Source organism: Agaricicola taiwanensis (genome assembly GCF_014635245.1).
GTDB classification, from domain to species: Bacteria; Pseudomonadota; Alphaproteobacteria; order Rhizobiales; family Methylopilaceae; genus Agaricicola; species Agaricicola taiwanensis.
The window spans coordinates 1,027,125-1,248,194 of record NZ_BMCP01000002.1 but is presented as its reverse complement, the minus strand read 5'-3'; the positions used below and the strand labels follow the sequence as shown (position 1 = coordinate 1,248,194).

240 protein-coding genes, 5 tRNA genes, 1 pseudogene and 1 riboswitch (1 of these 247 cut by a window edge) are annotated in these 221,070 nt (G+C 62.7%); of the genes and pseudogenes, 145 read left to right on the top strand and 101 right to left on the bottom strand.

Translation table 11 applies throughout. The features are described from left to right. Positions 1-191: 191 nt before the first annotated feature. Together IEV58_RS13460 and IEV58_RS13455 are read right to left on the bottom strand one after the other, a co-directional pair. The gene (locus tag IEV58_RS13460; RefSeq protein WP_188410222.1) at positions 192-1,445 is read right to left on the bottom strand and encodes an RNA polymerase sigma factor; all 1,254 of its coding nucleotides are present in this window, start codon (positions 1,443-1,445) and stop codon (positions 192-194) included. A gap of 73 nt (positions 1,446-1,518) precedes the next feature. Beyond that, positions 1,519-1,902: a YciI family protein gene (locus IEV58_RS13455; protein WP_188410221.1), complete on the bottom strand. Its 384-nt coding sequence runs from the start codon at positions 1,900-1,902 to the stop codon at positions 1,519-1,521. 224 nt (positions 1,903-2,126) lie between these two features. Here IEV58_RS13455 and IEV58_RS13450 point away from each other — a divergent pair, with 224 nt between their 5' ends. Then, a complete protein-coding gene (locus tag IEV58_RS13450) occupies positions 2,127-2,312 on the top strand; it encodes a hypothetical protein (RefSeq protein ID WP_188410220.1) in 186 nt (61 codons plus the stop codon). A 15-nt stretch (positions 2,313-2,327) separates the two neighbouring features. Continuing rightward, positions 2,328-2,464, top strand: a pseudogene (locus tag IEV58_RS18445) (IS5/IS1182 family transposase); the annotation flags it as partial. A gap of 43 nt (positions 2,465-2,507) precedes the next feature. Here the strand turns inward: IEV58_RS18445 and IEV58_RS13445 are convergent. Further along, entirely contained in the window at positions 2,508-3,083 is a 576-nt protein-coding gene (locus IEV58_RS13445; protein ID WP_188410219.1) for a YdeI/OmpD-associated family protein, read from the bottom strand. Between the two features lie 150 nt (positions 3,084-3,233). Further along, a complete protein-coding gene (locus IEV58_RS13440) occupies positions 3,234-5,012 on the bottom strand; it encodes a DEAD/DEAH box helicase (protein ID WP_188410218.1) in 1,779 nt (592 codons plus the stop codon). Between the two features lie 286 nt (positions 5,013-5,298). On the opposite strand from IEV58_RS13440, the gene IEV58_RS13435 reads away from it, so the two are divergent. The 3 genes from IEV58_RS13435 (at position 5,299) to IEV58_RS13425 (ending at position 10,538) form a co-directional block, all read left to right on the top strand. After that, the gene (locus IEV58_RS13435; RefSeq protein ID WP_188410217.1) at positions 5,299-6,219 is read left to right on the top strand and encodes a MurR/RpiR family transcriptional regulator; all 921 of its coding nucleotides are present in this window, start codon (positions 5,299-5,301) and stop codon (positions 6,217-6,219) included. 119 nt (positions 6,220-6,338) lie between these two features. Next, positions 6,339-7,451 carry an efflux RND transporter periplasmic adaptor subunit gene (locus IEV58_RS13430; RefSeq protein ID WP_188410216.1) on the top strand — a complete coding sequence of 371 codons (1,113 nt, stop codon included), beginning with the start codon at positions 6,339-6,341 and terminating at the stop codon, positions 7,449-7,451. A 12-nt stretch (positions 7,452-7,463) separates the two neighbouring features. Further along, positions 7,464-10,538 (top strand): efflux RND transporter permease subunit, encoded by a 3,075-nt coding sequence (locus IEV58_RS13425; protein ID WP_188410215.1) that lies wholly within the window; start codon positions 7,464-7,466, stop codon positions 10,536-10,538. 14 nt (positions 10,539-10,552) lie between these two features. Here the strand turns inward: IEV58_RS13425 and IEV58_RS13420 are convergent, their stop codons facing one another. Next, complete coding sequence (locus IEV58_RS13420; protein ID WP_229729411.1) at positions 10,553-11,317, bottom strand: fused DSP-PTPase phosphatase/NAD kinase-like protein; 765 nt, start codon at positions 11,315-11,317, stop codon at positions 10,553-10,555. Positions 11,318-11,440: 123 nt separating this feature from the next. Here IEV58_RS13420 and IEV58_RS13415 point away from each other — a divergent pair, with 123 nt between their 5' ends. Both IEV58_RS13415 and IEV58_RS13410 read left to right on the top strand, forming a co-directional pair. Beyond that, positions 11,441-13,249 carry an ABC transporter ATP-binding protein gene (locus tag IEV58_RS13415; RefSeq protein ID WP_188410214.1) on the top strand — a complete coding sequence of 603 codons (1,809 nt, stop codon included), beginning with the start codon at positions 11,441-11,443 and terminating at the stop codon, positions 13,247-13,249. A gap of 264 nt (positions 13,250-13,513) precedes the next feature. Further along, a complete protein-coding gene (locus tag IEV58_RS13410; protein WP_188410213.1) occupies positions 13,514-14,776 on the top strand; it encodes a porin in 1,263 nt (420 codons plus the stop codon). A 141-nt stretch (positions 14,777-14,917) separates the two neighbouring features. Here the strand turns inward: IEV58_RS13410 and IEV58_RS13405 are convergent, their stop codons facing one another. Both IEV58_RS13405 and IEV58_RS13400 read right to left on the bottom strand, forming a co-directional pair. After that, complete coding sequence (locus IEV58_RS13405) at positions 14,918-15,826, bottom strand: alpha/beta fold hydrolase (RefSeq protein ID WP_188410212.1); 909 nt, start codon at positions 15,824-15,826, stop codon at positions 14,918-14,920. A 39-nt stretch (positions 15,827-15,865) separates the two neighbouring features. Then, positions 15,866-17,866: a lytic transglycosylase domain-containing protein gene (locus IEV58_RS13400; RefSeq protein ID WP_188410211.1), complete on the bottom strand. Its 2,001-nt coding sequence runs from the start codon at positions 17,864-17,866 to the stop codon at positions 15,866-15,868. Between IEV58_RS13400 and IEV58_RS13395 the strand changes: the two genes are divergently transcribed. The 3 genes from IEV58_RS13395 to smpB all read left to right on the top strand — a co-directional run bounded on the left by IEV58_RS13395 (position 17,865) and on the right by smpB (position 19,549). Beyond that, the gene (locus IEV58_RS13395; RefSeq protein WP_188410210.1) at positions 17,865-18,011 is read left to right on the top strand and encodes a hypothetical protein; all 147 of its coding nucleotides are present in this window, start codon (positions 17,865-17,867) and stop codon (positions 18,009-18,011) included. The genes IEV58_RS13400 and IEV58_RS13395 overlap by 2 nt on opposite strands. 157 nt (positions 18,012-18,168) lie before the next feature. Continuing rightward, positions 18,169-19,062, top strand: a complete 894-nt coding sequence (gene dapA, locus IEV58_RS13390; protein ID WP_188410209.1) for a 4-hydroxy-tetrahydrodipicolinate synthase — start codon at positions 18,169-18,171, stop codon at positions 19,060-19,062. Positions 19,063-19,075: 13 nt separating this feature from the next. Further along, on the top strand, positions 19,076-19,549 hold the full coding sequence (gene smpB, locus IEV58_RS13385; protein WP_188410208.1) for an SsrA-binding protein SmpB: 474 nt from the start codon (positions 19,076-19,078) through the stop codon (positions 19,547-19,549). 203 nt (positions 19,550-19,752) lie between these two features. On the opposite strand, the gene IEV58_RS13380 is transcribed toward smpB, so the two are convergent. Then, positions 19,753-19,890 (bottom strand): hypothetical protein, encoded by a 138-nt coding sequence (locus tag IEV58_RS13380; protein WP_188410207.1) that lies wholly within the window; start codon positions 19,888-19,890, stop codon positions 19,753-19,755. A 139-nt stretch (positions 19,891-20,029) separates the two neighbouring features. On the opposite strand from IEV58_RS13380, the gene yghX reads away from it, so the two are divergent. From yghX to IEV58_RS13360, 4 genes are all read left to right on the top strand, one after another. Next, positions 20,030-20,917 carry a YghX family hydrolase gene (yghX, locus tag IEV58_RS13375; protein WP_188410206.1) on the top strand — a complete coding sequence of 296 codons (888 nt, stop codon included), beginning with the start codon at positions 20,030-20,032 and terminating at the stop codon, positions 20,915-20,917. A 261-nt stretch (positions 20,918-21,178) separates the two neighbouring features. Further along, positions 21,179-22,273: a hypothetical protein gene (locus IEV58_RS13370; RefSeq protein WP_188410205.1), complete on the top strand. Its 1,095-nt coding sequence runs from the start codon at positions 21,179-21,181 to the stop codon at positions 22,271-22,273. Next, a complete protein-coding gene (locus IEV58_RS13365) occupies positions 22,270-22,740 on the top strand; it encodes a type II toxin-antitoxin system VapC family toxin (protein ID WP_188410204.1) in 471 nt (156 codons plus the stop codon). The genes IEV58_RS13370 and IEV58_RS13365 overlap by 4 nt, the downstream gene beginning before the upstream one ends. A gap of 65 nt (positions 22,741-22,805) precedes the next feature. Next, the gene (locus IEV58_RS13360) at positions 22,806-23,612 is read left to right on the top strand and encodes a BglII/BstYI family type II restriction endonuclease (RefSeq protein ID WP_188410203.1); all 807 of its coding nucleotides are present in this window, start codon (positions 22,806-22,808) and stop codon (positions 23,610-23,612) included. Here the strand turns inward: IEV58_RS13360 and IEV58_RS13355 are convergent, their stop codons facing one another. After that, complete coding sequence (locus tag IEV58_RS13355; protein ID WP_188410202.1) at positions 23,613-24,272, bottom strand: MT-A70 family methyltransferase; 660 nt, start codon at positions 24,270-24,272, stop codon at positions 23,613-23,615. A 404-nt stretch (positions 24,273-24,676) separates the two neighbouring features. Here IEV58_RS13355 and gpmI point away from each other — a divergent pair, with 404 nt between their 5' ends. Next, entirely contained in the window at positions 24,677-26,200 is a 1,524-nt protein-coding gene (gene gpmI, locus IEV58_RS13350) for a 2,3-bisphosphoglycerate-independent phosphoglycerate mutase (protein WP_188410201.1), read from the top strand. Positions 26,201-26,203: 3 nt separating this feature from the next. On the opposite strand, the gene IEV58_RS13345 is transcribed toward gpmI, so the two are convergent. Then, positions 26,204-26,956, bottom strand: a complete 753-nt coding sequence (locus tag IEV58_RS13345) for a transporter substrate-binding domain-containing protein (protein ID WP_188410200.1) — start codon at positions 26,954-26,956, stop codon at positions 26,204-26,206. A gap of 236 nt (positions 26,957-27,192) precedes the next feature. On the opposite strand from IEV58_RS13345, the gene IEV58_RS13340 reads away from it, so the two are divergent. Beyond that, positions 27,193-28,284 (top strand): glycosyltransferase family 4 protein, encoded by a 1,092-nt coding sequence (locus IEV58_RS13340; protein ID WP_188410199.1) that lies wholly within the window; start codon positions 27,193-27,195, stop codon positions 28,282-28,284. Between the two features lie 18 nt (positions 28,285-28,302). Beyond that, on the top strand, positions 28,303-30,510 hold the full coding sequence (locus IEV58_RS13335; protein ID WP_188410198.1) for an amylo-alpha-1,6-glucosidase: 2,208 nt from the start codon (positions 28,303-28,305) through the stop codon (positions 30,508-30,510). Between the two features lie 26 nt (positions 30,511-30,536). On the opposite strand, the gene aroC is transcribed toward IEV58_RS13335, so the two are convergent. The 3 genes from aroC to sfsA form a co-directional block, all read right to left on the bottom strand. Continuing rightward, positions 30,537-31,619 (bottom strand): chorismate synthase, encoded by a 1,083-nt coding sequence (gene aroC, locus IEV58_RS13330; RefSeq protein WP_188410197.1) that lies wholly within the window; start codon positions 31,617-31,619, stop codon positions 30,537-30,539. Between the two features lie 58 nt (positions 31,620-31,677). Beyond that, the gene (locus IEV58_RS13325; protein WP_188410196.1) at positions 31,678-31,914 is read right to left on the bottom strand and encodes a hypothetical protein; all 237 of its coding nucleotides are present in this window, start codon (positions 31,912-31,914) and stop codon (positions 31,678-31,680) included. A gap of 76 nt (positions 31,915-31,990) precedes the next feature. Further along, positions 31,991-32,701 carry a DNA/RNA nuclease SfsA gene (gene sfsA / locus IEV58_RS13320; RefSeq protein WP_188410195.1) on the bottom strand — a complete coding sequence of 237 codons (711 nt, stop codon included), beginning with the start codon at positions 32,699-32,701 and terminating at the stop codon, positions 31,991-31,993. Between the two features lie 103 nt (positions 32,702-32,804). Here sfsA and IEV58_RS13315 point away from each other — a divergent pair, with 103 nt between their 5' ends. Next, positions 32,805-33,542, top strand: a complete 738-nt coding sequence (locus IEV58_RS13315; RefSeq protein ID WP_188410194.1) for a competence/damage-inducible protein A — start codon at positions 32,805-32,807, stop codon at positions 33,540-33,542. A gap of 42 nt (positions 33,543-33,584) precedes the next feature. Here IEV58_RS13315 and IEV58_RS13310 read toward each other — a convergent pair whose 3' ends face one another. The 3 genes from IEV58_RS13310 to IEV58_RS13300 form a co-directional block, all read right to left on the bottom strand. Next, positions 33,585-33,797 (bottom strand): DUF3126 family protein, encoded by a 213-nt coding sequence (locus IEV58_RS13310; protein WP_188410193.1) that lies wholly within the window; start codon positions 33,795-33,797, stop codon positions 33,585-33,587. A gap of 61 nt (positions 33,798-33,858) precedes the next feature. Then, entirely contained in the window at positions 33,859-34,701 is an 843-nt protein-coding gene (gene cysE / locus IEV58_RS13305; RefSeq protein ID WP_188410192.1) for a serine O-acetyltransferase, read from the bottom strand. A 76-nt stretch (positions 34,702-34,777) separates the two neighbouring features. Continuing rightward, positions 34,778-34,862: transfer RNA gene (locus IEV58_RS13300), tRNA-Leu, on the bottom strand. 253 nt (positions 34,863-35,115) lie between these two features. Between IEV58_RS13300 and IEV58_RS13295 the strand changes: the two genes are divergently transcribed. Both IEV58_RS13295 and wrbA read left to right on the top strand, forming a co-directional pair. Then, positions 35,116-35,274, top strand: coding sequence for a hypothetical protein (locus IEV58_RS13295; RefSeq protein WP_188410324.1), 159 nt, complete (start codon positions 35,116-35,118; stop codon positions 35,272-35,274). A gap of 405 nt (positions 35,275-35,679) precedes the next feature. After that, positions 35,680-36,282 carry an NAD(P)H:quinone oxidoreductase gene (wrbA, locus tag IEV58_RS13290; protein ID WP_188410191.1) on the top strand — a complete coding sequence of 201 codons (603 nt, stop codon included), beginning with the start codon at positions 35,680-35,682 and terminating at the stop codon, positions 36,280-36,282. On the opposite strand, the gene IEV58_RS13285 is transcribed toward wrbA, so the two are convergent. The 3 genes from IEV58_RS13285 to IEV58_RS13275 all read right to left on the bottom strand — a co-directional run bounded on the left by IEV58_RS13285 (position 36,269) and on the right by IEV58_RS13275 (position 38,610). Continuing rightward, positions 36,269-37,438, bottom strand: coding sequence for an FAD-dependent monooxygenase (locus IEV58_RS13285; RefSeq protein ID WP_188410190.1), 1,170 nt, complete (start codon positions 37,436-37,438; stop codon positions 36,269-36,271). The genes wrbA and IEV58_RS13285 overlap by 14 nt on opposite strands. Positions 37,439-37,445: 7 nt before the next feature. Further along, positions 37,446-37,700 carry a zinc-finger domain-containing protein gene (locus IEV58_RS13280; protein WP_188410189.1) on the bottom strand — a complete coding sequence of 85 codons (255 nt, stop codon included), beginning with the start codon at positions 37,698-37,700 and terminating at the stop codon, positions 37,446-37,448. Between the two features lie 94 nt (positions 37,701-37,794). After that, positions 37,795-38,610: an AraC family transcriptional regulator gene (locus IEV58_RS13275; protein WP_188410188.1), complete on the bottom strand. Its 816-nt coding sequence runs from the start codon at positions 38,608-38,610 to the stop codon at positions 37,795-37,797. 101 nt (positions 38,611-38,711) lie between these two features. Here IEV58_RS13275 and IEV58_RS13270 point away from each other — a divergent pair, with 101 nt between their 5' ends. The 4 genes from IEV58_RS13270 (at position 38,712) to IEV58_RS13250 (ending at position 42,779) form a co-directional block, all read left to right on the top strand. Beyond that, positions 38,712-39,920, top strand: a complete 1,209-nt coding sequence (locus IEV58_RS13270) for an MFS transporter (protein ID WP_308791255.1) — start codon at positions 38,712-38,714, stop codon at positions 39,918-39,920. Positions 39,921-39,992: 72 nt separating this feature from the next. Beyond that, positions 39,993-40,631, top strand: coding sequence for a glutathione S-transferase family protein (locus IEV58_RS13265; protein ID WP_188410186.1), 639 nt, complete (start codon positions 39,993-39,995; stop codon positions 40,629-40,631). 850 nt (positions 40,632-41,481) lie between these two features. Beyond that, positions 41,482-42,234 carry an alpha/beta fold hydrolase gene (locus IEV58_RS13255; protein ID WP_188410184.1) on the top strand — a complete coding sequence of 251 codons (753 nt, stop codon included), beginning with the start codon at positions 41,482-41,484 and terminating at the stop codon, positions 42,232-42,234. 14 nt (positions 42,235-42,248) lie between these two features. Next, positions 42,249-42,779, top strand: a complete 531-nt coding sequence (locus tag IEV58_RS13250; protein WP_188410183.1) for a gamma carbonic anhydrase family protein — start codon at positions 42,249-42,251, stop codon at positions 42,777-42,779. A 97-nt stretch (positions 42,780-42,876) separates the two neighbouring features. Here IEV58_RS13250 and IEV58_RS13245 read toward each other — a convergent pair whose 3' ends face one another. From IEV58_RS13245 to IEV58_RS13235, 3 genes are all read right to left on the bottom strand, one after another. Next, positions 42,877-43,503, bottom strand: a complete 627-nt coding sequence (locus IEV58_RS13245) for a transglutaminase-like cysteine peptidase (protein ID WP_188410182.1) — start codon at positions 43,501-43,503, stop codon at positions 42,877-42,879. Positions 43,504-43,837: 334 nt separating this feature from the next. Next, a complete protein-coding gene (locus tag IEV58_RS13240) occupies positions 43,838-44,440 on the bottom strand; it encodes a PilZ domain-containing protein (RefSeq protein ID WP_188410181.1) in 603 nt (200 codons plus the stop codon). Positions 44,441-44,551: 111 nt separating this feature from the next. Further along, the gene (locus IEV58_RS13235) at positions 44,552-45,145 is read right to left on the bottom strand and encodes a PAS domain-containing protein (protein ID WP_188410180.1); all 594 of its coding nucleotides are present in this window, start codon (positions 45,143-45,145) and stop codon (positions 44,552-44,554) included. A 355-nt stretch (positions 45,146-45,500) separates the two neighbouring features. Here IEV58_RS13235 and IEV58_RS13230 point away from each other — a divergent pair, with 355 nt between their 5' ends. Then, positions 45,501-46,223, top strand: a complete 723-nt coding sequence (locus IEV58_RS13230) for a rhomboid family intramembrane serine protease (RefSeq protein WP_188410179.1) — start codon at positions 45,501-45,503, stop codon at positions 46,221-46,223. A gap of 69 nt (positions 46,224-46,292) precedes the next feature. Then, positions 46,293-46,724, top strand: a complete 432-nt coding sequence (locus tag IEV58_RS13225) for a CBS domain-containing protein (RefSeq protein ID WP_188410178.1) — start codon at positions 46,293-46,295, stop codon at positions 46,722-46,724. 11 nt (positions 46,725-46,735) lie between these two features. Here the strand turns inward: IEV58_RS13225 and IEV58_RS13220 are convergent, their stop codons facing one another. The 3 genes from IEV58_RS13220 to folE form a co-directional block, all read right to left on the bottom strand. Then, on the bottom strand, positions 46,736-47,746 hold the full coding sequence (locus tag IEV58_RS13220; protein ID WP_188410177.1) for a patatin-like phospholipase family protein: 1,011 nt from the start codon (positions 47,744-47,746) through the stop codon (positions 46,736-46,738). A gap of 135 nt (positions 47,747-47,881) precedes the next feature. Beyond that, positions 47,882-48,337, bottom strand: a complete 456-nt coding sequence (gene hisI, locus IEV58_RS13215; protein WP_188410176.1) for a phosphoribosyl-AMP cyclohydrolase — start codon at positions 48,335-48,337, stop codon at positions 47,882-47,884. A gap of 13 nt (positions 48,338-48,350) precedes the next feature. Then, on the bottom strand, positions 48,351-48,980 hold the full coding sequence (gene folE / locus IEV58_RS13210; RefSeq protein ID WP_188410175.1) for a GTP cyclohydrolase I FolE: 630 nt from the start codon (positions 48,978-48,980) through the stop codon (positions 48,351-48,353). Positions 48,981-49,100: 120 nt separating this feature from the next. Between folE and IEV58_RS13205 the strand changes: the two genes are divergently transcribed. Next, on the top strand, positions 49,101-49,559 hold the full coding sequence (locus IEV58_RS13205; RefSeq protein WP_188410174.1) for an iron-sulfur cluster assembly scaffold protein: 459 nt from the start codon (positions 49,101-49,103) through the stop codon (positions 49,557-49,559). An 11-nt stretch (positions 49,560-49,570) separates the two neighbouring features. Here IEV58_RS13205 and IEV58_RS13200 read toward each other — a convergent pair whose 3' ends face one another. Next, positions 49,571-50,584, bottom strand: a complete 1,014-nt coding sequence (locus tag IEV58_RS13200) for a tetratricopeptide repeat protein (protein WP_188410173.1) — start codon at positions 50,582-50,584, stop codon at positions 49,571-49,573. A gap of 4 nt (positions 50,585-50,588) precedes the next feature. After that, a complete protein-coding gene (locus IEV58_RS13195; RefSeq protein WP_188410172.1) occupies positions 50,589-51,875 on the bottom strand; it encodes a TAXI family TRAP transporter solute-binding subunit in 1,287 nt (428 codons plus the stop codon). Between the two features lie 283 nt (positions 51,876-52,158). Here IEV58_RS13195 and yidD point away from each other — a divergent pair, with 283 nt between their 5' ends. Further along, positions 52,159-52,461 (top strand): membrane protein insertion efficiency factor YidD, encoded by a 303-nt coding sequence (gene yidD, locus IEV58_RS13190; RefSeq protein ID WP_188410171.1) that lies wholly within the window; start codon positions 52,159-52,161, stop codon positions 52,459-52,461. Between the two features lie 76 nt (positions 52,462-52,537). Further along, positions 52,538-54,487, top strand: coding sequence for a threonine--tRNA ligase (thrS, locus tag IEV58_RS13185; RefSeq protein WP_188410170.1), 1,950 nt, complete (start codon positions 52,538-52,540; stop codon positions 54,485-54,487). 63 nt (positions 54,488-54,550) lie between these two features. Here thrS and sseA read toward each other — a convergent pair whose 3' ends face one another. Continuing rightward, positions 54,551-55,390: a 3-mercaptopyruvate sulfurtransferase gene (gene sseA, locus IEV58_RS13180; protein ID WP_188410169.1), complete on the bottom strand. Its 840-nt coding sequence runs from the start codon at positions 55,388-55,390 to the stop codon at positions 54,551-54,553. Between the two features lie 59 nt (positions 55,391-55,449). After that, on the bottom strand, positions 55,450-56,382 hold the full coding sequence (locus tag IEV58_RS13175; protein WP_188410168.1) for an RgsD C-terminal domain-containing protein: 933 nt from the start codon (positions 56,380-56,382) through the stop codon (positions 55,450-55,452). Between the two features lie 108 nt (positions 56,383-56,490). Here IEV58_RS13175 and IEV58_RS13170 point away from each other — a divergent pair, with 108 nt between their 5' ends. Further along, positions 56,491-57,054 (top strand): nitroreductase family protein, encoded by a 564-nt coding sequence (locus IEV58_RS13170; protein ID WP_188410167.1) that lies wholly within the window; start codon positions 56,491-56,493, stop codon positions 57,052-57,054. A 4-nt stretch (positions 57,055-57,058) separates the two neighbouring features. Further along, positions 57,059-57,655 carry a flavin reductase family protein gene (locus IEV58_RS13165; protein WP_188410166.1) on the top strand — a complete coding sequence of 199 codons (597 nt, stop codon included), beginning with the start codon at positions 57,059-57,061 and terminating at the stop codon, positions 57,653-57,655. Between the two features lie 27 nt (positions 57,656-57,682). On the opposite strand, the gene IEV58_RS13160 is transcribed toward IEV58_RS13165, so the two are convergent. Together IEV58_RS13160 and IEV58_RS13155 are read right to left on the bottom strand one after the other, a co-directional pair. Then, on the bottom strand, positions 57,683-58,114 hold the full coding sequence (locus IEV58_RS13160) for a DUF6841 family protein (protein ID WP_188410165.1): 432 nt from the start codon (positions 58,112-58,114) through the stop codon (positions 57,683-57,685). A 34-nt stretch (positions 58,115-58,148) separates the two neighbouring features. Beyond that, entirely contained in the window at positions 58,149-58,925 is a 777-nt protein-coding gene (locus tag IEV58_RS13155) for an NAD kinase (RefSeq protein ID WP_188410164.1), read from the bottom strand. Positions 58,926-58,996: 71 nt separating this feature from the next. Between IEV58_RS13155 and cutA the strand changes: the two genes are divergently transcribed. Then, positions 58,997-59,320, top strand: a complete 324-nt coding sequence (gene cutA / locus IEV58_RS13150) for a divalent-cation tolerance protein CutA (protein WP_188410163.1) — start codon at positions 58,997-58,999, stop codon at positions 59,318-59,320. Positions 59,321-59,354: 34 nt separating this feature from the next. Here cutA and IEV58_RS13145 read toward each other — a convergent pair whose 3' ends face one another. Further along, on the bottom strand, positions 59,355-61,328 hold the full coding sequence (locus IEV58_RS13145) for a TonB-dependent receptor plug domain-containing protein (RefSeq protein ID WP_188410162.1): 1,974 nt from the start codon (positions 61,326-61,328) through the stop codon (positions 59,355-59,357). Positions 61,329-61,496: 168 nt separating this feature from the next. After that, positions 61,497-61,710: riboswitch (cobalamin riboswitch) on the bottom strand. Between the two features lie 139 nt (positions 61,711-61,849). On the opposite strand from IEV58_RS13145, the gene IEV58_RS13140 reads away from it, so the two are divergent. The 4 genes from IEV58_RS13140 to IEV58_RS13125 all read left to right on the top strand — a co-directional run bounded on the left by IEV58_RS13140 (position 61,850) and on the right by IEV58_RS13125 (position 63,793). Next, positions 61,850-62,176 carry a YnfA family protein gene (locus tag IEV58_RS13140; protein ID WP_188410161.1) on the top strand — a complete coding sequence of 109 codons (327 nt, stop codon included), beginning with the start codon at positions 61,850-61,852 and terminating at the stop codon, positions 62,174-62,176. Between the two features lie 80 nt (positions 62,177-62,256). After that, positions 62,257-62,595: a hypothetical protein gene (locus IEV58_RS13135; protein ID WP_188410160.1), complete on the top strand. Its 339-nt coding sequence runs from the start codon at positions 62,257-62,259 to the stop codon at positions 62,593-62,595. 98 nt (positions 62,596-62,693) lie between these two features. Next, complete coding sequence (locus IEV58_RS13130) at positions 62,694-63,251, top strand: response regulator (protein WP_188410159.1); 558 nt, start codon at positions 62,694-62,696, stop codon at positions 63,249-63,251. Further along, entirely contained in the window at positions 63,248-63,793 is a 546-nt protein-coding gene (locus IEV58_RS13125; RefSeq protein ID WP_188410158.1) for a hypothetical protein, read from the top strand. Before IEV58_RS13130 ends, IEV58_RS13125 begins: the two co-directional genes overlap by 4 nt. Here IEV58_RS13125 and IEV58_RS13120 read toward each other — a convergent pair. Both IEV58_RS13120 and IEV58_RS13115 read right to left on the bottom strand, forming a co-directional pair. Beyond that, the gene (locus IEV58_RS13120) at positions 63,784-65,205 is read right to left on the bottom strand and encodes a DEAD/DEAH box helicase (protein WP_188410157.1); all 1,422 of its coding nucleotides are present in this window, start codon (positions 65,203-65,205) and stop codon (positions 63,784-63,786) included. The two genes, IEV58_RS13125 and IEV58_RS13120, sit on opposite strands and share 10 nt — an antisense overlap. Positions 65,206-65,430: 225 nt before the next feature. Continuing rightward, entirely contained in the window at positions 65,431-66,504 is a 1,074-nt protein-coding gene (locus IEV58_RS13115; protein ID WP_188410156.1) for a PLP-dependent cysteine synthase family protein, read from the bottom strand. Positions 66,505-66,634: 130 nt separating this feature from the next. Here IEV58_RS13115 and IEV58_RS13110 point away from each other — a divergent pair, with 130 nt between their 5' ends. Continuing rightward, complete coding sequence (locus tag IEV58_RS13110) at positions 66,635-67,606, top strand: MBL fold metallo-hydrolase (RefSeq protein WP_188410155.1); 972 nt, start codon at positions 66,635-66,637, stop codon at positions 67,604-67,606. 3 nt (positions 67,607-67,609) lie between these two features. On the opposite strand, the gene IEV58_RS13105 is transcribed toward IEV58_RS13110, so the two are convergent. Both IEV58_RS13105 and IEV58_RS13100 read right to left on the bottom strand, forming a co-directional pair. Beyond that, entirely contained in the window at positions 67,610-68,491 is an 882-nt protein-coding gene (locus IEV58_RS13105; RefSeq protein ID WP_188410154.1) for an HpcH/HpaI aldolase/citrate lyase family protein, read from the bottom strand. Next, positions 68,491-68,976 carry a MaoC family dehydratase gene (locus tag IEV58_RS13100; protein ID WP_188410153.1) on the bottom strand — a complete coding sequence of 162 codons (486 nt, stop codon included), beginning with the start codon at positions 68,974-68,976 and terminating at the stop codon, positions 68,491-68,493. The genes IEV58_RS13105 and IEV58_RS13100 overlap by 1 nt, the downstream gene beginning before the upstream one ends. 109 nt (positions 68,977-69,085) lie before the next feature. On the opposite strand from IEV58_RS13100, the gene IEV58_RS13095 reads away from it, so the two are divergent. Continuing rightward, positions 69,086-70,048 carry a lytic transglycosylase domain-containing protein gene (locus IEV58_RS13095; RefSeq protein ID WP_188410152.1) on the top strand — a complete coding sequence of 321 codons (963 nt, stop codon included), beginning with the start codon at positions 69,086-69,088 and terminating at the stop codon, positions 70,046-70,048. 4 nt (positions 70,049-70,052) lie between these two features. Beyond that, the gene (locus tag IEV58_RS13090; RefSeq protein ID WP_229729410.1) at positions 70,053-71,213 is read left to right on the top strand and encodes a DUF2336 domain-containing protein; all 1,161 of its coding nucleotides are present in this window, start codon (positions 70,053-70,055) and stop codon (positions 71,211-71,213) included. A gap of 26 nt (positions 71,214-71,239) precedes the next feature. On the opposite strand, the gene IEV58_RS13085 is transcribed toward IEV58_RS13090, so the two are convergent. Both IEV58_RS13085 and IEV58_RS13080 read right to left on the bottom strand, forming a co-directional pair. Then, positions 71,240-71,647, bottom strand: a complete 408-nt coding sequence (locus IEV58_RS13085) for a hypothetical protein (RefSeq protein WP_188410150.1) — start codon at positions 71,645-71,647, stop codon at positions 71,240-71,242. Positions 71,648-71,660: 13 nt separating this feature from the next. Next, entirely contained in the window at positions 71,661-72,482 is an 822-nt protein-coding gene (locus tag IEV58_RS13080; RefSeq protein ID WP_188410149.1) for a TIGR02587 family membrane protein, read from the bottom strand. Between the two features lie 195 nt (positions 72,483-72,677). On the opposite strand from IEV58_RS13080, the gene IEV58_RS13075 reads away from it, so the two are divergent. Next, positions 72,678-73,370: a hypothetical protein gene (locus IEV58_RS13075; protein WP_188410148.1), complete on the top strand. Its 693-nt coding sequence runs from the start codon at positions 72,678-72,680 to the stop codon at positions 73,368-73,370. Positions 73,371-73,443: 73 nt separating this feature from the next. Here IEV58_RS13075 and IEV58_RS13070 read toward each other — a convergent pair. Continuing rightward, a tRNA-Thr gene (locus IEV58_RS13070) sits at positions 73,444-73,518 on the bottom strand. Positions 73,519-73,694: 176 nt separating this feature from the next. On the opposite strand from IEV58_RS13070, the gene IEV58_RS13065 reads away from it, so the two are divergent. After that, complete coding sequence (locus IEV58_RS13065) at positions 73,695-73,964, top strand: hypothetical protein (RefSeq protein ID WP_188410147.1); 270 nt, start codon at positions 73,695-73,697, stop codon at positions 73,962-73,964. Positions 73,965-74,033: 69 nt separating this feature from the next. On the opposite strand, the gene IEV58_RS13060 is transcribed toward IEV58_RS13065, so the two are convergent. After that, positions 74,034-74,816: a TrmH family RNA methyltransferase gene (locus IEV58_RS13060; RefSeq protein WP_188410146.1), complete on the bottom strand. Its 783-nt coding sequence runs from the start codon at positions 74,814-74,816 to the stop codon at positions 74,034-74,036. 177 nt (positions 74,817-74,993) lie between these two features. Between IEV58_RS13060 and IEV58_RS13055 the strand changes: the two genes are divergently transcribed. The 30 genes from IEV58_RS13055 (at position 74,994) to rplQ (ending at position 90,626) form a co-directional block, all read left to right on the top strand. Continuing rightward, positions 74,994-75,078 (top strand) — tRNA-Tyr (locus IEV58_RS13055). Between the two features lie 19 nt (positions 75,079-75,097). Then, a tRNA-Gly gene (locus IEV58_RS13050) sits at positions 75,098-75,171 on the top strand. 127 nt (positions 75,172-75,298) lie between these two features. After that, positions 75,299-76,489: an elongation factor Tu gene (gene tuf / locus IEV58_RS13045; protein WP_188410145.1), complete on the top strand. Its 1,191-nt coding sequence runs from the start codon at positions 75,299-75,301 to the stop codon at positions 76,487-76,489. 71 nt (positions 76,490-76,560) lie between these two features. Next, on the top strand, positions 76,561-76,869 hold the full coding sequence (rpsJ, locus tag IEV58_RS13040) for a 30S ribosomal protein S10 (RefSeq protein WP_188410144.1): 309 nt from the start codon (positions 76,561-76,563) through the stop codon (positions 76,867-76,869). 20 nt (positions 76,870-76,889) lie between these two features. Beyond that, positions 76,890-77,651, top strand: coding sequence for a 50S ribosomal protein L3 (gene rplC, locus IEV58_RS13035; protein ID WP_188410143.1), 762 nt, complete (start codon positions 76,890-76,892; stop codon positions 77,649-77,651). Beyond that, entirely contained in the window at positions 77,651-78,271 is a 621-nt protein-coding gene (rplD, locus tag IEV58_RS13030; protein ID WP_188410142.1) for a 50S ribosomal protein L4, read from the top strand. The genes rplC and rplD overlap by 1 nt, the downstream gene beginning before the upstream one ends. Then, positions 78,268-78,564: a 50S ribosomal protein L23 gene (locus IEV58_RS13025; RefSeq protein WP_188410141.1), complete on the top strand. Its 297-nt coding sequence runs from the start codon at positions 78,268-78,270 to the stop codon at positions 78,562-78,564. Before rplD ends, IEV58_RS13025 begins: the two co-directional genes overlap by 4 nt. Before the next feature lie 20 nt (positions 78,565-78,584). Then, entirely contained in the window at positions 78,585-79,421 is an 837-nt protein-coding gene (gene rplB, locus IEV58_RS13020; RefSeq protein ID WP_188410140.1) for a 50S ribosomal protein L2, read from the top strand. A 14-nt stretch (positions 79,422-79,435) separates the two neighbouring features. Then, positions 79,436-79,714: a 30S ribosomal protein S19 gene (gene rpsS / locus IEV58_RS13015; RefSeq protein WP_188410139.1), complete on the top strand. Its 279-nt coding sequence runs from the start codon at positions 79,436-79,438 to the stop codon at positions 79,712-79,714. Between the two features lie 3 nt (positions 79,715-79,717). Beyond that, positions 79,718-80,098, top strand: coding sequence for a 50S ribosomal protein L22 (rplV, locus tag IEV58_RS13010; RefSeq protein ID WP_188410138.1), 381 nt, complete (start codon positions 79,718-79,720; stop codon positions 80,096-80,098). Beyond that, positions 80,098-80,817, top strand: a complete 720-nt coding sequence (gene rpsC, locus IEV58_RS13005; protein WP_188410137.1) for a 30S ribosomal protein S3 — start codon at positions 80,098-80,100, stop codon at positions 80,815-80,817. The genes rplV and rpsC overlap by 1 nt, the downstream gene beginning before the upstream one ends. A gap of 25 nt (positions 80,818-80,842) precedes the next feature. Continuing rightward, positions 80,843-81,256: a 50S ribosomal protein L16 gene (gene rplP, locus IEV58_RS13000; protein ID WP_188410136.1), complete on the top strand. Its 414-nt coding sequence runs from the start codon at positions 80,843-80,845 to the stop codon at positions 81,254-81,256. A gap of 10 nt (positions 81,257-81,266) precedes the next feature. Beyond that, the gene (gene rpmC / locus IEV58_RS12995; RefSeq protein WP_188410135.1) at positions 81,267-81,476 is read left to right on the top strand and encodes a 50S ribosomal protein L29; all 210 of its coding nucleotides are present in this window, start codon (positions 81,267-81,269) and stop codon (positions 81,474-81,476) included. Between the two features lie 11 nt (positions 81,477-81,487). Then, positions 81,488-81,727 (top strand): 30S ribosomal protein S17, encoded by a 240-nt coding sequence (gene rpsQ, locus IEV58_RS12990; protein ID WP_188410134.1) that lies wholly within the window; start codon positions 81,488-81,490, stop codon positions 81,725-81,727. 72 nt (positions 81,728-81,799) lie between these two features. Further along, complete coding sequence (gene rplN, locus IEV58_RS12985; protein WP_188410133.1) at positions 81,800-82,168, top strand: 50S ribosomal protein L14; 369 nt, start codon at positions 81,800-81,802, stop codon at positions 82,166-82,168. Further along, complete coding sequence (gene rplX / locus IEV58_RS12980; RefSeq protein WP_188410132.1) at positions 82,168-82,485, top strand: 50S ribosomal protein L24; 318 nt, start codon at positions 82,168-82,170, stop codon at positions 82,483-82,485. The genes rplN and rplX overlap by 1 nt, the downstream gene beginning before the upstream one ends. Beyond that, positions 82,478-83,038, top strand: a complete 561-nt coding sequence (rplE, locus tag IEV58_RS12975) for a 50S ribosomal protein L5 (protein WP_188410131.1) — start codon at positions 82,478-82,480, stop codon at positions 83,036-83,038. The genes rplX and rplE overlap by 8 nt, the downstream gene beginning before the upstream one ends. Before the next feature lie 11 nt (positions 83,039-83,049). Next, on the top strand, positions 83,050-83,355 hold the full coding sequence (gene rpsN, locus IEV58_RS12970) for a 30S ribosomal protein S14 (RefSeq protein ID WP_188410130.1): 306 nt from the start codon (positions 83,050-83,052) through the stop codon (positions 83,353-83,355). Between the two features lie 13 nt (positions 83,356-83,368). Beyond that, positions 83,369-83,767, top strand: a complete 399-nt coding sequence (gene rpsH / locus IEV58_RS12965; RefSeq protein WP_188410129.1) for a 30S ribosomal protein S8 — start codon at positions 83,369-83,371, stop codon at positions 83,765-83,767. Between the two features lie 33 nt (positions 83,768-83,800). Beyond that, a complete protein-coding gene (rplF, locus tag IEV58_RS12960; RefSeq protein ID WP_188410128.1) occupies positions 83,801-84,334 on the top strand; it encodes a 50S ribosomal protein L6 in 534 nt (177 codons plus the stop codon). A gap of 12 nt (positions 84,335-84,346) precedes the next feature. Beyond that, positions 84,347-84,709: a 50S ribosomal protein L18 gene (rplR, locus tag IEV58_RS12955; RefSeq protein ID WP_188410127.1), complete on the top strand. Its 363-nt coding sequence runs from the start codon at positions 84,347-84,349 to the stop codon at positions 84,707-84,709. A gap of 51 nt (positions 84,710-84,760) precedes the next feature. Next, complete coding sequence (gene rpsE / locus IEV58_RS12950) at positions 84,761-85,327, top strand: 30S ribosomal protein S5 (RefSeq protein ID WP_188410126.1); 567 nt, start codon at positions 84,761-84,763, stop codon at positions 85,325-85,327. 17 nt (positions 85,328-85,344) lie between these two features. Beyond that, the gene (gene rpmD / locus IEV58_RS12945) at positions 85,345-85,554 is read left to right on the top strand and encodes a 50S ribosomal protein L30 (RefSeq protein ID WP_188410125.1); all 210 of its coding nucleotides are present in this window, start codon (positions 85,345-85,347) and stop codon (positions 85,552-85,554) included. 18 nt (positions 85,555-85,572) lie between these two features. After that, the gene (gene rplO, locus IEV58_RS12940; RefSeq protein WP_188410124.1) at positions 85,573-86,058 is read left to right on the top strand and encodes a 50S ribosomal protein L15; all 486 of its coding nucleotides are present in this window, start codon (positions 85,573-85,575) and stop codon (positions 86,056-86,058) included. A gap of 42 nt (positions 86,059-86,100) precedes the next feature. Continuing rightward, positions 86,101-87,435, top strand: coding sequence for a preprotein translocase subunit SecY (gene secY / locus IEV58_RS12935; RefSeq protein ID WP_188410123.1), 1,335 nt, complete (start codon positions 86,101-86,103; stop codon positions 87,433-87,435). Continuing rightward, entirely contained in the window at positions 87,432-88,022 is a 591-nt protein-coding gene (locus tag IEV58_RS12930) for an adenylate kinase (protein ID WP_188410122.1), read from the top strand. The genes secY and IEV58_RS12930 overlap by 4 nt, the downstream gene beginning before the upstream one ends. A gap of 191 nt (positions 88,023-88,213) precedes the next feature. Continuing rightward, the gene (gene rpsM, locus IEV58_RS12925) at positions 88,214-88,582 is read left to right on the top strand and encodes a 30S ribosomal protein S13 (protein WP_188410121.1); all 369 of its coding nucleotides are present in this window, start codon (positions 88,214-88,216) and stop codon (positions 88,580-88,582) included. Between the two features lie 82 nt (positions 88,583-88,664). Continuing rightward, a complete protein-coding gene (rpsK, locus tag IEV58_RS12920; protein WP_188410120.1) occupies positions 88,665-89,054 on the top strand; it encodes a 30S ribosomal protein S11 in 390 nt (129 codons plus the stop codon). An 84-nt stretch (positions 89,055-89,138) separates the two neighbouring features. After that, a complete protein-coding gene (locus tag IEV58_RS12915; RefSeq protein ID WP_188410119.1) occupies positions 89,139-90,155 on the top strand; it encodes a DNA-directed RNA polymerase subunit alpha in 1,017 nt (338 codons plus the stop codon). Between the two features lie 42 nt (positions 90,156-90,197). Beyond that, complete coding sequence (gene rplQ / locus IEV58_RS12910; RefSeq protein WP_188410118.1) at positions 90,198-90,626, top strand: 50S ribosomal protein L17; 429 nt, start codon at positions 90,198-90,200, stop codon at positions 90,624-90,626. Positions 90,627-90,721: 95 nt separating this feature from the next. Here rplQ and IEV58_RS12905 read toward each other — a convergent pair whose 3' ends face one another. Next, on the bottom strand, positions 90,722-91,873 hold the full coding sequence (locus tag IEV58_RS12905) for a M48 family metallopeptidase (RefSeq protein WP_229729409.1): 1,152 nt from the start codon (positions 91,871-91,873) through the stop codon (positions 90,722-90,724). Then, a complete protein-coding gene (locus IEV58_RS12900) occupies positions 91,836-92,393 on the bottom strand; it encodes a LemA family protein (protein ID WP_229729408.1) in 558 nt (185 codons plus the stop codon). Before IEV58_RS12900 ends, IEV58_RS12905 begins: the two co-directional genes overlap by 38 nt. 108 nt (positions 92,394-92,501) lie before the next feature. On the opposite strand from IEV58_RS12900, the gene IEV58_RS12895 reads away from it, so the two are divergent. Together IEV58_RS12895 and IEV58_RS12890 are read left to right on the top strand one after the other, a co-directional pair. Further along, positions 92,502-93,914, top strand: a complete 1,413-nt coding sequence (locus IEV58_RS12895) for a DegQ family serine endoprotease (RefSeq protein WP_188410115.1) — start codon at positions 92,502-92,504, stop codon at positions 93,912-93,914. Further along, the gene (locus IEV58_RS12890) at positions 93,911-95,221 is read left to right on the top strand and encodes a replication-associated recombination protein A (RefSeq protein WP_188410114.1); all 1,311 of its coding nucleotides are present in this window, start codon (positions 93,911-93,913) and stop codon (positions 95,219-95,221) included. The genes IEV58_RS12895 and IEV58_RS12890 overlap by 4 nt, the downstream gene beginning before the upstream one ends. A gap of 143 nt (positions 95,222-95,364) precedes the next feature. Here the strand turns inward: IEV58_RS12890 and acnA are convergent, their stop codons facing one another. Next, positions 95,365-98,040, bottom strand: coding sequence for an aconitate hydratase AcnA (gene acnA, locus IEV58_RS12885; RefSeq protein ID WP_188410113.1), 2,676 nt, complete (start codon positions 98,038-98,040; stop codon positions 95,365-95,367). Positions 98,041-98,221: 181 nt separating this feature from the next. On the opposite strand from acnA, the gene crcB reads away from it, so the two are divergent. Beyond that, entirely contained in the window at positions 98,222-98,602 is a 381-nt protein-coding gene (gene crcB / locus IEV58_RS12880; RefSeq protein WP_188410112.1) for a fluoride efflux transporter CrcB, read from the top strand. A gap of 9 nt (positions 98,603-98,611) precedes the next feature. Continuing rightward, a complete protein-coding gene (locus IEV58_RS12875; RefSeq protein WP_188410111.1) occupies positions 98,612-99,607 on the top strand; it encodes an RluA family pseudouridine synthase in 996 nt (331 codons plus the stop codon). On the opposite strand, the gene IEV58_RS12870 is transcribed toward IEV58_RS12875, so the two are convergent. Next, on the bottom strand, positions 99,574-100,515 hold the full coding sequence (locus tag IEV58_RS12870; RefSeq protein WP_188410110.1) for a hydrogen peroxide-inducible genes activator: 942 nt from the start codon (positions 100,513-100,515) through the stop codon (positions 99,574-99,576). The two genes, IEV58_RS12875 and IEV58_RS12870, sit on opposite strands and share 34 nt — an antisense overlap. A gap of 104 nt (positions 100,516-100,619) precedes the next feature. On the opposite strand from IEV58_RS12870, the gene IEV58_RS12865 reads away from it, so the two are divergent. The 3 genes from IEV58_RS12865 to IEV58_RS12855 all read left to right on the top strand — a co-directional run bounded on the left by IEV58_RS12865 (position 100,620) and on the right by IEV58_RS12855 (position 103,732). Next, positions 100,620-102,128: a catalase gene (locus IEV58_RS12865; RefSeq protein ID WP_188410109.1), complete on the top strand. Its 1,509-nt coding sequence runs from the start codon at positions 100,620-100,622 to the stop codon at positions 102,126-102,128. 134 nt (positions 102,129-102,262) lie between these two features. Then, entirely contained in the window at positions 102,263-102,967 is a 705-nt protein-coding gene (locus IEV58_RS12860; protein ID WP_188410108.1) for an HAD-IA family hydrolase, read from the top strand. Positions 102,968-102,976: 9 nt separating this feature from the next. Continuing rightward, on the top strand, positions 102,977-103,732 hold the full coding sequence (locus IEV58_RS12855; RefSeq protein ID WP_188410107.1) for an ATP12 family chaperone protein: 756 nt from the start codon (positions 102,977-102,979) through the stop codon (positions 103,730-103,732). Between the two features lie 17 nt (positions 103,733-103,749). Here the strand turns inward: IEV58_RS12855 and panC are convergent, their stop codons facing one another. Next, positions 103,750-104,598 (bottom strand): pantoate--beta-alanine ligase, encoded by an 849-nt coding sequence (panC, locus tag IEV58_RS12850; protein ID WP_188410106.1) that lies wholly within the window; start codon positions 104,596-104,598, stop codon positions 103,750-103,752. Between the two features lie 132 nt (positions 104,599-104,730). On the opposite strand from panC, the gene IEV58_RS12845 reads away from it, so the two are divergent. Continuing rightward, on the top strand, positions 104,731-105,432 hold the full coding sequence (locus IEV58_RS12845) for a VWA domain-containing protein (RefSeq protein WP_188410105.1): 702 nt from the start codon (positions 104,731-104,733) through the stop codon (positions 105,430-105,432). Between the two features lie 3 nt (positions 105,433-105,435). Further along, positions 105,436-106,137 carry a DnaJ domain-containing protein gene (locus IEV58_RS12840; RefSeq protein WP_188410104.1) on the top strand — a complete coding sequence of 234 codons (702 nt, stop codon included), beginning with the start codon at positions 105,436-105,438 and terminating at the stop codon, positions 106,135-106,137. A gap of 8 nt (positions 106,138-106,145) precedes the next feature. Here IEV58_RS12840 and IEV58_RS12835 read toward each other — a convergent pair whose 3' ends face one another. After that, a complete protein-coding gene (locus IEV58_RS12835; RefSeq protein ID WP_229729406.1) occupies positions 106,146-107,741 on the bottom strand; it encodes a D-alanyl-D-alanine carboxypeptidase in 1,596 nt (531 codons plus the stop codon). 386 nt (positions 107,742-108,127) lie between these two features. Between IEV58_RS12835 and IEV58_RS12830 the strand changes: the two genes are divergently transcribed. The 5 genes from IEV58_RS12830 to IEV58_RS12810 all read left to right on the top strand — a co-directional run bounded on the left by IEV58_RS12830 (position 108,128) and on the right by IEV58_RS12810 (position 112,596). Beyond that, complete coding sequence (locus tag IEV58_RS12830) at positions 108,128-108,469, top strand: phasin family protein (protein ID WP_188410102.1); 342 nt, start codon at positions 108,128-108,130, stop codon at positions 108,467-108,469. Between the two features lie 199 nt (positions 108,470-108,668). Further along, complete coding sequence (gene clpS / locus IEV58_RS12825) at positions 108,669-109,046, top strand: ATP-dependent Clp protease adapter ClpS (RefSeq protein WP_188410322.1); 378 nt, start codon at positions 108,669-108,671, stop codon at positions 109,044-109,046. A 9-nt stretch (positions 109,047-109,055) separates the two neighbouring features. Continuing rightward, on the top strand, positions 109,056-111,482 hold the full coding sequence (gene clpA, locus IEV58_RS12820) for an ATP-dependent Clp protease ATP-binding subunit ClpA (protein WP_188410101.1): 2,427 nt from the start codon (positions 109,056-109,058) through the stop codon (positions 111,480-111,482). A gap of 17 nt (positions 111,483-111,499) precedes the next feature. Continuing rightward, a complete protein-coding gene (locus IEV58_RS12815; RefSeq protein WP_188410100.1) occupies positions 111,500-112,243 on the top strand; it encodes an AzlC family ABC transporter permease in 744 nt (247 codons plus the stop codon). After that, positions 112,240-112,596, top strand: a complete 357-nt coding sequence (locus tag IEV58_RS12810) for an AzlD domain-containing protein (protein WP_188410099.1) — start codon at positions 112,240-112,242, stop codon at positions 112,594-112,596. The genes IEV58_RS12815 and IEV58_RS12810 overlap by 4 nt, the downstream gene beginning before the upstream one ends. 3 nt (positions 112,597-112,599) lie before the next feature. On the opposite strand, the gene IEV58_RS12805 is transcribed toward IEV58_RS12810, so the two are convergent. Genes IEV58_RS12805 through IEV58_RS12790 form a run of 4 tightly spaced genes read right to left on the bottom strand, consistent with a single transcriptional unit; the run spans position 112,600 to position 115,551 of the window. Then, the gene (locus tag IEV58_RS12805; RefSeq protein ID WP_188410098.1) at positions 112,600-113,019 is read right to left on the bottom strand and encodes an HIT family protein; all 420 of its coding nucleotides are present in this window, start codon (positions 113,017-113,019) and stop codon (positions 112,600-112,602) included. 49 nt (positions 113,020-113,068) lie between these two features. Beyond that, complete coding sequence (locus IEV58_RS12800) at positions 113,069-114,313, bottom strand: GNAT family N-acetyltransferase (protein WP_188410097.1); 1,245 nt, start codon at positions 114,311-114,313, stop codon at positions 113,069-113,071. Positions 114,314-114,325: 12 nt separating this feature from the next. Next, positions 114,326-115,084, bottom strand: coding sequence for a glycerophosphodiester phosphodiesterase family protein (locus IEV58_RS12795; RefSeq protein ID WP_188410096.1), 759 nt, complete (start codon positions 115,082-115,084; stop codon positions 114,326-114,328). Continuing rightward, positions 115,081-115,551, bottom strand: a complete 471-nt coding sequence (locus tag IEV58_RS12790) for a RidA family protein (protein WP_188410095.1) — start codon at positions 115,549-115,551, stop codon at positions 115,081-115,083. Before IEV58_RS12790 ends, IEV58_RS12795 begins: the two co-directional genes overlap by 4 nt. A 133-nt stretch (positions 115,552-115,684) precedes the next feature. On the opposite strand from IEV58_RS12790, the gene IEV58_RS12785 reads away from it, so the two are divergent. Next, positions 115,685-116,500, top strand: coding sequence for an EipB family protein (locus IEV58_RS12785; protein WP_188410094.1), 816 nt, complete (start codon positions 115,685-115,687; stop codon positions 116,498-116,500). Here IEV58_RS12785 and IEV58_RS12780 read toward each other — a convergent pair. Both IEV58_RS12780 and IEV58_RS12775 read right to left on the bottom strand, forming a co-directional pair. Then, the gene (locus tag IEV58_RS12780; protein WP_188410093.1) at positions 116,431-117,783 is read right to left on the bottom strand and encodes a DNA polymerase IV; all 1,353 of its coding nucleotides are present in this window, start codon (positions 117,781-117,783) and stop codon (positions 116,431-116,433) included. The two genes, IEV58_RS12785 and IEV58_RS12780, sit on opposite strands and share 70 nt — an antisense overlap. Then, positions 117,783-118,052, bottom strand: coding sequence for a DUF3572 domain-containing protein (locus IEV58_RS12775; RefSeq protein WP_188410092.1), 270 nt, complete (start codon positions 118,050-118,052; stop codon positions 117,783-117,785). Before IEV58_RS12775 ends, IEV58_RS12780 begins: the two co-directional genes overlap by 1 nt. Before the next feature lie 117 nt (positions 118,053-118,169). On the opposite strand from IEV58_RS12775, the gene IEV58_RS12770 reads away from it, so the two are divergent. Together IEV58_RS12770 and IEV58_RS12765 are read left to right on the top strand one after the other, a co-directional pair. Next, a complete protein-coding gene (locus IEV58_RS12770) occupies positions 118,170-118,541 on the top strand; it encodes a response regulator (RefSeq protein ID WP_188410091.1) in 372 nt (123 codons plus the stop codon). Positions 118,542-118,550: 9 nt separating this feature from the next. After that, positions 118,551-119,924 (top strand): PleD family two-component system response regulator, encoded by a 1,374-nt coding sequence (locus tag IEV58_RS12765; RefSeq protein WP_188410090.1) that lies wholly within the window; start codon positions 118,551-118,553, stop codon positions 119,922-119,924. Between the two features lie 412 nt (positions 119,925-120,336). On the opposite strand, the gene rpmG is transcribed toward IEV58_RS12765, so the two are convergent. The 6 genes from rpmG to topA form a co-directional block, all read right to left on the bottom strand. Then, entirely contained in the window at positions 120,337-120,504 is a 168-nt protein-coding gene (gene rpmG / locus IEV58_RS12760; RefSeq protein ID WP_188410089.1) for a 50S ribosomal protein L33, read from the bottom strand. Positions 120,505-120,585: 81 nt separating this feature from the next. Then, entirely contained in the window at positions 120,586-121,752 is a 1,167-nt protein-coding gene (locus IEV58_RS12755) for an MFS transporter (protein ID WP_188410088.1), read from the bottom strand. 99 nt (positions 121,753-121,851) lie between these two features. Then, the gene (locus IEV58_RS12750; protein ID WP_188410087.1) at positions 121,852-122,586 is read right to left on the bottom strand and encodes an NUDIX hydrolase; all 735 of its coding nucleotides are present in this window, start codon (positions 122,584-122,586) and stop codon (positions 121,852-121,854) included. Further along, entirely contained in the window at positions 122,583-123,014 is a 432-nt protein-coding gene (locus tag IEV58_RS12745; RefSeq protein WP_188410086.1) for a DUF983 domain-containing protein, read from the bottom strand. Before IEV58_RS12745 ends, IEV58_RS12750 begins: the two co-directional genes overlap by 4 nt. 22 nt (positions 123,015-123,036) lie before the next feature. Then, positions 123,037-125,334, bottom strand: coding sequence for a ribonuclease R (rnr, locus tag IEV58_RS12740; RefSeq protein ID WP_188410085.1), 2,298 nt, complete (start codon positions 125,332-125,334; stop codon positions 123,037-123,039). Positions 125,335-125,350: 16 nt separating this feature from the next. Continuing rightward, complete coding sequence (gene topA, locus IEV58_RS12735; RefSeq protein WP_188410084.1) at positions 125,351-127,969, bottom strand: type I DNA topoisomerase; 2,619 nt, start codon at positions 127,967-127,969, stop codon at positions 125,351-125,353. A gap of 202 nt (positions 127,970-128,171) precedes the next feature. Here topA and IEV58_RS12730 point away from each other — a divergent pair, with 202 nt between their 5' ends. After that, a complete protein-coding gene (locus IEV58_RS12730) occupies positions 128,172-128,378 on the top strand; it encodes a hypothetical protein (RefSeq protein ID WP_188410083.1) in 207 nt (68 codons plus the stop codon). 6 nt (positions 128,379-128,384) lie between these two features. Here IEV58_RS12730 and dprA read toward each other — a convergent pair whose 3' ends face one another. From dprA to IEV58_RS12710, 4 genes are read right to left on the bottom strand one after another with little or no spacing between them, the layout of a single operon-like run. Next, positions 128,385-129,515, bottom strand: a complete 1,131-nt coding sequence (gene dprA, locus IEV58_RS12725) for a DNA-processing protein DprA (RefSeq protein WP_188410082.1) — start codon at positions 129,513-129,515, stop codon at positions 128,385-128,387. 1 nt (position 129,516) lies between these two features. Next, positions 129,517-130,152, bottom strand: coding sequence for a glycerol-3-phosphate 1-O-acyltransferase PlsY (plsY, locus tag IEV58_RS12720; RefSeq protein WP_188410081.1), 636 nt, complete (start codon positions 130,150-130,152; stop codon positions 129,517-129,519). Between the two features lie 10 nt (positions 130,153-130,162). Next, entirely contained in the window at positions 130,163-131,461 is a 1,299-nt protein-coding gene (locus IEV58_RS12715; RefSeq protein ID WP_188410080.1) for a dihydroorotase, read from the bottom strand. 4 nt (positions 131,462-131,465) lie between these two features. Beyond that, the gene (locus IEV58_RS12710; protein ID WP_188410079.1) at positions 131,466-132,413 is read right to left on the bottom strand and encodes an aspartate carbamoyltransferase catalytic subunit; all 948 of its coding nucleotides are present in this window, start codon (positions 132,411-132,413) and stop codon (positions 131,466-131,468) included. A gap of 111 nt (positions 132,414-132,524) precedes the next feature. On the opposite strand from IEV58_RS12710, the gene IEV58_RS12705 reads away from it, so the two are divergent. After that, complete coding sequence (locus IEV58_RS12705; RefSeq protein WP_188410078.1) at positions 132,525-132,920, top strand: hypothetical protein; 396 nt, start codon at positions 132,525-132,527, stop codon at positions 132,918-132,920. Positions 132,921-132,970: 50 nt separating this feature from the next. Here the strand turns inward: IEV58_RS12705 and IEV58_RS12700 are convergent, their stop codons facing one another. Both IEV58_RS12700 and ruvX read right to left on the bottom strand, forming a co-directional pair. Next, a complete protein-coding gene (locus IEV58_RS12700; protein ID WP_188410077.1) occupies positions 132,971-133,897 on the bottom strand; it encodes an AEC family transporter in 927 nt (308 codons plus the stop codon). An 81-nt stretch (positions 133,898-133,978) separates the two neighbouring features. Continuing rightward, positions 133,979-134,458, bottom strand: coding sequence for a Holliday junction resolvase RuvX (ruvX, locus tag IEV58_RS12695; RefSeq protein WP_188410076.1), 480 nt, complete (start codon positions 134,456-134,458; stop codon positions 133,979-133,981). A 120-nt stretch (positions 134,459-134,578) separates the two neighbouring features. On the opposite strand from ruvX, the gene IEV58_RS12690 reads away from it, so the two are divergent. The 11 genes from IEV58_RS12690 (at position 134,579) to IEV58_RS12640 (ending at position 145,649) form a co-directional block, all read left to right on the top strand. Further along, entirely contained in the window at positions 134,579-135,280 is a 702-nt protein-coding gene (locus IEV58_RS12690) for a metal-dependent hydrolase (RefSeq protein WP_188410075.1), read from the top strand. A 117-nt stretch (positions 135,281-135,397) separates the two neighbouring features. Continuing rightward, positions 135,398-135,685: an Asp-tRNA(Asn)/Glu-tRNA(Gln) amidotransferase subunit GatC gene (gatC, locus tag IEV58_RS12685; RefSeq protein ID WP_188410074.1), complete on the top strand. Its 288-nt coding sequence runs from the start codon at positions 135,398-135,400 to the stop codon at positions 135,683-135,685. A gap of 94 nt (positions 135,686-135,779) precedes the next feature. Next, complete coding sequence (gatA, locus tag IEV58_RS12680) at positions 135,780-137,276, top strand: Asp-tRNA(Asn)/Glu-tRNA(Gln) amidotransferase subunit GatA (protein WP_188410073.1); 1,497 nt, start codon at positions 135,780-135,782, stop codon at positions 137,274-137,276. After that, entirely contained in the window at positions 137,273-137,575 is a 303-nt protein-coding gene (locus IEV58_RS12675) for a chorismate mutase (protein ID WP_188410072.1), read from the top strand. The genes gatA and IEV58_RS12675 overlap by 4 nt, the downstream gene beginning before the upstream one ends. Positions 137,576-137,600: 25 nt before the next feature. After that, complete coding sequence (gatB, locus tag IEV58_RS12670) at positions 137,601-139,082, top strand: Asp-tRNA(Asn)/Glu-tRNA(Gln) amidotransferase subunit GatB (RefSeq protein ID WP_188410071.1); 1,482 nt, start codon at positions 137,601-137,603, stop codon at positions 139,080-139,082. Positions 139,083-139,093: 11 nt separating this feature from the next. Beyond that, complete coding sequence (locus IEV58_RS12665) at positions 139,094-141,145, top strand: M3 family metallopeptidase (protein WP_188410070.1); 2,052 nt, start codon at positions 139,094-139,096, stop codon at positions 141,143-141,145. Positions 141,146-141,227: 82 nt separating this feature from the next. Continuing rightward, complete coding sequence (locus IEV58_RS12660; protein WP_188410069.1) at positions 141,228-141,791, top strand: NnrU family protein; 564 nt, start codon at positions 141,228-141,230, stop codon at positions 141,789-141,791. Between the two features lie 21 nt (positions 141,792-141,812). Continuing rightward, entirely contained in the window at positions 141,813-142,646 is an 834-nt protein-coding gene (panB, locus tag IEV58_RS12655) for a 3-methyl-2-oxobutanoate hydroxymethyltransferase (protein ID WP_188410068.1), read from the top strand. Between the two features lie 149 nt (positions 142,647-142,795). After that, a complete protein-coding gene (locus tag IEV58_RS12650) occupies positions 142,796-143,458 on the top strand; it encodes a tetratricopeptide repeat protein (protein WP_188410067.1) in 663 nt (220 codons plus the stop codon). A gap of 2 nt (positions 143,459-143,460) precedes the next feature. Then, on the top strand, positions 143,461-144,825 hold the full coding sequence (gene der / locus IEV58_RS12645; RefSeq protein ID WP_188410066.1) for a ribosome biogenesis GTPase Der: 1,365 nt from the start codon (positions 143,461-143,463) through the stop codon (positions 144,823-144,825). A gap of 23 nt (positions 144,826-144,848) precedes the next feature. Continuing rightward, on the top strand, positions 144,849-145,649 hold the full coding sequence (locus tag IEV58_RS12640) for a TSUP family transporter (protein WP_188410065.1): 801 nt from the start codon (positions 144,849-144,851) through the stop codon (positions 145,647-145,649). Between the two features lie 51 nt (positions 145,650-145,700). Here the strand turns inward: IEV58_RS12640 and IEV58_RS12635 are convergent, their stop codons facing one another. From IEV58_RS12635 to rpsF, 12 genes are all read right to left on the bottom strand, one after another. After that, positions 145,701-145,868, bottom strand: a complete 168-nt coding sequence (locus IEV58_RS12635) for a CsbD family protein (protein ID WP_229729404.1) — start codon at positions 145,866-145,868, stop codon at positions 145,701-145,703. Between the two features lie 100 nt (positions 145,869-145,968). Continuing rightward, a complete protein-coding gene (locus tag IEV58_RS12630; protein WP_188410063.1) occupies positions 145,969-146,715 on the bottom strand; it encodes an SDR family NAD(P)-dependent oxidoreductase in 747 nt (248 codons plus the stop codon). 14 nt (positions 146,716-146,729) lie between these two features. Continuing rightward, positions 146,730-148,217 carry an amidophosphoribosyltransferase gene (purF, locus tag IEV58_RS12625; protein ID WP_188410062.1) on the bottom strand — a complete coding sequence of 496 codons (1,488 nt, stop codon included), beginning with the start codon at positions 148,215-148,217 and terminating at the stop codon, positions 146,730-146,732. Between the two features lie 27 nt (positions 148,218-148,244). After that, positions 148,245-148,907 carry a CvpA family protein gene (locus tag IEV58_RS12620; protein WP_268235581.1) on the bottom strand — a complete coding sequence of 221 codons (663 nt, stop codon included), beginning with the start codon at positions 148,905-148,907 and terminating at the stop codon, positions 148,245-148,247. Positions 148,908-148,969: 62 nt separating this feature from the next. Then, positions 148,970-150,358 (bottom strand): DNA repair protein RadA, encoded by a 1,389-nt coding sequence (radA, locus tag IEV58_RS12615; RefSeq protein WP_188410060.1) that lies wholly within the window; start codon positions 150,356-150,358, stop codon positions 148,970-148,972. 66 nt (positions 150,359-150,424) lie between these two features. Further along, on the bottom strand, positions 150,425-151,549 hold the full coding sequence (gene alr / locus IEV58_RS12610; protein ID WP_229729403.1) for an alanine racemase: 1,125 nt from the start codon (positions 151,547-151,549) through the stop codon (positions 150,425-150,427). A gap of 59 nt (positions 151,550-151,608) precedes the next feature. Then, positions 151,609-153,099, bottom strand: a complete 1,491-nt coding sequence (locus IEV58_RS12605; protein WP_188410059.1) for a replicative DNA helicase — start codon at positions 153,097-153,099, stop codon at positions 151,609-151,611. A 186-nt stretch (positions 153,100-153,285) separates the two neighbouring features. Continuing rightward, complete coding sequence (locus IEV58_RS12600; protein WP_188410058.1) at positions 153,286-154,539, bottom strand: cyclopropane fatty acid synthase; 1,254 nt, start codon at positions 154,537-154,539, stop codon at positions 153,286-153,288. A 123-nt stretch (positions 154,540-154,662) separates the two neighbouring features. Continuing rightward, entirely contained in the window at positions 154,663-155,223 is a 561-nt protein-coding gene (rplI, locus tag IEV58_RS12595; protein WP_188410057.1) for a 50S ribosomal protein L9, read from the bottom strand. Between the two features lie 18 nt (positions 155,224-155,241). Beyond that, complete coding sequence (locus tag IEV58_RS12590; RefSeq protein WP_188410056.1) at positions 155,242-156,195, bottom strand: DUF2232 domain-containing protein; 954 nt, start codon at positions 156,193-156,195, stop codon at positions 155,242-155,244. A gap of 133 nt (positions 156,196-156,328) precedes the next feature. Further along, complete coding sequence (rpsR, locus tag IEV58_RS12585; protein ID WP_188410055.1) at positions 156,329-156,568, bottom strand: 30S ribosomal protein S18; 240 nt, start codon at positions 156,566-156,568, stop codon at positions 156,329-156,331. Positions 156,569-156,570: 2 nt separating this feature from the next. Further along, positions 156,571-157,017: a 30S ribosomal protein S6 gene (rpsF, locus tag IEV58_RS12580; protein WP_188410054.1), complete on the bottom strand. Its 447-nt coding sequence runs from the start codon at positions 157,015-157,017 to the stop codon at positions 156,571-156,573. Between the two features lie 375 nt (positions 157,018-157,392). On the opposite strand from rpsF, the gene fabD reads away from it, so the two are divergent. The 7 genes from fabD (at position 157,393) to gmk (ending at position 163,950) form a co-directional block, all read left to right on the top strand. Beyond that, positions 157,393-158,328 (top strand): ACP S-malonyltransferase, encoded by a 936-nt coding sequence (fabD, locus tag IEV58_RS12575; RefSeq protein ID WP_188410053.1) that lies wholly within the window; start codon positions 157,393-157,395, stop codon positions 158,326-158,328. 15 nt (positions 158,329-158,343) lie between these two features. Continuing rightward, the gene (fabG, locus tag IEV58_RS12570) at positions 158,344-159,084 is read left to right on the top strand and encodes a 3-oxoacyl-[acyl-carrier-protein] reductase (protein WP_188410052.1); all 741 of its coding nucleotides are present in this window, start codon (positions 158,344-158,346) and stop codon (positions 159,082-159,084) included. A 224-nt stretch (positions 159,085-159,308) separates the two neighbouring features. Beyond that, entirely contained in the window at positions 159,309-159,545 is a 237-nt protein-coding gene (locus IEV58_RS12565) for an acyl carrier protein (protein ID WP_188410051.1), read from the top strand. Between the two features lie 150 nt (positions 159,546-159,695). Next, positions 159,696-160,955, top strand: a complete 1,260-nt coding sequence (gene fabF, locus IEV58_RS12560; protein WP_188410050.1) for a beta-ketoacyl-ACP synthase II — start codon at positions 159,696-159,698, stop codon at positions 160,953-160,955. A 260-nt stretch (positions 160,956-161,215) separates the two neighbouring features. Further along, positions 161,216-162,319 carry an endolytic transglycosylase MltG gene (gene mltG, locus IEV58_RS12555; protein WP_188410049.1) on the top strand — a complete coding sequence of 368 codons (1,104 nt, stop codon included), beginning with the start codon at positions 161,216-161,218 and terminating at the stop codon, positions 162,317-162,319. Positions 162,320-162,409: 90 nt separating this feature from the next. Continuing rightward, positions 162,410-163,297 carry a YicC/YloC family endoribonuclease gene (locus tag IEV58_RS12550; protein ID WP_188410048.1) on the top strand — a complete coding sequence of 296 codons (888 nt, stop codon included), beginning with the start codon at positions 162,410-162,412 and terminating at the stop codon, positions 163,295-163,297. Positions 163,298-163,311: 14 nt separating this feature from the next. After that, a complete protein-coding gene (gmk, locus tag IEV58_RS12545) occupies positions 163,312-163,950 on the top strand; it encodes a guanylate kinase (protein ID WP_229729429.1) in 639 nt (212 codons plus the stop codon). 177 nt (positions 163,951-164,127) lie between these two features. Here the strand turns inward: gmk and rsmA are convergent, their stop codons facing one another. The 6 genes from rsmA to lptF are packed head-to-tail and all read right to left on the bottom strand — an operon-like array spanning position 164,128 to position 171,640. After that, positions 164,128-164,973 carry a 16S rRNA (adenine(1518)-N(6)/adenine(1519)-N(6))-dimethyltransferase RsmA gene (gene rsmA / locus IEV58_RS12540; protein ID WP_188410046.1) on the bottom strand — a complete coding sequence of 282 codons (846 nt, stop codon included), beginning with the start codon at positions 164,971-164,973 and terminating at the stop codon, positions 164,128-164,130. Beyond that, positions 164,970-165,974 (bottom strand): 4-hydroxythreonine-4-phosphate dehydrogenase PdxA, encoded by a 1,005-nt coding sequence (gene pdxA, locus IEV58_RS12535; protein ID WP_188410045.1) that lies wholly within the window; start codon positions 165,972-165,974, stop codon positions 164,970-164,972. Before pdxA ends, rsmA begins: the two co-directional genes overlap by 4 nt. A 6-nt stretch (positions 165,975-165,980) precedes the next feature. Beyond that, positions 165,981-166,907: a peptidylprolyl isomerase gene (locus IEV58_RS12530; RefSeq protein WP_188410044.1), complete on the bottom strand. Its 927-nt coding sequence runs from the start codon at positions 166,905-166,907 to the stop codon at positions 165,981-165,983. A 55-nt stretch (positions 166,908-166,962) separates the two neighbouring features. Continuing rightward, positions 166,963-169,413 (bottom strand): LPS-assembly protein LptD, encoded by a 2,451-nt coding sequence (locus IEV58_RS12525; RefSeq protein WP_188410043.1) that lies wholly within the window; start codon positions 169,411-169,413, stop codon positions 166,963-166,965. Then, positions 169,410-170,504, bottom strand: a complete 1,095-nt coding sequence (lptG, locus tag IEV58_RS12520; protein ID WP_229729402.1) for an LPS export ABC transporter permease LptG — start codon at positions 170,502-170,504, stop codon at positions 169,410-169,412. Before lptG ends, IEV58_RS12525 begins: the two co-directional genes overlap by 4 nt. Beyond that, positions 170,501-171,640: an LPS export ABC transporter permease LptF gene (gene lptF, locus IEV58_RS12515; RefSeq protein ID WP_229729401.1), complete on the bottom strand. Its 1,140-nt coding sequence runs from the start codon at positions 171,638-171,640 to the stop codon at positions 170,501-170,503. The genes lptG and lptF overlap by 4 nt, the downstream gene beginning before the upstream one ends. Positions 171,641-171,756: 116 nt before the next feature. On the opposite strand from lptF, the gene IEV58_RS12510 reads away from it, so the two are divergent. Then, positions 171,757-173,244: a leucyl aminopeptidase gene (locus IEV58_RS12510; protein ID WP_188410041.1), complete on the top strand. Its 1,488-nt coding sequence runs from the start codon at positions 171,757-171,759 to the stop codon at positions 173,242-173,244. A gap of 18 nt (positions 173,245-173,262) precedes the next feature. After that, entirely contained in the window at positions 173,263-173,712 is a 450-nt protein-coding gene (locus tag IEV58_RS12505) for a DNA polymerase III subunit chi (RefSeq protein WP_188410040.1), read from the top strand. Positions 173,713-173,718: 6 nt separating this feature from the next. Here IEV58_RS12505 and IEV58_RS12500 read toward each other — a convergent pair whose 3' ends face one another. The 3 genes from IEV58_RS12500 to IEV58_RS12490 form a co-directional block, all read right to left on the bottom strand. Next, positions 173,719-175,572: an ABC-F family ATP-binding cassette domain-containing protein gene (locus tag IEV58_RS12500; protein WP_188410039.1), complete on the bottom strand. Its 1,854-nt coding sequence runs from the start codon at positions 175,570-175,572 to the stop codon at positions 173,719-173,721. A 68-nt stretch (positions 175,573-175,640) separates the two neighbouring features. Next, positions 175,641-176,279 carry a uracil-DNA glycosylase gene (locus IEV58_RS12495; protein WP_229729400.1) on the bottom strand — a complete coding sequence of 213 codons (639 nt, stop codon included), beginning with the start codon at positions 176,277-176,279 and terminating at the stop codon, positions 175,641-175,643. Between the two features lie 14 nt (positions 176,280-176,293). Then, complete coding sequence (locus IEV58_RS12490) at positions 176,294-176,893, bottom strand: LabA-like NYN domain-containing protein (protein WP_188410038.1); 600 nt, start codon at positions 176,891-176,893, stop codon at positions 176,294-176,296. Positions 176,894-177,058: 165 nt separating this feature from the next. Here IEV58_RS12490 and rpoZ point away from each other — a divergent pair, with 165 nt between their 5' ends. The 10 genes from rpoZ to IEV58_RS12440 all read left to right on the top strand — a co-directional run bounded on the left by rpoZ (position 177,059) and on the right by IEV58_RS12440 (position 185,200). Next, positions 177,059-177,445, top strand: coding sequence for a DNA-directed RNA polymerase subunit omega (rpoZ, locus tag IEV58_RS12485; RefSeq protein WP_188410037.1), 387 nt, complete (start codon positions 177,059-177,061; stop codon positions 177,443-177,445). 127 nt (positions 177,446-177,572) lie between these two features. Then, positions 177,573-179,774 (top strand): RelA/SpoT family protein, encoded by a 2,202-nt coding sequence (locus IEV58_RS12480; protein ID WP_188410036.1) that lies wholly within the window; start codon positions 177,573-177,575, stop codon positions 179,772-179,774. Positions 179,775-179,851: 77 nt separating this feature from the next. Further along, positions 179,852-180,445: an orotate phosphoribosyltransferase gene (pyrE, locus tag IEV58_RS12475; protein ID WP_188410035.1), complete on the top strand. Its 594-nt coding sequence runs from the start codon at positions 179,852-179,854 to the stop codon at positions 180,443-180,445. Positions 180,446-180,486: 41 nt separating this feature from the next. Then, entirely contained in the window at positions 180,487-181,041 is a 555-nt protein-coding gene (locus tag IEV58_RS12470; RefSeq protein ID WP_188410034.1) for a DUF2062 domain-containing protein, read from the top strand. After that, a complete protein-coding gene (locus IEV58_RS12465; RefSeq protein WP_188410033.1) occupies positions 181,038-181,799 on the top strand; it encodes a pyridoxine 5'-phosphate synthase in 762 nt (253 codons plus the stop codon). The genes IEV58_RS12470 and IEV58_RS12465 overlap by 4 nt, the downstream gene beginning before the upstream one ends. Further along, the gene (gene acpS / locus IEV58_RS12460) at positions 181,796-182,194 is read left to right on the top strand and encodes a holo-ACP synthase (RefSeq protein ID WP_188410032.1); all 399 of its coding nucleotides are present in this window, start codon (positions 181,796-181,798) and stop codon (positions 182,192-182,194) included. Before IEV58_RS12465 ends, acpS begins: the two co-directional genes overlap by 4 nt. Before the next feature lie 75 nt (positions 182,195-182,269). Further along, positions 182,270-183,025 (top strand): signal peptidase I, encoded by a 756-nt coding sequence (lepB, locus tag IEV58_RS12455; RefSeq protein WP_188410031.1) that lies wholly within the window; start codon positions 182,270-182,272, stop codon positions 183,023-183,025. Next, on the top strand, positions 183,022-183,732 hold the full coding sequence (gene rnc / locus IEV58_RS12450; RefSeq protein WP_188410030.1) for a ribonuclease III: 711 nt from the start codon (positions 183,022-183,024) through the stop codon (positions 183,730-183,732). Before lepB ends, rnc begins: the two co-directional genes overlap by 4 nt. Then, positions 183,725-184,627, top strand: coding sequence for a GTPase Era (gene era, locus IEV58_RS12445; protein WP_188410029.1), 903 nt, complete (start codon positions 183,725-183,727; stop codon positions 184,625-184,627). The genes rnc and era overlap by 8 nt, the downstream gene beginning before the upstream one ends. Before the next feature lie 123 nt (positions 184,628-184,750). Next, the gene (locus IEV58_RS12440; RefSeq protein ID WP_229729399.1) at positions 184,751-185,200 is read left to right on the top strand and encodes a DoxX family protein; all 450 of its coding nucleotides are present in this window, start codon (positions 184,751-184,753) and stop codon (positions 185,198-185,200) included. A gap of 3 nt (positions 185,201-185,203) precedes the next feature. On the opposite strand, the gene IEV58_RS12435 is transcribed toward IEV58_RS12440, so the two are convergent. Both IEV58_RS12435 and IEV58_RS12430 read right to left on the bottom strand, forming a co-directional pair. Next, the gene (locus tag IEV58_RS12435) at positions 185,204-185,797 is read right to left on the bottom strand and encodes a Dph6-related ATP pyrophosphatase (protein WP_188410028.1); all 594 of its coding nucleotides are present in this window, start codon (positions 185,795-185,797) and stop codon (positions 185,204-185,206) included. After that, the gene (locus tag IEV58_RS12430; protein ID WP_188410027.1) at positions 185,797-186,879 is read right to left on the bottom strand and encodes an FAD-dependent oxidoreductase; all 1,083 of its coding nucleotides are present in this window, start codon (positions 186,877-186,879) and stop codon (positions 185,797-185,799) included. The genes IEV58_RS12435 and IEV58_RS12430 overlap by 1 nt, the downstream gene beginning before the upstream one ends. A 114-nt stretch (positions 186,880-186,993) precedes the next feature. Here IEV58_RS12430 and IEV58_RS12425 point away from each other — a divergent pair, with 114 nt between their 5' ends. Together IEV58_RS12425 and IEV58_RS12420 are read left to right on the top strand one after the other, a co-directional pair. Next, positions 186,994-187,284, top strand: coding sequence for a hypothetical protein (locus tag IEV58_RS12425; protein WP_188410026.1), 291 nt, complete (start codon positions 186,994-186,996; stop codon positions 187,282-187,284). 17 nt (positions 187,285-187,301) lie between these two features. Further along, positions 187,302-187,586, top strand: coding sequence for an acylphosphatase (locus tag IEV58_RS12420; RefSeq protein ID WP_188410025.1), 285 nt, complete (start codon positions 187,302-187,304; stop codon positions 187,584-187,586). Here the strand turns inward: IEV58_RS12420 and lipB are convergent. Further along, positions 187,570-188,301: a lipoyl(octanoyl) transferase LipB gene (gene lipB, locus IEV58_RS12415; protein WP_188410024.1), complete on the bottom strand. Its 732-nt coding sequence runs from the start codon at positions 188,299-188,301 to the stop codon at positions 187,570-187,572. The two genes, IEV58_RS12420 and lipB, sit on opposite strands and share 17 nt — an antisense overlap. A gap of 59 nt (positions 188,302-188,360) precedes the next feature. Here lipB and IEV58_RS12410 point away from each other — a divergent pair, with 59 nt between their 5' ends. From IEV58_RS12410 to IEV58_RS12385, 6 genes are all read left to right on the top strand, one after another. Continuing rightward, positions 188,361-188,591: a FliM/FliN family flagellar motor switch protein gene (locus tag IEV58_RS12410; protein WP_188410023.1), complete on the top strand. Its 231-nt coding sequence runs from the start codon at positions 188,361-188,363 to the stop codon at positions 188,589-188,591. Between the two features lie 79 nt (positions 188,592-188,670). Continuing rightward, positions 188,671-188,755, top strand: a tRNA-Leu gene (locus IEV58_RS12405). A gap of 161 nt (positions 188,756-188,916) precedes the next feature. After that, a complete protein-coding gene (gene mgtE / locus IEV58_RS12400; protein WP_188410022.1) occupies positions 188,917-190,335 on the top strand; it encodes a magnesium transporter in 1,419 nt (472 codons plus the stop codon). A 59-nt stretch (positions 190,336-190,394) separates the two neighbouring features. After that, entirely contained in the window at positions 190,395-191,567 is a 1,173-nt protein-coding gene (locus tag IEV58_RS12395) for an isovaleryl-CoA dehydrogenase (RefSeq protein WP_188410021.1), read from the top strand. A gap of 21 nt (positions 191,568-191,588) precedes the next feature. After that, positions 191,589-192,389, top strand: a complete 801-nt coding sequence (locus tag IEV58_RS12390) for a YdcF family protein (protein ID WP_188410020.1) — start codon at positions 191,589-191,591, stop codon at positions 192,387-192,389. Positions 192,390-192,468: 79 nt separating this feature from the next. Then, positions 192,469-194,388, top strand: coding sequence for a potassium transporter Kup (locus IEV58_RS12385; RefSeq protein WP_188410019.1), 1,920 nt, complete (start codon positions 192,469-192,471; stop codon positions 194,386-194,388). Positions 194,389-194,392: 4 nt separating this feature from the next. On the opposite strand, the gene IEV58_RS12380 is transcribed toward IEV58_RS12385, so the two are convergent. Beyond that, the gene (locus IEV58_RS12380; RefSeq protein ID WP_188410018.1) at positions 194,393-194,665 is read right to left on the bottom strand and encodes a DUF3253 domain-containing protein; all 273 of its coding nucleotides are present in this window, start codon (positions 194,663-194,665) and stop codon (positions 194,393-194,395) included. Between the two features lie 58 nt (positions 194,666-194,723). Between IEV58_RS12380 and IEV58_RS12375 the strand changes: the two genes are divergently transcribed. Next, a complete protein-coding gene (locus tag IEV58_RS12375; RefSeq protein ID WP_188410017.1) occupies positions 194,724-195,914 on the top strand; it encodes an acetyl-CoA C-acyltransferase in 1,191 nt (396 codons plus the stop codon). Here IEV58_RS12375 and IEV58_RS12370 read toward each other — a convergent pair whose 3' ends face one another. Beyond that, complete coding sequence (locus IEV58_RS12370; protein ID WP_188410016.1) at positions 195,915-196,595, bottom strand: DUF599 domain-containing protein; 681 nt, start codon at positions 196,593-196,595, stop codon at positions 195,915-195,917. A 148-nt stretch (positions 196,596-196,743) separates the two neighbouring features. Here IEV58_RS12370 and IEV58_RS18335 point away from each other — a divergent pair, with 148 nt between their 5' ends. Next, positions 196,744-196,869, top strand: a complete 126-nt coding sequence (locus tag IEV58_RS18335; RefSeq protein WP_268235580.1) for a hypothetical protein — start codon at positions 196,744-196,746, stop codon at positions 196,867-196,869. Positions 196,870-196,891: 22 nt separating this feature from the next. Here IEV58_RS18335 and IEV58_RS12365 read toward each other — a convergent pair whose 3' ends face one another. Continuing rightward, positions 196,892-197,326: a DUF1489 family protein gene (locus IEV58_RS12365; RefSeq protein ID WP_188410015.1), complete on the bottom strand. Its 435-nt coding sequence runs from the start codon at positions 197,324-197,326 to the stop codon at positions 196,892-196,894. 60 nt (positions 197,327-197,386) lie between these two features. Between IEV58_RS12365 and IEV58_RS12360 the strand changes: the two genes are divergently transcribed. Both IEV58_RS12360 and IEV58_RS12355 read left to right on the top strand, forming a co-directional pair. Next, positions 197,387-198,610, top strand: coding sequence for a benzoate/H(+) symporter BenE family transporter (locus IEV58_RS12360; RefSeq protein WP_229729398.1), 1,224 nt, complete (start codon positions 197,387-197,389; stop codon positions 198,608-198,610). 62 nt (positions 198,611-198,672) lie between these two features. Continuing rightward, a complete protein-coding gene (locus IEV58_RS12355) occupies positions 198,673-199,035 on the top strand; it encodes a hypothetical protein (RefSeq protein ID WP_188410013.1) in 363 nt (120 codons plus the stop codon). A 6-nt stretch (positions 199,036-199,041) separates the two neighbouring features. On the opposite strand, the gene IEV58_RS12350 is transcribed toward IEV58_RS12355, so the two are convergent. From IEV58_RS12350 to IEV58_RS12335, 4 genes are all read right to left on the bottom strand, one after another. Next, positions 199,042-200,961 carry an acetyl/propionyl/methylcrotonyl-CoA carboxylase subunit alpha gene (locus IEV58_RS12350; protein ID WP_188410012.1) on the bottom strand — a complete coding sequence of 640 codons (1,920 nt, stop codon included), beginning with the start codon at positions 200,959-200,961 and terminating at the stop codon, positions 199,042-199,044. A 44-nt stretch (positions 200,962-201,005) separates the two neighbouring features. Beyond that, positions 201,006-201,437, bottom strand: a complete 432-nt coding sequence (locus IEV58_RS12345; protein ID WP_188410011.1) for a hypothetical protein — start codon at positions 201,435-201,437, stop codon at positions 201,006-201,008. Between the two features lie 90 nt (positions 201,438-201,527). Then, positions 201,528-203,072: a carboxyl transferase domain-containing protein gene (locus tag IEV58_RS12340; RefSeq protein WP_308791256.1), complete on the bottom strand. Its 1,545-nt coding sequence runs from the start codon at positions 203,070-203,072 to the stop codon at positions 201,528-201,530. A gap of 153 nt (positions 203,073-203,225) precedes the next feature. Then, positions 203,226-203,879: a glutathione S-transferase family protein gene (locus tag IEV58_RS12335; RefSeq protein ID WP_188410009.1), complete on the bottom strand. Its 654-nt coding sequence runs from the start codon at positions 203,877-203,879 to the stop codon at positions 203,226-203,228. Between the two features lie 145 nt (positions 203,880-204,024). On the opposite strand from IEV58_RS12335, the gene recO reads away from it, so the two are divergent. Then, entirely contained in the window at positions 204,025-204,762 is a 738-nt protein-coding gene (recO, locus tag IEV58_RS12330) for a DNA repair protein RecO (RefSeq protein ID WP_188410008.1), read from the top strand. A gap of 59 nt (positions 204,763-204,821) precedes the next feature. Beyond that, positions 204,822-207,068 (top strand): DNA topoisomerase IV subunit A, encoded by a 2,247-nt coding sequence (gene parC, locus IEV58_RS12325; protein ID WP_188410007.1) that lies wholly within the window; start codon positions 204,822-204,824, stop codon positions 207,066-207,068. 59 nt (positions 207,069-207,127) lie between these two features. Here the strand turns inward: parC and IEV58_RS12320 are convergent, their stop codons facing one another. From IEV58_RS12320 to hemB, 6 genes are all read right to left on the bottom strand, one after another. Further along, on the bottom strand, positions 207,128-207,712 hold the full coding sequence (locus IEV58_RS12320; protein WP_188410006.1) for a biotin transporter BioY: 585 nt from the start codon (positions 207,710-207,712) through the stop codon (positions 207,128-207,130). Positions 207,713-207,799: 87 nt separating this feature from the next. Continuing rightward, on the bottom strand, positions 207,800-208,546 hold the full coding sequence (locus IEV58_RS12315) for an arginyltransferase (protein WP_188410005.1): 747 nt from the start codon (positions 208,544-208,546) through the stop codon (positions 207,800-207,802). Between the two features lie 65 nt (positions 208,547-208,611). After that, positions 208,612-209,067: an RDD family protein gene (locus IEV58_RS12310; protein WP_229729397.1), complete on the bottom strand. Its 456-nt coding sequence runs from the start codon at positions 209,065-209,067 to the stop codon at positions 208,612-208,614. 62 nt (positions 209,068-209,129) lie between these two features. Next, complete coding sequence (locus IEV58_RS12305) at positions 209,130-210,362, bottom strand: threonine ammonia-lyase (RefSeq protein ID WP_188410003.1); 1,233 nt, start codon at positions 210,360-210,362, stop codon at positions 209,130-209,132. 25 nt (positions 210,363-210,387) lie between these two features. Further along, positions 210,388-211,734, bottom strand: coding sequence for a branched-chain amino acid ABC transporter permease (locus IEV58_RS12300; protein WP_229729396.1), 1,347 nt, complete (start codon positions 211,732-211,734; stop codon positions 210,388-210,390). A gap of 52 nt (positions 211,735-211,786) precedes the next feature. Continuing rightward, on the bottom strand, positions 211,787-212,845 hold the full coding sequence (gene hemB, locus IEV58_RS12295; protein WP_188410001.1) for a porphobilinogen synthase: 1,059 nt from the start codon (positions 212,843-212,845) through the stop codon (positions 211,787-211,789). A gap of 142 nt (positions 212,846-212,987) precedes the next feature. Between hemB and IEV58_RS12290 the strand changes: the two genes are divergently transcribed. The 11 genes from IEV58_RS12290 to thiL all read left to right on the top strand — a co-directional run. Further along, positions 212,988-213,431: a DUF6163 family protein gene (locus IEV58_RS12290; RefSeq protein WP_188410000.1), complete on the top strand. Its 444-nt coding sequence runs from the start codon at positions 212,988-212,990 to the stop codon at positions 213,429-213,431. Between the two features lie 221 nt (positions 213,432-213,652). Then, positions 213,653-214,144 (top strand): transcriptional regulator LdtR, encoded by a 492-nt coding sequence (gene ldtR, locus IEV58_RS12285; protein WP_371873624.1) that lies wholly within the window; start codon positions 213,653-213,655, stop codon positions 214,142-214,144. A 268-nt stretch (positions 214,145-214,412) separates the two neighbouring features. Beyond that, complete coding sequence (locus IEV58_RS12280; RefSeq protein WP_188409998.1) at positions 214,413-215,693, top strand: L,D-transpeptidase family protein; 1,281 nt, start codon at positions 214,413-214,415, stop codon at positions 215,691-215,693. Positions 215,694-215,702: 9 nt separating this feature from the next. Next, the gene (locus IEV58_RS12275; protein WP_188409997.1) at positions 215,703-215,900 is read left to right on the top strand and encodes a DUF6898 family protein; all 198 of its coding nucleotides are present in this window, start codon (positions 215,703-215,705) and stop codon (positions 215,898-215,900) included. Positions 215,901-216,004: 104 nt separating this feature from the next. Beyond that, complete coding sequence (gene glyA / locus IEV58_RS12270; protein WP_188409996.1) at positions 216,005-217,306, top strand: serine hydroxymethyltransferase; 1,302 nt, start codon at positions 216,005-216,007, stop codon at positions 217,304-217,306. Between the two features lie 25 nt (positions 217,307-217,331). Then, positions 217,332-217,814 (top strand): transcriptional regulator NrdR, encoded by a 483-nt coding sequence (gene nrdR, locus IEV58_RS12265; RefSeq protein ID WP_188409995.1) that lies wholly within the window; start codon positions 217,332-217,334, stop codon positions 217,812-217,814. After that, positions 217,811-218,959: a bifunctional diaminohydroxyphosphoribosylaminopyrimidine deaminase/5-amino-6-(5-phosphoribosylamino)uracil reductase RibD gene (ribD, locus tag IEV58_RS12260; protein ID WP_229729395.1), complete on the top strand. Its 1,149-nt coding sequence runs from the start codon at positions 217,811-217,813 to the stop codon at positions 218,957-218,959. The genes nrdR and ribD overlap by 4 nt, the downstream gene beginning before the upstream one ends. A 20-nt stretch (positions 218,960-218,979) precedes the next feature. Then, on the top strand, positions 218,980-219,597 hold the full coding sequence (locus tag IEV58_RS12255) for a riboflavin synthase (RefSeq protein WP_188409994.1): 618 nt from the start codon (positions 218,980-218,982) through the stop codon (positions 219,595-219,597). Positions 219,598-219,720: 123 nt separating this feature from the next. Beyond that, positions 219,721-220,218, top strand: coding sequence for a 6,7-dimethyl-8-ribityllumazine synthase (ribH, locus tag IEV58_RS12250; RefSeq protein ID WP_188409993.1), 498 nt, complete (start codon positions 219,721-219,723; stop codon positions 220,216-220,218). A 1-nt stretch (position 220,219) separates the two neighbouring features. After that, positions 220,220-220,687 carry a transcription antitermination factor NusB gene (gene nusB / locus IEV58_RS12245; protein ID WP_188409992.1) on the top strand — a complete coding sequence of 156 codons (468 nt, stop codon included), beginning with the start codon at positions 220,220-220,222 and terminating at the stop codon, positions 220,685-220,687. Beyond that, positions 220,687-221,070, top strand: partial view of a thiamine-phosphate kinase gene (thiL, locus tag IEV58_RS12240; protein WP_188409991.1) — the beginning only. It continues 621 nt past the right edge of the window; 384 of the gene's 1,005 nt are visible here — the first part of the coding sequence; it begins with the start codon at positions 220,687-220,689; the stop codon falls past the right edge of the window. The genes nusB and thiL overlap by 1 nt, the downstream gene beginning before the upstream one ends.

Genomic DNA, 221,070 nt, shown 5'->3' with positions numbered 1-221,070 from the left:
CTCTACCTTCCCCTCATTTTGGAGGGACATAGAGGGCTATAGAATACACATAGTTCTCATCGCTATCCCGCATGGCCCGCCACTTTCTACCGATCACATCATCCAAAGGCATATTTTGGAGTGCCGAGAGTTGGCCCGGACGCAGCCTTCTGTCCCGCCGACGACATTTCAGGACACGAAGAAACATACCGTTAGCCACAAGCCTCCGCGCGGGCGAGGAGAAAGTCCCTCTCCCTCGCATTGCGGGTGAGCCTGGCCGCGGCTTCGAATTCGGCGCGGGCCTCGGTCAACCGGCCGGCCCGAAACAGGAAGTCGCCCCGTGCTGCCGGCAAGGGCGCGTAGCTGCGCAAGGCGTCAGCGTCGGCAATCTGGTTCACCAGCCGCAGGCCCACCTCGGGCCCGAAAGCCATGCTGTGGGCAACCGCTCGATTAAGATCGACCACCGGGGAGGGCATCACGCCTCGTAGCCGGTCGTAGAGCGCCGCGATGCCGGGCCAATCGGTATCGGCAGCACTGCGCGCACGCGCATGGCAGGCCGCAAGCTCTGCTTGCAGCACATAGGACCCGTTGCTCCCGAGAGCCTCGGCGCGGGCCAGTGCGTCAAGGCCTCGGCGGATCAGCAGTTGGTCCCAGCGGGCGCGGTTCTGTTCGGTCAGCGGCACGAAGGCGCCGTCTGATCCGATGCGTGCCGACAAACGCGACGCCTGTATTTCCATCAAGGCCAGCAGACCGAAGACTTCGGCATCCTCAGGCATCAGCCCCGCAAGGACGCGGCCCAGACGCTGCGCCTCCAGGCACAGGCTCGGCCGGACAAGATCGTCGCCCGCCGTGGCCGCATAGCCTTCGTTGAAGATGAGGTAGATCACCTCCAGCACCGAGGCGAGCCGCGCCTGACGTTCAGCGCCGCGCGGTACCTCAAAGCGAAGTCCCGCTTTTCCGATCGTCTTCTTCGCACGCACGATGCGTTGCGCGATCGTCGTCTCGCTCGACAGGAAAGCGCGGGCGATTTCATCGGTCGTCAGGCCGCCGATGACGCGGAGCGTGAGCGCCGCACGGGCATCAGCCGAAAGGACCGGGTGACAGGCGGCAAAGATGAGGCCCAGCAGTTCGTCACCGAGGTCGTCGTCCATGGCCGCTTCGATCAGTTCGGCTGTGTGGCCGACCTCGTCCACATCCCGGGCGATCTCCTCATGCTTGCGCTCGCGCATCCTGTCACGGCGGATCGCATCGATGGCGCGGCGTTTGGCAGCTGTCATCAGCCAAGCGCCGGGATTGGCGGGAACGCCGGTCCGGGGCCATTCGGACAGGGCAATGACCAGAGCGTCCTGCGCCAGCTCCTCCGCACGGTCGACATCGCGCACGACGCGGGCGAGGCCCGCGATGAGCCTCGCGCGTTCAATGCGGAACACTGCTTCGATGGCTAGATGCGTTTCGCCTGCAGTCATGCCGTTTTGTCGACCAAAGCCCTCGATGACGCAAGCGGGCTATGGCCGACAGGGTTTGCACTTTCCGATGGCTTCAGACGCCGAGATCTGCCTCCAGATCCGCCATCTCGTAGAGCGGCCGGATTTCGATCTCGCTCGGCCCCGGCATGGGGTTGGGGCAGCGCTTCACCCAGGCCACAGCCTCGTCCATGTCCTTGGCCTCCCAGAGCCAGAAGCCGGCGACCAGCTCGCGGGTCTCGGCGAAAGGTCCGTCGATCACGGTGCGGCCGGGGCCATCGAAAGCGACGCGCTTGCCTTGCGACGACGGCTTGAGGCCATCGCCGGCAAGCATGATGCCGGCCTTGACCAGCTCTTCGTTATACTTCCCCATGTCCTCCAGCATCTGCCGAAATTCGGCGGTGGGCTTGATCCCCTCTTCGCTGTCTTTGGTCGCCTTTACGAACACCATTACACGCATAGTCCGTCTCCTTGGTTGAGCCGGCCCGATCGGCCTGACATTGAAGCGACGAGCGGAGTTTTTCGTTTTCGACATCATCCCGCAATTTTTTTGCAGTTGAGGTGCAGAACGCCGCCACGGTCATCTCGTGCGTGATGGATGCACGTCGGCGCGCGGCTGGACCTCACGTCCAATAGCTTCCTTGGACAGGACAGCGGCCCCCGCGCCGGTAAGGGGATCCTTCCATGCTGCCTGTTCTCAACGAGAGCTTTGCTCCGACGCCGGAGGAGATAGAGGAGGCCGAGGCTGTGGTGGCCGCCTTCGATGAGGCGCTCGCCCGAGGCGATGGTGCCTTCAGTCGCCGCGGCAAGATGGTGGATCTTCCTATTGTCGAACGGGCCCGACACCTTCTTGCCTCAGCACGCCACTGACTTCGGGAGGAGCAGCCAAAGAACCAGCCAGGCGCTAGGGGTCGAGGACCGCCGGGTAATCTCCGGCATCTTGCATGTGAAGGTCAGGTCGCTGGTGCGACTGCCCGGGCGAGTATGGGCCGTCCACGGCGGCGGTTTACAACCGGTTCAATCTTCGCCGCTGTCGTCGCCTTCTGAATTTGAACACCTGACGGATCAGTGGAATCGCTCGCCACGATCGAGCTGCGCAAGGATCTGAGCCATTCTCTTCGCGCGCGTCTCGGGCCGCTTCGCCGTTTGGAGGCGATAATAGATCGGGTAGAGGTTCTTGCGATCGAGCGTCTCGAAGAACGCCTTGGCATTCGGCATCGTCTCCAGCGCGTCAAGGAAGTCGTGAGGTATCACCATCGCTGCCGATCCCGCATAGGCACTTTCCCAGCGCCCGTCTGCCTTTGCCGCATCGACATGCGCCAGCCCAGCAGACGACATCCGTCCTTCCGCGATTAGTCTTGTTGCATGCTCTCGGTTCTTCGCTGACCAGTTTGACTTCGGCTTCCTCGGCGTGAGGCGCTGGAGGAAAGAGGTCGCGTCAAACGGCTGCTTCTGGCCGTCGATCCAGCCGAACCGGATTGCCTCTACAACACATTCAGTCCAAGTCACGGACGACCGACCAGAGCCGGCCTTGAAAATCTGAACCCAAAGCTCGCTGCTGCTGTGGTGATGCTCGGCCAGCCAGTCACCCAGCTCTCGCGCGTCCTGAAATGCCATTGATGTGCGTAATTTCTCAGCCATGCTCAAGAGTAGCTGCTGAGCTTACTCTTTGTAAGAAGCGAGGCTGCCGCCAGCCTCGAAATCTCACGTACATTGAGTCGAAGCCTATAGGCTGCCTCCAGTGACGTAATAGCCGTAGATCATCCCGTTCTTTTTGTCGCCTGTTCGGTATCAGCCCACCTTCTTGGGCTTCTTCTTCTTTTTCTTCTTCGTGTCCGTGGCCTTGGAGGAGATTTCCGGAGCCTTTGCTCGCTCAGGCGAGGGCCTCGGCTTGAATGGCTTCGCCTTGCGTGGCTCGACGTTGATCTCAGCCTGTTCCACCCGGCGATTTTTGCCTTCGATGTAGAGATCGATCCGGATGTTGTCGCCATCAGGCTTGCGCGCGGCGCTCGCGAAGGCTTCGGCAACGCGTGTCGCTACCTGGAACCGGGTGTCATGGTCGAAGATGCGGATTGAGCCGACATCCTCGCGTCCGATCTTGCCTCGGCGGCAGATCATGGGCAGCAGCCATTTCGGATCGGCATTGTTCTTGCGGCCGATGTTAAGCCGGAACCACACGGCATCGCCAAAATCTTCCCGTGACCGACGCGGTTTGCGGTCGGTTTCGGGACCTTCGCGGCGCTCGGCACGCGGTTCGCGCGCATCGCGTGTCTTGCGTGTCGGCGCCTCGCCGGGGTCTGAAACCTCTTCCGGGGCCGGCAGGCGTGAGCGATGCAGCCTCACAAGCGCCGCGGCGATTTCGGCGGGCGAACGCTGCGTCAGCAACGCCTCCACCATACCGGCATCTTCTTCGCCGACTTCTGTGCCAAGGATCGGGTCCGCCAGCAGACGTTGCTGGTCGAGTTGACGGATCTCCTCCGCGGTGGGAGGGGCGCCCCATGTCGGTCTGGCATTAGCGATGGCCAGGATCTGCTCGGCGCGGCGGCGGCGCGCCGGCGGTACGAGCAGGACGCTGATGCCTTTGCGGCCGGCGCGGCCGGTGCGTCCGCTGCGATGTTGCAGCACCTCGGCATTCTGCGGCAGATCGGCGTGGATGACGAGACCAAGGCTCGTAAGATCGATGCCGCGCGCGGCCACATCCGTCGCCACGCAGACGCGCGCATGGCCATCGCGCAGGGCCTGAAGCGCATGGCTGCGCTCCGCCTGGCTCAACTCACCTGAGAGGGCAACGGCTGAGAATCCGCGCTCGAGCAGAATGGCATGGAGGTGCCGTACCGCGTCTCTCGTGTGGCAGAACACGATGGCGCTGGCCGCCTCATGATAACGCAGGAGATTGACGACAACATGCTCCGCTTCCCGCGGGTAAACGCGGATCGCGCGGTACTCGATATCGGCATGCCCACGCTCGCCGCCTGACGCCTCGATGCGCAAGGCATCGCGCTGGTAGGTCTGAGCCATGGCGGTGATGGCCTTGGGAATCGTGGCTGAGAACAGAAGCGTGCGACGGCTCTCAGGTGCCGTTTGCAGGATGAACTCGAGATCCTCACGGAAGCCGAGATCGAGCATTTCGTCCGCCTCATCAAGCACCACCGCTTTCAGTGCCGATACATCGAGGCTGCCGCGTTGGATGTGATCACGCAGACGGCCAGGCGTCCCGACGACGATGTGGGCACCCTCGTTCAGGAGGCGGCGCTCCCGCTTGGGGTCCATCCCACCTACGCAGGAGACGACGCGTGCTCCCGTCTGGGCATAAAGCCATTCCAATTCGCGCTGCACCTGCAACGCAAGCTCGCGGGTGGGCGCAATGACGAGAGCAAGCGGCCGGTCCGCCGCCTGAAGCCTTTCGGCACTGCCAAGCAGGTTGGGCGCGATCGCAAGGCCGAAAGCGACGGTTTTGCCCGAGCCGGTGCGTGCGGAAACGAGAAGGTCCCGATCCGCACCGGCCTCCTCGATGACCGCACGTTGGACTGGTGTGGGCTCTGTGTAGTTGCGCTCCGCAAGCGCGCGCATGAGCGAGGGATGCGTCGGAGGAAATGCCACGTTCGGAAGGCCTTGTGATGGAAGGGCAAGCCGATGATAGGGCTAATGCCGCAGGCGGACGAGATTCCGCGTCCGATATGAGCCTGCTTGTTAGTCCACTTTTGGCTTTCACGCCACCTGTCGAAGGTCGGATGCCTATGTGTCGCAGGCCGGCGCCTCACTGCTTTATGAACACATCACAACAGGTTTATGTAACAACTGTTGCAAATTCACTGTCATGCGATGTAGATGGCGCCGGCCATGCTTGGGGGACCTTATGGGCGAAGTTTATACCAATCTCGTCAACCGGATCCGCGCACGGTTCAATGAGTTGACGCCTCAGCAGAAAATCGCGGCGACCTATGTCTTGAAGCGGCCGGATGACGTGGCGATCCTGTCCATGCGGGGCCTTGCTGCGCGTGCGACGGTTCAGCCGGTTACCTTCGTTCGGCTTGCGCGGGCACTGGATTTTCGTGGCTGGGAAGAGTTCAAGGCGCCTTTCGTGGACCGCATGCGCGGCGCCCCGGATCTTTATTCCAAACGTGCCGAACGGTTGCTTGGCCTTGATCCGGCGACCCGCCTCATGGACGAGATGCACTCCGCGCATCTGGCAGCGGTGGACGCGACGCGTTCGGTCAACACGGCGCAGAATTTTTTGGCGGCCGCCGAGGCGCTTAATTCGGCTCGCAATGTTTTCATCGCCGGTTTTCGTTCCTGCTTCGGGCCTGCGTTCGCGCTCGCCTATGAATACCGGCTGTTCCGGCCAGAGGTTGTGCTGCTGTCCTCCATGGGTGGCATCCTGGAAGCGGAACTGCGGGCGGTCGGCCCGGAAGACGTGGTCGTCATCATCGGCTTCCGTCCTTATTCCCGCGAAGCCATGATTGTTGCCGAGCATGCCACCCGTCGCGGTGCCACGCTGATCGCCATCGCCGACAGTCCCGTGGCGCCTTTTGCACTCGGCGCCAATATTGCACTGCACTTCGAAACTGAGGGTCCGTCGTTCTTCCCGTCGCTGGTGGGGGCTTGGGCTCTGATCGAGCAACTGCTCAGCGTCATGGTGGCGCGCGGTGGCGACGCTGTTGTCGAGCGTCTGAAGTCTTCCGAGGCTCAGCTTCATGCCCTCGGCGTCTTTTTTGGTGATGAGGCGGCCGAGGTCGCGGAAGGCCTTCAGGCCGCCGGCGATGATACCGCGACCTGATCCCATAATTTTTATGGAAAGCTGCGACGGAAATTCGTGAGAGCACCGTATAATCGTCAGACGCTTCCCGATGGAATTCTGCTATGATCGGCAAGCGCGGCGCCTCAGGAGTCTTCCGCATGCGAAAATCCATCGTCGCGCTTGGCGCGCTGGCGGCCTCGGCAGGTTTGGCTTATGTCGGAACGACCACCGACACCGGCCGCGATATTCTCGCGCGCTTCAGTGCGAACGAGGCCTCCGCCCAGGCACCCGCGGCGAATGAGCGAGGCCCTGCAGCGCCGCCTCCCGTCGAAACCGCGCAGGCGCGCGTACAACAGTCCCGGCTTGAGATCCGATCGGTTGGCACATTGGCTTCCGACGAGTCTGTAACGCTTGCTGCCGAAGTGGCGGGCCGGGTCGCTGAGATCCGCTTTGCTGAAGGTACCGGCGTTCAGGAGGGGGATGTGCTTGTGAAGCTCGACGATTCCCTCATCAGAGCCGAATTGGCCGATGCCCAGGCGCGGCGCAAATTGGCGGAGGCGAACTACGCACGGGCAAATTCCCTTTCCCAGTCCGGCATCGGCACGGCTCGCGCGCGGGATGAAGCGGTGGCCAATCTCGCCATCGCCCGCGCCGCAGAAGAGCTCGCCCAGGTCAGGCTCGATAAGTGCTACATTCGCGCTCCCTTCAGCGGCGTCATGGGATTGCGTCAAGTCTCTTCGGGTGCCTATGTCCAGGCGGGCGCCGCGATCGCCAATCTCGAAAAGATCGACACTCTGAAGCTTGATTTCCGACTGCCGGAAAACAATCTCGCCGACGTCAAAACCGGCCAGAACGTCGATGTCATCGTTGATGCGCTTCCGGGCAAGACCTTCAGTGCCCAGATTTACGCCATCGATCCGCAGGTGGATGTGAACGGCCGCTCGCTTCGTATCCGCGCCCGGATGCCGAACCAGGAGGGGCTGCTACGGCCTGGTCTTTTCGCGCGCATCAACGTGATCGGTGCTGATCGCGGTGAGGTGGTGGTTATTCCGGAAGCGGCCGTTGTGCCCCGGGGTAGCGAAGTCTTCGTGTTCAAGATCGTTGACAACAAGGCCGTCGAAGTCGGTGTTGAGCTCGGCGAGCGCCGCTCCGGCGAGGTCGAGATCACGAGAGGACTCGCGCCAGGTGATATGGTCATCGTCAGCGGGCACAATCGTGCGCGTGACGGCAGGCCTGTGGATATAATCGCGCAGCAGCAGCGCACCAGCTGAGACGAGGCGCCCGTGAAAATTTCGGAGATCTGCGTCCAGCGTCCGGTCTTCGCGACCGTCATGAGCGTAATGATGCTCCTGGTCGGCGTGGTGTCCTACGACCGCCTGACGGTGCGCGAATATCCGAGCATCGACGAGCCGGTGGTCTCCGTCACCACGACCTATCCCGGCGCGTCTGCGCAGATCATCGAGTCTCAGGTGACGCAGGTCCTGGAGGGATCACTTGCCGGCATCGAGGGCATCGATGTTCTGGAATCCACCAGCCGGTCTGAATCAAGCCGCATCAGCATCCGTTTTCGGCTCGATATCGATCCCGACGTTGCCGCCAGCGACGTGCGCGACCGTGTATCGCGTGTGAGACGACAATTGCCGGACGAGATCGAGGAACCCAGGATCGCCAAGGTTGAGGCCGACGCTCAGCCCGTCCTCTTTATCGGCTTCACCAGCGACCGCCTCAGCCAGCTTGAGACCACCGACTACGTGAACCGCAACATCGTGGACAGGCTGAAGAACCTGAACGGCGTGGCTGATGTCACAATCTTCGGCGAGCGGCGTTTTGCCATGCGCATCTGGATCGATCGCGAAAGGCTGGCGGCCTATAGTCTGACTGTTCAGGATGTGGAGAGTGCGGTCCGGGCCCAGAACGTCGAAATCCCGTCCGGCCGCATCGAAAGCTCTGACCGCGAGTTCACCGTTCTATCCCGCACCGGCCTTACCGAGGCCGATCAGTTTGCCGCGATAGTGGTGAAGCTTGCCGACGGCTATCAGGTCAAACTGGGCGACGTCGCCAGGGTGGAAGTCGGCGCGCGCGATGACCGCAAGAGCAGCCGGTTCAACGGGCAAACCTCCGTCAGCGTCGGTATCGTCAAGCAGGCCACGGCCAATCCGCTCGATGTATCTCAGGCGGTGCAGACGGTCCTGCCGGAAATCGCGCAAAGTCTGCCGGAAGGGATGACCGCCGAGATCGGTTACGACAGCGCGGTGTTTATCGACCGGTCGATCGCAGCCGTCTTCACCACCATCGGCGAGGCCATTGTTCTCGTGGTGCTGGTGATCTTCTTCTTCCTGCGCAGCTTCCGCGCCTCGATCATCCCGATCGTGACGATCCCGGTCTCGCTGATCACCACCTTCGCGCTCATGTTTGCGCTCGGGTTCACCATCAACACGCTGACGCTGCTTGCCATGGTGCTGGCGATCGGTCTTGTGGTCGACGATGCCATTGTGATGCTTGAAAACATCTATCGGCATGTGGAGGAGGGCATGAAGCCCTTCAAGGCGGCGATCACTGGTGCGCGTGAGATCGGTTTTGCCATCATCGCCATGACCATGACGCTCGCCGCCGTCTATGCGCCGATCGCCTTCGCACAGGGTCGTACGGGTCGCCTCTTCCTGGAGTTCGCGCTGACGCTTGCCGGTGCCGTACTGGTCTCGGGATTTGTAGCTCTGACACTGACCCCCATGATGTGCTCCAAGCTCCTGAAACATCAGAGCAGTCACGGACGCATCTTCAATGCGCTGGAGCGGGGTTTTGAAGCCACCACCAATGGTTATCGCCGTGTGCTTCAGGGGGCGCTCAACGCCAAGATCCTCGTTCTCGGTTTTGGTTTTCTTGTTGCCCTGGGAAGTGTTTTCTTCTTCACGCAGCTGCCGCAGGAGCTGGCCCCCACCGAGGATCGCGGCACTATTCGTCTGTTTGGCACCGGTCCTGAAGGAGCCACCATCGGATACACGAGCCGTTACGGCAGGGAGGTGGAGAAAGTTCTCGCCGAAACCGACGATGTTCGCTCCTATCTCGTCATCAATGGCCACCCTCAGGTTCAAAATCTTTTCGGTTTCGTCAGCCTGAACGACTGGAACGACAGGGAAAGGTCGCAGCAGAGCATCGTGGCCGAGGTGCAGCAGAAGCTTGGTCGCATCCCCGGCGTCATGGTCTTCGGCAGCAATCCTCCCTCCCTCGGCGGCGGCGGTGGCCTTGGATCAAAGCCCGTCCAATATGTCGTTCAGACGTCCGGCACCTATGAAGAGCTTCAGGAGGTCTCCAACGCGCTGCTGGAAAAGGTCCAGGCAAATCCCATGTTCCAGAATGCTGAAAGCGATCTGGTGCTGAACAAGCCTGAGATATCCGTCTCCATCGACCGCGCGAAGGTCGCAGACCTCGGTCTCGACGTGTCGGTGGTGGGGCGCACGCTGGAAACGCTCCTCGGCGGTCGTCAGGTCACGCGCTTCGAGCGGGAGGGCGAGCAATATGACGTGGTCATTCAAATGGCTGCTGAAGATCGAGCATCGCCCCAGACATTGTCGACCATCTTCCTGCGCGCACCGTCAGGTGAAATGGTGCAACTGTCCAACATCGTGACGCTGCGCGAGACGGTGGCGCCGCGTGACCTGCGCCGTTTCAACCAGCTTCGCGCGGCCACTATCAGCGCCAATCTGGTGCCGGGAGCTTCTACCGGAGAAGCACTGCGCGTGGTCAACGATCTGGCCCAGGAGACGCTGCCGGATACGATGCAGACGGACTATGCGGGGCAGAGCCGCGAATTCATCACCTCCAACCAGAGCATCGTGCTGGTCTTCGTGCTGGCGATCCTGTTCATCTATCTCGTGCTCGCGGCCCAGTTCGAGAGCTTCACCGATCCCTTCATCATCCTGCTGTCGGTGCCGCTTTCCATGACTGGCGCCCTGGCAGCCTTGTGGCTGACCGGGGGATCGCTCAACGTCTATTCGCAGATTGGCCTTGTCACTCTCGTCGGCCTGATTACCAAGCATGGCATTCTGATTGTGGAATTCGCCAATCAGCAGCAGGAAGAGGGCAAATCGCGGCTGGAAGCCGTGATCGACGCCGCGGTGTTGCGGTTGCGTCCGATCCTGATGACAACGGGCGCCATGGTGTTCGGTGCCCTGCCGTTGGCTTTGGCAACGGGTGCGGGGGCTGAGAGCCGCCAGCAGATCGGCTGGGTGATCGTGGGCGGCATGACGCTCGGCACTATTCTCACGCTCTTCGTGGTTCCCACCGTCTACTCGCTGCTGGGACGCCGTCATGTTGATCGCGGCCACGCGCACGATGCCGTGGCTGTGCCGACTGAGTGACTATCCCGCGAGGATCACTCCCGGTCGAGGATGCGGTCGTTGAAGATGTTCGCCAGCCGGCTGGAATGAAATGACCGCGTCACTTCGGCCGGATCATAATGGTCTTGGACCCAGGTCTTGAAGTCGACATTGGTTCTTGCGGCATCGGCCGCATAGGCCATGAGCGTTGCATCGAGGATGCCCGTTTTCGCTTGTCGAATGTGCCCGTAGCGCAGGCTCAGCTGAGCGAAGGCCTCAGCGAACGAACTGTTCTCCCGGAGCAGAAGGTAGAGCGCGCTGGCGATCCCCGCGCGGTCCGCGCCGGATTTGCAATGCATGAGCGCGGGATACTCAATCTCGCTAAGAAGCTGATCGAAGGCGAGGATCTGTTCGGGCGCTGGAGCAGCCCGCGATGTGATGCCGAAGTTGATCAGCTTGATCCCGTTTTCCTCACAGGCCTTCTTTTCCATCAGGTAAGACGCGCAGTTACGCTCTCCGCGCAGATTGATCACCGTCTTCACGCCGCGGCGTGCGGCGGCGCGGATGTGAAGCGGGGATGGCTGGGCCGCCCGCTCCATATTCGGGCTGACCCTGTGCAGATTAAGGTAGATGTAGCGAAAAAGCGCATGGTCGATGAAGAGATGCTCGGCCGCGCCAAGAATGCGGGTCAGTGGGCTGTGCATCGATCCGCGGCGGCGCTGGAAGCCCTGGACAGGTCTACGTAGAGCAAACCGGAGTCTTCTCCACGCCGTCAGCTCGGGCTGAGCCTTGGTCAGATTGGGATTCTCGATCAAGGACATCTGCCTGTTTCCTGTCGTGCGGCGAGAACCTACCCGCCCGTGCGCCCACTCTCAACATATAAGATGACAGTTCTTTCCTCGCGGAGCCGAAAGGGATAGCGTCCGGCCGCGCAGAGCCCAAAAATGACAAATCAGATACACGACCCCTACGTTCTTCAGATCAGATCCACCCGCGAGGCGGCCAAGCAGCCTTCGGGCGAGCGTAACCGTTTGTTCGCCCGATTCGTGCGGGAATTTTTCCGCCCGCACATCGCGACGCTTCTTGTCGCTGTGGGAGCAATGATCGTCTATGCTGGCACCATCTCGGTGCTTCCGTGGTTATTTGAGCAGCTCGTCAACGAGGTCTTCGTGCGGCGAGCCATTGATCAGCTTAACGAGATCGTTGCCTTCGTAGCCATCATTTTTGCTCTGCGTGGAGGCTCCGCCTTCACACAGCAATATCTGCTGGCGCTGGTTTCAAACCGAGTCACGGCTGCTGTGCAGAAGCGATTCGTTGCGCATGTGCTGAAGCTGGATCTGGTCTTCTTCCAGAAGAACAGCATCGGGCAGATCGTCGCCCGCGGCACCGAAGACGTGAATGTCCTCAATCAGTCAGCGACCAATCTTATTGTGACGCTAGGGCGGGATTTCGTTACCATCCTTGGGCTCATTGGCTATGTGATCTGGACCAACCCGTACTGGGCAGGCCTTGCGATGCTCGGCGCGCCCCTCATCGCCGTTCCGACGGTGCTCGCAACGCGCCGTGTCCGCCGCTTGTCGCATCGCGGGCAGGAGCTGAATGGAGACCTCATCGGCTCTTTCGAGGAAGCATTCCACTCTATTCGCTCCATCAAGGCTGAAGGCAATGAGCCTGTCGAGCAGGAGCGTCTGTCGACAACCGTGACAACGCGTCGGCAGGTGGCGATCCGAATCGCGCGCACCCAGGCAACGCTGTCTCCGATCATGGATGTGGTGACAGCCATTGCCCTCATCTCCGTTCTTATGGTCGGCGGCCGATCGGTCATGACAGGCGAGACGGAGCCAGGACAGCTCATGGCCTTCGTCGGCGCCCTGATGCTGCTGGCGGATCCCTTGCGACGCCTTTTGCAGATCAACGCGGTGCTTCAACTCTGTATGGCCGCCGTCGAACGCATCTATGAAGTGACAGACCTGCAGCCCCGGATCATCGATGCGCCCGGCGCCGCCCCACTGGCCGATCCTGCGGGCGCCATTGCCTTTCGTGACGTGCATTTCGCCTATGATGCCGACAAGCCGATCTTGAAAGGCCTCAGCGCGGATATTCTCCCGGGCCGGATGACCGCCATCGTCGGGGAATCGGGGTCCGGCAAAACCACGCTGTTCAACCTGATCGCGCGGTTGAACGATCCTGATCAGGGCAGCGTGGAAATCGGCGGCCAGGATCTCGACCGTGTGTCGATCGCCAATTTGCGCGCGTCCATCGCTCTCGTGGCCCAGGACAGCCTTCTGTTTGATGCCACCGTCCGTGAAAACGTCGCTTACGGGCTGCTGGACGTCGATGATGCGGATATTCTTGATGTGCTGCGGGCAGCGGATGCCCTGGAGTTCGTCCAGCGCCTGCCGGGCGGAACTGATTTCCGCGTCGGCCCTCGCGGCACTCGCCTTTCGGGCGGACAGAGGCAGCGCATCGCCATCGCGCGGGCTCTGCTGCGCGATTCTCCCATCCTCCTTCTCGATGAAGCGACGTCCGCGCTCGACGCGGCAACAGAAGCAAGAGTGCTGGAAAGCCTGGCAAAAGAACGTGCCGGCAAGACCACGCTCATGATCGCGCACAGGCTTGCGGCCGTGCTCAAGGCGGATCGAATCATCGCCGTGGAGAACGGTCAGGTTGTGGAACAAGGCAACCATGCCGAGCTCATGTCGCGGGATGGCGCCTACGCCCGCGCTTTTCGTCTTCACGCGATTGAGAGCTGATCGTTCCAAGAATTTCTTGGCGTTAACCGCTCCTTAGAAATGTTGCAAGCGAGACACAGTGTGGCGGAAAGGTGCTCGGGATAGGGCAAAACCGCCTTCTGTTTGTTGCTTGGTGAAAGCGAATGCGTATGGTTTCGATAACGGCGCAGGGGGGAACCCCGGTCGTGCCGTTCGGGGACCCAGTGGGAATTCGGACGGTCATTCGGGGGATTGGCGCTGTAGGGTGCAGCTTCCCGAGGGTCTCGAAACTTTTGGAGGACTACAATGAAGATGGTGAAGAGCCTTCTTCTCGGTTCGGTGGCAGGCATCGCCGCCATCACCGGGGCTCAGGCCGCTGATCTGCCGCTGGCAGAGCCGGTCGAATACGTTCGCATCTGCGACACCTGGGGCAATGGTTATTTCTACATTCCCGGCACCCAGACCTGCCTGCAGATCTCGGGTCTCGTTCGCTTCGACCTGCGCTACGAAGAGCCGTTCGATCGTGCAAACGACGCGCTCACCTTCCGTGGCCGCGCTCAGCTGCAATTCGACGCCCGCACCCAGACCGAGCTCGGCACGCTGCGCTCCTATCTCCGTATGCGCGGGAATTACATCAACAACGCCAACACTGCGACGGACGGCGACGACTTCTACGTCCACCAGGCCTTCGTTCAGTTCGCCGGCTTCACCGCTGGTAAGACCCAGTCGTTCTTCGACGCGGTCTACGACGGCTCCTTCACCGGCGCCTATAACTCCGAAGTGACGTCGACCGCTCTGCTCGGCTACACCGCAACCTTCGGCTCGGGCTGGTCGGCCAGCCTCTCGATCGAAGATCGTTCGAACCGCGAAGTGGCCGGCGGTGGTGCTGTTGCTCTGCTTGGTGCTCCGATCGCCTATGCTGGCACCATGATGCCTGACGTCGTCGCGAACGTGCGCGTCGCTCAGGGCTGGGGCTCGTTCCAGCTGTCCGGTGCGATCCATCAGAACCGTGACAACACTGAAGTCGGTGGCCTCTGGGTTGGTGCTGACGACGAGTACGGCTTCGCAGTTCAGGCGGCCGGTGCTGTGAACCTGCCGATGGGTGGCCAGGGAACCCGCCTTTGGGCGTCGGCCGCTTACGCTGACGGCGCGATCGGTTACCTCGGCACTGTGGCCAGTCCTTGGGTGGGCTCTGGCACCACCGGCGGCATCGCTCGTGCCGATTCCTTCGTCATCGCTGATGGCGCTGGCGGTTTCGGTCTTGAGACCAGCTCTGGTTGGGCCATCACCGGTGGTGGTACCTGGGTGTTCAACCCGGTGTTCCGCTCCAACCTGACCCTCGGCTATGCTGACGTCGAATCCGATGTGGTCAGCTTGGTTGGTGGCGCTCCGGTGGGTGACTTCTCGCAGTTCATCGCTGCGGCAAACGTCATCTACACGCCGGTGCAGAACCTCGATCTCGGCCTCGAAGTGTTCTATCGCAACATCGTTGACGATAACTTCGACACCCCGGTCATCACCAATGACGACTCTTGGGGCGTCATGGGTCGCGTCGAGCGCAAGTTCTGATCGACCAAACCTTCGGGTTACGAACCCCGGCGCTCTGCGCCGGGGTTTTTTATTGCCTCAAGCTTTCTGCACGGTAGATTGCCCTGCAACGCTCGACACGGTGGCCGGGCAAAGACCAGGCGGTCGTCTTCAGGAACCGGATCAGGTGATATTCCGGACGAAATCCGCAATTCGCCCGATCGACGCCTCGTCGCGCAGGAAAGGCGCATGTCCTTCGCCGAGAGCGTGGTGAATCTCGATGCGGGGATGGCGGTGCTGCATCTCCGTGAGCGTGTCCTCCGATAGGATATCGGAGTGCTCACCACGGACGATGAGCAGGGGCATAGCCCCCAATCCGTCGAAAAACTGCCACAGCGGGGGAAGTGGGCGCTCCAGATCGAGCGTCTCCACGGTCTTCAGCAGCGCCGGATCATAGCAAAGTTCCAGGCCGTCTTTGCCCTCGCGCCAGGTCAGCCGGGCAAGCTCGGTCCAATCCTGTGGCGGGATTGCCGGAAACTGGCCATCGGTCAGCCGCCGCAGGATGTCGGCGGCTTCCGGCCATGATCGGGGTTGCGGCAGCTTGCCCACATAGCCCCGGATGCGCAGCAGCCCCTGCGTCTCGATGACCGGGCCGATGTCGTTGAGAACGACGCCGGCAATGAGGGCGGGGCGGGCTGCGGACATGGCCATGGAGATGAGCCCGCCGCGCGAGGTCCCGACGAGGACGGCGCGCGTGATGCCCAGCGCATCCAGGATCGACAGCACGTCCGCAAGCTCGACCCGCACATCGTAGCGGCGCCAATCCGGGTCATGCTCGGAAAGCCCGCGGCCGCGATAATCCAGCGCCAGCACGCGGCGCGGTTCCTCGCCGGACGAGAGTGCGCGAGCGAGAACATCGAAATCGGCAGCGGTGCGGGCAAGCCCCGGCAGACACACCACCGGCAGCCGGTCGCTCACCGCGGTGAGGCCATAATCGCGCAGGTGCAGCTTCAGCCCATCGGGCGCGCGCAGGAAAAGCGAGCGCACGCCGGCATCGGCGGCGGACGAGGGGGCAACGGCAGCGTCGGTCATGACGCGGAGACTATCCCGCCCGCACCGGCCGTCAAAGCATCAGCGCGCGCCGCGAAGGTCGGCTTCGATCGACTGGCTGGCCTTCGTGCCAAGCCGGGCGCGATAGACCCGCACGTTCTCCATCACACGCTGCACATAGTTGCGCGTCTCGGTGAAGGGGATACGCTCCACCCAATCGATCGGGTCGATGCGCGGGTCGCGCGGGTCACCGTATTTCTCGACCCATTGGCGCACGCGGCCGGGGCCGGCGTTATAGGCGACGAAGGTGAGAATGTAGGAGCCGTCGTAATTGTCGGTGAGCTCGCCCAGATGGGTCGCCCCCAGGGTCGCGTTATAGGATGGGTCTGTCAGCTTGCCCGGTGCATAGGTGATGCCGAACTTCTTTGCGGTCAGCTTGGCGGTGGAGGGCAGCATCTGCATGAGGCCGATCGCGCCCGCGCCGGATTTCGCAGAGGGATGAAACAGGCTTTCCTGCCGTGCGATGGCATAGACGAGCGGCAGTTCCACGCCGGGTCCGGCCGGTCGGATCTTCGGGATGCCGAGCGTGGGGAAGGCGACATCGTCAAGCGGATGGCCGGACTGGGTCGCTTCCTTGCCGATGAAGGTCATGGCGCGCGCGTCGCCGTGCTTTTCGGCAAGCTCCGCCAGAAGCGTATATTCCGCCGTGGTGTGGGCGCTGTCGACGAGATCGCCGAAAAGGCCGAGCGCCTCGTCACGGCCGCCGGCGGCGTAAAGAATAGAGACGGCACGGATGCCGGTGCGGCGCTCGAACGCGGCCCGTTCAGCCCGGCTCAATTTCGGCGCGCGCCGCAGGGTGACATCGCTGCGGCCGAGCTTGGCGAGCGCGGTCTGGCCGTAATAGGTCGTCGCGAATTGTGCCGCACTTTCATAATAGCTGCGGGCGCCGCCGACATTGCCGGAGGCTTCCGCCGCGCGGCCGAGCCAATAACGGGCGCGCGACAGCGTGATGGGCGTTGAGCCGATCTGCTCCAGCTTGGCGAAATGCTTGTGCGCGGTCTGCGGGTCGTTGAGGAAACGAAGCGCGATCCAGCCCGCGTGGAATTCCGCATCGGCCGCATCGGCGGGCGAGGTGGAGGCATGGGAGGCGGCGACGCGGTAGGCGGTCTTGGCCTCGCCCACATCCAGAAGCTCACGGGCGAGCACGCGGCGCTCGTTCCACCATTCGCGGCCATCGATGACCGTGGCGGGGTTGCTGGGCGCGGCGAGAACCGCCTTGGCGGCATCGGTGTAGCGCTCCTCGCGGCGGCGGTATTCGGCCAGCGCGTGAAGATAGCCGGGGTCCTTGCGATAGGCCGAGGGCACGGCATCCAGCTTGGCGGCGGCATCCTTGGCGCGGGCGTTCACCGCCGCGCGGGCCTGGGCCAGCGCGCGATAGCCGGCGGGCGCGCGTGCCGCCACCTTCAGGGCCTCGGCGTTGCGGCCGCGGTAGAGCAGGCGCTCGGCGCGATACTGATAATCCTCGGCCGCCAGCATGCGGCCGAATTCCTTCAGCATGCCGTCCTGCACGCTGTCGGGCAGGTCCTCCTCGCGCCACACGGCGCGCGCATGGGCCGCCGCGCCCTTCACATCGCCCCGCGCCACCAGCGCACGGGCCACGGCAAGCCGCCCCATGCCGGAGGTCGGCGGACGCTTGGCGAAGAAACCCAGCACCGTGTTGGGGTGGATGTTCTCCAGGTAAAGCGCCTCTTCCGCGCGGCGGCGGACGTTGCGGCGGCTTTCCCAGTCGGGATAACGCTCCAGGAAATCGGCGAGGCGGGCAAAGCCCATCTGCCGCGAGGCATAGCGGGTCGTCAGCCATTCGCCCAGCGCGCGGGCGGCGGGATCACGCAAGGAGGCCGAGACGCTGTTGGCGCCGGCGAGATCGCCCTTCTTCAGGCTGGAGAGCAGCTGCCGGATCTGCGGCGCGGAATTGGAAACGGGCAGGGCAGGGCCCGCCGCCGGCTGCGTCAGCGGGATGCTGGCGGTGGCGGCGATGGCGGTCTCCGCCGCATTGGTCACGCGGGAGGCGGCCACCGGCATGGGCACATCCGCCGCGGCGGCAGCCGCCATGGTGCCGGGGCGCGGCTCCGGCAACGGAACCTTCGCCATAACCGAGGAAGACCAGATCAAGGCGAGGGCAGTCGCCGCAGTTCGGCTCAACACGTCCGTCAGCTCCCGAGAGTGAAAGGAAACTTTGCCCGTACTTGGTTGATGAAACGTAACCCGTTAGAAAATCTAATAAAGAGCGAAGGCGGCGAAACGAGGGCTTCCCCGCGAAGCGCCCTGCCGCTATCAGTATGCGCTCAACTGAGCGTTACGTGCAAAGCTGAAGGATTTCCGCCATGTCCCACCGTCCGCCCTTCAAGGGTTCGATCACCGCGCTGGTGACGCCGTTCAAGGATGGAGCGGTGGACGAGAAATCCCTTCGCGATTTCGTGACCTGGCAGATCGAGGAAGGCTCCAACGGCCTCGTTCCCGTCGGCACCACGGGTGAAAGCCCGACGCTGAGCCATGATGAGCACAAGCGCGTGGTGGAGCTGACGGTGAAGGAAGCGGCAGGCCGCGTGCCCGTCATCGCCGGTGCCGGCTCCAACTCCACTGCCGAGGCCATCGATTTTGCCCGCCACGCGGAAAAGGCCGGTGCGGATGCGGTTCTCGTCGTCACACCCTATTACAACAAGCCGACCCAGGAAGGGCTTTACCAGCACTTCAAGGCGGTCAACGACGCCATCGGCATTCCCATCATCATCTACAACATCCCGCCGCGCAGCGTCATCGACATGTCGGTGGAAACCATGGCGCGCCTCTATGAGCTCCCGAACATCGCGGGCGTGAAGGACGCGACCATGAACCTGCTGCGCCCCAGCCTGCAGCGCCAGGCCATGGGGCCGGAGTTCAACCAGCTCTCGGGTGAGGACGGCACGGCGCTGGCCTTCATGGCCCATGGCGGCGACGGCTGCATCTCGGTGGTGTCGAATGTCGCGCCGCGTCTCTGCGCCGAGTTCCAGGCGGCCTGCCTTGCCGGCGATTACAAGGCGGCGCTGACGCTGCAGGATCGGCTGCTGCCGCTCCACACCAGCCTCTTCCTTGAAACCAATCCGGCGCCGGCGAAGTTTGCCCTCTCGCTGCTCGGCAAGATGAGCCCGGAGACGCGCCTGCCGCTGGTGCCGGTCTCAAAGCCAACGCAGGACGCGGTGCGCGCGGCCATGGTGCATGCCGGGCTGCTGAACGGATAGGACAAGAAGGACAATGGCCAAGCGCGACGATCCGTCGGTCAAGACGGTCGCCGAAAACCGGCGCGCCCGCTTTGAATATGAGATCAAGGACACCTTCGAGGCCGGCATCATGCTGTCGGGCACGGAGGTGAAGTCATTGCGCTCGGGCAAGGCGACCATCGGAGAGGCCTATGCTCAGGAAAAAGGCGGCGAGCTCTGGCTCATCAACGCCTATATCCCGGAATATCTCGCCGGCAACCGCTTCAACCATGAGACCAAGCGCCCGCGGAAGCTGCTGATGCACCGGCGCGAGATCAACAAGCTCGCCGCCGCCGTGCAGCGCGAGGGCATGACCATCGTGCCGCTCTTGCTCTATTTCAATGAAAAGGGCAGGGCGAAGCTGAAGCTCGCCGTGGCCAAGGGCCGCCAGACCCACGACAAGCGCGAGGCGCTGAAACAGCGCAGCTGGAACCGCGACAAGGCAAGGCTCCTGCGCGACCGCGGGTGACGCCGGAACGCGTGGCCCATCCTTCGACCCTTCGAGACGATCGCTGCGCGATCCCTCAGGGTGAGGTCGCCTTCAGCGACCCTCAGGATGAGGTTCGTGTGCTTGGCACCGGCATAAGCGGCCAGCCAAAACCGCCGCCCTCATCCTGAGGGCCGCCGCAGGCGGCGTCTCGAAGGATAAGCCACACCCTCCGCGCACCTGACTTAAGCTGGCGGGTTCATCACGTACCAGAGATTGTACCCGACGAAGATCACCACAGCCACGACGAGGATGAGGACGGCCGCGCCGCCGAGGCCCTTCAGTTTTCTCCGCGTCGGAGGATTGTCAGGGGGCGGTGGCATGCTCACTCCAAAGCTGTGCTGTGCCTCAACGTCCCGGCCTCGGAGAATGTTTCGTCGTGATGGTGGAAACGGAGGGATTCGAACCCGGCTGATCCGCTATGCTAACCTCCCCCAAAACCGCACCGGAGGAAGCGCAGGCATGACCCGTCTCACGGCAAAACATTTCCCGCAGGAGCTTCTGGAGCTCTACGACTATTACGCCCACGGCCGCATCACCAAGCGCGAGTTTCTGGACCGTGCCGGCAAGTTCGCCGTCGGCGGCCTGACGGCTGCCGCCATCCTCGCCTCCCTCAGCCCCGATTACGCGCTGGCGCAGCAAGTGCCGGCGACCGATCCCGACATCGTGGCCGAGCGCATCACCTACCCGGCACCCAACGGCCATGGCGAGGTGAGGGGCTATCTGGTGCGCCCGGCGAAGACCGAGGGCAAGCGGCCCGGCGTCGTGGTGGTGCATGAGAACCGCGGCCTCAACCCCTACATCGAGGATGTCGCCCGCCGGCTGGCGAAGGCCGGCTTCATCGCCCTGGCGCCCGACGGCCTCACCTCCGTCGGTGGCTATCCGGGAGATGACGAGAAGGGCCGCGAGCTGCAGGCCAAGGTCGATCCCGAAAAGCTGATGAACGACTTCTTCGCGGCCATCGAATTCCTGATGGAGCATGAGGCGACGACGGGCAAGGTGGGCATCACCGGCTTCTGCTACGGCGGCGGCGTCGCCAATGCGGCCGCCGTGGCCTATCCGGAACTCGGCGCCGCCGTGCCCTTCTATGGCCGCCAGCCTAAACCGGAAGACGTCGCCCGCATCAAGGCGCCGCTCCTCATCCATTACGCCGAGCTCGACACCCGCATCAACGAAGGCTGGCCCGCTTACGAGAAGGCGCTGAAGGAGGCCGGCAAGACCTATGAGGCGCACATCTATCTCGGCGTGAACCACGGCTTCCACAACGACACGACCCCGAGGTACGACGAGGCCGCGGCGAAGCTTGCTTGGGAGCGGACGGTGGACTGGTTCCAGCGGTGGTTGGGGTGAGGGGATGCAGCAGTAGAGCTGGATCCCAGCGGGCTGCCAAACAAGGGCTAGAGTGGAGGCGTGATCTTAGTTTCATCGTCCAACCCTTTGTTTCCATTAAGATCTCTAGTGCATACCACCGCCAATAGGCCCCTCCGGCGCCAGCCAAGATATGCGTTCCTATCGCTATAACCCATGGCTTCCGACCATTTAGTCCGTTGGACAGTTGCATGTTTCAAGCATCGCGATAGAATAATCAAAAAGATTTATTTATGAGCGGCGATGGCGAACGAAACTGACATATGGCGACCAGGGAGTTTTACTAAGAACTTCAGTTGGGGAAAGCCGTCGGCCGGATTGTCCGAGCTTCATGAAATTATTCGCCTTGGTTTTACCAATGAGATGAAAGATGTCCCACGCGAGGAGTTTCGCGGTCGAGTTCGCTCATCCGGACGACCAGATTATATCCCGATCAACTTTTTTCTTTTTAACAAGACAGTAGATGGTGTTAACTTACTGTGCGCAGATGAATTAGTCTTTCAGGCTTTAAACTATTCCCACTCACCAAGGTTTGATAAACTTGCTCTATTTGCATTCATTTTAAGCCTCGCAGGGCGGTGGACCGGAGCTCGTGCGGAGCAAAGACGTCCTGCTCTCTGGGCAAATGCCTATGTGAAGGAGCATATTGCCGGCATACTAAACTGGCAAACCAAGCTGGTCAGTGCCGACGATATCGAAAACTTCGTTAAAGGCGATCCACGCTATCGGGCAGAAACAACGCGGAAATTGGCGACCAACCTTAACTACTTGTTTATTGGCGGGCGCCTCAGCGAGATGGACAGTGCGCGGATCGAAAGATGGTGGGTCGATTGCCTCTTCCTTGCGCTGGATAGGATCGTTGAAGATCGTCTACTTGACAGAAAAGCGACGTCGCCGTCGGATTATGGGCGACACCTCGAGCGATACGGCTTCATGGAACTCACCGGTAAAGCCACGTTAGAAAAAAAGCTCGCGATCAAGCATCTTGTCAATCTTTACGACGCTTGCGGGGGACGAAGCAGGTTTTCGGAAAAAGCGACGAAAGAGCGAACCGGGATGTTACTTCCCGACATTCAATTCTTCGTAGCTAACGATCCGCGTCCTCGCGGTGCCGTTCATATGACAAACCCTCGAATCCTGAAGAGTATTCCACCCGCATGCGCCATGCTGGCAAAGTACGCTGGTTTCGATGATCTTTCTCCCGATGATCTGGAGGAGTTTGATCTTGAAGAGTTTGTCAAACGGAAGACGCAAGCAGCGCTCAACAGGTTAAAGAAAGAAAATATTGAGCCAAGCATGACTGCGGAGCAGCTTATGAAACTGATGAGGGGAGAATGACGACTTTCTTGGATTCCAGCATTCTGATTTCTCTGATCAAAGCGGCCGAGTCTAATCACCAGTGGGCTGTCGATCAGTTCAACATCCGCAAGCAGCAGGGACCAGTCATTATATCTGATGTGGTCTATTCGGAAATTAGTGTGACTTTCAGAGATGTTGCCGAGGTTAATCACGCTCTGGGTGTGTTGGGCGTAGAAAGATATCCTGGGAGCGATGAGGCTCTAGTAGGTGCGGGACGCGCTTATCTGAAATACAAAGGCGTCAACAGGGGTCCAAAAAATAGTCTTCTGCCTGACTTTTTTATTGGGGCAGAGGCCTCGCAGGAGAAGGCGCCCTTGATGACGAATAATCAAAAAGATTTTCTAAAGTATTTTCCTGACCTTGAGTTGATTGTTCCGCCAACGACCGCAACTAACTTTTCAAAGTCGTTCATTCCGCTTGGACCGGCGGAAGGACCGAAGGAATAGTCGAGTCATGCCTTTGTCCCGAGCCGTGGTACAGTTGAGTTACGAATCAACCTGCGAATGAGTTTATGTTTGACGCCCTGATTGCCCGCGGCTTTCAAGTCGAAATCCACTCACATGCTCGTGCTATTCTGAGTGTCGATTTTCCTGATGCTGTTGCCGAACTTGAAGATGCTATAGGGTGTCTGTCCATCCCGATCGAGGAAATAGTGGGCTCAGGTGGGGGGGAGTCTCAGGGGACCCAACGTCTCCGACGAGCACTTGCCGAGCTTGGCTGGACCAAGATGAATTTCATTGTCGAGAAGCGCATCAACGGCGTAGCCAGAGAGGCCATCTCGCATGAGATTGACCACGTAAAGGCATTTGAAGCCGGCGTTGTCGCCTGTGAGATCGAATGGAACAATAAAGATCCCTTCTTCGACCGCGATTTAGAAAATTTCAAACGCCTTCATGCCGATGGCGCAATTTCAGTCGGTGTCATAGTCACCCGCGGCAGTTCGATGCAGGATGAGTTGAAGGCGATGGTGCAGCGGTTTGCTGCCGAACGCCGTCTGAACTCTCACGCTGCAGTCACGGCCTTCGGAATGAGCCGTACCGCTCGGCAGAACAGGGAAGTTGAGCGCCGCATTCGCGCAGGGCAGTCCTACGAGGAAGCTTGGGCTGGTCAGTTTGTCTCCGACAAGTACGGTATGGCAACAACCCACTGGTCTAAACTCGAGGATCGAGTTCATCGTGGCGTAGGAAACCCGTGTCCGTTGGTTTTGGTGGGCCTGCCATCGAGCATAGTGACTTTCGATGAAGGCTTGCAACTGATTGACATAGAGGACGAAGCCGACGCGTTAATAGAAGAGGGTATTGCGTCGGCTGAAGAGTAATCACTCGGCCGCGACACGATGGGTGGCGGAGTTGTAACTGTAGGTTTTCCAAGAGGGTTCATAGGTATCGTCTGCCTGATTACCCCAGGTTTCCCACTTTGATCGAACGCCGCGGCCAAACATTTCAAGATAAGGGCCCGGCGAGCATGACTCGATCAATGAATACTGCTCGTCTGGCTTACGAGAGTGTTCGCGCTTGCGCGATGAGAGATAGTTGACCTGCGAACGGCCTGCGTCCAGCGTTCGAGCATTCTTGCCTCGAACGCCAAACAAGATCAGTTCGGTGACATTTCGGAAATAGAAGCCGACGCCACGACCGTCGGACCCGCCATCTTTACGAACCTTGTGCCACACGATATTGGATTTGTAATGAAAGCCCCATGCCTTCATGACTTGTAGGCCCTCGGGTAGCAACGCATTGGGAACCCACAGATACAGATGCGCAGTTGATGCGCATGCGTCTGCTACAGGCAACTCCATTATCTCAGGAAGAGCCATCGTGCCGTAGCGCGACAGACGTTTATGTTCCGGTGCAACTTTGCCGGTTCGGTTTACAAATTGCCATGGCGGGTCAGCCAAAATCGTTGCGAACTTACGATCGCCGACGAACTTCAGGAAATCTTGGGACGGTGACGGAGCATCGTCGGGGCGGGCAAGCATGGAATCTCCTTCAGTCCCACATACTGAGGCTTTTCTTACCTTAGGTGTTCAGTCTCGCAAGATCGAGTATTATCGTTTCCCGACCGTTAATATCACCTTGTAGCATGGCCAGTTTCCCTGTGAGCAGCCGCCGTCGGCGATTCGTGCCGTCGACCACTCAGTTGGCGATGTTCATGTTTTGTTCTATTTTTTTTCTTATGTCAATCGAAGTTTTCGATGAATCGCAGGTATCGCTTCGCCCGTTCGTCTATCGGCATCATCTGGAAGCTCCTCAGTCGTAAAGTCTTGAATGGCTGGGCGCGCTGAAGCCCCAACGGGATGTCCTTTATGGACGTGGCCCTTCCCATTGCCCACAACCACCCCCAAATGCTAAGCGCCTCCTAACCCCACCCCGGAGCCCTGCCATGCCCGCCAAGATCCCCACCATGCTCATGATCCTCGATGGCTGGGGCTGGCGTGAGGAGGCGGCTGATAATGCGGTGCTGCAGGCGAAAACGCCGAACTTCGATCGCTTCTGGGCGAACTGCCCGCACGCCTTCCTGCGCACCTTCGGCGGGGATGTGGGCCTGCCGCAGGGGCAGATGGGCAATTCCGAGGTGGGGCACCTCAACCTCGGGGCCGGGCGGGTGGTGATGCAGGATCTGCCGCGCATCAATGAGGCCATGGCGGGTGAGGGGCTGGCCCAGGCGCTGGAGGCGACCGGGCTGCCGGCGGCGCTGAAGAAGACCGGCGGCACCTGCCATATCCTCGGGCTTATCTCGCCGGGCGGCGTCCATGCGCATCAGGACCATGCGGCGGCGCTGGCACAGATCCTGGCGCGCGCCGGCATCCCCGCCGTGGTGCATGTCTTCACCGATGGGCGCGACACGCCGCCCAGCGCCGGCGCGGATTATGTGAAGGCGCTGGAGGCGGCGCTGCCGAAGGATGTGCCCATCGCCAGTGTCACCGGGCGCTATTACGCCATGGACCGCGACAACCGCTGGGAGCGCGTGTCGCAGGCCTTCAATGCCATGGTGCATGGGCAGGGGCAGCATTTTGCCAGCGCCGATGAGGCGATCCGGGCCGGCTATGCCGCAGGCAAGACCGATGAGTTCCTGCCCGCTTCCGTGATCGGCCACTATGCCGGCATGAAGGATGGCGATGCGCTGCTGAGCTTCAACTTCCGCGCCGACCGCATCCGCCAGCTGCTGGACGCCATGCTGGACCCGGACTTCCAGGGCTTTGACCGGGGCCGGGTGCCGCGCTTTGCCCTTGCCGCAGGCATGACCTCCTATTCCTCCGAGCTTGACCAGCGCATGAAGGTGCTTTTTCCGCCGCAGACGCTGGCGAACGGGCTGGGAGAGACCGTGGCGAAAGCCGGCAAGACCCAGGTGCGCATGGCGGAGACCGAGAAATATCCGCATGTCACCTATTTCTTCAACGGCGGCGAGGAGACGCCTTACCCCGGCGAAGACCGCATCATGGTGCCGAGCCCGAAGGTCGCGACCTATGACCTGCAGCCCTCCATGTCCGCGCCCGAGCTGACCGGCAAGGCGGTGGAGGCCATTACTTCAGGCAAATATGACCTCGTGGTGCTGAACTTCGCCAACCCCGACATGGTGGGCCACACCGGCATTCTGGCCGCTGCGGTGGAGGCGGTGGAGACGGTCGATGCCGGCCTCGGCCGCATTGCGGAGGCCATCGAGAAGCAGGGCGGCTCGCTGCTGGTGACGGCCGACCACGGCAACTGCGAGATGATGCGCGACCCGGAGACGGGCCAGCCGCACACGGCGCACACCACCAATCCGGTGCCGGTCTTCCTCATCAGCTCGCGCAAGGGTGAGCTTCACGACGGCAAGCTGGCCGATGTGGCGCCGACGCTGCTCGACCTCATGGGCCTTGACCAGCCGGCCGAGATGACCGGCAAGTCGCTGCTGAAGTACGGTTAGCGCTCAGGCGTAGTGGCCGGCCGGCGCCACCGTGGCGCTGGGCATGCCGTGCTTTGCAAAGATGCGCTGCACGGTGCCGTCGGCCTTCAGTTCTTCCATGATGACGCTGAAGACCTCGAGCGCCTTATCATGCCCGTGCGGCACCACCACGGCGGTGCCGGCGGCATGGTAGTGGCCCTCGAGCATGCGTGAGCCCGGGAACTGCGGCAGCAGGCTCTCGATGCTCTCCTTGCCGATGGCCAGCGCATCGATCTCGCCGGCGGTGAACTTCTGCACGGCCTCGTCGAGGTTGGCGGCGCCCTGCACCGTGGTGTTCGTGGCGGCCTTGCGGGCGCTGCGGATGGTGGCCGTGTTCTCCACGCCCCAGGCGCGGATGCCTTCGCGGTTCACGTCATCAACATGCTGCAGCGTCGAGCCTGCCGGCACCATATAGGTCGAGATGCCGAGGAAGTGGTTGGGGCCGAAATCGGCGGCCTGTTTGCGCTCGGCATCGACGGGTGTGAAGGACACGTCCCAGATGCCGTCGTTCGCCGTTTCGATGATCTTGCCGGAGCTGCCGAGCTCCACGAGTTCCAGCGGCAGGCCGGTGCGCTCCGCCAGGATCTCGGCGAGGTCGACCGTGGGGCCGACGGGCTTGCCCGTTTCCGCCGAACGCGCGGTCCAGACGGCGGAGATCGCCGTTCCCACGGCAATGGCAACGCGAAGCTTGCCTGTGGGCGCAATGGCCTTGCGGGTATCGTCGTCGATGGTCTGCATGAAAAAGTCCTCCCCGCAGCACTGTTGATTGTTTGCAAGGAGCGGACTGTGCGCTGAAGGCGCGATTCAGTTCAAGAGGCGAATGAGCTCGCCGTCGCGCGTCGGCAGCGTCGTCATCTTGAATCCCCGATCGCCGCTCCCAAATCTTCCTTCGCCCGGGCTTCCCGGCCTCAGGGCTCTTCTGTGATCTCTGTGATCCTCTCATTTGCCGATGCTTCGCTCAGGAGTTTTTGCCGATGAAGATTGCTCAAATCGCGCCACTCGCCGAAAGCTGCCCGCCACGCCTTTATGGGGGCACAGAACGTATCGTCTCCTATCTGACCGAGGAACTTGTCGCCCGAGGGCATGACGTCACCCTCTTTGCCAGCGGAGACTCCATTACCGCCGCGCGGCTTGCGCCCTGCACCACGACGGCGCTCAGGCTGGACCCCCGCGTGCGCGACCCCATCCCTTACCATGTCGTGATGCTGGATGAGGTGCGGCGCCGGGCGGATGAATTCGACGTGCTGCATTTCCACACCGACCTTCTGCATTTCCCGCTGATGCGCGACATCGCGGATCGAACGGTGACGACCCTGCACGGGCGGCTGGACCTGCCGGACCTTCAGCCCTTCTACCGCGCTTTCCCTGATATGCCGCTGGTATCCATCTCCCGGGACCAGCGCCGCCCCATGCCGCCGGTGAACTGGGCCGGCACCGTCCATCATGGCCTGCCGCGCGACATGCTGCCCTTCACGGCGAAACCCAAGGGGGACTATCTCGCCTTCCTCGGCCGCATCTCGCCGGAAAAGCGGCCCGACCGCGCCATCGAGATCGCCGCGGCCGCGGGCCTCCCGCTGCGCATCGCCGCCAAGGTTGATGAAGCCGACCGCGCCTATTGGGACAACGTCATCGAGCCCATGCTGCGCGCCCACGACAATGTGGAATTTGTCGGCGAGATCAACGAGAGCGAAAAGGCGGTCTTCCTCGGCAATGCCAAGGCGCTGCTCTTCCCGATCGATTGGCCTGAGCCGTTCGGCCTCGTCATGATCGAGGCCATGTCCTGCGGCACGCCGGTCATCGCCTTCAACTGCGGCTCGGTGCCCGAGGTGATCGAGGATGGGCGTTCGGGCTTCATCGTGGATGATCTCCGCGGTGCGGTGGAGGCGGTGAAGCGGCTGGACGACCTGGACCGCGCCCAGGTGCGCGAGACCTTTGAGCGCCGCTTCACGGTTGAGCGCATGGCGCAGGATTATCTTGCCATCTATCGCGGGCTTCCCGGGGTGCGTCCGCAGCGGGCGCAGCTACGGCTGGCGGACATTGACTTCGAGGTGCAGGCTGTGGCGTGAGGAAGGAAACGAGACACGATGAACCAGGTGTTTCCCGAGTTGGAGACGAGGGCAGGCGGCGCCACGGCGCCCCTCGCCCAGTTCTTCATCCCCGCCACCGCGTCGCTGCAGGAGCGGCGGCCGCGCACCTTGAAGCATGGCGACACCTTCGCGCTGTTCGACCATAACGGTGATGCGCTTTCCGGGCCTGGAAGTCCGGAAGGCCTCTTCCACAACGACACGCGCTATCTCTCGCACCTTTATCTGACCATCGGCGGGCAGCGGCCGATCCTCCTGTCCTCAACGCTGCGCGACGACAATGCGGCGTTGACGTGCGACCTCACCAATCCGGATTTCTACACCGACGACGGCAGCGTCGGGTTGGAGCACGACCTGCTGCACATCCGGCGTTCGCGCTTCCTGTGGAAGGGGGCCTGTTATGAGCGGCTCTCCTTCCGGAATTTCGACGTGCGGCCGCAGCGGATCAGGGCGGAAATCACCTTTCTCGCCGATTTCGCCGACCTGTTCGAGGTGCGCGGCACGCGGCGCGAGCGGCGCGGCATACACCATTCACCCAAGGTGGAGAGGGACCGGGTGGTGCTGGCCTATACCGGCCTCGACGGCCGCCGCCGCGAAACGCATCTGCGGTTCGAGCCGTCGCCGGCGGATCTGTCGGCCGAGCGGGCACTGTTCGAACTGGAGATCGCGCCGCACGAGACGCGCGCCATCTTCCTGCGCATCGGCTGTGATGATGCTGGCGACGGAACCGCGTCGCTGCGCAGGAGCGTCCTCGGCGCCATGCTGGAGGCGCGGCGGGCGCTGCGCCGCTCCTCGTCCCGCGCGGCCGCGGTGGCAACCTCCAACGAGATCTTCAACGAGACCGTCCGGCGCAGCGTCTCCGATCTCTACATGCTGATGACGGATACGCCGGAGGGATTGTATCCCTATGCCGGCATTCCCTGGTTCAGCACGGTCTTCGGGCGCGACGCGCTGATCACCGCCATGGAGATGCTGTGGATGGATCCGCAGGTGGCGCGCGGCGTGCTGCGGCATCTTGCGGCCGAACAGGCCACGGATTTCGACGCTGCCGCCGATGCCGAGCCGGGCAAGATCCTGCATGAGGTGCGCAAGGGCGAAATGGCGGAACTGGGCGAGGTGCCCTTCCGCCGCTATTACGGGTCGATCGATTCCACGCCGCTCTTTCTCATGCTGGCGGGCGCCTATCTGGAGCGCACCGGCGATCGGGAGACGCTGCGCGCGCTCTGGCCCAACATCGAGGCCGCGCTGGGCTGGATCGATCACCACGGCGACCGCGATGGCGATGGCTTCGTGGAATATGGCCGCCACACCGACGAGGGCCTCGCCAACCAGGGCTGGAAGGACAGCAATGATTCCATCAGCCACGCCGACGGAACCCTGGCTCGGGGCCCCATCGCACTGGTGGAGGTGCAGGCCTATGTCTATGGCGCCTGGCGGGCCGCCGCCGCTATCGCCCGTGCCTTGGACAAGACCGACCGCGCGCTGGAACTCGATGCCCGCGCCGAAGCTTTGCGCCAGAGGTTCGACGCCTTCTTCTTCGACGAGGACCTCGGCACCTATGTCATCGCACTTGATGGCGACAAGAAGCCTTGCCGCATTCGCTCGTCCAATGCGGGACACGCGCTGTTCTCGGGAATTGCTTTTCCGGAGCGGGCGGAACGGGTCGTGCGCACTCTGATGAGCCCCTCAGCCTTTACGGGATGGGGCATCCGCACGCTGGCAAGATCGGCCACGCGCTACAATCCCATGAGCTATCACAACGGGTCCGTCTGGCCCCATGACAACGCCATGATCGCGGCCGGCTTTGCCCGTTATGGCTTCGCGGCCGACGCGGCACGGGTGTTCGAAGGCCTGTTCGCCGCCTCCACCTATATCGACCTGCGCCGGCTGCCGGAGCTGTTCTGCGGCTTCCCGCGGCAGCGCGGCCACGGCCCGACCTTCTATCCGGTCGCCTGTGCGCCGCAAGCCTGGGCGGCAGCGGCTCCGCTGTCGCTGATCCAGTCGTCGCTGGGCCTTGGCTTCGACCCATACGCGCACCGCGTCACCTTCACGCGGCCGGCGCTGCCGCAGTTCCTCGACGAGGTGCTGCTCCGCCAGTTGCAGGTGGGTGAGGGATCTCTGGACATCGCGCTTCGGCGGGACAGCGCCGGAGTGGCCGTCCATGTGATGCAGGCGCGGGAAGGAGCCACCGTCGAGGTGATCAGCTGAGGGGGGAAAGGGCGTTCCCCCTTGTCTCACCCCACCTGGCCGCGGTGGCGCAGGTAATGATCGGCCACCACGCAGGCCATCATGGCCTCGCCGATGGGCACGGCGCGGATGCCGACGCAGGGGTCGTGGCGGCCCTTGGTGCGGACATCCACTTCATTGCCGTCGCGGTCGATGGAGCGGCGCTGGGTGAGGATGGACGAGGTGGGTTTTACCGCGAAGCGCGCCACCACTTCCTGGCCGGTGGAGATGCCGCCGAGGATGCCGCCGGCGTGGTTGGAGAGGAACAGCGGCTTGCCGTCGTTGCCCATGCGGATCTCGTCGGCGTTCTCCTCGCCGGTGAGGGTCGCGGCACCCATGCCTTCGCCGATCTCCACCCCCTTCACCGCGTTGATGCTCATGAAGGCCGCGGCAATGTCGGCATCGAGCTTGCCGTAGACAGGCGCGCCGAGGCCGGCGGGCACGCCTTCGGCCACCACCTCGATGACGGCGCCGATGGAGGAGCCGGATTTGCGGATGCCGTCGAGATAGCCTTCCATTTCCTTCGCCGCCTCAGGGTCGGGGCAGAAGAAGGGATTGTTGTCGACCTCGTTCCAGTTCCAGCGGCTGCGGTCCACCTTGATGGAGCCCATCTGCACCAACGCCGCGCGCACCGAGAAGCCAGGCACGACCAGCCGGGCGAGGGCGCCGGCCGCGACCCGCATGGCGGTCTCGCGCGCGGAGGAGCGCCCGCCGCCGCGATGGTCGCGGATGCCGTATTTGGTCTGATAGGTGATATCAGCGTGGCCGGGCCGATAGAGCTTCTCGATCTCCGAATAGTCCTTGGAGCGCTGGTCGGTGTTCTCGATCAGAAGGCCGATGGGCGTGCCCGTGGTGATGAGATCCTCGCCATCGGCCATGACGCCTGACAGGACCTTGACCTGATCAGGCTCCTGCCGCTGCGTGGTGAAGCGCGACTGGCCGGGGCGGCGGCGATCAAGCTCGCGCTGGATGTCCGTCAAGCGGAAGCGCAGGTTGGGCGGGCAGCCGTCCACCACACCACCGAGGGCCGGGCCATGGCTTTCGCCGAAGGTGGTGACGCGGAAGAGATGGCCGAAAGTGTTGTGGGACATGGACGTGAAAACCCGCGCGCGTGATGTGCGGCGGTTTTAGGCAAGGCGCGGGGCGGGGTCAAACGCCATCGGCCTCTTCTTCGCTCTCCCCCCTTTCGGCGTGCTCCTGCCGCTCCTTCTCGTCGTCGAGCGCGTGCTCGAAGGCGCGGGCCTCGGCTCGGCTCTTGCTGATGTCGCGCTGGTTCTCCGCGTTGCTGTCCAGCCCTTCGCCACCGTGGCGGCTTTCGTCAGCGGGGGAAATCTCCTGCAGAGGCCGGCTCACGCGCTCGATGCGGAGATCATCTGGTGGGGACATCGCCGTGGGTTTCCTCTGTGTTGTTTTCCTACAGGACTAACAGGCAGGCGGATACGGCGGTTCCTTCACGGGCACGTCACCCGCGCATGAGGATCGGCACCGGAGCGGCCAGGGTGATGCCGTGAAGGGAAACCTCGCAGGTCCATGCGTAGGCTTCGACGCCGGCACTGCGGGCGAAGGCGAAGGCCTCAGCATAGACGGGGTCGACATCGCCGGCGATGGCGAAACCCTCGGCCGGTCCCTGGATGACGTAGAGCATGACGCCGCGCGCGCCAGAGGCCACCTCACGGGCAAGATCGGCCAAGTGCTTGGTACCGCGGCTGGTGACGGCATCGGGAAATTCCGCCAGCGGTCCCTCGCGCCAGAGGGTGACGTTCTTCACCTCCACGAAAGCGGGCGGCGTCGGCCCGTCGCTTATGAAGATGTCGACGCGGCTGTTCAGTCCATACGGCACCTCGCGCCGCAGCGCGGCGTATCCGGCAAGCTCCGGGACCCGGCCCGCGACTATGGCTTCGGCTGCAATGCTGTTGGCATGGGCCGTGTTGACGCCGACGAGCGCAGGGCCATCGGGAAGGGGCGCTTCCACCAGCTCCCATGAGAAGCCGAGCTTGGTGTGCGGCTTTTCCAACAGCCAGATGCGGCTGCCGGGTGTCTTGAGACCGGTCATGGCTCCGGAATTGGCCACATGGGCAGTGACCAGGCGGCCATCGTCCAAGGCCACATCGGCGAGGAACCGCTTGTAGCGCTGGATCAGGCGGCCGGGCAGGAGAGGGGCGGTGAACTGCATGGCGGCCATAGGCCCGATGTGACGGTGCGGGGCAAGGGGGCATGACGACTCTTGTTCCCCACGCACTCCCAGCGTTACATCAGGCGATCAGAAGGGGCCTTCCATGACCGAAACGCCTGAGACCATTACCGCCGCGGTGCTTGCCATCGGCGACGAGATCCTGTCCGGCCGCACCAGGGACACCAACACCGGCTATATCGCGACCTTCCTGACCAATCTCGGCATCGACCTGAAGGAAGCGCGCACCGTGGCCGACGACGAGGAGGCCATCGTGGAGGCGGTGAACGCGCTGAGGTCGCGCTACACCTATGTCTTCACCACCGGCGGCATCGGCCCCACCCATGACGACATCACGGCGGATGCCATGGCGCGCGCCTTCGGCGTCGGCATCGATCACGATCCCAGGGCGGTCGCCATGCTGAAGGAGCGCTTCCCGGACACGGAACTGACCGAAGGGCGTATGCGCATGGCGCGCATCCCTGATGGTGCCGATCTCATCGCCAACAAACTGTCGAAGGCGCCGGGCTTCCGGTTGGGCAATGTGCATGTCATGGCCGGCGTGCCGTCGATCATGCAGGCCATGATGGATGAGATCGCCCCGACGCTGAGAACGGGCGTCGTCATGCTGTCGGAAAGCATCCGCGCCGATGCCAAGGAGGGCGATATCGCCGTGCCGTTGCGGGATGTGCAGAAGGCTTTTCCCGAGGTTGCCATCGGCAGCTATCCCTTCAGCGACGAGAAGGGCTTCAACACCAATGTGGTGGTGCGCTCGCGCGATGAGGCCCGGCTCGCCGAAGCGGCCGAAGCCGTGCGGGTCATGCTGGCGGAACTGAAGAGATAAGAGCGCCATGCCCGCGCCAGACGCGGGCATGGCGAGAAAGCATCAGCCGGCGAGGTCTTCGGCCAGGATCGCCATCTGGAAGTTGAACGAACGATCGCCGTCCTCGTCATCCAGGAAGAGCACGCCGATGAACTCCTCGCCGATATAGACCTCGGCGGAATCCTTCTTGCGCGGCCGTGCCACCACCCGCATCGACGGGTTTGAAAACAGGCGGCGCAGATAGTTTTCCAGTCGCTGAAGCTCGGCCTTGTCCACCGGCAATCTCCTCTTAATGTCGATGGGCCCCTGTTCGCACGCTCCGCGAGGAGGGGCAAGTTCAGATCACCGGGTCGTAATAAAGCGGCCCTTCGCCCAGCACCTGGTCCATGGTTTGCGCCGGTTGTTCACAGGGCGCATCGCCCACGATGCGCGCGGGCACGCCGGCGGCGGTGACTTTCGGCGGCAGGCTTTTCAACACCACCGAGCCGGCCGCGATCAGCGAGCAATGGCCGATTTCGATGTTGCCGAGGATCTTGGCGCCGGCGCCGATGAGCACGCCGCGCCGGATCTTGGGGTGGCGATCGCCGCGCTCCTTGCCGGTGCCGCCGAGCGTCACGCCCTGCAGGATCGAGACGTCATCCTCCACCACCGCCGTGCCGCCGATGACAAGGCCCGTGGAATGATCGAGGAACACGCCGCGGCCGATGCGTGCAGCGGGGTGGATGTCGACCTGGAACACGGCCGACGAGCGGCTTTGCAGGTAAAGCGCGAAATCCTTGCGGCCCTGTCCCCAGAGGTAATGTGCCAGACGATGGGTCTGCAGCGCGTGGAAGCCCTTGAAGTAAAGCACCGGCTCCAAATAGCGCATGCAGGCCGGGTCGCGCTCGGCCACCGCGGTGATGTCGCGGCGGATCGAAAGGCCGAAGCCATCACCGTCGCCGATGAGATCCTCAAAAGCGCGCATCAGCACCGCATAGCCCATCTCGGGATGGTCCAACCGCGCGGAGATGCGGTGGGCGACGGCCTCTTCAAGCGTGTCGTGATGGAGGATGGTGGAGGTAACGAAGGAGGAGAGCTCAGGCTCACGTCCCGCCAGTTCCTCCGATTCGAGCCGCACCTGCGACCACACGGGGTCCACAAGCTGCACCGTCGGGTGCGGGTTCAGCGCTGATTTCTGCATTGATCGTCTCCGATCGGATGGCTGTTTCCCTGAGATAATAGCATAGCGGGCAGTCCGCCAGAACCGACGAGGGAAATGGTGCCCCCTGCCGGACTTGAACCGGCATGCCTTGCGGCCCGGCATTTTAAGTGCCGTGCGTATACCAATTTCGCCAAGGGGGCATTCCGAAGACGCATAGCATACGAGATCGGGGAGGCAAGAGTTCAACTCCGGCTCTCCGCATGGTCTATAAGTTACCAGGAAATTTACATCTTGAGGATCGAAAGGTCAGTTCTTAAGCACCGGTCAGGCGCTATGCATTTTTAGCATGGGAGCATCGCAATATCGTCCGTTGTGCAGCGCGAAGGAAGAGAGCATCTATCTCTCAACACTGGCACACGAAATCTTTCGCCAGCAACCTGTTGGAGACTGAAAATGCTGCATGTTCTTATGCTCGCCGCCCGCCGTATCGCTGCTGCTACGCAGGTTTTCGGAGCTGCGGTTCGCGCCGCCGCCGCCGTTGAAGCCAAGCGCACCCCGCTGAAGAGCGACCTCGCCATCCTCGGCATTGGCGAAAAGCTGCCGGTCATCTGAACGGCAAAACCTGGTAGACGAGGGCCGACATCGAGACCCATTCAGAGCAAGTGCTCGTGAGGTCGGAATGTCTGCCCTGGAATGCAAGATGATCGTGAGGCGCCACCGTGCCCTGATCCGCCTGCCCTGGGATGACATCCGCGTCTGCGGCAGTCCCTCGAAGCCTCGGTCCGAGAGGTCCGGCTCTGCCGGACCTGGACCGGAGGTTCCTCTCTTTCCATAAAAAGATCTCGCGGACGGAGCGCTTGCTCTGGCCGATTTCCGCGCTTCTGCCATGACGTCTTCTTGGCCGCATGCATCCCTGCAAGGATGACCATGCGCCTTAATGTCTTGCCTGTTCGCGCCAGGCTGCCATGTTCAGTTGCGAGGCGGCCGACGCCGCATGACGACACAAGAGGCAATGAAATGGCAAAGGTACTGGTTCTCTATTATTCGGCATATGGGCATATCGAAGCCATGGCGGAAGCAGTCGCCGAGGGCGCGCGGCAGGCAGGTGCCACGGTCGATATCAAGCGGGTGCCGGAACTGGTTCCTGAAGAAGTCGCGAGGAAGTCCCACTACAAGCTCGATCAGAAGGCGCCCATCGCCAAGGTCGAGGACCTCGTGGAGTACGACGCCGTCATCTTCGGCGCCGGCACGCGCTATGGCACGGTCGCCTCGCAGATGCGCAATTTCGTCGACCAGACCGGTGGCCTCTGGGCGCAGGGCAAGCTCGTGGGCAAGGTGGGATCGGTATTCACCTCCACCGCCACCCAGCATGGCGGACAGGAATCCACCATTCTCGGCTTCATCCCGACGTTGATGCATCACGGCATGATCGTCGTGGGCCTGCCTTATTCGTTCCAGGGCCAGAGCACCATGGACGAGATCACGGGCGGCAGTCCTTACGGCGCCTCTACCATCACCGGCGGCGACGGCAGCCGCATGCCCTCCGAGAACGAGCTGAACGGCGCTCGCTTCCAGGGCCGCCATGTCGCGGAAATCGCCACCAAGCTCACCCGCGGTTGACGCTGTCCTCGAGGCCCGTGGCGGCATAGAGCCAGTCGACACGGGCCATGAGGCGCTCCGGCCCCAGCATGCGCATGACCTGATTGCGCGCCATGGAGGCAGGCCAGGGCATGCGGTAGATACGGCCGTTCGCGCGCGCTTCCGCCTGGATGCGCATAACGCGCGGGCGGCGCAATCTCTCATAGGCTTTGAAAGCCTCTGCCGGATCGCTCGCCTTCTCAAGGCATCGCGCCAGCACATCGGCATCCTCGATGGCCTGGGCCGCGCCCTGTGCCAGATGCGGGACCATGGCATGGGCCGCATCGCCCACAAGCGTGATCCGTCCCGCAGCCCAACCGGCGCGCGCGGGGCGCTCATGGAGCGGCCATGGCTGCCAGGGCGCGGAGGCTACGACCGAGCGAACCTCAGGATGCCAGCGCCGGAAACACCGGTCGATGGCATCGGCCTTCGGCACCTCGCCCGGGGTGACAGCCACGGCATTGACGGCTCCCCCACCCGAAACAGGGTAGGTGACGAGATGCGCGCCGGGCCCGAGCCACAGCCGGGTGTCATTCCCCTGGAAGATCGAGGCCGTCTTGTCATGCGGCAGGAGCGCACGCCAGGCGGTGTCGCCGGCAAAGATGGCGCCGTCGCCATGAACCGCTTTTCTCACGGCCGAATTTACGCCGTCCGCGCCGATAAGTGCTGCTGCATCAAGGGATTCGTCACGTCCGTTGATTCGGATTGTGACAGACAGTCCAGTCGCTGCCTGACGGACGGAGACAAACTCCGCATCCATCGTCAGCGGGATGCCCGTTTCGCGCACGGCTTTAAGCAGCACCGCCTGCAGGTCGGCACGGTGCACCAGCCGATAGGGTGAGCCCCATCGTGCCACGGCTTCGCGGCCGAGCGGCATGGAAGCGATGGTCTCGCCCGAGATGCCATTCCTGAAGGTCAGAGCGGAGGGCTCTACTGATACCTTCTCCAGCCCCTCAGCAACCGCCGGATGACGGGCAAGAACACGCGAGGCATTCGGGGGAAGCTGCAGGCCCGCGCCGATTTCCGTTAGGACATCTGCTCGTTCGAACAGGTAGATAGGGAGTTTTCTTGAAGCAAGCTCTAAGGCCAGCGTAAGGCCTGCGATGCCCGCGCCGATGATGACGAAAGGCGCTCCCACGCGGCCGTCAGAGAATTCCCGCTTCGGACGGCGTCCAACGGGCTTCCGCAGGCTCGGAGGCGTCGACGGCGAGCTCGGGCTTGTAGCGATAGAGCGTCGAGCAGTAGGAGCAGACCACCTCGTCGTCGTCGCCCATGTCGATAAAGATATGCGGGTGATCAAAGGGCGGCCGGGCGCCGATGCACATGAACTCGCGCGCGCCGACATGGATCACCGAGACGCCGAGGTCGTTGTGAAAATGGGGCGTGCCGTGATGAGCCATGGTGTAGTTCCTGATGCCTTGAGTGGCCTCACACTAACGGCACGGCGCGATCTTCGCCAGAGGCGATCGCGAGGCTTTGAGTCGCGGGTCCTGCCTACTGCCGCCGCATGTAAAGGCTGGGTGGCGCGCCAAGCATCCGCTTGAACATGGTGGTAAAGGCCGGGACGCTTTCATAGCCGAGATCAACGGCAACATTGGTGATGGATTCTCCGTCGGTGAGGCGCGGAAGGGCAGCCAGCAGGCAGGCCTGCTGGCGCCAGAGGGCCAGGCTCATGCCTGTTTGACGGTGAAAGGCGCGGGTGAAGCTTCGGCGGCTCATTCCGAGCCGGTCCGCCCAATCGTCGATATTCGTCCGCGGCGACGGATGGCGGACAAAGGCGTGGCAGAGCCTGGACAGCCGAGGATCGGAGGGAAAGGGGAGGCCGAGCGAGCGGCTTGGCAGACGGGATATCTCGTCGAGCAGGAGGGCGAGGACATGGGCGTCGCGGCTATCCTCGGCAGGCGATACGTCGGCGGCCACCGCTTCCGGCAGCAGCGCCTCCATCAGCGGCGTCAGGCCGACAACGACGAGTCCGGAGGACAATGGCGCGCCAGCACCTTGCGTGACATAGACCGACTGCATCGAAACGGCACCGAGCATGTCGAGCCAATGTTCGACACCGGCCGGAATCCAGACGGCGTGCCCGGGTGGCACCATCCAGCGGCCGCTTGCGGTCTGCACCATGATCACGCCATTTGCGATGTGGAGCAGTTGCGCCCGGCTGTGATGGTGCGGCGGAACGTGATGCTCCGGCGGATAGTGAGCCGCAATCGCTACCACCCGGTCCCTGACCGTCTCGAGCCAGGCCACCCGCTGCCGGTGAGCAGCCACATCGCCATGCGTCAGTCTGTAAAGCGCTTTGTCTGCCATCGGTGGCCCAGTCGCGAAGGTTATGGACCTGACCACGAAAGCGGTCGTTTCGCAACCGGACTATGAAGGCGCCTTCAGCATGCTGCCATCCGGAGCTTCAAGTGGCCGATATCATTGCACCCTCGCAACGCACTGCCAAAGAGACCGTAACCTATGCGGTGTTGATGGGGATCAGCATCTGCCATTTGCTCAACGATGTGATGCAGTCGGTGCTGCTGGCGATCTATCCGATGCTGAAGGCGACTTATTCCCTGAGCTTCTGGCAGATCGGCCTGTTGACCATGGCGTTCCAAGTGACGGCTTCGCTGCTGCAGCCTCTGATCGGGCTTTACACCGACAAGCGGTCTTTGCCCTATTCACTGCCAGCAGGCATGGCCTGCTCGCTGGTGGGCCTCGTTCTTCTCGGCTGGGCCGAGAGCTATGCGGCGCTCCTGGTCGGCTCCTGCTTTGTCGGTTTTGGCTCTGCGATCTTCCATCCGGAGGCCTCCCGCGTTGCGCGGATGGCGTCCGGCGGGCGCCACGGCCTGGCGCAATCGTTGTTTCAGGTCGGCGGCAACCTGGGGACCGCAAGCGGCCCGCTGCTGGCCGCCTTCATCGTCGTGCCGCGAGGGCAGGGCAGCATCGGCTGGTTCTCCGTCGTGGCGCTGGTTGGCATGGTGCTGTTGTGGAACATCAGCGGCTGGTATGTCCGGACCAACCGCGCCAATGCCGGCAAGCCGAAGCCCAGCCGGGAACTGCCCCTGCCCAGGCACAAGGTGCTGATGGCCATTGGTCTGCTCGCGATGCTGGTCTTTACCAAGCACGTCTATTCGACGAGCCTGACGAGCTATTACACCTTTTTCCTGATCCACAAGTTCGAGGTCTCGCTTCAGACCTCTCAGATCCTGCTGTTCGTTTTCCTCGGCGCCACGGCGTTCGGGACCCTTATGGGCGGCCCGCTGGGTGACCGGTTTGGATCGAAGACCGTGATCTGGTTCTCAATCCTCGGGGCGCTGCCCTTCACGCTGGCTCTGCCCTATGTCGACCTGTTCTGGACGGGCGTGCTGACGGCGGTGATCGGCTTCATCATGGCCTCCGCCTTCCCGGCCATTGTCGTCTTCGCCCAGGACCTGCTCCCCGGACGGGTCGGGCTTGTCGCCGGTCTCTTCTTCGGCTTTGCCTTCGGCATGGGCGGAATAGGGGCGGCGGTCCTCGGCGTTCTGGCCGACAGCAAGGGCATCGACTACGTCTACAGCCTGACCTCCTTCATGCCTCTGCTCGGCCTGGCGACGGTGTTCCTGCCCAACCTGAAGGCCAAGAGGAAAGCCTGAAGCTTTTGTCCTTGCCTTGCGGGCTTAGCCAAGCAAGCTTGTCTGCAAATCACTTTAAACAGGAGGGAAGCCGTGCTGACCATCTACGGGGTCTATCGTTCGCGCGCCTCGCGTGCATTTTGGCTGGCGCGGGAGTTGAACCTCCAGTTCCGGCATGTGCCGGTCATCCAGGCCTATAAGCTGGATAACCCTCATGCTCCGGACGCGCCTCTGAACACCCGCACGCCGGAGTTCCTGTCCATCAATCCAAACGGGCACGTTCCCTCCATCGATGACGACGGGATGATCCTGCACGAATCCATGGCCATCAACCTTCACCTCGCGCGCAAGCATGGCGGCCCTCTCGCCCCGGCGGGACTTGAGGAGGAGGCGTTGATGACCATGTGGTCGTTCTGGGCGTTGACGGAGGTCGAGGGACAGGCGCTGGTGGTCCAGAACAACGCCGGCAAGAACCCCGAGAAAGTGCAGGCGGCGGTCGAGGCGCTGCGGCGTCCCTTCTCTGTCTTGAACGATGCCCTGGCGAAAGATGGCTACGCCGTGGGTGGACGTTTCACCGTGGCCGATATCAATCTGGCTGAAGTCGTCCGCTATGCCAGTTCCGCGACCGCGCTCTTTGACGGCGCACCTCATGTAAAGGCCTGGCTGTCCGCCTGCCACGAGCGCCCGGCGTTTCGGGAGGTCTGGGCAAAACGCGAGGCTGAGCCGCTTTAGGCTCCATGGCTCACGCTTCGCCGAAGGTGATGGACAGCTTGTTGGTGAAGGAGTCCCGGAGCGCGGTGTGATCTTCTGAATCGATGTAGATGAGCCCCGGACCCAATTGTTCAGTGAGCCATTGCAAGACGAGAGGGGCTGTTTCGACGGCAGGAGAACCCGCTCGCCCCAAGCGTTGTAGACGTAGGAACCTTCCGGCGCGTTGGCCAGAATGCTGGCTGCGCTGCCCGCGGAGGTTCCGTCCGGTGTCTGCATCAGGATCGAGGCATTGCGGCCGGTCTCCTCGCTTTCATCGAAGTGGACCCTGCCGCCCGAGAACGTGAATTCGGCCAGGTTGGCCGCATCGTGGTTCTCGCCCGGCACCAGCTTCCGGACATTACCGGCCCATTCCGCGGGCAGATTCACGATGACCGTCTCGCCGGGTTGGATGACCTCCGTAACGGGATTGGGATCATCGTTGCGGCGGAACTCGAGCGTCATGGGTGCATCGGTCGAATTGGTGAGATAGACGCTGTTGGGGCCTCCGCCATAGAGATCAATGACCTCTACGCTCCCGCTTTTGGCCGCTGCCAAAGCTGTATCGAAGATGGTTTGATCAGGATCATCGGGAGGAGGAGCGAAGGAAACGCCAAGAGTAACGCCTGAACAGCCATCGGCGGGCCTCATTTCTATTTAGAAATAGCTCTCGTTGAAACTAGTGATCATTATAACTTATCTATTATTGTAGTTCAATGAACCGGTCAGGGCTAAGCCGGCTCACTTGCGTCGCTTTCGGCGCGAGCGCGAAAGAAGTTCCCCTTCGGAAGGCCGGCCGCTATAACGGCGGCAACCGCTTAACCTGAAGACACACATGCCAGATTTCCTGTCACATGGGCACCGTCTTTCCTACGTCACGGAAGGCCAAGGCGATCCCATTCTGCTCATCCATGGCTTTGCCTCCAACATCGACACCAACTGGCGGGGTCCGGGCTGGATCTCCGCATTGGCGCAGGCGGGCTTCCAGGTGGTCGCCTTCGATCATCGCGGGCACGGTGCGAGCGAGAAAGTCTATGATTCCGCTCTCTACACCATCGAAACCCTGGCCTCAGACGCCTTGGCCCTGCTCGACCACCTCGGCATAGATCGCGCGGATATCATGGGCTATTCCATGGGAGCGCGCGTCTCCGCTCTCATGGGGATCGAGCATCCTGATCGGGTGCGCAGCCTCATTCTTGGCGGCATGGGGACGCGCCTTTTTACAGGTGCTCCGAAAAGCGATGAAATCGCCGCGGCACTTGAAGCGCCAAGTCTCGCCGATGTGACCGATGATTACGCGCGCGTCTTCCGCCGGTTTGCCGACGCCACCGGTGGCGATCGGGCGGCGCTTGCTGCTTGCATCCGTGCGCCGCGCACGCCGCTGGAGCCGGAACGGCTCGCCACGATCAAGGCGCCGACGCTGGTCGCCGTTGGCACCGAAGACGTTGTGTCTGGTCCCGCGCAGCCGTTGGCGGATGCCATTTCCGGTGCTGAGGTGCTGGATATACCCGGCCGCGACCACAACCGCGCCGTGGGAGACAAGGTGTTTCGCGAAGGTGTGCTGGCCTTCCTGGCCCGCCGCCCCTGAACCGGGAGGGCTCAATGGCAGTCTATGAATTCGAGGGCGCACGGCCGAAGCGGCCGGAATCGGGCAGCGGCTGGATCGCCGACAATGCGGCCGTCATCGGCAAGGTTGAGCTCGGCGAGGATGTGACCGTCTGGTTCAATGCCGTGTTGCGCGGCGACAACGAACCCATCGTGATCGGTGACCGCAGCAACATCCAGGAGGGTGTGACGATCCATACCGATCTGGGCTTCCCCTGCACGGTGGGTGCAGGCTGCACCATTGGCCACAACGCAATCCTGCATGGTTGCGTCATCGAGGATGGAAGCCTTGTCGGCATGGGAGCGACCATTCTCAACGGCGCGAGGATCGGCAGAGGCTGCATCGTGGGCGCCAACGCGCTGGTGCCTGAGAACAAGCAGTTTCCCGATTTCTCGCTGATCGTCGGCGTGCCGGCGAAGGTCGTTCGCACGTTTGATCCCGATATCGTCACCCGGCTGAAGAGGTCATCGGACTCCTACGTCGCCAAAGGCGCACGCTTTGCGACAAGTCTGAAGCGCATCGATTGAAAAAGTTGGGGCTGGCCTCTGCGGAAGGCCAGCCCCGGCAAATCCGATCCTGGGGACGGGAGGGGTGTGACGGAATCGGATTCGCTGTTCCTATGCCTCAGCGTGTACTGGCGACGCCCACCACAGTGTCGGGCGCGCCCACGTAGACCCAGCGGTTGACGTCATACTGGCTCTGGCGCTTGACGAAGCTGTACTGCGTGGTCTGCCAGGGGCGGATGTCGTCGCGCTGGTTGTCGAGCGCGTAGTCGCCCTTGTCGGTCACGACGGTCAGAACGGCATGTCCTTCGCCCTTGTCGTCCCGAACCACCGTGACGAGCAGTGCCTCGGCCGGCCAGCCCGCAGCGATAAGCCGCTTGCGCTTCAAGAGCACGTAGTCTTCGCAGTCGCCCGCAATGTCCGGCAGCGTCCAATATTCAAGGACGCCAAAAAGATCGAGATCCGTCGCTGGGCTGATCTCGGCATTGACCTCCAGATTGATCCGCTCCAGGTCGGCCCAGGTCTTCTGGTTGAGCACCACACGCCGGCCGCGACCCTGAACGTCGCGGCATTCCTCTGGCAGGTCGGAGCAGAACTGCACATAGCCGATCGGAGCTTCCGCAGCGCCCGTGACGACCAGTGGTGCATAGACAGGCAGATCCTTCGCCTGAAGAGCAGAGCAGCCTACCGCAGAGAAGGCTGCAACCGCGCACAAGCGAGTAAAGTAAACAAGTGATTTCCTATACATTATTCCCTCCAGTCATCCCGGAAAGAATAGTCTCACAAATGATTTGAGGTTGATCTAAGTGATCACGGAAAATCAAACTCGACTTAAAACGATATTTGGTAAGAAAAGTGCAATGGATCATTTACGATAGGCGTTGCGAAGAAAATTTACCATCAGGATTTGCTTAATCATGATGGTTAGGATCGGTTTCCGGCTGTAAATATATTTCTGAGCAATTAACGGGCTGCCCGAACACGCCGGAGTTCTCGGGGTGCGCTGCCTTCCGACAATGCCCAGAAACAAAAAAGCCCCCGGGCGGGACCCAGGGGCTTTAACTTCCATTCCTGGGAAAAGCCTAGGTGAATTGTTCCTGAAGGCTCTCGATGGTCTGCGGCCGCACGAACTCGACGGCAAGACCGTTCTCAATATGACGCACGACGCGGGCCTGGGTTTTGCCGAGAACGACGGCCGTGCCCAAGGGCAGCTTCAGCGAGGTTTGGATCGCTGCGCCCGACAGCGAGATGTCGATGACGATACAGGGATGGTCGCTGCCATCGGGCAAGGTCAGGATGGACCGGTTGTTGCGCGGAGCGACGCGCTCATGCCGACGATCTTCCGGCAGATTGAGCTCGTGCCGGTTGGCGAGCCAGATCAATTGCGTCGCGAGCTTGTCCCGTTTGCGTGCCGTGGCCGTGATCGTCATCGCAAAACCGTTGGGGAAGGGGCGGACGATAGCCCCCTCAATCCTGCCGAGATGGTCGAGGTAGACGATGACGCGCTCACCCAACTCGCCCATGACAGGTGCGATCATCGCCAGCCCGCCCGGTGAGATATTGACCGTCTGGCACGGATACTCGTGTCTGTCGGACAACATATACCGGCCAAGAAGCGAAACGTTGACGCGCTGATGCCGGCGCTTCTCCATCGGTTTCGCTGACAGCACAGAACTGGGTAGCATTCACGTTCAGCCGGTTGATCACTGCACAGCAGTGATGCATGAGGATGAGAAAAGATACCTCCCGCATGGTTTATGAAGTGTAACTAGAGGCGAAGCGCGGGTTAAAGGCGCTCAGTTCCGCCCGCCGTCGTAAACGAAGAAGCGGCCTTCGCGCCGGGCCCCAACGTGCACGAGCGGCGTCTGTACTGGCGGATTTTGCCATACGGTGCGACGGCCGCTTGGCCAACTGACCCGCTGCGTATCGATTGCGAGACGCCGGATATGGCGGGAGGGCAAGCCTTTGGTCGTCCTGACAACACAGGAGCCAAGAACGCCGTTGACGCCAGGGCGAAGTGTCCGGAGCGGCAGCAGGAGCAGTTCGGCATTGAAGTCGGTGCTCTCGGCGGTCTCCTCGCTGGCGCCGATCACAACGGCGGCAGCTTCGGTACTGATGGTCTCGATCAAGTCGCCGACCAATCCATGGTCCTCGGGTCGCCAAAGCGTCTGAAAAGGGCGGCCCCGCAGTTCGGCGTCAAAGGCGGCGCAAACATGGGTCCCGGCCAGCCTTATCTGGCTGCGGCTGTCGTTGAGCGTTTCAAGCAGGAAGACATAAGGCAGGACGGACACAAGCTGAGCCGGATCGATTTCGGCACGGTCAGGGGCGGGGCGGGCACCGCGCAGAGCCGTCCAAATACGATACAGATCTTGTGTGGCATGCAGTTTCATGCACCGGTCCTGTTCCATTCCGGGCCATGCCGGAAGGTCTTGAAGTCCATCAAAGTAAGCGCTGCAGGTCCCGTGCCGGACCGCTATGCACTTAAGGCGATGCCGGCGCTCTCGTCGCCTGCAACTCTTTATTAAGGTTAATATTCTCATAAGGTTGTGGATTTCCGTCGCCGGCATCAGGCTTCGCCCTACGGACTCCCGCCAGAATGGGGGCGCGGGAGCCTGGGGACGAGCAGGGGACTGTTCCGCGTCATCCGTTGCGAAGGGTTGATGCAGTCGCGAAAAGACGAGCGTTCACAGGCTTGCGGCTCCGCGTGCGCATGGCCATTTCTCAGGCGCAGGAGGCAGCTATAAAATGAATTTTCATTCGCCCCATCATGTTCCGCGCCGCGAGCGTGCCTTCAATGCCCCGGCGTCGGTGCTGGGTCTCATCGCTGCCTTCACTGTCATCTATGCGGTCATGGCCTTTCTGCCGGAGCGGACCTATTTTGAGACGATCGTGTTGTTCGCCTTCTTTCCGGTCCGCTATGGCGGCGAGATGATCGGCTTTCCCGGGGGCGTGGCCGCTGATCTGTGGACCTTCGTGACCTATACCTTCCTGCACGGCGGCATGGCCCATCTCGTGCTGAACTGCGTCTGGCTGCTCGTGTTCGGCAGTCCCGTGGCATGGCGCTTCGGCACCCGCCGCTTTCTCATCTTCTGTGCCGTCACGGCCGCGGCCGGTGCGCTGGCCCACCTTCTGAGCCACTGGGGAGATACAACTCCGGTGATCGGCGCGTCGTCGGTGGTCAGCGGAGCCACGGCCGCGGCCATGCGCTTTGTCTTCTCGCGCGGCGGCCTTTCCATGATCGGCGGCAACAGGGCAGCCGGTCACCTGCCGGCCGAGCCACTGCTTGTGGCCTTGCGCAATCCCACTGTGCTCGGCTTCATCGTGGTCTGGTTCGTGCTCAACCTTGCATTCGGGCTGACGGCGGGTGACATCGCATGGGAGGCCCATGTCGGCGGCTTCCTGGCTGGTCTGCTGCTTTTCCCGCTGTTTGATCCTCCTGGACGCGGAGGTTATCTGCGCGCCGCTTGATTGCAGGAGGTCTTCCACGCAATCATGGCGCTTATGGCTTTGTCATGACCGCGTGAGGAGGAGCTTCTGATGACGGTGGCACATATTCTGGCGACCAAGGGACATGATGTCGTGACCGCGGAACAGGGCGACACCTTGACGAAGGTCGCATCCGTGATGGCCGAGCGGCGCATCGGCGCGGTGGTGGTGACCGGCGGGGAGGGCACCGTCCTCGGCATCCTCTCTGAACGGGATATTGTTCGCGCGGTCGCTGAGGGCGGCGCCGATGCCTTGGCGGCAAGCGTTGCCGCTCATATGACGCGCAAGGTTGTCACGACCACCGGAGAGGAAACCATACCCGCGCTCATGGAGCGGATGACGGAGGGAAGATTTCGCCATCTGCCGGTGCTCAAGAACGGCAGGCTCGATGGTATTGTCTCTATCGGAGACGTGGTGAAGCATCGGCTCGCCGAGATCGAGAGCGAGGCCAGCGCCATGCGGGACTACATCGCCAGCGCCTGATACCGGCCATCTCACACCAGAGCCAGTGCTGCTTCCTTGATGCTGTCGAGGTTCTTTTGCACGATCTCGTATCCGAGGTCGATGGTTTCCGCGGCGCGGTGGAATTCGAACAGGCCGATACCGCGGAGTTTGGGGCTGAGCAGCACGTCGGGTGGATCGCCGGCAAGGCGGGCGCGGGAGATGCGGTCCTGCACGATGTTGAAGGCTTCCATCATCACGCTCGGGATGCCCGGAGGGCCGCCCGTGACCTCGCTCACCACCTGCTTGCTGAAAATGCCGCGCGCAGCCGAGAACAGTCCGTTCTGTCCGCCTTCGGTGAACCGGATAGCTTCGTCATTGTCAGCATCATCGGTGCCATGCATCGGCACGATGGCCCCGCGACCGTAGATGTCGGACTGAAGATTGACACCGATGACGAGCCGGGCGCCCATGGCACGTGTGGTGGAGACAGGGACGGGATTGACCAGGGCGCCGTCCATGAGCCAGCGACCGCCGACACGCACGGGCTCGAAGATGCCGGGCAGAGCATAGGACGCGCGCATGGCCTGCACCAGCCGTCCTTTGGTGAGCCATATCTCGTGACCGGTCCGCAGCTCCGTCGCCACTGCCGCAAAGCGGATTGGCAGGTCCTCGATGCTGCGCGGACCGATGTCGCTTTCCAGAAGGCGGCGCAGACGAGCACCGTTGATCATGCCGGCGCCGCCGAGGCTGAGGTCCATCAGCGAGAATACCCGCCGCTTGGTCAGGCTGCGCGCCCAGGTCTCCAGTTCCGGGAGCTTCCCGGCAGCGTAGCAGCCGCCTACCACCGCGCCTATGGATGTTCCGGCGATGATCTGCGGCTCTATCCCTTGCTCTTCGAGAGCTTTGATGACGCCTATGTGCGCCCATCCGCGCGCCGCGCCGCCGCCGAGGGCGAGGCCGACATTCGGCTTTCCGATGCTTGCATCCTCGCCAACGGGGGGATCCGTCAGGGTCTTGTCGTCGGATGTGGCTCCGACCATACGCGCCAACTCGTGCAGCATGGCTGCAACTCCCGTGATCCTCGACCCATCATTCGTGACAGAGCCTCACGAATGGTGAACGCGCGCGAGTAGATTTAAAAGCTCACCTTCTTAGTAAGGTAAACCATACCACGTCCTGACGGCCAGATATCGCGTCTAGCCTCCATATACCCGCGATGGGTCGAACAGCAGTTCATCATCGACGAAGGAGAGCTTCATTTCCGGATCGGGAGCCCTCCCGATCGGCACCTCGCGGTAGAAGCAGCCTTTGCGGCCGGTATGACAATTCGCGCCCGTGCCGCCGGTGCGCACCACGAGCCACAGAGCGTCCTGGTCGCAATCTACCCTGAGGGAGGCAACCTTCTGCTCATGGCCGCTCGTCTCGCCCTTGCGCCAGAGCTTTCCGCGGGACCGGGACCAGTAATGGGCGATACTGGTCTCGATCGTCAGGGCCAGCGCTTCAGCGTTCATATGCGCGAACATGACCACCTGGCCGGTCTCCGCATCGGTGGCGATGCAGGCGATAAGGCCATCAGCGTCAAACTTCGGGGAAAACTGCGTGCCGCTTTCGACGGCGTCGTGGCTGCCGCGCGGCGCGAACATCTCTGTCATGAAAATCCCGGTCTCAACGGCTACGCACCAACGTCAGAAAGCGTACCTGTTCGGCAGGATCGTCCCGGAACACGCCGGTGAACTGCGTCGTCACCGTGGAGACGCCTGCCTTTTGGATGCCGCGCATGGTCATGCACATATGTTCGGCCTCGATCATGATGGCGACGCCGCGCGGCTTCAATGAATCGTCCATGGCATGGGCTATTTCGGCGGTCAGGTTTTCCTGTGTTTGCAGCCGCCGCGCGTAAACATCCACCACACGGGCGATCTTCGAGAGCCCCACCACGCCATCGCTGGGATAATAGGCAACATGGACCTTTCCGTAGAACGGCACGATATGATGTTCGCAGTGTGAGAAGAAGGGGATATCCCGCACCAGCACGATGTCATCGTAGCCGCTGACTTCCTCGAACACGCGTGCGAGATCGTCGCGCCCATCCTTGCCATAGCCGCCGAACAGCTGATCGTAGGCCTTCACCACCCGGCTCGGGGTTTCGATCAGCCCTTCGCGTGAGGGGTTCTCCCCCATGTAGGCGAGCAGGGTGCGCACGGCGGCCTCCGCTTCGTCACGCGAGGGACGAGGAGCTTGAGGCATGTCAGTGCCGGCGACCAGCGTCGCGGGGTGCTTTACAATGGCGTCCATGATTTTCAACACGGCCTTTCGTCGGTCCGCCGCCAGAGCATCTGTGATTGGCGTCGGGGCATCCTTATATAGGCATTCTATATATGATCGCAGCCCATGGATGCAGCATAACGGATCATCATGTTCAACGATCTTTACAACCGCCGGATTCTGGAGCTAGCGGGCGATATACCTCGCATCGGGCGGCTGCAGAACCCGGATGCCAGCGCCAAAGCACATTCCAAGCTCTGTGGGTCGACCGTTACCGTCGATATCGTCATGAATGACGGCAAGGTTTCCGATTTTGCCCATGATGTGAAGGCCTGTGCTCTTGGGCAGGCCTCGTCTTCGGTGATGGCGCGCAACATCGTCGGCTCAACACCGTCCGAGTTGCGCGGCCTGCGCGCGACCATGCAGCGCATGCTGAAGGAGAACGGACCGGCCCCGGAGGGAAAGTGGGCGGACCTGCGTGTGCTGGAGCCGGTGCGTGATTACAAGGCACGGCATGCCTCTACGCTGCTGACCTTCGATGCCGTCGTCGAAGCCTTGGACACGATCGAAGCCCGTCAGCAGCAGGCACCGGCTCACCAGGAGGCCTGAGGCGACCCGTCTCAGCCCTTTAAGCCGTAGAGAATGGCCAGGCGATCCTTGGCCCGTTTCGAGCCGAGATCGCGGGCGCGAATGTAATGCCAGCGCGCCAGCTCCTCGTTCATGACAACACCAAGGGCCTGCGCCTGCGGATGTATGGCCGCGTCATATGTCTGGCCGAGCGCAAACATTGCCTCGGCATGCCCCCGATCGGCGGCGCGCTTGAAGAGAAGGCGCGCGCCCGTGATGTCGTTGAGCTTCTCCAGTTCCAGGCCGCGCCGATAGAGCGCTTCCATCCGCGCCGCTGTTTCCGGGTCGACCGGAGCGACGGCCGGAGCGGGTGTGCCCGGCGTGGATGTGCCTTCCCGCGTGGTCGTTGGAAGCGTGGCAGTGGAGTCAGCGTTCTTTTCCGGTTCAGGGGCGTTCCGCTCCCCGGCGGCGACAGGCGGTATGGGAAGGAAGGCAGAGGCCGCGCCGGCCTCTGGCGCATCCTTTTGCTCCGGTCGAATGACCTGCGTCTGCACCGGACGGGTGTCGAACGCGGTGACCGCTGGTCGCGGTTCAATGCCGATCGATACCGGTTCCACAGGCGGCAGTTCCGTCTTGCGGGCCCAGCGGGGTTCATCGGCTACACGCAGGGTCACGCGCTCCAGTTCCGTATGGGCCTTCGCGATCAGCTTCGACGGATCCGTCGGCATATGCGCGTCGGCGCTTCGCGAGGTATAGGGCCGGGTGATGAAGAAGAGCGTCAGAGCGCCGGCGATCACGAGCAGGGCGCTCATCCTGATGACCATCCGCACGTCCGATAATGAGGCAATCCGCCGGTAGCCCTTGGCTGCAAGCCGGCCAACGGAACTGTCCGGCCCCAGGTGATGAAAGGGCACCGCTTTCATGGGCGAGGAGGCTGCGACATGTTTCGGCGCATCTGCCAGCGGTGGTACGGCAGGCCCGGACGGAGGCATCGAGTGTGCGTCCTGCGACATCGCCTCCAGCGCTTCGATCAGATCGTCGAGGAGGTGCTCCTTGTCCTTGCTCATCCCGTCAATCCCTATTCTGGCTTCCCCGGCCATCATCCTGTGACCGACGCCACTCTACGAAGTCCTGGAAAAGCTTCAGCCGTTCCCCCTCGTCCGTGCTGGCCTTCTGGGCCGATGACAGGAAGCCCTCGAATTCCGCACGCAGCTTCTCAATCTCGTCTACGGGCTTGGGCATGGGGGCAGGCATTGGAGACGCCGCAGCAGCGGTCTTGCGCGCATTCGTTTCAAGCCATTGCCGGGCGCCTGCGAAACGCGTGAGACCGGGCACTTCCGCCAGGAGGTTGACTTCCTTCCACTTTGGATGGCGCGGTGCCTGGCGCAGCTCGTCGAAGCGGTCGAACAATTGATTGGTGAACGTGGTGAGGCGCTGGTGGCGCTCCGAATTGGCGGGCCAGTTGTAAGCCACCAGCACGGCTGCGGTGGACACGGTTTCCACCGTTTCCCCCTGAGGGATCAGGTCGGGATAATCATCATGCGTCAGTTCGGTCGGGAAAAAATTCTCGTGCAGGGCAGGAGCATATTCGATCGGCACGAAATGGAAGCCATCGGAAGGTTCAAGTTGCCTGAAGAGGTTGCTGGGCTTTCCCGCCTCCAGGATGGTTGCCGCGATTTCGTTGCGGCGCATTGCTTCGACGCCGTCCAACTGGCCCATGTTGACCTGTTCGGTCTTGATGCCGAGCTTGTTGAAGATCTGCCGGGCGGTCACCGTGGTGCCGCTGCCGGCGTCGCTGAAGTTGACCTTCTTGCCATCAAGATCCTTCAGTGACCGTATCTCCGGCCTTGCATAGACGTGGATCTCCTCATTGAAGAGGCGCATGATATAGACAAGCTTGCCGTCGATATCGGGCATCTGCTTGTCTTCCTTGAGGTGGGCGAGCGTGTTGGAGCCCATGATGCCGAGGTCGATGCCGCGCAGGAACATCACGTCGCGCACGTTTTGCGCCGCGCCTTTGCCCACGATCGGCAGCACACGAAGACCTTCCGCTCCGTCGACAACGGTTGCGATGTCATAGGCGATCGACAGATAGGTGCCATTCGGGTTGCCTGAGACGATCGAAACAGTGTTGGCATTGGCCTGGTCGACAAGACGGCGGTAAAGAGAGTCCCCAGCTGCGGGCTGTTGGCGCGTGACCGGCTGTTCCTTTTGCCGCTCGGTCTGCAAAAGCGGAACCGGCCCGCGGCTCCAGTCTGCCGCCGCCGGATTGTCAGTGGCGGGGGACTGAGCCCGCGCGGCGCCGGCCGAAGCCAGCACAGCAAAGGCAAGACAGGAGGTCCTGAAGACAGCAAACATATGATCCGGCCCCGAAGTGAGCTGGGTAAAGCTCGATACGCGCGATACAACTTTGCACTGGGAAGGGATGATGCAGCCCACACCCTCCCCATGCCCCGGAGAGCCGGTCACCTCTCGCCAGTTGTTAAGGAAATGTCAATAATATACTTGCGGGAGAGAAATAAGTTTTGGATGAAACTAGATCGTAATATTGTAATTCTGTCAGGGGCAAAGCGAAGAGTGACCACAAAATGGATAGCCTACACTGCCAAGAATTTTTCTGTTAACTGATGCTGCTTTCAAGATGACCAATTTGCTTCGTGCTGTGATCTGGATCTACCGTTACGGGATCTCGCCCATGCTCGGGGCCAACTGCCGCTATGAGCCGAGTTGCTCGGCCTATGCCGATGAAGCGCTTCGCCGCCATGGCGCCTGGCCCGGGTTGTGGATCAGCACCGCACGATTTTGCCGGTGCCATCCCTGGGGGCCGGCGGGCTATGACCCGGTCGACGAAGAATTGCCCGCGAAGGCGCGCTGGTATAAGCCGTGGCGCTACGGGCACTGGACCGGTCGGCACATGCGATTCCGCAGGGATCGGCTGACCTGATCCTCCCGCTCACGACCCCGCCTCTTACCGCTTACCTGCACTCGTTTGCAGGAGTGAGCTCTAAGGATGATGACCTATGACGATCACTCTGACATTCCCCGATGGCGCCCAGCGTCAGTACGATGCCGGCATCTCCGGCTATGATCTCGCCAAAAGCATTTCTCCTTCCCTGGCCAAGCGCACCGTCGCCGTGGCGCTCGATGGCGTGGTGACCGATCTTGCCGACGGTATCACCGAGGACGCCAGGATCGAGCTGCTCTCGCGCGATGACCCACGCGCGCTGGAACTGATCCGCCACGACTGCGCCCACGTTCTCGCCGAGGCGGTGCAAAGCCTGTTTCCAGGCACCCAGGTGACCATCGGCCCGGTGATCGAGAACGGTTTCTATTACGACTTCTATCGCGCCGAGCCCTTTTCCACCGACGATCTTGCCGCCATCGAAGCACAGATGCGCAAGATCATCGCGCGGGACGCGCCCTTCACCAAGGAGGTCTGGACGCGCGATCAGGCGCGCGCCTTCTTCGAGGAGCGCGGCGAGGCCTTCAAGGTGGAACTGGTGGACGGGATCCCGGCGGATCAGTCGCTGAAGATCTACAGGCAGGGCGACTGGCTCGATCTCTGCCGCGGCCCCCACATGACCTCCACAGGCAAGGTCGGCAACGCCTTCAAGCTGATGAAGGTCGCCGGCGCCTACTGGCGCGGCGATTCGACCAAGCCCCAGCTGCAGCGCATCTACGGCACGGCCTTCGCAAAGCAGGAGGAGCTCGACGCCTATCTCCACCAGATCGAGGAAGCGGAAAAGCGCGACCACCGCAAGCTCGCCCGCGAGATGGATCTCTTCCATTTTCAGGAGGAGGGGCCCGGCACCGTGTTCTGGCATCCCAAGGGCTGGACCATGTTCCAGGCTCTGATCGGCTACATGCGCCGTCGCCAGAACGCCGCCGGCTATATGGAGGTCAACGCGCCGCAGATCCTCGACCGTGCCCTGTGGGAGACCTCCGGCCATTGGGCGAGCTACCACGAGAACATGTTCGTGACGCAGACGGAGGACGAGCGCGTCTTCGCCATCAAGCCGATGAACTGTCCGGGCCATGTGCAGATCTTCAAGCACGGCCTGAAATCCTATCGCGATCTGCCCTATCGCGTCGCCGAATTTGGCTCGGTTCACCGCTATGAGCCGTCAGGCGCGCTGCACGGGCTGATGCGCGTGCGCGGGTTCACGCAGGACGACGCCCACATCTTCTGCACCGAGGATCAGATCACCGAGGAATGCCTCAAGATCAACGATCTGATCCTGTCGATCTACAAGGACTTCGGTTTCGAAGAAGTGGTGGTGAAGCTCTCCACCCGACCGGACAAACGGGTGGGCGACGATGCTCTGTGGGACAAGGCCGAAGCGGCCATGGCCGATGTTCTGAAACAGGTGGAGGCAACCTCGGGCGGCAAGGTGAAGACCGGGATTAATCCGGGCGAGGGCGCCTTCTACGGACCGAAGTTCGAATATGTCCTGCGTGACGCCATCGGCCGCGACTGGCAGTGCGGCACAACCCAGGTGGATTTCAACATGCCGGGACGCTTCGGCGCCTTTTACATCGGCGCCGACGGCGAGCGGAAGACGCCAGTGATGATCCACCGCGCCATCTTCGGCTCGCTGGAGCGTTTCACCGGTATCCTGATCGAGCATTTTGCCGGCCACTTCCCGCTCTGGCTGTCGCCGCTCCAGGTCATGGTAGCGACCATCACCTCGGCCGCCGATGATTATGCCTTCGAGGTGACGGCGGAGATGCGCAAGGCGGGTCTGCGGGTGGAAGCCGATATCCGCAACGAGAAGATCACCTATAAGGTGCGTGAGCACTCGCTGGCGAAGGTCCCGGTTCTGGCCGTCGTCGGCAAGAAGGAGGCCGAGGAGCGCACCGTGTCGGTCCGCCGTCTCGGCTCCACCGACCAGATGACGCTCAAGCTCGACGATTTCATTGCGCAGCTTCGCGACGAGGCTGTCGCACCTGACATCAAGGCCGGCCTCTGATCAATGGCGGATAATGCAGCGGCCTGGATCTCATCTACTGGAGATCCAGGCCGCTGGCGCCGTTCAGCCTTTGTCGATGGGGGTGTCGGGACGACTGCCCCATTCGCTCCATGAACCGTCGTAGAGTGCCCCCTCCGGCAGGCCGGCCAGCACCATTCCCAGTGTCAGCATGGCTGCGGTGACGCCGCTGCCGCAACTGGTCACCACCGGCCGCGAGCCGTCGACGCCCGCTGCGGAAAAAAGGGCTCGCAATGCCTCGGGCGTGCGCACCGTATGATCGGCATTGAGGATCTCTGAGGCCGGGATATTGGTGCTGCCAGGAATATGGCCGCCGCGCATTCCGGCGCGCGGTTCCGGGACCTCGCCAGTGAAACGGCCAGCTGGTCGCGCATCCAGCACCAGCTCCTTCTGGCTCGTCGCATTGTCCAGCATGTCACCGATCCCGCGCAGCATTCCGGCCCGAAAATCGGCCCGATATCCCAGGGAAGCCGTCGGGGTGACGTGACCTTGCTCGAGTGCGCGTCCCTCCCGGATCCATTTGGGCAGGCCGCCGTCCAGCACCGAGGCCTTATCGTGTCCGAACAGGCGCATCAGCCACCATCCCCGCGCCGCGGAGGCAAGCCCCTTCTGGTCATAGAAAACGACATGCGCATCGTTGGTCACGCCGAGCGCCGTCATCAACTTTTCAAAGCGAGCGGGTGTCGGGACCATATGAGGCAGGCTGGCATCGGGATCCGCGACTTCGTCGATATCGAAGAAACGAGCACCGGGAATATGCGCCTCGGCAAACTTCTGGCGTCCGTCCACCGGCTCATTGGGCAGATATTTCGTCGCGTCGAATACGATGACGTCAGAGCCGACAAGGTGTTGCGCCAACCATTCGGTCGTGACCAGGGGATGCACGGTCTGTTCCTCTCCGCTCGAGCAGTCGCGGACGCTGGCTGCCTTGTTCGTTCCGCAGGTCACGGCGCGGTCAGCGCGATGTCCAGGGTTTCGCCGGTGCGTACCGTGAATTCCTTCTGCACGCTCTTGCCGCCGTTCTGCGCGACGGCGACATAGTCGCCCTCCGCGAGAATGAGTTCAGGCGCCGGCCCCTGCGCGTTTGTGACGGGGTCGCCGCCCGGCGTGAGGATGGACCAGTCGGTGTCGCTGAGCGCGACATCCTCGTCCGCCTTGGTAAGCTTCAGCCGCACGGTGGCAGCCTTATGGTTCAGGGTGGCGTCCGTGATCTTGCCCGGTTCGATATTGAGATCGACCGATATGCGCGAATTCGCATTGCCGTAGGTCGAGGCGATTTGGTAGCTGCCGGCGCCGAGGCGGATGATCTGGCCCGGCTTGGCCTCATCGAGCACCGAATGCTCCACTCCGCCCTCATTCTTCAGGACCTGGAACACCAGATTGCGCTGGTCGATCTCTTTTTCGTTGACGATGCCGGTGAGACGCAGGGCCCCCGCTTCCAGCACGATGTCGACGCTCTCCGCCGCCGAGCCGAGGATGACATGCTCCGTCGCAGTGGCGAGGCCGTAGGTGACATGCACCACATAGCCGCCGGGATCGATGGTGAACAGCGGCTGAGATTCCTTGGATTCCGCGACCAGAGGAAAGTTGCCGTTTACATCCGACTGGTCCGAAAAGACCCGCCAGAGCAAGCCGTTCGGAATCACTTTCCCCTTGGTGAAATAGGCGGTCGCCGCCAGGACCGTCTTGGTCTGGGCCGCCGGACTGACCGGCGCGAGCGGCTGCGACCGCGGTGGCGTCTGGAACTGCCCGCCAGGCACGGGAAGACCGAGCCCTGCACCCTCCGGTGCAAGCGATTGCGCCAGCGCGGCCTGTGCAACGCACAGGGCGGAAAACGACAGGAGAATCGACCGGGAGAGACGACGCGCGCCGAGCATGATGCGCTAGGTTTCACGAACAACGGGCATTTTCAAGGCGCAAGATTGCAAGCACACCGGCTTTCTGCGACAGGAAGGGCCCCGTTTATTCCTGCCACCGGGAAAATCATGCTCGACTTTCTTCTCCGTCGCCGTTCGGTGCCGCCGCGTCTGATGCGCGCTCCTGGCCCGGATCAAACCCAGCTCGAAACGCTGCTCACCATCGCCTCGCGGGTGCCGGATCACGGCAAGCTCGCGCCATGGCGTTTCATCGTCGCCTCGGGCGAGGCACGTAAGAAACTGGCCGATGCACTCTGGGAGGCTCGAAAGGCCGACTTCGATCCTGATGATGTGGCGCGGCTCACGGAGGAGCGCACCAAGCTGTCTGATGCGCCAACCTTGGTCGTTGTGGTGTCGCAGGCCGCACCGCACGAGAAGATCCCGGAATGGGAACAGGTTCTGTCGGCCGGCGCGGTATGTCTGAACCTCGTCACGGCGGCGCTCGCCATGGGCTATGGCGCAAGCTGGCTCACCGGATGGTCGGCCTATGATGAAAGGGCCCGCGAGACCCTCGGTGTCGCGGACGGCGAGAAGGTCGCGGGGATCATCTACATCGGCACGTTCGACATGGCGCCAACCGATCGCCCGCGCCCCGCGCTCGCGGATATCGTCACGGCTTGGCAGGGCGGTTGAGCGCATGTTCTATCAACCGTCCGAGGGGCACGGACTGCCGCATGATCCTTTCAAGGCCATCGTGGCTCCACGCCCGATTGGTTGGATCAGCACCGTGAACGAAGCAGGTGGCGTCAACCTTGCCCCTTACAGCTTCTTCAATGCTTTTGCTGACTCGCCTCCCATCGTCGGCTTTTCCAGCAACGGCGAGAAACATTCGGTGGTCAACGCCCGCGCCACCGGTGAATTCGTCGCCAGCCTTGCCACCCGCCCGCTTGCGGAGAGAATGAACCTGACCTCCGCGCTGCTTGCCGAAAACGGTGGAGAGTTCGAGTTCTCGGGGCTGGAGGCGGCACCCTCCCGTCTCATAGCGCCTCCGCGCGTGGCGGAAAGTCCTGCGGCACTGGAGTGCAGGGTGACCGCGGTCCAGCGATTGACCGACATTGCCGGAAAACCGATCGAGAACTGGCTGGTCCTTGGCCAGGTCGTCGGCGTTCACATCGACGACGCCTTCGTGACTTCCGACGGGCTCTTCGACATGGCCGCCGCCCGTGTGATCGCCCGCTGCGGCTATATGGACTACGCGGAGGCAGACACCTTTTTCAGCATGCGTCGTCCATAGCTATCGCGGGCAGCGAGCGAGCCGCCGTTAGATGACACCGTGCTGCTTCAGCAGCGCCTGCTCATCACCTGACACCCAGCCGAAGACTTTTGCATCGCCGTCCAGAACCTGGACGAGATAGTGAACATCGAAGTCTATCGCGGTCTCAGGCAAATCGTCGCGAACATAGGTGGCGGTCCAGGCGACATGCGCAACGCAATGAAGGTCGTCTATCGGGGAGAGACCGATGCCTCGCACCCGCATGTGTTTCGTTCCTATCGCGCGATAGTGGTTGTAGCCTTTGAGCATAGCCTCGACGAACTGCTCGTCGTTCTTCCCGGTCATGACACCGGCGGGCGACGCTGCGATGAATTCGGAAGCGTACAGCTCCGCGATCGCATCCTTGTCGATCTCGTTGGCGAGAGATCGATTGAAAAAGCTTTCGTATCGCTCGAACAGCTTCCTTACGGCTTGTTCCATCTGAGGACCTCTCGCAGTTGTATGAGCCTAGAGGCTAGAAGCCGAACTGTTCCGTCAGGATCCGCTCGTCGAGGCTGTGGCCGGGATCGTGCAGCATGACGAGAGGCGTGTTGCGGTCGAGCTCGACCCTGACCTTGGAAACGCGCCGAATCTCGTTGTGATCGGCCACGGCTGCGACGGGCCGCTTGTCCGGGTTCAGCACCCCGAATTCGATGACGGCCTGATCGGGCAGCAGCGCGCCCCGCCATCGCCTCGGCCGGAAGGGCGAAAGCGGGGTCAGCGCCACCAGGGGCGAGCCCAGCGGAACAATGGGGCCGTGGGCGGAGAGATTATAGGCCGTTGAACCGGTCGGCGTTGCCACCAGCACTCCGTCGGCAACGAGCTCCGGCATCCGCATCTTGGAATCGATGCTGATGGAGATCTTGGCGACCTGGTGGGTCTGCCGGAACAGCGAGACCTCGTTGATGGCGAGAGCTTCATGTTCCTGCCCGTCGACATCCACCGCCTTCATGCGCAGCGGATGCGTCACGGTCTCCTCGGCGTTGTTCAGACGCTGCGTCAGATCATCCTCATGAAAATCATTCATCAGGAAGCCGATGGTGCCGCGATTCATGCCGTAAATCGGAATACCACGACCAAGCAGGCGGTGGAGCGTCTGCAGCATGAAGCCGTCGCCACCGAGCGCCACGACGACATCGGCGTCGTCCACGGCCACATTGCCGTAGCGGGCGCTCAGCTGATTGAGCGCGGACTGTGCGTCTTCGGTCGCGCTGGCGACAAAGGCGACCCGTTGAAAGGCGGCGACGGACATGTGAGGCCCCGGTTGCGCGAGCGGCAGTCCGCGGGCATGGTCCCCACGCTGCCAATCAACATGAGGCATACATGGATAGTCCCGTTCTCGTCTACACGACCTGGCCGAAGATGGAGACGGCCGCAGGAGCCGGACAGGCGCTGGTGGAACGCAAGCTGGCGGCCTGCGTCAACATCATGCCCGAGATGGTTTCGATCTTTCCCTGGCGTGGCCGGGTGGAGGAGGTGAGGGAGGTCGTCATGATCATCAAGACGCGGCAGGACCGCCTGGAAGAGACCATGAGCGCCGTCGCCGAGATGCACCCTTACGACACGCCGGCTGTATTGGCATTGCCTTTGATGGCCGTTCATCCCGGCTATGCCAAATGGATCGTGGAAGAGACTACGGAGGCTTGAGGGCCCGCTCCGAGGAGCAGGCCCTTTTGTGTCCCTAGTCTCCCAGCCGCACCTTGAGCCCCGCGTAGGCTGCGAAACCGGCGCCCTGATAGGAGAAGGCGTCCTCATGGTCTTCGTCGAGGATGTTTTCGGCACGGGCGAAGGCCGTGACCTGCTTCGTCACATCATAGTCGATCTTGGCGCTGACCAGCGTATAAGCCGGCAAAACGACGGTTAAGCTGAACGGGTCAACGTTAGTGAAACGGGTGTCCGTCTGATCGCCGGTGTAGGCCGCTCCCAACGTCAGCCGCGCCCGGCCTTCCAGGAAGCGCGCCGTGGCATAGAGGCTGCCCGTGTGCCGCGGCCGACGGATTTCGAGCACTTCGGTGGAGATCTCGCCCTCTGAGAAAGGTTGTTCCGACAGCGTGTAGGTGTAATTGGCGCTGAGGTCGATCCAGTCCACCGGCGAGAAGGTGGCGGTCACTTCGACGCCCTTGCGATCGGAGGTGCCATCAAGGTTCCGCACCGTGTTGATCGGGCTAAAGACGGTGACGATCTCGTCTTCCAGCCTGGACTGGAAGTAAGTGACGTCGATCAGGAGGCGGTTATCCAGGAAGCCTTGCTCCACCCCGATATCGAAGCCGAGCGACTCTTCCGGCTTGAGGCCCGGGTTGCCGATGAAGTCGGGACCGTAACCGTATTGCTCGAAGAAACCGGGATTGGTGATGCCGGTGCCGACCGAGCCGTGGAAACGCGTGCGGGTTTTCTCGAGGCGATGCGAGGCAGCCAGGCGCCAGGTGGTGGAATCCTCGAAATCATCGTTCCAATCGTGACGCACGGCGGCCGAGACGGTGGTGCCGAAAGGCAGATCAACCAGATATTCGCCGGCGATGCCGGTGCGGTCGCGCTCCTGCCCGGTGATCCAGAACGGCGCCATTAAGTCGGTGGCATCCTGCTGGAATTCTTCGACCTGATAATCGACAACAGCCGTCAGCGTCTGCCGCTCGCCGTAGCGCGAGCCGAAGCTATAGCTTGTCTTGTTGGTATAGGTCTGCCGGTCACCCTGGAAGATGCTGGGGGCAGCGGCGCCGTAGCGCGTATTGGAGCTTTCGGTCAGGAAGTCGGCAGAGGTGATGTTGCGGAAGTTGCCATCGAGCGCCGTGAAGGTCGCGGCCACGCGTCCGAGCGCGGAATCGCTGTTGCGCACATTGTCCCGATCGAGCACGTAACCGTCGGTCGGTCCGCCGGGATCGTAATCGGAATCGCCGAAGGACGCCGTACCGTCGAACTCGTCCCTGCGATCGGTGTACCGCAACGAGCCTTCCACGTTCCAATGGCTGCCGAGATCAAAGCCGAGTTTGCCATTGACGATCGCGGCACTGCTGCCGTCGTCCTCGCTTCCGAGCCGCGAGATGTTGTAACCATCGGTGCGATAGGCCTGCGCGCCGATCGAGCCATAGACAGGTCCATGGCCACCTCTGAGAAGCGCGCTTCCCGTAAGCGTGCCCTGTGTGCCAGCCTCCACCGATGCCGACAGGGACGTGCCTTTCTGGCCGCGTCCGGATTTGGTCACGATGGAAATGACGCCGGCGTGCGCGGCAGCGCCGTAAAGCCCTGACTGGGGCCCACGGATCACCTCGATCCGCTCGACGTCTTCCGTCAGGATATCGGCGAAGTTGAATTCCGCGTCCGCCAATGAATTGGCCTGTACGCCGTCGATCAGCACCAGGACATGGTTGCCTTCCGCCCCGCGCAGGCGCACCTGCGTATTGGAGCCGCGCCCGCCCGGTTGGCTTAGCGCAATGCCCGGAAGCGAGCGCAGAACCTCGGTAAGCGTCGTCTGGCCGCGTTCCCTGATCTGCTGTTCGGTGACGACGGTGACGGCGGAGCCGACCTTGCTCGCCTCCAGCGGCACCTGATTGGCATAGATGACGATCTCCGGCAGCTCCACCTCCTGCGCCGAGGCGGTGGAGGCGATCAGAGCCGCGGGAAGTGTGAAGACGAGCGCACCAGCAGTGAGCCGTGACATGGATGACCTCCGGTCAACGTCGGAACGAGGACGAACGCGGAGGCGCCCCGGACGGACCGGAGAGCGGCACGGACAGAAAGATGGCTGGCGCGTGACATGCCAGAACCTCCGCAACGGTTGATTGTCACCGCTGCGGACAGGCCGCTCCCCTGCGCGCCCCGCACATGGGATGGATGACCGTCGCAGGCAGGTCTCCTGGCTTGTGGGTCTTCGTCCTTTCTCCGCCTTCCCGGTGCCGGGGCACCAGTGGCTTCGTGAAGAAGGTCTCACCACATACAGTTGCGGGGGCAGCTTCGGCTGCGGCATCGAAATGCCGCCGAATTCCCTCTTGTCGGAAGGCGCCACTCGGCACCTCTCGCACACCTGCGACGTGGGCGATATCCATGATAGCGGCGAAGTCCTGTCAATCCACGGCGTCTCAGGGATGAGCGAAGAGCTGTGAGTGACGATGTTTTCCTTGCTTTACGTGGCATATCGGACACGGCATCGTGCCGCCGTTGCAAGGGCAGGGGGAGCGCCGCATGTTTTCAATCGTCGTCTATGCAGGGGCAGCGCTTGCTGAGATCGCCGGATGTTTCGCCTTCTGGGCGTGGCTCAGACTGGATCGAAGCGCGCTGTGGCTGGTGCCGGGCCTCGCTTCGCTTGCAGCCTTCGCATGGTTGCTGACACTTGTTGAGAGCGATGCCGCCGGCCGCGCCTATGCGGCCTATGGCGGCGTCTATATCGTCGCCTCCCTGCTGTGGTTGTGGGGCGTGGAGGGCGCGCGTCCGGACCGATGGGATATCGCCGGAGGGGCAGTCTGTTTATGCGGCGCCGCTATTATTCTCTTCGGTCCGCGCCCCGCTTAACTTTGCCCGACTGTTCCAGCGAACCTTTTCGCGCCGAACTGAGTTGTTGGTTGGACAGGTAGTTCAACGGGAGATGACGCATGTTCGGATCACGCCGAAGCAGCAACGACCTTTCGGTTCAGATCGAGGATTTGCAGTCCCAGCTCGATGATCTTTTGCGGGCCACGGGCAAGCGCGCCAAGAAATCCACCGAACCCATCCGCTCGACCATCGTCAGCGACATGCGCGAGATCTATGACCAGATCGACAGCATCCTCAGTGGGGTCGGTCAGCTCTTTGCGATTTTCGGCCGCAGCCGTCGCAAGATGGGCGACGCTCTGCATATGTTTGAAGATACGGTCGAGAAAAATCCCAGCAAAGCGGTTCTGGCCGCGATTGGCGTTGGCCTCGCGATCTATTTCCTGGCCAAGGATAGGTAAAGGTTTCTGCAGCCGCCTTGAGTTCGCGTTAAGCTTGCCAACCCCACGTTAACACTGACGCCTTATGGTTGCCGCTCTACCGAAGGAGCGGCCACGGGATGATCCGCATCGAATTCAACAAGCTGCGTTTCCTCGTGATCGACGATAACGCACACATGCGGCGCATCGTCCGGACGCTTCTGCATGGCTATGGGACGCGCGAGGTTTATGAGGCCGAGGACGGCGCGTCGGGTCTTGAAGCCTTCACAGCCTATCAGCCGGACATCGTCATCACCGACTGGGCCATGCCGATTTTCGATGGGATCGAGCTTGCGTCGATGATCCGCCAGCCGGGGTCAAACCAGAATCCCTATGTGCCCATCATCATGCTGACGGGCCATTCCGAGAAAAGCCGGGTCATCCGCGCGCGTGACAGCGGCGTCACGGAATTCCTCTGCAAGCCGATTTCCGCAAAGGCGCTTTATCAGCGGATCCTGAGCGTTGTCGTCAACCCGCGGCCTTTCATCAAGACCAAAACCTATTTCGGGCCCGATCGTCGGCGGGGCACGTCAGCTCACATGGGCCCCGAACGCCGCAAGGATGGCGGAGGCGCCGCCGAGATCACTAAGATCGAGCCTCTCTACGACAAGATAAAGTCGGGGCTCCGCGGTTCATGACAGCAGATCGCAAATCCGCGAAAGAGCCGGACCACGAAGTTATCGTGCCGCCGACCGACCTGAGGGCCTTCGCCAAATACATACCTGGCGAGGGGCTGGACGAGGCGGCCTTGGAGCGTGCCGAACAGGCGCTTCAAGCACTGGAGGGAAATTTCGGGGCCTGGATGCAGCATGAGGTCGATGCTCTGGTCACAGAGCGTGAGGCATTGAGGTTGCCCGTCGCATCGGCACGCGCCTTTGACCCGTTTTATCGGGCATCGCACGATTTGCGCGGCCAGGCCGCGACCTTCGGCTATCCCGTCGCCGGGGAGATCGCGGACAATCTCTGCAATTACATGGACGCCGTGTCCCTGCCGGACGGCATCTCCATGGAATTCGTCGACGCTCACATCAATGCGATCGTTGCGGTTTTGCGCGAAGATGTGCGCGACAGTTCGAACCCGATCGCCCGTGCGCTCCTGTGGGAGTTGGGCGAAGCTCGAAAGCGCTTCGCCCCATCACCGGCGGATGGCGACGACGCCGAGGCGTCAGGTCAAGCCTGACCCCCCTCCTGGCGTTGCCGGCCCTGGCCACCAAAGCGGCGGCGGCCATCGCCTTTCCGCTTTAGGAAAGCGGGCGCGCCATCTTCTCGCTGCGGGCGCTCGGTCCGCGTCCCATCCGGGGAAGCACCGCGCCGGCCGGGAGCCTGTTGTCCCGACGAGGGCGGTGTCGAGCCACTGCGTCCGCCGCCGAAGGCTGGTCGCTTTCCGCGATGGGGCTTGGCGCCCTGGCGCGGCTTGGGAGATGAGGGACGCGGTCCGGCATCGAGCGCCGGAGAGGCCATGGGCTGGCCATCCCGATCGAAGGCAGGCACCTTCTGGCGGATCAGCTTCTCGATATCGCGCAGATAAGCCTTCTCTTCGCCGTCGCAGAACGAAATCGCGATGCCGGCGGCGCCGGCACGGGCCGTGCGGCCGATCCGGTGCACATAGCTTTCAGGAACGTTCGGCAGCTCGAAATTGACCACATGGGTCACGCCGTCCACATCGATGCCACGTGCGGCGATATCGGTCGCCACCAGGGCGCGCGCCTTGCCGGCTTTGAAAGCGGTGAGGGCGCGTTCGCGCTGGCTCTGGCTCTTGTTGCCGTGGATGGCGGCGGCGCCGATGCCGGCCTTCTCAAGGTGCTGCGTCACGCGATCCGCGCCATGCTTGGTGCGGGTGAAGACCAGTACGCGCTCCATGGAGGAGTCCGCGAACAGCTTTGCGAGGTGATCGCGCTTTTCGCCTGCGGGAAGGAAGATGACGCGCTGCTCGACGCGCTCGGCCGTGGTGGCGACGGGCGTCACCGACACGCGCACCGGATCGCTCAGGAGTTCGGCGGCGAGATTGCCGATGGCCGGGGGCATGGTGGCCGAGAAGAAAAGGCTCTGGCGCACCTTCGGCAGTTCCTTCACCAGCGCGCGGATCGCATGAATGAAGCCGAGGTCGAGCATCTGATCGGCTTCGTCGAGCACGAAGATCTCGGTCTGATCGAGGCGCAGGTTGCCCATGCCCATGTGGTCCATGAGCCGGCCCGGGGTCGCAACGAGGATGTCGACGCCTTTGACCAGGGCGTGCGCCTGCGGACGTGCCGAAACGCCGCCGAAGACGGTGGTGATGGTGAGGCCGAGATGGCGGCCGTAAGCTTTGAAGCTGTCGGCGATCTGGCTCGCAAGTTCCCGGGTCGGGCTCAGGATGACCGCACGCGCGCCGCGACGAGGCGCCGGCTTCGGGTTGGAGATCAGGCGATGCAGGATCGGCAGGGCGAAGGCGGCCGTCTTGCCGGTACCTGTCTGGGCAATTCCCTGCAGGTCACGTCCGGCGAGGACATGCGGAATGGCCTGTGCCTGGATCGGGGTCGGTGATGAATAACCCTCAGCATCAAGCGCCTTGAGAATGGCTGGCGCGAGGCCGAGGTCGGTGAAGGTTGTCACGTGTATGAAATCTTTCGTGTAAACGTCCGCGCCGGAGCGCACGTTGATGCGCTGCCTGAAGCGGGTGTCGTTAAGACGCCCCGCGTGAATTGGGCTGTCGGATGGGAAAAAGTTGGTGTTCGGCAGACGAAGGCAAAGCCTCGTTTCACGCAGACGAAACACCGCACGCTGCATTGCAGCACGTCCTGCATGTGCGCCCTGTCGTGTGGAATGTCAAGAGGGCTGTCAGCCAGCGCCGACGTTCAGCAGGGTCGAGAGCATCGCAAGGTCGGCGGCCGTATCAAGATTGTTCTCTCGCCGCCAGTCCTCGGAGAAGATCGTCGAGCGATAGCGCTCTCCCGTGTCACACAGGATCGTGACGATCGAACCTTGCTGACCGCTCTCGCACATTTCGGCTGCGAGTCGGGCCACCGCCCAGAAATTGGTCCCCGTGGATCCACCGACCAGCTTGCCGAGCATCCGGCTGGCGATCTGGGCACCCGCAATGCTTTCGGTATCGGAGACAGCGATCATGCGGTCGATGACTTCCACAATGAACGAAGGCTCGACCCGAGGACGACCTATGCCCTCGATGAAGGAAACGCGACCATCGGCTTCGCAAGGCTGGCGCGTTTCGAAATAACGATGAAACACCGAGCCGGCTGGGTCGGAAACGCAGAGCCCGGTGGCGTGGCGGTGATAGCGGATATACCGCCCGATCGTCGCAGAGGTGCCACCGGTGCCGGCGCCGGTGACGATCCACGTTGGAACGGGATGCGGTTCGCGCGACATCTGCGAGAAGATGGAATCCGCGATGTTGTTGTTGCCGCGCCAGTCGGTCGCGCGCTCGGCATAGGTGAACTGGTCCAGATAATGACCCTTGTGCTCGGCGGCGAGCCGCTCGGCTGCGGAATACATTTCGTGAGCGCTGTCGACGAAGAAGCATTCGCCGCCGCGGAAAGCGATCTCCTCGATCTTCTCGCGCGCCGTGGATCTCGGCATCACGGCGATGAAGCGCAGCCCCAGAAGTTTGGCGAAATAGGCTTCTGATACCGCGGTCGATCCGCTCGAGGCTTCGATGAGGACGGTGTCAGGCCCGATCCAGCCGTTGCAGAGAGCGTGAAGGATCAGTGAGCGTGCCAGGCGGTGTTTGAGGCTGCCGGTCGGATGGACCGACTCGTCCTTGAAATAAAGATCGATGCCGGGACAGGAAGGGAGCGGCAGGCGGATCAGATGCGTGTCGGCGGAACGATTGAAGTCAGCTTCGATGCGCGCGATGGCTTCATTGTGCCACCGGCGATCGCTGTATCGGTTACCCATGAAACTGCTTGCCCCTTGCCATTCGGGGCGAGCAAATCTCACATCAATGTGAGGCGAGTCAATGTGATAGAGCCAGGTGCGCCAATGATGGCAGACTGGCCGTTGGCTCCATGTTACATAGGAAGATCAGATGTCGAAACTGACCCGACGCAGCCTGATGGCGGGGAGTACCGCTTTAGCCATGACCGGACTGAACTTTCCCAACTCCGCATCCGCCACGGCTCCCGCAGCGTCACGTCAGGTGCCGGGAGTTTATCGCCACAAGGTGGGCGAGTTCGAGGTAACGGCCGTCAATGACGGCGCCGGAAAGCGGCCGCTGGATGCGTCCTTTGTGCGCAATGCCGAACTGGAGGACGTGCAAAAGGCCCTTGAGGCCGCCTTCCTGCCGACGGACACGCTGACAATCTCTTACACGCCGATCGTCATCAACACGGGCAGCCGGCTGGTTCTGGTCGATACCGGCACCGGAACGGCAAATCCGAGCGGTGGCCAGCTTATGTCGAATCTGGAGGCCGCGGGCATCGATGCCAAGGCCATCGACACCGTCATCATCACTCATTTCCACGGGGACCACATCGGAGGCTTGAGGGATGCGGCTGGCGAGCTGGCCTTTCCCAATGCTGAAATCATGGTGCCGGAAGCCGAATGGGCCTTCTGGATGGATGAGGGTGAGGCGAGCCGCGCGCCAGAGGGGCGAAAGGCCAATTTCGAGTTGGTTCGCAAGATCTTCGGGCCCAGCGTCAAGGACGTGAAGCGGTTCGAGGCGGACACTGAAGTGGTGGCCGGCGTCACAGCCATTGCTGCCTATGGACACACGCCCGGACATACCATCCTGCGGGTCTCGTCCGGTTCTGATGAGATTGTGCTGCTGGCCGACACCACGAACCATCCGGCGCTCTTCGTGCGCCATCCAACCTGGCAGGCCGTGTTCGATATGGACGGCGACATGGCCGCGGAAACCCGCCGCCGGGTCCTGGATATGGTTGCGGCCGAACGGGTGACTGTCGCGGGATTTCATTTCCCGTTTCCCGCCATCGGGCATATCGCCAAGGATGGCGAGGGGTATGATCTTGTCCCGATCGTGTGGCAGCCGAAGCTCTGAACGTCAGGCCACTCCGGCCGTCTTGGCGCGCGCCAGAAGGCCCTGTGCGCGGATCAGGTGCGGCCGGTCGAGTATCTGGCCGTCCAGACCGACCACACCGGCCCCGGGGTTGGCCTCGAAAGCCGCGACAACGGCGCGGGCGCGCGCCACCGCTTCGGCGTTCGGCATGAAGACCTGATTGATGACAGGCACCTGGGCGGGATGGACGGCAAGCTTCCCGGTGAAGCCGTCTCGACGGGCGGCTTCCGCCTCCTGCCGCAATCCGTCCAGATCCTTGTAGGCGGTGAAGACCGTATCGATCGGCGCGACGCTGGCAGCCACCGCCGCGAAAAGCGCCAGTTCCCGGGCCAGCCGAAATGGCGGCGTGTGACTCCGGTCCGCGAACCGGTTCGTCTCCGCGGAAATCGCCGCCGCCAGATCTTCGGCGCCCCACGCAAGCCCCGTCAGGCGTGGGCTGGCATTAGGGTAGCTGCCGAGACCAAAAATCGATCCTGCTGTTTCGGTAGCAATGACGATGATCGCCAGCGCTCCGTCGTCGATGCCGGCCTTGGCCTCTTCCACGGCAAGGCGGTTGTGCAGGTCGGTCACGTCGAAGCCGCCGGTGCTTTTCGGCAGCAGGATGCCATTGGGTTCCGCCGGTACGACGGCGGCCAGATCATCATCGGCAAGGCCGGTCCCGAAGGCATTGATGCGCACCCACAGCCCGATGCGCTCGTCAAAACGCCGTGCTTCGTCGATGAAGGCCGCGGCTGTCGCCCGTGCTTCCGCCTTGGCCGCGGGCGCGACCGAATCCTCCAGGTCGATGATCAGGGCATCGGCGCCTGATTCCAAGGCACGGGCGAGTTTGTGAGGGCTGTCGCCGGGAACAAACAGAAGCGAGCGCATTAGGCGGGTCTCCGCTTCATGAAAGCCTGGCGGCGGCATTCGGCCACCAGCCTGTCGTTCTGGTTGAAGGCGCGGTGATGAAGCTCCACGATCCCGGCTTCCGGCCGCGAATTGGATTCGCGCATGGCCACGACCTCCGTTGTCACCCGCACTGTATCGTTTTCAAACAGCGGGTGCGGGAATTTCACATCGGTCATACCGAGGTTGGCGATTGTGGTGCCGACGGTCGTGTCACTCACCGAAATGCCGATCATGAGGCCGAGCGTGAAGAGCGAGTTCATGAGCGGCTGGCCCCATTCCGTCTCGCGTTCGCAGAAGTGTCGGTCGATGTGCAGTGGCTGCGGGTTCAGCGTCATATTGGAAAACAGCATGTTATCCATCTGCGTGACCGTGCGTGTAAGCGGATGCTCGAACACCAGGCCGATGGCGAAATCCTCGAAGTAGAGGCCGCCTCGCGGAGAGCGAAGATGTTGGTTTTCCGTCATGATAAGGCCTCTCGATCCGTCGGAGCTAAGTCTAAATTTAACCCAAATTTTACCATGATGGCGCCAAGCTGAGCTTTGGATAGCCTTGTCTTGAAGGCTCGGGGTCGACATGTTTCTGACGTCACTCAATGACGCCGCGCAGAATGTGACGGGAGCAGTGCGCAAGGCTGCGGCTGCGACCGGCACGGGCTTCGATTATCTCCTTAAGACAGCATTTCGCGAGTCCGGTCTCAACCCGCAAGCCAAGGCTCCGACCTCCAGCGCTGCCGGCGCGTTCCAGTTCGTCGAGCAGACGTGGCTCCAGGTCATGAAGGAGGACGGCCCCCGATTCGGTCTCGATGACCAGGCAAGTCAGATCCGCCGCTCCGCTTCCGGACGTTTCACCGTTTCAAGCCCCGAGGCAAGAAGTGACATTCTGGCGCTGCGCTATGATCCGGAAGTTTCCGCTTTGCTCGCCGGCGCCTTTACCGAGCGAAATCGCGAAAGCCTGACCGGCTCGATCGGCCGGGCGCCGGATGATGGCGAACTCTACGCCGCCCATTTCCTGGGTGCCCAGGGTGCGGCTTCCATGATCCGTCTCGCGGAGACCAATCCCGGTGCCTCCGCGGCAAGGGCCTTCCCTGAAGCAGCCGCCGCCAACCGCAGCATCTTCTATGCTGACGGAAAGGCACGACCTGTCGCTGAGGTGCTGGCCAATCTGAAATCCAAGCATGGCGGCACATCGGTCACACTGCCGGTCGGCAGCAGCCCTGCGGCAACAGTAGCTGCGGCCCATGCCGCGTTTGAACAGCCGGCTATTCCTGAAACCGGGCCTGTGTTCCACTCGCTCTACCGCACCGGACACCGCCAGCCGGTCAATGCCTACGTTGAGCGCGCATGGAGCGGATTGGTGGCGGATCCGCAGCTGGCGCAAAGGCAGGCGCCATCGGAGAACAAGACAGTGTTGGCAAACGCGGCGCCATTGCCGCATTCCAGGCCGGCTGCACCGTCCCGTCCCGGCGGCCCCCTTGATCTTTCGACCTTTCTGAATCTTGCGACCGCGTCCAATGCGCGTGGTCGCGGCACGGTATGACCTGATGATCATTCGGCGTTTTCTACATTGGGCCAGAACCGCTCCGGTCGAGGGGCGGATACAGGCGGCACGGGCTCTTGGCCGGGCCTATGTGCAGGATGTTCTCGGTGCCGATGAGACGCTGCTGGCGGAGGCCGCCATGACCTCCTTGTTGGATGATCCTTCCGCGGATGTGCGTCAGGCGCTTGCGGAAGCCATAGCAGCATCACCCAGGGTGCCGCGCCACATCATCACCGCTCTTTGTGAAGACAACGCCGAGGTGGCCGCGCCCGTTCTTGCCCTGTCGCCCCTTCTCACGACGGCCGATCTTGTCGACCATGCGGCCAGCCACGACAGCCTTGTCCAATCGGCGGTGGCCGCGCGTGCCGATCTGCCGGCTCCAGTGGCGGCGGCGCTTGCCGAAGTGGGCGGGTCTGACGCCTGTGCGATCCTGGTGCGCAACAGCGACGCGGTACTGACGCCATCCGCCATGAAACGTCTCGTCGAGCGCCATGCCTCCCACGCGGACGTTCGCGAAGCACTGCTGGAACGCAAGGATCTGCCGATTCATATCCAGCAGTCGCTGGTGCGCGCTGTGGCGGAAAACCTCTCGAGCCTCGTCTCCGGACGCAAGTGGATGTCCAAGGCACATGCCGATGTCATTGCAGGTCGCGCCTGCGAAAAGGCGACCGTGACACTCGCATCCGAACGAGCAGGCCAGCCGGACATGCCCCATCTGGTCCGGCATCTTCGCGAGACGGGGCAACTCACCCCGGCTCTTCTTCTCCGCGCCTTGGCCGCCGGCAATATCGATTTCTTCGAAACCGTTCTTTCAGAGCTGTCGGGCCTGGAGAGAAGCCGGATCTCCAACCTCATCCGTGATGGCCGAAGCAACGGCTTCGCTATGCTCTACCGTCGTGTCGAATTGCCGAAATCGGCCTATCCCGCCTTTCGGGCCGCGATCGACGATCTTGTGATGGCGTCAACGCCAGCGGATGCCATAGCAGCCGCCACACAGCTTCGTCGGCGGCTGTCACGGATGTATGAGGCGCAGGCGGCGGCGGGCGTTTCCGATTTCGACCCCGTGCAGATGCTTCTGCGGGACCTCCTGGCAGAGGCCGGCCGCCAGAGCGCACGGCTGGTTGCTGACAAGGTCATCTCCATGCCCTCCCTGACGGCTGCCTGATCCAGTTAGAACAGGGGGGCTGCGGCCTAGGGCTCGCGGTAGGAGACCACCCGGAGCCGCAGTTGGGCCGGGTCCGGCTCTGTCTGAAACATCAATGTGCCGCGTCGCTCGGATTTTCCCGGCAGATAGTCGAAGGTCGCCTGGCTGGTCTCTTCGGTTCCGTCGACGGTGGTAACCCTGCCTTCGACTTCAACCTCGGCTGCGGTCAGCCCGCCTGTGTTCTGCACAACAATGCCCAGGGTATAGCCCTGGCTGGCTTGCTCTATCACGCCTGGCTGTGCCGAAACATCGGCCGGCTCGGCCGCCACGAAGATGTCCCAGGTGAGAAAGCTGATCAGGCCGACGGCGAAGATGGCTCCGATGGACGATGCGATCCATTCCAAGGCGGGTGTTTTCGGCGGCTTTTGTTGCTCGCTGGCGGTCATATCCGACACCGACGATCTCCTCTCAGATCACGAGACGGGCGGTCGCCGCGCCGATGGAAGCAGGAAAGGCAAGCACGGCCAGCATGGCGGCGATCTCGTTCCAGCCGGTTCCGTCAAGGCGCCCGAAGCTCCAGAGAATATACAAGCTGACGGCGACCGCGACGCCGTAGCCGGCAAGGCTGAAGCGAAAGAAGACGGACAAAAAGCCATGGCCTTCGGGCCATTGAGCCTGACCTGCCAGTTCGACGCCATAGACCAGGGCATGGAGAAGCAGGAGCGAGATCAAACACAGGATCACCGAGTGCCATGGCGTCATGAGATGGCTGATAAGCGAGATCTCATCCGTTGGGGCGACGTTGAAGGCAATAAAGATCGCTCCGCCCGTCATGGCAAAAAGTTCGCCAGCGTAGCTATCGATCCGCCGCTGTCTTTCTTCTCCCTCATCGGCGACACCAAGTTGCTTGCGTGCCAGGATCGCGCCCATGCCAGCGGGGATGGACTGCAGCGCGACCTTGCCGATGATTTCCCTGAGAGAGTGCTCCGTCGCCAGCACATTGAAAATGAGCAACATGATGGCGGAGATGATCACGCCAAGGCCAAAGGCCGAGAACGCATCCAGGATATCGTCCTTGAGCGGCTGGTCGCGGGCAAATCCGGAATAATAGGAAAGACCGAGCAGAAGCGCGAAGCCGACAATCATGAAGATCAGGAGCCGCTCGCGTTCCATGAAGAACCCCAGCCACCACATTTCCATGGTCATCTGCAGCGGAAAGGCAAAAAGGATGCAGCCACCTGCGGCGCGCGCCAGCTCACGGGCGTACTCAGAGTTGTGGCGATTGATCATGAACTGCTCAGTAAGCGGCCGGAGGCCATGGTGAACAAGTGTGACTGAAAGCTGGATGAACGTTAGGTCAGAATGAGCCGTTTTCGTTAAAGATCTGTCTAGATTATTGCCAATCCACGGTTGCAAATTGAGCAACTTTCCGCATGTCGACAGAGTTAATCCCCCGAACACAACACCAGTTTTTGGGAGGTTTGTATGCGTATCCTAACATCAGTCAGTGCAGTGATCGTGGGCATGGGCTTTGGCCTTGCTGGTGCGAAAGCCGATATGTGCGACGTGCCGGCCGGACAATTGACGTCCCAACAGTTGGCGCAGATTGCGGAGGAGGGGTGCACCAAGCTCGACCCGACGAGCAATCCGACCACCAGTTCGATCTTCTCGGGCCGTTCAGCCACATCGTCCACTCCCGGAACGGGAACACCAGGAACCGCGGCTGGCGGGCTTAATGTCGGCGTTGCCGGCGGCGCCGGTGCCAACACTGGCGGCGTTAACGTGGGCGTCGGTTCCAGCGCCGTATCCACCAACAGCGGTGGTGTGAACGCCGGCATCGCCTCCGGGGCCGCGAGTTCCAATACCGGCGGCATCAACGCTGGTCTCAGCTCCGGTGCGGCCAGCAGCAATTCCAGTGGCCTCAATGTTGGCCTTGGATCCGGCGCGGCTGGCGAAAATACTGGCGGCATCAACGCCGATATTGGAGGTGAAGGCGCCGGCAGCAACAACAGCGAGGGCATCAACGCCGGTGTCGGCGGGGAAGGCGGCATCGGTGCGAGCGTCGACTCTGACGGCATCAGCGCGGACGTCGGAGATGTCGGCGTTGGCCTTGGCTCCGATGGTCTCAGCGTCGGCGGGTCCGGCGATGATCAGAACGAGGGTGGCAGCAGTAACTGACCTTGAGCCACGATAAGAACCCCGGCAGCTCAGGCTTCCGGGGTTCTTTCATCGCGTGTCTTCAGTTGAAAAATGGTGCCGGCGGAGAGGATCGAACTCCCGACCTTCGGTTTACAAAACCGCTGCACTACCGCTGTGCTACGCCGGCTTTGGCCGGGAAATCAGAATGAGAATGTGGATGAACACACAATCTCAAACACTTGACCCGACTCATCCCCGCCTAGGTATCAGCGACCCCATATCGGTTCAACAGAAGAAACGGCGGGTCGATAACGAAGGCGATAACCTGTGGCCTTTTTGAGCAGCGATCCCCATATGAAGTTCATGAGAAAGCATCTTTGGGTTCTTGCCGGCATCATGATCGCGACGGCGTCTCCTGCGCTGGCGCAGGATAGCTTTCGGGATCGCGACCAGCATTTTCGCTCCAGCCCCTCTCAGCGCCACTACCGCAACAACTACAAGCCTCCGCGGGTCTATTATCCCCGCAAGGACGAAGACAGGCAGCGCGTTCAGCCTTCACGGCCGCCGGCATCCGTTCCCGCGCCGGAATATGGCGCGCCGCCTCCCGCCATCGAGCGGATTCCCAAGACCTGAGACGTCGCTCAAACGAGTGGAATCACTTTGTGCGCTCCACCGCGTAAGATTCTGGAGCGACTCGATATCCTAGGCTGCGGACGCCGCGACATGCAGCGCGATCGCCGCGGCGTTTGAGACGTTGAGGCTTTTGATGGCGCCCGGCATGTCGAGCCGCGCCAACACGTCGCAGCAAGTGCGGGTCTTCTGTCTCAGGCCTTTTCCTTCGGCTCCCAGCACCAGGGCCAGCGGGCGGCGCAAGGGAACGGAGGGCAGGGACGTCTCGCCCTCCGAATCGAGGCCGACGCGCTGAAAGTGGCGACTACCCAGCTCCTCCAGGCCTCCCGCAAGGTTGCGCACTGTGATGATCGGCACATGCTCAAGTCCGCCGGAGGCGCTTTTGGCGAGCACTCCTGTCGCCTCGGGACTGTGGCGCGCCGTGGTGACGATGGCGGTCACTCCGAATGCGGCAGCCGTTCTCACGATCGCGCCGACATTGTGCGGATCGGTGATCTGGTCCAGCACCAGAACAAGCGCATCGTCGCGAAGCATATCGAGACTGAGCGCCGGAAGCGGATCGGCCTCCAGGAGCAATCCCTGGTGGACGGCATCTGGTGTCAGTTCCCGGTCAATGGCCCCGGGGCGCACCACCTCCGCGATCTGAGGAACGGGGATGCCTTCCTCCTGCAAGCGCTTCAGGGCGTTTTCGGTCGCGAGCAGCCGGCGGAACTGGCGGCGCGGATTTTTCAGCGCCTCAACGACCGAGTGATGGCCATAGAGGATCGCGGGCCCGGATGGATCGCGGGGAGGGCGTGTGTGGTTGCGGCCCCCATGGAAGGGGCGGGCGGATTTCGAGGGTCGTCCTTGACGCATGGTGACGTGTTCTTTGCACCGTGCGGGCCCTTTGGCAATCAAGGTTATGTGCTTTCCGGTTGACACGGCTGATGCGGGTCACCATAAAACGCGCCGTGCGATCCACCCCGCTTCAGTTGGCGGGGCGTCGTCGTGTCTTCGAGCCGTCTCCTTCAAGGTGGTGTGCGTTCGAGGTTTGGGGGAGTGTCCCGAGCGGCAAAGGGGGCGGACTGTAAATCCGCTGGCTATGCCTTCGTAGGTTCGAGTCCTACCTCCCCCACCACCTCGGCCGAATGCGACATGCGGGTGTAGCTCAATGGTAGAGCAACAGCCTTCCAAGCTGATGACGAGGGTTCGATTCCCTTCACCCGCTCCATCATTCCAGGGCGGGGCGCAACCGAGGACCGGACGCCCGCGATGAGCGGAGACGTCGCACAAAAAGCAACCGACCGGCCGGCCCATGGGTGGCCACCGGCATTTGGACGGATTTAGAGGTCGAGCCGATGGCCAAGGAAAAGTTTGAGCGGACGAAGCCGCATTGCAACATTGGGACGATTGGTCATGTTGATCATGGCAAGACGTCACTGACGGCGGCGATCACGAAGATTTTGGCTGAGACGGGCGGTGCGACGTTCACGGCCTATGACCAGATTGACAAGGCGCCTGAAGAGAAGGCTCGCGGCATCACGATCTCGACGGCACACGTTGAGTATGAGACGGCGAACCGCCACTATGCGCACGTCGACTGCCCTGGCCACGCCGACTATGTGAAGAACATGATCACGGGCGCGGCGCAGATGGACGGCGCGATCCTGGTTGTGTCGGCGGCGGACGGCCCGATGCCGCAGACCCGCGAGCACATCCTTCTGGCCCGTCAGGTTGGCGTTCCGGCTCTGGTTGTGTTCCTGAACAAGTGCGACATGGTTGATGACGCCGAGCTTCTGGAGCTTGTTGAGCTTGAGGTTCGCGAGCTTCTGTCGAAGTACGAGTTCCCGGGCGACGACATTCCGATCGTCAAGGGTTCGGCTCTGGCGGCTCTGGAGAACTCCAACAAGGAGCTCGGCCACGACGCGATCCTGAAGCTGATGGAAGAGGTTGACGCCTACATTCCGCAGCCGGAGCGTCCGGTTGACGGCGCCTTCCTGATGCCGGTTGAGGACGTGTTCTCGATCTCCGGCCGTGGCACGGTGGTGACCGGCCGCGTCGAGCGCGGCATCGTCAAGGTTGGCGAGGAAGTCGAGATCGTGGGCATTCGTCCGACCACCAAGACGACGGTGACGGGCGTTGAGATGTTCCGCAAGCTTCTGGACCAGGGCCAGGCGGGCGACAACATCGGCGCGCTGCTGCGCGGCACCAAGCGCGAGGACGTCGAGCGCGGTCAGGTTCTGTGCAAGCCGGGTTCGGTGAAGCCGCACACGAAGTTCAAGGCGGAAGCCTACATCCTGACGAAGGAGGAGGGTGGCCGTCACACGCCGTTCTTCACCAACTACCGTCCGCAGTTCTACTTCCGCACGACGGACGTGACGGGTGTGGTGCATCTTCCTGAGGGTACCGAGATGGTCATGCCGGGCGACAACATCGCCATGGAAGTGCACCTGATCGTGCCGATCGCCATGGAAGAGAAGCTGCGCTTCGCCATCCGCGAAGGCGGCCGCACCGTCGGCGCAGGCGTCGTCGCCAGCATCATCGAGTAAGGGAATCGGAAAGTAAGGCGTCGGGTGGGATGTCCCGATCCGACGCGCTTTCTTCGAGTTGAGGTCGACCAATGAACGGTCAGAACATACGCATTCGTCTCAAGGCGTTCGATCATCGGATTCTCGATGCATCGACCCGTGAGATCGTGTCGACGGCAAAGCGCACGGGCGCTCGTGTCCGTGGGCCCATCCCGCTGCCGACCCTGATCGAGAAGTTCACGGTCAATCGCAGCCCGCACATCGATAAGAAGAGCCGTGAGCAGTTCGAGATGCGCACGCATAAGCGTCTTCTCGATATCGTTGACCCCACGCCGCAGACGGTGGACGCGCTGATGAAGCTCGACCTCGCTGCCGGCGTGGACGTCGAGATCAAGCTCTGAGCCTTTTGGAGAGGACGACCATGCGGTCCGGTGTGATTGCACAGAAGCTCGGAATGACCCGCCTCTTCACAGAGGCCGGTGAGCATGTGCCGGTTACGGTCCTTAAGCTCGATGCGTGCCAGGTGGTCGCCCACCGCACGGTCGAGAAGGACGGATATGTTGCGCTTCAGCTCGGTGCTGGCTTCGCCAAGGCGAAGAACACGCCGAAGGCTCAGCGCGGTCATTTCGCGGTTGCCAATGTGGAGCCCAAGCGGCGCCTCGTTGAGTTCCGCGTTGAAGATGAGACGGTCATCCCCGTCGGCGCGGAGATCACGGCGGATCATTTCGTCGTCGGTCAGTTCGTCGACGTCACGGGCACGACCGTCGGTAAGGGCTTCGCCGGCGGTATGAAGCGCTGGAACTTCGGCGGTCTTCGCGCCTCGCATGGTGTGTCGGTTTCGCATCGTTCGATCGGTTCGACCGGTGGCCGCCAGGATCCGGGCAAGACCTTCAAGAACAAGAAGATGCCTGGTCATCTCGGCGATGAGCGCGTGACGACCCAGAACCTCAAGGTTGTCAGCACCGACGTCGAGCGTGGGCTGATCCTGGTCGAGGGTTCGGTTCCGGGCTCCAAGGGCGGCTGGATCGTGGTGCGTGATGCTGTGAAGCGTCCTCTGCCGGACGAGGCTCCGAAGCCGGGCAAGTTCAAGATCGGCAACGATGCTGAACAGGTAAGTGCGAAGGCACAGGACGAGACCGCTGCGCCGGCTGAGGCGCCCGCGGCCAACGAGGAGGGCGCGTGATGGATATCGCCATCAAGACGCTCGACGGCTCTGACGCCGGCAAGCTCACACTCTCGGACGAGATCTTCGGTCTCGAGCCCCGCACGGACATCCTTTACCGGGTGGTGCGCTGGCAGCTGGCCAAGCGCCAGGCCGGAACCCACAAGACCAAGGGTCGTTCCGAGATCGCACGTACCGGCAAGAAGCTCTTCAAGCAGAAGGGCACCGGTCGCGCTCGTCACGGTTCCGCTCGCGCGCCGCAGTTCCGCGGTGGTGGACGTGCCTTCGGTCCGGTGGTCCGCAGCCACGAGCACGACCTTCCCAAGAAGGTCCGCGCGCTCGGCCTGAAGCTCGCGCTGTCCGCCAAGGCCAAGGCGTCGCAGATCGTGATCGTCGATCAGATCACACTCGACGATGCCAAGACCAAGGCTCTCAAGGAGCGTTTCGTGAAGCTCGGTTGGGCCAGCACGCTGGTCATCGACGGCGAGACGGTCAACGAGAACTTTGGTCGTGCGGCCCGCAGCATTCCCGATGTGGACGTGCTGCCGGTTCAGGGCATCAATGTTTACGACATCCTGCGCCGTGACACCCTGGTGCTCACGCGCGCTGCGGTTGATGCGCTGGAGGCGCGCTTCAAATGAGCACCGATCCACGCCACTACGACGTCATCCTGTCGCCGGTCATCACCGAGAAGGCGACGCTGGCGTCCGAGCAGAACAAGGTGGTCTTCCGCGTTGCCAAGACTGCGACCAAGCCGCAGATCAAGGCAGCTGTCGAGAAGCTGTTCGACGTCAAGGTCACCGGCGTCAACACCCTGGTCCGCAAGGGCAAGGTCAAGCGCTTTAAGGGCCGCCTCGGCGTTCAGAGCGATGTCAAGAAAGCCGTCGTGACGTTGGCCGAAGGCCATTCGATCGACGTCTCGACCGGTCTCTGAGAGCGGCGGGGAGAGTAAAAATGGCACTGAAGACGTTTAAACCCATTACGCCGAGCCTTCGCCAGCTCGTCATCGTCGACCGTTCCGAGCTCTACAAGGGCAAGCCGGTCAAGTCGCTGACGGAAGGCCTGAGCAAGTCCGGCGGTCGCAACAATCACGGCCGTGTCACTGTCCGCTTTCGTGGCGGCGGTCACAAGCGGACCTATCGCGTCATCGATTTCAAGCGCCGCAAGTTCGATGTGGCAGCGACGGTCGAGCGAATCGAGTATGACCCCAACCGGTCGGCTTTCATCGCTCTTCTGACCTACACCGATGGCGAGCAGGCCTATATCCTGGCTCCGCAGCGTTTGGCGACGGGTGCGACGGTTGTCGCCGGCACCCAGGTCGACGTGAAGCCGGGTAACGCTATGCCGGTTGGCAACATGCCGGTCGGCACGATCGTCCACAATGTGGAGCTGAAGATCGGCCGTGGCGGACAGATTGCCCGTTCGGCTGGCGCCTATGCGCAGATCGTGGGTCGCGACCAGGGATATGTGATCCTGCGTCTCAACTCCGGCGAGCAGCGCTTGGTCAATGGACAGTGCATGGCGACCGTTGGTGCGGTCTCCAATCCTGACCACAGCAACATCAATTACGGCAAGGCTGGACGTTCGCGTTGGCTCGGCCGGCGCCCGCACAATCGCGGCGTGACCATGAACCCGGTTGACCATCCGCACGGCGGCGGCGAAGGCCGCACCTCGGGTGGCCGCCATCCCGTCACCCCGTGGGGCAAGCCCACCAAGGGTAAGAAAACCCGTCGTAATAAGGCGACGGATAAGTTCATCATTTCGAGCCGCCACGCTCGGAAGAAGAAGTGAGCGAGGCCTGAACCATGGCACGTTCTGTTTGGAAAGGCCCCTTCGTCGACGGTTTCCTCTTCAAGAAAGCGGAAGCCGCCCGCGGATCGGGTCGCGCAGAAGTCATCAAGACCTGGAGCCGTCGCTCCACCATTCTGCCGCAGTTCGTCGGCCTCACCTTTGGGGTCTACAACGGGCAGAAGCACGTTCCGGTCTACGTCTCGGAAGAGATGGTCGGCCACAAGTTCGGCGAGTTTTCTCCGACGCGGACCTATTACGGTCACGCAGCGGACAAGAAAGCGAAGAGGAAGTAAGCCATGGGCAAGCCAGCGCGTGAGCGCACGCTCCCTGAGAACGAGGCCAAGGCTGTTGCGCGCAATCTCCGGATTTCGCCGCAGAAGCTGAACCTCGTCGCAGGCCTGATCCGCGGCAAGAAGGTCAACAAGGCGTTGGCCGACCTGCAGTTTTCGCGCAAGCGGATTTCCGGCGACGTCCGCAAGACGTTGGAGTCGGCAATCGCCAATGCCGAGAACAACCACAACCTTGACGTCGATGATCTGATCGTCGCCGAGGCCTATGTGGGCAAGGCACTGGTGATGAAGCGTTTCAGCCCGCGCGCTCGCGGTCGTGTTGGCCGGATCGAGAAGCCTTTCTCGCATCTGACCATCGTGGTTCGCCAGGTTCAGGAGTCTGCCTGATGGGACAGAAGATCAATCCGATCGGGCTTCGGCTCGGTATCAATCGCACGTGGGATTCGCGCTGGTTCGCGACGCGCGCGGAATACGGCAAGCTGCTTCATGAGGATCTGCGCATTCGCGAGGCTCTTCTGAAGGATCTGAAGCAGGCAGCCGTGTCGCGCATCGTCATCGAGCGCCCCCACAAGAAGTGCCGCGTGACGATCCATTCGGGTCGTCCCGGCGTGGTGATCGGCAAGAAGGGCGCCGACATCGAGAAGCTTCGCAAGAAGGTCGGCTCGATGACGGATTCCGAGGTGCACATCAACATCGTTGAGGTGCGCAAGCCGGAAATCGATGCGCAGCTGGTGGCCGATTCGATCACCCAGCAGCTCGAGCGCCGCGTGGCTTTCCGCCGCGCCATGAAACGGGCGGTGCAATCGGCCATGCGTCTCGGCGCAGAAGGCATCCGCATCACCTGCTCGGGCCGTCTGGGTGGCGCTGAAATCGCGCGTACCGAGTGGTATCGCGAAGGACGCGTGCCATTGCACACGCTACGTGCCGACATTGATTACGGCGTGTCCACCGCCATGACGGCCATGGGCACATGCGGCGTCAAGGTTTGGATTTTCAAGGGCGAGATCATGGAGCACGACCCGCTCGCCCAGGACAAGCGTATGAACGAAGGTGCTGGAAGCGGCGAGCAGTCGCGGTCCGGTGGCCGTCGCGAAGCCGCAGCCTGAACGCGGGACGTGAGAGGTTAGTCAAATGCTGCAACCGAAACGGACGAAGTTCCGCAAGCAGTTCAAGGGCCGCATCAGCGGTACCGCGAAGGGCGGCACCGATCTGGCTTTCGGGACCTTTGGTCTCAAGGCCGTTGATCCCGAGCGCATCACCGCGCGTCAGATCGAGGCGGCTCGCCGCGCGATGACGCGTCATATGAAGCGTGCAGGTCGCGTGTGGATCCGTGTGTTCCCGGATGTGCCGGTGTCGAAGAAGCCGACCGAAGTGCGCATGGGTAAGGGCAAGGGCGCTCCTGAATTCTGGGCCGCCAAGGTCAAGCCTGGGCGCATCATGTTCGAGCTCGACGGCGTGGACGAGGAAATCGCACGTGAGGCGCTTCGCCTTGCCGCTGCGAAGCTCCCGATCCGCACCCGTTTCGTGCAGCGCATCGCGGACTGAGGGTAGAGAGATGGCAAAGACCAGTGACTTCCCGACTCTCACGGCCGATCAGCTTGGCGACGAGCTGCTCAAGCTGAAGAAGGAGCAGTTCAATCTGCGCTTCCAGCGGGCGACCGGCCAGCTTGAGAACACCGCGCGCGTGAAGGCGGTTCGCCGCGACATCGCACGTATCAAAACCTTCGCGCAGCAGAAGAAGCGCGCGGACCAGGCCAAGGCGTAAGGGATACCGAGATGCCAAAACGTATTTTGCAGGGCGTCGTCGTGTCCGACAAGACGGACAAGACCGTCGTCGTCAAGGTCGAGCGCCGGTTCACGCATCCGCTTTTCAAGAAGACGGTGCGCCGGACCAAGAACTATCACGCCCATGACGAGGCCAATCGCTGCAAGGTCGGCGACATTGTCCAGATCGTGGAAAGCCGCCCGATCTCCAAGCTGAAGAGCTGGGTGGTCCTGGACGAAGCGGCAAGCTGAAGACGAGTTGAGGTTGATCGGGAGCAGGTCCCTTGAGGGAAACCGGCCCGATAAGAGAGAAGGCAGCATGCCATGATTCAGATGCAGACCAATCTCGACGTCGCGGATAACTCCGGTGCGCGCCGTGTGATGTGCATCAAGGTGCTCGGCGGATCGAAGCGCAAGTATGCGTCGGTCGGCGATATTATCGTCGTCTCCGTCAAGGAAGCCATTCCGCGCGGTCGCGTGAAGAAGGGCGACGTGATGAAGGCGGTCGTCGTTCGCACGGCCAAGGACATTCGCCGCGTCGACGGATCCGTGATCCGCTTCGATCGCAATGCGGCGGTCCTGGTCAATAAGGAAGGCGAGCCTGTCGGCACGCGTATCTTTGGACCGGTTCCGCGCGAGCTGCGCCTGAAGAACCATATGAAGATCATTTCGCTTGCGCCGGAGGTGCTGTGATGGCCGCGAAAATCCGCAAGGGTGACAAGGTCGTCGTGCTCGCCGGCCGCGACAAGGGCAAGACTGGCGAGGTGACCCAGGTTCTCCCCAAGGAGAACCGAGCCATCGTCAAGGGTGTCAACGTTGTGGTTCGCCATCAGCGTCAGACCCAGGCCCAGGAAGGCGGCCTGATCCGCAAGGAAGCGCCGCTCAATCTTTCGAACCTCGCCCACCTTGACCCCAAGGACGGCAAGCCGACCCGCGTCGGTTTCCAGATCCTTGAAGACGGTCGCAAGGTGCGTGTGGCAAAGCGCTCTGGGGAGCGGATCGATGCTTGATACGCAGAATTACGAGCCGCGGCTCAAGAAGCACTACAACGAGGTGGTTCGTGCGGCCCTGACGGAGAAGTTCGGATACAAGAACTCCTTCGAAGTTCCGGTCGTCGAAAAGGTCGTCCTCAACATGGGCGTTGGCGAGGCTGTCGCCGACTCCAAGAAGGCGACCTCCGCCGCCAAGGATCTCGGTTTGATCGCCGGCCAGCGGCCCGTGATCACCCGCGCCCGCACCTCCATCGCGACGTTCAAGCTGCGCGAAGGGCAGGCGGTCGGCGCCAAGGTGACGCTCCGCAAGGTTCGTATGTACGAGTTCCTGGATCGTCTGTTGAATATCGCGCTGCCGCGTGTCCGCGACTTCCGCGGGCTCAACCCGGGCAGTTTTGACGGTCGCGGCAACTACGCGATGGGAATCAAGGAACACATTGTGTTCCCCGAGATCAATTACGATCAGGTCGACCAGGTTCTGGGCATGGACGTGATCGTCTGCACGACGGCGAAGACGGACGATGAGGCGCGTGAGCTTCTCCGCGCCCTGAACTTTCCGTTCCGGAACTGAGCGAGGAACCGATGGCGAAGAAGAGCGCAATCGAGAAGAACAAGCGTCGGGCAAAGCTTGCCGCCCGTTACGCTTCAAAGCGTGCTGAGCTGAAGGCGATCGCGAACAACGAGGAGCTTTCGGGTGAGGAGCGTTTCACCGCCCGCCTGAAGCTTGCGGAGCTGCCGCGCAATTCGGCAAAGATCCGCATCCGCAACCGTTGTGAGGTTTCGGGTCGTCCGCGTGCTTTCTATCGCAAGCTGAAGATGTCTCGTATCGCCCTGCGTGAGCTCGGCAATAAGGGACTGATCCCCGGTCTCGTGAAGTCGAGCTGGTGAGGAGACGGTCGCTATGGCTATGAATGATCCGATCGGCGATATGCTGACCCGCATCCGCAACGCGCAGATGCGGCGCAAGACCAAGGTCTCGACGCCTGGCTCCACGCTTCGTGCGCGGGTGCTCGACGTTTTGAAGTCCGAGGGCTATATCCGCGACTATTCGACCACCGAATACGACGGTGGCCGAACCGAGTTCGAGATCGAGCTCAAGTATTTCGATGGCGTACCGGTGATCCGTGAGATCAGCCGCGTGTCGAAGCCTGGCCGCCGCGTCTATGCGTCGGTGAGCAACCTGCCGCGCGTGGCCAATGGCCTTGGCGTGGCGATCGTCTCCACGCCAAAGGGCGTGATGGCCGATCACGAGGCTCGCGACAATAACGTCGGTGGCGAAGTTCTCTGCACGATCTTCTGATCGCAGCGGAATAGATAGGAACGGAGTGCGCAGATGTCGCGCATCGGGAAGAAATCAGTGGCAGTTCCCAGCGGTGTGACCGCCTCGGTGGACGGCCAGCAGGTAAAGATGAAGGGTCCGAAGGGCGAACTGTCCTTTGTGCTCCATCAGGAAGTCACGGCCAAGCTTGAGGACGGCGCGATCACTGTGACACCGCGGTCCCAGGACAAGGTCGCGCGCTCGATGTGGGGCATGTCCCGCACCATGGTGCAGAACCTGGCGACTGGCGTCACCACCGGTTTCGAGCGCAAGCTCGAGATCGAAGGCGTCGGCTACAGGGCGGCTGTGCAGGGAAAGAACCTGCAGCTGTCTCTTGGCTACAGCCACGAAGTGCTTTATCCGATCCCGGATGGCATTCAGATCGCTTGCCCGAAGCCGACCGAGATTTCGATCTCCGGCATCAACAAGCAGCAGGTCGGCCAGGTCGCAGCGGAAATCCGCGAATTCCGTCCGCCGGAGCCTTATAAGGGCAAGGGCGTCCGGTATGCCGGCGAATTTATCTTCCGCAAGGAAGGCAAGAAGAAGTAAGGAACGCGAGCTATGGCGAAGAATCTTGTGGTTGAAGCCCGCCGCCGGGCGCGTGTTCGGCGGGCGGTTAAGAAGGCAGCGAGTGGACGGCTTCGTCTGTCCGTCTATCGCTCGTCCAAGAATATCTATGCGCAGCTGATCGACGATGTGCAGGGCGTGACAATCGTCGCGGCTTCCACCGTCGAAAAGGATCTGCGCAGCGGCCTGAAGACGGGAGCGGATACAGCGGCGGCCCAGGCGGTCGGCAAGCTGATCGCTGAACGCGCGGTTGAGAAGGGCGTCAAGGAGGTCGTGTTCGATCGCGGCTCCTACCTCTACCACGGCCGCGTCAAGGCACTCGCCGATGCCGCCCGCGAGGGCGGGCTGACATTCTGAGGATCACTGTGCGGTGCATGCCGCACGAGAGTTTAAGGACTAGAGAACGCCATGGCTCGTGAACGGGAACGCGACCGCGATCGCGAAGAGCGCGACAGCGAATTCGTCGATAAGCTGGTGCACATCAATCGCGTGGCGAAGGTCGTCAAGGGCGGCCGTCGCTTCGGCTTTGCTGCGCTTGTCGTCGTCGGCGACCAGAAGGGCCGTGTCGGTTTCGGACATGGCAAGGCCCGCGAGGTGCCGGAGGCCATCCGCAAGGCGACCGAGGCTGCCAAGCGCGGCATGGTGCGCGTTGCGCTGCGCGAAGGCCGCACCCTGCATCATGATGTCGCCGGCCGCTGGGGCGCAGGCAAGGTGATCCTGCGTGCGGCTCCGGCCGGTACGGGCATCATCGCCGGCGGTCCGATGCGCGCTGTCTTCGAGACGCTTGGCGTCCAGGACATCGTCGCCAAGTCGCTGGGATCATCCAATCCCTACAACATGGTGCGTGCGACCTTCTCGGCGCTCAAGGCAGAGGACAGCCCGCGTTCGGTCGCGGCACGTCGCGGCCTGAAGGTGTCGGCTCTGCAGTCCCGTCGCCGTGACGTGGATGGCGATGCCGCCGCCGCTGAGGCGTGAGACCAGGAGACAGGATCATGGCCAAAGCCGCTAAGAAAACCAACGACAAGACCGTAACGGTCGAGCAGACCGGAAGCCCCATCCGGCGTCCGCAGGATCAGCGCGCGACCCTGGTTGGTCTCGGCCTTAACAAGGTCGGCCGCCGTCGCACGCTTACCGACACGCCGGCTGTGCGCGGCATGATTGCCAAGGTGGCTCACCTCGTCCGTGTCGTCGACGAAGTCTGACCGACGGAGATTTAGATTATGAAGCTCAACGATCTTCGGGATAATCCCGGCGCTTCCAAGGAGCGGATCCGCGTAGGACGCGGCATCGGTTCCGGCAAGGGCAAGACCGGCGGCCGTGGCGTTAAGGGTCAGAAGTCACGCAGCGGCGTGGCTATCAAGGCCTACGAAGGCGGTCAGATGTCGCTCTACCGCCGCCTGCCAAAGCGTGGTTTCGTCAACATCTTCGCCAAGGACCTGAACGAGCTGAGCCTCGGCCGGGTGCAGAAGGCGATCGATGCCGGCAAGCTTGACGCCAAGAGCCCAGTGACCATTGAGGCGCTGGTTGCGGCTGGTGTCATCTCCAAGCCGCGCGAAGGCGTGAAGCTGCTTGGCGGCAGCGAACTGACGACCAAGAAGGTGGCCTTCGAGGTCTATGCTGCGACAAAGGGCGCACGCGAGGCCGTCGAAAAAGCTGGTGGTACGATCAAGATCCTGGGTGAGACGCCGAGCGCGGACGCCTCCTGACCCCTATATAGGGGCAGTGACGGACGAACGGAGTAGGGGACGATGGCCTCGGCGGCGGAACAGCTCGCAGCAAATCTGAATTTTTCGGCTCTCTCCAAAGCGACGGAGCTGAAGAAGCGCATCTGGTTCACGCTCGGTGCCCTGATCGTCTATCGTCTCGGAACCTACATTCCGTTGCCGGGGATTGATCCCCAGGCGTTGGCGCAGATCTTCCAGCAGCAACAGGCCGGGATCCTCGGCCTGTTCAACATGTTTTCGGGTGGAGCCGTTGGCCGCATGGCCATCTTCGCCCTGAACATCATGCCGTACATCTCGGCCTCCATCATTGTGCAGATCATGACGGCGGTTGTTCCGCGTCTTGAGCAGCTGAAGAAGGAAGGCGAGGCGGGCCGCAAGGTCATCAACCAGTATACGCGCTACGGCACGGTCTTTCTTGCCACGCTCCAGGCCTACGGCATCGCTGTGGGGCTTCAAAGCGCCCAAGGCGTTGTTATCGAGCCTGGCATCTTCTTCATCATCACCGCGGTGATCACGCTGGTCGGCGGCACCATGTTCCTGATGTGGCTGGGTGAGCAGATCACCTCCCGCGGCATCGGCAACGGCATTTCGCTGATCATTTTCGCGGGCATTGTCGCGGAACTGCCGTCTGCCTTGGCGGGAACGCTGGAACTGGGACGTCAGGGTGCGCTGTCAACCGGCATCATCCTCACCATCATCGTTCTGGCTATCGTGGTCATTGCCTTCGTGGTGTTCATGGAGCGTGCGCAGCGTCGCTTGCTGATCCAGTATCCGAAGCGTCAGGTCTCGGCGACCCGGATGGCAGGCGGGGAATCCTCTCATCTCCCGCTGAAGGTCAACACCGCCGGCGTGATCCCGCCGATCTTTGCCTCGTCGCTGCTGCTGATGCCGACGACGGTCGCGGGCTTTGCAAGCGCGGGCGGTCCCGGTTGGCTCACGACGCTCACGGCCTACATTGGCCATGGCCAGCCGCTCTATATGGCGCTTTATGTCGCGCTCATCGTGTTCTTCTGCTTCTTCTACACCGCCATCGTCTTCAACCCACAGGAGACGGCGGAGAACCTGAAGAAGTATGGTGGCTTCATCCCTGGCGTTCGCCCGGGAGAGCGCACGGCGGAATATATCGATTACGTGCTGACGCGCATCACGGTCATCGGCGCGGCCTACATCGCTCTGGTCTGCCTGATCCCGGAAATTCTGATCTCCTATGCAGCCGTTCCCTTCTACTTTGGCGGTACCTCGCTGTTGATTGTCGTCAGCGTGACAATGGATACCGTTTCCCAGGTGCAGGGACATCTTTACGCGGCGCAGTATGAGGGCCTCATCAAGAAGGCCAAGTTGAGAGGAAAGCGCCGATGAGACTGATTTTTTTGGGCCCGCCCGGGGCCGGCAAGGGCACCCAGTCACAAAGGCTGGTGACCAGGTTCGACATTCCGCAGCTCTCTACCGGAGACATGCTGCGGGCAGCCGTGGCCTCCGGCTCTGAGATCGGCCGCAAGGCAAAGGCCGTGATGGACGCCGGCGGACTTGTCTCCGACGAGATCGTCGTTGGCATCGTGGCGGACCGTATCGAGGAAGCCGACGCGCGCCGTGGCTTCATCCTCGACGGCTTTCCGAGGACCGTGGGCCAGGCCGATGCGCTTGAGCGGATGCTGAAGGAAAAAGGCCTCACGCTCGATGCGGTTATCGAATTGAAGGTGGATGAGGATGCTCTCATCGGCCGCATTGAGAAGCGGGCGGCGGAGACGCTGGCTCGTGGCGAGGCGGTGCGCAAGGACGACAATCCCGACGTCTTTCGCAAGCGCCTGCAGGAATACAAGGCTGTCACGGCGCAGCTCACGCCCTACTATAGGGAGCGGGGGCTGCTCAGCGAAGTGGACGGAATGGCGGGGATCGACGAGGTGACTCGTCAGATCAACGACATTCTGGCACATGCTGAAGCGTGATTGAGAGGTTGACGCGGCTTTCCTGAATCCCTTATACACCGGCTTCCGACAGATTTGGTCTGTTGCGGTGCTGGTCTTCTGTTGGCAGATGGCCGGTGCCTTTTCGCTTTTGCCGGTGACTGTCGGGGGTTCCGAAGAGCATTGGTTTTGGTTGGGCTTTCGGGGCCCGGTGACAATAACGGAGACGTAACGTGGCGCGTATCGCTGGCGTCAATATTCCGACGAATAAGCGCGTCATTATCGCGCTTCAGTACATCCATGGCATCGGCGCTAAGAAGGCCGAAGAGATCTGCGAGAAGGTTTCCATCCCGCTCGATCGCCGTGTGAACCAGCTGTCGGATGCTGATGTAATTCAAATTCGTGAGACGATCGATCGCGATTATCTCGTCGAGGGTGATCTTCGTCGCGATGTCGCGATGAACATCAAGCGCCTCATGGACCTCGGTTGCTATCGTGGCCTGCGCCACCGTCGCGGACTGCCGGTTCGTGGTCAGCGCACCCACACCAACGCCCGCACCCGCAAGGGTAAGGCGAAGCCGATCGCTGGCAAGAAGAAGTAATAAGGGTCGCGCGGCGGTCGCGCGGCTCGTCCCGAGCGCCTGGGATTACGGGCGCGCCTGAAGGACTGTAAGGACTGATTGAATGGCCAAAGAAGTTACCCGCGTTCGCCGCCGCGAGCGAAAGAACATCGTCTCGGGCGTCGCGCATGTGAACGCCTCGTTCAACAACACCATGGTCACCATCACCGACGTGCAGGGCAATACCGTGTCCTGGTCGTCCGCTGGCACCATGGGGTTCAAGGGTTCGCGTAAGTCGACCCCCTATGCCGCCCAGATCGCAGCGGAAGACGCTGCGCGCAAGGCAGCCGAGCATGGCATGCGCACCCTTGAGGTGGAGGTGTCCGGTCCCGGCTCCGGCCGTGAGTCCGCTCTACGCGCCCTGCAGTCTGCCGGCTTCACGGTAACGGCGATCCGCGACGTGACGCCCATTCCGCACAACGGCTGCCGTCCGCGCAAGCGGCGCCGCGTGTGATCGAACCAGCCCTCCGGGGCTGGCTTTTCGCTCTTCGGGTGGCGGCCCGGGAGCGCATTTGTATTTAGACCTTAGGGTGCTGCCGTGATCCAGAAGAATTGGCAAGACCTCATCAAGCCGAGCAAGCTCGAGATTTCTGCCGGCGCCGACTCCAAGCGTATCGCGACCGTCGTCGCCGAGCCGCTGGAGCGTGGCTTTGGCGTGACCCTCGGCAACTCGCTGCGCCGCATCCTGCTGTCGTCGCTCCAGGGCGCCGCTGTCAGCTCGGTGCAGATCGATGGCGTGCTGCATGAGTTCTCGTCCATCGCGGGCGTTCGTGAGGACGTGACGGACATCGTCCTGAACATCAAGGACATCGCCATCAGGATGCAGGGCGAGGGCCCGAAGCGCCTGACCCTGAAGAAGACCGGCCCTGGCGTCGTCACCGCCGGCGACATTCAGGTCTCCGGCGATACGGAAGTTCTGAACCCGGATCTGGTGCTGTGCACGCTCGATGAGGGTGCGGATGTTCGCATGGAACTGACGGTGGAAACCGGCAAGGGCTATGTGACCGCCGAGCGTAACCGGCCCGAGGATGCGCCGATCGGTCTTATCCCGATCGACAGCCTGTTCTCGCCGGTCAAGAAGGTTTCCTACAAGGTCGAGAACACCCGCGAGGGCCAGATCCTCGATTACGACAAGCTGACCATGACCATCGAGACCAACGGATCGGTCTCGCCGGAGGATGCCCTGGCCTATGCCGCTCGCATCCTGCAGGATCAGCTGGAAATCTTCCTCAACTTCGAAGAGCCGAAGAAGGAAGCCGCCGAGAGCACCATTCCGGAGCTGGCTTTCAACCCGGCTTTCCTCAAGAAGGTGGACGAGCTGGAACTGTCGGTTCGCTCCGCGAACTGCCTCAAGAACGACAACATCGTCTACATCGGCGATCTCGTGCAGAAGTCCGAGGCGGAAATGCTCCGCACCCCGAACTTCGGCCGTAAGTCGCTGAACGAGATCAAGGAAGTGCTGGCGCAGATGGGCCTCCATCTTGGTATGGAAGTCCCTGGCTGGCCGCCGGAGAACATCGAAGAGCTGGCCAAGCGCTTCGAAGAGCATTATTGAGCGCGCGACGGATGTCGTCCGCTGCATGAGGAGTGACTTGATATGATGCACGGCAAGCGCGGCCGCCGGTTCAATCGGCGCCAGGGTCACCGGAAAGCGATGTTCGCCAACCTCGCTCTTTCGCTGATCGAGCACGAGCAGATCGTGACCACCCTGCCGAAGGCCAAGGATCTGCGTCCTGTGGTCGAGAAGCTGATCACCCTCGGCAAGCGGGGCGACCTGCACGCACGCCGTCAGGCGATCGCCGAGATCGGTCATGTGCCGACGGTCCAGAAGCTGTTCTCGGTTATCGCCGAGCGCTACAAGGAGCGTCCGGGCGGCTACACCCGCATTCTCAAGGCCGGCTTCCGCCATGGCGACAATGCGCCGGTGGCCGTAATCGAGCTCGTTGACCGCGATATGGACGCCAAGGGCGCTGCCGATCGCGCGCGCGCCGAGGCCGAGGGCTCGCAGGAAGCTGTTGCAGCCTGATCGTCCTCGAAGGACGCAAACAAAAAGGGCGGCTTATGGCCGCCCTTTTTGCTGTTTAAAGTCGCTGGTGAGGCACTGAGCTTCCCAACGTGTTGTCACTGTCGGCGGGCGGCCAATTGCGGCTTCAATGACCCCCAGGGCCCCGCGGGCGGGATGTAAGGGCCGGGGTCCCGTCCACCTGCAGTTTGCACGAGAGCCTGAACACGGTCTTCGATAGATGGATGTGTGGCGAAGAGGCTCGCCATGAATCCTGTCTTGGCGTGATCATCGAAGAACATCGGCCGAACGTCTGCCGGCACGTCCACGACATGGGACCGCCCCTCGATCTTGCGCAGGGCCGAAATCATGGCGTCTGGATTTTTCGTCAGTTCCACGGCACCGCCGTCGGCCATGAATTCACGGCTGCGCGAGATCGTGAAGCGGATGACGATGGCCAGCAGACGCGCCAGAAAGATGAGGGCTACCGCGATCAGCAGCAGAATGATGATGGCTCCTGCACCGCCGCTGCCCTTCTTCCCACTGGAGTTCCCACTGCTGTGGGTCCCGCCGCCCCATGTGGGGCCGCCCCATCGGCCGTCGCCGGGAGAGGGCTCGAAGATGCGCCAGCTGCGCGAGAGGAGATCGCCAGCGAGCGATATGATCCCGGCAAAGGCAGTGGCGATGACGAGCAGGCGAACGTCGCTGTTTCTGATGTGCGTGAGTTCGTGGGCGAGAACCGCTTCAAGTTCCTCGTCAGACAGCGTGTCCATCAACCCTCGGGTTACGGCGATCATATGCTGGGATCGCGTCAGTCCGGCAGCATAGGCGTTGAGTGCCTCCGTCTCCATGATCCGTAGCCGCGGCATCGGCATGCCGCGAGAGATGCAGAGGTTTTCGAGCAGGTTGTACAGTCTCGGTTCGTCTTGACGGGCGACACTTCGTGCGCCTGTCGCGGCCGAGATGATCCAAACATTGCTGAAGTAGGCGATAGTGAACCAGATCGCTGCTGCCGCAACAGCTACGGGCAGTAGCGATGGCGCCCGGTAGACACCAAGCTCAAGCGCACTGGCCACATCCTGCCCCTCAAATGCCAGCATGACGATCGAAAAGGCATAGAGGATCAGGAACAGAAGGAGGGGAAAGCCCGCAAGCAACGCCAATGATTTGAGGGCGTTGTTCCAGATGTGCGTGCGCAGGCCGACGGTGCCGAACATGATGCGGGAGGCGGCGTCAGAACTTGACCTGCGGGGCCGTTTCAACCGTCGCACGCTCGGTCTCCGGCACCTCGAAGAACTCGCGTGACCTGAAGCCGAGCGCCGAGGCGAAAAGGACGGCCGGGAATGTTTCGATGGCGGCGTTGAACTCTGAGACGGCGTTGTTGAAGAAGCGGCGCGCGGCCGCGATCTTGTTCTCGATGTCGGACAGTTCCGACTGAAGCTGCAGGAAGTTCGTGTTGGCCTTCAGGTCAGGATAGCTTTCGGTAAGCGCGAAGAGTTGGCGCAGGGCGCCCGTCAGAACGCCTTCGGCCTGTGCTGTTGCCGCGGGGCCGGAGGCTTGAACCGCAGCGTTGCGGGCATTGACCACTGCTTCCAATGTCTGCCGCTCATGTCCGGCATAGCCCTTCACGGTTTCGACGAGATTGGGGATCAGATCATAGCGCTGCTTGAGTTGGACATCGACGTCGGCCCAAGCCTGATTGGTTACCTGCCGCAGACGCACAAGCCGGTTGTAGATGCCGATGCCCGAAAGCACGCCAAGAGCGATGATGCCGAGGATAATCCATTCCAAGCTCAGTTCCTCCGGTTGGAATTTAATTCGGATGAGCATATCTCGCCTTTGGTATCTACACGATGAAGTTTCCCCTCGCTTGCGAGGCTTCCGTCAACGGAGATGTGGATGAAGACGATGCTTTACCTGGGCGCGGCGCTGGCACTGGCAACGACGCCGGCAACCGATGTCGCGATGGCGCAGGAACGGGCCGTGCCGCAGAGCCGGGCGGATGTGCAGCTGTCCTATGCGCCTGTGGTCAAGTCCGTCTCTCCCGCCGTGGTCAATGTTTACGCGTCTCGGGTGGTGCAGCAACGGCCCCGGGGCTTTCCCTTCGACGATCCCATCTTCCGGCAGTTCTTCGGAAACAGTCCCTTGGCGGTTCCCCGCGAGCGGGTGCAGCGCGCGCTTGGCTCCGGTGTCATCGTCTCCGCCGACGGCACGGTCGTGACCAACGTCCACGTCATCGATGGCGCTACCGAGATCAAGGTCGCCTTGGCCGACCGGCGCGAGTTCGAGGCGGAAGTCGTCATCCGTGACGAGCGCAGTGACATTGCCGTTCTGCGCATCAAGGACGGAGAGGACTTTCCCTTCATCGAGCTGTCGGATTCCGACGCTCTTGAAGTGGGTGATCTGGTGCTGGCGATCGGCAATCCCTATGGGCTTGGCCAGACCGTAACCTCAGGGATCGTGTCGGCCCTGCGGCGCGTTGAGCTGCGCTCAAACGATCAGCGCGTTTATATCCAGACGGATGCAGCCATCAATCAGGGCAATTCCGGCGGCGCACTCACCGATATGCGAGGACGGCTCGTCGGCATTAACACAGCGATCTTCTCTCGGTCCGGGGGCTCCGACGGCATCGGCTTCGCCGTGCCGGTCAATGTGGTGCGTCAGGTCATCGAGGCAGCGGAAGATGGCGAAGAGCGGGTGAAGCGTCCGTGGCTCGGCGCAACCCTCCAGAGCGTAACGCCTGACATCGCGACGAGTCTTGGTATCGAGCGCCCTTCGGGCGTGCTCGTCTCCGATCTGGTCCGGGGCGGCCCCGCTGAGGCCGCCGGCCTTCGCGTTGGCGACATCATCGTCACGATTGCCGATCAGCAGATCGAAACGCTGGAAGATTTTGGCTACCGCTTCTCCACGCGGCCGATTGGTGGCAGCGTCCCCATCACCTTCATCCGTGATGGCGAGACGCAGAACGTGGCTCTGTCTCTGGTGCCCGCGCCCGAGACACCGGCACGCGACGAGCGGCTCCTGGATGGCAATGGACCTGTCACAGGCGCGACCGTGCTCAACATGTCCCCGGCCGTCGCCGAGGAGCTGGGTCTCGAGACCGCGGGCTCCGGTGTGATCGTGGCGAAGGTAGCGGAAGGCTCGGTTGCGCAACGGATCGGGCTGAAGGAGGGCGACCGCATCAAGGCCTTGAATGATCGGGAGATCGACAGCACCCGAACGTTGGAGGCCGTCAATGCACGGCGTGACCGGATCTGGTCGCTGACCATCCAGCGGGGTGATCAGGTGCTGACGCAGTCGTTCCGCTCATGAGCGATCTCTTCGCCGCGGCCGGCATGGAGAGGGATGCGCCGCGGCCTCTCGCGGATCGGCTGCGCCCGGCGCGGCTTGCCGAAGTTGTGGGGCAGCAGCACCTCCTGGGCCCAGACGGGTCGCTGTCGCGGTTGATCGAGGCGGACAGCTTGGGCTCTTTGATCTTCTGGGGGCCGCCCGGCACGGGAAAGACCACCGTCGCCCGCCTGCTGGCTCACGAGACGGATCTTTATTTCGAGCCCATCTCCGCCATTTTCTCCGGCGTCGCGGACCTGAAGAAGATATTCGAGGCGGCGCGCGGTCGGCGGGCGGTGGGGCAGGGCACCCTTCTGTTCGTGGACGAGATCCACCGCTTCAACAGGGCTCAGCAGGACGCATTTCTGCCGGTGATGGAAGACGGGACCGTCACTTTGGTCGGCGCCACCACCGAAAATCCCTCCTTCGCCTTGAACTCCGCGCTTCTGTCTCGAGCTAGGGTCATGGTGTTCCAGCCGCTTGGCTCGGAAGCCGTGGCGCAGCTCCTGTCTCGGGCGGAAGACATCGAAGGCCGGGCCCTGCCTCTCGATGAGGAGGCGCGGGCCTCGCTCGTGCGAATGGCTGATGGTGATGGCCGGGCGGCGCTGACGTTGGCCGAAGAGGTCTGGCGAGCGGCGCGGACGGGTGAAATCTTCGGCCAGAACGCTTTGCAGGACATCATCCAGCGGCGGGCACCGATCTACGACAAGAGCCAGGATGGCCATTACAATCTGATCTCCGCCTTGCACAAATCAATCCGCGGCTCCGATCCCGATGCGGCGCTCTACTATCTCGCGCGAATGTTGGATGCGGGAGAGGACCCGAGATATCTCGCTCGCCGCCTGGTGCGTATGGCGGCCGAAGATATCGGCCTTGCCGACCCGCAGGCGCTGGGAATTTGCAATGCCGCGCGTGAGGCTTACGAACATCTCGGCACGCCCGAAGGTGAGCTCGCTCTCGCCGAGGCTTGCGTCTATCTCGCCACCGCGCCCAAATCCAATGCGGTCTATCTCGCCTATAAGGCCGCCCGCCGTGCCGCCAAGGAACATGGTTCGCTTGTGCCGCCCAAGCACATCCTCAATGCGCCGACCACGCTCATGAAGGAGAAGGACTACGGCAAGGGCTACCTCTATGACCACGATCAGGAGGATGCCTTTTCCGGCCAGGATTATTTCCCGGAGGCCCTGGGCCGGCAGCGGTTTTACGATCCGCCGGACCGGGGCTTCGAGCGGGAAATCCGCAAGAGGCTCGACTACTGGGACAAGCTGCGCCGGGAGCGCGGTGGGGGATAAGCGGACGAACTCAGGCTGCCTGGGTGCCTCTTCTGACGCATAATCCGCGGCGCCGCGCCTGGCCCGGCGGCCGAACACGGAACCGGACATGAAACCGCCCAGTTGGATTTGGGCGGGGTGAATGCCCCGGGGTTCCGGTGCCGTCAGGCGCTGAGCCGCACTCCCGATGCTGAAATCTTGTCGAGCACGTAGTGGAGGACCCCGCCGGCGACGTACCATTCAACCTCTCGCTCGGTGTCGAGTCGGCAAAGAAGGTCGACGTCCTTGCGGCCGCTGGGGCCATGAATGATCAGACGGACCTGGCCTCTCGGCACGAGTTTCCCGCCCGGCAGAACAAGGTCATAGCTTTCCTGGCCATCGAGCCCGAGCGAGGATCGCGTCACGCCCTCGGGAAACTGAAGCGGGAGAACACCCATCCCGACCAGGTTGGAACGGTGGATGCGTTCGAAGCTTTCCGCCACCACCGCCTTGATCCCGAGGAGCCGTGTGCCCTTGGCCGCCCAGTCGCGCGATGATCCTGTGCCATATTCCCGCCCGGCGATAACGATGAGCGGTGTGTCCGCCGCCGCGTAATGATCGGCGGCGGAAGGAACGGGAACGATGTCGCCGCCTGGAACAAGCCGGGTCATCCCACCTTCCATGCCCGGCACCATCTCGTTGCGCAGGCGCGGATTGTCGAAGGTGCCGCGGATCATGACGTCGTGGTTGACGCGGCGAGCGAGGAAGGAATGCAGCTCTGCCGGCTGCAGGCCGCGCTCGCGCAGGTAAAGGCCGGCGGGGCTGTCTTTCTGAATGGGGCCGACCGGCGAGATATGGTCGGTGGTGATGCTGTCGCCCAGCATAAGAAGGGCACGAGCCCCTCGTATGTCGATCGTCTCGGCTTTCGGCTCCGCCGCGCCGTCGAAGAAGGGAGGGCGCCGCAGGTAGGTGCTCGTGTCGTCCCACTGATAGGTGCCACCCTGCCGGCCATGGAGGGCCGCCCAGTTGCCGTCGCCGCCGAAGATCGAGGCATAGCTGTCACGGAACATCGACGGGGCAACGAAGCGCGCGATGTGATCCGAGACTTCGGCGTCCGACGGCCAGATGTCGGCCAGGGTAACGGGCGTGCCGTCAGACGCATGCCCCAGAACATCGCGCTCGATGTCTATGTCGATGGTTCCAGCAAGGGCGTAGGCGATGACCAGCGGCGGCGAGCCGATGTAGGCCGCCTTTACAGCGGGATGAATCCGGCCTTCAAAATTGCGATTGCCGGAAAGAACGGCGACTGCTGTCGCATTGTTCGCGGCCATCGCTTCGGTGATCTCCGCGGGCAGCGAACCTGATGCACCGGCGCAGGTCATGCAGCCATAGCCGACGATGTGAAAACCCAGTTCATCGAGCGCCGGCTGCAATCCGGCTTCCGCCATATAATCGGCAACGACGCGGGAGCCGGGGGAGAAGCTGGTCTTCACCCATGGCTTTGCCTGAAGCCCGCGAGCACGGGCATTGCGGGCGAGAAGGCCGGCTGCCAGCATCACCGAGGGGTTCGACGTATTTGTGCAGGAGGTGATGGATGCAATGACGATGTCACCATGCCCGGGCCGAGCATCGCCTGATGTTGCCGGTTTGGGAAAGGCCTCGGCGAAGCTGGAGGCGACCTCCGCCAGCGCGCGCCGGTCCTGTGGCCGCTTGGGTCCCGCCATGGACGGGCGAACCTCGCTGATGTCGATTTCCAGCGTGTCCGTATAGACCGCCGTGGCGGCGTGATCGGCCCACATGCCTTGCGCTTTTGCGTAGGCCTCGGCCAGCAGCACGCTGTCCTCATCGCGCCCTGTCATGCGCAGGTAGCGCAGCGTCTCGTCGTCGATGGGGAAAAAGCCCATGTTGGCGCCGTACTCGGGCGCCATGTTCGCGATGGTGGCGCGATCGGCCAGCGACAGCCGGCGGGCCGCCTCGCCGATGAATTCGACGAGCTTGCCGGTGACGCCCTTCTGCCTCAGGCGCTGCGTCACGGCCAGCACGATATCCGTGCTGGTGACGCCGGGCGCTCTTTGCCCCACGAGATGGCAGCCGAGCACCTCCGGCACCGGCATCATGATCGGCTCGCCCAGCATGGCCGATGCGGCCTCGATGCCGCCCACGCCCCAGCCGAGCACACCCAGTGCATTGATCATCGGCGTATGGCTGTCGAGGCCGACAAGCGTGTCGGGATAAGCGAGCGCTTTCCCCGCCTTCATCTCATGCCAGATGGGCCGCGAGAGGTATTCCAGGTTCACCTGATGCACGATGCCCATGCCCGGCGGCACCACGCGCAGGTTCCGATAGGCCTGTGCGGCCCATTTCACGAACTCATATCGTTCACGATTGGCGGCATATTCCTCATCCATGTTGCGCTGAAGCGCGGCGCGGGATCCGAAGAACTCCGCGGTGACCGAATGGTCCACCACAAGGTCGACGGGGATTGCCGGATTGATGAGCTCGGGGTCTCCTCCGCGCGCGAGGATCGCGTCGCGCATGGCACTGAGATCGGCGAGAAGAGGGATGCCCGAAGAGTCGGGCATAACGATGCGCGTCGGAAAATAGGCGATCTCCTTGGCATCAGATCCCCCGCCGCGCGCCAGCGCCATGATGTCTTCCGATGTGACAACCTCGCCATCCTGATGCCGCAGCAGGTTCTCCAGCAGGATCTTGAGAGAGATGGGAAGCCGGTTGAGATCGACACCCTCTGCGCCCGTAAGCGTCTCCAAGGCAAAATAGGTGTAGCTCTTGCCGCCGACCGCGAGTTCGCGTCGCGCGGCGCCTGTGTCGATCGTGTCGTGCAAAGATCTATTTCCTTCCATTTCGGCAGGCGAAGATCGCCCGCCCGGCGTTGGCGCGCCTCGTATTCTTATGAAGATTATCAGGAGGGCTGCTGGTCATGTCAACGGGACCAAGTATCATGGCTCATTGCCTTCGGGTCGGGAGACGGGCATATCCTTGGCCGCCGCTCGCGGACGGATCGAAGCCTGCAGAAGGTATAGAATGAAACCTCTTGTCCTCGTCATGATCGGCGGCGGTCTCGGCGCGGGAGCGCGGCATCTCGTCAACCTCGCGGCTCTGAGAGTTTTCGGCGTCAGCTTTCCCTGGGGCACCTTCGCGGTGAACGTCATCGGCAGCTTTCTCATGGGTTTGCTCGCGGGCTGGCTGGCGCTGAAGTTCGAAGGCGGCGGAGCCAACATCCGGCTTTTTCTCGCCACCGGCGTTCTCGGCGGATTCACGACCTTTTCCGCATTTTCCTTGGACGCCACGGCGCTCTGGGACAGCGGCCAGCCGCAACTTGCCGCCGCCTATGTCATGGGCTCGGTCGTTCTCGCGCTGGTGGCTCTTGTCGCTGGTCTCGCTTTGGCGCGCTCCCTCACGTAAGAGAAGCACATGAGCGTTCAGACTATCACCGTGAAGGAAGACGAGGACGGCCTCCGGCTTGACCGCTGGTTCAAGGCCCGTTTTCCAGCGCTGTCCTTCGACCATCTGCAAAAGCTTGTTCGCACCGGGCAGGTGAGGGTCGATGGCGCGCGCGCCAAGACGCAGACCCGCCTTGAAGCGGGGCAGGCGATCCGCGTGCCGCCGCTGAAGCTGGAGGATGAGGAGGGCAAGCCGCGACCGCCCAAGCCTCGCTCGGAGGATGAGCGCTTCCTCCGGGAGCTGATCCTTTTCGAGGACAAGGACGTCATGGTGCTGAACAAACCGGCGGGCCTCGCCGTGCAGGGCGGCCCCGGCACGATCAGGCACATCGACGGCTTGATGGAGAGCATGCGCGATGCCGAAGGGCAGAAGCCCCGGCTGGTGCATCGGCTCGACAAGGACACCGCCGGCTGCCTCGTGATCGCCAAGACGCGGCTGGCCGCAGCCGCTCTTGCCAAGACCTTCCGTTCGCGTTCCGCGCGCAAGATCTATTGGGCGCTGGTCGCCGGCGTGCCGAAGCCCAAGCAGGGCCGCATCTCGACCTATCTGGCCAAGGATGCCGGGGCGGACGGAAACGAGCGTATGCGCGTCGCCCGCCATGGCGAAAAGGACGCGAGCCATGCCGTGACCTATTACACCCTGGTGGAAAACGCGGCGCAGCGGGTAGCCTGGCTGTCACTGAAGCCGGTCACCGGCCGCACCCACCAGCTGCGCGCTCATACAGACCACATCGGCCATCCGATCATCGGCGATCCCAAATACTTCAATAAGGAAAATTGGGAAGTGCCCGGGGGCATCCAACACAAGCTGCATCTTCTGGCCAGGCGTATCGTGATCCCGCATCCGCGCGGCAGCGGCGTGATCGATGTCACGGCACCGCTGCCGCCGCACATGCAGCAGTCGTGGAACCTGTTGGGCTTTGATGCTTCCCGCTACGATCCGATCGAGGAAGCGCCGGAAGAATAGGCAAGCGCCAGGCTCTCGCTAGGAAGCGAGGTCCGAACCGCCTCCGCAATCTCGCGAATGTCACGCTGCATGTTCGCCGCACGCCGCCACGCGAGCCCGATCGTCCGTTGTGGGGCAGGGGCGGGAAAGTGCAGCATCTTCACGCGCGGGTCAGCCTGCGCCTCCGAGGATACGAACAGTTGCGGCACCAGTGTGATCCCTTGACCGTTCGCCACGAGTTGAATGAGCGTGGAGAGGCTGGTGGCGCCATAGCTGCGAAGCTGTCCCGCATCGAGCGTGCGGCATACCTCCAGGGCCTGGTCACGGAAGCAGTGGCCGTCTTCGAGAAGCAGCAGGTCGTCGCTGCCGAGCATGGCCTCATTTGCACATGCGTTTTCCGCAAATTGGCTGTCTGCTCCGACGGCAAGCAGGAAAGGATCATCGAACAGCGGCTGCTGGGTAAGTTCGGGCTGGTGCAGGGGAAGGCTCAGGATGACCGCATCAAGCTGGCCTGCCATCAGCTCCTCGACCAGCTGTGCGGTGCGTGTTTCACGCAGCGAAAGCCGGGCATCCGGCACCCGCCGGCGTACCGCCGGCAGCAGCCGGGGCAGAAGATAGGGCGCCACGGAAGGAATGACGCCCAGCCGGAAAGGGCCGGAGAGCGGCGGCCGGCTGCGCCGGGCTTGCGATTCCAGGTCTGCCACGGCGGACAGGATCCGTTCCGCGTGCTTCAGCGTCTCGCGGCCGGTTTCGGTGAGGCGCACCCCCTCCCGGCTTCGCTCCACAAGCTTTTCCCCCAGATGGGCCTCCAGCTCGCGGATCTGCATGGACAGCGCAGGCTGTGTGATCGAGCAGGCCTCCGCCGCGCGGCCGAAGTGCTCATGGCGAGCCAATGCTTGGAAATAGCGAAGATTGCGAAGGGTCAACATCGGTGATCAGATAATCTTATCTTAGAACGGATTCAATCTGATTTGTGCTGATCCTCCTCCTCGGGGCATGGTTGGGCCGGTTTCACTCCGAGGGTACAAAAAAGATGACACGACCGACACTGACCACCAGCGCCGGCGCGCCCATTGCCGATAACCAGAATTCTCTGTCAGCCGGCCCGCGGGGGCCCCTGCTGATGCAGGATTACCAGCTCATCGAGAAGCTGGCGCATCAGAACCGCGAACGCATTCCCGAGCGCGCCGTCCACGCCAAGGGCTGGGGCGCCTATGGCACGCTGACAGTCACCAATCCCGAGATCGCCAAATACACCAGGGCGAAGGTGCTTCAGCCGGGCGCGACCACCGACCTGCTGCTGCGCTTTTCAACGGTGGCGGGTGAGCTCGGTGCCGCTGATGCCGAGCGCGACGTGCGCGGCTTCGCCATCAAGTTCTACACGCCAGAGGGCAACTGGGACCTCGTCGGCAACAACACGCCGGTCTTCTTCATCCGCGATCCCTACAAGTTCCCGGACTTCATCCACACGCAGAAGCGTCACCCCAAGACCAACATGCGCTCCCCCACCGCCATGTGGGACTTCTGGTCCCTTTCGCCGGAGAGCCTGCATCAGATCACGACGCTGTTCTCGGACCGCGGCCTGCCGACGGACGTGCGCCATATCAACGGCTACGGCAGCCACACCTTCTCCTTCATCAACGACGCCAATGAGCGCTTCTGGGTGAAGTTCCACTTCAAGACCCTGCAGGGCCACCGTCACTGGACCAATGCGGAAGCCGCCGAGGTGGTGGGCCGCACCCGCGAGAGCACCCAGGAAGACCTCTTCAATGCCATCGAGAAGGGCGATTATCCGAAGTGGCTCATGCAGGTGCAGATCATGCCGGAGGAGGATGCCGGCAAGCACTGGTACAACCCCTTCGACCTCACCAAGGTCTGGCCGCATGCCGACTACCCGCCGATCGACGTCGGTGTTCTGGAGCTGAACCGCAATCCGGAAAATTACTTCGCGGAAGTTGAGCAGGCCGCCTTCGCTCCGAAGAACATCGTGCCGGGCATCGGCTTCTCCCCCGATAAGATGCTGCAGGCGCGGATTTTCTCCTATGCCGACGCTCATCGTTATCGCATCGGCACGCATTACGAGCACCTGCCGGTGAATGCCCCCAAGTGCCCCGTCCATCACTACCACAAGGACGGCGCCATGAACTTCTTCGGCCAGGTGACCGGCGCCCAGAACGCCTACTATGAGCCCAACTCCTTCAACGGAGCCGCTCAGGATGATCGCTTTGCTGAACCCCCGCTGAAGATCTCGGGCGATGCGGACCGCTTCAACCACCGCGACGGCAATGACGACCATCGTCAGCCCCGCGCGCTGTTCGAACTGTTCGACGAGGGCCAGCGCCAGCGCCTCTTCCTCAACCTGGCGGAAGCCATGTGGGGCGTGCCGCAGGAAATCATCGAGCGCCAGCTCGGTCATTTCACCAAGGTGCATCCGGACTACGGCGCCGGCGTTCGCTCCGCGTTGGAAACCATGACGCGCGAAAAGGCGTCCGAGACCGCCCAGCAGCAGAAGATGCCGCAGGGCGTCGAAGCAGCCGAGTAAAAGGCCGGCCGATCAGGCCTTGAGAACAGGCGAGGGTGCTGCGGCATCCTCGCCTTTTTGTTTGGTTCTCTCCTCAAGCAGGATGAGGTAAGCCCGTGATGGCGGCAGACGGCCGTCGGGGATGGATTGCCGTGATGACGCCGCGCCTTGTTCTTTTTGATGTCGATGGCACGCTGGTCGACAGCCAGCACATGATCGTCGCCGCTGTGACGCGGGCCTTCGAGGCGGAAGGTCTCATCCCTCCCGAACGTGAGGCGATCCTGTCCATCGTCGGCCTCAGCCTCCTGGAAGCCATGCAGACACTGGGGAACCATCAGCCGGGCTTCCCCGCGGCCGCACTGCGCGAGCATTATGCGGCAGCCTTCACCGAACTCCGGCTTGCAGGCCAGCATGACGAGGTTCTGTTCCCAGGCGCTTTTGAAACTGTGGAGCGGCTGTCGCGGCGCGATGACCTGTTGCTCGGCATCGCCACCGGCAAATCCGTGCGAGGCGTGCAACGCATGCTGAAGACCCACGGCTTCGAGGGGCGTTTCCTGACCATCCAGACCGCCGACGATAATCCGTCCAAGCCTGATCCCGCCATGGTCCTGCGTGCCATGGGAGAAATGGGCGTCACGCCGCAGGAAACCGTCATGATCGGTGACACTGCCTGGGACATCCGGATGGCAAGAGCCGCCGGCGTCGCCGCGGTTGGCGTTGGCTGGGGCTATCACCCTGACGAGCTGCTGGTCGAAGCGGGGGCGAGATGCGTCCTGAAGGACTTCCTGGAAGTGGAAGCGGCTGTCGACGCGGCGCTCGCCGAGGCGGATGATCTTTCGCTTTCCCTTGAGCCGCACTAAGTCAAAGCCATGAGCGAAATTCCGGCCGATGATCCCATGCGCCAGGCGCAGCGCCTGATGCGCCCCGAGCTCCCAAAACGCTTCTACAAAAGCGCGGAGGCCGCTGAAGAGAATCAGCATTTTACGGTCCATCTTGACGGCCGGCCGATACGCACGCCGGCAAGGCAGGCGATCGCGCTGCCGTCGCGGGCGTTGGCCATCGCGCTGGCCGAGGAGTGGATGGCGCAGGGTGAGCGCATTGACCCCCTGACCATGCCTCTGACCCGTCTGGTCAACGTGGCGATCGACGGTGTGACCGGCGAGCGAAATGCCGTAGCCGACGAAATCGTCAAATATGCCGGATCCGACCTTCTGTGCTATCGGGCCGAAGCGCCGGAAGGCCTCGTGCTCAGCCAGAGCATGCAATGGGACCCGGTGCTCGCCTGGGCGCGCGATGACCTCGACCTCAGCTTCGTCCTCGTGCAGGGCATCAGCTTCACCGATCAGCCGGAACCGACACTTGACCGCATCCGCGAACTGGTCGCCCCGCTGGACCCGCTGCGGCTGGCGGCACTTCACACGATCATGACGTTGACTGGTTCCGCGCTCCTCGCGATTGCCGTCTTCAAGGGCCGCCTCACCGCCGATGAAGCCTGGGCTGCCGCCCATGTGGACGAGGATTGGAACATGCAGCTCTGGGGACGGGATGAGGAAGCGATGATCCGCCGCTCCACCCGTTTTGCGGAAATGAGCGCGGCACACCGCCTTCTGGCGTTGCTCGACTGACCGCCGGCATCTCTGGATCAGGCTCGCGGCACGGCGATGTTGTCGATGAGGCGGGTGGTGCCCAGCTTGGCCGCCGCCAGCACCCGCAGCGGCCTGTCATGTGCCTCCACGGCCTCAAGCGTCTCGGCGTCCCGCACCTCCACGTAGTCGACGTCAAATCCCGCCGCTGCCAATGCCTCTCGCGCCTGCGCCACCGCAGCCGCGATCGGATCGCCCCGGCTGACCACCTGGGCAAGGTCTTGGAGGGCCATGTGCAGCCGCGGGGCCACCGCCCGTTCCTCCTCGGACAAATAGACGTTGCGGGAAGACAGCGCGAGGCCGTCCGCCTCGCGTGTGGTCGGCACGCCTATGATCTCGACCGGCAGGTCCAGATCCTTGGTCATGCGCGAGATGACTTTGAGCTGCTGGTAGTCCTTCTCGCCGAAAAGCGCGACATCCGGAGCGCAGCGGTTGAAGAGCTTTGTCACCACCAGCGCTACACCGGCGAAGAAATGGGGGCGGGTGATGCTTTCAAGGCCCAATGCCGGGCCCTCCAGCGAGATCTTTGTCGAAAAATTCGGCCCATACATATCCTGCGCCGTCGGCGCATAGAGCGCGGACACAGCGGTGCCGCTCAGCGCGGCATAATCCCGCTCCAGGTCGCGGGGATAGCGCCCGAAGTCTTCGGTGGGCGCGAATTGCGTCGGATTGACGAACACGGAAACGACCACGCGCTCGGCCAGTTCGCCGGCGCGCCGCACCAGATCGAGATGCCCCTGGTGAAGGGCTCCCATGGTGGGAACGAGCGCGATGCGCTGTCCATCCGCTCGCCAGGCGGCCACCGTGGACCGCAATTCATCGAGCTGCGCGATCACCGGGATCGTCATTCTGGAATCTCCAAGAAAGGGGCAGGGCGGCGCGGACCCTAAATCCATGGGGGCTGTGGTGCAAATGAAGGTTTGCGCCGGTTGCAGCGGCCAGGCCCATCCTCCATCTTTCCAGTAAGGTCAGGGAGAGAAATGGCAGGCAACAAGACCATTCCGGCGGGTTCCGGCACGGCGCCGTCACGCCAAATCGCGGACTTCGTGCAAGAGGCACGCAGCATTGCACCGGCTGCGGGCGGCAACGGGCTGATCTTCGCCCTGGACGCCACCATGAGCCGCCAGCCGACATGGGATCGCGCCTGTCTCCTCCAGGCTGGCATGTTCGACGAGGCGGCCAAGGCCGGCGGCCTTCATATTCAGCTTGTCTACTATCGCGGCCTTGGTGAGTGCCGCGCGAGCCGCTGGGCTCACGAGGCGAAGAGCCTGAAAGCCATGATGGAGAAAATCGATTGCCGCGGAGGGCACACGCAACTTGGCCGCGTTCTGCGCCATGCGGCCGGTGAGGCAGCCAGGGGGCAGGTGAAGGCGCTGGCCTTCGTTGGAGATGCCTTTGAGGAAAGCCTTGATGATGTCTGCGCCGCTGCGGGCGAGGTGGCTCTGCGTGCTGTGCCCGTCTTCCTTTTCCAGGAAGGAAGCGATCCCGTTGCAAGCCGCGCCTTCAAGGAGATCGCGCGGCTGACGCGTGGCGCCCATTGCGTCTTCGATGGATCCGCTGCCGATGAGCTGGGCGCGCTTCTGCGGGCCGTGGCCGCCTATGCGGCCGGTGGTGTTCATGCTCTGAAGCAGCTTGCGGAACGCCAGGATACGGCCCGGCTGCTGCTCGCGCGGATGGGCTGAGCCATGGGCCTTCTCTCACTGCTGGCGGGCATTCTTGTTCTCGTGCTCGGGATCTGGGGCGCCAATACCTTCGTCCGTACCAACCCTGCCCATCTGGCAGGTCGGATTTATCTTTCGGGAGCGGGGCTGGCTTTCGTGGCGGCCATAGCGCTGACGGGGGTGGGACGCCCGGCCTTGGCCATGCCGCTCGTGTTTCTTGGGCTCGCGCTATGGCGGAAATACAAGCAGAACCAGCCGATACGAAAAGCATCGGGACGCAGTTCTCGCGTCCGCACGCATATGATCGAGATGCACCTCGACCATGACAGCGGAGCGATGGAAGGGCGGGTTTTGTCCGGGAAACACTCAGGCCGCGCCCTGCGCGACCTGGATCTTGGTCAGCTTGCCGATCTTTGGCATGAGGCAGCCGGGGATCCGGACACCCGTGCCTTACTTGAAGCTTATCTCGACCGCCGGTCGCCCAGCTGGCGTCAGCACCGTGAGGCTGATGCTGAGCCGCGGGGGCGTGGCGCGGCGGGCGATGGGCCAATGAGTGCGGATGAAGCGTATCAAATCCTGGGGCTTCAACCGAACGCCGGGGCGGAAGAGATCCGCGGTGCGTATCGGGCGCTGATGAAGAAAGTCCATCCCGACCAAGGGGGGTCGGCGTACCTCGCTGCTCGTGTGAACCAAGCGAAGGATTTCCTGCTGGGTCGCCATGGCTGATCCCTCCATCAATTCCGGATGGCGAAACAGGCGATGTCGCGGTTCTTCAGTGCCTTGCAGGCGGCCTGGGCGGTTTTCTCGGTAAAGCCTGCGAAGCGGGCGCGGTAGAGAGTCTGCTCGCCCTTCTGCACGGGTTCGGTGAAAGGTTCAGCACGGGAAAGGGCGTTGCTGGCACGAGACTGAGCCCGCTGCAAAAGGTTTTCCGCCTTGCTCGGGTCATCCGTGGCGCCGACCTGGATCAACCAGCCGGTGCGCACCGACTCCGGCACATTGGCGGAGGCGACGGCGGCTGCCCGAGCCTCGGGCGCAACCTGCGGCACCGACGCGGCTGCGGCAACCGGCTGTGCGGAGGTAACGGCAGCTTTGCCCGCGGTCACCGCCTTCGGTCCTTCGACCCAGCGCATGGCGGGGGTCGTGGTGGTGTTGGCCAAGGCAAGCGCCTCACCGGGCGTTGCGTCGCTGCGCTCGGAGGACAGCGCTGCAGGGGTTACAGCACGGTGCACGGAGGCAACGATGTCGATCGGGTTCTTGGCCAGCGGACGGGTTGCCGTCGAAGCGGCCGAACTGGCAGCGCTGGCCGCGGCGGTGGTGACGGCCATCGTGGGCAGGATCGGAGCCGGGGTGGGAATGGCAGCGGCGCGCGGTGCCGGTGCCGCGGCAGGCAGCGGAGCGACCGCTGCGGCAGAGGCCATGATCACATCGCGCGGTGCGGCGACCGGCAGCGGCACTTTCGCAGCGGCGATGCTGCCCGTCGTGGACGGCATCTCAGCGCGAGCGACGAGATCGTCGGTGTAGCTGCCGCGGGTCGCTTTCGGCATATATTCTTCGATGAGATCGCGCATCCGGGCGTCGCGAGACGCTCCGCTGCGGCCGCCCATCACGACCGCCACAATATGCCGGCCGTCGCGCTCCACATTGGTGGACAGGTTGAAACCGGAGGCGCGGATGAAGCCGGTCTTGATGCCATTTACTCCAGGAACGCGGCCGAGCAGTTTGTTGTGGTTGCCATGGACCCTTCCCTTCCAGCTGAAAGAGCGGGTCGAGAAATAGGCGAAATAGCGGGGATAATGTTCCTGGATGGTGCGGGCCAGCACTGCAAGATCACGGGCGGTGGTCTTCTGCTCGCTGTCCGGCAAACCGGAGGCGTTACGGAAGGTCGTGCGCGTCATTCCGATGGCGCGAGCGGTGCGTGTCATGCGCCGGGCGAAAGCACTTTCCGACCCCTCGATATGCTCGCCGATGACAACGGCGACATCGTTGGCGGACTTGGTGACAAGCGCTTTGATGGCATCTTCGGCGGTGATGACATCACCTGGCCGCAGCCCCAGCTTGGACGGAGGCTGCGCCGCTGCATTGGCGGTGGCGCGCATGGGCGTATCGAGCTTCACCCGTCCGCGCTGCAGTTCCTCAAAGAGGATGTAGAGCGTCATGATCTTGGTGAGCGACGCCGGATACCGATGGGCATCGGCGCTGTCCTGATGCAGGACACGGCCATTTTTGGCATCGACCACGATGGCTGCGTAGGGCGGATTATATCCGCCGGACTTGCGCTTGCGCGCCGCCTCCGCCGGAGTGACGCTCGCCAAGGCCAGCGCCGTGATCATGACCGCCGCTCCCGCAGCGAGGCAGATTCTTGAAAAATACGCGTTACGCAACTGCATCACACCGTCCCCGCGTCTCGCGGCATCTGCCGCGCGAGCTGACGAAACGCGAGGACTTCCCCCGACCGTAAGGTCTCTTCTCCGGGCAGCGGCCAACATGGCGCTAACCGGAAAGGATTATCCCCGTGCTTCTCTTCACGCCGTTACCTCGGCGCCACATAACCCAACCGTAAGAAATCGCGGTTACGCATGAGTTAATCGAATTGAATAAAATTCTCTTCATTGTGCATCGCAACAAGATGGTTGACTTCCATGGTGCGTTGCATCATATAGGCGAGGGGAGACTAAACTCCCTGGAACAGGCACGTAAACCCTAGGGAGCAGAATCTATGGCTGCGACTTTTGACGACATGCAGAAGATCGGCAAGGACAATGCGGATGCGGCTCTGAAGAGCTTCGGCACCATGACCAAGGGCGTTCAGGCCATCGCGGTCGAGGTTGCCGACTATTCCAAGAAGTCCTTTGAAGACGGCTCCGCCACCGTGGAAAAGCTCCTGGGCGTGAAGACGCTGGACAAGGCTGTCGAGATCCAGGCCGAGGCCGCAAAGGCAGCTTATGAGGCTTTCCTGTCGCGCGCCACGAAGATCGGCGAACTTTACGCGGACCTTTTCAAGGACGCTTATCGCCCGTTCGAGGCCGCGACCGTTAAGGCGACTGCTGCCACCAAGTGAGTGGAAGCAAAGATTGATTTCGAAAGCCCGGCGGCAGCCGGGCTTTTTTTATGTGCCCCGCTTGCCGGGCGGCGCCGCTGTTACAGGTTTGTGACCATCCATATCTGGCGAAACCGAAGACTCGTTTATAAGTTAATTAAGCAGCGGAAGGGGCATGATGAAGGTTCCAGAAGTGACGGGTCGGGTTGCCATGTCGGATATGCCGGAAGCACAGGGTAAGGTCGATCGCGCGTTCGAGGGCATTACCCTCGCAGGGCGGGTTCGCGGTACGGGTGGAGATGGCGCGGGTACGGCGATCGTCACCAAGATCAAGCCGCAGGTCAAAAAGCCGAGCCTCTATCGCGTTTTGCTTCTGAACGACGACTACACGCCCATGGAGTTCGTCATCCATGTGCTCCAGCGCTTCTTCAATAAAAATCAAGAGGACGCGACGCAGATTATGCTTCACGTCCATCAGAATGGGGTAGGGGAATGCGGCGTTTTCACCTACGAAATCGCCGAGACCAAAGTGACCCAAGTTATGGATTTCGCACGGCGCCAGCAGCATCCGCTGCAATGCGTCATGGAAAAGAACTGAGAGGCTCTCGTGCCATCATTTTCGCGCAACCTTGAACAGTCGCTGCATCGGGCGCTCGCGCTCGCAAACGCGCGAAAGCATGAATATGCGACGCTTGAACATCTCCTGCTGGCGCTGCTGGATGATCAGGATTCCTCAGCCGTCATGCGCGCCTGCAACGTCGATGTCGACATCCTCAAGCGCAATCTGAATGAATATATCGACAGCGAACTCGACAACCTCATCACCGACGGCCACGAGGATTCCAAGCCGACCGCCGGCTTCCAGCGCGTCATCCAGCGCGCGGTGATCCACGTGCAGTCATCGGGCCGCGAGGAGGTGACGGGCGCCAATGTCCTGGTCGCGATCTTCGCCGAGCGCGAGAGCCATGCCGCCTATTTCCTGCAGGAGCAGGACATGACGCGCTACGACGCGGTCAATTACATCAGCCATGGCATCGCCAAACGTCCTGGTCACACCGAGGCGCGCCCCGTGCGTGGAGCTGAGGAAGAAACCAGCGGTGAGGACGCGGGCAATACCGCCACGAAGAAGAAGCAGGACGCGCTGGACGCTTACTGCAACAACCTCAACATCAAGGCCCGCGAGGGCCGCATCGACCCATTGATCGGGCGCGATGGAGAGGTGCAGCGTGCGGTGCAGGTGCTCTGCCGCCGGACCAAGAACAACCCGCTGCTGGTGGGTGATCCCGGTGTCGGCAAGACGGCCATCGCCGAAGGCCTGGCGCGCCGCATCGTGCGCGGCGAAGTGCCGGACGTGCTGGTCACCTCCACCATCTATGCCCTCGACATGGGAGCGCTCTTGGCCGGCACCCGCTATCGCGGTGATTTCGAGGAGCGCCTGAAGCAGGTGGTGAAGGAGCTCGAGGCGACGCCCGGCGCGATCCTTTTCATCGATGAGATTCACACCGTGATCGGCGCCGGTGCCACCTCCGGCGGCGCGATGGATGCGTCCAACCTGCTGAAACCCGCTCTGGCCTCAGGCTCGCTGCGCTGCATCGGCTCGACCACCTACAAGGAGTATCGCCAGTACTTCGACAAGGACCGTGCCCTGGCACGGCGGTTCCAGAAGATCGACGTCAATGAACCGACGGTGCCTGATACCATCGAGATCCTGAAGGGTCTGAAGCCCTACTATGAAAGCTTCCACGGCATCCGTTACACCGCCGAGGCGATCAAGGCCGCGGTGGAACTGTCGGCTCGCTACATCAACGATCGCAAGCTGCCGGACAAGGCCATCGACGTGCTGGATGAAACGGGCGCCTCGCAGATGCTCGTGCCGGAGTCGCGCCGCCGCAAGACCATCGGCGTGAAGGAGATCGAGGCCACCGTCGCCACCATGGCGCGCATCCCGCCGAAGTCCGTCTCCAAGGACGACGCCGAGGTGCTGCGCCATCTCGAGACCAACCTCAAGCGGGTGGTCTTCGGCCAGAGTGCCGCCATTGAGGCTCTGTCGGCGGCCATCAAGCTGTCCCGCGCGGGTCTGCGCGACATGGAGAAGCCGATTGGCTGCTATCTCTTCTCCGGCCCCACCGGTGTCGGCAAGACCGAGGTCGCCCGCCAGCTGTCGGACCTCCTGGGCGTCCAGCTCCTGCGCTTCGACATGTCGGAGTATATGGAACGGCACACGGTCTCGCGCCTCATCGGAGCGCCTCCGGGCTATGTCGGCTTCGACCAGGGCGGTCTTTTGACCGACGGCATCGATCAGCATCCGCATTGCGTGCTGCTGCTCGACGAGGTGGAGAAAGCGCATCCCGATCTGTTCAATATCCTGTTGCAGATCATGGATCACGGCAAGCTGACGGATCACAACGGCAAGCAGGTCGATTTCCGCAACGTGGTGCTCATCATGACCACCAATGCCGGCGCGTCCGATCTGGCCAAGGCCCCCATCGGCTTCGGCCGTTCCAAGCGCGAGGGAGAAGATACCGACGCGATCAACAAGCTGTTCGCGCCGGAGTTCCGCAACCGGCTCGACGCCATCATCCCCTTCGCCAACCTTCCGCAGGACGTGGTGCAGCGGGTGGTCGAGAAGTTCGTGCTTCAGCTCGAAGCACAGCTCGCCGACCGCGGCGTCACCATCGAGCTCGACGAGGAGGCCACCAACTGGCTGGCGGAGAAGGGCTACGATCCGCTCATGGGTGCGCGGCCTCTGGCCCGCCTCATCCAGGAGACGATCAAGAAGCCGCTTGCTGAGGAGGTCCTCTTTGGCCGCCTGAAGGACGGCGGTACGGTCAAGGTCATGGTCGAGACCAAGGAAGACGGAAAGACGGGCCTTGGCTTCGATTTCCCTGCCGGTCCGGTCGAGCCGAAGCCCGAAAAGGTCGTCACCGAACGCGCGGAGCCGGAAGCCAAGAAGCCGCGTAAAACGACGGCATCGAGAAAGAGGGTGCAGCCCGGCAAAGGCGCCTCACCCAAAGCGCCACTGGTCAAGACCTGATGCGGTGAGTGCGTGACATGAATGCTTCTTCCGACGAGGGCCAAGCGCCCTCGTCTCGTTTTATGTGGTTTTGGCGGGGCTCCCGCCAGGCGTTCGGCGTTCCGGGACTGATCCTGTTCGGATCGATGCTCGGGTTCGGCGGGCTGGCGGCGCAGTCCGGGCTGCCCCTGGACATCACCATCGCCATGACCGCGGTGATCTGGGCTCTTCCAAGCCAGGTGGTGTTGGTCGGCGCGATCGCCGGTGGGCTGTCGCTTTTGACGACGGCCATTGCCGTAACGCTTTCGGCGGTGCGGCTTCTGCCCATGACCGTCGCCTTGATGCCGCTGATCGGCGCGGGCAAGCCGTCCCGGATTTCGCTGCTTGCGGCCTCGCATTTCATGGCGGTCACGCCTTGGGTGGCGGCCCTGCGCTTGATGGGAAACATCCCGGTTCATGGGCGGGTGTCATGGTATCTGGGGCTTGGTGCCACCCTGTCAGCGACCAACACCATCGCAACCGTTCTCGGCTTCTGGGGCGGTTCCAATCTTCCTCCCGCTCTGTCGGCCGGCCTCGTGTTTCTGATGCCCGTCTATTTTCTCGTTTCGCTGACGATCGCCGCGAAGGTCCGGACCGATTACCTGGCGCTCGGCTTTGGTCTTGTGGCGACGCCTCTGGCGACGATGTGGTTTCCGGAAGCTGATCTTCTGATCGGCGGCGTTGGCGCGGGCACGCTGGCCTATCTCGCCCACCGGACGCAGAGGAAGGCAGGCGCGACATGAATTGGTCCTACCATGCCGATCTTGGGCCGCTTTGGCCTTATGTCTTCATCCTTATCGCCGGCTTTGTCGCAACCGACTGCTGGCGCTGGGCGGGGGTTTTTCTCGGGAACTCCATTTCCGAGGATTCCGAGCTCTTCGTGTGGGTGAGGGCGGTTGCCTCCGCTCTTGTCGCAGGCGTCATTGCCAAGGTCGTCCTCTTTCCGCAAGGCTCGCTGGCGCAGGCACACGTGGCCTTGCGGATCGGTGCCATCGGTGCGGGCTATGCCGTGTTCTTCCTCACTGGCCGGCGCTTCGTTCCCGGCATCATCGTCGCCGAGGCCATATTGATCGGCGGCATGCTCGCCGGTCTCTGATCGTCAGGCCAGCGCCGCGCGGATCGCTTCCGCGTTGGCGGCCAGCACCTCGGGCTTTTCCATCTGGCCCGTGTGAGGCTGCATGGCGACACCCTCCCAGCGCGGCACGATGTGGAAGTGAAGATGGAACACCACTTGGCCGCCGGCGCTCTCGTTGAACTGCTGGATGGTCAGCCCATCCGCTGCCATGGCGGTGCGGACGGCGCCCGCCACCTTCTGCACGGTCGTGATGACATGGCCCAGCACTGCGGGATCGGCGTCGAGGATGGTGCGGGCGGGCGTCTTGGGGATCACCAAGACATGGCCGTTCGCGCGTGGCATGATGTCCATGAAAGCCAGGGTGTGCTCGTCCTCATAGACCTTCTGGGCGGGCAGCTCGCCCCTCAGGATCTTGGCGAACACATTGTCGTTGTCATAGACCATCGATGCTCTCCTCATGTCGGCCGGCAGCTTGCAGAGCGGCGCACGAAGGTCAAGCCTCGTCACGGCGGAACGGCAGGTAGCTGCCCAGAACCTCGCCTTCGTGGAGCACCGCCGCCCGCTCACGTTTCAGGAAATCGGCTACCGCGTGGCCAAGGCCAGGATCAACGAAGGCATGGGCGGAGCGGGTGATGGTCGGCCGGTAGCCGCGGGCGAGCTTGTGTTCGCCTTGCGCGCCGGCCTCGACACGGGCAAGCCCTCGCTCGATCGCAAACTCCATGGCCTGGTAATAGCAGACTTCGAAATGAAGGAAGGGGTGGTCCTCGGATGCCCCCCAATTTCGGCCGTAGAGCGCCTTGTCACCGATGAGGTTCAACGCGCCGGCGATGTAGCGCCCCTGGCGCTTTGCCATGACGAGCAGCACACGGTCGGCCAATGTCTCACCCAGGAGGCTGAAGAACGAGCGCGTCAGATAGGGCGAACCCCACTTGCGGGATCCCGTATCGAGATAGAAGCCGAAGAAGGCGTCCCAGTGATCCTCCGTGATGGCTTTGCCCGTCAGCCGCTCGACGGTGATGTCGTTCTGCAGCGCGTCCCGCCGTTCGCGACGGATGTTCTTGCGCTTGCGGGAGGAGAGGTCGGTGAGAAAATCGTCGAAGCTGCCATAGGCGTCATTCTGCCAGTGGTATTGCTGGTCGATGCGCGAAAGAAAGCCCTCCGTCTCGAAGGCGTTATGGTCCGCTTCTGAAAGGAAGGTGGCATGCACCGACGAGGCGCCGAGGCGCCGCATCACGGTGCGAAGTCCATTGATCAACAGGCGGGTGGCGGCAGCCGCGTGAGGGCCCGGCCGCACGAGCAGCCGGCGGCCGGTGACCGGCGTGAAGGGCACACAGACCTGCAGCTTCGGATAATAGGCGCCGCCCGCGCGCTCAAAGGCCTCGGCCCAGCCCCAGTCGAAGACATATTCGCCGCGGGAATGGCTCTTGAGATAGGCGGGCACGGCCGCAAGCATGGTGCCGTCGGCATCCTCCGCGATCAGATGCGCGCCGCCCCAGCCTGTCTCTGGGGTAGCGGATCCGGACACTTCCAGAGCTGAGAGGAAAGCGTGAGATATGAAAGGATTGAAACTCTCATCTTCATCTGTAACGTGAGGTCCCGGATTGGCGCAAGCATCCCATGCGGCTGCCTCGATGCCCGCCATAGAGGGCGTCAGGCGCAGGGTCAGGTCTAGGGATTGGGACTGCGACACGTCTCTAAGGTAATGATCCTGGCCGCCGCGCCAAGTGGTTGCCGTCATCGCACGGAACCGTCAGGGTACGAACCCTTCGAACACCATCTGGTCTGCATAGAGCCCCGCACGGGCCTGCTGTTCCGGCGTGCGGACCGTCCAGGTCATGACCGGAGCACCGATCACGCGCCGGGCGACGGAGACCGCCGGGCTCGGCAGGTCATCTACTTTCCAGGAGACAAAATCCGGCCGCGTCTGCGGCCAATGGATCATGTGTCGCAGCCGCCAGCGCTGCTGCCAGGACAGGAACGGCCAATCCGCTGTGGTATAGGCGCAGCCGATGATGCCGCGTGGCACGGACGGCGCGGCGCGATACAGGGCTTGCACCATGGTTGGATCAAAGGACTTGGCTGCACGCGGTCCGGAGTAGGCGGCAAGGCTGCGGCCAACACGCTCTGCAAGGCGCGTATCACCGTTCCAGGCGGATTTGATCTCGACCACGACGGGAACCCGGCCCGCCACCAGCGTCAGACATTGCTCCAGGGTCCAGATCAGGTCCCCAGCTGCGCTATCCAGCAGGGGCATGCTGAGGAGCTCTTCCTCCGAACGTTCTACAACCAGGCCCTTGTAGGCGGTGAGCCGGTTCAGCATATCGTCGTGGAAGACCACGGCGGAGCCGTCGGCGGTGAGTTGGACATCGACTTCAACGGCGAAGCCGAGGTTGACCGCATGGGCAACGGCAGTGGCGGAATTCTCGATCACACCGGCGGCTCGATCGTGAAGCCCCCGGTGTGCGATGGGCCGCGCGACAAGCCAGTCGAGACGGCCCGGTCCCTTCATCCCGCGACCTCGATGATCGCTTCCACTTCGACAGCCGCGTTGAAGGGCAGGGCTCCGGCGCTGACGGCAGAACGGGCATGGCGGCCCCGGTCGCCGAGGACATCGACCAGGAAGTCCGAAGCGCCGTTAATGATCTTGGGCTGATCGCCGAAATCAGGCACGGAGTTGACGAAACCGGTGAGTTTCACGATACGCACCAGCTTTCCGAGATCTCCGCCCAGCGCGGCTTTCGCTTGAGCCAGGATGTTGATGGCGCAGAGCTTGGCTGCCTCGCGGGCATCCTCGATGGAAACATCCGCGCCCACCTTGCCTTTGCAGGTGAGGCCATCAGCCCCCATGGGCAATTGACCCGACACGAAGAGCTGATTGCCGCTTTTGACAACAGGAACATAATTTGCGGCGGGTGCGGTGGGGGTCGGCAGCGTCACGCCGAGTTCAGCGAGGCGGCGTTCGGTCTCTCCGCTCATATGCGGTTCTCCTTGCGATGGTTCAGGCCGTGTGTTGATGGCTGACACTGAGCTCTCGCGCAAGCGACCTATTTGAGCCAACATAGGCCCGAATGAAAACTAGGATAGCATTTTGTTCAGCTTGCAAGGTTTCATGCGCTCCCATCTTCTTCTCGTCCCGCTGGCTCTTGCCGCAACCCTTCCCGCTTTCGCCGCCGAGCCGCGGCTGGCGTCCCATCGCGCCGTATATGAACTGACGCTTTCCAATGCGCGCGAGGCCGGGGGCGTGCGGGAGGTCAGTGGCCGTATCGCCATGGAAGCACGCGAGAAGAATTGCCGCGATTTCGAACTGACCTACCGTCAGGTCATGCGCATGGCCCCCAACGAAGGCACGCCCAACGTCATCGATTTCCGCTCGACCACGCAGGAGAGCACAGACGGTAAGACCTTCAGCTTCGATAACAAGACGTTCGTCAACGGCGAGCCGGATTCGACCGTGACCGGCAAAGGCGAGAAGACGGCTCAACACGCCAGCATCAGTTTGACGAGCCCTGGCGAGCGCGAGGTTACACTCGGCGATGCCACCGTCTTCCCCACACAGCACATGAAGCTGGTGCTGGACGCCGCACACCAAGGTCGATCCACGATCTCCGTGCCGGTGTACGACGGAACGGATCCCGGTGACGTCGTCACCGACACCGTGGCCTTTATCGGTGAGTTTCGTGAGCCCGATCCACGCAATGAAGAGCTATTGGCCAAAGAGAATCTGGGGGATCAGAAGGTCTGGCCCGTCTCCATCGGCTATTTCGAGAAGACCGAGGTGCGGGAGGATCAGCGGCCCAAATTCGTCTACACAGCGGAACTCATGGACAATGGTATCACGCCCAGCGTGACGCTGGATTACGGCACCTTCGTCGTGGAAGGCCGGTTGGTGGAATTGGAACTGTTTCCGCTTTCCGACTGTCGCTGAGCGCGCTCCTTTTCACGGCGCAACTGAAGCGCGAAGCTCGTCCCGCGGGTGACGGCAGTATCACCGAAGCGGTCACGCAGCCGATCTTCCGCGCCTTCGAGACTGACGTGCCTTTTCGAGGTGGTGTCCACAAGATCCGGCGGATCGGCATCCTCGAGCGGATGAAGGTCCGCGACGCCGATGCCGATCAGCCGAAATGGCTCCGCCGGCTCATGCCGCAGAAGCTCCCGGCCTGCATCGAAAATACGTTTGGCGAGGCGCGTCGGTGCGGGCAGGAGGGTCGCCCTCGTGCGCTGACGGAAGTCTGGCGTCTTCAGTTTCAACGTCACTGAGGCGCCACCGACACCCTCGTATCTCAATCGCCGGGCGACCCGCTCCGACAGTCTCCAGAGGGTCGCCTCCAGAAACTCCCGTTCCGAGATGTCGGCGTCGAAGGTGGTTTCGGCGCTGACGCTCTTGCGGTCCCGCTCCGAGCGCACCGGCCGGTCATCCTCACCCAGTGCCATTCGAAGCAGCTTGTCCGCGCCGTTGCCGTAGATGCGGGCGAGATCCTTCAGGTCGGTCCGGCGAACATCCGACAATGTACGGATGCCCTTGGCCGCCAGCCGCTCCTCGGTGGCCTTGCCGATGCCGGGCAGGATGCTGACCGGTTTTTCACCCAGGAATTCCTTGGCCTCGGCGCGTCCGATCACGGCAAAGCCGCGTGGCTTATCCAAATCCGAAGCGATCTTTGCGAGGAACTTGTTATACGACAGGCCGACAGAGACGGTGATGCCGATCTCTGCTTCCACCCGCCGGGCGAAACGCGCCAGCGTCTGGGCCGGCGCCATGCCGTGCAGGCGCTGGGTGCCTGACAAATCTAGGAAAGCCTCATCGATCGAGACGGGCTGCACCAGCGGCGTCAATTCCTGCATCAGGTGGCGCACCTCCCGCCCCACCTTGCTGTATTTGTCCCCATTGGGTTTGATGACCACCGCATTGGGACAGAGTTTCAACGCCTTGAACATCGGCATGGCCGAGCGCACACCATTGATGCGTGCGATATAGCAGGCGGTGGAGACAACGCCGCGCTTGCCGCCACCGATGATGACGGGCTTGTCGCGGAGCGATGGGTCGTCGCGCTTCTCGATGGTGGCGAAAAAAGCGTCGCAGTCGACATGGGCGATGCTGAGGTTGCCCACCTCCGGATGGCGCAGGAGACGGGGACTGCCGCAGGCGGGACAGCGCGTATGGTGGCCGGCGGCGGCACCGCAGTCCCGGCAGAAGGCGCCGAGATCCTGCATCACGACCGCCCCAAGGCGTGACGGGCGGCGGGAATGATCTCAGGAGATACGTTCGAGTCGGAGGCGAAGGCCGTCAGCAGGGCTTCGTCGCTCATGATATGATCGAGAATGGCCGCCAGAAAGCCTGGCGAGGTGGCGGCGGAACGGATCTCGGCGGGCTGAAGGCCCGTCAGATCCAGAAAGATGCGCAGCCGCTCTGCATCGGACGCGATGAAGGAAAGAGCGGAAATCGCAATGGCTTCGGGATCTGCGGTGAGCCTGTTTGGCATTTTTTCGTCCGTTTGCGGATCATCAATACATGATCGCTACAGTTTGAGCGAACTATCAGGCCAAGGCATCGCGGCGGGAAAAGCAAGAGATGCCTTGACACATGAGGAAATCAGGGTATGGCCAAGACAGTTTTGATTGTGGAAGACAACGAGTTGAATATGAAGCTCTTCCACGATCTTCTCGAAGCCAATGGCTATGCCACCATTCAGACGCGGAATGGGATCGAAGCAATCGCACTCGCCCGTCAGCATCATCCGGATCTGATCCTGATGGACATCCAGCTCCCGGAAGTCTCCGGCCTGGAAGTCACCAAATGGCTGAAGGACGACGATGACCTGCGCTCCATACCCGTCATCGCCATCACGGCGTTCGCGATGAAGGGCGACGAGGAGCGCATCCGGGAAGGAGGCTGTGAGGCCTATCTTTCCAAGCCGATATCGGTAGCCAAGTTCTTGGAGACCGTCAGACATTATCTGGGCGAAGGATAAGAGGGGCTTATGACGGCGCGGATTCTTGTTGTCGATGATGTGCTTGCCAATGTGAAGCTGCTCGAGGCCCGTCTGACGGCGGAATATTTCGAGGTGATCACGGCTATGTCGGGGCAGGAAGCGATCGACGTCTGCGCGCGCACGCAATGCGATGTCATCCTGCTCGACGTCATGATGCCCGGACTTGATGGCTTTGAAGTCTGCCGTCACTTGAAGGCGGATCCCCAGACACAGCATATCCCCGTTGTCATGGTAACGGCGCTGGACCAGCCGTCGGACCGCGTGCGCGGTCTGGAAGCGGGTGCCGACGACTTCCTGACGAAGCCGGTTTCCGACATAGCACTGCTCGCGCGTGTGAAGAGCCTTGCCCGCCTCAAGATGATGACGGACGAATTGCGGCTGCGCGCCGCCACGACCCGCGAGATCGGCATTCTCGACAGCATCGGCGACAACAGCGTCGACAACGGCCTCGGCGGCAGCATTCTGGTGGTGGACGACCGCCCGTCATCCTGCGACCGGATCGCCAAGGCGCTGGGCGAGACGCAAACGGTCGATGTGGAGACCAATCCCCACGAGGCTCTGTTCCGCGCGGCGGAACAGGATTACGACCTCATGATCGTCAGCCTCGGCTTTGCCGAGTACGATGCACTGCGGTTGTGCAGTCAGGCCCGGTCTTTGGATCGGACGCGCTCCATGCCGATCCTCCTGATCGCCGAGCCGGAAGATACCGCGCGGCTGGTCAGGGGCCTGGATCTCGGCGTGAACGATTACCTGATGCGGCCGACGGACCGCAACGAGCTCATCGCCCGCGTGAAGACACAGGTGCGCCGCCGGCGCTACACCGAGCGCTTGCGTTCCAATGTCCAGCAGAGCGTGGAACTGGCCATCACGGACAGCCTGACCGGCCTGCACAATCGGCGGTACATGGAAAGCCACCTCGCGTCCCTCCTAGAGCGGGCGACGGAAGGCAATCGCCCTCTGGCGCTGCTCATCGTCGACATCGATTTCTTCAAGATGATCAACGACACCTATGGACATGATACCGGCGACGAGGTGCTGCGTGAGTTCGCGCGGCGTCTGAAGGGCGGCATCCGCGGCATCGATCTCGCCTGCCGCTACGGCGGCGAGGAGTTCGTCATCGTGATGCCGGAGGCAGAGATCGCGACCGCGAGTGCGGTCGGCGAGCGCCTGCGTCGTCAGATCGCCGCCACGGCCTTCGCCATCAATGGCGGCAAGCAGAGCATCGACGTCACCGTATCGGTGGGCATCGCTGTCAGGACGGCGGAGGATGCTGCTTCCGACACGCTCCTGCGCCGGGCGGACCAGGCCCTCTATCGGGCGAAGCGGGATGGCCGCAACCGCGTCGTGGCGGATGCCGCCTAGATCTTCTGACACCGTAACCTTAAAATTTTAGGTTTACAAAAGCTTTCCGGCTTCGGGCGGCTTGTTCCGATTGCCTTTCGGCGGAGGTTTGGTAGCCTTCAATACAAGAACATCGCCAAGTAAACAGGTTCGGGCGAACGTTCTTTTGATATTGTCTTGCGGGTTATCCTCAGGCCGCCGCATCACCTGGACCCCGCAAGGCTCGGCCGATCGGACGTATCGTCTATCTTTACTCGGGTGCGCCCGATCGGTCACAATATTGGGGGCACTATCCTGTACGTGAATTGATATTATTATATCAGCGCGCAGCTTACGAGCTGCGCGCTTTTTGCTGTCTCGCGCCAAAACAAAACGCGCGGCCGAGGCCGCGCGCTGATCGTCCCGTGGCGCCGTGCGGCGCCTATTGAGCAGCTTACTTGATCTTGGCTTCGCGAAACTCGACGTGCTTGCGAGCGACGGGATCGTACTTCTTCTTGACCATCTTCTCGGTCATGGTCCGGGAGTTCTTCTTGGTGACGTAGAAGAATCCGGTGTCGGCCGAGCTGACGAGCCTGATCTTGATGGATACGGCCTTAGCCATGATGAGAATCTCCATAGGGCGCCGTGGGCGCCTCTGAATTCGAGAGGCGCAACCTACCCATCACGGACGCGAAGTCAAGCTTCACTCGGTGCCAGATCGCAAAATGCGCCAACCTGCCACAATGGAATAGAGCCCGAACAGGACGGCGGCAGTGATGGGCAGGCCGTGCGGGTACCAGATGTCCATGCCCGCGCCGAGCAGCGGCGGACCCGACAGCATGCCGATGGAATAGCACACGATAAAAGCCGCATTGGCCGAAGCGAGCTGTGCGCCGCGGAAGCGCGAGCCGAGGTGCGCCAGCCCGACGGTGTAGAGGCCCGCGACGAGACCGCCCCAGATGAAGATCGTGCTCTCAAACAGTCGCGGGAAGTGGATCACATAGGGCATCCCCGCGGCGCCGGCGGTCCCGAGCAGGCCGAGCACCAGCAGGAGTTTGCGCCGGTCCACACGGTCGGAGAGCATGCCGATGGGTATTTGCACCAGCACATTGCCAAGCGCGAGAAGGCTGACGAGCAGAGCTGAGGCCGTGGCGGAATATCCGATCGCCAACCCGTAAAGCGGGACAAAGGTCATTCCGCCCGTTTCAACAGCGCCAAAGACAAGAGCTGCTAGCGTGGCCGCGGGGGCTGCCAGCAGGAAGGGAATGAGATTGACATGAGCTTTCTCGGGAAGACGAGGTGCAGAGCTTCCCGCCAGGAGAATGGGCGCTGCCGCCACGACAAAGAGGATCGCCCCGGCGGCGTAGGGCGCCACACCCCATTTGCCGAGCACCGCGAGAAGCGCAGGCCCTGCTGCAAAACCCAGCGAGAGGGTGGTGGCATAAACGCCCATGATGAGGCCGCGCCGCTTTTCGGGCGAAATGGCGTTGATCCAGAACTCCGACAGAACGAACAGGATTGCCAGGGACCCGCCGTACAGGAAGCGCAGCGGGAACCACATCCAGAGAGGCTCTATGAAGTAGAAGGCGAGGGTGGTGATTGCGCCGCCGGCAAGGCCCATGATCATGACCGAGCGGACACCCAACCGTGCGGCGGCCAAGGGGATAAGTGGCGCGAAGAAAACGACGGCGACGCCCGCCATGGCGGTGTTGATGCCGATGAACGTCGCGGACATCCCGCGCGCCTCCAGGGCGAAGGCAAGCAGCGGGACCGACAGGCCCAGCGATGCGCCCACCACGCTGATCGACGCCATGGCCGCAACGAGGGCGAGGGTGCGCTGACGCGCGGTGAGATGCAATTCGCCGGTCATATCATCCTTGCGGGGAGAACAGTCGTTTTCCTGCTCTAGCAGGGGCGTGTGACAGGCGCCATTCAGACGGTCATCATTGCTGTGATCTTCCATTGGTCTTTAAAGCTCTTCACGTTGTGACCGGCCTGAGCGGAAGAAGAAGAACGGCACCGGTTGAACTCGGTCGATCCCAGCTTCCAACCTTTTCTCAAGTTCGCCGAGAACGACTCCGGTGATGCGTGGCAGATCGAGAGATCTCGCGGCGGGGAGGGTGACCCAGACAAGTTCGGTCAGTTCCGCATCCGGCCCCACGATGCCCTCGATCCGGTCGGCAACATAATCAGCGTTCGCGGCAAAAAAACGAGTGTCATACCGGCGGGTGCGGCCGGGCGGGGTGATGGCTCGCGCGATGAAGCTAAGGCCTTCAAGCGTGGGAAACACGCCGGCGCGGGCAAAGGGCTCCCATTCCGGGGTCGGTGCCGGAGGGATTCCAGCATCCTTGAAGCCGAACAGCAGACCGGTTTCCTCAGCGAGCTCGCGTATCGCGGCCAGCCCATAGGCGCGCACGCGGGTGTAGCTGGGCCGCGATACGCGGGCCATCAGCTGCTCTTCGATATGTTCGGCGAAATTGCCGCAGATGTTCATGCGCCCGTCGCCGGCTTCGACCCGGCCGCCGGGAAAGACATATTTGCCCGGCATGAACACATGGCCGTCGTGCCGCCGACCCATGAGCACCAGGGGTTCGGAGCCGGACGTGTCGAGCAGGATGATGGTCGCGGCATCCCGCGGGCGAAGGCGCGATGTCTTCGCGGGCGCAAGGCTCGTCGGATCGGGGGCGAAGCCGGTGGTGGTCACGAGGCGGCCAGCGATGGAGGAGGTTCCTGGGCTTCCGGCGATTCAGGGTCGAAGCCATGCATCTTGAAGGCCCACTGCATGCCGATCAGGGCGCCTTTGACCGGTTGCAGCATCAGGAGTGACAGCAGCAGCGTCAGCGGCGCCCAGATCATCATGTGTATCCAGAGATCAGGCTGCAGCGAGCGCTCCATGGCCAGCGCAAGGCCCACGACGATATGGCCGACAACCGTGATGACCACATAGGGCGGCGCGTCGTCGGCACGGTGATGATAGAGCGCTTCGCCACAGGCGGAGCATTCTTCGTTGACCTTGAGATAGCGGCCGAAGATCCGGCCTTCGCCGCAGCGGGGACACCGGCCGCGCAGGCCGCGCAGCATAGCACTCTTGGCGCTGCGTTCGCCGGCAGGATCCTTGATCTCATAGGGCATGATCGCCTCCGCGACCGCGTTCTTACTTTTTCGATCTGCGGACGCGAGATTTCGCAGAACTGGCCTTCGCCGTGCCGCGTTCGCGCCGCTTGCCGCGGCGGCTGTCGCCGGACGGCTTGAGATAGCGCCCCTCAGATAAGAGTTCAAAGCGCAGCGCACCAGCCACAGGCGCTGCTTCAACCAGCCGCACCTCGGCCGTGTCTCCGAGACGGAAGGATTCACCCGTGGCGGCGCCGATCAGCGCCTGTCGTGCCTCGTCGTGGGCGTAATAGTCTTTGCCGATGGTCGCCGCGGGCACGAAACCGGACGCACCGGTCTCCGCCAGCGAGACGAAGAGACCCGAGCGGGTCACGCCCGTGATCCGGCCGGTGAAGGTCGAGCCCACACGGTCCGCCAGATAATGCGCGATCAGGCGGTCGACCGTCTCGCGCTCGGCGGCCATGGCACGGCGTTCTGCCGCGGAAATCTGCGCACCGATCTCGTTAAGCACGGGCACCGTCATGGCGTCCGGAAGGCCGTCCTTGCCAAGCCCCAGTGCCCGGATGAGAGCCCGGTGAACAATGAGATCGGCATAGCGCCGGATCGGCGAGGTGAAATGCGCATAGCGCCTCAGGTTGAGACCGAAGTGGCCGTAGTTGTCGGCGCTGTATTCCGCCTGAGCCTGGCTGCGCAGCACCACTTCGTTCACCAGCGGCGCGTTTTCCGTGCCGGCGACGCGCTCCAGGATGCGGTTGAAGTTGGCGGGCCTCAGATTTTCCTGCTTCGGCAGATCGATGCCGAGGCTGCTCAGGACCTCGCGCAGGCCATTGAGCTTCTCCAGCGAGGGCTGGTCGTGGACGCGGAACACAAGCGGCGTTTTCTTTTGGGTGAGCTCTTCGGCGGCTGCGACGTTCGCCAGGATCATGAACTCCTCGATCAGCCGGTGCGCCTCGAGCCGCGGCGGCACGATCACCCGATCGACCCCGCCATCGGCGTTGAGGATGATCTTGCGTTCCGGCAGGTCGAGATCCAGCGGCTGCCGCGCCTCACGCGCCTTGCTCACGCAGGCATAGGCCGCCCAGAGCGGCTTCAACACCGGCTCCAGCAGAATGTCGGTGGTCTCGTCGGTCACGCCGTCGATCGCATTCTGCGCCTGCGCATAGGCCAGCTTGGCGGCAGAGCGCATCATGATGCGGTGGAAGCTGTGGCTTTTCTTGCGGCCATCCTTGCCGATCACCAGGCGCACGGCGAGTGCGGGCCGGTCGACGCCGGGGCGCAGCGAACAGAGGTCGTTGGAGATACGCTCGGGCAGCATCGGAACGACCCGATCGGGGAAATAAACCGAATTTCCCCGTTTCAGCGCTTCCTCGTCCAGGACTGATCCCGGTGTCACATAAGCCGCCACATCCGCGATGGCGACCGTGACGACAAAGCCGCCGTCGTTGGCCGTGTCGCTATCGGCTTCGGCATGGACCGCGTCGTCGTGATCCTTGGCATCGGGAGGGTCGATGGTCACCAGGGGCAGCTTCCGCCAGTCCTCGCGGCCCTTCATCGTCGCGGGCTTGGCCGCATCGGCTTCGGCCAGCACGGACGGCGGGAAGGCATTGGGAATGCCGTGCGTCTCGATGGCGATCAGGCTGACGGCCTTCTCGCTCGTCATGGAGCCGAGCCGTTCCCGCACTCTGGCTTTGGGGCGGCCGAAGCGGCCTTCGCGCAGAACATCGACCGCAACGAGGTCGCCGTCGCGCGCTTCGCCCTCTTCGCCGGCGGCGATGTCGAGGAAGCTGCCGAGTTTCTTCTTGTCGACCGGCTCCAGCCGTCCGCCGCCGCCTTGCAGCGCGCGGTAGATGCCGAGCACGCGGGCGGCCGTCTTGGAAATGATCTTGATGACCCGCCCGTTATAGTCAGGTCCAGGCTCCGTGGATTTTTCCACCCGCAGCAGCGCGCGATCGCCCACGCCCGGCGCGCGCTCTTTGCCGCGCCGCCCGGTGACGATCAGGATAACGGGTGCCGGCCCATGGTCCTCATCCCATTCCACGGGTTTGGCCAGAAGCTCGCCGTCGGCATCGCGGCCGGTGACATCGGTGAGGACCACGTTTGGCAGGGTACCGGGCTGATGCAGCCTTTTTCCGCGTCGGTCGACGCTGCCATCCTCCTCCAATTCCTTCAGCAGGCGTTTCAGGCCGATCTTGTCTCCGCCCTTGAGATGAAAGGCGCGCGCGATCTCCCGCTTGCCGGCCTCACCAGGGTTTGCGGCGATGAAGGCGAGAAGATCGTCCTTGGAGGGAAGACGCGAGTCTGGCTTTGCCGCGGGCTTCCTGGCCTTGACGCCTTTCGCCATCAGATCCCGTCCATGATCATGAAGCAGCCTTTGTCTTTGCCGCGGCCTTGGCTTTTGGCTTGGTGGCAGCCTTTGCCTTCGATGCCGTGGCTTTCGCCTTCGGCTTCGCCTTGACCTTTCCGGTCCCCGCCTTCTCAGCCCGCGCGGCGATCAGCGCGACGGCAGCCTCGATCGTGATGTCATCCGGCGACTGCTCGCGCGGGATGGTCGCGTTGACCTTGCCGTGCTTGACGTAAGGGCCGAAGCGTCCGGCATGAACGGTGATGGGGCCGCCGAGCTCTGGATGATCGCCAAGCGTGCGGCCAGCTGCTGCGGCACCGCGTCCGCCCTTGCGGTCCTTCTTTTCAGCGAGGGCGGCAACAGCACGGTTGATTCCGACCGAAAAGACCTCTTCGGCGGAATCGAGATTGGCATAGGTGCCCTCGTGCTCAACGAAGGGGCCATAGCGACCGATCCCCGCCGTGATGGGCGACCCCGTTTCCGGATGTGTGCCCACCACCCGTGGCAGCGACAGGAGGGCCAGCGCCTTTTCAAGGTCGAGATCGGCCACCGACCAGCCCTTGGGCAGGGATGAGCGCTTGGGCTTGTCACCCTCGCCAAGCTGGACGTAAGGCCCGAAGCGGCCGTCGCGCAGGGTGACGTCGAGGCCGGACTCAGGATCCTTGCCAAGCTCCCGGGGGCCGTCACTCTCGAGAGCTTGGCCATCATCTCCACCCGCGGTGCCGAGTTGGCGCGTGTAACGGCATTCGGGATAGTTGGAACAGCCGACAAACGCGCCGAACTTGCCGAGCTTCAGCGATAACCGGCCGGTGCCGCAAGTGGGACAGGAGCGTGGTTCGGTTCCGTCCCCGCGATCCGGAAAGACGAGGGGCGCCAGAAGATCGTTCAGCGCATCCAGAACCTCGGTGGTCCGCAATTCCTTGGTGCCCGCGATGGCGCCGTTGAAGTCCTGCCAGAAGGCTCTCAGAACCTCGCGCCAATCGAGTTCGTTGTTGGAGATCCTGTCGAGCTGTTCTTCGAGGCTGGCCGTGAAGTCATATTCGACATAGCGCCCGAAGAAGCTCTCCAGAAAGGCCGTGACGATGCGGCCCTTGCCCTCCGGCACGAAACGCTTCTTTTCCAACCTGACATAATCCCGGTCCTGCAGCACCGAAAGCGTTGCCGCATAGGTGGAAGGACGGCCGATGCCGAGCTCTTCCATCTTCTTGACCAGGGAGGCTTCCGAATAGCGCGGCGGCGGCTCGGTGAAATGCTGCGCGGCATCGATCTTCTCGCGCTTCAGCTCCTCGCCGTTGGTCACCAGTGGCAGACGGCCGCCTTCATCGTCCTCCTCGTCGTCGCGCCCTTCCTGGTAGAGCGTCAGGAAGCCATCGAAGCGCACAACCGAGCCCGTGGCACGCAGATCGATGGTGCGATCGCCGTCCTCGGCGCGGATGTCGATGGTGGTGCGCTCCAGATCCGCCGATTCCATCTGGCTGGACACGGTGCGCTTCCAGATAAGCTCGTAGAGCTTGAACTGCTCGTCTTCCAGGTGGCTCTTTACGTCCTTGGGAGTGCGGGTCGGGTCTGTAGGGCGGATGGCCTCATGTGCCTCCTGCGCATTCTTTGCCTTGGTCTTGTAGATGCGAGGACTGTCCGGCAGGTAGCGCTTGCCATAGGCTTGGTCGATATGACCGCGCACCGCCACAATCGCCTCGTCGGCGATCTGGACGCCGTCGGTACGCATATAGGTGATGAGGCCGATGGTCTCTCCACCGAAATTGACGCCCTCATAGAGCCGCTGGGCGATCTGCATGGTGCGCGATGCCGAGAAGCCAAGCTTGCGGGAGGCCTCCTGCTGCAGCGTGGATGTGGTGAACGGTGGCTGCGGATGGCGCTTGGCCGGTTTGGCTTCGACCGAGGCGACGGTGAAACGCGCCTTTTCCAAGGTTGCCTTCAGCGCCATGGCCTCCGGCTCGGATGATATATCGAGGCGGTTGATCTTCTTGCCGTCGGCTCCGGTGATCCGCGCCGTGAAGGTTTCAGCCCGGGACGTGGCCAGCAGGGCGTTGATCGACCAATATTCCTGGGACTTGAAGAGCTCGATCTCGTGCTCCCGGTCGCAGATCAGCCGCAGCGCGACCGATTGCACCCGGCCGGCCGAACGCGCACCCGGCAGCTTCCGCCACAGAACCGGCGAGAGTGTGAAACCGACGAGGTAATCAAGAGCACGGCGCGCCAGATAGGCATCGACCAGAGCAACGTCGATCTCCCGCGGCTTTTTCATCGCCTCCAGGACCGACTGCTTTGTGATGGCGTTGAACACCACCCGCTGCACGGCCTGGTCCTTCAAGGCGCGCTTCGCCTTCAGAACCTCCAGCACATGCCAGGAAATGGCTTCACCCTCGCGATCAGGGTCGGTAGCGAGAATGAGGCGGTCTGCGCCTTTGACGGCCCTGGCGATCTCCGCCAGCCGTTTTGAAGCCTTGCCGTCCACCTCCCATTGCATGGCGAAGTCCTGATCGGGATCGACCGAGCCATCCTTCGGGGGCAGATCACGGACATGACCGTATGACGCCAGAACTTCGTAGTTCGAACCGAGGTATTTGTTGATGGTCTTCGCCTTGGCGGGAGACTCAACGATGACGACATCCATGGTCTGCTTATGCTTTCAAACGGGGCGGGCTAAGGTCGCGCAGAACATGGGGGAGGGGGGGGAGTCTGTCAAATAGTCCCATCCTGCATCAGGATAGCAGGCGCGCACCATTGACGTGTACCTCATGTTTTGGAACAACCCCCGCCAGTTTTGGTTAAGACTTGGCAAGAGCTACCGTGCGGCCAAGTCAAGTGGGGGCACAATGACCAATGACAATGACGGGTTGAGCAAACTGGATGATGCCGACCCGAAGACAGATTCGCTCGAAGCCCGTGAAACCGCACGTTACGTCGCCGCCATGGCGACCAGCCTCAGCGATATGGCGCGCCGGGATGGGCTTGATCTCGTCGCCTACTTTCTGGAAATGGCGCGTGTCGAAGCCCTGCAGGTTGAACGAAACGGTCCCTGAGGCCCCCTATCCTGTAAGGGCGATCCTGCCGCCGGACAGACGATCCAGACGCCCTGCCAGCTCCAGTTCCAGCAGCACCATCTGCACCTCCTGAGCCGGGGCGGTGGAGTGACGTACGATGTCATCGATCGTCGCGGGAGAGGGACCCAGAAGTTGGATTACCGCCTCGCGCAGATCATCGGAGGCTATGCCGACAGGCAAAATCGCGGCTGATTGCTCCTCTTTGAACTGATCCTGCCTGGAAAACAAAGGCAGGCCGAGGGGTGCTAGGGCTTCAACCACGTGATCGGCATTGGTGATGAGGGTCGCACCGTCGCGTATCAGGCGGTTTGAACCTTCGCAGCGGGGATCAAGCGGCGAACCAGGTGCGGCCATGACCTCGCGGCCGAGTTCCCCGGCCAGCCTCGCCGTGATCAGTGAACCTGAGCGCATGGCCGCTTCGATCAGCACCGTTCCCTGGGCGATCCCGGCGATGATGCGATTGCGGCGGGGAAAGTCTTGTGCACGCGCCACCCAGCCCAGCGGCATTTCGCTGACAACGGCGCTGCCCGCATCGATCATCTGTTCCACCAAGTCGGCATGTTCAGGCGGATAGATGCGGTCGAGGCCGCCTGCGATCGCGGCGATGGTGCCGCCGCGCAGGGCACCTTTATGGGCCGCGCCGTCCACGCCGCGCGCAAGACCGGATACGATGACATAGTTCATGGCGCCAAGCGCCGAAGCGAGCTGGGAGGCAAAGGTCCGGCCTGCCGCCGAGGCGTTCCGGCCGCCCACGATGGCAACCGACGGCCGCGCCAGAACGTCCGCATGACCCAGTACCTGGAGCAGCGGAGGTGCGCCTTCAGCCTCCGCGAGGAGAGGCGGAAAATCCGGCTCTCCACAAGTTACGAGGAATCCGCCGAGACGCATCAGTGCCGCGTATTCACGCTCTGCCTCCGAGCGCGAGCAGAGCCGCAGCTTGCGTGCGCCGCCGCGTGCGGCAATCTCAGGCAGTGCCTCCAGCGCCGCCTGTGCGCTGCCATAGGCTGAGAGAAGCGAGCGGAAGCTGGCCGGGCCTACGTTGTCCGACCGGTAGAGCTGCAGCCAGTCGATCCGCTCTTGATCGCCACGCGTCTTCAGCGGCTCCCCCCGTGTCATGTCAGCTGGCGGGCGGAGGCGCGCTGCTCTTCTTGCCGATGCGACTTTCGGTGCCGGCGAGCAGGCGGCGGATGTTCTGATGGTGCAGGGCCATCAGCATGGCGCTCAGCACGAGGAAGAGAAGTGCAAGATCCATCCGGTCTGTCATCAGGAGTGCGACGGGAACGAGCGTAGCCGCAAGCAGGGCCGCAAGCGATGAATACCTCGTCGCGAACGCCACCCCCAGCCATATCACGGCGAAGAGAAGAGCTATCGGCCAGGCAAGGGCAATGAGGACACCGAGGTAGGTTGCAACCCCCTTGCCGCCCTTAAACCGGAGCCAGACCGGGAAGACATGGCCGAGAAAGGCGGCGAGGCCGGCCACCATGGCGCATTCCATGCCCCACATTCCGGCGATGAGGACGGCGGCCGTTCCCTTCAGGGCGTCGCAGAGCAGCGTTGCGGCTGCCAGATCCTTCCTGCCCGTGCGCAACACATTGGTCGTGCCGATGTTGCCCGAGCCGATGGCCCGGATATCACCAAGGCCGCTCAGCTTGGTGATGACAAGGCCAAAGGGAATGGATCCGAGCAGATAGCCGAAGACGGCTGCGGCGGCGAGGAACATCCAGGGCAGCTCTGCGGTAGAAGGTGCTTCCATCGATGGTGCCTCAGGCGGAGCTGGCTTCGTGAACGATGCTGCCGCCGACCATGGTACGTGTTACGCGCCCCTGCAGGCGAGCCCCATCGAACGGCGTATTCTTGGACCGTGATTTCAACTGTGCCGGGTCAAGCACCCAGGGTGCGCCGAGATCGAGTTCCACCAGATCGGCGGGCGCCCCCTTGGCGAGCTTCCCGCCGGCAAGGCCGAGGCGCCGGGAGGGCCGTGCCGACATGGCGGCGAAGAGGCCGGCAAGGCTCAGCATCTCTGCATGCACCAGCCGGAGCCCGGCGATGAGCATGGTTTCGACCCCGATGGCCCCATCCGCGGCCTCGGCAAAGGGTTGGCGCTTCTGGTCCACATCCTGCGGATTGTGGTCGGAGACCACCACATCGATGAGCCCTTCGGCGACGGCGGCGACGAGGGCCTGTCGGTCATCCTCGCTGCGCAGCGGCGGCGACAGCTTGAAGAAGGTGCGATAGTCGCCGATGTCGCCTTCGTTGAAGGACAGATGGTTGATGGTGGCGCCGCACGAAACGGGCAGCCCCATCTCCTTCGCGCGGCGGATCACATCGAGCGAGGCACGACAGGTCACGCTGGCGGCGTGATAGCGGCAGCCGGTCAATTCCACCAGGCGCATGTCGCGTTCCAGCATGATGGTTTCCGCCGCCGTGTGGCGGCCGGGGAGGCCAAGACGGCTCGACAGCTCGCCTGCGTTCATCACGCCGCTGCCGACAAGGTCCGGATCTTCGGTGTGATGCATGACGAGGGCATCGAAGTCACGGGCGTAGGTCAGGATCCGTCGAAAAATCCCCGCGTTACGAATGCTGCGAGCGCCGTCGGTGAAGGCCGCGGCTCCTGCTTCCTTGAGAAGGCCGACCTCCGTCATTTCCGTACCGGCAAGCCCCCGCGTCAGCGCGGCGGCGGGCAGGATACGGACGACACCGGTGTCGCGGGCGCGGCGCAGCAGGAAGTCGACGATCGCAGGGTCGTCGATCGCCGGATTGGTATCTGGCATGCACACGAGCGTGGTCACGCCGCCGGCGGCGGCGGCCTGTGTTGCCGTGGCGATGGTTTCGCGGTGTTCGGCGCCGGGCTCGCCGACGAAGGCGCGCATATCCACGAGGCCGGGACCAAGCACCCGCCCTTGGCAGTCTATGATCTCGGTGTCATCGGGCGCTGCATCGGCCTTCACCGAAGGGCCGAGATCGGCGATGAGTCCGTGGTGGACGAGCAGGCCGCCTTGTTCATCGCGCCCCGTAAGGGGATCGATCAACCGCGCGTTGGCGAAGAGTTTCGGAGCCGTCATCCCATCACCCGTTCGGCAGATGGCGCGCCAGCGCCTCAAGCACGGCCATGCGAACCGCCACGCCCATCTCCACCTGTTCGCGGATGAGCGACTGCGCGCTGTCCGCGACCTCGGAGTCGATCTCCACGCCGCGGTTCATGGGCCCCGGGTGCATCACCAGGGCATCGGATTTCGCCCAGGACAGCTTTTCCGCGTCGAGGCCGAAGTAGCGGAAATATTCCTTCACGGAGGGCACGAAGGCGCCCTTCATGCGCTCGCGCTGGAGGCGCAGCATCATCACGATGTCAGCATCCTTGAGGCCTTCCCGCATGTTGCGGTGGACCTCGACGCCGAAGCGATCAATTCCGGCCGGAAGCAGCGTGGAGGGAGCCACGACCCTGACCCGTGCGCCAAGCGTCTGCAGGAGAAGGATGTTCGATCGGGCGACGCGGCTGTGCAGCACATCGCCGCAAATGGCGACCACCAGCCCCTCGATGCGGCCCTTGTTGCGACGGATGGTGAGGGCGTCCAGCAGCGCCTGCGTCGGGTGTTCGTGCTCGCCATCGCCGGCGTTGATGACGGAACAGTCCACCTTGCGCGCCAGGAGGTGCACGGCGCCTGCCGCGTGGTGGCGCACGACGATCAGGTCCGGCCGCATGGCATTGAGCGTCGCGGCCGTATCCAGCAGCGTCTCGCCCTTTTTGATCGATGAGGAGGAGACCGCCATGTTCATGACGTCGGCGCCGAGGCGCTTGCCGGCGATCTCAAACGAGGATTGCGTGCGGGTGGAGGCTTCGAAGAACAGATTTATCTGGGTGCGTCCGCGAAGAACGCTGCGCTTCTTCTCAACCTGCCGGCTGACCGTGACGGCCTCTTCCGCAAGGTCCAACAGCCCAAGGATATCACTGGCTTTCAGCCCCTCGATACCGAGGAGATGACGATGAGGAAAGGTCGGGGCGGAACTGGCGATCATGAGGAACAACTGTCTAGGTCGACTCGTTTATCACCGCAAGAGACACAGCTTCGCCACAGGTGTAACCTCAAAGTAAATTCTGTGGTGAACAACAGGAGAGGGCGTCCAGTCATGATGCTCCGTTCAAGACTGATCGCGACGACGGTTGGCGTGGCCATCACGCTGACCTCCGCTTATTCCGCCTCCGCCATGCCCGGTGTGGGCACCGGATCGGCGGCCGTACGCTCCGGCGCGCCCGACAACGCCATTGTGGAGGTGCGCCGCGGGCGCAATCGCGCCTTTGCCGCCGGTGCGGCTCTCGCAGGTGTCGGCATTCTGGCGGGCGCGGCGATCGCCAACAGCAATCGCTATGGTTATGCCGAACCCTATTATTACGAGGCCCCGCCGGTCTATGTTGAGCCGCCGCCGGTCTATTACACGCCGGCGCCGGTCTATGTTGAGCCGCCGGCACATTACTATGCCCCTCCGCCCTACTATTACGAAGACTACAACTACAATTACCGATAGTCCTCGCAGGCGAACAACGAGAAAAGGTGCGCCGATGCGCGCCCTTTTCTTTATCCCATCAGCCAGAGCAGGAACGGTAAGGTCAACATGCAGAACAGGCTTTGCATGGTGATGATAGACGACATCAGCGGCGCGTCTCCGCCCATCTGCCGCGCGAGCACATAGCTGTTGGCGGCGGTCTGAACCGACCCGCAGAGCACGGCGACCTTCAGAGCCATCCCGGTTACCCCGAATGCGGTGCACCAGGCGAACATCAGGAGCGGCATCAGGCCAAGCTTCAGCGCGATGGTGAGGAGGATCTCCCTGCGCGGTGACAGCGCCTCCGGCAGCCGCAGGCCTGCACCGACAAGCACGAGGCCGATGCCGAGCGCTGCCCGCGCCAGAATATCCATGGTATCGAGCAGCGGCGCCCAGATCGTGACGTTGCTGTAGTTGATGGCGATGCCGATCAGGCAGGAGACAATGAAAGGGTTCTTGGCCAGCGCGATGAGCATGGCGCGGGTGCTGGGACGCGTCGGGCTGGCCCAGCGCGACAGCACCAGAACCGAGGCGATGTTGAGGTAGGGCACCATGGCCGCCGCGCCCAATGACGCCAGCGATATGCCTGGCGCACCATAGAGATTGCCGACGACGGCGAGCGCCACGAAGGTGTGCCAGCGGGTCGCGCCCTGGAACACCGAGGTAAAACTGGAACCGGGCAGTTTCCATGCCCCCATCAGCAGCGGCCGTAGCGCCAGCACCACCACGCTCATCGTCAGCGTTCCCAGGAACATGGCAAAACCCATGCTGAGAACGGGCACGCCGGAGAAATCGGCGGTCGCCAAGGTCTGCACGAGCAGAATCGGGAACAGCACGTAGTAGGTGATGCGCTCCATCCCCTCCCACATGGCGCCGGTGACGAGTCCCATGCGCTGCAGCCCGAAGCCGAGGGCGATGACGAGAAAGACGGGGATCAGGGTATTGATGGCGATGAGCATGAGGCGGGCATGAGATGTGAATGCGGCGTTCCCATAGCACAGCATCCGTCGGTGACGCATGAAATGCGGTGATGTCTTTGATCAGGACACGCGAAGATGGGCCAGGCGATCAAGCGCCCCTTGCAGCAGGAAGACCGCGGCATGTTGATCGATGACCTGCGCCCGTCGCGCCCGGCTGACGTCTTGATCGATCAGATAACGCTCCGCCGCCACCGTTGAGAGCCGCTCGTCCCAGAAGGCGATCGGCCGTTCCGTGCGTTGGGCGAGATTCCGGGCAAAGGCGCGCGTAGCCTGGGCGCGCGGCCCTTCGCTGCCGTCCATATTGACGGGCAGGCCAAGCACGAAACCGGCGATATGGCGTTCGCTCGCGATGGTGAGCAGGCGATCGGCATCGGCGGTGAATTTGCTGCGCCTGATGGTCTCGACGGCCGTCGCCATGCGCCGGTCGGGGTCCGAGGTTGCTACCCCGATGGTCTTGGTGCCGAGATCGAGGCCGAGCAGGCTGCCTCGCGGTGGCAGGTGCGGAAGAATGTCGGGCAGGGGGACGATCGGTGCGGCCATGGTCCCGGTTAGCATGCTGAGTGAGCAAGCGTCATCATCTTGTTGAATCGACTCCCGATGTTGACCCGAAGGCCATGGGGATTAGTTTAAGCGCGAAACCAACCACAACAGGGGAGCGAGATGCGTATCACTTGGTTCGGCCATTCGGCCTTTCGGCTCGAGATCGGCGACAAGATTGTTCTCATGGACCCGTTTTTGTCCTCCAACCCGAGCTTCAAGGGTGACGTCGCCGCCGTAACCGAGGGAACGACGCATATCCTTCTGACACACGGTCATGGAGATCATGTCGGCGATACCGTCGACATTGCGCAACGCACAGGAGCGAAGGTCGTCGCCGATGCGGATCTGTGCAACTGGCTGAAAGGGAAGGGGCTGACGAAGCTCGATCCCATGAACACCGGCGGCACCACCGATCAGGGCGGTTTTGCCGTCACAATGGTGCAGGCCTTCCACTCCTCGGGCACCGCGGAGGGCGGGGTGTCACAATATCTCGGTGATCCCCATGGTCTCATCGTCAGCGTGCCCGACGGTCACACCATCTACCACATGGGCGATACCGGTATCTTTGGCGACATGGAATTGATCAACGAGCTCTATGAGCCGACCATCGGCTTCGTGCCCATCGGCGATCGCTTCACCATGGGAGGCAAGATCGCGGCCTATGCCTGCCGGGAATTCTTCGATTTCGATATGGTCATACCCTGCCACTACGGCTCTTTTCCCATCATCGATCAGACGGCGGATGCCTTCCTCAATGGCATGGACGGGCTGGAGACAACCCGCGTGATCGTCGCCAAGCCGGGCGAGCCGATCGACGTATAGTTTCGCGTCATTTTCTAGGCCCCGTTCATAAATCGTTGCGGCCTCGCCCGCGCCGATGCTATCCGGCATGTGGCGCGGCCGCGAGGCCGCACGCACGATGTAAAGGGATGCTTGAAGATGGCAGTGGATGAGGCAACGGTGCGACGCGTGGCTCGGCTCGCGCGCATCGCCGTGAACCCTGACGAGATTCCGCACCTCAAGGAAGAGCTGAACGCCATCCTCTCCTTTGTCGAGGAATTGTCGGCGCTTGATGTCAGCGATGTCGAGCCGCTGACCAGCGTCATGCCCATGAAGATGAAAGCGCGCCAGGACGGCGTGACCGACGGCGGCGATGCCGAACGGGTGTTGATGAACGCGCCGATGCGTGAGGGCGATTTTTATATCGTGCCGAAGGTCGTCGAGTGATCCATGGCATCAGGCGCTCGGTGCTCCGGCCCGCGCCTTATTCGCCAGTCTTTGCCGGCCGGCAACTGCCGAGCCCAGCCAGAGTAAAATACGCATGACCAACAGCCTCAACGATCTCACCCTCGCAGATGCCCTTCGCGGCCTTGCCAAGAAGGAGTTCTCCGCCGTCGAACTCACCGAGGCGCATCTCGGAGCCATGGAGAAGGCGCGTGTCCTGAACGCCTATCTGGTGGAGACGCCGGAGAAGGCGCTGGAGATGGCGAAGACGTCGGATAGCCGGATTGCCAAGGGTGAAGCGGGCCCGCTGGAAGGTATTCCTCTCGGCGTCAAGGATATGTTCGCCACCGAGGGGGTGCGCACCACAGCGGGCTCCAAGATCCTGGATGACTTTCGGCCGCCTTACGAATCGACGGTGACCTCGCAGCTCTGGCGCGATGGAGCCGTGCTGCTCGGCAAGCTCAATAACGATGAATTCGCCATGGGGTCTTCCAACGAGACCTCGGCCTTCGGACCGGCGATCAACCCCTGGCGGGCCAGGGGCTCGTCTGAAAACCTCGTTCCCGGAGGATCGTCCGGCGGCTCCTCGGCGGCTGTGGCGGCACGGCTCTGCCTGGGCGCGACAGGCACCGACACGGGCGGCTCCATTCGTCAGCCGGCAGCCTTCACCGGCACCGTCGGCATCAAGCCGACCTACGGGCGCTGCTCGCGCTGGGGCATCGTGGCCTTCGCGTCTTCGCTGGATCAGGCCGGTCCCTTCGCCCGCACCGTGAAGGATACGGCGATCCTCCTGCGCTCCATGGCAGGCCATGATCCCAAGGACACCACCTCGGTGGATATGCCGGTGCCGGATTATGCGGCAGCTGTCGGCCGCTCCGTAAAGGGCCTCCGCATCGGCGTGCCGAAGGAATATCGGGTGGAAGGCATGCCGCCGGAGATCGAAAAGCTCTGGATGCAGGGCGCGGAATGGCTGAAGGCGGCTGGTGCCGAAGTGGTCGAGATCAGCCTGCCGCACACCAAATACGCCCTGCCGGCTTATTACATCGTCGCGCCGGCCGAGGCATCGTCCAACCTGGCGCGTTACGACGGCGTGCGCTACGGCATGCGCGTGCCCGGCCGCGATGTGATCGAGATGTATGAGAACACCCGGGCGGCGGGCTTCGGCCCGGAGGTGCGGCGCCGCATCATGATCGGCACCTACGTCCTCTCGGCAGGCTATTACGACGCCTACTATGTCAAGGCGCAGAAGGTGCGCACGCTGATCAAGCGCGACTTCGACGAGGCCTTCGCCGCCGGCATCGACGCGGTGCTGACGCCCACGACACCGTCGCCGGCCTTCGCCATCGGGTCCAAGGCCTCGGCCGATCCTGTGGAGATGTATCTCAACGACGTCTTCACCGTGACGGTGAACATGGCGGGCCTTCCGGGCATCGCCGTGCCTGCCGGTCACTCGGCGGAAGGCTTGCCGCTCGGCCTGCAGCTGATCGGCCGTCCCTTCGATGAGGAGACGCTCTTCTCCGTCGCTCATGCCGTTGAGGATGCCGCCGGGCTCATCGCCGGTGCGGCGCTCAAACCGGAGGTCTGGTGGTCATGACTAAGACCCTGCGCGATCCGAGAGATTGCGCTGACATGGGCGAGCTTCGTGCCGCCATCGACGTGATCGATGTCGAGATCATCGGCATGCTGGCGCGCCGCGTCGGCTATATCGATCGCGCGGTGGAATTGAAGCGCGACAATGGCTTGCCGGCGAACATTCCCGATCGGGTTGAAGATGTGGTCGAGAAGGTTCGCGCGGAAGCGAGCCGCATCGGCTATGACCCGGAACTCGCCGAGAAACTCTATCGCATCATGATTTCCTGGAGCATCGACCGCGAAGAGCGGCGGCTCGGATAACCACCTCTGACGTGAGCAACGCCTGATGAACATGCACAGCCGACCTGCCGACCCGAAAAAGCTCATCAAGGGCGCGACCGGCGACTGGGAAATCGTGATCGGCATGGAAATCCATGCGCAGGTCAGTTCCGAAGCCAAACTTTTCTCCGGCTCCTCCACCGTCTTCGGCAACGATCCCAACGCCAACGTCAGCCTGGTGGATGCCGCCATGCCCGGCATGCTGCCGGTGATCAACCTGGAATGCGTGCGCCAGGCCGTGCGGACGGGGCTTGGGCTCAAGGCTCAGATCAACCATCGTTCGGTGTTCGACCGGAAGAACTACTTTTATCCGGATCTTCCACAGGGTTATCAGATCAGCCAGTACAAGAGCCCGATCGTCGGCGAGGGCGAAGTCATCGTCGACATGCCTGATGGCTCTTCATTTACCGTGGGCATCGAACGCCTGCATCTGGAGCAGGATGCGGGCAAGTCGATCCACGATCAGGATCCGAAAAACTCCTTTGTCGACCTCAACCGCTCGGGGGTCGCGCTGATGGAGATCGTCTCCAAGCCGGACCTGCGTTCGGCGGATGAGGCGAAGGCTTACGTGACGAAGCTGCGCACCATCCTGCGCTATCTCGGCACCTGCGACGGCGACATGGAGAAGGGCAACCTGCGCGCCGACGTCAACGTCTCCATCCGCAAGCCCGGTGAGCCCTTCGGCACCCGCTGCGAGATCAAGAACGTCAATTCCATCCGCTTCATCGGGCAGGCGATCGAGACCGAGGCGCGGCGGCAGATGGAGATCCTGGAGGATGGTGGCACCATCGACCAGGAAACGCGGCTGTTCGACCCCAACAAGGGTGAGACCCGCTCCATGCGCTCCAAGGAAGAGGCGCACGATTATCGCTACTTTCCCGATCCGGACCTCTTGCCGCTGGAGTTCGACGACGCCTTCGTTGCCGATCTGGAGCAGCATCTGCCTGAACTGCCTGACATCAAGAAGGCGCGTTTCATCTCCGATTACGGCCTCAGCGCCTACGACGCGGGGATTTTGATCGCGGAAAAGGAATCGGCCGACTTCTTCGAGAAGGTCGCCAAGGGCCGTGACGCCAAGGCGTCTGCCAACTGGGTCGTCAACGACTTCTTCGCCCGTCTCAACAAGGATGGTCTGTCGATCGAATCCAGCCCCATCACCGCCGACCAGCTCGGCGGCATCGTGGATCTCATCACCGACGGCACCATTTCAGGCAAGATCGCCAAGGATCTCTTCGAGATCGTCTGGACCGAAGGCGGCGATCCCCGCGACCTGGTCGAAGCGCGCGGCATGAAGCAGGTGACCGACACCGGGGCCATCGAAAAGGCCGTGGACGATGTCATCGCTGCCAATCCCGACAAGGTGGAACAGGTCAAGGCCAAGCCCACCATGATCGGCTGGTTCGTCGGTCAGGTCATGAAATCGACCGGCGGCAAGGCCAATCCCCAGGCGGTCAATGACCTGCTGCGCGCCAAGCTCGGGGTTGAGTAGGATGCATCTGCATGGTTGAGCTGGCGCCTGTTGATGCAAACCCTCTCCTGGGAGACTGGGAGGGGCCTCTCGACCTTCCTCCCTTCGCAGCCATTCAGCCCGCCCATTTCCGGCCAGCGTTCGACCATGCTCTGGCGCAGCATCGCGCGGAGGTGGAAGCCATCATTGCCGATGCCGCGGAACCCACCTTCGCCAATACCATCGATGCACTGGAGCGCAGCGGCAAAGAGCTCGCCCGCATCAGCGCCGTCTTCTTCAATCTCTCCGGCGCTCATACCAACGAGGCCATCGAGGCGGTGGAGCGTGACATGGCGCCCGTCCTTTCGCGCCACTACAGCTGGATGTTCCTGAATGAGGCGCTCTACCGGCGTATCGCGGAACTGAACCGCATCAAGGATGGGCTTGGCCTGACAGCGGAGCAGGAGAGGGTGCTTTCCCGCTATCTCACTGTTTTCAAGCGCGCCGGCGGTAGCCTGCCGCAAGAGGCAAAGGACCGCCTGGCCGCCATTTCCGAGCGCCTCGCCGCCCTGGGTACCCAGTTCGCTCAGAACGTCCTTGCCGACGAAAAAAACTACATGCTGGTGCTGGAGGGCGAAGAAGATCTTGCCGGCCTGCCCGACTTCCTCCGCGACGCGGCACGAGCGGTGGCGGAAGAACGGGGCCTCGCCGGCAGGCATGTCATCACCCTGGCGCGTTCCAGCATCGAGAGTTTCCTGCAGTTCTCAAGCCGCCGCGATCTCAGGGAGAAAGCCTTCAAGGCCTGGATCGCCCGTGGACACGAGGGAGATACCGACAATCGCGCCATCATCGCGGAAACCATCGCGCTGCGTGACGAGAAGGCTCGCCTGCTCGGCTACAAAAATTTCGCGCAGTTCCGGCTCGACGACACCATGGCCGGCACGCCGGAAGCAGCTCTTCGACTGCTTCAGGACGTCTGGAAGTCCGCCCGCGAAATGGCCCTGAGCGAACAGCAGGCCCTGCAGGCAATGGCGCAGGAAGAGGGCAGCAACGAGCCGATCGCTGCCTGGGACTGGCGCTACTTCACTGAAAAGCGGCGCACGCGTGAGTTCGATCTCGATGAGAGCACGATCAAGCCGTTCTTCCAGCTCGAGAAAATGATCGAGGCGGCCTTCTATACCGCGAACCGGCTCTTCGGTCTGACGTTCGCGTCTCGCGAGGATCTGTCGGTCTACCACCCCGATGTGCGGGTCTGGGAGGTGAGGGATGCCGAGGGGCGGCACCGGGGTCTGTTCCTCGGCGATTATTTCGCCCGACCCTCCAAGCGCAGCGGCGCCTGGATGAGCTCCTACCGCACCCAGGAAAGGCTGGACGGCCCGGTTCATCCCATCATCGTCAACGTGATGAACTTCTCCAAGGGCAAGCCGGCGCTCCTGAGCTTCGATGACGCGCATACGCTGTTTCACGAGTTCGGCCATGCGCTGCACGGGCTCTTGTCCGACGTGACCTATCCCATGATCTCAGGCACGGCCGTCAGCCGCGATTTCGTGGAGTTCCCGTCGCAGCTCTACGAGCATTGGCTGGAGCAGCCGGAGATCCTGTCGCGCTTTGCCGTCCATCATGGGACGGGCGAGCCTATGCCGGCGGACCTGCTGAAGCGCCTCCTGGCAGGCCGCACCTTCAACCAGGGTTTCGCGACCGTTGAATATACGGCCTGCGCGCTGGTGGACCTCGATCTCCACATGGCGGAAAGGCCTGAAGCGATCGACATCGATGCCTTCGAGCGCGCCACACTCGCTCGGATCGGAATGCCGGAGGCCATCGTCCTGCGGCACCGGCCCACCCATTTCACCCATGTCTTCTCCGGTGACGGCTATTCCTCGGCCTACTACAGCTATCTGTGGTCCGAGGTGCTCGATGCCGATGGCTTCCGTGCTTTCAAGGAAGCGGGGGACATCTTCGATCCCGCGACAGCGGACCGGCTCCTGCGTTTCGTCTATGCCGCCGGCAACAGCCGTGAGCCGGCTGAAGCCTACAGCCGCTTCCGCGGGCGCGCGCCCGATCCTGCGGCACTGCTGGTGAAGCGCGGTCTGGCAGCGGCATAAAGGCCTTTCCGAAGACCGGCAAGCGACAACAACGGATGAAGGCGATAGCCTCACCTGGATTGGAATCATTCCAGGTGATCTTATGCTGCTGCTTGTCGCTGGCCTCGCATTGTTCTTCACACCTCATGTCCTGACCATCCTGCGCAGACCGCGCGCAGAGGCCATCGGTGCGCTCGGGGAGGGCGCCTACAAAGGCGTCTATTCCCTCGTCACGCTGGCGGGGCTCGTGCTCATCATCATCGGGTTTGGCCAAGCGCCCTATATCGAGCTGTGGCCCTCGCCGGTCTGGGCGCGGCATCTCGCGCTGCCGCTCGTCTGGATCGCCTTCGTTCTGGTGGCCGCGGCCTATGTGCCGACCGGCAAGATCAAGGAGAAGGCCAAGCATCCCATGCTCGCGGGCGTGAAGCTGTGGGCCTTGACCCATCTGATCGTCAACGGCGACCTCGCCTCGCTGCTGCTCTTTGGCTCATTCCTGGTCTACGGCGTAATCGACCGCATCGCGGTGAAAAGGAGGGGAGCGCCGCTGCCCGGACCGGGCCGTCCGGCCAACGATGTTCTGGCTATCGTCATCGGAACCATCGCGTTTCTGCTCTTCGGCCTTTATATACACCCTAACTACATCGGGGTGCCGGTCTTCCCCGGCTGACCCAGCCTTCGGGAGGTTGATATGTCCGCTCAGAAGCCCATCCGCCGCGTGACCGCCGCCGACATTCGCGCCCGCAAGGGCGGCGACCCCATCGTTTCCCTGACGGCCTATCATCACCACACCGCTGCCATCGCGGATGAAATCGTTGATTTCCTGCTGGTGGGCGACAGCCTCGGCATGGTCATGCACGGGCTTGAGACCACCATTCCGGTGACACTGGAGATGATGATCCTTCAGGGCCAGGCCGTCATGCGCGGCTCATCGCGCGCTCTCGTTATTGTCGACATGCCCTTCGGCTCCTATGAGGCGAGCCCGCAGGAGGCATTCCGCAGCGCCGCGCGCATCCTCAAGGAAACCGGAGCGGGCGCCGTCAAGCTGGAAGGCGGGCGCCGCATGGCGGACACCATCCGCTTCCTTGTCGAGCGCGGTGTTCCGGTCATGGCTCATGTGGGCCTTACGCCGCAGTCGGTGCTCGCGCTCGGGGGCTTCAAGTCGCAGGGGCGGGATATCAACGAATGGGCCGCCATCGAAGCCGACGCCAAGGCGGTGGCGGATGCGGGCGCCTTCGCGGTGGTGCTGGAAGCGCTGGCCGAACCGCTGGCGGCGAAGATCACCAAACAGATCGAAGTGCCCACGATCGGCATCGGCGCATCCGCCGCCTGTGACGGCCAGATCCTGGTAATGGAGGATATGTTAGGGCTTTCCGATCGGACACCCAAATTCGTGAAGCGCTATGGCGCACTTCGTGACCATATCCGCTCGGCCTTGTCGAGCTATGCAGCGGACGTCAGAGCTCGATCCTTCCCCGGCCAGGAACACATCTACGAACTGAAGACGCCAAAGGCTGCGGAATAGCGCGGGGAAGAACATCCCGCGTTTGCGTCGGCTCGCGTCTCTCTGTATGGTCCGCCGCGATTTGACGGCGCCTTCCGAGATGCCCTAGAGGCCGGTTCGCCGCCGGAGGATCCGCACCATGCATATGCTCCCGCGTTCGGAAGGCGCTGATGTCCGATATTTTCGATGAGGTCGCCGACGATCTCAGGCGCGAGCGCGCCGCCCAAGCCTGGAAGAAGTTCGCTCCCTATGTGATCGCCGTCGCGGTGCTCATCGTCGTTGGAGTGGGCGGCTACCGGACCTGGGAATGGTATGAGGCAAAGCAGTCTGCCGAAAGCGGCGATCGCTTCGCCGCCGCGCTCGCTCTTGCCGAGGACGGCAAGGCCGCCGAGGCGCTTGCCGCCTTTCAGGCCATGGGCGCCGATGCGCCGCAGGGCTATGCCACGCTTGCGCGCTTCCGGGCGGCCTCCGAACAGGCGGCGCAGGATGCAGGACAGGGCATCGCCGCTTTCACCGCGCTTGCCAACGACACCGGCCTCTCGAAGACATTGCGTGATCTTGCCACGCTGCGGGCCGGCCTGCTCGAGCTTGACCAGGGAAACATCGAAGCGGTGCGGCAGCGCCTGGAGCCGCTGGCGGAGCCGGGCAATCCTTGGCGGCATCAGGCGCGCGAGGCCTTGGTTTTCTCTGCCATGAGCGCCGAGGACGATGCTGCGGCCAAGCGCTGGCTTGATCTTGCCGAGGAAGATACCGAACTGCCACCGGGCGTGCGCTCACGGTTGCAGATCGCCTCAGGGCTTCTCGCGGGTCGCTCATCCACCGCGGCGGACTGATCATGCCGGCGACCATTGCGATCGTCGGACGTCCCAATGTGGGCAAGTCGACGCTGTTCAATCGACTTGTCGGCAAGCGCCTCGCTCTGGTGGATGACCGGCCTGGCGTGACGCGTGACCGCCGAGAGGGCGAGGCCCGCCTGGGAGACCTGTCCTTCACCATCGTGGACACCGCGGGCCTCGAAGACGGCGCCAAGGGATCGCTGACCGAGCGCATGCGGCAACAGACCGAAACAGCGATCGCCCAGGCCGATGCCGTCCTGTTCGTGACCGATGCTCGCGTGGGTGTGACGCCGGACGATGAGCGGTTCGCCGATCTCGTGCGCCGATCCGGCAAACCCGTGATCCTGCTCGCCAACAAGGCTGAAAGTCGCGAGGCCATCGCCGGTTCCTACGACGCTTTTCGCTTGGGGCTCGGAGATCCCCTGCCGTTTTCCGCCGAACACGGTGAAGGGCTCGCGGACCTGCACACTTTGCTCGCGCCGATCGTCGATGCGGCGGCGGAGAATGATGCTGAGCCCGATGAGGAACTCGTCGGGGACGAGCGTCCCCCCGGCCCCTTGCGTGTCGCCATCGTTGGGCGCCCAAACGCGGGAAAATCGACACTTATCAATTATCTCCTAGGCGAGGATCGGCTGCTGACGGGCCCGGAAGCCGGCATCACCCGTGATTCCATTTCCGTGGAATGGGAATGGCGGGGCCGGCCGATCAAGCTCTTCGACACCGCGGGCATGCGCCGCAAGGCGCGCATCCACGAGGCGTTGGAAAAGCTGTCGGTTTCCGACGGCATCCGCGCGGTGAAGTTCGCCGAGATCGTTGTCCTGCTGTTTGACGCCACCATCGCCTTCGAGAAGCAGGATCTCCACATCGCCGATCTTTGCGCGCGCGAGGGCAGGGCGGTGGTTTTCGCCCTCTCCAAATGGGACCTGGTGGAAGATCGTGCCGGAGCCATCTCCAGGCACAGAGAGATGGCCGACCGTCTGCTGCCGCAGATCAAGGGCGCGCCTCTGATCGCCGTTTCGGGGATGACCGGCGAAGGCGTCGACCGGCTGATGGACGCGATTTTCGCCGCCGAGAAGAACTGGAACAAACGAGTGTCAACCGCGGCGCTCAACCGGTGGTTCCGGAATGTGATGGAAGCCCATCCACCTCCGGCCGTGTCCGGACGGCGCATCAAGCTGCGCTATGTCACGCAGGCAAAAACCCGTCCCCCGCATTTCATTCTCTTCGGGACGCGTACGGACGCGCTGCCGGATTCCTATGTCCGTTATCTCGTCAACAGTCTGCGCGAGACCTTCGACATGCCCGGGACTCCCATTCGCATGACCTTGCGCGAACCGGAAAATCCTTACGATCGCGGCAGATAGCTGCCTCCTCGAGTGCTCCCCCCATGATATCAAGCGCGATCGATCTGGAGATTCTGGCGCTGCTCTTCTGCGTGGCCGTAGTCGCGGCCTGTTTCGACGCCATTGCCGGCGGCGGCGGGCTCATGACCGTGCCTTCTCTTATGCTAGCGGGCCTCGATCCCGCGGCGGCCATTGCCACAAACAAGCTGTTGGGAGCGGCCGGTACCTGCTCCTCGACCTATGCCTTCGCGCGCCGCGGCCTGATCGATTGGCGGCAGGCCCTCTTCATCGCGCCCGTTGCCGCGCTGGCGGCCATAGCGGGAGCGCTTTGCGTCAGTCGCATCTCGCCCGATGTCCTGGCCGCAATTATTCCGCTGCTGTTGATCGGCATCGCGATCTACTTCGCCACTGCGCCGCGCATGACCAATGAGGATGCCGTTCAACGAATCCCGAAGACCGTCTTCATCGGCCTCTTCGTTCCTGTCGTCGCCTTCTATGACGGCCTGTTCGGCCCGGGCGCCGGTTCCTTCTATATGATCGGTTTCGTCGCCTTGCTCGGCTACGGCGTGCTGCGGGCGACGGCCCACACCAAGCTCGCAAACGCCGTGAGCAACCTCGGCGGCCTCGCTCTGTTTGCCTCTTCGGGCCTGATCGTCTGGCAGGTTGGTCTGCTGATGGCCCTGGGTTCGTTGATCGGCGCGCAGCTTGGCTCGCTGCTGGCGGTCCGCTTCGGCGCCCGGATCATCCGCCCACTCCTTGTCGTGATCGCCTGTCTCATGGCGCTGAGGCTTTTGGCCGACCCACAGAACCCCCTGCGCCAGGCTGTCTCGGGACTGTGGATGTAGCGCCAAGAAAAAAGCCGGCCCGAGGCCGGCTTTTCCAGAACGCGCCGCCAATCAGAGATTGGTCGCGTCCTTGATGGCGTCTTTGGCGCGGCCCATGGCCTTCTGGCTTTCGCCCTTGACCTCCTGGGCCTTGCCTTGGGCGCGAAGCCTGTCGTTTCCGACAGCCTTGCCAACGCCCTGCTTGGCATTGCCCATCGCGTCGTTAGCGGCGCCTTTCATTTTGTCTGATGCGCTTCCCATCCTTCAAATCCTCTCTCTTTGGCCATCCGAGACAGCCTTGCAGAGACAACGATTTTCGAAATCGATGGTTCCGATTGCGTCAGGCGGGAGGCTGGAAATCCAGAACTCGCTGCCGCGGCGCATCGTACAGCCGTCCCGTCTCGTTGAACTGCGGATCCAGCAGGCGAACGATGCCCGGGGCGATATCCGCGGGATTGGGCAACGTGGCGGGATCCTCGCCCGGCATCGCCTGAGCGCGCATCTTGGTGCGGGTCGCACCGGGGTTCACGAGATTGGCGCGTATCGCGCTGTTGCGGGTTTCGGCGGCATAGGACCGGACGAGCGCCTCCAGAGCGGCCTTGGAGGCCGCATAGAGCCCCCAATAGGCCTTGCAGCTGGATGATGCACCGGAAGAGACAAACACCGCCCGAGCGGCGTCGGAACGCTTGAAGAGCGGGTCCAGGGAGCGGATGAGACGCCAGTTCGCCGTGACGTTGACCGCGAAGACATCGTCGAAGCTTTTGGGTTCGATGTGGCCAAGCGGCGAGATCGGTCCGAGCAGCCCGGCGTTGCCCACGAGCGCATCGAGCCGGCCCCAGCGCTCGAAGATTGCCGCACCAAGGCGGTCTATGCCGGCATAGTCCTTCAAATCGAGCGGAACGAGGGTGGTGGATCCGCCCAGCTTCCTGATGTCGTCATCCAGGGTTTCCAGGCCGCCAACGGTGCGTGCAACGGCGATCACATGGGCACCGGCGCGGGCGGCTTCGAGCGCAACGGCATAGCCGATCCCGCGTGAGGCGCCCGTGACGAGGGCCACGCGGCCGTCAAGAAACCGTTGCTCTGCCATGATCTGCTCGGACCTCAGCCGGCTTCCGCCAGCAGCGAACGTTTTTTCACGTTCTTTCCTTCGGCATCCAGATCCGCGAGCGGCGTCGGATAATCGCCGGTGAAGCAGTGGTCGGTGAACTGCGGCTGGCTGGCATTGCGGCTGTCATAACCCATGGCGCGATAGGTGCCATCCACCGACAGGAAGGCGAGGCTGTCCGCGCCGATGTATTGGCGCATGCCTTCCAGGTCCATCTGTGCCGCCAGAAGCTTTTCACGCTCGGGCGTGTCGATGCCGTAATAGTCGGAATGGGTGATCGGCGGGCTGGCAAGGCGGAAGTGAACTTCCTTGGCGCCGGCGTCGCGCATCATGCGCACGATCTTCACCGAGGTGGTGCCGCGCACCAGACTGTCGTCGATCAGGACGATACGCTTGCCTTCCACCTGGGCGCGATTGGCCGAGTGCTTCAGGCGAACGCCCAGCTCCCGGATGCGCTGGGTTGGCTGAATGAACGTGCGGCCCACATAGTGATTGCGGATGATGCCGAGTTCGAAGGGAATGCCGCTTTCCTGGGAGAAGCCAATGGCGGCCGGAACACCGGAATCGGGCACGGGAACGATGACGTCGGCCTCAACACCGGATTCGCGCGCAAGCTCGATGCCCATGTTCTTGCGAACTTCATAGACGCTCTTGCCCTGCACCACGGAGTCAGGCCGGGCAAAATAGATGAATTCGAAGATGCAGGGACGCATCTGCTGCTGCGGGAAGGGCTTCAGCGATTCGATGCCATCCTCGGAGATGATGACGACTTCGCCGTTCTCGATGTCGCGAATGTACTTGGCGCCCATGATGTCGAGCGCGACCGTCTCCGAGCAGAGGATGTAGTGGCCATCGAGCTCACCCAGCACAAGCGGGCGGATGCCGAGAGGGTCGCGGGCGCCGATCAGCTTCTTGGTTGAGAGGGCAACGAGAGCATAGGCGCCTTCGATCTGGCGCACGGCGTCAACGAAACGATCGACAAAGCGATTACGGCGTGAACGGGCGACGAGATGAAGGATTACTTCTGTGTCGGTGGTTGACTGGCAGATGGCGCCTTCCTGGATGAGCTGGCGGCGCAGCACCTGGGCATTGGTCAGATTGCCGTTGTGGCCAACCGCGAAGCCGCCGCTTTCCAGTTCGGCGAAAAGCGGCTGCACGTTCCGCAGGATGGTTTCGCCCGTGGTGGAGTAGCGATTGTGTCCGATGGCTGCCTTGCCGGGCAGGCGCTCGATCACGCGGCTGTCCGAGAAGTGGTCGCCCACAAGGCCCAGCCGCTTCTCGGCATGGAAGCGGCCGCCGTCGTAGGTGACGATACCGGCGGCTTCCTGCCCGCGATGCTGCAGGGCATGAAGCCCCAGAGCTGTCAGCGCGGCGGCATCGGGATGACCGAAAATGCCGAAAACGCCGCATTCTTCATGAAGACGATCGGCTTCAAGCTCACGCCACAGATCATGTGCGGCGTTGGCTGCGTTGTCCTGCGTCACGTTATCTCTCCTTCGCGGAGGCGCCGATCAGTTGCTGGCGCCGCCTGGCGTCAATAGACGCTGCAAATCCGAATTAGAGCCCGACGTTTCCTGTTCCGGCTGCTGCGTGGCACCGGAAGGTCCCTGAGTTTCACCGTCTGGCACCACGGTAGGCTGCTCGCCTTCACCGGTGCTGCGCTTGATCGTTGTGAAGATGGTCTCTTCAAGGTCTTCCGGCAACAGGGCGAGCATCGATTCGCCCGTATTTTCCAGAAGCATGCGTGATTGTGCCTGTTGCGCCCACACCGGTTGCGAGCGTTCAGGCACGAGCCAGCCGAAGAAGAGGAATGCGATCACCGCAAGGATGAAGCCGCGGCCCGCGCCATAGAGGAAGCCGAGGCTGCGGTCGAGCGGTCCGATCCGGCTATCGAGCACGAGGTCGGATATGCGGATCGTCACCAGCGATACAACAATCAGCGTGCCGATGAAGATGACAGCGCCGGTAATGACATCGGCGATGATGAGCGGCTCGACGGTGATCTGCTCGCGCATCCACGGCTGCAGCATCGGAAAGAAATAGAGCGTTGCGGCAGCCGCCGCGATCCAGGACACCACCGAGAGAACCTCCCGGGTGAATCCGCGAACCATGGCAAGCAGGGCGGAGAGAAGCATCACCGCGATAACGATGACATCGAGAAGAGTGATCGGCATGAGCAGGATCGCGTTCTGGAGCTGGCAGAATGGCGGCCTTATAGCCGCCTTGGCCGGTCTCGTCACGCGCCTTTGCGTTGCAGGCGTGTTGCCATGGCCGAGATGCGGGCGACCAACGCATCCAGACTGCTCAGTTCTGAGACCTTCATGCCGCTGGAGATATCACCGACCGGCGGCACGATGGCCTGGGTGAAGCCAAGGCGGTTCGCCTCTTTTAGACGAGCTCCGGCATGTGATACCTGGCGGATGGCGCCGGAGAGGCTGACCTCGCCGAACAGCACGGTGTCAGCCGGCAAGATCACGCCGGTCAGCGAGGAAATCAGTGCGCTGGCGACCGCAAGATCGGCGGCCGGCTCCGCGATCTTCAGGCCGCCGGCGACATTGAGATAGACGTCGTGCCCGCCGAGCCGCAATCCGCCATGGGCATCGAGCACGGCCAGAACCATGGCCAGCCGATTCTGATCCCAGCCCACGACGGCGCGACGGGGCGTGCCCAGAGCCGAGGGCGCGACAAGAGCCTGGATCTCCACAAGGATCGGCCGCGTGCCTTCCATTCCGGCAAAGACGGCCATGCCAGGCGCCGCCGTGTCCCGTGAGGAAAGGAAGAGGGCGGACGGATTGGTGACTTCTTCAAGCCCGCGCTCTCCCATGGAGAAGACGCCGATCTCGTCGGTCGGGCCGAAACGATTCTTTTGGGCACGCAGGATGCGGAAGGCGTGCCCCGCCTCGCCCTCAAAGGACATCACCGCATCCACCATATGCTCAACCACCCTGGGCCCGGCGATCTGGCCGTCCTTGGTGACGTGGCCGACGAGGATCACGCAGGCGCCCGTCGTCTTGGCATAGCGAATCAGCGCCTGCGAGGCGGCGCGAACCTGTGTGACGGTGCCGGGTGCCGATTCGACTGCATTGGTCCACATGGTCTGGATCGAGTCGATGATGACGAGGCGAGCTGGCTCGCCAGCATCGAGCGTCGCGAGAATATCTTCAACGGAGGTTTCCGCGCCGAGAGCGACCGGCGCGTCGGCAAGGCCAAGCCGCTCGGCCCGAAGGCGCACCTGGGCGGCCGCCTCTTCACCCGAGATATAGACGGTGCGATGGCCGGCCCGCGCGAGAGCGGCAGAGGCCTGGATCAGCAGGGTCGACTTGCCGATGCCGGGATCGCCGCCGATGAGCAGGACGGAGCCGCGCACGAAGCCGCCGCCGGTGACCCGATCGAACTCGCCGATGCCGGAAAGGAGACGCGGCGGCTCAGCCGTGGACCCGGCAAGGCTCTCCAAGGCGACCACGCGCCCTTTGCCGAGGCGTCGCCCCGGCGCTCCGGCGACCGGCGGAGCGGCGGCTTCCTCAACGATGGTGTTCCATTCGTCGCAGGCTTCGCACTTGCCGTTCCAACGGGAGGAAACCGCGCCGCAATTCTGGCAGATGAAGGAGGTTTTGGGACGGGCCACGGGCGAGAATCACTAACGGTGGAGGGGTGCCCGAAGGATAAGATCAAAACGTGAACATCGCAAGCGCTAGGCCGGACGGTAGATCCGGTGATATCGCCGTCCGAGGTCGGTGAGGACCTCATAGCCGATGGTCTGGGCGTGAGCGGCGACCTCATCAACATCAATGCCTTCGCCGAGAAGGACCGCCATGTCGCCGCGCCGCACGGCAGGTGCATCCGTGATGTCCACGGCCATCAGATCCATGGAGATGCGCCCGACGAGGGGACAGCGCTTGCCGGCGATGACCGCCTCGGCGCCGGCTTTGGCGTCGGACGAACCGGCGAGGCGGAAATAGCCATCGGCATAACCGATCGAGAGAATTGCAAGCTGCGATCGACGCGTGAGCCTCTGCGTGGCGCCATATCCCACGGTGTCACCGGCCGCGGCCTCGCGGACCTGGATGACGCGGGCCTCCAGGCGCACGACCGGGCGCATCGGATTGGCCGATCCCACGTAAGGGTTGCCCCCGTAAAGCGCGATGCCGGGGCGGCAGAGATCAAATCGCCAGTCTCCGCCCTGGTGGGTGGCCGCGGAATTGGCGAGGCTTGCTGGCACCTGGGGAAACAGTGCCCGTGCCTGCCGAAACCGGTCGAGTTGAAGAGCATTGAGCGGATGCTCGGGATCATCGGCGCAGGCAAGATGGCTCATGAACAGCGAGGGGGAAAAACCAAGGCGCCCGCTGGCGTGGCGTTCCGCGACCACTTTGGCTTCTTCATGGCTCAGGCCCAGCCGGTTCATGCCCGTGTCGACGTGGATCGCGGCGGGATGGGCGTCCCCGTTGATCGACCAGTCCTCGATTTCGGCCATGCTCCCAAGGACGGGGCGCAGGCGATCGGCCGCCATTTCGGCGGCGCCGCCCGGTGGCAACCCGTTGAGGACGTAGATCGCGGCATCAGGCGCAGCCTGCCGGGCCTCGCGGCCCTCAAAGGCATGGGCAACGAAGAATGTTTTCGCGCCGGCCGCAGAAAGCGCGCCGGCGACGCGGGTGATGCCGCAGCCATAGGCGTTCGCCTTGACCACGGCGGCGCATTCGGCGGGGCTTGCCCGCTCCGCGAGATGACGCCAGTTGGAAACGATCGCGCCGAGATCGATGGTGAGGAGGGCGCCGGTCTCGAGCGCCGGCGGGCTGGTGATCGATGTCGAAAAGGTCACGGCAGGCCAGTGGTTGATTGCGTGACGAGCTTATCCTCGTTCGGCGGCGAAGGCATCGGCTATTCAAACCGCTCCGGCAGATGGTCTGACTGCGCAAGATTGGAGAAGCGCGTGACTTCGGCTTCGAAGGCCACTTCCACCGTTCCGGTGGGACCGTGACGCTGCTTGCCTATGATGACCTCTGCCTTGCCGGCGGCGCGCTCCATTTCAGCCATCCAGGTCAGGAATTCCGGCGTGCCTTCGCGGGGCTTCTTGCCCTTGATATAATACTCCTCGCGAAACACGAAGATGACCACGTCGGCGTCCTGTTCGATGGAACCCGATTCGCGCAGATCCGACAGTTGCGGGCGCTTGTCGTCGCGGTTTTCCACCTGACGGGACAACTGGGACAGGGCGATGATTGGAACATTAAGTTCTTTCGCCAAGGCCTTGAGACCTGTGGTGATTTCGGTGATTTCCTGAACGCGGTTGTCACCCTTCTTGGCGGAGCCGGAGAGGAGCTGGATATAATCCACCACCAGAAGATCCAGACCGCGCTGGCGCTTCAGGCGACGCGCGCGAGCGGTCAGCTGCGAGATCGAGATGCCGCCCGTCTCGTCGATGTAGAAGGGGATGGTCTGCAGCTGACGGGCGACCTCCGCGAGGTGTCCAAACTCCTGCTCGGTGATGTCTCCTCGGCGGATCTTGTAGGAGGGAATGCCGGACTGTTCGGCGAGAATACGCGTGGCGAGCTGCTCGGCCGACATTTCAAGCGAGAAAAAGCCGACCTGACCGCCGTCGACGGTTTTCATCCGGCCGTCGGGCTCCTGCTCGGCTCGATAGGCCTTGGCCACGTTGAAGGCGAGATTGGTCGCCAGCGCGGTCTTGCCCATGCCTGGCCGTCCGGCGAGAACGAGAAGGTCGGACGCTTGCAGGCCGCCCATCATGCGGTCGAGGTCCGACAGGCCGGTGGCGAGACCGGACAGGCTGCCATCCCGCTTGTAGGCGTTGGCGGCCATGTCGACCGCGGTGACGAGCGCGTTGGAAAAACTCTGGAAGCCGCCATCGTAGCGGCCTTGTTCGGCGAGTTCGTAGAGCCGTCGTTCGGCATCCTCGATCTGCGATCGCGGCGCCATGTCGACCGGCGCGTCATAGGCGATGTTCACCATGTCCTCGCCGATCAGGATCAGCGTCCGGCGAATGGCGAGATCATAGATGGTGCGGCCGTAGTCCTCCGCATTGATGACGCTGGTGGCCTCGGCGGCAAGCCGGGCCAGATACTGTGAGACCGTCATCCCGCCGAGGTCGGTGTCAGCCGGAAGAAAAGTCTTCAGCGTCACCGGCGTGGCGATCTTGCCGGACCGAATCAGCGTTGCGGCAATCTCGAAAATTTTCTGGTGGACGTTTTCGAAGAAATGCCCGGCTTCCAGGAAGTCCGAGACCCGATAAAAAGCTTCATTGTTGACCAGAAGCGCACCCAGAAGCGCCTGTTCCGCCTCGATGTTGTGCGGCGCCTGACGATAGGTTTCAACTTCAACGAGCGCGCGGCTCGTACTCTCGGCATAGGCCATGGTGGGTTCGGTTCCGTCTGTTACCGATCCGTTAACACGCCCAGGCTTCGAAGAAGAGTGCCACCATCGCCCCAAAATCCCGCGACGGCACGCCTCACGGCCCTAGGGCCGCGAAATACCCATGATTCACAGCCTTAGGATAATGGGGCAAAAATGTGGCGCGTCGATCCTGTTGGCCCTTGACCGTCACTCTCCGGCAAGACGGACCGGCGTCAGCAGTTCCTCGCGCTTGCGCAGGGCGCTCTCGTTGTCTGTGACATAGTCACGGACAAGGGGCACGATGTTCTGATTCTTGGTCAGCTGAATCTGGAAGACGGCCATGTCTTCATAGCGGAAGGCGGTTTCCGAGCCGGCCAGATAGAACTCCCACATGCGGCAGAACCGTTCGTCGTAAAGCGAAACGGCCTCTGCCCGACGCGCCATAAAGCGCTCGCGCCAGGCCCGCAGGGTTTCAGCATAGTGCAGGCGCAGGATCTCGATATCCGTCACCAGAAGCCCCGACCGTTCCACCGCCGGAAGCACCTCGGACAGGGCAGGGATATAGCCGCCGGGGAAGATATATTTCTGAATCCACGGGTTGGTCCGTCCGGGACCTTCCGGGCGGAATATGGCGTGAACCAACGCCACTCCGTCATCCTTCAGCAGCCAGCGGATCGACTGGAAATAAACATCGAAGAAGTCGACGCCCACATGCTCCAGCATGCCGACCGAGACGATGCGGTCGAACCGCCCCTCTGTGGTGCGATAATCCTCCAGCGCGAAACTCGCCCGCTGCTCCAGACCTTCGTCATGGGCCTTAGCCCGCGCAGCCGCGAGTTGTTCCTCCGACAGGGTGATGCCACGCACCTCGACGTTGGCCATGCTTGCGAGATAGATCGCAAGCCCGCCCCAGCCGCAGCCGATGTCGAGTACGCGGTGGCCCGGCTGCATCAGAAGCTTCGCCGTGATATGCCGCTTTTTGGCTAATTGCGCTTCTTCCAGGTCCTGCCCCGGGTGTTCAAAATAAGCGCAGGAATATTGCTTGTCGGAATCCAGGAAGAGATCGTAGAGCCGCCCGTCGAGATCGTAGTGGCGGGCCACGTTGCGTTTGGCGCGCAAGCCGACGTTGTATTGACGGACGTGCCGCATGGCGAAACGAAACCAGTCGATGATGCGCTCGGGCAAGGGCGGCTTCGTGCCGCGTGCATTCGACAGCATCACCTCCAGAAAATCATAGATCGTTCCCTGCTCGACCCGGAGCCGTTCGTCCATGAAGAGCTTTCCGGTGTAATAGTAGGGATCGATCATAAAAGCCCATTGGGCCTTTCGGTCGGTGAAGCGCACGACGATCGGCGCGCCCTTCCGGTCGCCAAATGTCAGCCTCTGGCCGCTAGCGGTGATGACATCCAGGCTGCCATGTCGGATCACTTTGCCCAGTGCTGAATCCAGGAGCATGTCCATCCGCTTTCCTTCAGCTTACGCTACGATCGGGAAACATACCGCCACCCCGGGCCGATTATAGAGGGGTTGCGCCATAAAAAAACGCCCGGCAAAGCCGGGCGTTGATTTTCGTGGATCCTGGCTTCAGGCTTCTTCGTCGGAGGCTTCCGCGCCATCAGCTTCTGGATCGAAGGTTTCAAAGCGCGCATCCTCACCGCGAAGGGTCAGATCCTCACCGCCGGCCTGCCGGCCCGCCTCGTCAGTGCTGCGAGCGACGTTGACCGTGATGGAAACCTCCACCTCCGGATGCAGCGCAACCGGCACCTCGTGAAGCCCGATGGCCTTTATCGGCGTGTTGAGCACGATCTGGTTGCGGCCGACCTTGAAGCCTTCGGCGCCGAGTGCTTCCGCGATATCGCGGGTGGAGACCGATCCGTAGAGCTGGCCAGTCTCGCCGGCCTGGCGGATGATGATCACGCTCTGGCCGTTCAGCTTCTCGCCGGCGGCCTCGGCGTCTTTCTTGAGCTCCAGATTGCGGGTTTCAAGCTGAGCGCGCTGGCTCTCGAAATGAGCCTTGTTCGCCTCGTTGGCACGCAGTGCCTTGCCCTGCGGCAGGAGGAAATTCCGGGCATAGCCGTCCTTGACACGGACGACGTCGCCCATCTGGCCAAGCTTGGCAATGCGTTCAAGCAGGATGACGTTCATGATAATTCTCCGGTTCTATCAAGATCTGGGGGGTGAGGAGGACCTGCGGGCCGCGATGCGGGCACGCAGGCCGAAGAGTTGTTCGGCAATGCCGAGGACGGCGACGACGAAGAGCGTACCGATCTGCACGAAGAGCAGCAGATAGGTGGCGATCAGCACGAAGGGCTGGCTCGCCGAGCCACGTGTCGCGAAGTGGATGACGGTAAGGCCGATCAGAGCAAGCAGCAGCAGGAGCACCGTCGCGGCGATCCGGCCGAAGAAGGCGAAGGGGTCGGGCAGAAACATGACCAGGACGGCCAGGGTAAAGGTCGGCAGAACCGCCGTGGGGAATCGCGTCATCACAAGATCCGGCCAAGGGCGGATCAGGCGGCCTGACGCCCGCGCCACACGTGCCGCGATCCAGAGATTGATGAGCGTGATGACCAGCGAAAAAGCGGCAAAGGCGGGGGGCATGACGAAGACAATAAGGTCCGCCGTGTTCTCCGGTGTCATGCCTTCCGGCAGCATCGCCGCAGCGCCGCCATTGTTCAAAAGCCCGAGGAGATTTTCGCGCAGAAGGGCCTCATAGCCGGATACGGAGCCGCCTATGACGAGCGCTGACAACCCGGCGATTCCGATGGCGATGGCTGCCGCCCAGAGGACGAGGCGCCCGATAGGATACCAGGCGACATCCCCGTCATCATTGGGCTGCGACAGCAATGCGAGATGGGCCAGCCACCAGGAAGGTACGCCCACGCTGGCAAGATGAAGTGCGCCCATTTCGACGCCGAGCGCGGCGAGAACGGAGAGACCGGCGATTCCGGCCGCGATCAAACCGGCGGCCTGACCCCAGCCGATAGCCGCGAGCAGGATCGGGAGTGGCGCGATCTGGAAAAGAGCCAGTGAGAGGATGGACCCTGAGCCCAGCGATGCAAACAGCAGCGCCGAGGCGATCCCGGCACCGAGGCCGACAGGAAGAAAGCGTTTCATCATCACCAGCTGTCCCGCTTGGAAAAGCGGTTAGAAGCGGATCGAATGTCCGCCCCAACAATCAAGGCTGACCCCGTCTGGGGTCAGCAGCACTCAGGCAAGAACCGGCCCCCCATGAGGCGGGCCGGGATCGTCATCAGCGAATGACGTAGGGCAGCAGGCCAAGGAAACGCGCGCGCTTGATGGCCTTGGCCAGCTCACGCTGCTTCTTGGCCGAAACGGCCGTGATACGTGAGGGAACGATCTTGCCGCGCTCGGAAATGTAGCGCTGCAGGAGCTTCACGTCCTTGTAGTCGATGATCGGCGCATTGGCGCCCGTGAAGGGGCAGCTCTTGCGGCGGCGGAAGAAGGGGCGACGTTGTGCGGGTGCGGCCATAATCAGTTCTCCGAGCTCTCGTCACGACGGGGGCGGCGCTCTTCGCGATCACCACCACGCGGGCGGTCGTCGCGATCACGGCCGCCGAAGCCACCACGGTCGCCGCGATCACCACGGTCATCGCGATCCTTGCGCGACAGCATGGCGGACGGTCCTTCTTCGTGAGCCTCGACGCGGATCGTCAGGAAACGAAGCACGTCTTCGCTGATGCCCTGCTGGCGTTCCATTTCGGCGACGGCTGCTGCCGGAGCGTCGATGTTGAGCAGGGTGTAATGCGCCTTGCGGTTCTTGTTGACGCGGAAGGCGAGGGACTTGAGGCCCCAGTATTCGTTCTTGGCGATGGAACCGCCATGTTCTTCGATCACGCCCTTGAACTGCTCGACGAGAGCTTCAACCTGCTGGGCGCTGACATCCTGGCGAGCCAGGAAGACATGCTCATAAAGCGGCATGGTACAGCCTTTCTGTTGCACAACATCCAACACACCCGGCGCGTAGCCCTTCGAGCCTCGGAAAGGCTCGAACGATACCCTCGAAGGCGGAGACACCGGATCACGGATTATTCGAACGAAAAATCCTGCCGCCGAGGCGACGACCCGTTAAGCCCCCGGCCGGAGCGGTCGGAAGATCGCGCGCTTATACGCATTTCTGCTGAAATGGCAAGTCGCAGCTGTGCCGCGGCGGCCCCTTTGTTCCATCAGACCAGCCTGGGGACTCCTTATCTTATACGGCCGCTCTTTGGCATCGATAGGGGATTGCGATGCACCGCGCCTTGACAACGGACAGCGGGCTCGTGTCTTTCCCTCTCACTTTTCAGGGAGAACGCCATGAGCACGGCATTCATATTTCCGGGGCAGGGCAGTCAGCAGGTTGGCATGGGCAAGGCGCTGGCGGATGCTTTTCCAGCGGCCCGGGCCGTCTTCGACGAGGTGGATGCCGCGCTCGGGGAAAAACTGTCCGACACGATCTGGAACGGACCGGACGATGCGCTGAAACTGACCGCCAACGCCCAGCCGGCCCTGATGGCGGTTTCGCTCGCTGTCGTCCGTGTCCTGGAGGCGGAGAAGGGCCTGGACCTGTCGAAGGCGGCTCGCTTTGTGGCCGGTCACTCCCTTGGTGAGTATTCCGCGCTCGCCGCCGCCGGCAGTCTGTCGATCACCGACGCGGCAAAGCTGCTGCGTATCCGTGGACGCGCGATGCAGGAGGCCGTGCCGGTCGGGCAGGGCGCCATGGCCGCCCTGCTTGGCCTTGATTTCGATGCTGCCGCCGAAGTGGCCCAGGCTGCCGCTGAAGGGGAAGTCTGCGAAGCTGCCAATGACAATGCTTCCGGCCAGGTCGTCGTGTCGGGCCATAAGGGCGCCATCGACCGTGCTCTGGTCATTGCAAAGGAGAAGGGCGCCAAGCGTGCCGTTCTTCTGCCCGTCTCCGCGCCTTTCCACTGCCGCCTGATGGCTCCTGCGGCCGACGCCATGCGTGCCGCTCTGGCGGAGGTGAACGTGCAGGCGCCCGTGGTGCCTGTGGTGGCCAACGTGACGGCAGCCCCTGTGACCGACGCCGATGAGATTCGCCGCCGGTTGGTGGAGCAGGTCACCGGCACCGTGCGCTGGCGCGAGAGCGTCGCCTTCATGGTGTCCGAGGGCGTCACCCGCTTCATCGAGCTTGGCGCGGGCAAGGTCCTTTCGGGGCTGGTGAAGCGTTCCGCCGAGGGCGCCGAAGCACAGTCGATCGGGATGCCCGACGATATCCCCACCTATACCGCATAAAAAAGAGGGACCATCATGTTCGATCTTACAGGCAAGACCGCTTTGGTCACCGGCGCCACCGGCGGTATCGGTGGGCCCATCGCCGCGGCACTTCATGCCCGGGGCGCCACTGTGACGCTTTCCGGCACCCGCATGGAGGCGCTCGAGAAACTGAAGGACGAACTCGGCGGTGATCGGGTCCATCTGGCACCCTGCAATCTGTCCGATGCCGCCGCCGTGGATGCGCTGCCAGGGCAGGCCGAGGGAGCCATGGGCGGTCTCGATATCCTGGTGCACAACGCCGGCATCACCCGCGATAATCTCTTCATGCGCATGAAGGATGAGGAGTGGGATCAAGTGATCGCGGTCAATCTGACGGCGGGCTTCCGCCTCTTCCGCGGCGCGTTGAAGGGCATGATGAAGCGCCGCTACGGCCGCCTCGTCGGCATCACATCCATCGTTGGTGTGACGGGCAATCCGGGGCAGGGCAATTATGCCGCGTCCAAGGCGGGCATGATCGGTATGGCGAAATCGCTTGCCCAGGAGGTCGCCAGCCGCAACATCACCGTCAACTGCATTGCCCCGGGATTCATCGAAAGCCCCATGACGGATGCTCTCAACGAGAAGCAGCGGGAGGGCATTCTTGCAAAGGTGCCGGCCGGGCGGCTCGGAACGGGATCCGACATCTCCTCCGCCGTCGTTTATCTGGCGAGCGCGGAGGCGGGATATGTGACAGGCCAGACCCTTCACGTCAACGGCGGCATGGCCATGATCTGATTGCCTGAAATCTCTGAAATTCGAGGCGTTACAGGCTTCTGGTCAAGCTGGATAAAGTGTGTTATCGACCGCCGCGATCATGGCGGGGGTGCTCCTGATGGGGTGCTCCAACCGTTGACTTTCACGCCTTGCGGACAAGGATCACTTCCCTTAACCCTTCTAACCTCTCTACCTTCGTCCGCAGAACACCTTACGTATAGAACTTCAACTCAAGGACAGCAGCGATGAGCGACATTGCCGAGCGCGTAAAGAAGATCGTGATTGAACATCTGGGCGTTGATGCCGAGAAGGTAACCGACAACGCCAGCTTCATCGACGATCTGGGCGCCGACAGCCTGGACACCGTCGAACTGGTTATGGCCTTTGAGGAAGAGTTCGGCGTGGAAATCCCGGACGATGCCGCCGAGACCATTCTCACGGTCGGCGATGCGGTGAGCTTCCTCTCCAAGAACGCCTCCTGATCGGACGCGGCGGAACGCGGCGGCTCACCATGCCCGCCGCGGCCCCAGCTTTTTCAGGGCCATAGCTGGACGTACAACTGATCGTCAGTTGTGCATTCATGCGATCCTGCCTGTCGGCTCAGCCGGCAGCTCTGCTCCAGGGGAGTTTCCATGAGACGTGTTGTCGTTACGGGTCTCGGAATGGTCACGCCACTCGCATGCGGTGTCGAAGAGACGTGGAAGCGTCTTCTCGACGGCAAGAGCGGGGCGAGGCGGATCGAGAATTTTCAGGTCGACGATCTGCCGGCACAGATCGCCTGCCAGATTCCCCGCGGCGATGGCTCCGATGGAACCTTCAATCCCGAGCAGTGGATGGAGGCCAAGGAGATCCGCAAGGTCGATGATTTCATCGTCTATGCGATGGCAGCGGCTCGCCAGGCGCTTGATGACGCCGACTGGCACCCCACCAGCTATGAGGATCAGACCACGACAGGCGTCCTGGTCGGCTCCGGCATCGGCGGGATTGAAGGTATCGCCGAGGCTGGCGTGACCCTCAAGGAAAAGGGGCCGCGCCGCATCTCGCCCTTCTTCATTCCCGGCCGCCTCATCAATCTGGCCTCCGGATATATTTCCATCGAGCACGGCCTCAAGGGCCCCAACCATGCGGTGGTGACGGCCTGTTCTACGGGTGCCCATGCCATTGGCGACGCCTCCCGCCTCATCGCCCTTGGCGATGCGGATGTCATGGTGGCTGGGGGCACCGAATCTCCGGTGACCCGTCTCTCCATGGCCGGCTTCGCCGCATGTCGCGCCCTATCAACAGGCTTCAATGATCAGCCGGAGAAGGGCTCCCGTCCCTACGACAAGGATCGTGACGGTTTCGTGATGGGTGAGGGAGCCGGCGTTGTCGTGCTGGAGGAGTACGAACATGCCAAGGCACGCGGCGCCAGGATCTATGCCGAGGTGATCGGTTACGGTCTTTCCGGCGATGCCTTCCACATCACCGCGCCGTCCGAGGATGGCGACGGTGCCTACCGCTGCATGGCCGCCGCATTGAAGCGAGCGGGGATCAAGCCTTCCGATCTCGACTACATCAACGCCCATGGCACCTCGACGCCTCTCGGTGATGAGATCGAGCTTGGTGCACTGAGCCGCCTTGTCGGCAACGCTGCTGCCAAGATCTCGATGTCCTCGACCAAGTCCTCCGTTGGCCATCTCCTGGGTGCTGCGGGCGCGGTGGAGGCGATCTTCTCCATCCTCGCCATACGCGACCAGGTTGCACCAGCCACGCTCAATCTGGACAATCCCTCGGTGGATACGCCGATTGATCTCGTCCCGCACAAGCCCCGCCAGCGTGAGATCAACGTCGCTCTGTCCAATTCATTCGGCTTCGGCGGAACGAATGCGTCGCTCGTTCTGCGGCGCGTCTGAGCAAAAACCATCGGGCTTTCGCCGCATTTCGCCCTATGATGTGCGCGCGAATCCCATGCAATTGCGAGTGACCGATGACAGACGAGCGCAAGTCCATGCCCGACGGGGCACAGGCTCATCCTGAGACCCCGCCGACGCACGGAGAATCAGTCAGCCCGTCTTCTCAGTCAGGTCCTCCCCCGGCTGATGCCTCACCTCGCCCGCGCTGGTTGCGTCGCCGGCAGAAGGCCGCTGCCACATCTGCGCCTTCCAGGGAGCTGATGAAGCAGCAGCGATGGTCGGAGCGTGCCAAACATCCGTTTGTCGTTGGGGGCAACGCCGCGCTGAGCATTCTTCTGATCTTCATGGTTGCTGCCGCTGTCATGGTCGAATACGGCCGCCAGCAGTTCTATGGCAGCGGCCCACTGACGAGCGAGGAGGTGGTCGTCGTTCCTCGCGGTCTCGGTGTTCGCCAGATTGCCGATCTGCTTGAGGAAAAGGGCATCATCGAAAATAAATGGACCTTTGTGACGGGGCTTCAATTCACAGGCTCGCGGGGGTCCCTGCAGGCCGGTGAATATGCATTTCCCTCCGGGGCAAGCATGAATGACGTGATGAAGATCATCGCCTCGGGCAAAGTGATCGAGCATCCCGTCACCATTGCCGAGGGGCTGACAAGCGAACAGATCGTCAAGCGACTCGCCGAAATCGATGTGCTATCCGGCGAGTTTCGTCAGATTCCCCCGGAAGGTTCGCTTCTCCCGGAAACCTACCGCGTCACGCGCGGAACCTCGCGGGAGCAAATGATCAAGCGCATGACGGCCGCACGCGATAAGGCGCTGGAAGAGGCCTGGGCTAATCGTGACCCGTCCATCCCCGTCAAGAGCCCCTTTGAACTTCTAGTGCTGGCCTCCATCATCGAAAAAGAAACGGCAATCGCCAGCGAGCGTGCGAGGGTTGCCGCGGTTTTTGTCAACCGCCTCAAAAAGAACATGCGGCTGCAATCGGATCCCACGATCATCTATGGCCTCGTGGGAGGGAAGGGATCGCTGGGACGACCGATCCTGAGAAGCGAGATCACGCGCCGCTCGCCTTACAACACCTATGTCATCAACGGCCTTCCGCCCGGTCCCATCGCCAATGTCGGCCGCGAGGCCTTGGAAGCGGCGGCGCGACCGGCCAAGACCGATGATCTCTACTTTGTCGCCGACGGCTCGGGTGGACATGCCTTTGCCTCCAGCTATCAGGAACACCGCCAGAACGTTGCGAAATGGCGCGCCATCGAGCGCGAACGTGGGGCAGCCGAAGCCGACCGTGTGGATCCGGAGGATGCCGAGGAGGTGGCACCTGCAGCCGCCGGGGAAGCCAGCGGTCGTCGGGGCTGAGCGCCAGGCGGCCTTGATCTTGTCGGCTTGAAACCTGGCGGCTATCGTCCGCCGCCAACCCTCGTCGTCCGTACGGAAAGCAACCATTCGATGTCCCTGACCAGCATGACCGGTTTCGCGCGTTCCGCAGGCATGGCCGGACGCTTGCGCTGGGCATGGGAATTGAAGACCGTGAACGGTCGCACGCTCGACGTCCGCATACGTGTGCCGCAAGGTTTCGATGCGATCGATGCTGCGGCAAGACCCCTGATCTCGGCAAGGCTGGGCAGAGGCACCTGTTACGCCGGTCTAACAGCCAGCCGGGAGGGCGGAACGCCCGCGGTCCGGGTCAACCGACCGGCCCTGGATGCCGTCGTGGCCGCGCTCGACGTGCTCAAGGGACAGATCGAGGCGACGCCACCTTCACTTGACGGGCTCCTTGCCGTCCGTGGCGTCGTGGAGGTGGTCGAGCCGGAGGAGGACGATGCCGCGCGTGAGGCAGAGACCACCGCTCTGATCGACGGCCTCGGGGTCGCCCTCGATGATCTTGTTGCCATGCGAAGAGGTGAGGGCCAGGCGCTGGCACGTATCCTGGGCGACCGGCTGGATGCCATCGCGGACATGTCCGCACGAGCTGACGAGCTGCCCGCCCGAACTCCCGAAGCGGTCAAGGCAAAGCTGACGGAGCAGGTCCGCGCGCTACTTGAGACCGGCGCGGCGCTTGATCCCGATCGGCTTCACCAGGAAGCGGTCCTTCTCGCCGGAAAAGCCGACGTTCGCGAAGAGCTGGACCGCCTCGACGCGCATGTCGCAACCGCGCGCGAGCTTATTTCGGCGGGGGGCGCCGTCGGCCGCAAGCTGGACTTTCTGTCTCAGGAACTCGGGCGCGAGGCCAATACGCTCTGTTCCAAATCCAATGATATCGCGCTGACGCGCATTGGCCTTGATCTGAAGGCCGCGATCGAACAATTTCGCGAACAGGTTCAGAACGTCGAATGACTGCTTCTTCTTCCATTGGCCGCCGCGGCCTCATGCTCGTCGTCTCCTCACCATCCGGCGCCGGCAAGACGACGCTGACCCGCTCGCTGCTCGATGATCCGGAGGTGGAGGTCGATCTTTCCGTCTCCGTCACGACACGGACCCGTCGTCCCAGTGAAGTCGACGGTGTCCACTATCATTTCATCCCGACCCGCCAGTTTGAAGCCATGCGCGAGAGCGGACAGCTGCTGGAGTCTGCCGAGGTTCACGGGAATTTCTACGGCACGCCGAGAGAGCCGGTGGAAAGGGCATTGGCGGAAGGACGGGACGTCCTGTTCGATATTGATTGGCAAGGAACGATGCAGCTGTACGAATCCGCTCGCGCGGACGTCGTCAGCGTCTTCGTTCTGCCCCCTGCCATCGCCGAGCTGAAGAGCCGGCTGGAACGACGCGCGCAGGACAGCAGCGAGGTGATTTCACGCCGTCTGGAAAACGCGCGCGTCGAAATTCCACAGTGGTCAAAGTACGACTATATATTGGTGAATGAGGATTTGGACCGCAGCTATACGACGCTCAAGGCCATCCTTTTTGCCGAACGTGCCCGCCGGGACCGAATGGCCGGACTTGCGGTCTTCGTGGACGGCCTCATGTCGGATCTTGAAGCGCTTAAATGACCCGGCGGGTCATTTGGATCAGCGCAATCCAAAAAAGCTCAGAATAGCGATAACGACGACAACCAGGCCAACCAGATAGATGATGTTGTTCATGGCACTTTCTCCCGTTGCTTGACATGACGGGTAACGGACGGCTGCGAACAATGGTTCCCTTCAAGGTGCAGCCGGGATGTGGCTTCATGCGCGCTCGGTGGCGCGGGCCCGGGCGAGAGCGGCGAAGCCCTCGATCGAGACAGTCTCGGCTCGCGCGGTCGGATCAATGTCGGCGGCGGCAAGGGCCCCGGCAAGATCCAGGAAGATACCTTTGAGGCTCTGCCGCAGCATCTTTCGGCGCTGACCGAAAGCGGCCTGTGTTACTACCTCCAGATCGCGCGGCGAGCAGTCCGCTGGTAACGCTCGCGGTGTGAGCCGGACGACAGAGGACGTCACCTTCGGCGGCGGCACGAAAGCCGAAGGAGGAACATCGAACATGATCTTCGCCTCCGTGCGCCATCCACACAGCACACCAAGGCGGCCATAGGCCTCAGAGCCAGGCGCGGCGACAATGCGCTCGGCGACCTCCCGCTGGAACATCAGGGTCAGGCTATCCCACCAGGGTGGCCAACGATCTGTGGTCAGCCAACCGACCAGGAGCTGAGTGCCGATGTTATAGGGAAGGTTGGCGACGATGCGGCCTTTCCCCTGGATGCGAGAACCAAGATCGATGGCAAGGGCGTCACCTTCGATGATATCCAGCTGGCCCGGATAACGTTCCGCAACATCGCCGAGCGCGGCGACCGCGCGATTATCCTTCTCGATGGCGATGACTTTCTCCGCACCCAGAGCCAGAAGTGCGCGCGTCAGACCGCCGGGACCCGGCCCCACCTCCACCACGGTCACCCCTTCGAGAGGGCCCGAGGCCCGTGCGATGCGGGCGGTGAGGTTGAGATCGAGCAGAAAATTCTGGCCGAGACTTTTGCGCGCCGACAGCTCATGGCGCCGGATCACTTCTCGCAGCGGCGGAAGATCGTCTATCGCACTCATGGCGCTGCCGCCGCGATACGGTCCGCAAGCTTCAGGGCCTCGATCAGGCTGTCGGCTTTTGCCTGGCCCGTGCCGGCGATCTTGAAGGCCGTGCCATGGTCTGGCGATGTGCGGACAAAGGGCAGGCCGAGTGTCACGTTGACGCCACTGTCGAAGGCAAGAGTTTTCAGGGGGATGAGAGCCTGATCATGGTACATGGCGATGACGGCGTCGTATCCCGTCCTGGCATCGGCGTGGAACATGGTATCGGCCGGATAGGGCCCCGAGGCGTTTATCCCCTCGATTCTCAGCCGCGCGATCGCTGGTATGATGATGTCCTGCTCTTCCGACCCCAGCGTGCCTCCTTCTCCGGCGTGGGGGTTCAGGCCGCAAAAGGCGAGACGCGGCGAGGGGATGCCGAAGCGGGTGCTGAGATCATGGCTGGTAATGCGTGCGGTTTCCACGATCAGATCGGCCGTCAGAACCGCCGGCACCTTTGCCAGCGGGATATGAACGGTAACCGGCACGACCGCGAGTTCTTTGGACCACAACATCATAACGGCGGTTGATGCCGTGCCCGTGTGGGCCGCGGCCAGGACGCCGAGATAGTCGGTGTGCCCGGGGTGAGGGAAACCTGCCTTCAGCAGTGGTTCCTTGGCGATGGGATTGGTCACGACGGCCGCGACAGCGCCGCTGATGGTTAGATCGACACCACGATCGATCGCTTCGATCACCGCAGCGGCAGACTCGACCGAAGCGGTACCGCAGGCGAGTGGCACTGGCGATTTTAGTGGAAGGACAGGCAGGGCACGGGAAAAGATCTCAACCGCTTCTGCCGGTGTGGAGGTGACCAGAGAAAGCTCCACGCCGAGGCGCTCCGCCCGATCGCGGATCAACTCGGGTGAGGCCAACAGCAGGAAGGGCGGTACCCCGCGCCGTGTCCGCTCGAGCCACGCCTTGATGGCAATATCCGGACCGATACCGCCCGGATCGCCCATGGTGAGCGCCAGCGGCTTTGTCATTGAGGATCAGCGATAATCAATGACAGCGCGCTTGCGCAGTTCGGCCATGATATTGTCGCGTTCAGCTTTGAACTTCTCATCCGCCAGTTCGTACTGGATCTTCTGACGCTGATAGCTATCGTCACTGATCGCTTCCCGTTCGCAGAGCGCAATCATCTCAACGCCATTGTCACCACGTTCCGGCGCCGTCAAACCTCCAATTTTGAGGCTCGCGAGCTGCTTGTCCAGCGTCTCGCCGATCTGAGAGGTGGCGCGTGTGGTCGGCTCCTTCACCGCGACGTTACGAAGCCCCCGGGCGAAAGTTGCGGCTTCCTCGCAGGAGGATACGCGGCTTCTCATCGCCATGGCTTCCTGGCGACGGCGCTGCACTTCGCCGGAGCCGGCGTTCTTGGGCAATACGAAGATGATCTGGCGCACGGTATAGCGATGAGCACTACTGCCGCCGCCTTCCTTCTGCTGCTGGGCGAGCTGGGCCGTGATGTCACTTGGCGCCACAGCGCGCGAGACATCAAACCGGGAGGCGAGCACCTTGCGGGTCAGAAGCTGCCCCCGGATGTAGTTCTTGAAGGCACGCTCGCTTGTGCCGCCTTGGGCGAGAGCCTGTGCCAGCTGGCTGAGCGAGAGCTTCGTCGATTGGGCCACACTGGCATAGCGGCTGTTCACTTCCTCGTCGGCCACAGTCACCCGGCGGCGGGCGCCTTCCTGCTGCACCAGAAGCTCGTCGATCAGCTGTTCTGTGGCTTCCTTGTCGGAGATGCTCTTGCGTTCCACCAGGCGCAGCAACGCCTTTCGCTGCTGAATTTCCAGCGAAGTGATGGGCGCCGCGTTGACGACCACCTTGATGGATTGAGCCCGCGCGGGCGTAGCCGCAAAAAACGCGGCCAGGGCGAGAGCGGCAAATGCCGGAGCAAGAAAACGGTTCAGGATCTGCATGTCGCTACGAGCATCATGTGAATATGGCTGGGGCAGGGCATAAGGCCCCGGAACCTCAGAACGTGGAATCCGAATCGGTATCGATACTGGTCGAAATATTCGCATCGCCCAAGGTCCTCAGGCTCAATTTCACGAACATCTGATGAACCCGCTCCTTATTGCCGTCGCGACTGTAGTCGGTTGCATAGGTCACTTCTAAATCGAAACACTCGTCGAGATAGCCGAGGCCGAAGGAGGTATTGCTGAATTCGTCGCGTTCGATGTCGTAGAGAGCGCCGGCGCGGAGATAGACGTTTTCCGTGAGATTCAGGCGGTTGCTGGTCAGGATGCCTTCGCGCACATCGGTGAAGCCGAGGCGTGGCCGCTCGTCATAGCGCGCGTACATGAGAGAACTGGTCAGGCGGCCGCGGCTGAACCGCCCCTCGATCTCGGTCGCTTCGGCGTTGAAATCGTCTTCCGACAGGCGGAACCGCGACGCCAGCGCGAAGTTCGGGCTCGCCTGGACGAAGAAGCGGGCGACATAATCGGAGGTATCGCCTTCAAGACCGCTGTCGAGCCCGGTTCCTGCCGCATCGCTCCGCGCGAAGGAGTTCAGCCCGAACAGGTGGTAGGACTGGCCGAACAGCACGTTGATCATGGTGCCGGCGGGCATCTGCCAGGTGTATTGCAGGCCGATGTTGGCCCGTCCGCCGCCTTCGACACGATCCCAGCCTGAGAATTTGTCCCAGGCGAACAGGGTGGTGTCATCGAAGAACAGGCTTTGCGCGTCCTCGTTCGGCGCTTCGCCGATGTGCTGTTCGTTCGGGCGGGCGATGAACTGCGCGATCGGCTCAACGGTGTGAGTTCCCAGCGCATTGGCAGCCACGAGAGGAAATCGGTACTCAAGACCCGCGCCGGCCATGCCGCGCGTATAGAATTCCTGGTCCGTTGACATGAAGCTGGCGTTGCCGACCGTGTCCGACGGGTCGCGCCAGATCATGTCGCCACGGACAAAGGCGAATGGTGTCCACACCTGGCCGATACGGTCGATGATCTGCTTGCGCCATTGCAGATCTGCCGAGGCACGGGTGTAGTTGCCGGCAATTCCCGGCGCCAGGCAGTCCACCGTGAAGCTGTTGCAGGTGTAATTGGTGGTCGAGTTGAGCGCGAGCGTGTTACCCGGCGAGGTCGGCTCAAAATCCCCTTCCAGCCGGCGCAAGCTGGTGAAATTGGCACTGAACGTCATCTCGCCGCCAAGGACCGGCTGGTCGAACACACGGTTGTAGTCGACCAGCGGGAAGACGACCGGAAGTTCTTTCTGGCGATCATCGCTCGACAGGCCGAGGAAGTAATAACCGCGCAGATCAAAATAGCTGCGGTCCTCTAGACCGGTCAGGTAGATGGTCGAGATCGCCTCGTTCCAGCCCGATCCCCAGAGATTATAGTCGTCCAGCACCCATTTGTCGGACAGGAGATTGATGTTCCAGCCCCATTCCCAGTGCTGGTTGATCGCGAATTCACCGCGCGTCTGGAACGCGCCGCGCGCATCTTCGTCGGCGGCTCCGAAAGGTGAAGCCGGAAAGGCATCGCTGTCCGCCTGGAAAACGCCGGCGGCGCGAATGGTGTAGGCTCCATTCAACAGCCGGTGCCGCCATTCGCCTTCCAGCATGAGGCCCTGACGGCTCATGACTGTCGGCGTGATGGTCAGGTCCTTGTTCGGCGCGATGTTCCAGAAATAGGGGACGCGGACCCCGAAACCGAGTTCGCTCGATGCAATGTAGGTCGGAACAAGCAGGCCGCTTTTCCGCTTCACCGTTGGATCAGGGTGCTGGAAGAACGGCAGGTAAGCTATTGGAACGCCAAAGAATTCGAGGCGGGCGTCCTCGTAATAGACCATCTTCTCCTGCTGATCGCTGATGATGCGGGCAGCCCGCACCCGCCAGAGTGGCGGCCGATCGGGATTGTCCTTGCAAGTGGCGCAGGCACTGTAAACGCCATTTTCGAACACCGTGATCCGGCCATCTTTGCGCTGTGCGCTGGTGGCGGCGAAATTGGTGCGCGCGGCGGTCTCGACCTGCAGCGACTGCACAAAGCCTTGCGCGAAGTCGTCCGACATATCGAGCGACTCGGAATGGATGACATTCCCGTCGCGCTCGAGAAGCCGCACATTACCGGTGGCTCGCAAGCGACCGTTCTTCTGGTCGTAGATCACGCGGTCAGCCTGCAGCACGCTGCCATCATAATAGATGACGGCATCGCCGATGGCTGAAACCGTTTCCTTATCGTAGTCGTAGAGGACCTCGGCGGCCTCGACCAGCATGCGCGCGTTCGGGTCGTCGTTGCGGCCGGCGGTGAGACTCGACGCAAGATCATTGGCCGGAGGCTGTTGGGCCTGTGCAGCCGCATCAACTGCGAAAACCGAACAACCAAGCATCAAGGCGGCAAGAAGCGGCGCTCCGCGACGGGCCTGCAGCATGTTCCACGATGTGATGGGGGAAGGCCGGCGCAACCGGCCACGCAGGCTCATCCATCCTCCTGGTGCAGCAAAACGGTTACGCTCATCAACAGACCAACTACGGCCGGGGTCCATGCTGCGACCACGGGAGACACAAAACCAGCGCTGCCGAGATCCTCGGCCAGCTTGGTGACCACATAAAGCACGAAGCCTGCCGCGATGCCACCCGGAATCGCGCGAGCGAGACCCCCCATTCGCGCCAATCTCAGCGACACTGTCGCCGCGATCAGCACCATCACCGCGAGAAGCAGAGGGCGCGCGAGCAAGGTCTGAAACTGCAGCACATACTTCACTGGGGAAAACCCGGCGCGCTCTGCGCCGTCGATTAGTTCCGGAAGTTCCCAGAAGGACAAGGCCTGGGTCTGGGTAAAGCTGTCGGAGAGCTGCTCATGGGTCAGATTCGTCGCAAACACATATGTGCCGAACGGTTCCGATTCGCGGCTGGGCCGGTAGACCCTTCCATTCTCGAGGCGCCAGTAACCGATTTCCAACTCGGCGCGCGCGGCCTCGATCCGCTCCTGGAACCGCCCCTCGCGATCGAACGCATAGATGGTTACGCCCGTGAGTGTCTGGCCGCGGTCCGCCGCGCTGGCGGCATTGAGGATCGATTGGCCGTCGACGCTGGATTGCCTCAGCCACAGGGCGCCGCTTGGCAAAAGACCGCCGCTCTCCTCGCCCAGCACCTGGATGGCGCGGTTGGCGGCACGTTCGTTCAGCCAGGCGGCGAAGGGGTTGTAGGCAAGGCTTGCCGACACACCAACAAGCGCCGCCACAATGACCGCGGGGGCAAGGAACTGCCAGGCGGAGATGCCGCTGGCCCGCGCCACCACGAGCTCCAGTTTGCGGCTCAGTTGAAGAAAGGCGGCCATGGCGCCGAACAGCACGGCGAAGGGCATGGCCCGCTCGGCAATGGAGGGGGTCCGCTCCAGGGAAAGCACCATGAGCGGCAAGACCGATACGTCCTCGACGTCGCGAGCCTGGCGCAGCATCTCCACAAAATCGATCACGAAAATCAGGACAAGCATGCCGGCGAAGAAGGCGACAAGCGCCATCAAGGTCACACGCGCGACATAGAACCCGAAGGTGAGGCCGAGCCGGTTCACGCGTAACCTTCCTGCGCGCGGCGGCTCCGCCAGCTGAGGCGGAGACGGCGGGGTCCGCCCAGGATCACGAAGATGCTTCCGACCACGGCTGCAATGGGAACGAGGTAAACCAGTGGCACGGCAGCGGCGCTGGAGCCGGCAAGGCTCGTTGCGCCATAGCCGATCAGGCGGACGACAAAGGCGATGGTGATGGCAGCCAGCACCGAGGTCGCGCGGCTCTGGCGCGTGGTCCGGGCTCGCCCCAGTATGGCAAACGCAATGAACATGAACGCCACTGGATAAAGCGGAGATGCCAGTCGCTCATGCAGTTCCGACCGAAAACGACCCGGCACCGCTTTGTATAGTTCATCACTAGGGTCGGGCATGAGCAGCTCAGCTGTATAACGCTCACGTGGTTTATAGGTGATGACCGAATCGCCGTCGTCGGCCAGCGGAGACAGATCGAACGCGTAACGCTCGAAGACGACCATCGGTATATCGAGCGACTGGGCCTCCTTGCGCTGAAGCGAACCTTGCTCAAGGACCAGGAAGGTGCCGGCATCATTCTCGAGAACACGGCCCCGCTCGGCCACATAGGTGATGATCTGATTGGGATCGCGTTTGTCCTCGACGAAAATCCCTAGCAGTGTGTTGTTCTGCGTGCGCTGCCGGATATGCACGGTCAGCCCGTCGCCCATGGAGGTGAAGGAGCCCTCCCGCAGGATATTGACGACCACATCGGCGCGTATCTGGGTGATGATGTCGCGAAGTTGACGAAGGCTCGCCGGAATAGCGCTCGTGCTCAAGGTGCCGACCAGAACAGCGACCATGACTGCGAGCACGAGCAACGGGCGCATGAGGCGCCAGGGCGTCACCCCGGCGCTGGACATGATCGGAAGTTCGGAATCGGCGTTGAGCCGGTTGAGAACGAAGATGATCGCACCAAAAAGAGCGACGGGCGCGACCACGAGCGCCAGGGAGGGGAGGGCGAGGCCGGTGACGAGGAAGAAAGTCCAGAGCGTCTGGCCCTGCGCCGTCACGACATCGAACTCGCGCAGTGCCTGGGTGATCCAGACGACGCCGGTCAGCACCAGCAGGCTCCCGAGAAAGGCGAGGGTGGCCTGGCGGAAAAGATAGCGGTCGAGAACAGGGATCATGGGCGGGCGGACATCCATCAGGCACGGTGACTTGGGCTTTCGCCGCGTTCGCCATCGTGCTCTAAAGCGAACAAAAGAGTCGTGTTTGCGATATTCTGCAGGAGCATATAGCCGATATGGCGTCCACATTGAAAATCACCTTTGCCAAGCCATCCATCCCTGACGCCGGTGTCGTCGTCCTCCTCACTGACAATACCCTTGCCTTCACGGGCACGGCCGCGATGTTCGTCGAGCGGATCGGAGGAATTTCACGTGCTACCAAAGTCGACCGTTTCACCGGCAAGAGTTCGAGTGTTCTCGACCTGCTGCGTCTGGAAGATGCGGGGCCGGATCGCGTTATGGTCGTGGGCATCGGTGCAGCCGAGGAACCGGTCGATTGGGTGAAGATCGGCGGCTATATTTTTGGCAAGCTGCCGGCGAGCGCCCCCAATGTCACCATTCTGCTCGATCTCCCCTCTGGACCTGCCAGCGCTGACATCAGCGCCGACATCGCCCTGGGTGCGCGTCTCAGAGCCTACAGCTTTACCAAGTACAAGGGCCGCAAGAAGGATGACGACGAGGTGGTTGCGCGCAAGGTGACGTTCGCCGTCGCCGACGACGCGGCCGCCCGCAAGGCGTGGAAGCTGCGGGAGGCGGCGGCTGATGGCGTCGATCTCGCGCGCGAACTGGTCAACGAGCCGCCCAACATCCTCAACCCGGCTGAATTTGCGCAGCGCGCCACCGAACTCTCCAGCCTGGGCGTGGAGGTGGAGATCCTCGATGAAGCGCGGCTGACTAAAATCGGCATGCGCGCGCTTCTTGCCGTGGGGCAGGGGTCCAGCAACCGCAGCCGCGTTGCCGTGATGCACTGGAAGGGAGCCAAGAGCCCGAAGGTGAAGCCGGTCGTCTTTGTTGGCAAGGGCGTGACCTTCGATACGGGCGGCATCTCGATCAAGCCGGCCGCCAATATGGAAGACATGAAGGGCGATATGGCGGGAGCGGCCTGCGTCGTCGGGCTCATGCATACGCTCGCGGCGCGCAAGGCCAAGGTCAATGCCATCGGCATCATCGGCCTCGTGGAGAACATGCCTGATGGCAATGCGCAGCGGCCGGGCGACATCGTGACATCCCTGTCCGGCCAGACCATTGAGATCATCAATACCGATGCCGAGGGGCGTCTCGTTCTGGCCGATGTGCTCTGGTATGCGCAGGACAGGTTCGAACCTGCACTGATGGTCAATCTGGCGACCTTGACGGGGGCGGTGCTGGTGGCGCTCGGCCAGGAGCACGCGGGCATGTTCTCCAACAATGACGAGCTTGCGGGAAAGCTGACGGCGGCCGGTCTCGCCACCGGAGACAAGGTCTGGCGGATGCCCCTGTCGCCTGGATACGACAAGATGATCGATTCCAAGTTCGCCGACATGAAGAATACCGGCGGACGTCATGCGGGCTCCATCACCGCGGCGCAGTTCCTGCAGCGTTTCGTCAACGGCGTGCCCTGGGCCCATCTTGATATCGCCGGCACCGGCATGTCGGCGCCGCAGACGGACACCAATCGCAGTTGGGGTTCAGGTTGGGGTGTACGGCTACTTGATCGCTTCGTCGCCGACTATGCCGAGGAATGAAATGGAGCACCGGTCGGCATGACCGAGGTCTTCTTCTACCATCTGCAGAGGCAGCCGCTGGAGCGCGCACTGCCTCTGCTTTTGTCCAAATGCCTGGAACGCGGCTGGCGGGTAGTGGTGCAGGCGGCAACGGATGAGCGGATCGCCGCGCTGGACGATGTGCTCTGGACCTATCGGGATGATTCCTTCCTGCCTCACGGCACCGCCCGTGATGGCGACCCGACCGACCAGCCGATCTTTTTGACGACGGGCGCGGAAAACCCCAACGGGGCGGCCGTGCGCGCCCTCGTCGAGGGGGCGCATCCCGAGGCGGTCGACGGCTATGAGCGGGTTCTCATTCTCTTCGACGGTGCCGACGATGAGGCGCTGGCCACCGCACGCGCCCAATGGAAGATCCTGAAGGAGGCCGGCCACAGCCTTGCCTATTGGCAGCAGGACGACGAGGGCCGCTGGCAGAAGAAGGCCTGAGGCGGCTTAATCCACGGTCTGCGCCTCATAGGCGGCGTTCGCCTCCAGCCATTCCTCTTCGATCCGCGCCAGTTGAGCCGCCGCGTCGTCGCGCTTCTTCAGAAGGCCGGCGCGCTTCCAGTCTTCCGCAGCTGCAAGATCTGCCTCGAACTTCGCGATGTCGCGCTCCAGCTTGGCGATCTTTGCCTCAAGGTCGGAGACCCGCTTGCGCAAGGCGGCACCCCCCGCCGGTTCGTCGCTGACACCGGATTGGGCAGGCTCGGGCTGCTGATGGTTTTTCTTGGCCGGCCCACCATCCTCGCGCGCCATGATCAGGCGGCGATAATCATCAAGGTCGCCATCAAAGGGAGTGACCCCGCCCTCGGCCACCAGCCAGAACTGGTCGACGCAGGCCTCGATGAGGTGCCGATCGTGGCTGATGAGGACAACCGCGCCCGAGAAGGCGTTGACCGCCTCCACCAACCGGTCACGGCTGTCGATGTCGAGGTGGTTGGTCGGTTCGTCCAGGATCAGGAGGTGTGATTTGTCAAAGGCCGCCAGTCCCAGCGCCACTCGCGCCTTTTCGCCTCCCGAAAGCGAGGAGACCGGGATCATGGCGCGCTCGCCGGAAAAACCAATGCGCCCAACTCGCGCCCGCACCTGCGCCTCGGTTGCACCGGGCATGAGCGCGCGGACGTGATCATACGGGCTCTGTTCGGGAACGAGGGAGTCCATCGTGTGCTGGGCGAAATAGCCGGCCACCATCTTGCTCGAGCGGCGGATGTCGCCGGTGAGTGGCGCCAGCGAACCAGCCAAAAGCTTGGCGAGCGTCGACTTGCCATTGCCGTTTGACCCGAGAAGGCCGACGCGATCCTCGGGGCCGAGCGTCATGTTGAGCTTTCGCAGCACGACGTGATCGCCGTAGCCGGCGTTCACCTGGTCGAAGGCGATCATGGGAGGAGCAAGGGGCCGATCGGGGCCAGGCAGATGGAACGGGCGAGCGTCGGGATCGGCGGCAAGCGAGATGATCTCCATCTTTTCCAGCCGCTTGACGCGTGATTGGGCTTGTTTCGCCTTGGATGCCTTGGCCTTGAAGCGGGCGATGAAGGCCTCCAGGTGCGCGCGTTCGTCTTCCTGCTTCTTCTTCAGCTTCTGGTCGAGCAGGAGCTTTTCCTGGCGCTGCTTGTCGAAGGACGAATAATTGCCTCGATAAAGCACAAGCCGCTGGTCGGTGAGGTTCAGGATGTGATCCACCGCCACGTCCAGAAGGTCACGGTCGTGGCTGATGATGATCACGGTGCGTGGATATCTGGCGAGGTAATCCTGGAGCCAGAGCGTCCCTTCCAGATCCAGGTGGTTGGTCGGCTCGTCCAGCAGCAGAAGATCGGGTTCGGAAAAAAGCACCGCCGCCAGCGCAACGCGCATGCGCCAGCCGCCGGAGAAGGATGAACAGGGCCGCTGCTGCGCCTCCGCATCGAAGCCGAGGCCGGCAAGAATCCGCGCGGCGCGCGCCGGGGCCGAATGGGCGTCGATGTCGATGAGGCGGGTTTGAATCTCGGCGATCCTGTGCGGATCGGTGGCCACATCGGCCTCGGCCAGCAAGGCCGCCCGCTCGATATCGGCCTTCAGCACGGTCTCGATCAGGCTTTCCGGCCCCGATGGTGCCTCCTGGGCAACTCGTCCCAGCCGCCGGCCCTTGGGTATGTTGATGCTGCCATCGTCAGGCGCGATGTCTCCGGCGATCGCCTTGAACAGCGTCGTCTTGCCCGTTCCGTTGCGACCGACCATGCCGACGCGCGCGCCTTCGGGGATGGCGGCGGTGGCGTTCTTCAGAAGGTCGCGTCCGGCAACGCGGATCGTGAGGTCATTGATATGGATCATGCCGCGACTTCTAGAACCTGTTCTGCGGCGGCGTAAATATCCCCCGGGACGAAAACCGGAGAGGATGATTAGCGGAGGGCGTCCAGATACTGCCGGACGGCGGCAAAAACCGCCTCGAACATCTCCGTCGTCAGCCGCCCTGTGTTCGTGTTGTAACGGGAGCAGTGATAGCTGTCGAAAAGCCGCATGCTGCCGATGTCATGCTGTGCGCCGTGGCCGAAGGTGAGTGCCACGCGGCGCTGGCCGAGGGCGGTTACCACGCTCTCATGGGCGATACGACCAAGAGCGACAATCGCCTGGATATGTTCCAGTCCCTGAAGCTCGCCGATCAGGAACTGCCGACAGGTGGAAATCTCCGCTCCCACCGGTTTGTTCTGCGGCGGCACGCAACGCACCGCATTGGTGATCCGGGCATCCACCAGTTCCAGCCCATCGTCGGGGCGTTCGTCATAGACGCCTTGGGCGAAGCCGAACTTCAGCAAGGTGGCATAGAGCAGGTCCCCGGCCCAATCGCCGGTGAAGGGTCGGCCGGTGCGATTGGCCCCTTGCAGGCCGGGCGCAAGCCCTACGATCAGGAGGCGCGCGTTCTCAGGGCCAAAGGACCTGACCGGAGCGTTGTGCCAATCCGGTGCGCGGGCGCGCCAATCCTGGCGAAAGGCAACCAGCCGGGGGCACAGCGGGCAATCATGCGATGGTACGGGGATCACAATAAACAGACGGCTCAGCTGTAGTCTTCGGCCATGCCGATGCCGCGCGCGCCGCGCACCGGACGCTCCACGCGCTCCGGCCGGTCGCTGGAAGGCCGGCCGATCTTCTGGGCCATGGTGGCAAGATCCAGAAATTCATCAGCCTGGCGGCGCAGGTCATCCGAGATCATGGGCGGCTGTGTCGTCACGCTCGAGGCAACGGTCACGCGGCAGCCCTGGCGCTGCAAGGCTTCCACCAGAGGGCGGAAGTCGCCGTCACCGGAAAAAAGATAAATCTGGTCGACCTTGGAGGCGATCTCCAGGGCATCGATTGTGAGTTCCACATCCATGTTGCCCTTGAATTTGCGGCGGCCGCTGCCGTCCACATATTCCTTGGTCGGTTTCGAGACGACGGTATAGCCGTTATAGTCCAGCCAGTCGATCAACGGACGTATAGAAGTGAATTCCTGATCTTCAATGAAGGCGGTGTAATAGTACGCACGCACCAGATAGCCGTAATTGCCGATCTCGGTGAGCAGCTTCTTGAAGTCGATATCGAAGCCGAGCGTCTTCGTTGTTGAGTAAAGATTTGCTCCATCAATAAATACAGCAATCTTGTTACCTGTACGGGACATAAAAAATCCTTCGTCTTTACGATCAATGGTGTGCTAAGAGCACTGAACCTTCCGTTTTGAACATTTTACCGCAACGACGTCAATCTGTCATGGTGGGTTGCACCGGGGTCTGCCCTGGGTTATGTGAAACCCAAATCTCCACACCCCGAAATATGAGGACGGGCCATGGCTCGCGTCACTGTCGAAGATTGCGTCGACAAGGTTGAAAATCGCTTTGAACTGGTTCTCCTGGCCGGACATCGCGCCAAGATGATCGCAGGTGGCCAGCCGCTGACCGTCGATCGGGACAACGACAAGAACCCTGTCGTTGCCCTGCGCGAGATCGCTGAGGAGACTGTCAGCCCGGAAGATCTCAAGGAAGATCTGATCCACTCCCTGCAGAAATACGTCGAGGTCGACGAGCCCGAGGCCGAGCTCGTTCCGATGCTGCCGCCGGCCGGTGGCGCTTCGGCCGATACGCCGGACGTGCAATTCGACCGCATGACCGAGGAAGACCTGCTGCGTGGTCTGGAAGGGCTCGCTCCTCCGACTTCGAGCGACGACGACGAGTGATCCGCTTCTTGCGGACGCATGAAGTTTGGTGGCGCCTTCGGGCGCCACTTGCGTCTGATGTTAACCCGTTCGATATCAGATAGCGGAAAAGTGAGGGCCATCACGGCCACTCCGGCGGTCGTGTGGAATGATCCGGCAGTACGAACTGGTCGAACGGGTAAAGGCTTATAATCCTCAGGCGGACGAGGCGATCCTCAATCGCGCTTACGTTTATGCCATGAAGGCGCACGGCTCGCAGAAGCGGGCTTCGGGCGATCCCTATTTCTCCCATCCCCTCGAAGTGGCCGCCATCCTGACGGAGTTCAAGCTGGACACCGCGACCATTGTTGCGGCGCTTCTGCATGACACCATCGAGGATACCGACACCACGCGCGACGAGATCGATGCCCTGTTCGGCAAGGACATCGGGCGTCTTGTCGAGGGCCTGACCAAGCTGAAGAAGCTTGATCTCGTCTCGAAGCAGGCCGCGCAGGCTGAAAACCTGCGCAAGCTTCTGCTCGCGATCGCCGATGACGTGCGCGTGCTTTTGGTGAAGCTGGCCGACCGGCTCCACAACATGCGCACGCTGCACTACGCTCCGGCGGAAAAGCGCGGACGCATCGCACAGGAGACGCTGGATATCTATGCTCCGCTTGCCGGCCGCATGGGTATGCAGGAAATGCGAGATGAACTGGAGGAGCTATCCTTCAGTCACCTTTTTCCCGAGGCGCGCACGACGATCCTGCAGCGGCTGGAGCGGCTCAAGGAGCGATCTCTCGGCCTGATCGAGGAAATCGAAAGCCAGCTGTCGCAGAAGCTGGCGGATCGCGGCATCGAAGCGGTGATCCGCGGCCGCGAGAAGCGGCCATATTCCATCTGGCACAAGATGGAGAGCAAGGCTGTCGCCTTCGAGCAACTCTCCGACATCTTCGGCTTTCGCGTCATCGTGCCGACCATCGAGGACTGCTACCGCGCGCTCGGCGTCGTCCACACCACCTGGCCCATGGTGCCGGGCCGGTACAAGGACTACATCTCGACGCCCAAGCAGAACGATTATCGTTCGCTCCATACCACCGTGATCGGTCCGCGGCATCAGCGGGTCGAGCTTCAGATCCGCACCGATGCCATGAACGAAATCGCCGAACTCGGCATCGCGGCGCATGCGCTCTACAAGGACGGCCTTATCTCACCGACAGGACAGCTTTCGCAGGACAGCCGCGCCTACGATTGGCTGCGCCGCACCATCGAGCTTTTGAACGAAGGTGACAGCCCCGAGGAATTTCTCGAACACACCAAGCTGGAGCTCTTCCAGGATCAGGTCTTCTGCTTCACGCCCAAGGGAAAGCTGATTGCCTTGCCCCGCGGCGCGACGCCTATCGATTTTGCCTATGCCGTTCATACCGACGTCGGCAACTCATGCGTCGGAGCCAAGATCAACGGTCGGATCGCTCCTCTCGTTTCACATCTCCAGAATGGCGACGAAGTCGAGATCGTCAGATCCAATGTGAAGCAGCCTCCCGCCGCCTGGGAGTCCATCGTGGTGACGGGGAAGGCACGGGCAGCTATCCGGCGGGCGACCCGCGCCGCCGTCCGCGCACAATATGCGGGCTTTGGACGGCAGATCATCGAGCGTGCCTTCGAGCGTGCGGGCAAGGCCTATACGGATGCCCTTCTGAAGGCGGCCTTGCCGCGATTGGCGAGAAAAGAAGTTGACGACGTCCTTGCCGCCGTCGGGCGCGGCGAGATGCGGTCGAGCGATGTGGTCCGCGCCGTTTATCCTGAGGTGAAAGACCCGGGAGTTGTCACAGAAAAACGCGCTGAAGGTGGTGGCTGGTTCGGCCTCAGCCATGCCGAAAACCTGCGCTTTCGCGTGCCGGGAACCGAGGAAAAGAGCGGCCGGGCTATCCCGATCCGTGGCTTGCGTGGTGATCTGCCGGTCTCTTTTGCACCCAATGGCGGTGCGGTTCCAGGCGATCGTATCGTCGGTATCCTGACGCCGGGTGAGGGCATCACGATCTATCCGATCCAGTCGCCCGCCCTGACCGACTTTGATGATCATCCAGAGCGCTGGCTGGACGTCCGCTGGGATGTCGACGCGGCGCGTGGCGAGCGCTTCCCGGTCCAGATCCGGGTAACGTCGATCAATGAGCCGGGCTCTCTCGCAGACATCACGGGTGTCATCGGCTCGCACGACAGCAACATCGAAAACCTGACGATGATTGCCCATTCGCCTGATTTCCACGACATGCTGTTTGATCTTGCCGTCTTCGACCTCAAGCATCTCACCGACATCATCCGGGATCTGAGGACGCGGCCCGTCGTCAGCGCCGTTGAGCGCGTCAACGGCTGAATCCCGGCTCTACCTCTTCCGTCGGGCCATTTTCTGCTATGACCTGCCCGAACCCGACGAGCTAAGGACTGTTCCCCATGACCCAAGACGACGTTCTCCAGGTTTTCCGCGACGCTGGCGCTCTGCTGGAGGGGCATTTCATCCTGTCCTCCGGCCTGCACAGCCCGGTCTTCCTGCAGAAGATGTTCGTCTTCATGGACCCGGCGAAAACAGAGATTGTTTGCAAGGCCATGGCGGAAAAGATCGCCGCCGCTTTCGGCAAGATCGATTATGTGGTGTCCCCGGCCATCGGCGGCATCGTGCCGGGCTATGAGACGGCGCGGCATCTCGGCGCGAAGGCAGTATTTGTGGAGCGGGAGAGTGGTCAGTTCGTCCTGCGCCGTGGCTTCTCCATTCCGGCGGGCGCGCGCGTGGTGATGGTGGAGGATATCGTCACCACCGGCCTGTCCTCGCGCGAGTGCCTGGCGTCCATCGCCGATGTTCCAGGAGAGATCGTCGGCGCGGCATGCCTCATCGATCGCTCCGGCGGCAACGCCGATCTTGGTGTGCCTTTGGTTTCACTGGTGACGCTGGATATTCCGGCCTATCCTGCGGACGCCCTGCCGCCGGAACTGGCGGCGCTTCCCGCCGTGAAGCCGGGAAGCCGTGCTTTGGGCCAGGCGCCCGCTTGACGTGCCTTAATTCCGGCTGTGTTTCTATTCATAGGCCACCCATGTTCCGCCGCCGAGTTCCCCTGACCCCGATGGCCCGTCTGCGCGGCATGATCTGGCCGCGCAATGGCCTGCGCCGTGCCGTGCGCTGCCACGTGAAGCGCATCATGCGGGTGCCGGGCTCGCCTCACGCCATCGCGGCCGGTGTCGCCGTCGGCATTTTCGCGGCGTTCACGCCCTTCCTTGGTTTGCATGTCCTGATTGCAGGACTGGTCGCGTTGCTGGCGGGGGGAAATATCATCGTTGCCGCGATGGCAAGCCTTGTCGGCAATCCGCTGACCTTCCCCTTCTTCTGGTTCGCGGGGTTCGAACTGGGCAAGATCTTCATCGGCCATGCCGCCGACGGCGCCTTCGAAGCTTTCCTGGCCAAACCGTCCTTCGCGCTGCTGCTTCCCATCATCGAGCCTTTGACACTGGGCTCCGTGGTGCTCGGGCTTGCGGCCGCCACGCTGTTTTATCTTCCGGTCCGGTGGACGGTCACCAAGGCGCAGTCGCAGCGGCGCGAACGTATTTCCGCGCGGCGTTTGCCCATTCTTGCTGTCGAGGCTGCAGAATGACGTCATCCCTTCGCCTTGGGGTCAACATCGACCATGTCGCCACTGTTCGTAATGCTCGTGGCGGCCGTCATCCCGATCCCGTGCGCGCGGCGCAGGCTGCCGTCGCCGCCGGGGCAGACGGCATTACGGCGCATCTGCGCGAGGATCGCCGGCACATCCGCGATGACGATATCGCGCGGCTGAGGTCCGAGATCAGCGCGCCGCTCAACCTCGAAATGGCCGCCACCAGCGAGATGCTCCGTATCGCGCTGCAAACCGCGCCTCACGCGGTCTGCCTGGTGCCGGAAAAGCGCGAGGAGCGAACCACCGAGGGCGGCCTCGACGTCGTCGGCCAGATCGAACAACTTCGTCCGATCATTGGCGAACTCAGCGCGGCGCATATTCGCGTTTCGCTTTTCATAGAGCCCAGCGAGGCAGCCATTCATGCCGCCGTGTCGCTTGGCGCGCCGGTCGTCGAACTCCACACCGGCACCTGGTGCGAGGCTATCGGCGGCATATCGGGCGCTCGTGCGGCCGATGAATTTGAACGGCTGAAAACCGCCAGCCGGCTGGGTCGCGAGCTTGGTTTGGAGATCCATGCCGGTCACGGCCTCGATTACGTCACTGCCGAGGCGATCTCGGCACTCCCTGAGATTGCAGAGCTAAACATCGGCCACTTCCTGATCGGCGAAGCCATCTTCGGCGGCATGGATGCGGCGATCAAACGGATGCAGGCGGCCATGCAACTCGGCCGGGATCTGGTGCGGGAGCCGGCATGATCATCGGGGTAGGATCGGATCTGACCGACATCAGGCGCATCGAGAAGACCCTCGAGCGTTTTGGCGACAGATTCATCCGCCGGGTCTTCACAGAGACAGAGATCGCAAAGGCGGAACGCCGGGCCAATCGGGCGGCGACCTATGCCAAGCGCTTCGCCGCCAAGGAGGCCTGTGCCAAGGCGCTCGGCACCGGATTGGCGCAAGGAACCTTCTGGCGCGACATGGCGGTGGTCAATCTTCCATCGGGCCGGCCGACCCTGACGTTGAGCGGCGGCGCCCTGCGACATCTGGAGCGTCTGGTGCCGGAGGGCTACAAGCCCGATATCCACATCACGCTGACCGACGACTATCCCTTGGCCCAGGCTATGGTGATCATCAGCGCCGTTCCCGAATGACCGCCTGCGTTGCGCGCAGGGGCACAGGCGGCTATCAGACCATCAGAAAAGCGTGACCGAAGCGGACATGAGGCAATGAGCGTGAGCAGCGACAGCAGCAAATCGGAAGGCGGTTTCCTTGAGACCGTCAAGGTGATCGTGCACGCGCTGCTGATCGCCGTCGTTATCAGGACCGTCCTTTTCCAGCCCTTTTCGATTCCCTCCGGTTCCATGAAGGACACGCTTCTGGTCGGCGACTATCTCTTCGTGTCGAAATATTCCTATGGCTACAGCCGCTATTCGATTCCCTTTTCGCCACCCCTGTTCTCCGGCCGCATCATGGGATCGGAACCGGAGCGTGGCGACGTGGTCGTGTTCAAGCTGCCGACCGACAATTCCACTGACTATATCAAGCGTGTGATCGGCCTGCCTGGTGATCGCATCCAGATGATGGATGGTGTGCTGCATATCAACGGCGAACCGGTGAAACGCGAGCGCGTCGAGGATTATGTTGAGCAGGAACCCGATGGGCGTACCGTCAGGGTCCCGAAATACCGTGAGACGCTGCCCAATGGCGTGAGCTACGAGACCCTCGATCTCGTTGAGAACGGCTATTACGACACCACGAATGTCTATGAAGTACCGGCCGGTCACTACTTCATGATGGGCGACAACCGCGACAACTCCACCGACAGCCGCGTTCTGTCCGCCGTCGGATATGTTCCTTACGAGAATCTGGTTGGTAAGGCCCAGATCATCTTCTTCTCCGTGGAAGAAGGGTCGCCGGCCTGGGCTGTGTGGAATTGGCCCTGGACCGTGCGCTGGGGCCGCATCTTCGACCTTCTCGGATGAAGCGCGTTCATGTCCTTGCCGGGCTCGAAGCGCATCTCGGCTATCACTTTAAAGACAAAGCCCTGCTGGAGCAGGCGCTGACGCACATCAGCGCCTTGCCGAATGACGGATCGCGGCTGGGCAGCTACCAGCGGCTCGAGTTTTTGGGCGACCGGGTTCTCGGCCTTGCCGTGTGCAACATGCTGCTGAAAGCCTTTCCAGAGGCCGAGGAGGGGGAGCTGTCGCGGCGGCTGGCGGATCTCGTCCGCGCCGACACCTGCGCCGAAGTGGCCGCGGCGATGGAGGCCGCGCCTGCCATTCGGCTAGGTGCCGGCGAGGCGCATTCGGGCGGGCGGCGAAAGAAGGCTATTCTGGCGGATATCTGCGAGGCCATCGTGGGCGCCGTTTTTCTCGATGGCGGTCTTGCCGCGGCGGACGAACTGGTGGTCCGCTTCTGGGGCGAGCGCCTCAACAGGCCGCAGCGGCCGCTGCATGATGCGAAGACGGCTCTGCAGGAGTGGGCGCAGGGGCGGGGCCTTGCCATCCCGCTCTATCGTGAAAAGGCCCGGTCCGGCCCGGACCATGATCCCGTATTCCGCGTTACTGTTTCCGTGGCCGGACTGGATGATGCCGAGGGCACCGGGCGCTCCAAACGTGTCGCCGAACAGATGGCCGCGGAAGTGATGTTGATGCGCGAAGGCGTATGGGGAGACAAGGCCAATGGCTGACGACGTGAAGCGGGCTGGCTTTGTGGCCCTGTTGGGTGCTCCCAACGCCGGCAAATCGACGCTCTTGAATGCGCTCGTCGGTGCGAAGGTCTCCATCGTGAGCCATAAGGTGCAGACGACCCGGACACTCGTGCGCGGCATCGCCATGTCCGGTCCGACCCAGGTCGTCTTCGTTGATACGCCCGGCATCTTCGCCCCGAAGCGGCGGCTCGATCGGGCTATGGTATCCAGCGCCTGGGGGGGGGCAGGCGATGCCGATATCGCAGGTCTGTTGATCGACGCGAAGAAAGGCCTGGATGACGCCAATCTTGCCATTCTGGAACGGCTCGGTGATGTGCGGCAGCCGAAGTTCCTGATCCTCAACAAGGTCGATCTGGTGCGGCCTGAAGTGCTTCTGAAGCTCGCCGCACTCGCCGCAGAGAAGGCCGATTTCGAAAAGACCTTCATGGTCTCGGCTCTGACCGGGAGCGGTGTCGCCGATGTCATGACCTGGTTGGAGACACGATTGCCGGAAGGGCCGTGGCTCTATCCGGAAGATCAGATTTCCGATCTGCCGCTGCGCATGTTGGCCGCCGAGATCACTCGGGAAAAACTGTTCCTGCGCCTTCATGAGGAACTCCCTTACGAGAGCCATGTGGAGACCGAGCAGTGGAAGGTGCAGGGGGATGGCTCGGTGCGCATCGAACAGACGATATATGTGGAGCGCGACAGCCAGAAAAAGATCGTGATCGGCAAGGCAGGGCAGACCATCAAGGCCATCTCGACCGCCGCCCGCAAGGAGATCGCCGAGATGGCGGAGGTCGACGTGCACCTCTTCCTCTTCGTGAAGGTGCGCGAGAACTGGGCCAATGATCCGGAACGCTACCGCGAGATGGGGCTGGAGTTTCCGGACTGACGCTCGCCGTTGTGCGCCGATGCAAGATCGAGCGTGCATAAAAGCGGGGGATTTTCACGCGCATATCAGTTGCGACTCAGCGTGATGTGCGTCCAATGGGCGCATTCACGTGAGGAGGCTACATTGTCCCTGAATCCGCAAACCACGCCGCGCCTGATCATTCCTTCCCTCGGCGGTCTTTACGCCGGCCTGTCGACCTTCGCCGAAACGCTGCTGCGTGTTGTTGCGGGCGGCATCCTGGCCGTCCACGGTTCCGCCAAGATCGTAAATCCCTTTGGTGCCAGCGGCATGGTGGAAGGTCTTGGATTTTATCCCGGCGCCTTCTGGTCTCCTCTTCTGGCCTGCACCGAGTTCTTCGGCGGCATCCTGATCGCGATTGGTCTCCTAACCCGGCCGGCTTCCTTCGCGGGCATGTTCGTCCTGCTTGTCACGGTTTACTTCCACTGGATCGTGAAGGCCGAGGGTCTTCAAGGAGCTGAGAAATCCATCCTCTGGGCGGCGATTCTGTTCTTCTTCGTGATCCGCGGCGCCAACGCCTGGTCGGTTGATGCCAAGATCGGCAAGCAGTTCTAAGGCTCAGGACGAGGTGAACATCGGCCCGTTCAGGACGAAGGTGTGAAACTCACCATTCTCCCCGCACGGGTCGATGCCATCAGGCAGCGCCTCCAGAAAGGTACTGTCGAAGCGCGTTCCTACGGGATCGCGCGACAGGCGCTCGTCGTCCACCGCCACGATCTCGGCATCAAGGCCGCTTCGGATCATCTCGTGTGCGAGCTGCCCTGTGTCCCGTCCCCAGAGCGGAAAAAGCGGCGCTAGGCCACTACCGGCCAATAGCCCCTCGCGATAAGCCCTGATGTCTTCAAGGAAGAGGTCGCCGAAGGCCATATGGGTTGCGCCCGCTGCTACAGCGCGTCGCACGATGCCGCGTATCGCCGCTTCATAGGCCTCGTTGGGACAGGGCGAGGGGAGAGGCTGCTCGATCAGCGGCAGCCCGGTCCGCGCCGCCTGCAGGCGCACCCGTTCCATGGCCACCTCATGCATGGGGATGCAGTCGTTGGCTGACCGGAAGGTGGTGACCAGCGCTGTGACGCGGCGTCCGGCGCTTCGCAGTTCATGGAGCGCCCAGGCGGAATCCTTGCCGGAGCTCCAGGAGAGCCAGATGTTCTCCATCAAAGCCCGGCCAGCGTCTTCACGAAACGGTTGTGAAGCGGTGGCAGCGCCAGGGCCATACTGGCCAGGAGGGGCACGGCGCGCCGCACGAAGGCGCCATCGGCTGTCGCCAGCCGTTGCAGCCGGTCGCTTTCGCGTATGACTTTTGCCGCTTTTGCCTGCCGGGCGCGATCCCAATCCTTGAGGTCTCCGGCCGCGATGCGTTCGGCAAGGGTTGCTGCGTCCTCGATGCCGAGGTTCATGCCGCGTGCCCCGGCCGGCGAATGGATGTGCGCCGCGTCTCCGATCAGCCGGACGCGGCCCTCGCCGAGACGCTGCACTTGCCGGTGGCTGACCTTGAAACTGCTCTGCCAGTGTATGGCACCCGGCTGCCATTCAGGCGGCGCCAGCCCAAGGACATCCGGGCCGTTGGCGATCAGCCTGTGACGCCCCGGGCCGATTGGCAGCCGAATCAGGACCGGCTGCCCGACGTCGAGCCGGATTTCGCCGCGATCCATCTCGACATCTCCGCCAAGATCGATGTCGGCAAGGCTCCATTCGAAGGGGTAGGGCGCACCGGGAAAGCCGATGTCCAGCGCCTTGCGCACGATGGAGTGCGCACCATCGGCGGCCACCAGCCATCCCGCCTCGACCTCTTCGCGCCCTTCCGGACCGGACAATACGGCCTCGGCCGCCGTCGCATGGGCCGCGACATCCACACAACTGACGCCGCGCTCCACAGGGATCCCCCGCTCGGCGAGGCACTGTGCCAGAATTTCCTCCGTTCTGTCCTGGGGCAACGCCAGCATGAAATTGAAACGGTGCTTCAGGCGCGTGATATCCACCTCGGCGCGAACGCGCCCACCGGCGACGAGGACCACACCGCGCAATTTGATGCCGGCCGCGATCAAGCGCTCTGTCGCGCCGGAGGCTTCCATCAACTCCAGCGTCCGCGGATTGATGCCGATGGCCCGGCTTTCCTTCACCGGCCGGGGGTCCTGATCGATGATGCGGACGGGAACCCCACGCCTGTGGAGCTCGATGGCCGCCGCAAGACCAACCGGTCCGGCTCCCACCACGAGGACTGAAGCGCTTTTTGTCATGGCTGCCGAATCCCTTTCCCCAAGGCCAACGTAAACGCCTCTCGCGATTGTCGTTAGGCCCTGATGCGCAAACCACGATAGATTCGCGGCTGAATCAGGGAGACACGATTCTCAATGCCCAGTTTCACACGGCGCGACTTCGGCAGGCTTTCCTTCTTCGCGGCCGTGGTGGGGCTGCCGCGTCCCGCGACGGCGGCCTCGATCCTGCCCTCCACATCCCGTATCTGCGCAACCTGCGCTTATTGGAAGGGGCCGCGGCTGCCTTCGATGAACCGAAACGGTGTCATCGTTGCCGCCGGTGCCAAGGGCCGTTGCACCAATCCGAAAAGCCCCTTTTCCGGATTGATGACGACGCCTGAACAAGGCTTCCCTGATGGTTGGCGCCGGGCGGCAGGCCTCGTTTGAGATTGGTGGAGGCGAGGGTGCAGAACGTCAGAAGATTTGAAATCACCGGTAAGGTGCAGGGTGTTGGCTATCGCGCCTGGTTCCGCGAAGAGGCGGAAGCCCTCGGCCTCAGGGGATGGGTGCGCAATCGCCGCGATGGGTCCGTTGAAGCGGAGGTCTGCGGCGCCGATGACGCGCTCACCGCCATCGAACGGGCGGCGCATCAGGGACCGGCCTTCGCCCATGTCACCCGGGTGCGAACAACGCCCATCGCGCGCGCCGAGGCCATGCCCGATGTGATGGAGGTCAGGCCGACTCTGTGACGGCCAGTTCCTGTGGATCGCCCTCGGCAGCCACAATCGGGCCAAAGGTGGCGGGGAAGGCCGCCATCAGGGCGGCGTCGGCCTCGTCCATGGTCACGGGGCGGCCAAGGTCGACGAGGCTCGTCACGCCATGCTGCGTAATGCCACAGGGCACGATACCGCCGTAATGGCTGAGATCGGGTTCCACATTGAGGCTGATGCCATGAAAGCTGACCCATCGGCGCACGCGGACGCCGATGGCCGCGATCTTGTCTTCAGCAGCAACGCCCTTCTCGGGCCGCCGCACCCACACCCCGATCCGGCCGTCCCGGCGCTCGCCATCGATGTTGAACCGATCAAGGGCGTTGATGATCCAAGCCTCAAGAGCGCACACATAGGCTCTTACGTCCTGCCGGCGCTTCGCCAGATCGAGCATCACATAGGCCACGCGCTGCCCGGGTCCATGATAGGTGTATTGGCCGCCGCGGCCGGTGCGATGCACGGGAAAGCGTTCCGGATCAACGAGATCCTGCTCGCGTGCTCCGGTCCCCGCGCTATAGAGCGGCGGATGCTCAACGAACCAGACCAGCTCCGGAGCTTCGCCGCGGAGAATGCGGGCCACACGTTCTTCCATGGCGGCGACGGCGGCGGCATAGGGAGTGAGGCCCGGCGTGACGCGCCATTCGATCGGAGCGCTGCCAGCCGCGCCGGAGAAATTACAGGATTCGTTAACCATGGAGTAACCGTGCCCGTGGTGCCGTGTCGTAAAGCCGCTTTGCGGCAGGAGAACATGTCGTGGCCATTGTCGATACCGTCAAGATTGATATTTCAGTGATCCTCGGCGGGACCTCCATGCCCATCCACCAGCTGCTGCGCATGGGCCGCGGCGCGGTGATCGAACTCGACGCAACCGAAGAAGATGATGTGATCATCCTCGCCAATGACACGCCTGTCGCAAAGGGCAGTGTGGTCGTCAGCGGCAACAGGATCGGTGTCGAGGTGCGGGAGCTTATCAAGCGAACTTGAAAAACACGCATTCTCCCCTTGAGGCGGGGTAAGTGTTTTGTTACATGGTGCCGCCGCGCGGCGAGATCGCGCGGCTTTTGCGGTCGTGGCGGAATTGGTAGACGCGCAGCGTTGAGGTCGCTGTGGGGCAACCCGTGGAAGTTCGAGTCTTCTCGACCGCACCACATTCCTGATCCCGGATGGGATGCAATCGGCGGCTCTTGAGCCGCCGATTTCGTTTTGTCCGATTGTCATCGCCTCTTCATGCAGCGGCAGGACCGTGGCAAGCTGGCAGCGGGCCTCGGCTTGCTGAAGCACTTCTCACCACTCGAAAGCGAGCGCGGCTTTGAGCGATACCGATCGCATCACCGAGGATGAAGCCGTGACCGGGGCAGGCGCGCTGCGCGACGCCGAAGGACATATCTCAGCCGCTTTCACCGACGCGATCCGCGAAGCGATCGACGCCGCCGCCGCCGATCAGCTGAAGCAGTTGATGGCGGACGTCGCCCACGAGGCTGACGTCGCCGACCTCATCGAGGCGCTCGATCCAGAGCACCGACCCATCTTCATCCAGCTTCTCGGTGCCGACTTCGATTTCACGGCACTGACCGAGCTCGACGAAAACGTCCGCGTGCAGATCCTGGAGGAACTGCCGACGGAAACCGTCGTCGAAGGCATGCGCGATCTCGATTCCGACGACGCCGTCTACATCCTCGAAGACCTCGATGCGGAAGATCGCGCCGAAATTCTGGATCGCCTGCCGGTTCTCGACCGCGCCGCGCTGCTGCGCAGCCTCGATCTACCGGAAGAATCGGCCGGCCGCCGCATGCAGACTGACTTCATCGCCGTGCCCGCCTATTGGAGCGTGGGGCAGGTGATCGATTACTTCCGGGATGCCAAGGACCTGCCGGAGACCTTCTATGAGGTCTTCGTGATCGATCCTTTCTACAAGCTCCTGGGCACCTTGGCACTCGACAAGCTGCTGCGCTCGAAACGGCAGACCCGTATCGAACAGATCCTCGACAGCGAGGTCCGGCGGGTCGCGGCGACCGAGGATCAGGAAGAGGCCGCGCGCCTGTTCGAGCGCTATAACCTGGTGTCGGCGCCGGTGGTCGACGAGAACGGCCGCCTCGTCGGCGTGCTCACCATCGACGACATTGTCGACGTCATCCAGGAAGAGGCGGAAGAGGATATCCGTGCCCTCGGCGGCGTCGGCGACGAGGAGCTGTCCGACCGTGTTCCCGCCATTATCCGCAGTCGGTTTCCTTGGCTCTTCTTCAACATGTTCACCGCCTTCGTGGCAGCGTCTGTAATCGGTCTCTTCGATGGCACCATCGAGCGCATGGTGGCGCTGGCCGTCCTCATGCCCATCGTCGCCTCCATGGGCGGAAACGCCGGGACGCAGGCCATGACCGTGACGGTGCGAGCCCTGGCGGCGCGCGAGATCAGCCGGCGGCAGGCCCCTCGGGTCCTTTGGCGAGAGGCCTGCGTGGGGCTTCTCAACGGCGGCATGCTGGCTTTGATGATCGGGACGGTCGCCGGCATGTGGTTTTCCGATCTTCAACTCGGCGCGGTCATCGGGGTTGCCCTCATCATAAACATGGTCGTGGCCGGATGCTTCGGCGTTCTCATTCCCTTGACGCTCGATCGTTTCAAGCTTGATCCCGCCGTGGCCTCGCCCGTCTTCCTCACCACGGTCACCGATGTCGTCGGCTTTTTCGCCTTTCTTGGGCTGGCCGCCTGGTGGTTCGGCATCGGCTTTTGAAGACAAGCTGAGGGGGAGCCTGTAGGCTCCCCGGCAAAGCCGGTTCAGGGAGGTGCGTCATGCTCGCCAACACCATGCGCCCGTTCAACTTCGATCTGGGAGAAACCGCCGACGCGATCCGCGACAGCGTGCAGGCCTTCGCCGCCGAAAACATCGCGCCCAGAGCAGAAGAGATCGACCGCACCAACAGCTTCCCTCGCGACCTTTGGCCCCGGATGGGCGACCTCGGCCTCCATGGCATCACCGTGGACGAGGACCATGGTGGCTCGGGCCTGGGCTATCTGGAACATGTGGTGGCCATGGAGGAAGTCTCCCGGGCCAGTGCCTCCGTGGGGCTTTCCTACGGCGCTCATTCCAATCTCTGCGTCAATCAGATCCGCCGGAACGGCAGCGAGGAGCAAAAACGCCGCTACCTGCCGAAGCTGATCTCCGGCGAACATCTGGGGGCGCTCGCCATGTCGGAGCCGGGGGCCGGCTCGGATGTCGTCTCGATGAAAACGCGCGCCGAGAAGCGCGGCGATCGCTATGTGCTCAACGGCAACAAGATGTGGATCACCAACGGTCCCGGCGCCGACGTGCTGGTGGTCTATGCCAAAACCGATCCGGGTGCGGGACCTCGCGGCATCACCGCCTTCCTGATCGAGAAGGGCTTCGCCGGCTTCTCCACCGCGCAGAAGCTCGACAAGCTCGGCATGCGCGGCTCCGACACCTGCGAACTCGTCTTTCAGGACTGCGAGGTTCCGGAGGAGAACATCCTCGGTGCTGTTGGCCGCGGCGTTAATGTCCTGATGTCGGGTCTCGACTACGAACGGGCCGTGCTGGCAGCCGGACCGCTGGGAATTATGCAAGCCGCGCTCGATGTGGTGATGCCTTACGTCCATGAGCGCCGGCAGTTCGGCGAACCCATCGGTTCGTTCCAGCTCGTGCAGGGCAAGCTTGCCGACATGTATGTGACCATGAACGCCGCCAAGGCCTATGTCTACGCGGTGGCGAAGGCTTGCGATCGCGGCGAAACCACACGTGAGGATGCGGCCGGCGCGATTCTGTTCGCGGCGGAACAGGCGACCAAAGTCGCGCTTGATGCCATTCAGCTTCTCGGTGGCAATGGCTACATCAATGATTATCCGACTGGCCGTCTCCTGCGCGATGCCAAGCTTTACGAGATCGGTGCCGGAACCAGCGAAATTCGCCGCATGTTGATCGGACGCGAACTTTTCGGCAAAGCAAGCTGACGTGGCGTTTCTGGGGGCCTGATGTTTTTTGCGTTGTCGAAGGTCCTCGGGTTCTTTGCTCTGCCCTCCAATCTCATGATCTCCATAGGGCTGGTTGGTGCGCTGGCGCTATTCGCGGGCTGGGTCCGGCTCGGCGGCGCCCTTCTTGTCATCTCGGTGCTGACACTCGCCGTCCTCGGCTTATCGCCGCTTGGCAACATTCTGCTGTTGGTTCTTGAGGATCGCTTTCCAAAGCCTGCTGAAAACGACAATCGCCCCGTCGCCGGCATCGTCGTGCTGGGTGGCTCGTTCGACACCATCGTCGCCGGCGCGCGGGGGGAAGTAGCCCTCAATGAATCGGCCGAGAGGCTGACGGTGATCGCGGAACTGGCCAAACGCTATCCGGAGGCTCGCATCGTCTTCTCCGGCGGGCAGGGAACGCTGTTCTACAGCGGCGCCACCGAGGCGCAGGTAGCGGCGCGCATGTTCGAGAGCTTCGGCATCGCACCCGAGCGGATCACGCTTGAGGATCGATCGCGCAACACCCGTGAGAACGCCGTCTTTAGCCGTGACCTGGTCAATCCCGGCGCCGGCGAGCGGTGGCTGCTGGTGACATCCGCTTATCACATGCCCCGGTCCGTCGGCTGCTTCCGCGCCGCCGGCTTTCCGGTCGACGCCTTTCCGGTCGATTACCGCACCCGTGGCTATGAGGACATGACGCGGCCCTTTCGCTCGGTGGGCGAGGGGCTCCGGCGGGTCGACATCGCCGTTCGGGAATGGGTCGGGCTTTTCGTCTACCGTATAACCGGCTATACCGACGCTCTCGTTCCCGCGCCGCTGTAACGGAACACAGCTGATCGTCGCGCGTTGAACGCGGTCGATGTCAACTCGCCAGGCGAACCGGCGCAGCTCCCAGCATCCCATGACAGATCAGACGAATGCTCCCGGAAGGGCCGATTTCGCGCATGCGCAGCCGCATGGAGCCGAGGCGTCGCCCAGCCGCTTCTGGTGGTTGATGCTGGGCAGCATCGGCATCGTCTATGGCGATATCGGCACCAGTCCGCTGTACGCCATGCGCGAGTCGCTGCTGCACATCGGGCGCTCGCCCTCGCAGGAGGAGATCATCGGCATCGTCTCGCTGCTGGTCTGGTCGCTGCTGGTGGTCGTCACGCTGAAATATGTCTTTCTGGTCCTGCGGGCGGACAACCACGGCGAGGGTGGCACGCTTGCCCTGATGGCTTTGGCGCAGTCGTCCCTGAAAAAACCGAGCCGAATCGTGACGGGCCTCGCCGTAACCGGCGCGGCGCTGTTCTATGGCGATGCCATACTGACACCAGCGATCTCGGTGCTGTCGGCGGTGGAGGGCCTCAAGGTCACCAATCCCGAGGTCGACAGCTTCGTGGTGCCAATCGCGATCACCATCATCGTCCTGCTCTATGCGGTGCAATCCTTCGGCACCGGCAAGGTCGGCGCCTTGTTTGGCCCCATCATGACCGTCTGGTTCCTCGCGCTGGCCCTGATCGGGCTGATCCATATCGGCGACGCGCCGCAGATCCTGCACGCGCTCAATCCAGTGCATGCCATCGGCTTTCTGTTCGGCCACGGCATCATCGGCTTCACTGTCCTGGGCGCGGTGTTTCTGGCGGTCACCGGCGCCGAGGCCCTTTATGCCGACATGGGTCACTTCGGACGCGGACCGATCCGCATGGCCTGGCTCACTGTCGTCTGCCCATCCCTGGTGCTCAATTATCTCGGGCAGGGCGCCTTCGCCCTCGACAGTCCGGAAGCCATCAGCAATCTGTTCTTCCTCTCAGCGCCGGATTGGGCCCGCCTGCCTCTGGTGCTCCTTGCCACCGCCGCCACCGTGATCGCGGGCCAGGCCGTCATCACGGGCGCCTTCTCACTCACACGGCAGGCCATGCAGCTCGGCATCCTGCCGCACCTGGAGGTCGAGCACACCTCGGAGACGGAAAGCGGCCAGATCTATCTGCCCAAGGTCAACTGGCTGATGCTCGCCGGGGTTCTGACGCTCATCATCGTGTTTCAGGATTCCAGCTCACTAGCCTCGGCCTACGGCATCGCCGTGACCGGCACCATGATCGTGACGTCGCTTCTGGCGGTGGTGGTGGTGGCCAAATGCTGGAAATGGGGCATGCCGCTGGCGCTGCTGACACTGCTGCCTTTCCTGGTCGTCGACAGCACCTTCCTGGCGGCAAACCTGCTCAAGATCGCCGACGGCGGCTATATACCGCTCATCCTCGGCGCGCTGATCATCGTCGCCATGTGGACCTGGATGCGCGGCACCAAGCTTCTGGCCGACAAGCTGAAACGCGACAGCGTCCCCCTGATAGACTTTCTGCCGACGCTGGAGAACAGTTCGGCGGCGCGTGTGCGTGGCACGGCCATGTTCATGACCAGCACGCCCGACATCACGCCGCCGGCGCTGCTGCACAACCTGAAGCACAACAAGGTCCTGCACGAGAAGAACGTCGTGGTGACCATCCACACGGCGCCGGTGCCCTACATAGGTCCCGAGGATCGCCTTCAACTGTCATCGCTGACGCCGGATTTTTACAAGCTGGAGATCACCTACGGCTTCATGCAGGACCCGGACCTGCCGGCGGCCCTGGCACAGGCCAAGGGAGAGGGGCTGACCTTCGACATCATGGCCACTTCCTTCTTTGTCGGCCGGCGTTCCTACAAGCCCACCTCCAAGGAAGGCATGCCGTTGTGGCAGGATCGCCTGTTCATCTACATGGCCCGTCAGGCCCATGACGCCACGCAGTATTTCCGCATTCCCGCGGGCCGCGTGGTGGAACTGGGCACGCAGATCGTCATCTGATCGGCTACGGCGCCTCATCCGGCATGCCGAGCCGATAGACGCCCTTGAACTCTGGGGTATCAAGCGGCTTTCCTTTCCGCGTGATCATCAGGCGTTTCTGTTGCATCAGCCGGATGGCGGCCGCGCGAACCTTGGGCAGGTGACGGCGGAAGTCTTCACCCTCGGCCGCCAGCGCCCGAGCAGCCTCTGTCGGGCATATGGTCTTGCCAGGACCGCGCTCGCGGGTGAGCCGTAGAATGACGTCTTCCACCGGATCACTGATGTGGCTGGCATTCATGGGCAGGGGCTCCTAGCTTGAAGGCAAAAGCACATAAAGCAACGGGAGGGCGAGCACCATGTCTGCAACCTCACATGATCCCATCGTGATCGTCGGTGCCGCCCGCACGCCGATCGGGGCCTTTCAGGGCGGGCTTGCGAGCCTGCCGGCGTGGCGGCTTGGCGGTATGGCAATCGAGGCGGCACTATCGCGCGCAGGCGTCGGGCGCGATACGGTCTCCGAAGTGCTGATGGGTTGCGTTCTGACCGCAGGGCAGGGACAGGCGCCGGCGCGCCAGGCATCCGTCTCCGCCGGTCTGCATCACGGCGTTCCCTGCGCCACCATCAACAAGATGTGCGGGTCCGGCATGAAGGCGGCGATGCTGGCCTTCGATGCTTTGCATGCACGCCCGGAGGCCGTGCAGGTGGCGGGTGGCATGGAGTCCATGAGCAACGCGCCTTACCTGCTGCCGAAGGCGCGGAACGGCCAGCGCCTCGGCCATGGCGTCATGATCGATCACATGTTTCTCGACGGGCTCGAAGATGCCTATGACACGGGGCGGCTTATGGGCACATTTGCCGAGGACACCGCCGCTTCTTATGGTTTCACCCGCGACATGCAGGACGCTTATGCCCTGGAAAGCCTGAGCCGGGCGCGAAAGGCCCAGGCAGAAGGAGCTTTTGATGCCGAGATCGCTGTCGTGGAGACCGGTGGCTCGGCAGATCCCGTGAGCCGGGATGAGACGCCAGGAAAGGCCGATCCCGCTCGTATTCCCAAGCTGAGGCCGGCCTTTCGTGACAGCGGAACCATCACCGCCGCCAATTCATCGTCCATTTCCGACGGTGCAGCCGCCCTGGTGATGATGCGTGCCTCGGAGGCAGAGCGGCGGGGGCTCAATCCATTGGCGAGGGTTGCCGGTGTCTCAGGCCATGCTCAGGCGCCGGCGCTTTTCACCACGGCTCCCGTGGCAGCCATCAACCGATTGCTGGAGCTAACACAATGGTCGAAGAACTCGGTAGATCTGTTTGAAATCAATGAGGCCTTCGCGGTTGTCGCCATGGCCGCGCTCCGCGATCTCGATCTTCCCCATGACAAGGTCAACATTCACGGAGGTGCCTGCGCCCTGGGGCATCCCATCGGTGCGTCGGGCGCTCGTATCCTCGTGACACTGCTGGCGGCCCTGCAACGCTACGATCTCAAGCGCGGCATCGCGGCGGTCTGCATCGGTGGGGGCGAGGCGACCGCCATGGCCGTCGAGCGTATGGCCTGATCAATCGCCGAGGGCCACGAGCGAATCGGACACGAACTGCCGACGGAAGAGCACGATGAGAACCCCAACCGTGGTGATCATCAACCCCCATGGGCCTGCGAGCCAGCCAAGATAGGCGAGGGCAAAGAACAGCGCGCGGAGTCCTCTGTTGAAGTGGCGGCCCGCCGAGATGTTCATCCGGCCGGCCTTGTTTGCCGCCTCGATGGTGGCGGGATCCTGGGCCTGGCTCGGCAGTGGCACGGCACCGACCAGGATGGCTGAATAGTTGAACAGGCGGAACGACCAGGCGAATTTGAAGAAACCGTAGATAAAGATGGCGACGAGGCCCAGGATCTTGGCCTCAAAAGCGATTCTGGTGGTCGGAGGCGCGTAGGGGACGGCGGCGAAGACGTCGAGCGCCGTGTCGGTAGCGCCGAGAGCGGCAAGGCCTCCGCCGATGGCGAGCAGTGAGGTGGAGGCGAAAAAGGCCGCGCCGTTCTGCAGGCTCGACATGATCGTTGTATCCACGATCCTGTTTTCGCGGACGATCATGCGCATCATCCAGGCCGCGCGATATTGATCCATGATCCTGTTGAGAGTGCGGTTGCCGAAGGGGGAAAGCTCGATTACCACGTAATAGAGGGCCCAAGCGCCAAGAAAAACGCCGACGGCAACAAAGTCGAGAAGTGAAAAATCCTGCACCCGAACCTCCAGGCACCCACAGCTTGTTTAGTATGAACGAGAGTAGAGCTTGCCGCATGGTTAGCGAACTGTTAAGCGGTGGCGAGTTGAATGGGCTTGGGGATGCCCGACTCGTTGTTCCGTATCACGGATGAACATGGGGAACCGAATGGAGCCGCAGACCTCTGGATCGTGCTGGTGCATTGCGCGCCGCACGCTCGTTGTCTTCGCCTTGGTGGCTGTCGCCGTCTATCTGACCGGCAGCCTTGAAGCACCGGTGGTGGCAGCGCGCTGAGGCGTCGCTGCTGCCCCGCACCCTACAGCAGCCCCAGATCCTGAAGTTCGCGCACCAGTGCTGGTGGTAGGTCACCCGTGTCTCCAACGGACGCGAGATCTTTCGGCGCATCCTCGGCTGAAAGGTAGCGCCAGCCCTGAAACGGCCGCCGCGGCTGCGGCACCACCCTGACAAGGGCCGGTTCCAGCACGATGGCACACCGTCCGATGCCGTCGCTATCGGTGACAGGACGTAGCTCGCGGATCGATTGGCGGACCTGGATGACGCCCTTGATGATCCAGTAGAGCGAGCCGCCGGCGAGGATTTCGGCGTCCCGCTTTGGCGTCATCCGCGTGACGTGGAGTTGCTCAACGGGTAGCCCCTGGCGGGCCTTGTCTTCCAGCCGGTGAGTGATCCAGGATTCCAACTCTTCGATGGAATCGGCGCCGACGCAGAGTTTTTGCAGGTGCAGGGGCATGACGGTGATGTGCGCCTTTCAGCCCCTCGGTGCAAGAGATCCGCGAAACGGATCGGACCCATGTCCACTTTGATTTGGGTGGTGAGCCCGTCATTGTGCGACCCTGTCCCAGGGAATCGTCCGAAAGTTCTCATGCGCCTGTCGATCGTCACATCCGCCATTGTTGCCGCGCTCGTTGGCTTTGGCGCCACCCTGGCCATCATCGTTGCCGCCGGTCAGGCCGTGGGCGCCGATCCCCTGCAGACGGGATCATGGGTTGCGGCGCTTTGCCTCTCGATGGCAGCGACCACGGGCTACCTGTCGGTGCGTTATCGGCAGCCCATTATCACCGCCTGGTCCACGCCGGGCGCTGCGTTGATCGCCGGAACGGGCGGGGTCTATGGCATGAACGATGCCGTGGGCGCGTTCCTGCTCGCCGGTGCCCTCATTCTGCTGACGGCTGCCTTCCGCCCTCTCGGACGGCTGGTTGCGGGCATCCCCGAGAGGATCGCCGCGGCCATGCTCGCCGGCGTGCTCTTTGATTTCGCCGCCCGTGTCTTTGAGGTCCTCCCACAGACGCCCGGGCTTGTCCTGCCGCTGGTGATCATCTTTTTCCTGGTGCGCCTATTCAGCCCCTCCGCAGCCGTGCTGACGGTTCTGATTGGCGGCGTGATCCTGTCCTTGGGGCTCGGTTTGAACGCGCCACTGCCCCAGGATATCGCTCTGTCACGCTTCGTCCTGGTCATGCCCGAGTTCGAAATGTCCACCCTGATAGGGCTCGGCCTGCCGCTCTATCTGGTCACCATGGCTTCACAGAATCTCCCTGGCTTTGCTGTCCTGCGCACGGCAGGCTACGAGCCCCCGGTTCAACCGATCCTCGCCATAACCGGCCTGGCCTCGCTGTTGACGGCCCCCTTCGGTGCCCACACCAGCAATCTCGCGGCGATCACGGCGGCCCTGTGCACGGGACCGGATGTGCATCCCGATCCTGCCAAACGCTGGATGACCGGCCCCTTCTACGCGCTGACCTATCTTGTGCTCGCAGCCTTTGGCGCCTCACTGGTCGGCCTCTTCGCGGCCATGCCTTCCGCCCTGATCGTCACCGTCGGTGGTCTGGCGCTCCTTGCCCCGCTCATGGGAGCGCTGACAGCGGCGATGTCCGGAGAGGGCGATCGATTTTCCGCGGTTGTGACCTTCGTCGTCACCGCATCCGGCATGTCCATCTTCGGCATCGGGTCTGCATTCTGGGGTTTGCTGGCCGGACTTGCCATCACCGCGTTAATTGATCTCAGGGCGAAAACTTGAGCCGCCTTTACCGGGTGAAGCATCTTGTCCCTATGTCGATCTCACACGAGGAGCACGAAACCATGACAAAGCCATTGCTGGGCATCGCTGCAGGGCTGATCTTGCTTTCGGCGGGGGCTGCAGTGTCTCAGCCCATGCGGGCATCTCCTCTCGCTCCGATTGAAGGCGCGCTGCGCGTCCAGGTGAACATGTCCCTGACCGCCCCCACCTCGGACGACATGCAGAAGCAGCGCGAGATCCAGGAGCAGCTTCGAGCCGCACATTATGAGATCGCAAGTACGGAATGCGATCGGCTGTCGGCGGTCTTCAAGCAGGACTGCGCGCTGGTTGCCTTGACGGTCCAGGTCGCGCAGAACCGCGACGAACCCAACGCCGACACGATCACCAGCACGGCCAACGCGCAGTTTCGGCTAACCAAGCGTTGACGACCGTCAGTGGTCGGTGATGACGAGAAGCTGCGTTCCCTCGGTCACCTGATCGCCGTCCTGCACTTTGACACTGGCGACAATGCCGGCGCGCGGTGCGGCGAGCGCATGTTCCATCTTCATGGCCTCGATCAGCACCAGGCGCTGGCCCCGTTCCACGGTCTCTCCGGATTGGACGAGGACCGACAGCACGCGGCCGTTGAGGGGCGCGCGGATTGCGGTGTCGCCCTCGGCGCTCACTTCCGCCTCCACGTCGAAGGGATCGGGAAGGCGGACGGTCGTCTGGCGCCCCCTTGCCAATGCAATGACGGCATCCGGCGTGTCGATCAGCACCACCCCTTCCGCCGTCGCGGCGGGATCAACCTCCACCTGCACTCCATCGGCGATGATCGAGAGGGGTTGCGAAACCATCGCACCCAGGCGAAAGCAGTCCGGAACCGACCATGGCGAAAAGCGCTCGTCGGAACGGCTGGCATCGAGTTTTGCCAGCCGTTCCCGTTCCCGCTGCAGCAGCCGCCTCGCTGCGGCGGAGACAACTGTGGCGGATGGAGCTTGCGGGAACGCGCCAAGAGCGTCGAGATTGCGGTCGATGAAACCAGTGTCGAAGATCTCGGCGCGAAAATCGGCGTGGCTGGCGAGAGCGGAGAGGAAGGCGACATTGGTCCGCGGGCCTGCCACGAGGGTCGCTTGAAGGGCGGCCTGCAGCCGCTCGAGCGCCTCTTCACGCGTCTCTCCCTGAGCGATGACTTTTGCGATCATGGGGTCGTAGAACGGAGAGACGGTGTCGCCTTCGGACACGCCGCTGTCGATGCGTATGCCCTGGGCACGGGGCAGCTTCAACGCGTGCAGCGTTCCGGTCGAGGGCAGGAAGCCGGTTTCAGGATCTTCCGCATAGACTCGTGCCTCCACGGCGTGACCGTGGATGGCCAGATCGTTCTGGCTGAACGGCAGGGGTTCGCCCGCGGCGACACGCAGTTGAAGCTCAACGAGATCAAGTCCGGTAATCGCTTCCGTCACCGGATGTTCGACCTGGAGCCGGGTGTTCATCTCCATGAAGAAAAACCCGTCGGGCCTCAACCCGCGCGAGCCGTCGACGATGAATTCGACGGTACCGGCGCCGGTATAGCTGACCGCTTCTGCGGCGGCGACGGCGGCCGCGCCCATGACGGCACGCACCTCCTGCGTCATTCCCGGGGCCGGCGCTTCCTCGATCACCTTCTGGTGGCGGCGCTGCAGGGAGCAGTCACGCTCGAAGAGATGCACGGTGTTGCCGTGGCTGTCGGCAAAGATCTGCACCTCGATATGGCGCGGATTCTGGATATAGCGTTCCACCAGCACCCGCTCATCGCCAAAGGCGTTCAGCGCTTCCCGCTTGGCGCTGTCCAGCGCATCGAGGAACTCGGTTGCCTTGTCGACGCGGCGCATGCCCTTGCCGCCGCCGCCGGCCACCGCCTTGATCAGAACCGGATAGCCTATCTCATAGGCCTTTTCGCGCAGGAAGTTGGGTTCCTGCTTTGCGCCATGAAATCCCGGCACCACAGGAACGCCGGCCTTGGAGACGATCGCTTTGGCTTCGTCCTTAAGTCCCATGGCCCGAATCGCCGATGGCGGCGGCCCCACGAAAACGGCACCTGCGGCGGCAACAGCCTCCGCAAAATCAGCGTTTTCAGAAAGGAAGCCATAGCCAGGATGAACGCAGGCCGCGCCTGTCTCACGTAGGACGGTGAGGATCTTGTCCTGGTTCAGGTAGCTGTCGCGGACAGGCGCTGGGCCGATGAGATGAGCCTCATCGGCCTCCCGCACATGAAGGGCATCGGCATCGACCTCGGAGTAGACCGCGATGGTGCGAAGGCCGAGCCGGCGCGCCGTGCGGATGATACGGCAGGCGATCTCTCCGCGATTGGCGATGAGGATGCTGTCAAACATCGAAAGCCTCCCGATCGTTATGTCTGCGCTTGAAGATGAGCGCCTCAGAGGCCGGGAACGCGATACCAGCCGGCGGCGTCGAGCTTGCGCGTGGAGCCGGAGCAGGTTTCCACGCGTGTGCCCGGCAGCAGCGGCGGGCGGCGGCCGCGATTGTTGCGGGCGAGCTGATCGATAATCTCCTTGCAGGCGACGATGGTGAGGCCACGGATGCGTGGGATCCGGCGCGCCCATTCTTTCTGGCTGCCGGTGGTACCCGGGATGAGAAGGAGAACGCCGCGCCCGTGCATCAGGATGCGGAACTGCTTGGCATCGCCGCTCTTCAGCGCGTCCTCGGCGGCATTCAGCGCGGTGGCGAATTCGCCGGGGCTATGCTGGGTGATGGTGGTGTACTGCCGCTGGCCGGGACGCATCTGCGCCTGTGCAGGCAAGGCGAGGGCCGAAGCGAGGAAGGCGGCAATCAGGAGGGATTTACGCATCGAGATACCCGGAGGATGTTGGGCGAAAGATAAGGCTTCTGTCATAGGCGCTAATTTGGAAATTGTAACGCCATTTCAAGTTCATGGGCGCTACATCCTGAATATGCCGAAGCGCGAATTCCCAATCGGCGCATTGAGTGCGGCGGAAAAGGCCAGCGCCAGAGCGCGCCGGGTTTCCCGTGGTGTCAGGATGCCGTCGTCCCATAGCCTGGCGGTGGCGTGATAGGGCGATCCTTCTTCCTCATACTTCGCGCGGATTGGCGCCTTGAAGGCCTCTTCGTCCTCGGCTGCCCAGCTTTTGCCGTCCGCCTCCAGGTTGTCGCGCTTCACGGTGGCTAGCACGCTCGCCGCCTGCTCGCCGCCCATGACCGAGATGCGGCTGTTGGGCCAGGTGAAGAGGAAGCGCGGCCCATAAGCCCGTCCGCACATGCCGTAGTTGCCCGCTCCGAACGAACCGCCCACGAGAAGCGTGATCTTTGGCACCTCGGCGCAGGCGACCGCCGTCACCAGTTTCGCGCCGTCCTTGGCGATGCCGCCGGCTTCATATTTCGAGCCCACCATGAAGCCCGAGATGTTCTGCAGGAACAGCAGTGGAATGCCGCGCTGACAGCACAGTTCGATGAAGTGTGCGGCCTTCAGCGCGCTTTCGGAAAAGAGGATGCCGTTGTTGGCGATGATGCCAACGGGGATGCCATGGAGGCGCGCAAAGCCGGTAACGATGGTCGTGCCATAGGTGGCCTTGAACTCATCGAGCTCCGAACCGTCGACCAGGCGCGCGATGACTTCGCGAACATCATAGCTTTTGGAAAGCTGCGCCGGCACGATGCCATTGAGTTCAGCGGGATCATACAGCGGGTCGGCGGGCTCGGAGAGGGCAAGATCAATCGTCTTGCGCCCGCCGAGATTGGCCACGATGCGCCGTGCAATCGCCAGCGCATGGGCATCATTGGAGGCATAATGATCTGCCACGCCCGATATCTTGGCGTGGACATCGGCGCCGCCGAGCTCTTCGGCCGAGACAATCTCTCCGGTAGCGGCCTTCACGAGCGGCGGCCCGCCGAGGAAGATGGTGCCCTGGTTGCGCACGATCACGGTCTCATCGGACATGGCCGGTACATAGGCGCCGCCCGCCGTGCAGGAGCCCATGACCACGGCCACCTGCGCAATGCCCTCCGCCGACATCCGCGCCTGATTGTAGAAGATGCGGCCGAAGTGCTCGCGATCGGGAAAGACCTCTGTCTGATGCGGCAGGTTGGCGCCGCCGGAATCAACGAGATAGAGGCAGGGCAGGCGGTTCTCGCGCGCGATCTCCTGCGCGCGCAGGTGCTTCTTCACCGTCATCGGATAATAGGTGCCGCCTTTGATGGTGGCGTCGTTGGCCACCACCATGACCTCGCGGCCTTCGACCCGGCCTATACCAGTGATGATTCCCGCGCCATGGATGGCTTCGTCATAGACGCCGAAGGCCGCCAAGGGCGCGACTTCCAGGAACGGTGAGCCGTGGTCGAGCAGTTGTTCGACCCTCTGCCGCGGAAGAAGCTTACCTCGAGCAGTGTGGCGTTCTCGGGCTTTGGGCGATCCGCCCTGGGCAGCCTCGGCGCGCCGCTCGGCCAGCTCTTTGGTAAGACGGTCCATGACTTCCGCATTGGCGCGGAATTCGTCGGAGCGCGTGTCGATCTGGGAACGGATAACGGGCAAGCGGGCAGGATCCTCATGTCATGGGCCGGGATGAGTCCCGACCGAAGGAGTTAAGCGCGCTTGCCCCCGGATGGAAAGTCTCGCGAGGCGTCAGTCGATTTCATAACGAGCCGCGCGCGGCTCGTCCCGCGCCGCCTCATACCATTGCTGCATCGCCGGGAGGCCGATGACGGCGTCCATATAGGCACGGATATCGTCAGGCACGGGCACGGCGTAGGTGTGAAAGCGCCAGACCACGGGCGCATACATGGCATCCGCACCCGTGAAGCTGCCGAACAGGAAGGGCCCTCCATGACCGAAGCGCGCGCGGGTGTCGGTCCAGATGGCGATGATGCGGGCAATGTCGGCCTCCACCTCCGGCTTCTGCGGCCGGGGCTTCACCGGCCGGTGGAGGTTCATGTCGAGATGGCCGCGCAGCGCCTGGAAACCGGAGTGCATCTCCGCCGAGATGGAGCGGGCGTGGGCACGGGCGGTGGAATCCTCCGGCCACAGCTTGGCTTCCGGATGACGCGTCGCCATCTCCTCGATGATGGCGAGCGAATCCCAGATCGTTTCGCCGCGATCGGTCTTCAGCACCGGGACCTTTCCTGCCGGAGAATGCCTGAGGATGTTCTCCCGCGTGTCCGGTTGGTCGAGCAGCACCAGCACGTCCTCTAACGGAATCCCGCTTGCGCGCATGGCGAGCCAGGGCCGCAGCGACCACGACGAGTAGTTCCTGGACCCGACGACGAGGATGTATGGCATTCACGAGCCTCCCGATCACGACTGCGCGTCAGCTTTGCCGATCAGGGCGCCGGCGGAAAATGACGTTCTGTGATGCGCTTATCAGCTTCCGTGAAGGCACCAAAGGCTTTTTGCAGCGGCCTGCGCGGCGGGATAGATTGATCTCATGGAATGGACCGACCAGGGCATCGTGCTCTCCACCCGCCTGCATGGCGAAACATCAGTGGTGCTGGAGCTTCTGACGCGCGACCACGGCCGGCACCTCGGCCTGGTGCGTGGCGGCCGCTCGCGCCGGATAAGGCCCCTTCTGCAGACGGGCAATCTCCTTCAGGCGCAGTGGCGGGCACGGCTCGACGATCAGCTCGGCAACTTCACCGTGGAAGCGATCGATCTGCCGGCTGGACGCCTGATGGCCTCACGCGCGGGCCTTCTGGGCCTGTCGCATCTGGCGACCCTGGTGCGGTTGCTCCCGGAGCGGGACGCCCATGCCGGTGTCTTTGATGCCGCCGCCGTGGTCATCGAACATCTTGATGCGGGCAACATAGCTGCTGCGGTGATGATCCGCTTTGAACTGGAACTCTTGAGCGAACTCGGCTTCGGGCTCGACCTCACGTCCTGTGCGGCGACGGGCACGGCCGAGGATCTCGTCTGGGTCTCGCCAAAGAGCGGGCGCGCGGTCAGCCGCAAGGCCGGCGCTCCCTATTGCGACCGGCTGCTGGCGCTGCCGCCCTTCCTCATAGGTTCAGGGGCCAACGCCCGTCCGACGGCTGAGGACATCATTGCCGGCTTCCGCCTGACCGGTCATTTCCTTGGTCGTTATGTTTTTGAAGCGAGGGGGATGGACATGCCGGATGCCCGTGCGGGTTTCATCGCCGCCGCTCTTCCGGAAAAGGTTGGGGAATGAGGCCTTCTGCGGCGATTCTATCGCTTGGCCTCACTCTCGCCACCGTGTAACTGTCGGCCATGGGCAATCATGTGATTCCAACAGGCGGCGAGGGCGGCGATATCGAGGTCGTGGACCTCAAGGGCGCGCTCGAAGAGCGTTACCTCGCCTATGCCTTGTCCACCATCACGCAGCGGGCTCTGCCCGACGCGCGCGACGGCATGAAGCCGGTGCATCGGCGCATCCTCTTCGCCATGCGCCAACTGCGGCTCGATCCGGGCTCGGCCTTCAAGAAGTGCGCCCGTGTTGTGGGCGACGTCATCGGTAAGTATCACCCGCATGGCGACCAGTCCGTCTATGACGCGCTGGTGCGCCTCGCGCAGGACTTCGCCCAGCGCTGGCCCATGGTGGAAGGCCAGGGCAACTTCGGCAATGTTGATGGTGATAACGCCGCCGCCATGCGTTACACCGAAGCGCGCATGACCGAGGTCGCCCGGCTGATGCTTGAGGGCCTCGACGAGGACGCCGTCGATTTTCGCGACACCTATGACGGCTCGGAATCCGAGCCGATCGTACTGCCAGCCGCCTTTCCGAACCTCCTCGCCAACGGATCGCAGGGCATCGCGGTCGGCATGGCGACCTCCATCCCGCCTCACAACGTGGCGGAGATTCTCGACGCAGCGCTGCACCTCGTCGACAACCCGCAGGCGACGACCGACGACATCCTGCAGTTCGTGCCCGGTCCCGATTTTCCGACCGGCGGCGTGATTGTCGAGCCCAAGCACATGATCGCCGAAGCCTATCGCACCGGCCGCGGTGGCTTCCGCGTGCAGGCGCGCTGGCATCGCGAGGAAACGGGCCGCGGCACCTGGGTGGCCGTTGTCACGGAGATCCCCTATCTCGTGCCCAAGTCGCGGCTCATCGAAAAGCTGGCCGAGTTGGTGCTGGAGAAGAAGGTGCCGATCCTCGCCGATGTGCGGGATGAGTCGGCCGACGACATCCGCATCGTGCTGGAGCCGCGTTCGCGCGGCATCTCCGCCGAGCTTTTGATGCAAAGCCTCTTCAAGCTGTCTGAGCTTGAAGCGCGCGTGCCCCTCAACATGAACGTCCTGGTCAAGGGACGGGTGCCGCAGGTGCTCGGCCTTGCCCCCGCTTTGCGTGAATGGCTCCATCATCGCCGCGAAGTGGTGGTGCGCCGCGCGCGGTTCCGTCTTGCCGCCATTGAGAAGCGGCTCGAGGTGCTGTCGGGATTCCTGATTGCCTATCTCAACATCGATGAGGTCATCCGCATCGTCCGCGAGGAGGACGATCCGAAGGCCGAGCTGATGCGGCGCTTCGATCTCACCGAAGTGCAGGCCGATGCCATCCTCAACATCCGGCTGCGCTCGCTGGCGAAGCTTGAGGAGATCGCGATCCGCAAGGAGCACGCGAGCCTGGAACAGGAAAAAGCCGGCATCGAGGCACTGCTTGGTTCCGAACGGCGGCAATGGACCAAGGTGAAATCGGAGATCGCGGCGGTGCGCAAGGTCTTTGCGCCCGAGACCGCCCTCGGCAAGCGCCGCTCCGACTTCGGCGAGGCCTCGGAAGTGCCGCTTGCCGATCTGGCGGAAGCCTTTGTCGAGCGCGAACCACTGACGGTGGTGGTATCGGAAAAGGGCTGGATCCGTGCGCTGAAGGGCCACGTCCAGGATGTGGCCGGCCTGACCTTCAAGACCGGCGACAGCCTCAAGACCGCCTTCTTCGCAGAAACGACGTCGAAGCTCCTGGTGCTCTCCAGCAATGGCCGTGTCTTTACGCTCGATGCATCCAAGCTGCCGGGCGGACGCGGACAGGGCGAGCCGATCCGTCTCGGCATCGATCTTGAGGAGGCCGCCGACATTATCGCGGTGGTGACATACAAGCCCGGGGCAAAGCGTCTGATCATCGGCACCGACGGCCGCGGCTTCGTGGTCCCGGAGGATGACCTGATCGCATCCACCCGCAAGGGCCGGCAGGTGCTGAATGTCGATGGCACCGTCCTGGCGAAGCTGTTCGTCCCGGTTCAGGGCGATACTGTCGCCATCGTCGGCGAGAACCGCAAGCTCTTGCTCTTCCCGATTGGCCAGGTGGCCGAACTTGGCCGTGGCAAGGGCGTCCGCCTGCAGCGTTACAAGGACGGCGGCGTTGCCGATGCCAAGACCTTCACCTTGGCGGAGGGACTCACCTGGACCGACAGTTCGGGCCGGACCTGGACGGTGACCGAGCTGCTGGAGTGGTTCGGCAACCGTGCCGACGCGGGACGGCTGCCGCCCAAAGGCTTCCCTCGCAGTAACCGCTTCAGCGGCTGATCTTTCCACGCAAAAAAGGGCGGCTCGCGAGCCGCCCTTTGTGCATTGGGACGAATTGTTCAGATCGTCGGTGCTGCCGAACGGCCGCGCAGGGCAGCCTTGACCATGGCAACGCCAAGCAGGGTCTTCACGATAGAACCGACGATAAACACCGCGAGGCCGGACACCAGCGCCTTTTCCCAGCCGATAAGCACGGCGAGCCAGGCAACACCAGGAACGAAGACCAGCGCATGGCCAAGCGTCAGCGATGCTGCGAGCTTGGGAAGGCTGTTGTTCCAGCCCCGGTCGGCGAGATAGCCAATGGCGATGGCGCCGAGGAAGAAGCCGACGAGATATCCGCCGGTGGGGCCCATGAAATAGGCAAACCCGGCACCGGTGGCGAAAACCGGAAGGCCGATGATGCCCTGGATGAGATAGGCGCCAAGGATCTCGCTGGACAGGCGAAAGCCCGAGAGCGCGGCGATGACGATGATCGCCAGTGTCTGCAGCGACATCGGCACCGGATACATCGGCACGTTGATCCGTGCCGCCGCGGCGATCACGAGGCTTCCCAGGGCGATGATGGCAATGCGCCGTGCAATCGAATTGCCGGCGAGGGTGGCGAGCGGCGTCGACGCGGGCGTCGAGCTTTCGATATAGGCCATGGATTCAGTCTCCCGTTTGCCTGGATGAGGCAGCCGCACCTTCGGCAACGGGATGAAATACGTCAAGCGTCGCGGCGCGTCTTGTTCTCAGCTTTCGAGGACCCAGCCCTCCGCCCTTAGGCGCTCTTGCGGCCGGAAGCGGCCCTTGTAAGCCATCTTCACAGAGCCTTCCACGAGGTAGCCGAGATAGAGATAGGGAAGGCCCGCTTTGATCGTGCGCCTGATATGGTCGAGAATCATGAACGTGCCGAGCCCACGTCCAGCCTCTTCCGGGTCATAGAAGGAATAGACCATGGAAAGGCCGTCGCCGAGCCGGTCGATAAGAACGGCGGCCAGCAATGAGCCGCTGCCGCGTCCGTTGATGGCGGTGTCCGGCCCCCGGCGGCGGTATTCGACCACCTTGGTGCGGACGTGGCTGTCTTCGATCATCTGCGCATAGTCGAGCGCTGTCATACGCACCATACCACCATCTCCATGCCGGGATTCGATGTAGCGGCGAAACAGCGAATACTGCTCGGAGGTCGGGTGAGGTGGCATCTCGGTGCCGATGAGATCGGCATTTGTCGCAAGGTTGCGGCGGAGCGAGCGGGTCCAGTCAAAATTGTCGACCCTGACGCGGACCGAGACACAGGCCCTGCAGTTCTCACAGGCCGGTCGGTAGGCGATGGTCTGACTGCGGCGGAATCCGCCCAGGGTCAGCATGTCGTTCATCCGGGCGGCATCCGTACCCACGATGTGGGTGAAGACTTTCCGTTCTTCGCGGTCCGGCAGATAGGGGCACGGCGAGGGGGCCGTCAGGTAGAACTGCGGAGTGTTGCGCGGATGCTCGGACAATTATTCCCTCTGCGAACCGGGTGCCGAAGAAGAGGATAGCACCCGGCGCGCTTTTGCAAAATGCTTCAGGTGAGGCGCAGCAGTGCGTTTTCGACCGTGATGCCGACCAGCATGTCGTGCAGCATCCGCTTCCGGCTGTTGAAGAGAGACACCAGCAGGATCAGCGGCGTCAGGAAGCTCACGCTCACATAGAACAGGATGACGTGCGCCGCGCCCTGGATGAAGTCCGGACGACCGCCGGATTCGCGCCTGGTAACGAGGCCTGCCGCGCGCATGCCCACCGTGGCGGAATGCTCGCCACCGACGGTCATGCCGGAGTAGAGAATCGCGATCACCGGGAAGATGCCGCCGTAGAGCAGCCATGCCAGCCCAAGCGTGATGATGCCCAGGAAAAAGACCAGGACACCCACGGCAAGGCTCAGCAGCGCGACGATGGTGAAGTCGATGATGAAGGCGAGCATGCGTCGGCGCCGTACCGCATCGAAGCGGGCATCATCGGCAAGTGTATAGGTCGCGGTCATTGGTGATCCTCGTGATCGATTCCAGTCCATTTCATATGGGTGCGCCTGATCGAAACGCCAGATCAGTGAGTACCGCTGTCTCCGGCTCCGGAATCGAGACGCCGGCAGATCATTCCATCCTGGATCAAGGCCGCCATGATGTCTTCCGCATGCGCGCGGTTGCGGGTTTCCACCGTGACGTCGATGGATGCCCCTTTGGCTGGGATATCAAGGTAGAGCCGACTGTGCGCGACCTCGAGAATATTGGCGCCGAGCTCGCCCAGACGTGAGGCGATCTTGCCGAGGACGCCGGGCTGGTCGGTGATGGTGAGGCGGAAGGAAACGATACGATCCTCCCGTTCCAGCTCACGCACCATGATGGAGGCGAGGATGCGGGGGTCGATGTTGCCGCCGCACAGGATCAACCCGACCTTGCGGTCGCGGAACACCTCGGGATGAGCGAGCATGGCGGCGAGACCGGCCGCGCCCGCGCCTTCCGCCATGGTCTTTTGCAGGATGGCGTAGGCGTTGACTGCGCGTTCCAGGTCCGCTTCCGAGACAAGGATAAGGTCGGAGACCATCGCCTCGACGATCGGGCGCGTGAGGACGCCGACGTTCTTCACTGCGATGCCTTCCGCCAGCGTGGGTCCGCCGATGGGGCGGGCATCATGCTTCACGGCATTCCACATGGACGGGTAGAGAGCGGCTTCGACGCCGACGATCCGGATGTCCGGCCGCAAGGCCCTGGCGGCGATCGCATTGCCCGAAACGAGGCCGCCGCCGCCGATGGGGATCACCAGCATATCGAGATCTGGAACGTCCTCCAGCATCTCCACCGCGACCGTGCCCTGACCGGCGATGATATCAGGGTCATCATAGGGATGCACCCAGGTCAGCGCCTCCATCGCGGCGATCTGCTCGGCGCGGTCCTGGCTTTCCGCCAGCGTTTCCCCGTCAAGAATCACGCGTGCTCCGTGTGATTCAGTCGCCCGCACCTTCACGAAGGGGGTCGTCTTCGGCATCACGATTGTGGCGGGAATGCCGAGGCGGCGGGCGTGGTAGGCGACCGCCTGGGCGTGGTTTCCGGCGGACATGGCGATGATGCCGTCGCGCCGGGCGCTTTCCGGAAGGCGCGAGAGCTTTACCAGTGCGCCGCGTTCCTTGAAGCTGTTGGTGACCTGAAGGTTCTCATATTTGATGAAAACCTCAGCTCCGGTGAGGGCGGAGAGCTTCGGCGCCGGCAACATGGGTGTGCGCATGACGGCGTCTGCGATAACCGCCCGCGCTGCTTGGATGTCCTTGATCGTTACGCTCACGGCCGTCCCCCACTGTTGCAGCCGCTTATATGCGGCGCGGCCCGAGTTCGGCAAAGCCGAAAAAACCGCCGGGCCTCACGGCAAGAACAACGATGAGCGCGCCAAGGATTGCGACATCCCGCCAACTCGAGGGAAAGTAGCCTGACCAAAGCGTTTCGGCCATCCCGACGATCAGGCCCCCGAGGAGCGCCCCCCCGACCGACCCGATCCCGCCGAGCACGGCGGCGGCAAGCGCCTTCAGGCCTATGGCAAGTCCATTGGAGAAGCCCACACCGCCATAGTGCACGAGCAGGATCCAGCCGGCGATGCTGGCCAGCATGCCGCCGAGAACGACGGTGCCGACCAGAACGCGGCGGCTATCGACACCAAAGAGAGCCGCTGTCACAGGATCATCCGCGACGGCCCGCCAGTTTCGGCCGAAGGCGCTGCGATGCAGGAAAAGCACGACCGCTGTGGCGGCCATAAGAGCGATGACGGCAACGAAGACCTGCATGGGTGTGATCGTGGCGATGAAGCCTTCGGGCGAACGGGCGAGGGTGATCGCCGCACCGCCGACCGCCGGCAGCCATTTATCGCTTGCTCCCTGGGTGAGCCGCAGCGCTTCCTGGATCGTGATCGCGACACCGAGAGTGGCGATGATCATGTTCTGGCCAGGGCGCCCGCTCAACGGCGCGACGACGGTCTGCGCGATGATCATCGAGACAAGGCCGGACCAGAAAAGGCCCATGACAAGCCCGGCGAGAAGCGATACCGCGGGGAAGGGGAGCCCCGCGACCAGCGCCAGGCTTGCGCCGGAGAGCACTCCATAGGCACCGAATATGGCGATCTCGCCAAAGGTCAGGACAACACGGTTTACCAGGCCATAGACGAGACTGTAGGCAACGGCGAGCAGAGCGTAGACCGCGCCAACAGGAATGCCGTTGACCGCCTGCTGCAGGAGATAGGCGGCGCTGGTTGATAGTTGAAACCCGCCGCCCCCCCGGTTGTCCGGCACGGCCTCGCTTGCAGCAACACCCAGCGGCTCGAGCCACCAGCGTTTGAGGATGTGGAGCTTGATGTCCGAGAGCGGCTTCCCGTCTGTGGTGATGGCGAGAAGATTGAACCGGCCGGCCTGAAGCCCGCTGCCGTCAAAGGTGCAGAGTGTTCTTGCAACCCTTGCGCCTCGCCCGTTCTCAGCCAGCCTGTAGTCGATCATCACGGTGCCGGGCTGGCCCCCGGAGACCTGCCGGATGATGTCGATGCGTGCGCCTTCCTCATGCAGGGCCGGAAGGGTCAGCCGGCAGACGCGCACCTGCGCAGGATCGAGGCTGCTACGGGAACAGCCGACCAGAAGAACTGCAAGGATCAAGAGCGCGAGGTGAGGCCGGCACATCGTGCCGACGTTAATGGGCTTCCTGGCTGCGCGAAAGCGGCTTCAGACGACCTCAGCCGCGCGCCAGCCGCTCCGCCACCCGAGGCGCGAAATAGGTGAGAATGCCGTCAGCTCCGGCGCGCTTGAAGGCGAGCAGGCTTTCCATCATCGCCTTTTCGCCGTCGAGCCATCCATTGGCGGCGGCCGCCTCGATCATCGCGTATTCGCCCGACACCTGATAGGCGAAGGTCGGCAGCTTGAAGCGCTCCTTCAGGCGATAAACAACGTCGAGATAGGGCAGGCCAGGCTTGACCATGAGCATGTCGGCGCCTTCAGCGACATCAAGCTCGGCCTCGACCAGGGCTTCGTCGCCATTGGCCGGATCCATTTGATAGGTGCGCTTGTCACCGATCAGCGTCGCGCAGGTGCCCACGGCATCCCGGAACGGACCGTAGAAGCAGGATGCATATTTCGCGGCGTAGGCAAGGATCTGGACGTCGGTGCGGTCGGCGGCATCGAGCGCCTTGCGGATGGCACCGATGCGGCCGTCCATCATGTCGGAGGGCGCGATGACGTCGGCACCGGCCTCCGCCTGCACCAGCGCCTGGCGCACGAGGAGCTCGACGGTCGCATCATTGGCGACATCCGTGCCGTTCAAGACGCCGTCGTGTCCATGGCTGGTATAAGGATCGAGCGCCACATCGGTGATGAGACCGACCTCAGGAACAGCACGCTTGATGGCCCGCAGGGCACGGCAGACCAGATTGTCCGAGTTCAGGGCTTCCGATCCACGCGCATCGCGCAGGGCCGGGTTCGTATAGGGAAAGAGCGCAATGGCAGGCAGGCCAAGCGAGGCGGCGCGTTCCGCCTCGGCCACGGCCTCATCCACGGTCATCCGGAAGACGCCGGGCATGGATTCCACCACCTGGCGGTCACGCTCGCCGTCCATCACGAAGATCGGCCAGATCAGATCTTCCACGGTCACGGTGTTCTCGCGCACCATCCGGCGCGACCATTCGGCCTTGCGGTTGCGGCGCGGCCGGCGGGGCAGATCAAGAAGTGTCGTGCGCGATCGCGGCGTGTCGCTCTTGGCCGTGGTGCGGCTGGAAAGGCGGTCGACGGTGTCGTGCATGAAGAAACGTCCCGGAGGGTTCGGGTAAGCCTGCGTGCCGCAGGTTATCATATTGGAGCCATTCCAGAGAGCGCGCATTGACGCACCTGCGTCCCGGGGCCCAAATGTCCGGCAGCTCACGAATAAGGATTCCTCACCGACCATGATCCAGATCAAAGCTCTCGGCAAACGGCGGGACGACGCACCTCAAGATCGAAACCGGCTCAATGTGCGCTGGGATGGAATTCTGGTGGCCTTCTTCCGGGCGCTGGCGATCGCGCAGCTTCTGAAGGGGCTGATCCACTGGGGGTTGATCCTGTTCGGCGCCAATAATGAACCCGGATTTCTCAATAGCGATCCGGAGTGGTTCGCCGCCAACATCTACTTCGCGGTGATTGATCCGGTCGCCGCGGTCGGCCTGTGGTTGACCTCATCCTGGGGCGCCGTCCTGTGGATGCTCGCGGCCGGCAGCCAGATCGCCATGAGCGTTTTCTTCCCCGAGGTCTTCGGACCGCTCCTCGCGCTCGCCCTTTGGAACATGCTGCTGATCGGCCTTTACGGCTGGCTGTCGTGGCAGACGGCAGCCGCCGGGCACAAGAACGGCTAGAGGAAGAGTGGAGGTTAAGATTTCATTTCGAGCGACAATAGTCACCAACGATTAAGCAAAACAGATAAGCAGTTGTTCAGTATGAAAAATAAAGACAAATTTCATCAGAACTTTTAAGTCGTTTTTTATCCGCGCCTTTTAGGGTGTGCCGTATACACAAATTTAGCCGCGAAGAACGCGACAGGGATACGAGGCACAACATGAACACTCTTGCTCGAGCAATGGAGCCTGTGGAGATCAAGGAAAAGCCGGCCGATATTCGGTCGCAATACATGCAGGCGCTGACGCTCATCGAGCGGCTGCATCGTCGGCTTCTTGACATCATCAAGGACGAGTTCGATCGTCGCGGTCGCTCTGATCTCAACAGTGTTCAGGCGCTCCTGCTTTACAACATCGGTGATGCGGAGCTGACTGCCGGTGAATTGCGGACCCGCGGTTACTACCTGGGCTCCAACGTGTCCTATAACCTCAAGAAGCTCGTCGAGATGGGCTTCCTGCATCATCAGCGCTCGCGCATGGATCGCCGCTCGGTTCGCATCCGGCTGACCGACAAGGGTGCCGAGGTGCGTGATATCGTCGACCAGCTCTATTCCAAGCACATCAAGACCGTGGAACAGGTGGGCGGCATCCGCGCTGATGAATTCCAGGTGCTGAACAAGGCGTTGGTTCGTCTGGAGCGCTTCTGGACCGATCAGATCCGCTTCCGCCTCTGATCCCGCCGTCTACTGTATTATTTCTGCATCACGTCGCGTCGAAAGCCGCGGCGTGATCTTCGTTTGAAGCTGCCGACACTGTTCTGCCGCAAACGAATGGTGTCCAGACAGTCGCAAGGATCGGTGTCTCAGTCGTGCCCCGTTCATCACAACCGTGAGAACACAAGGGTGTCGGGGGGCGTGATCGTTGTCTGTTAACCACACGCGTGATAGGCGGGTTCGGCTGTCTTGAGGGGCAGGCGCGGGCACAGGCAAGGTCTTGGAGATCATGAAAAAACAAGCTGGGTTCGGCACTTCTGTTTCGGGTAATCCGCTGTCGCGGCGCCAGTTGCTCGGCTACGGCGCGGGCCTTGTGGCCGCCGGCGCCTTGGCATCAAAGGCGCAGGCGCAAAATGCGACCCAGATGGCCCAGGTGGAATGGGGGTCGAGCTTCGATGGCGGCGTTCAGGTGTCGCGTCTGCCCAGCACCTCCGTGCCGCTGCTCAGCGAGCAGACCGTCCAGGCGACCGAACTCGCACTTCAGGATTACATCCGCATCGAACAGCAGGGTGGCTGGCAGATGGTGCCGGCAACCTCGCGGCTGGAACTTGGACAGCGCCATCCCAACGTCATTGCTCTCAGGCAGCGCCTCGCCGTGTCGGGCGATTTCGATCCGAACGCCGGCATGTCCGACATCTTCGATTCCTATGTCGAGGCAGCGGTAAAGCGCTTCCAGGCGCGTCACGGCCTCCTGGTAACGGGCGTTGTTGGCGAGGCCATGCTGTCGGCGCTGAACGTGCCGGCGTCCACACGCCGGCAGCAGCTTGAAACCAATCTCGTGCGTCTGCGCTCCATGAGCGGCAATCTCGGGCAGCGCTACGTGGTGGTGAACATCCCGGCCGCCTCGATCGAGGCCGTCGAGGACGGCATCGTCCATTCGCGCCATATCGCGGTCGTGGGCAAGGCTGACCGTCCGTCTCCGGTCATGACGGCGCGGATCATCGACATCAACTTCAATCCGTTCTGGACGGTCCCGGCTTCCATCGTCCGCAAGGACCTGATCCCGAAGATGCAGGCGGATCCGGGCTATCTCACCAAGAACAAGATCCGCATCTACACCCAGCGCGGCGAAGAGCTTCAGCCGGAACAGGTCAACTGGACGACCGACGAGGCCACCAACTACATGTTCAAGCAGGACCCGGGCGATATCAATTCGCTCGGCTCGGTTCGTATCAACCTGCCGAACAAGGACGCCGTTTACATGCACGACACCCCGGCGAAGAACATCTTCGGCGAGAATGCGCGCTTCCATTCCTCCGGCTGCGTGCGGGTGCAGAATGTCCGTGAGCTGGTGTCCTGGCTTCTGAAGGAGTCGCCCGGCGATTGGACGCGGCAGAAGATCGATGCCGTCATCCGCTCCGGCGAACGCATCGACGCCAAGATCGCCCAGCCGGTTCCGGTTTACTGGGTCTATATCTCGGCCTGGGGTGGCGCAGACGGCGTGCCGCAGTTCCATGATGACATCTACGGCCGCGACGGCATCGGCCCGATTGCTCAGGTTCAGCAGTAAGGGCCAGGTATGACGGCGGAAGAGACCACTCCGGAGCTCGGCGAGGTCTTCTTCGAATTCGTCGTCCTTGGGCTGAACCAGAAGGTAACGGCAATTCATGGTGCAACCGCCACGGAAGTGACGGTCGTCGGCCCCGCCCATGCTCACAGGCCCGATCTGCAACGCCTCGCTCTCAACAAGCTCCGCCGACGGCTGGCCTCCGGCTAGGCATCAGCCTTGGCGTGGCGCGGCGGGATGTGCTATCGCCTCCGGCGCCTGCCGGATTCCAGGCCTTTCGGGTGATCCGGCATCGACCTATTGGGAGCATTGCCATGTCAGCAACCGAGCTTCGCGGCGCCGAAGGCGCATCGGGTTTCTTTTCCGAAACGCTCGCCGAGCGCGACCCTGATTTGGCGAAAGCCATTGGTGCCGAGCTTGGGCGCCAGCATGATGAAATCGAACTCATCGCGTCCGAGAACATCGTTTCCCGCGCTGTGCTGGAAGCTCAGGGCTCGGTCCTGACCAACAAATACGCGGAAGGCTACCCAGGTCGCCGCTACTACGGCGGCTGCCAGTTCGTCGATGTGGCGGAAGAGCTTGCCATCGACCGGGCCAAGCGCCTCTTCAACGCGGGATTTGCCAATGTGCAGCCGCATTCCGGCGCGCAGGCGAACCAGGCGGTATTCCTGGCGTTGCTGCAGCCCGGCGACACCTTCATGGGCCTCAATCTCGCCGCCGGCGGCCATCTCACCCACGGAGCGCCGGTCAATCTCTCCGGCAAGTGGTTCAACATCGTGCCTTACGGCGTGCGTGAGGACGATCATCTGATCGACTTCGATCAGCTGGAAAGCCTCGCCCGCCAGCACAAGCCGAAGCTGATCATTGCCGGCGGCTCGGCCTATCCGCGCCAGATCGATTTTGCCCGTTTCCGCAAGATCGCGGATGAGGTGGGCGCCTATTTCATGGTCGACATGGCGCATTTCGCCGGTCTCGTCGCCGGCGGTGCTCACCCCAATCCGCTCGAGCACGCGCACATCGTCACCACCACCACGCACAAGACGCTGCGCGGCCCGCGAGGCGGCATGGTGCTGACCAATGACGAAGCCATCGCCAAGAAGATCAATTCCGCGGTGTTCCCCGGCCTCCAGGGCGGTCCGCTCATGCATGTCATCGCCGCCAAGGCAGTGGCCTTCGGAGAAGCGCTTCGCCCGGACTTCAAGGTTTACGCGAAGAACGTCATCGAAAATGCTCGTGCACTTGCAGAAGTTCTGAAGGGGCATGGCTATGCCATCGTCTCCGGCGGCACAGATACGCACCTCATGCTCGCCGACCTCAGGCCCAAAAGCCTCACCGGCAAGGTGTCTGAGCTGGCCCTTGGCCGCGCTCACATCACCTGCAACAAGAACGGCATTCCGTTTGATCCGGAAAAGCCGATGGTGACCTCCGGCATCCGCCTCGGCACGCCGGCCGGCACCACACGCGGGTTCGGCGTGGCGGAGTTCCAGGAGATCGGCAACCTCATCGCTGAGGTGCTCAATGTCCTGTCGCAAAAGGGCACGGAAGAGGATAGCCTCGTGGAAGAGGCGGTGCGGGGCAAGGTGAAGTCTCTGCTCGCGCGCTTTCCGATCTACTGATCTTGCGGCAAGGGCAGGAGACCCGATGCGCTGTCCTTATTGCGGCGATCCCGACACCCAGGTGAAGGATTCTCGTCCCACAGAGGACGAGAATGCCATCCGCAGGCGGCGGATCTGCACCGCCTGCGGCCGACGTTTCACCACCTTCGAGCGTGTCCAGCTGCGCGAGCTTTCCGTGATGAAGCGGTCGGGCCGTCGCGTACCTTTTGATCGGGATAAACTGGCAAAATCGGTGGAGATCGCGCTGCGCAAGCGGCCTGTCGACCCCGAAGAGATCGAGCGCATGGTCAGCCGCGTCGTGCGGCGTCTTGAAAGCTCCGGCGAGCCCGAGGTGACATCCGAGATGATCGGTGAATATGTCATCGAGGAGTTGCGCCGCATCGACAGCGTCGCCTACGTGCGGTTTGCCTCCGTCTATCGCAATTTCCGCGAGGCGAAGGATTTCGAAGACCTTCTGGGTGAGCTCGCGAAAGGAGATACCGCGAGCCCTCTGGACGGCAACGGATGAACGCTCACGATATGCCGCAGAACAGCGTCACCGCGTCTCTGCACTATGATGAGCGCTACATGGAAGCAGCGCTCTCCTATGGCCGCCGCGGGATGGGCACCACCGCGCCCAATCCTTCGGTCGGCGCGGTCGTGGTGGTGGACAACGGCAACGGCGGCCGCATCGTCGGCGCCGGCTGGACACAGCCCGGCGGGCGCCCTCATGCCGAGACAGTCGCGCTCGCAGAGGCCGGTGAGGCGGCCCGTGGCTCCACCCTCTATGTGACGCTCGAGCCCTGTTCTCATCACGGCAAGACACCGCCTTGCGTGGATGCGATCCGCGCCGCCGGCGTGCGCCGCGTGGTGGTGGCGACGGTCGATCCGGATTCGCGCGTCAGCGGCCGCGGTATCGAAATCCTGCGCCAGGCGGGGCTCCGGGTGACGGTCGGTATTTGCGAGGCGCAGGCCTTGCGCGATCATCTCGGCCATATCCGCCGCGCCACGCTTGGACGGCCCATGGTGCAGCTCAAGATGGCGCTGTCGCGGGACGGCATGGTCGGCCTCAGGGGCCCACGTCCTGCCGTTATCTCGAGCCCGGAGTCCTTCGGCCGAGCACATATGCTGCGGGCTCAGTCGGATGCCATCATGATCGGCGTCGGCACGGCGCTTGCCGACGATCCGCAACTGACCTGCCGACTGCCCGGCCTTGAACACCGCTCGCCGGTCCGCTTTGTGGTGGACGCGCGGCTGCGTCTCCCGCTCGACAGCAAGCTCGTTCGCTCTGCTCGCAAGGTGCCGGTGAAGGTGATCACCACCGAGACCGCTCCGGTGGGGCCGGAAATCGCTCTCCGTGCGGCCGGCATCGATGTCCTGCGGGTCCGAGAGACCCTTCCCGGACGGATCGATCTTCCCGCCATGTTGGGCCTGCTCGGCACCATGGGCCTTACCCGCGTCATGGTGGAGGGTGGGCCGACCCTCGCCAACGCCTTGCTGGATGAGGGGCTTATCGATGAAGCCCTGATGGTCGCCGGTGATGTGGTCATCGGCGGCGAAGGCTTGCCGGCCTTCGACGAACCGGTGGAGGAGCGTCTCTGGCGCGCGGGGCTTGCCGCAACCTCGACGTTCCGGGTTGGGCCTGACGTCATGACGCTCTATCAGATCTCATAGAACTGCCGAGAGGATTTTTCATGTTCACTGGCCTTGTGTCCGATATCGGCGAGGTGATCCGGGTCGAGCCACGGGGAAACGAGATGCTGCGCCTTGCCATCGCGTGCAGCTACGAACTCGAAAGCATTGCCCTTGGCGCCTCCATCGCCTGTGGCGGTCCATGCCTGACCGTGACCGGTATGGGTTTGCTTGCAGATAACCGCACCTGGTTCGAAGTGGATGCCGCGCCGGAAACGCTTGCTCGTACGACAGTGGGTCAATGGGTTGCCGGAACACGCATCAATCTGGAGCGCTCACTGAAGCTCGGCGACGAACTTGGCGGGCATTGGGTCACGGGCCATGTGGACGGCATCGCCGAGATCATCACCCGGGATGATGGCGCCGAATATGCCCGCTTCGATCTGCGTGTGCCGAAGGCATTGGCGCCCTTCATTGCCGAGAAGGGTTCCGTCTGTCTCGATGGCACATCCCTTACGGTCAACAGCGTAGAGGACGATCGTTTTTCGGTGCTGCTGATCCCCCATAGCCTGGCGGTCACCACCTGGGGCGAGCGTAGGGCGGGTGATAAGGTCAATCTCGAGGTGGACCTTATGGCGCGCTATGTCGCGCGGCTTGCAGCGGCGCGTAGCCTCGTCTAGATCAGCCCGGCGGATCGGGCGCTGTCGGTCCGCGCGCAAAGGACTTATCAAGCATTTCCGGTTCCATTGGCAACGGAAAGGCTCTAGTCGTCCAGGTCACACACGAGAGCAGAGATTGTCTTGATGGTCGAGCCACGCCGCCAAGAGGCTTCGCATGAGCCGACGCACGCCCGCGTCCTCATCGTCGAAGCGCGCTTTTACGATGATATCGCGGATGCCTTGCTGGACGGCGCCCGCCGGGCGCTGGAGGCGGTCGGCGCGACCGGCGTGCTTGTCACGGTCCCGGGCGCGTTGGAGATCGCGCCCGCCATCGCCATGGCGGTTGATGCCGCCGAGGCCGCAGGCCGACCGTTTGACGGCGCGGTGGCATTGGGCTGCGTGATCAGGGGCGAGACCACCCATTATGAGCTTGTCTCAGGCGAAAGCGCACGAGCGCTGACCGACCTGAGCGTCAAGCTGCGGCTGCCGTTCGGGAACGGCATCCTGACGGTTGAGAATATGGAACAGGCGTGGGTTCGCGCCAAGGCGGATGAACTTGATAAGGGCGGCGGCGCGGTTGAAGCTGCCCTGACGTTGATCCGGCTCAAGCGGCGGCTGGCTGCGCTGGTTCGGGAGCACTGAGATGGCCAAAGGTGAGAAACGCTCCGCAGCCCGGCTCGGAGCTGTGCAGGCGCTCTACCAGATGGACCTGACCGGGGCCGGCATCGCTGATGTTTTTGCCGAGTTCGAGTCGCATTGGCTGGGCAAGGAGGTGGAGGGGCACGCCTATAAGCCGGCAGAGGCCGCCTTCTTCCGGGCGATCGTCAGCGGTGTCCTCGACCATCAGCGTGCTTTGGACCAGATCATCGATAAGACATTGGCCGCCGGCTGGCCTCTGCGTCGCGTAGAGGCGATCCTGCGCGCCATTCTGAGGGCAGGGGCGTTCGAGATCATTCATCGCCGCGATATCCCCGCCAAGGTCATCATCAGCGAATATGCCGATGTGGCGAGCGCATTCTTCGAACGTGACGAGGTCGGCCTCGCCAACGCCGTTCTCGACACGATCGCACGCGGCCAGCGCGAAGACGAGCTCAAGACGAGGGTGGGCTGATGGCGGAAGCAGGGGAGCGTCCGGATGAGGATGAGCTCATCGCAAGGTTTTTGCGTCCCCTCGCGACCTCCGAAGGTGCCGCCGAACTGCGCGATGACGCGGCAGGCTACGCTCCACCGCCTGGGCATGAACTGGTGCTGACGACCGACGCCATCGTCGCCGGTGTTCACTTCTTTCCCGACGATCCCGCCGATGCCATCGCACGGCGTGCGCTGCGCGTGAACCTGTCCGATCTTGCGGCCAAGGGGGCCGAGCCCGCTGGCTACCTCCTGACGCTCGCGCTCCCGCCGGACTGGACGGTGAACTGGCTGGAGGCCTTTACGAACGGCCTCAGGGCTGATCAGCAGGCCTTCGGACTTTCGCTCTATGGCGGCGATACGGTG

Bases quoted from the DNA above. Each gene is read 5' to 3' on its own strand.
- IEV58_RS12755 (WP_188410088.1), bottom strand. From the start codon at position 121,752: ATGACCGGCGAATTGCATCTCACCGCGCGTCAGCGCACCCTCGCCCTC.
- parC (WP_188410007.1), top strand. From the start codon at position 204,822: ATGGGCAATCATGTGATTCCAACAGGCGGCGAGGGCGGCGATATCGAG.
- gatA (WP_188410073.1), top strand. From the start codon at position 135,780: ATGACCAACAGCCTCAACGATCTCACCCTCGCAGATGCCCTTCGCGGC.
- IEV58_RS13250 (WP_188410183.1), top strand. From the start codon at position 42,249: ATGGCAGTCTATGAATTCGAGGGCGCACGGCCGAAGCGGCCGGAATCG.
- rplP (WP_188410136.1), top strand. From the start codon at position 80,843: ATGCTGCAACCGAAACGGACGAAGTTCCGCAAGCAGTTCAAGGGCCGC.
- IEV58_RS12705 (WP_188410078.1), top strand. From the start codon at position 132,525: ATGATGCTCCGTTCAAGACTGATCGCGACGACGGTTGGCGTGGCCATC.
- IEV58_RS12785 (WP_188410094.1), top strand. From the start codon at position 115,685: ATGCGCTCCCATCTTCTTCTCGTCCCGCTGGCTCTTGCCGCAACCCTT.
- IEV58_RS12375 (WP_188410017.1), top strand. From the start codon at position 194,724: ATGTCTGCAACCTCACATGATCCCATCGTGATCGTCGGTGCCGCCCGC.
- IEV58_RS12660 (WP_188410069.1), top strand. From the start codon at position 141,228: ATGCTGCTGCTTGTCGCTGGCCTCGCATTGTTCTTCACACCTCATGTC.
- rpsJ (WP_188410144.1), top strand. From the start codon at position 76,561: ATGAACGGTCAGAACATACGCATTCGTCTCAAGGCGTTCGATCATCGG.
- IEV58_RS12675 (WP_188410072.1), top strand. From the start codon at position 137,273: ATGACTAAGACCCTGCGCGATCCGAGAGATTGCGCTGACATGGGCGAG.
- IEV58_RS13205 (WP_188410174.1), top strand. From the start codon at position 49,101: ATGTTCAACGATCTTTACAACCGCCGGATTCTGGAGCTAGCGGGCGAT.
- IEV58_RS12775 (WP_188410092.1), bottom strand. From the start codon at position 118,052: ATGCCAAACAGGCTCACCGCAGATCCCGAAGCCATTGCGATTTCCGCT.
- dprA (WP_188410082.1), bottom strand. From the start codon at position 129,515: ATGACACGGGGGGAGCCGCTGAAGACGCGTGGCGATCAAGAGCGGATC.
- IEV58_RS12800 (WP_188410097.1), bottom strand. From the start codon at position 114,313: ATGACGGCAACCACTTGGCGCGGCGGCCAGGATCATTACCTTAGAGAC.
- IEV58_RS12805 (WP_188410098.1), bottom strand. From the start codon at position 113,019: ATGGTCTATGACAACGACAATGTGTTCGCCAAGATCCTGAGGGGCGAG.
- IEV58_RS13230 (WP_188410179.1), top strand. From the start codon at position 45,501: ATGAATTTTCATTCGCCCCATCATGTTCCGCGCCGCGAGCGTGCCTTC.
- IEV58_RS12465 (WP_188410033.1), top strand. From the start codon at position 181,038: ATGACGTCATCCCTTCGCCTTGGGGTCAACATCGACCATGTCGCCACT.
- IEV58_RS12895 (WP_188410115.1), top strand. From the start codon at position 92,502: ATGAAGACGATGCTTTACCTGGGCGCGGCGCTGGCACTGGCAACGACG.
- hemB (WP_188410001.1), bottom strand. From the start codon at position 212,845: ATGCACGACACCGTCGACCGCCTTTCCAGCCGCACCACGGCCAAGAGC.
- IEV58_RS12290 (WP_188410000.1), top strand. From the start codon at position 212,988: ATGATCCAGATCAAAGCTCTCGGCAAACGGCGGGACGACGCACCTCAA.
- IEV58_RS12480 (WP_188410036.1), top strand. From the start codon at position 177,573: ATGATCCGGCAGTACGAACTGGTCGAACGGGTAAAGGCTTATAATCCT.
- IEV58_RS13235 (WP_188410180.1), bottom strand. From the start codon at position 45,145: ATGAAACTGCATGCCACACAAGATCTGTATCGTATTTGGACGGCTCTG.
- fabG (WP_188410052.1), top strand. From the start codon at position 158,344: ATGTTCGATCTTACAGGCAAGACCGCTTTGGTCACCGGCGCCACCGGC.
- cysE (WP_188410192.1), bottom strand. From the start codon at position 34,701: ATGCAGAAATCAGCGCTGAACCCGCACCCGACGGTGCAGCTTGTGGAC.
- IEV58_RS12435 (WP_188410028.1), bottom strand. From the start codon at position 185,797: ATGGAGAACATCTGGCTCTCCTGGAGCTCCGGCAAGGATTCCGCCTGG.
- panB (WP_188410068.1), top strand. From the start codon at position 141,813: ATGTCCGCTCAGAAGCCCATCCGCCGCGTGACCGCCGCCGACATTCGC.
- IEV58_RS13165 (WP_188410166.1), top strand. From the start codon at position 57,059: ATGTTCTATCAACCGTCCGAGGGGCACGGACTGCCGCATGATCCTTTC.
- sfsA (WP_188410195.1), bottom strand. From the start codon at position 32,701: ATGCAGTTCACCGCCCCTCTCCTGCCCGGCCGCCTGATCCAGCGCTAC.
- IEV58_RS12345 (WP_188410011.1), bottom strand. From the start codon at position 201,437: ATGCGTAAATCCCTCCTGATTGCCGCCTTCCTCGCTTCGGCCCTCGCC.
- IEV58_RS12790 (WP_188410095.1), bottom strand. From the start codon at position 115,551: ATGAGCGGAGAGACCGAACGCCGCCTCGCTGAACTCGGCGTGACGCTG.
- IEV58_RS13145 (WP_188410162.1), bottom strand. From the start codon at position 61,328: ATGTCACGGCTCACTGCTGGTGCGCTCGTCTTCACACTTCCCGCGGCT.
- rplI (WP_188410057.1), bottom strand. From the start codon at position 155,223: ATGAACGTCATCCTGCTTGAACGCATTGCCAAGCTTGGCCAGATGGGC.
- IEV58_RS13245 (WP_188410182.1), bottom strand. From the start codon at position 43,503: ATGTATAGGAAATCACTTGTTTACTTTACTCGCTTGTGCGCGGTTGCA.
- ribD (WP_229729395.1), top strand. From the start codon at position 217,811: ATGAACGCTCACGATATGCCGCAGAACAGCGTCACCGCGTCTCTGCAC.
- IEV58_RS13170 (WP_188410167.1), top strand. From the start codon at position 56,491: ATGCTCGACTTTCTTCTCCGTCGCCGTTCGGTGCCGCCGCGTCTGATG.
- panC (WP_188410106.1), bottom strand. From the start codon at position 104,598: ATGACGATCCCGGTGATCGCGCAGCTCGATGAATTGCGGTCCACGGTG.
- tuf (WP_188410145.1), top strand. From the start codon at position 75,299: ATGGCCAAGGAAAAGTTTGAGCGGACGAAGCCGCATTGCAACATTGGG.
- IEV58_RS12255 (WP_188409994.1), top strand. From the start codon at position 218,980: ATGTTCACTGGCCTTGTGTCCGATATCGGCGAGGTGATCCGGGTCGAG.
- IEV58_RS12510 (WP_188410041.1), top strand. From the start codon at position 171,757: ATGGCGTCCACATTGAAAATCACCTTTGCCAAGCCATCCATCCCTGAC.
- IEV58_RS12620 (WP_268235581.1), bottom strand. From the start codon at position 148,907: ATGCCGATCACTCTTCTCGATGTCATCGTTATCGCGGTGATGCTTCTC.
- IEV58_RS12280 (WP_188409998.1), top strand. From the start codon at position 214,413: ATGAAAAAACAAGCTGGGTTCGGCACTTCTGTTTCGGGTAATCCGCTG.
- IEV58_RS13395 (WP_188410210.1), top strand. From the start codon at position 17,865: ATGGGCACATCCGCCGCGGCGGCAGCCGCCATGGTGCCGGGGCGCGGC.
- IEV58_RS13460 (WP_188410222.1), bottom strand. From the start codon at position 1,445: ATGACTGCAGGCGAAACGCATCTAGCCATCGAAGCAGTGTTCCGCATT.
- nusB (WP_188409992.1), top strand. From the start codon at position 220,220: ATGGCCAAAGGTGAGAAACGCTCCGCAGCCCGGCTCGGAGCTGTGCAG.
- IEV58_RS13345 (WP_188410200.1), bottom strand. From the start codon at position 26,956: ATGCAGACCATCGACGACGATACCCGCAAGGCCATTGCGCCCACAGGC.
- IEV58_RS13090 (WP_229729410.1), top strand. From the start codon at position 70,053: ATGATCATTCGGCGTTTTCTACATTGGGCCAGAACCGCTCCGGTCGAG.
- rpmC (WP_188410135.1), top strand. From the start codon at position 81,267: ATGGCAAAGACCAGTGACTTCCCGACTCTCACGGCCGATCAGCTTGGC.
- IEV58_RS12635 (WP_229729404.1), bottom strand. From the start codon at position 145,868: ATGAAAGGCGCCGCTAACGACGCGATGGGCAATGCCAAGCAGGGCGTT.
- IEV58_RS12830 (WP_188410102.1), top strand. From the start codon at position 108,128: ATGGCTGCGACTTTTGACGACATGCAGAAGATCGGCAAGGACAATGCG.
- rplR (WP_188410127.1), top strand. From the start codon at position 84,347: ATGGCGAAGAATCTTGTGGTTGAAGCCCGCCGCCGGGCGCGTGTTCGG.
- IEV58_RS13115 (WP_188410156.1), bottom strand. From the start codon at position 66,504: ATGGGTAACCGATACAGCGATCGCCGGTGGCACAATGAAGCCATCGCG.
- IEV58_RS13340 (WP_188410199.1), top strand. From the start codon at position 27,193: ATGAAGATTGCTCAAATCGCGCCACTCGCCGAAAGCTGCCCGCCACGC.
- rpsS (WP_188410139.1), top strand. From the start codon at position 79,436: ATGGCACGTTCTGTTTGGAAAGGCCCCTTCGTCGACGGTTTCCTCTTC.
- rplV (WP_188410138.1), top strand. From the start codon at position 79,718: ATGGGCAAGCCAGCGCGTGAGCGCACGCTCCCTGAGAACGAGGCCAAG.
- lipB (WP_188410024.1), bottom strand. From the start codon at position 188,301: ATGGTTAACGAATCCTGTAATTTCTCCGGCGCGGCTGGCAGCGCTCCG.
- IEV58_RS13360 (WP_188410203.1), top strand. From the start codon at position 22,806: ATGTTTGACGCCCTGATTGCCCGCGGCTTTCAAGTCGAAATCCACTCA.
- rpoZ (WP_188410037.1), top strand. From the start codon at position 177,059: ATGGCTCGCGTCACTGTCGAAGATTGCGTCGACAAGGTTGAAAATCGC.
- IEV58_RS12525 (WP_188410043.1), bottom strand. From the start codon at position 169,413: ATGAGCCTGCGTGGCCGGTTGCGCCGGCCTTCCCCCATCACATCGTGG.
- rplB (WP_188410140.1), top strand. From the start codon at position 78,585: ATGGCACTGAAGACGTTTAAACCCATTACGCCGAGCCTTCGCCAGCTC.
- IEV58_RS12430 (WP_188410027.1), bottom strand. From the start codon at position 186,879: ATGACAAAAAGCGCTTCAGTCCTCGTGGTGGGAGCCGGACCGGTTGGT.
- IEV58_RS12565 (WP_188410051.1), top strand. From the start codon at position 159,309: ATGAGCGACATTGCCGAGCGCGTAAAGAAGATCGTGATTGAACATCTG.
- rpsK (WP_188410120.1), top strand. From the start codon at position 88,665: ATGGCCAAAGAAGTTACCCGCGTTCGCCGCCGCGAGCGAAAGAACATC.
- IEV58_RS13295 (WP_188410324.1), top strand. From the start codon at position 35,116: ATGCTGCATGTTCTTATGCTCGCCGCCCGCCGTATCGCTGCTGCTACG.
- aroC (WP_188410197.1), bottom strand. From the start codon at position 31,619: ATGTCCCACAACACTTTCGGCCATCTCTTCCGCGTCACCACCTTCGGC.
- IEV58_RS12890 (WP_188410114.1), top strand. From the start codon at position 93,911: ATGAGCGATCTCTTCGCCGCGGCCGGCATGGAGAGGGATGCGCCGCGG.
- IEV58_RS13155 (WP_188410164.1), bottom strand. From the start codon at position 58,925: ATGTCCGTCGCCGCCTTTCAACGGGTCGCCTTTGTCGCCAGCGCGACC.
- dapA (WP_188410209.1), top strand. From the start codon at position 18,169: ATGTCCCACCGTCCGCCCTTCAAGGGTTCGATCACCGCGCTGGTGACG.
- IEV58_RS13125 (WP_188410158.1), top strand. From the start codon at position 63,248: ATGACAGCAGATCGCAAATCCGCGAAAGAGCCGGACCACGAAGTTATC.
- IEV58_RS12490 (WP_188410038.1), bottom strand. From the start codon at position 176,893: ATGTCCCGTACAGGTAACAAGATTGCTGTATTTATTGATGGAGCAAAT.
- IEV58_RS12530 (WP_188410044.1), bottom strand. From the start codon at position 166,907: ATGCAGATCCTGAACCGTTTTCTTGCTCCGGCATTTGCCGCTCTCGCC.
- rplE (WP_188410131.1), top strand. From the start codon at position 82,478: ATGCTTGATACGCAGAATTACGAGCCGCGGCTCAAGAAGCACTACAAC.
- IEV58_RS12425 (WP_188410026.1), top strand. From the start codon at position 186,994: ATGCCCAGTTTCACACGGCGCGACTTCGGCAGGCTTTCCTTCTTCGCG.
- crcB (WP_188410112.1), top strand. From the start codon at position 98,222: ATGAAACCTCTTGTCCTCGTCATGATCGGCGGCGGTCTCGGCGCGGGA.
- IEV58_RS12395 (WP_188410021.1), top strand. From the start codon at position 190,395: ATGCTCGCCAACACCATGCGCCCGTTCAACTTCGATCTGGGAGAAACC.
- IEV58_RS12665 (WP_188410070.1), top strand. From the start codon at position 139,094: ATGGTTGAGCTGGCGCCTGTTGATGCAAACCCTCTCCTGGGAGACTGG.
- lepB (WP_188410031.1), top strand. From the start codon at position 182,270: ATGAGCGTGAGCAGCGACAGCAGCAAATCGGAAGGCGGTTTCCTTGAG.
- recO (WP_188410008.1), top strand. From the start codon at position 204,025: ATGGAATGGACCGACCAGGGCATCGTGCTCTCCACCCGCCTGCATGGC.
- IEV58_RS13175 (WP_188410168.1), bottom strand. From the start codon at position 56,382: ATGCTCGGCGCGCGTCGTCTCTCCCGGTCGATTCTCCTGTCGTTTTCC.
- IEV58_RS13060 (WP_188410146.1), bottom strand. From the start codon at position 74,816: ATGCGTCAAGGACGACCCTCGAAATCCGCCCGCCCCTTCCATGGGGGC.
- IEV58_RS12930 (WP_188410122.1), top strand. From the start codon at position 87,432: ATGAGACTGATTTTTTTGGGCCCGCCCGGGGCCGGCAAGGGCACCCAG.
- IEV58_RS12300 (WP_229729396.1), bottom strand. From the start codon at position 211,734: ATGTGCCGGCCTCACCTCGCGCTCTTGATCCTTGCAGTTCTTCTGGTC.
- IEV58_RS13325 (WP_188410196.1), bottom strand. From the start codon at position 31,914: ATGTCCCCACCAGATGATCTCCGCATCGAGCGCGTGAGCCGGCCTCTG.
- gatB (WP_188410071.1), top strand. From the start codon at position 137,601: ATGAACATGCACAGCCGACCTGCCGACCCGAAAAAGCTCATCAAGGGC.
- wrbA (WP_188410191.1), top strand. From the start codon at position 35,680: ATGGCAAAGGTACTGGTTCTCTATTATTCGGCATATGGGCATATCGAA.
- IEV58_RS12855 (WP_188410107.1), top strand. From the start codon at position 102,977: ATGAGCGAAATTCCGGCCGATGATCCCATGCGCCAGGCGCAGCGCCTG.
- IEV58_RS13100 (WP_188410153.1), bottom strand. From the start codon at position 68,976: ATGACGGAAAACCAACATCTTCGCTCTCCGCGAGGCGGCCTCTACTTC.
- IEV58_RS13220 (WP_188410177.1), bottom strand. From the start codon at position 47,746: ATGCTGCACGAGTTGGCGCGTATGGTCGGAGCCACATCCGACGACAAG.
- IEV58_RS12700 (WP_188410077.1), bottom strand. From the start codon at position 133,897: ATGCTCATCGCCATCAATACCCTGATCCCCGTCTTTCTCGTCATCGCC.
- ldtR (WP_371873624.1), top strand. From the start codon at position 213,653: ATGGAGCCTGTGGAGATCAAGGAAAAGCCGGCCGATATTCGGTCGCAA.
- IEV58_RS12640 (WP_188410065.1), top strand. From the start codon at position 144,849: ATGATATCAAGCGCGATCGATCTGGAGATTCTGGCGCTGCTCTTCTGC.
- IEV58_RS12745 (WP_188410086.1), bottom strand. From the start codon at position 123,014: ATGCCCTATGAGATCAAGGATCCTGCCGGCGAACGCAGCGCCAAGAGT.
- IEV58_RS12860 (WP_188410108.1), top strand. From the start codon at position 102,263: ATGACGCCGCGCCTTGTTCTTTTTGATGTCGATGGCACGCTGGTCGAC.
- IEV58_RS13420 (WP_229729411.1), bottom strand. From the start codon at position 11,317: ATGTCCTTGATCGAGAATCCCAATCTGACCAAGGCTCAGCCCGAGCTG.
- IEV58_RS12810 (WP_188410099.1), top strand. From the start codon at position 112,240: ATGAATTGGTCCTACCATGCCGATCTTGGGCCGCTTTGGCCTTATGTC.
- IEV58_RS12605 (WP_188410059.1), bottom strand. From the start codon at position 153,099: ATGGCCTATGCCGAGAGTACGAGCCGCGCGCTCGTTGAAGTTGAAACC.
- IEV58_RS12320 (WP_188410006.1), bottom strand. From the start codon at position 207,712: ATGGCCTATATCGAAAGCTCGACGCCCGCGTCGACGCCGCTCGCCACC.
- ruvX (WP_188410076.1), bottom strand. From the start codon at position 134,458: ATGGCCGCACCGATCGTCCCCCTGCCCGACATTCTTCCGCACCTGCCA.
- rpsF (WP_188410054.1), bottom strand. From the start codon at position 157,017: ATGCCGCTTTATGAGCATGTCTTCCTGGCTCGCCAGGATGTCAGCGCC.
- IEV58_RS12550 (WP_188410048.1), top strand. From the start codon at position 162,410: ATGTCCCTGACCAGCATGACCGGTTTCGCGCGTTCCGCAGGCATGGCC.
- hisI (WP_188410176.1), bottom strand. From the start codon at position 48,337: ATGACAGAGATGTTCGCGCCGCGCGGCAGCCACGACGCCGTCGAAAGC.
- IEV58_RS13275 (WP_188410188.1), bottom strand. From the start codon at position 38,610: ATGGCAGACAAAGCGCTTTACAGACTGACGCATGGCGATGTGGCTGCT.
- IEV58_RS12310 (WP_229729397.1), bottom strand. From the start codon at position 209,067: ATGACCGCGACCTATACACTTGCCGATGATGCCCGCTTCGATGCGGTA.
- IEV58_RS12715 (WP_188410080.1), bottom strand. From the start codon at position 131,461: ATGACGGCTCCGAAACTCTTCGCCAACGCGCGGTTGATCGATCCCCTT.
- plsY (WP_188410081.1), bottom strand. From the start codon at position 130,152: ATGGAAGCACCTTCTACCGCAGAGCTGCCCTGGATGTTCCTCGCCGCC.
- IEV58_RS12360 (WP_229729398.1), top strand. From the start codon at position 197,387: ATGTCCACTTTGATTTGGGTGGTGAGCCCGTCATTGTGCGACCCTGTC.
- IEV58_RS12845 (WP_188410105.1), top strand. From the start codon at position 104,731: ATGGCAGGCAACAAGACCATTCCGGCGGGTTCCGGCACGGCGCCGTCA.
- mltG (WP_188410049.1), top strand. From the start codon at position 161,216: ATGAAGCAGCAGCGATGGTCGGAGCGTGCCAAACATCCGTTTGTCGTT.
- rpsN (WP_188410130.1), top strand. From the start codon at position 83,050: ATGGCGAAGAAGAGCGCAATCGAGAAGAACAAGCGTCGGGCAAAGCTT.
- rplC (WP_188410143.1), top strand. From the start codon at position 76,890: ATGCGGTCCGGTGTGATTGCACAGAAGCTCGGAATGACCCGCCTCTTC.
- rnc (WP_188410030.1), top strand. From the start codon at position 183,022: ATGAAGCGCGTTCATGTCCTTGCCGGGCTCGAAGCGCATCTCGGCTAT.
- IEV58_RS13450 (WP_188410220.1), top strand. From the start codon at position 2,127: ATGCTGCCTGTTCTCAACGAGAGCTTTGCTCCGACGCCGGAGGAGATA.
- IEV58_RS13105 (WP_188410154.1), bottom strand. From the start codon at position 68,491: ATGCGCTCGCTTCTGTTTGTTCCCGGCGACAGCCCTCACAAACTCGCC.
- IEV58_RS12500 (WP_188410039.1), bottom strand. From the start codon at position 175,572: ATGATCCATATCAATGACCTCACGATCCGCGTTGCCGGACGCGACCTT.
- IEV58_RS13365 (WP_188410204.1), top strand. From the start codon at position 22,270: ATGACGACTTTCTTGGATTCCAGCATTCTGATTTCTCTGATCAAAGCG.
- fabF (WP_188410050.1), top strand. From the start codon at position 159,696: ATGAGACGTGTTGTCGTTACGGGTCTCGGAATGGTCACGCCACTCGCA.
- IEV58_RS13110 (WP_188410155.1), top strand. From the start codon at position 66,635: ATGTCGAAACTGACCCGACGCAGCCTGATGGCGGGGAGTACCGCTTTA.
- pyrE (WP_188410035.1), top strand. From the start codon at position 179,852: ATGACCCAAGACGACGTTCTCCAGGTTTTCCGCGACGCTGGCGCTCTG.
- IEV58_RS12380 (WP_188410018.1), bottom strand. From the start codon at position 194,665: ATGAATGCCAGCCACATCAGTGATCCGGTGGAAGACGTCATTCTACGG.
- IEV58_RS12275 (WP_188409997.1), top strand. From the start codon at position 215,703: ATGACGGCGGAAGAGACCACTCCGGAGCTCGGCGAGGTCTTCTTCGAA.
- IEV58_RS13240 (WP_188410181.1), bottom strand. From the start codon at position 44,440: ATGCTACCCAGTTCTGTGCTGTCAGCGAAACCGATGGAGAAGCGCCGG.
- rplD (WP_188410142.1), top strand. From the start codon at position 77,651: ATGGATATCGCCATCAAGACGCTCGACGGCTCTGACGCCGGCAAGCTC.
- IEV58_RS13135 (WP_188410160.1), top strand. From the start codon at position 62,257: ATGTTCGGATCACGCCGAAGCAGCAACGACCTTTCGGTTCAGATCGAG.
- IEV58_RS12600 (WP_188410058.1), bottom strand. From the start codon at position 154,539: ATGGACATGCTCCTGGATTCAGCACTGGGCAAAGTGATCCGACATGGC.
- rpsQ (WP_188410134.1), top strand. From the start codon at position 81,488: ATGCCAAAACGTATTTTGCAGGGCGTCGTCGTGTCCGACAAGACGGAC.
- IEV58_RS13225 (WP_188410178.1), top strand. From the start codon at position 46,293: ATGACGGTGGCACATATTCTGGCGACCAAGGGACATGATGTCGTGACC.
- gpmI (WP_188410201.1), top strand. From the start codon at position 24,677: ATGCCCGCCAAGATCCCCACCATGCTCATGATCCTCGATGGCTGGGGC.
- IEV58_RS12865 (WP_188410109.1), top strand. From the start codon at position 100,620: ATGACACGACCGACACTGACCACCAGCGCCGGCGCGCCCATTGCCGAT.
- IEV58_RS12815 (WP_188410100.1), top strand. From the start codon at position 111,500: ATGAATGCTTCTTCCGACGAGGGCCAAGCGCCCTCGTCTCGTTTTATG.
- IEV58_RS13455 (WP_188410221.1), bottom strand. From the start codon at position 1,902: ATGCGTGTAATGGTGTTCGTAAAGGCGACCAAAGACAGCGAAGAGGGG.
- IEV58_RS13200 (WP_188410173.1), bottom strand. From the start codon at position 50,584: ATGAGCAAGGACAAGGAGCACCTCCTCGACGATCTGATCGAAGCGCTG.
- IEV58_RS13075 (WP_188410148.1), top strand. From the start codon at position 72,678: ATGCGTATCCTAACATCAGTCAGTGCAGTGATCGTGGGCATGGGCTTT.
- IEV58_RS12340 (WP_308791256.1), bottom strand. From the start codon at position 203,072: ATGGACCGTCTTACCAAAGAGCTGGCCGAGCGGCGCGCCGAGGCTGCC.
- gatC (WP_188410074.1), top strand. From the start codon at position 135,398: ATGGCAGTGGATGAGGCAACGGTGCGACGCGTGGCTCGGCTCGCGCGC.
- fabD (WP_188410053.1), top strand. From the start codon at position 157,393: ATGAGCACGGCATTCATATTTCCGGGGCAGGGCAGTCAGCAGGTTGGC.
- IEV58_RS13255 (WP_188410184.1), top strand. From the start codon at position 41,482: ATGCCAGATTTCCTGTCACATGGGCACCGTCTTTCCTACGTCACGGAA.
- lptF (WP_229729401.1), bottom strand. From the start codon at position 171,640: ATGATCCCTGTTCTCGACCGCTATCTTTTCCGCCAGGCCACCCTCGCC.
- IEV58_RS12470 (WP_188410034.1), top strand. From the start codon at position 180,487: ATGTTCCGCCGCCGAGTTCCCCTGACCCCGATGGCCCGTCTGCGCGGC.
- IEV58_RS13280 (WP_188410189.1), bottom strand. From the start codon at position 37,700: ATGGCTCATCACGGCACGCCCCATTTTCACAACGACCTCGGCGTCTCG.
- IEV58_RS12875 (WP_188410111.1), top strand. From the start codon at position 98,612: ATGAGCGTTCAGACTATCACCGTGAAGGAAGACGAGGACGGCCTCCGG.
- IEV58_RS13405 (WP_188410212.1), bottom strand. From the start codon at position 15,826: ATGACCGACGCTGCCGTTGCCCCCTCGTCCGCCGCCGATGCCGGCGTG.
- IEV58_RS12350 (WP_188410012.1), bottom strand. From the start codon at position 200,961: ATGTTTGACAGCATCCTCATCGCCAATCGCGGAGAGATCGCCTGCCGT.
- IEV58_RS13445 (WP_188410219.1), bottom strand. From the start codon at position 3,083: ATGGCTGAGAAATTACGCACATCAATGGCATTTCAGGACGCGCGAGAG.
- acpS (WP_188410032.1), top strand. From the start codon at position 181,796: ATGATCATCGGGGTAGGATCGGATCTGACCGACATCAGGCGCATCGAG.
- rpsH (WP_188410129.1), top strand. From the start codon at position 83,369: ATGGCTATGAATGATCCGATCGGCGATATGCTGACCCGCATCCGCAAC.
- IEV58_RS12505 (WP_188410040.1), top strand. From the start codon at position 173,263: ATGACCGAGGTCTTCTTCTACCATCTGCAGAGGCAGCCGCTGGAGCGC.
- rplX (WP_188410132.1), top strand. From the start codon at position 82,168: ATGGCCGCGAAAATCCGCAAGGGTGACAAGGTCGTCGTGCTCGCCGGC.
- thrS (WP_188410170.1), top strand. From the start codon at position 52,538: ATGACGATCACTCTGACATTCCCCGATGGCGCCCAGCGTCAGTACGAT.
- IEV58_RS12795 (WP_188410096.1), bottom strand. From the start codon at position 115,084: ATGAAGGGACCGGGCCGTCTCGACTGGCTTGTCGCGCGGCCCATCGCA.
- IEV58_RS12365 (WP_188410015.1), bottom strand. From the start codon at position 197,326: ATGCCCCTGCACCTGCAAAAACTCTGCGTCGGCGCCGATTCCATCGAA.
- IEV58_RS13410 (WP_188410213.1), top strand. From the start codon at position 13,514: ATGAAGATGGTGAAGAGCCTTCTTCTCGGTTCGGTGGCAGGCATCGCC.
- nrdR (WP_188409995.1), top strand. From the start codon at position 217,332: ATGCGCTGTCCTTATTGCGGCGATCCCGACACCCAGGTGAAGGATTCT.
- IEV58_RS12630 (WP_188410063.1), bottom strand. From the start codon at position 146,715: ATGGCAGAGCAACGGTTTCTTGACGGCCGCGTGGCCCTCGTCACGGGC.
- era (WP_188410029.1), top strand. From the start codon at position 183,725: ATGGCTGACGACGTGAAGCGGGCTGGCTTTGTGGCCCTGTTGGGTGCT.
- IEV58_RS13440 (WP_188410218.1), bottom strand. From the start codon at position 5,012: ATGCGCGCGCTTGCGGAGCGCAACTACACAGAGCCCACACCAGTCCAA.
- IEV58_RS12390 (WP_188410020.1), top strand. From the start codon at position 191,589: ATGTTTTTTGCGTTGTCGAAGGTCCTCGGGTTCTTTGCTCTGCCCTCC.
- IEV58_RS13140 (WP_188410161.1), top strand. From the start codon at position 61,850: ATGTTTTCAATCGTCGTCTATGCAGGGGCAGCGCTTGCTGAGATCGCC.
- IEV58_RS12590 (WP_188410056.1), bottom strand. From the start codon at position 156,195: ATGATGAAACGCTTTCTTCCTGTCGGCCTCGGTGCCGGGATCGCCTCG.
- IEV58_RS13415 (WP_188410214.1), top strand. From the start codon at position 11,441: ATGACAAATCAGATACACGACCCCTACGTTCTTCAGATCAGATCCACC.
- IEV58_RS13160 (WP_188410165.1), bottom strand. From the start codon at position 58,114: ATGGAACAAGCCGTAAGGAAGCTGTTCGAGCGATACGAAAGCTTTTTC.
- yghX (WP_188410206.1), top strand. From the start codon at position 20,030: ATGACCCGTCTCACGGCAAAACATTTCCCGCAGGAGCTTCTGGAGCTC.
- rpmD (WP_188410125.1), top strand. From the start codon at position 85,345: ATGGCCAAAGCCGCTAAGAAAACCAACGACAAGACCGTAACGGTCGAG.
- rplQ (WP_188410118.1), top strand. From the start codon at position 90,198: ATGATGCACGGCAAGCGCGGCCGCCGGTTCAATCGGCGCCAGGGTCAC.
- smpB (WP_188410208.1), top strand. From the start codon at position 19,076: ATGGCCAAGCGCGACGATCCGTCGGTCAAGACGGTCGCCGAAAACCGG.
- IEV58_RS12765 (WP_188410090.1), top strand. From the start codon at position 118,551: ATGACGGCGCGGATTCTTGTTGTCGATGATGTGCTTGCCAATGTGAAG.
- IEV58_RS12835 (WP_229729406.1), bottom strand. From the start codon at position 107,741: ATGATCACGGCGCTGGCCTTGGCGAGCGTCACTCCGGCGGAGGCGGCG.
- rpsR (WP_188410055.1), bottom strand. From the start codon at position 156,568: ATGGCCGCACCCGCACAACGTCGCCCCTTCTTCCGCCGCCGCAAGAGC.
- IEV58_RS12335 (WP_188410009.1), bottom strand. From the start codon at position 203,879: ATGCCATACATCCTCGTCGTCGGGTCCAGGAACTACTCGTCGTGGTCG.
- der (WP_188410066.1), top strand. From the start codon at position 143,461: ATGCCGGCGACCATTGCGATCGTCGGACGTCCCAATGTGGGCAAGTCG.
- IEV58_RS13335 (WP_188410198.1), top strand. From the start codon at position 28,303: ATGAACCAGGTGTTTCCCGAGTTGGAGACGAGGGCAGGCGGCGCCACG.
- folE (WP_188410175.1), bottom strand. From the start codon at position 48,980: ATGGACGCCATTGTAAAGCACCCCGCGACGCTGGTCGCCGGCACTGAC.
- ribH (WP_188409993.1), top strand. From the start codon at position 219,721: ATGGTCGAGCCACGCCGCCAAGAGGCTTCGCATGAGCCGACGCACGCC.
- IEV58_RS12730 (WP_188410083.1), top strand. From the start codon at position 128,172: ATGACCAATGACAATGACGGGTTGAGCAAACTGGATGATGCCGACCCG.
- rplF (WP_188410128.1), top strand. From the start codon at position 83,801: ATGTCGCGCATCGGGAAGAAATCAGTGGCAGTTCCCAGCGGTGTGACC.
- pdxA (WP_188410045.1), bottom strand. From the start codon at position 165,974: ATGACAAAGCCGCTGGCGCTCACCATGGGCGATCCGGGCGGTATCGGT.
- IEV58_RS13400 (WP_188410211.1), bottom strand. From the start codon at position 17,866: ATGCCGGTGGCCGCCTCCCGCGTGACCAATGCGGCGGAGACCGCCATC.
- IEV58_RS12690 (WP_188410075.1), top strand. From the start codon at position 134,579: ATGCGTATCACTTGGTTCGGCCATTCGGCCTTTCGGCTCGAGATCGGC.
- glyA (WP_188409996.1), top strand. From the start codon at position 216,005: ATGTCAGCAACCGAGCTTCGCGGCGCCGAAGGCGCATCGGGTTTCTTT.
- IEV58_RS12385 (WP_188410019.1), top strand. From the start codon at position 192,469: ATGACAGATCAGACGAATGCTCCCGGAAGGGCCGATTTCGCGCATGCG.
- rsmA (WP_188410046.1), bottom strand. From the start codon at position 164,973: ATGAGTGCGATAGACGATCTTCCGCCGCTGCGAGAAGTGATCCGGCGC.
- clpS (WP_188410322.1), top strand. From the start codon at position 108,669: ATGCCGGAAGCACAGGGTAAGGTCGATCGCGCGTTCGAGGGCATTACC.
- rnr (WP_188410085.1), bottom strand. From the start codon at position 125,334: ATGGCGAAAGGCGTCAAGGCCAGGAAGCCCGCGGCAAAGCCAGACTCG.
- IEV58_RS13315 (WP_188410194.1), top strand. From the start codon at position 32,805: ATGACCGAAACGCCTGAGACCATTACCGCCGCGGTGCTTGCCATCGGC.
- IEV58_RS12780 (WP_188410093.1), bottom strand. From the start codon at position 117,783: ATGCAGGATCTCGGCGCCTTCTGCCGGGACTGCGGTGCCGCCGCCGGC.
- IEV58_RS13025 (WP_188410141.1), top strand. From the start codon at position 78,268: ATGAGCACCGATCCACGCCACTACGACGTCATCCTGTCGCCGGTCATC.
- IEV58_RS18335 (WP_268235580.1), top strand. From the start codon at position 196,744: ATGGAGCCGCAGACCTCTGGATCGTGCTGGTGCATTGCGCGCCGCACG.
- IEV58_RS13095 (WP_188410152.1), top strand. From the start codon at position 69,086: ATGTTTCTGACGTCACTCAATGACGCCGCGCAGAATGTGACGGGAGCA.
- topA (WP_188410084.1), bottom strand. From the start codon at position 127,969: ATGGATGTCGTCATCGTTGAGTCTCCCGCCAAGGCGAAGACCATCAAC.
- IEV58_RS13065 (WP_188410147.1), top strand. From the start codon at position 73,695: ATGAGAAAGCATCTTTGGGTTCTTGCCGGCATCATGATCGCGACGGCG.
- rpmG (WP_188410089.1), bottom strand. From the start codon at position 120,504: ATGGCTAAGGCCGTATCCATCAAGATCAGGCTCGTCAGCTCGGCCGAC.
- cutA (WP_188410163.1), top strand. From the start codon at position 58,997: ATGGATAGTCCCGTTCTCGTCTACACGACCTGGCCGAAGATGGAGACG.
- IEV58_RS13355 (WP_188410202.1), bottom strand. From the start codon at position 24,272: ATGCTTGCCCGCCCCGACGATGCTCCGTCACCGTCCCAAGATTTCCTG.
- IEV58_RS13430 (WP_188410216.1), top strand. From the start codon at position 6,339: ATGCGAAAATCCATCGTCGCGCTTGGCGCGCTGGCGGCCTCGGCAGGT.
- rplO (WP_188410124.1), top strand. From the start codon at position 85,573: ATGAAGCTCAACGATCTTCGGGATAATCCCGGCGCTTCCAAGGAGCGG.
- rpsC (WP_188410137.1), top strand. From the start codon at position 80,098: ATGGGACAGAAGATCAATCCGATCGGGCTTCGGCTCGGTATCAATCGC.
- IEV58_RS12770 (WP_188410091.1), top strand. From the start codon at position 118,170: ATGGCCAAGACAGTTTTGATTGTGGAAGACAACGAGTTGAATATGAAG.
- IEV58_RS13370 (WP_188410205.1), top strand. From the start codon at position 21,179: ATGGCGAACGAAACTGACATATGGCGACCAGGGAGTTTTACTAAGAAC.
- IEV58_RS13380 (WP_188410207.1), bottom strand. From the start codon at position 19,890: ATGCCACCGCCCCCTGACAATCCTCCGACGCGGAGAAAACTGAAGGGC.
- yidD (WP_188410171.1), top strand. From the start codon at position 52,159: ATGACCAATTTGCTTCGTGCTGTGATCTGGATCTACCGTTACGGGATC.
- secY (WP_188410123.1), top strand. From the start codon at position 86,101: ATGGCCTCGGCGGCGGAACAGCTCGCAGCAAATCTGAATTTTTCGGCT.
- rpsE (WP_188410126.1), top strand. From the start codon at position 84,761: ATGGCTCGTGAACGGGAACGCGACCGCGATCGCGAAGAGCGCGACAGC.
- IEV58_RS12710 (WP_188410079.1), bottom strand. From the start codon at position 132,413: ATGATCGCCAGTTCCGCCCCGACCTTTCCTCATCGTCATCTCCTCGGT.
- IEV58_RS12840 (WP_188410104.1), top strand. From the start codon at position 105,436: ATGGGCCTTCTCTCACTGCTGGCGGGCATTCTTGTTCTCGTGCTCGGG.
- IEV58_RS13130 (WP_188410159.1), top strand. From the start codon at position 62,694: ATGATCCGCATCGAATTCAACAAGCTGCGTTTCCTCGTGATCGACGAT.
- rplN (WP_188410133.1), top strand. From the start codon at position 81,800: ATGATTCAGATGCAGACCAATCTCGACGTCGCGGATAACTCCGGTGCG.
- IEV58_RS12650 (WP_188410067.1), top strand. From the start codon at position 142,796: ATGTCCGATATTTTCGATGAGGTCGCCGACGATCTCAGGCGCGAGCGC.
- IEV58_RS13195 (WP_188410172.1), bottom strand. From the start codon at position 51,875: ATGTTTGCTGTCTTCAGGACCTCCTGTCTTGCCTTTGCTGTGCTGGCT.
- IEV58_RS13080 (WP_188410149.1), bottom strand. From the start codon at position 72,482: ATGATCAATCGCCACAACTCTGAGTACGCCCGTGAGCTGGCGCGCGCC.
- IEV58_RS12870 (WP_188410110.1), bottom strand. From the start codon at position 100,515: ATGTTGACCCTTCGCAATCTTCGCTATTTCCAAGCATTGGCTCGCCAT.
- IEV58_RS12355 (WP_188410013.1), top strand. From the start codon at position 198,673: ATGACAAAGCCATTGCTGGGCATCGCTGCAGGGCTGATCTTGCTTTCG.
- IEV58_RS13435 (WP_188410217.1), top strand. From the start codon at position 5,299: ATGGGCGAAGTTTATACCAATCTCGTCAACCGGATCCGCGCACGGTTC.
- acnA (WP_188410113.1), bottom strand. From the start codon at position 98,040: ATGGAAGGAAATAGATCTTTGCACGACACGATCGACACAGGCGCCGCG.